This is a genomic window from Achromobacter sp. ACRQX (genome assembly GCF_022346505.1).
In the GTDB taxonomy this organism is placed as follows: Bacteria; Pseudomonadota; Gammaproteobacteria; order Burkholderiales; family Burkholderiaceae_B; genus Achromobacter; species Achromobacter animicus.
Map to the genome: position 1 here is coordinate 170,592 of NZ_JAKRML010000003.1, position 197,025 is coordinate 367,616.

The window sequence follows — 197,025 nt, forward strand, 5'->3', positions numbered from 1 at the left end:
GGGATATTGGGCGCGGCCGTGATGATGCTGGTGCTGGGCCGGCCTTACGGCGCGTTTCTGAATGCGATCAGGCGCGTGTTCGGTCTGCCGCCGGGAGGGTCGCGGCCGATGTCGCTTAACGAGTAAGCCGTGCGCTTGGGCCTGTCGTGATTGCCGCTCGACGAGTACCCGGACTTGAAGTGTACCGGGTACTAATCGAGCGTCGGTGGTATTGCATCTGCGACGCGGGTTTTACATCGTCGGTTGCGGAATCGGCGTTTCCGCCGGCATCGAGCCCGTCATGCGCGCCGGGCAACCCGACAGACCCCACTTCGTCACGATGCCCTTTTCGATCATGAACTTCTCGACGCACACGTGATAAGCCGAAATCGGGCCCCAGATTTCTTCGTACGAAATAATCCTTGCACCGCTTTCAAGCGTGTAGCTCTTCTTGGGCGGTCCCCACTTGGAAACCAGTTGCTCTTCGGTGCTGCCTACCCATGCTGCATTGACGTCGTTGTAGGTCTTGTTCCGCTTGCCGGTAATCATGCTCATCTGCGCGGAAGTGCAACCCGCGAGCAGCGCAGGCAAAACCACAAGCAGTGCAATTTTTCTCATTTTGATTGTTACCCCGAAGATCGACGATTGAGACCGAGGCGCTTGAACGCGGCACGTTGTTGCTTGACGTTGTGCGTGCATGTCTCACGCACGGCGGCTGCCGCGCGGTGAGGCTGGCCTCGCTTTTTCATGATTTTTGAGGCGCCAATGTATCAGAAAGGTACACGGGCGACCGGTAACAATTCTGACGGTATGTATGGCCTGCAAGCCCCGCCACGTTTGCGGCGCGCGGGGTGTTCAGCGCATGCCGCTCCGCCCATTGCCCTCAACAACGCCCACGCGACCCGAAATTCTTTCGGTATATGCTTGCCGCCAAAATGCACTGTGCCAGTGCATGAAACTCTGTCTCCACACCATGACCAAGGCCTTGTTAGTCGAAGACGATGCGAAGCTGGCGCGCCTGATTGCGCAGTTTCTGGAACAGCACGGATTCAATGTTGTTCAGGCGTATCGTGGTGATCATGCGGTGGATGCGTTTCGTCGTCATGAGCCGGCCATCACCATTCTGGATCTGATGCTGCCTGGCCGGGACGGCCTGCAGGTCTGCCGGGATCTGCGTGCGTTCTCGTCTGCGCCGATCCTGATGCTGACTGCCCGCGAAGACGACGTGGATCAAATCCTGGGTCTGGAATCCGGTGCAGACGATTACGTCATCAAGCCCGTGGAACCGCGTGTTCTGCTGGCGCGGATACGCGCCCTGATGCGTCGTCACAACCAGGCTGAAACGCAGCCTGAACTCCTGGTGTTCGGACCGTTGTCGATCGACCGTCAGACCCGCGCGGTCGTGCTGGCCGGCGCAGAGGTCGACCTGACGACGCTGGAATTTGAAATGTTGTGGGCGTTGGCTAGCCAGGCCGGCCAAGTGCTGACGCGCGACGATCTGCTCAACGCCGTGCGCGGCATCGAGTTCAACGGGCTCGATCGCACCGTGGACGTGTGCATCAGCAAGTTGCGCCGCAAGCTGGACGACGATCCGCGTGACCCGGCGCGCATCAAGACCATCTGGGGCAAGGGCTACCTGTTCTCGCCCAAGGTCCACGAGCTGGGCAATGCTTAGGTTCGTCCTGCGCATTTTCGTGGTGCTGGCCATCGGGTTCGTGCTGTCGAACGAAGTGGTGGACCGGGCGGCGAACTATCTCTTTGAGTCCGAGACAACCAACTACACGCGTGAAGCCGTGCGCGGTCAGCTGCATAGCCTGAAGCAGGAACTGGCCCATGTGCCGCCCGAGGCGCGCCCCGACTACGTGCGCAACACGTTGGCGCCCCATTACGGTTTGGCGTTGCAGGTCCTGAATCCGGCCGACTACAACGCGGCGGAATTTGCGCTGACCGATGTGGAACGCCGCACCATCGACGCCGGCGGATTCTTCCTGCGCGACGACCAGATGAGCTTCGTGGCCGCCATACCCGGTCCGGGCGCGCAGTGGCTGATGGTCAAGCTGCCGCCCGAGCCGCTGGTCGGCACGTGGGTGATCGTCGCCATCTACGCCGCCCTGGGCGTGATGTTGTGTGGATTCATGCTGGTGTGGGCGCTGCCGGTCTGGCGCGATCTGGAAGCGCTGAAGACCGCCGCGCAACGGATGGGACAGGGCGACCTGCGTGTGCGCGCCGAATTGTCGCGGTTTTCCAGCATCCGTGGGCTGGGCGACACGTTCAACCAGATGGCCGATCGCATCAGTGCGCTGATCAGCAATCAGCGCGAGCTGACCAACGCGGTGTCGCACGAACTGCGAACGCCCATCGCCCGGTTGTCGTTCGAACTGGACATGATCGAGCAAGAGGCCGACGCCGCTGCGCGCAAGCGTCTTGTCGAGGAAATGAAGAACGATGTCGCCGAGCTGGACAGCATGGCATCGGAGTTGCTGATGTACGCCCGCCTGGAGCACAAGCGCGACGACATCCCGCTCCAGCCCCAGGATGCCCGCGGCTGGCTCGATTCCGTTGTGCAGCACGCGTCGTTTGAGGCTGAGCGGGCGCGTGTGCATTGCGAGGTGACGCACTGTGATGCGGGCGAAGTCCGGCTGCATCCGCGTTACATGACGCGCGCGTTGCTGAACCTGCTGCAGAATGCCATCCGGCATGCCGGCGGAAACGTTCAGGTTGGACTGGCCAGTCCAGAGCCTCTGCATTACGTGCTGACGGTGGATGACGACGGACCCGGCGTGCCGCCTGCGGATCGTGAGCGGGTTTTCGATCCCTTCATCCGGCTCGACGAGAGCCGCGCGCGCGGCACCGGGGGAACGGGACTGGGATTGGCCATCGTGCGCCGTGTGGCCCGATGGCACAACGGCGAGGCGCTGGTGTCCGACAGTCCGCTGGGCGGCGCCCGCTTCGTTATCCGTTGGCACGCCGCCTGACCTGACCTGGCGCGCGCACAACGCACGCGCAAAGATCTTCACAAACTCCCTACAAAGCAGGAAGGATCGCGCGGTGGCGCATCGATAGCATCTCGGCATTTCTCTTTCACGGGGTTGCCGTCATCCATGTTCTCGCTTGCCCGCCTGATTGCCATCGGATCGCTCTTCGTCGCTGTGGGCGGTTGCCAGGGGTTGCCACCCGCCGCGCCCGCGACGATCCTGAAAGGGGACTATGCGGCGGTGGTCGACTACCTGACCGAGCGCATCCCTTACGAAATGGACGTGTCCAAGGTTCCCGGCCTCTCCATTGCGGTCGTGGACGATCAGCGCATCGTCTGGAGCACAGGTTTCGGGTACGCGGACACGGCCCGGCATCGAGGGGCGACCGGCGACACACTGTATCGCGTGGGCGCCATCAGCAAGGTCGTCACGGCGGCGGCCGTGCTTCGCGCCGCGGACGACGGCTTGCTGTCGCTGGACCGGCCGGCTGACGACGCCTTGACGTACGGGCGCCTCGAACCGCGCCGCGACGCCGCGCAGTGGATGGATGCTGCGCCGTTCACCGCCCGCACGCTGCTGGACGTGCATCCGGCCACGCTGGAAGACACGATGGGCCGAGCCCGTGCCGACATGGCGTATGCCTTGCTGGGCGACATGGTGGCGCATGCGGCACAAGAACCGCTTGACGCGTACGTGAGGCGCACCGTTCTTCGACCCCTGAACATGCCGCGCGCGGGATTTCATCCGCACGAGCGCATGAAGGGGCATCGGGCGGCCGGCTACCGGCGCGGCCAGCCCTGGGCGGAAGCGCCACAGCCTAACGCGGCGGCAGATGGCCTGTGGATGAGCGCGTCCGAGATGGCGCGCTTTTCCAGCATGCTGTTCGGGCAAGGCAGAGCCGGCGCCGGATCCGGGGCCGGGCAGGTGCTGTCCGAGCGATCCGCGCAGACGTTGCTGGGTTTGGAAACCGTGGCCGTTAGCAGCATGGATCTGGATTGCCGCCTTGCCTTGTCATGGCTGGCCGCGCCTTGCGGCGACGAATTGGTGAGCGCGACCTCGCTACGCGACCATAGCGGTGCGACGGAAGCGTTCCACTCGCGGTGGGTCGTTGCGCCGCAGGACAGACTTGCCGTGATGGTCATGAGCAATGCGGATTCGGGCGAGGCGCTGGTCGGCTCGGTTGCGACGCTGACGATGCGCCTGATGCGCCAGGCCAGGCATGGCATGTAGTCGCCGCCCGGGGCGGCTGTCGCAATGCGCCGCGGACAACATGTGAAGCTGTTTTAAGGGCCGCGCAAACTTCTTCACAATTGTTCAAAGGACGCCGGAATTATGCCGGCCACCTGCCGATACATTGCCCGCCAGCGGCCGACCGGCCGTGCAATCAGCAGGGAGGCCGCAGGTGTCGGAAATCGTTGTGTATGTCAGAAGCAAGCCGCAGCTTGGCGACCAGATCGTCGCCATGCCGACGCTGTATCAGCTCAAGACATGGTGGCCGTCGCGCCGCATCAAGGTGGTCGCGCGTGACGACGTGGGCAGCTTCTACCGCGCGTTGCCCTGGGTCGATGAGTTCGTGCGCGCGGCTACGTTCTTCGATTATTTGCGCAGTCTGAGAAAAGAAACGCGCCTGTCCGTCAGCCTGCATCACAGCAGCGAGCGCTTCGGCGTGGTCAACCTGCTGCGCCCGCCGTCGATCCGTTTGGGGTTCCGCAACGCCCGGATCAGCGACCTGGCCTGGACGCATTGCCACCGCAAGGACGTCACGGAATACATCGGCCAAGCCAATCTGCGCGTGCTGGCCGCATATCGGCCGTTCAACCTGCAAGGCGCAACGCGCGCGTGCTTCCAGATGCTCGCTCGTCCGCACGTGCACTCGGTGCTGGGCGCCGACGTGGTGATGATCCCCGGGGGTGGCGCGGGCGCTTTCAAGCGGTGGAGCCTTGCAAACTACGTGAGGCTGGCCGATAGGCTCAAGCCGCTGCTGAGTGCCGGCGCCCGCTTTCTGTTCGTGCTTGGGCAGCAGGAAAACGCCGAGCGGGAAGCCCTGCAGGCGATGCAACGGCCCGACTTTTCCATTGCCTATTGCCGGCCCATTTCGGAATTGAGCGCCGTCATGTTGCGCGCGCGCCTGGTGGTGGCCAATGACTGCGGTCCCTCGCATATCGCGCAGGGCGCTTGTGTGCCCTATGTCGGCATCTTCAACGAGGCGAATCCCGAGTGGTTCTGGCAACGGCCCGGGTCGGCGTTCGTCGTCCCACGGCACCCCCAGAGCGGCATCAACTCGATCACGCCCGGTGAGGTGCTTCCCGCCTGCCTGGATGTACTGGATCATCATGCGCATTCTGCATACGCTCGCTGAGCGCAGCCTCGGCGGCCTGGAGTTCCGCACGCTGGAGCAGGCTAGCTGGCTGCACGACCGTGGCTACGAAGTCGCGATCGCCTCGCCCTCGAACAGTGCCGTCAGCCACGCCGCGCGCGAGCGCAAGCTGACGACCATAGACATCGATTTCAATCCCGCGTACTCGATTCGGACCGTCTTGGCGCTTCGCCGGGCCGTCCGATTCCTTCGCATTGAGGTCATCGACAGTCACAGCCGTGCCGACGCGAAGACCGCCGCGCTCTGCCGTGACCTGTGCGCCGTCGTCCGGACGCGTCACTTCGCCAAACCCATGCGTTCCTCCCTGCGTCGCCGGCTGGAATGGGCGATCGGGTGCGATCACGTCATCGCAACCAGCGAAGTCGGCAAACAGGAGCTGCTGGCGGCCCGGTTGGCCGCTGAAGACAGGATCAGCGTTGTCGGGGAGTGGGCCGGGGACCCGTTCTTTTCGCCCAATGACGCGCTCGATGCGAGCCTGCACATCCGTCGCGCCCTCGGGGTGCCCACGCCCAGAGCCGCATACGTCGTCGCCACCATCGGGATGCTGCGGCCAGAAAAAGGGCAGGCTGATCTGCTTCACGTCGTGCAACGCCTGCGCATCCGAGGGGTGCCGGCGGTGGCGCTCGTCGTAGGCATGGCGACCGCTCGCACGCAACCCTATGCCTATGCGCTTTACCGTCTGGCGATCGATCTTGGCATTTCGGACTATGTGGTGTTTGCCGGTCACCGCACCGATGTGCCTGACATGATCCGCGCGGCGGATGTCGTGCTGGTTCCATCCGCAACGGAAGCCTGGTCGCGTATCGTGCCCGAGTCGTTTGCCGCAGCCCGGCCTGTCGTTGCCAGCGATGTGGGCGGATTGCCGGAGATCGTCGTGCCCGGCCAGACGGGCTGGCTGGCCGCGCCCGGCGATATAGCGGGCTATGCCGACTGCATCATGCAGATTCGAAACCGGCCCTGGCGTACCCACGCCATCGTTGCCAATGCGCGGGCGTTCGCGGATACGCACCTGCGCCTGGGCGAACAGATGCTACGCACGCTCGCGGCGTATCGACGCGCCATGGGCGCCAGCTTGCCCTCTGACGGCCACAAGTGCGAGGAGGCGTCTGCATGAATGTGGTCGACGCAATCTGCAAGGTGGCGGAAGGTGGGCCGGTGGGGTGCGCGCGGCCGGCCGATGGCCCGATCCCGGCGCGCGGTGCAACGCCGCAGCCTTTGGAACCCATGGCCGGCGGGCATCTGCTGGCGGGCCATGGCGAACACGGACGCACGGGCGTCCTTCTGATTCATCGGGTGGGCGGCCTGCCAAGCGAGCTGCACGAGCTGGCGCGCGGCCTGAATCGGTACGGCTACGCGGTGCTCGTGGTCAAGCTGGCGGGGCACTGCGGCTCTGTGCAGGATCTGGCGGGCGCAGGGTGGCTGGATTGGTTGGCCAGCGTGCGGCGTGGCGCGGATGTGCTGGCGAGCCGGGTTGATCGCGTGATCGTCGGCGGCGTGTCCACGGGGGCCGTGCTGGCGCTCGCCCTTGCGCAGGAACGTCCGTTCCACGTGGCCGGTGTGCTGGCGCTGTCGCCCGTATTTCATCATGACGGCCGGACGGTTCCGCAACGGGTGAGGGTGGCCTTACGGCTACTGGCCGCGAGGGCACTGGGCATAGGCCGGCATCGGGCGCTTCAGCGCCGGGAGCGCGCGGCGGGCTTGCCGCGCCTCCCCTGGGGGTCGCTTGCCGAGATGCGCAAACTGGCGGCCTCGGTATCGCGTCACTTGCACATGCTGCGCGCTCCGTGCCTTGTCATTCATGCGCGGCAGGATGACGTTGCGCCGGTATCGGACGCGTTCAAGATCGTGAAGAGGGCGTGCAACACGAATGTGCAGCTGCAGTTGCTGACAGATCGCCGTCACGTGGTCACGATGGGCCGCGGGTGCGGCGATGTGGTCTCGCGGGTGGCGGCGTTTGTCAGCAACACATGCCTTAACCCTTCGCCGCCGGCAGCGCCTTCAGCAACGCTTCGTTGAACCGCTTCGGGTCCTGTACCTGGGGGGAATGGCCAAGCTCCGGCCACGTGACGAGCTTTGCATTCGGGATGGCCTTGGCCGCCTTCGGGCCCAGCTCAGGATAGTTGCCGAGCTGTTTTGCCACCTCGGGCGCCGCGGCGTCCTTGCCGGGGGCGGTGTTGTCCTTTTCCCCGATGAGCAGCGTGGTAGGCACGGCGATCTGGCCAAATTCGTGCACGACGGGCTGCGTGTAGAGCATGTCGTAGGTCAGCGCCTGGTTCCACGCAACGCGTTCGCGGCCTTCGCCTTGCAGCATGCCGGCGGCCATGAGGACCCACTTGTCGTAGTCGTCGCGCCATTGGCCGGCGTAGTAGGTGCCCAGCTGGTACTTCTTCATGCCCTCGAAGTTGGCCTTGAGCTCGCGCTGATACCAGTCGTCGATGCTGCGGTAGGGCACGCCTTTCTGTTTCCAGTCTTCGAGGCCGATGGGATTGACGAGCACCAGGGCGTCGGTTTGCGGGCCGTACATCAACGCGTAGCGCGCGGCGAGCATGCCGCCCATGGAGTGGCCGACGATGCTGGCGCGGTCTATTTTCAAATGATCGAGCAGGGCGTGGGTGTTGGCGGCCAGTTGATGAAACGAAAACTGGTAGGCCTGCGGCTTGTCGGATTTGCAGAACCCGATCTGGTCGGGAACGACGACGCGGTATCCGGCTTGGCTCAGGGCGGCGATGCTGGCGTCCCAGGTGGCGCCGCAGAAATTCTTGCCGTGCATGAGCACGACGGTCTTGCCGTTGGGCTTGGCGGCGGCCACGTCCATGTAGGCCATCGACAGCTTCTGGCCTTGCGTGTCTAGCGCCAGCCGCTTGACCTCGTGCGGATACTCAAAGCGCTCCAGGTTGGGGCCGTAGTCCGGCACCTTGGGGGCGTCTGCCGCGATGGCGGTGCCGGCAAGCGCCACGCCCGCGCAGAGTGCGCTCAGCCGGAGATGTTGGGATCGTGTCATTCATGTGACTCCTGTTATGACGCCGGCCCGCTGCCGGCGCTGTACAACAGGGACAGCAAAAATGGGGCCTGGGTTCCGCAGGCGGTGAACTCGAAGGCCATCGTCATTCTCCCTGCGTCGCGGAGGTGGCGGACGGTGCCGGCAGCAGGCCGCCGGTGCCTGGCGGGTAATGCGACGCTGCATATTGTCTGGCCTTGGCCCGGAAATAGGCTTCGACCCACTTGAAACGCTCGCCGTCCTTGGCAAGCCCGACGGTGTTTGCAATGGCGGCGAGGCTGATGGTGTGTCCGCCCGCGCCCCAATTGCCTTCCGACACTTCCTCGATGATGACCAATGCGCCGCTGCCGTCTTGGCGCGTGGCGCCCAGGCTTTCCATCATGGCTGCGTGTACCGACGCGTGGACCTCGGACTTGTGCTGCTGGCTCATGTAGCCTTCAGGAATGCTGACGCGGGCGAGCAGGCGGCCGTGGGTGCGGATGGGCGTGTCGTCGATCTTACCGCCAACCCACCAGTCTTCGGCGGGCACTTCGGTGAACAGCACCGACGCGAAGGCCAAGCCGCCCGGGGTGCGGGCGCCGCCTTCCATCGTCAACAGCACTTCCGTCAGCCGCTTGCCCATTTCGTTCTTGCTGGCGGGGTCGAGCATCCCCTTTGCGTAATACAGCTGAATCACTGGCATGACATTCTCCTCGCATCCCCCAGACGGGGGGCAAGCGGCGTGTGAATACAAGCGCCGCTTGCAACGCAGGTTGATCTGGACGGCGTTACTGGATGGTTTCAATAATGAGGAGATCGGCGCCTTCACCGTCCGTCTGAATCGTGATGGGGCGATCGCCCCAAACGCCTCGGCTATCGCGGCGCGCCAGCGTGATGTCATCGACGCTGGCCTCTCCGTCCAGCACGAACACATACACGCCATGACGATTTGATTTGGGCGTGTATTGCAGGTGCATTGCCTGGTCGGCCACCAACCTTGAAACCGATACGTCCTGGCTGATTCGCAAGGCGCCGTCGGCGTTGCCCACCAGTTGCGTAAGCTGATTGCGGCGCGTGCTCGCATCGAAGTGGCTGCGCGTATAGGAAGGCGGCGTCAGCAGGCGGTCGGGCAAGAGCCACAGATACAGCACTTGCATATCGGTGCTGGCCAGATTCAATTCGGAATGCTTGCCGCCGGAGCCGGCAGAGAAGGCGTAGAAGTCGTTCGGTCCGAGTTGATCGATGTTGCCTACCGTGTTCACATGCGTCAGCGTGCCCGCCAGGACGAACGCGCAAATGATGAAGTCATGGTGGCGGTGCATGTTGTAGCCGCTACCGGTGCCACTGAATACTTCCTCGCCAAAAACGCGGATCCGGCCGAATCCGGGAATGCCGGTTTGGTAAGCGCCAAAGTTGAAGCTGGAATGGCGGGTCACCATGCCTTCGGGGTGGCCGGCGATATAGCTGGACGCTTCGCCCGTCGACAGAAATTTTTCAAAGCCGCGGTCGTGCGCGCGCAGCACAAAGTCTTTGTTCATGATGAGTTCTCGGCAGGCGTTCAGACGAGGGCGTGCGCGGCGGCTTCGGCGCTGGCGTACGGAAGTTCGACCATTTCGAACCGGCTCTTTGGGGTGCCGCAGTCGGGGCAGACCCAATCGTGGGGAATGTCGGCCCATCGGGTTCCTGGCGCAATGCCGTGTTCGGGCAGCCCCAGGGCTTCGTCGTACAGAAAGCCACAGCCAAGGCAGACGTGGCGCTTCAAAGGTTCATCCACAGATGTCTCCATTGGGCCAATTCGCCTCGGCCCGGGGCGAGCGCATCAGGTAGCGCGTGACGCATTTATATAGCGCGTCACGCGCTACTGCAAGGGATTTGATATAGTGACGGTTCGATTTTTTCCAGGGGATCTCGATGGAAAGCGTCACCAATTTGCGGGAAATGGTGCTGGCGCAACTGCGCTCCCGCATCGTGTCGGGCGAAGCGGCGCCGGGCACCATTTATTCCGTGCCGGCAGTGGCGACCGAGATGGGGATGTCCACGACCCCGGTACGCGAGGCATTGCTGGAGCTGAGCCGCACGGGCCTGGTCGCGCCGCTGCGCAATCGGGGGTTCCGTGTGGAAGCGGCTACGCCCAAGGACCTGGAGAACCATTTTGACGTGCGCATCATGCTCGAATCGGGGGCGCTCGTCGCAGTTGCGCGGGCGGGTCTCACCGACGCGGCGCCGCTGATTGAGCTGGCCGATGCGGTTGCCGCCGCCGTCAAGGCAGGCAATGTCGCCGATTACATCGAAACGGACCGCCGGTTCCATGAAGCGTTGGTGTCGCGCGCGAACAATCCGCTGCTGACACGAATGATCATGGACCTGAGAGCCGACATGCGCCTGTATGGAATCAATTCGCCGGAGGGTCTGGAGCGGCAGCGCGCGTCCGTGTCGGAGCACTACGAAATGATCGAGTTGGCGCAAACGCGGCAGACCGAGGCAATTGCCGCGTTGATCACCCGGCATATCGAATCCTGGAAGCCGCTGCTGACGGCCGCGCTGCAGGACGTGTCGGCGGGGAGTGCGAGGGCCCGAGCCTGATCAGCGCCCGGCGCCCCGTGCACGGCGGTTGGCGGAATGCCTTCCCGCCGCCCCCTCACGTCGCATAGAGATTCGTCAACGATGCCTTGACGAAACCCCCATCCACCACGAGATCCTGGCCATTCACATACGACGACGCATCGCTGGCAAGAAACGCGACCGCGCCGCCAATGTCCGCCGGCCGCCCGATCCGCCGAGCAGGAATGCTTGCAATGCGCTTGTGCAGCACACCTTCATTTCGATAGTGCGGTTCGGACAGTGGCGTGCGTATCATGCCGGGGCTGATGGAATTCGCGCGTATGCCCAGCGGTCCCCACTCAACGGCCATCTGGCGCGTCAGCGCCTGCAGCGCCGCCTTGGTCGTGCCGTAAGCGCCGAGCCGGGTTGGCGTCTGGGCGGAGATCGATGACACATTGATGATGCTGCCGCCCTGTTGATCCCGCATCAACGGAAACACGGACTGCGCGCACAGCAACGCGCCGCGCAGATTGATGCGGAAGATGCGGTCCCACAGCTCAAGCGGCAGCGCCTCCAGTCCCACCGGCGCCCCGCTGACGGCGGCGTTGTTGACCAGTATGTCGCACCGTCCAAATCGGGTTCGCACCTGGTTGGCCATTTCTTCAACCGAGGCGGAATCGGAGACATCACAACGCACGTTCAGGCGGCCATCGGCATCCGAGCCGGCAGGGCATGCGTTGACATCCACCTGGACGACGGCGGCGCCCATCGCATGCAGGTGCTCGCAAATGGCAAGACCGATTCCGCCGGTCGCGCCGGTTACCACCGCCACGCGGTCCTGCAAGGCATCGGAGGAAAAAGGAAGTTTGAAAGGCGTGTCCATGCGCGCTTCCTATTTGTTCTTCAGGTCGGCCACTTTCGCCAACCCTTGCCAGATGACGGCGTCGCGTTTGATGGATGCTGCGAATTCCTTTGCAGACATGTCCGCCGGCACGATCATGTTCTGGCCTTCGATTTTTTCCCGCACGTCCGGCGTGTGCTGCGCGCGATAGATCTCGGCGTTGAGCTTGTCGATGATCTCGGCCGGCGTGCCGGCGGGGGCGAAGACGCCGTACCAGCCGTCCGCCTCGAATCTGTAGCCTTGTTCCCCCAGCGTCGGGACGTCCATCGACGCGGGCCAGCGCCTTGATCCGGTCTGGCCCAGGGCGACCAGCTTGCCGCTGCGCATGTGGGGAATGGGCGAGGCGATGTCCATGAAGCCGACGCTGATGTTGTTGGCGATCAGGTCGGTGCTCTCGGTTACCAACTGCTTGTAGGGCACGTGCGGCATGTCCAGGCCGTAGTGCGCCTTGATGCCTTCCATGGCCAGGTTGCCGGACGAGCCGGTGCCCCACGAACCATAGGCGAGTTTGCCAGGATTGGCCTTGGCGTACGCGACCATGTCGGCCAGGTTCTTGAAGCCGGTGGTCGGATTGGCGACCAGCAGGATTCCGGCGGCCCCGACCTGGGCGATAGGGAGCAGGTCTTTTTCCGCATCGTACGGCAGCGAGGGAAGTACGACCGGATTGAGCAGGATGGCGGAGGAGGGGGCGAACAGCAGGGTGTAGCCGTCTGGCGCCGCCTTTGCCACCGTGTCGCACGCAAGCATGCCGTTGGCGCCGGGCTTGGCTTCCACGACCACCGGCTGGTTCAGCGCCTTGGCAAGCGGCGCGGCGATCAGGCGCGCGAAGATGTCGCCGCCCGCGCCGGACGAGCCGGCGACGACAAGGCGGACGGGGCGCTCCGGCCACCCGCCTTGGGCGGCAAAAGCGTTCACACCCAGGCCCATCAGCATGCCGCCGAGCAGGATGGCGCGTCGTGTGGGTAAAGGATGGGTCATTGCAGCGTCTCCATAATTTTTGATTTATTGGAGCTTTCAAATTCTAGGTAGCCGTACCGGATTGGCTATAGCCGAAACCGCAGTTCAGAACTGCGCGAAACGAAGAAGTCGCGGCCACCGTTGTCGGCAATGGCGATGACGCAGTGCTGCGTTTTCTGCAGGAGAGTTCTTCGGGATGGTGGCTAAATCAACGGATGGGTGCTCTATACACTTTTTGTGGGTCAACATATGAAGAGCCAGCCATGCCTTTCACGCTTCGCCGCCGGTCGCCGCTTCGCTTGCCGTTTCTTCAGACGATTCGTCTGTCGATCCGCCCGCCATTTCGATTGCTGTTGGGTAGCGCGGTGCTGACGGCACTATGTTCGTTTTCCGCCACGGCGCAAACAGACTATCCGACGAAACCGGTGCGGCTCGTGGTGCCGTATCCGCCGGGCGCGGCTACCGACGCGATCTCGCGCGCGTTTGCCCAGCAGTTGGGAACGATCATGGGGCAGCCCGTGGTCGTCGAAAACCGGCCTGGCGCGGGTTCGGCGATCGGCATCACGGCGGTGAAAGGCCGGCCGGCCGACGGGTACACGCTGTTGGTCCATGCCGAAGGGTTCTACAGCGCGAAATTGACGACACCGGGCGCGGGCTACGCGTTTTCGGATTTCGAGATTCTTGCGCCGTTAGGTCAGAGCAGTTACGCCTTCATCGTGCCAGCCGACAGGGGCTGGAATCGTCTCGAGGACCTGAAGGGGGCAAAGCGCGAATTGGATATCGGCATCGCCGACCTGGGCGTGGGCACTTATTCCACGCTGGCCGCGCGACTGGCATCAGGCCTTCAGACGCAGTACCGTCCCATTCCCTTCAAAGGCGGCGCGGAAGGCCTGACGGCGATCCTGGGCGGGCAGATCGACGGCTACTTCACCACGATTGGCACGACGCAGAACGTCAAGGACAATCCTCACGTCAAGGTGTTGGCGTATACCGGGCGGCCAGGAAGCACCTCGCATCTGCCCGGCGTGAAGACGTTCGCAGAACTCGGCGTGCCGGACATGGTATTTCACAGCAGCTACAGCGTGGCCGTGCGGACGGGCATCCCTGAACCGGTGAGAGACAGGCTGGCAGGATTCGTCAGGCAGGCGGTCGCGTCTGAAGAAATGAATAAGGCGCGCCGCGATCTGTACCTGGACGAATACAGCGGGAGTCTGGACGAGTACAAGCAAGAGCTTCTGGGCCTGGCTGCGGAATTCGAAGCCAGCGCGCGGGCCCGCAAGGCGGAATGATTTCAGGAGGCCACGGCTTCCGGTTGCTGGCGCAAGCGCAGTACCGGCGATGTGAACAGCACGGCAAACTGGATGAAAAACCCCAGGGTCGACACCCAAAGACACGCCTCCACCCCAAACCGCGCCGCCAGCGTCGCGCCGATCAACGCGCCGATGGGCCGCGCGCCGAAGTTGGCGGTCACGATGACGGATGACACGCGGCCCAGCAGGGCGTTGGGCGACACCGATTGACGCAGCGTGGTGGTGGTGATGGTCCACAGGATCGGCCCGGCGCCGAACAGAAAGAACCCCACCGCCGCCCATGCCCCTGACGGATAGACCAGCGTCGACAAGAGGATGAAGCTGGCCAGCAAGGCGGACAGCGGGCCCGCGCCAATCATCGCGCCGAACGGCAGGCGGCGGGCGAGCCACGGGGCGGCCAGTGCGCCGGCCAGCATGCCTGCGCCATAGACCCCCAGCGTAATCCCCACGCCCGCAGCGGACAGGCCGAGGCGGTCGACGGCGTAGGCGACGTAGATCGCCAGCAGGACAAACCAGGCGGTATTGAAAAAGAGGGCGGTCAGGAGGACCGGACGCAGCAGGGGATGGGTGGCGACGAAGGCCGCGCCTTCGCGCAATTCGGTGAGCGGATGACGGCGTTGGGCCGTCTTCGGCGCGTCTCGCGGCAGGCCTGCCAGGAAGACGGCGGCCAGCAGCGACAGTGTGGTCGCGAGCACATAGGCGGTGGAGGCGCCCATCCACCCCACGAGCGCGCCGCCCGCCGCGGGGCCGGCCGAAAACGCGGCGCTGCGCGCCAGTTCCAGCCAGCGGTTGGCATTGGAGAGTTCACCAGGCGGAACCAGCTTGGGCACCAATGCAGGCGCCGCCACGTTGTAGGCGACGGTGCCCACTGCCCCGGCGAAGCCCAGCGCGGCGAGCCATTGCAGGCTGAGGCCGCCGGACCACAACAGCGCCAGCAGTACGATCAGGCTTGCCGCGCGCACGGTCTCGGCGGCGGTCATCAGCGAGCGGCGCGACATCCGGTCGGCCAGCACGCCGGCGGGCAGGGACAGCAATAGGAACGGCAGCGTCTGCGCGGTTTGCAGGTAGCCGGTCTGCGCGGCGGTGGCGCCCAAGGCCAGCACGGCATACAGCGGCGCGGCGGCGAGCGCGATCTGCTCGGAGAACTGTGCGGCCAGGTTCGACGCCGCGAGGCGGCGGAAAGCGGAGGGCAGGGCGGGCATGGACGGGGCGGCGGGCGCCACAGAAACGGCAAGGGCACGATGATGATCGTACCCTTGCGGCCCTGCACTCCGGTCCTTGCTGGGACGCGTCCCGATCAGGGAATCGGGGGGTAGTCGCCGAAGCCGTCAGGCCAGGTGGTCAGCACGTCGTAGCCGGTCTCGGTGACGACGACCATATGCTCCCATTGCGCGGACAGTGAGCGGTCCTTGGTGACGACCGTCCAGCCGTCGGGGAGTTGCTTGGTCTGCGGCTTGCCGGCGTTGATCATGGGCTCGATCGTGAACATCATGCCGGGCTGCAGCACCAGGCCTTCGCCGGGGCGGCCGTAGTGCAGCACCTGCGGGTCGTCGTGATAGATCTGGCCGATGCCGTGGCCGCAGTATTCGCGCACGATGCTGAAGTGCTCGCGATGCGCGACGGTCTGGATGGCGTGGCCGATGTCGCCCAGCGTGGCGCCGGGCTTGACGGCCATGATGCCGGCGCGCATGGCTTCGTACGTGGTGTTGACCAGGCGGCGCGCAAGCGGACTGGGCTGGCCGACGTAGTACATGCGGCTGGTGTCGCCAAACCAGCCGTCCTTGATGACGGCCACGTCGATGTTCAGGATGTCGCCGTTCTTGAGCACCTTGGCCGACGGGATGCCGTGGCAGATGACGTGGTTGACCGACGCGCAGATGGTCTTGGGAAAGCCGTGGTAGCCGACGTTGGCGGGCGTGGCTTTCAGCACGTTGACGATGTAGTCGTGACAGACGCGGTCGAGCTCATCGGTGGTGACGCCGGGACGGACGTGTTCGCCGATCATGTGCAGCACTTCGGCCGCCATGGCGCCCGCCTTGCGGGCCATTTCGATGTCGGCGGCCGATTTGATGGAAACCTTCTTGGCCATTTATGCGGCCTCCTGCTGTAAGGGTTGCGGCAACCCTTGCGAGAGGGAGGCGATGGTGAAGCCTTCTGCCTGGTCGATGCGGATCAGCAATTGGCAGATGTCGGCGTGGCGCAGTTCGGGATAGAGCTCGGACAGCATGCCGATGCGCATCCAGTGTTCGGCCTGGGAATTGATCGAGCGGCTGAGGGCGCCGCTGGCGACGCGCAGGTTTTCATGCATCTGCTCGGAAATCTTGACGATACCCATAGTGGATGTTCCGTATATGTTTTGTATATGGAACGTATCGTACTGCGGCGGGAGGCCGTGTGCAAATCGGCCCTCAGGCTTCCTTGCTTTCCTTGCGCGGCTTGGCGCGCGTGGACTTTTTGGCTGCGCCCGCGCGCGGCGCATCCTTCGGTGCGGGAGCTGCCGCGGCGGTCATCTGTTCCATCCACATCAGCGCGTCGGTGTACGACAGGAACTGCTGGAGGTAACCGGGCGACATCTCGCGCATCAGGGTCAGCGCGCGGTGCACGAGCTGGTTCGAGTTGAGCGGGCCGGCGTTCTTGTGGACCCGTTCCTGCGATTGGCGGACCTGGCGGTCGGCGCTGAAGCGGGACCAGAGCGCGCGGAATTCATCGAGCAGCGGCAGCTCGGGGTAGGCGGCGCGCAGGCCTAGCGGGTCGCGGGAATCGTCGGAGCCAAGATAGGCGATCAACTCGGCCAGCGGTCCACCCCACACGGCGTCTTGCGAGGCCGCTGCATCAGCCTCAGCGCCTGCATCCGCAGCCGCATCCTCCGCGCCGATCAACTCCCCCTCATACGCCGCGATCAGACCCGCCAGCCGCTCGTCCAGCCGCTGACGCACCGCGCCGTCGTACGCGGCCGCCCGGCGGTCCAGCGCGTCGATCAGGTGAAAGCGCAGCGGGTTGACGCGATCCGCGCCGTTGGCGCGCCAGGCGTCCAGCACCGCACGTGCATTCAGGCTTTCAGCGCGGCTGCCGTCACTGCTCACCGGGCTTACCCGCTTCGTTGGACGGCTTGGGGATGGGCGTGATTTCCACGCGGCGGTTCTTGGCGCGGCCTTCCTCGTCGGCGTTCGACGCCACGGGTTGCTCGGCGCCAAACGCCGCGGCAAACACCGTTGACGACGGCACGCCTTCGTCGATCAGGGCGCGCGTCACCGTGAGTGCGCGCTGGGCGGAAAGGTCCCAGTTGTCCGCGAAGCGGCGGTTGCCTTCGCGTACCTGCTGGTCGTCGGTAAACCCGCTGACCATCAGGATTTCGTTGTGGGTCTTCAGGTAGGCGGACAGCGGCTCGATCAGGGTTTTCAGGATCTCGCGGCCCTCGGGCTGGAGCTGGTCGGAGTTCAGCGCGAACAGCACGCTGCCGCTGATGCCGATGCGGCCGTTGATGAGTGTCACGCGGCCGGCGGCCAGGGGGCCCGCCAGCGCCTGCTCCAGGGTTTCGCGGCGATGGGTTTCTTCCTGGCGCTGCTTGACCTCTTCTTCCAGCTGCGTCGACAGCTGCAACTGCACCGCGACGACGCTGACCAGGATGAGGACGAAGGCGCCCAGCAGCACGGACATCAGGTCGCCGAAGACGGCCCAGGCGGGCGCCGTTGCCTCCACGCCGCCGTCGATATCCTCGCTCATGCCGTTTCCGCTCCGGCGGTGGCGCGCTGGGCGGCCAGCTGCTGCAGGTTCTCGATGATCTGCTTCTGCGACATCAGGCTCAGGTCGACGACCTCACGGGCCTGCGCCACGTAGTAGGAAAGCTGCTCGTCGCCGCGCGCGATGGACTTGTCCAGCGCGGCTTCGATGCGTTGCAGATGCGCCGTAAGCTTGTCGTTCGATTCGCCGAAGGCCTGCACGGCCGCGCCAAAGGATTCGCCCAGGCTGGCGACTTCGACGGCGCTGCTGGTGACCAGCGACGCCACGTCGGACAGCTTGCCGGTTTCGGATTCGACCTGCGCGGTGAACTGCGCGCCCACGCGTTCCAGCATGTCGGCCGACGAGGCGACCAGCCCGTCCACGGCGGTGCGCTGCTCGGCGGCGGTATGGTTGACGGCGTCCAGCAGCGTGCTCAGCGTTTCAAGCAGGCGGTTGCGCTCCTGCAGCATGTCGTTGTCGCGCACCATGCTGTCAGACAGCTTCTGGCGCAGTTCGCCGATGACCTCGGCGGCGGCGCGGGGCGCTTCAGAAGCCGCTTGAACCAGACGGCCGATCTCGGCGATGGTTTCACTGGCGTGGGCCTGCGTCTGGGCAGTGATGTCCTGCGCGGTCAGGCTCAGCGTGTCGCAGATTTCCTGCTGCAAACCGGCAGCTTGCGCGCCGGCCTGCTGCCATTCGGTGCGCAGCGCGTCGGCCATGGCCGCCAGCTTGCCGGTCCAGGCGGCAAGGCGTTCCTCGTCGTTGGCCGCCAGCGCCGTTTGCAGGGCAGTGTGCGATTGTTCCAGCGTCTGAAGCAGCTCGGCGGCTTGGGTGCCGAAGGCGGCGGACGCGGTTTCCAGCGCCTGGCGATTGTCGCGGGCAAGTTGTTGGCCGGTTTCTTCCTGGCGCGCCTGCGCATCGGTCCAGGCCTGCGTGACGCCGCCGGCTGCCGTTTCCAGGCGCGTCGACACGCTTTCCAGCAGGGCGGCCTGCTGCTGCGTCTGGGCAGTGATGTCGCGGGCGGTCTGAGCGAGCGCGTCGCTGATTTCGAGCTGGCGCAGGGCGGCCTGGGTGCCGGCCTGTTCCCATTCCTCGCCCAGCTTGGCGGCCATTGCCGTCAGCGAACCGGTCCAGGCGGCCAGACGTTCCTCGTCGCGCGAGGCCAGCGCGGTTTGCAGGTCGGCGTGCGATTGATCCAGCGTGCGCAGCAACGCGTCGGCATGCTGGCCAAAGGTGGCCGCGGCGGTTTCCAGCGCGCGCTGGTTGTCGGCGGCCAGTTGTTTGCCCAGGTCTTCCTGCCGCGTTTGCGCGTCGCGCCAGGCTTGCGTGACGCTGCCTGCCGCGGTTTCCAGGCGAGAGGACACGTCCTGCAGCAAGCGGGCCTGCGCCTCGGTCTGGCCGGTGATGCCGCGCGCGGTCTCGGCCAGTGCGTCGTTGATTTCCTGCTGACGGGCCACGGTGTTCGCGCCGGCCTGTTCCCATTGCTGGCCCAGCTTGGCGGTCATGGCGCCCAGCGTATTGCTCCAGACGGCGAGGCGGTCTTCGTCGCGGGCGGCCAAGGCGGCCTGAAGTTCGGTGTGCGATTGGTCCAGCGTGCGCAGCAGCGAGGCGGCGTGCTGTTCGAAGGCCGCCGTGGCGGCTTCGAGCGCCGCCTGGTTGCCCGCGGCCAGCTTGCTGCTGGATTCTTCCTGGCGGGCGAGCGCGCGGGTCCATTGGTCCGATACGCCGATGGCGGCGGCTTCCATGCGGGCCGACACGCCTTCCATCAGCGCAGCTTGCGCCGCGGCCTGCTCGGCCACGTCGCGCACGGTCTGCGCCAAGGTGTCGTTGATTTCCTGCTGGCGGGCGGCGGCTTGCGCGCCAGACTGCTCCCATTCCTGGCGCAGCGTGGCGCCCATCGCGCCCAGCGTTTCGGTCCAGGCGGCCAGGCGCTGCTGATCGCGCGATGCCAGATCCGTTTGCAGCGCGGCGTGCGAGGCGTTCAGGGTGCGCAGCAGCGATGCGGAATGCTGCTCGAAGCTGGCGGCCGCGGCGGTGAGCGCCTGCAGGTTGTCGCCCGCCAGCTTCTCGCCGGCTTGCTGCTGGCGCGACAGCGCGTCGGTCCAGGCTTGCGACATGTTGCCGGACGACGCTTCCAGGCGCGCCGACACGCTGTCCAGCAGGTTGGCCGAGCGTTGCTCGAAGGTCTGGGCGAAGCGATCGAGCGAGGCGCGCAGGTCTTCGGCCATGGCCTCGCTGGCGCGCTGCTGGCCGGCCACAGCCTGGCTCCAGATGCCGGCAACGTCGGTCGTCGCGGCTTGCAGGCCGGCAGTCAGGCCTTCCAGTTGCTGGCGCACGGCCTGCGAGACCGTGTCCTGCAGCGTGGCGGTTTCTCGCGACAGGCTGTCCATGGTCGCTTGCACGACGGGCTGCAGCGCTTCGCCGGCGGAGCGCGCGCTTTGCGCCACGCTGTCCTTCATGGACTGTTCCATCACGGATGCGAGGCGGGCGTAGGCGGCTTCGGCCTTGCCCTGGAAGGCGGTCTGGCTGGCGATCTGACGTTCGTTCAGCGCCTGATTCTGCTGTTCCATGCTCTTCATCATGGATTCCAGCTGGCCGACGATCGCGGGCATCGCGTCGGCCTGACGTTGCATGACTTCAGCCTGGCGCTGGAGCAGCTTGAAGGATTCTTCGCGCTGGTAGCTTTGCGAATACACACGCAGCGTGGTCGCGGCCTGGGTGTCCAGGAGTTGCGCCGCGTGGACGCGGTCGCGGCGGCACAGTGCGGCCAGGAGGCCCAGCATGGCGGATGCGGCGACGCCAGCGATCGAGGTGCCGAACGCAAAGCCCAGGCCCTTGACGGGTGCGGCCAGCGACGCGCGGATCGCGGCCAGATCGGTGGAGCTTTCAAGCGCAAGGCCAGTGCCGCGCAGCGTGACGACCATGCCGAGGAAGGTGCCCAGCATGCCCAGCAGAACCAGCAGGCCGACGAGGTAGGGCGCCAGCGTCGGGCCGGGCAGGCCCACGCGCTCGCCTTCGATACGCAGGCGCGCCGCGTTGCGCAGGCCGGCCGGCACCTTGTCCAGCCAGGCGCCCAGGCTGCCGGGCGCTTCCTTGATGTCCGTCACGGCGCGTGACAGGGCGGTCGTTGCCTGCTGGTAGCGCAGCAGCTCGAGCGCGCCGGCCAGGTAACAGACGCCGATCAGCAGCGTCACGGCCAGCGCCAGCGGGTTCGTTCCCGCGTAACCAGCGCCGATCCAGCCCACAACGGCCAGTCCGGCCAGGAAAACCACGATATTGATCAGAGTCTTGGACATAGTGTCCTAATTAGCTGGTGCGAAGGGCGGCAAGCAACCCTTCGACCGGTTGTAAACGAACATCCAATTCGGCCAGCAGCACGGCGCGCATGTCGGCGCGGAACGTGTCCAGCCAGGCGCCCGCGGTAATTGCCGGGACGGGCGCCGCCGCGTTGGCTGGCGCGGCGTCAAGGGCTGCGACCGCTGCATCGCCGTCAGCCCTTGCATTGCCCTCCGTCTCCGCAGCGGTATCAGCCGGCGCGTCGGCGTCAGCCAAGTCCTGCGCCTCGGCAGCAGCCTGGGCTTCTGCGGCGGCCAGCGCCGCTTCCTCGGCCTTGCGCAGCCGGTCAAAGTGCGTCTGCAGCAGCTTCGGAATCGCGCCGAGCAGGGCCCGCTCCTTGGGCAGCAGCGCGCGGTCCATGATCGCGTCCACCACGGCCAGCCGCGTCCATTCGCCATTGCGCGCCGCGACCATCCCGCGCAGACGGCTGCGCAGATTGCCGATGCTGGTCTCCATCGTGTGCTGCAACGACAGATACCGCTGGCGAAAACTCGAGTAATCGAACTCATCCTCGGCCAGGACGGCAGCCAGTTTCTTGGCTGGCGCCGGTACCGGGGCAATCCGCTTGGCGGCCGTGGCCGCCGTGTCACTGGCGATGGCGTCCGCCAGGGTGGTGCGCACGCGCACGCATTCGCGTTCTTCGGCGCTGCTGAACAGGCGGGCGCCGGGCGCAATGACCGGCGGGCTTGTATTCAAGGCCGCCGACAGGGCGATCGCGTCCGTCCAGCCAAGCCATTGGCACAGATGGTCGGATAGCGACTGCCTGGACTGCTGGACTTCCGCGTCCGTCAGGCGAGTCAGCAAGCGAATGAGCGTCGGGCCGCTTAAACCTGTGCGCCGGGGGGCTTGCAACATACCACCAGAGTCAAAAAGGGGGGAGTTTACACGCTGCGACGGGCCGAGAGGGCCTGTACAGGCGGTCCGGGCGGCCGTCCGGGTCACAAAACGGGGCCGTATCACGGACGCTGCGTCCAAGGCGCTGCAATACTGTGTCGCCGCCCAGCGAGCAGGAACCCTGGGCCCGCATGGCCGTCGAACGTTCCATGGATGCCCGCACCCCCTGGCGATTTGCCCGACGACTTCTCATCCTCGCCGCGTTGGCCGCCCTGGCGGTCTGGGCCTGGCCGCGTCTGCCGGAGGCGGCGCGCGCGCCCTGGCACATGGCGCGGCTGTCCTGGCAGGACGCGCCCGTGTCGCTGCCCGTGCCGGTGCAGGGCGTGGCGCCCCGGCGGCTGGCCGATACCTGGGGCGCAGCGCGGGCGGGCGGGCGCACGCACCAGGGCATCGATATTTTTGCCAAGCGCGGCACGCCGGTGGTGTCGGCGACCGAAGGCGTGGTCACGCGCATCGGCGAAAACACGCTGGGCGGGCAGGTCGTCTGGGTGATGGGACCGGGCCGGCAGATGCACTATTACGCGCACCTGGACGGTTACGCGGATATCCGCCGGGGCCAACTCGTTGCCCCGGGCGACGTGCTGGGCTTTGTGGGCAATACCGGCAACGCCAAAGGCACGCCGCCGCATCTGCATTACGGCATCTATGCAGGGGGCGGCGCGCTCAACCCGTATCCGCTGTTGACCGCGCCCAGCGCACCGCAAGGTTCGTCTCTGCCCGTATCGTCCGCGCAATAGCCCTGCAAGCAGCCCGCTGCGCGGTGTAGATTGGTGCCCGGGCCAGAACAACGGGGCAGGCAGTGCCGCACTTTCCATGGACTTTCTGATTGAAACGGCGGCGCGCGCGTTGGCCGCAGGCGACCCGCTGGGCGCGTTGAACCAGGTGGCGCTGCGCAGCGACGCGCCCGCGCTGGCCTTGCGCGGCATTGCCTTCGCGCAACTGGGCGATCTGCCCCGCGCCAGGACGCTGCTACGTAGCGCCGCCCGTGGGTTTGGTCCGCGGCAAGCGGTGGCGCGGGCCCGCTGCGTGGTTGCCGAGGCCGAGATCGCGCTGGCTTCGCGAGATCTGGGCCACCCGGACAAGGCGCTGGATACGGCGCGCGCCACGCTGAAGGCGCACGGCGACGTGGTCAACGCGGCGCATGCCGGTCATCTGACGGCGCGCCGCCAGTTGCTGCTGGGGCGGCTGGAAGACGCGGAGCACACCCTCGCGCAGGTGGATGCCGGCTCACTGCCTTGGGCGTCGCGGGCCATCCAGGACCTGATCGTCGCGGGCATCGCACTACGCCGCCAGCAGGCGGCCGCCGCTCGCGCAGCGCTGGCGCGCGCGGAACAATGCGCGGAGCGGGCCGGAATTGCGGCGCTGATGGCGGAAGTGGCCCAAGCGGCGCGGACATTGGACGAGCCAGCCGCCCGGCGTATCGGACTCGACGGCGAGTGCACGTTGTCGCTGGACCAGGTCGAAGCCTTGCTGGCGTCCGGCACGCTGGTCGTGGATGCCTGCCGGTTCGCTGTGCGGGGTGGGCAAACGGCTGTCGCGCTGGCTGGCCGTCCCGTGCTGTTTGCGCTGGCGCGGGCGTTGGCGCAAGCCTGGCCCGAGGATGTGACGCGCGACGCGCTGATCGCCCAGGCGTTTCGCACGCGCTACTTTGACGAGACGCATCGTGCGCGCCTGCGCGTCGAGATGGGCCGCCTGCGCACCGCGATCCGCCCATTGGCCGGTGTCCACGCCACTCGGCACGGCTATGCGCTTGCGCCTGCGGGCGCTTGCGACGTTGCGGTGCTGGCGCCGGCCGGCGACGAAGCGGATCCGGAGCAGGGGGCGCTTCTGGCCTTTCTGGCTGATGGCGAAGGCTGGTCGAGTTCGGCGCTGGCGCTGGTGCTCGGATCGAGCCAGCGCACCGTGCAGCGCGCGCTTGACGCCCTGGCCGAGACCGGCAAGGTGCAGGCCTTCGGCCAGGGGCGCGCGCGGCGCTGGATGCTGCCGCCGGTGCCTGGATTCACGACAAGCTTGTTACTCCCGGCGATTCTGCCCGCCCAGTAGCATGGAAGCACCCCTACAAAAGGAAGCCACCATGAAACGATCACAAGCCGAAATCCTCCGTGAATATGGCCCGTTCCCGGGCGTCGAGGCCGTCCATGGGCTGACCTATGACGGCAAGCAGGTGTGGTTCGCCACGGGCGACAGCCTCGTTGCCCTGGACCCGGCCACCGGACAGACGTCGCGCTCGCTCGACATCACCGCGAATGCGGGCACGGCCTTTGACGGCACGCACCTCTATCAGATCGCCGATGGCCGGATCCAGAAGGTCGATCCGCAAAGCGGCAAGGTGCTGTCCACCATCCCGGCGCCCGGCGGCGAGGGTGTATCTGGCCTGGCCTGGGCGGAAGGCAGCCTGTGGGTCGGCGCCTACCGCGACCGCAAGATCCATCAGGTCGACCCCGAAACCGGCAACGTGCTGCGCACCATCGACTCCAACCGCTACGTGACAGGCGTCACATGGGTGGACGGCGAGCTTTGGCACGGCACGTGGGAAGCCGAAGAAAGCGAATTGCGGCGTCTTGAACCGCGCACCGGCGAAGTGCTGGAGGCCGTCGAGATGCCGGCGGGCATTGGCGTGTCGGGCCTGGAATCCGATGGCGGCGCCCGGTTTTATTGCGGCGGCGGCGAAAGCGGCAAGGTGCGCGCGGTGCAGCGGCCGGGCAAGCCGCAGGATTAAGAAAAAATGGGGAAAAACAACAGTAGATGGAAATGAGAAGGATTTGCATTTAAACTTCCTGCCGATTTGTCACCCTTTTGACCCACTCGGTAGGAAGCCCAATGCAAGCAGAAAGACGCGCCCGACGCGGCCACATCGTTCACCCACGTTTCATGCTGCGCCGCACGTCGGCGGCGGTTTTCCTGGCGTTGGCCTCGGGGGCCGTTGCCGCGCAGGACGCCAACGTGTCGACGCTGCCTTCGGTGCAAGTGGTGGGCGAGAACGCCAATCCGAACACCACCGAGGGGACGGGGTCCTACACGCCGCGCGCCACGGCGGCCAGCACCGGGTTGTCGCTGTCGCTGCGCGAGACGCCGCAGTCGGTCACCGTGATGACGCGCCAGCGCATGGATGACGAAGACATGCGGTCGCTGGCGGACGTCATGGGCAGCACGCCGGGCATTTCGGTGCAGAACTTCGATAGCGAACGCTACACGTTCAATTCGCGCGGCTTCAGCATCACCAATTACATGTACGACGGCGTGCCCACGGCGTTCGACGTGGGCTACGCGGCGGGCGAGTCGTCCGTCGACCCCATCATCTATGACCGGGTGGAGGTCGTGCGCGGCGCAACCGGCCTGATGACGGGCGCCGGCAATCCGTCGGCCTCCATCAACCTGGTGCGCAAGCACGCCGACAGCCGTGAGTTCAAGGCGGACCTGAGCGCGGGCGTGGGCAACTGGGACACCTATCGCGTGACGGCCGACCTGTCCACGCCGCTCAATGCCGAAGGCACTGTGCGCGGCCGCATTGTGTCCGCCTACCAGGACAACCATTCGTTCCTGGACTACTACCAGAACAAGAAGAAGGTCTTTTACGGCGTCGTGGACGCCGACCTGACCTCGCGCACGACGCTCAGCGTGGGCTACAACTACCAGGACAACGAGCCGCAGGGCAGCAGTTGGGGCGGCTTTCCGCTCTGGTACGCCGACGGCGGCCGCACCGACTGGCGCCGGTCGCTGAATACCGGCGCGCGGTGGACCTCGTGGGGCAGCACGACGCAGGGCGCGTTTGCCAGCCTGGAGCATCGCTTCGACAACGATTGGCGCGTTCAGGCCGTGGGCTCGTATTCCAAGAACGAAATGGACGGCAAGCTGCTGTATCTGTACGGCTGGCCGGACCGCGAAACCGGCCTGGGCATGGGCGCGTCGCCCGCCTGGTATCTGGGCGACCGCAAACAGAATGCGCTGGACCTGAAGGCCAACGGTCCATTCACGCTGTTTGGCCGCCGCCACGAAGCCGTGGTCGGCGCCAGCTTCAACCGGCAGAAGGGCGATTTCAACTACCGGTCCGCCATCGATGCGGCCGACGTCGGCAACTTCCTGAACTGGAACGGCTCGTATCCCGAACCGGACTGGAACGATTCCATCATCGCCAACCGCTACACCACCACCCAGACCGGCTGGTACGGCGCGTTGCGCCTGAACCTGGCCGATCCGCTCAAGCTCATCGTGGGCGGGCGCTACAGCACGTGGAAGACGAACTCGATCGGCTTTGGCGGAGAAGGCCGCACGGAGTTCGACAAGAACGCCTTCACGCCGTACGCCGGCCTGCTGTACGACATCAACGACACCTACACGGCATACGTCAGCTACACCGGCATCTTCAATCCGCAGACCTACCAGAACCGCAACGGCAACTGGTTGGATCCGCTGGAAGGCAAGTCGTACGAGGCCGGCATCAAGGGCGAATGGCTGGAGGGCCGTCTGAACGCCAGCGCCGCGATCTTCCAGATCGACCAGGACAACGTGGCGCAGGTCGACCCGGGCCAGATAGTGCCGGGCACGACCAATCAGGCCTACACGGCCGCGCAAGGCACACGCAGCCGCGGCTTCGACCTGGAAATGTCGGGTGAAGTGACGCCGGGCTGGAATGTGGCGGCGGGATGGTCGCATTGGACGGCCAGCGACGGCGAGGGCAACGCGATCCAGACCGACCAGCCGCGCAGCCTGGTGCGCGTCTTCACGACGTATCAGTTGCCGGGCGACTGGAACCGCCTCACGATCGGCGGCGGCGTGAACTGGCAAAGCCATGTCTACACCATCGCCAGCGGCCCGAACGGCGACGAACGCGTCAGCCAGGGCAGCTACGCCATCACCAACCTGATGGCGCGCTACCGCTTCAACCGCAGCCTGTCGGCGCAGTTGAACGTGAACAACGTGTTCGACCGCAAGTACTACAGCCAGATCGGCTTCTACAGCCAGGGCGCGTGGGCCGCGGGACGCAGCGCGATGCTGACGATGCGCTACCAGTATTGATCGCGGGCGATATGCGGGCCGCCTTGCACGGCCCGGCTTTACCCGGGCCCGGCATTACCCGGCCCGGTCTCAAGCCGGCCCGACCGGTCCGGAGGCTGCCCGTGCGGCCTCCGCGATGCTGGCGATGAACGCCTTGGCGGCCTCGGGCATGATGCGTCCGGCCAGCGTCTGCACCTCGAAGTGACGTTCGTTCATTTCGCGGTCGCGTAGCGGCACGGCGACGATCTTTCCCCATTGCAGGCGGTTGCGGATGGCCAGTTCACCACAGAAGGCCACGCCGCCGCCCGCGCTGGCAAACCCGACCAGCGCGTCGATGCTGCGGCTGGTGAACGCCGCCTCGCAATGCAGTTGCTGGCGGCTGCAACTGATGTCGATCAGCTGGCGCAAAGTGGAATCGGGGCTGGGCAGGGCCAGGGGATAGGCGATCAGCTGCGCCAGCGCCATCTCGCGCCGGTCGGCCAGCGGATGGTCTGCCGCCAGGATCGCGCGCACCGGCGCCGGCACGCGCGCTTCCACGCGGATGTCGCGCTGCGACGTGAGGCTGAGGGTGATGCCGATATCCGCCGAGCCGTCCCGGATGCGCTGGGGGATCTCCTGCTGCGAGCAGACGTCCAGCGAAAACCGGATGCCCGCGTAGTGCTGCCGGAAAGCCGCGATGGCCGCCGGCACGAACTCCGACGCATAGCCCTCGGTGCTGACGATGCGCACATGGCCCTGCCGCAGGCCGCGCAGCGCCAGGATGTCGCCCGCTACCCGTTCCACGTCCTGCTGCATGCGCTTGGCGTGCGCGGCCAGGAGTTCGCCGGCGGCGTTGGGGACCATGCCGCGCGCGCGGCGCTCGAACAGCAAGGTGCCAAGTTCCCGTTCGATGCGGGCGATCTGGCGGCTGACGGCCGAGGGGGCCACATCCAGGCGCCCCGCGGCTTCACTGACCGAGCCGGTGCGCACGACTTCCAGGAAATAGCGCAGGGAAATCTCCTGCAGGACGCGGGGGTTCATGGTCAACTCCAAGGTTTGCGGAAAACGCAAAGAAGAATTCTAACCATTGATATTGCTGCAAAGCGCTGGCCGCCTCTAGGATGTGGGCATTATTTGCGCTTCCCATTCGCTACCACAGCCATGTTTCAATCCGACGCTCCTTCCCAATCCCCCGTTCTGGATTCCCTGCGGCAGGCCAAGCCGGTGCTGTGGACAGGCCCGGACATGCCGGCGCCCGCAAGCGGACCGGGTGCGCATTTCCTGATGGATCAGGTGCTGTCGGCGCAGGAACGCTTTACGCGATTCGCGCCGCTGCTCGCCGAGCTGTTTCCGGAGTTGGCCGAGACGGGCGGCGTGATCGAGTCGCCGCTGCTCCCTGCCGCGGCCATGCAGGTAGCGATCGGCCTGCCGCCGGACGCCGGCCGGTTGTGGATCAAGGCGGACCACGCATTGCCGGTGGCCGGCTCCATCAAGGCGCGCGGCGGCATTCACGAAGTGCTGGAATTTGCCGAATCGCTGGCGCTGCGCGAAGGGTTGCTGCTGCCGGGCGATGATTACCGCAAGCTGGCCGGTCCGGAAGCTCGCGCCGTGTTCGGCCGGTATCAGGTCGCCGTGGGTTCCACGGGCAACCTGGGCCTGTCCATCGGCGTGATTGCATCGGCGCTGGGGTTCCGGTCGGCCGTGCACATGTCTGCCGATGCCAAGGAATGGAAGAAGGCGCGTCTGCGGGCGCGCGGCGTCGAGGTCGTGGAGCACGCGGGCGACTACGAAAAGGCCGTGGCCGCGGGCCGGGCGCAGGTCGAAGCCGATCCTTTTGGCTATTTCGTGGACGACGAGCGGTCGGCGTCCCTGTTCATGGGCTACGCCGCCGCCGCGCTGCACCTGCGCGTCCAATTGATCGAAGCGGGCGTGCAGGTCGACGCCGAGCATCCCCTGTTTGTCTACCTGCCTTGCGGCGTGGGCGGGGCGCCGGGCGGGATCGCCTTCGGCCTGACCCAGCTGTACGGCCCGCACGTGCATTGCTTCTTCGCCGAGCCGGTGCAGTCGCCGTGTTTCCTGGTGCGCATGATGGCCGGCCAAGGCGAGCTGCCGGGTGCGTCCGCGTCCGCGTCGGTGTACGACGTCGGCCTGACCAACGTGACCGAGGCCGACGGCCTGGCGGTTCCGACGGCGTCCGAGCTGGCGTACGCGGCGGTGGGCGCGCAACTGCGCGGCGTCTACACCGTTGAAGACGACACGCTGTACGCCGACCTGGCGCGCCTGAAGGACAGCGAAGGACTGCGCATCGAACCGTCCGCGGCCGCGGGTTTCAGCGGTCCGCGCCATCTGTGCGGCACCGACGCCGGCCGCGCATGGCTGCGCGCGCACGGCCTTGCCGCGCATCTGCCGCGCGCGACGCACCTGGCCTGGACCACCGGCGGGCTGTTCGTGCCGGACGAAGAATATGACCGATTCCTGAGCCGCGGGCGTTCGCTCGCGGCCGGCAACTAGGCGCCGACAGACGCGCCGCTTATCCACCACCTCCCCATCGAGCACCGCCATGAAAACCTCGTTTCTTGCAGTCAGCCTCGCTTTTGCCAGCACCGTCGGCGCCGTCGCGCCCGCAGTGGCCCAGGACGCCTATCCCAGCCGGCCGATTACGCTGGTCGTGCCTTTCCCGCCGGGTGGCGCCACCGATGTGCTGGGCCGCGTGGTGGCGCAGAAACTGGGGCAGGAATTGGGGCGCACGATCGTGGTGGAAAACCGCGCGGGCGCTGGCACGGTGATCGGCGCCAGCTTCGTCGCCAAGGCCGCGCCGGACGGCTACACGCTGCTGGTCAGTTCAGGCACGACCTTCACGGTCAACCCGGCCATTCAAGCCAACCTGCCGTACGACCCGGTCAAGAGCTTCGAGCCGATCGGCATTGTCGGCCGCACCGGTCTGGCGCTGCTTGCGAACCCCAAGGTGCCCGTCAAGGACTTGAAGGAGTTCGTGGCCTATGTGAAGGACCCGGCTCACGATCAGCCGCCCTACGGATCGTTCGGCACCGGCACCACCGCGCATTTCGTGGGCGAGGCCTTTACCTCGGCCGCCAAGCTGAAGATGACGCATGTGCCGTACAAGGGCAGCTCGCCCGCGATGACTGACCTGATCGGCGGACAGATTCCGTTCTCGGTCGACACCGTGGCCGCGGCCCTGCCGCAAAGCAAGCAGGGCAAGGTGCGCGTCCTGGCGGTGTCCGCGCCCAAGCGCTCCGCCTTCCTGCCCGACGTGCCCACGTTCGCGGAACAGGGTTATCCGTCGGTCGCGATGGATACGTGGCTGATGGTCGCCGCGCCGCGTGGCCTGCCGGCCGACGTGAAGACGCGGCTGGAGAAGGCGCTCAAGGCGACCGTCGAATCGCCCGAGGTGGTCAAGAGCCTTGAGGCGCAAGGCTTCGAAGCCGCCTTCGCCAGCGCCGCTGAAGGCGAGGCGCTGATCCAGCAGGAACTGCCCGTCATGCGTGAAGTGGCGCAGCGGGCCAACATCAAGATCGACTGAAGGAAGACGACGATGGCATTGGACGACACCCTGGTATCCCTGACGGCGGTCGAGCTGCGGCGCATGATCGGCGCCCGCCAGCTTTCGCCGGTGGAATTGCTGGAGGCCTGCATCGCGCGCATCCAGGCCGTGAACCCGTACATCAACGCGGTGACCGCCACCGCCTATGAGCGGGCGAGGGCGGAAGCGCGCGCCGCCGAGCGCGCCGTGATGGCGGGCGAGCCGCTGGGCCTGTTGCACGGCCTGCCGATGGGGGTGAAGGATCTGGAACCCACCGCCGGTGTGCTGACCACGTACGGCTCGCCCTTGTATCGCGGCCACGTGCCCGACGAGGACATCGAGCTGGTGGCGCGCCTGCGCCGCGCCGGCGCCATCGTCGCTGCCAAGACCAACGTGCCCGAAATGGGCGCGGGCGCCAACTCGCGCAACACGGTGTGGGGCGCGACCGGCAATCCGTTCAATCCGAATTTGAACGCAGGCGGTTCGTCGGGCGGCTCAGCCGCAGCGTTGGCCGCCGACATGCTGCCGGTCTGCACGGGCTCGGACACCGGCGGCTCGCTGCGCATTCCCGCGTCCAAGTGCGGCGTGGTCGGATTCCGGCCGTCGCCGGGCGTCGTGCCCAGCGTGCGCAAGCCGCTGGGCTGGACGCCGATTTCGGTGGTCGGGCCGATGGGCCGCACGGTGGCCGACGCCTGCCTGCAGATGGCGGCGTCCGCGGGCATGCATGCCGGCGATCCGCTCAGCTATCCGCTGGACCCGCTGCAATTCCTGAACCCCGGCGTCGCGGACCTGGGCTCGCTGCGTGTGGCCTACACCGAAGACTTCGGCGCGTGCGACGTGGATGACGGCATCCGCGCCACCTTCCGCGAAAAGATCGCCGCGATGCGGCATCTGTTTGCCGCCTGCGATCCGATCGACCTGGATGTGGGCGAGGCCCACCGGTGCTTCGACGTGCTGCGCGCCGAAGCCTTCGTGGCGGGTATGCGCGACGCCTACGAGAAGGATCCGTCCAGCCTGGGTCCCAATACCCGCGCCAATTTCGAAATGGGCGCGGCGATGAGCCTGAAGGACTGCGCGTGGGCGCAGGCCGAGCAGACGCGCCTGATCAAGCGCTTTCAGCGCGCCTACGACGATTACGACCTCATCCTTTCGCCCACCACGCCGGTGTCGCCGTTTCCGTGGACGCAGCTGTACGCGGACAAGATCAACGGCGTTGCGCAAGAGAACTACTACCGCTGGCTGGCACTGACGTATGTGGTCACGCTGACCACGCACCCGGCGCTGACGCTGCCGTGCGGGCGCGACGCCAAGGGCATGCCGTTCGGGCTGCAGATCGTGGGCCGCTTTCGCGCAGACCGTGAAGTGCTGGCCGCGGCGCAGGCGATGGAGCAGGCGTTTGCGGGCTCGGACGTGCTGCAGCGCCCAAGGCCGGATCTGGCGGCGTTGCGTCCTGCCGAGCCGGCGTTGACGTCGATCGTGACGTCGCCGCCACAGCTGCACGGCGGGGGAGATGCGGGTTCCGTGTCGGCGGTATAGCCCCGCCTTTCAGCGCATCGGGCCAGCACGCCGCGCCACGCGGCCTGCTGGCCTTTTGCTATTTCAGGCTAGTCCGTTTTCTAGGGTAATTCCTGACTAAAAGCTGATTGTCAGCCGTTTGTCAGGCAGGTTTAATCACTCCAAAGTTGCGCATCAGACGCATCAACCGGCATCGGATGGCTCGCAGCAGCCAATCTGTGCCACACCCTTGCAGCCGTAGTAACAACACGCTGGTCCATGTAGTCCACCCCAGGAGACAACAAGCCATGCAACACGTTACAAAGCCCCGCCGCCGCAAATTCATCTCCGGCGCAGCCGCCGCAGGGGTCGCGGCGCTAGGATTTCCCGCCATCGCCAAAGCGCAGAACGCGCCCATTTCCTTCCGCTTCCAGAGCACCTGGCCCGCGAACGACATCTTCCACGAATTCGCCCGCGACTACGCCAACAAGGTCAACGAGATGGCCGGCGGTCAGTTGAAGATCGAAGTGCTGCCCGCGGGCGCCGTGGTCAAGGCGTTCGACTTGCTGGATGCGGTGTCGGCCGGGACGCTGGATGGCGGCCACGGCGTGGTGGCCTACTGGTACGGCAAGAACACGGCAGTTGCGCTGTGGGGGTCCGGTCCGTCTTTCGGGATGGATGCCAACATGCTGTTGGCCTGGCATGAATACGGCGGCGGCAAGGAGCTGCTGGTCGAGATCCAGAAGGCCATGAACGTGAACGTGCAGTCCCTGATGTACGGACCGATGCCGACGCAGCCGTTCGGTTGGTTCAAGCGGCCGGTCACGAAGGTCGAGGACGTCAAGGGCGTGAAGTTCCGTACCGTGGGCCTGGCCATCGACATGTACACCGCGATGGGCGCGGCCGTGAATGCGCTGCCCGGCGGGGAAATCGTGCCGGCCCTGGACCGCGGGCTGCTGGACGGGGCGGAATTCAACAACGCGTCTTCCGACCTGGCGCTGGGATTCCAGGACGTCTCCAAGATCTGCATGCTGCAGAGCTTTCACCAGAGCGCTGAGCAATTCGAGGTGCTGTTCAACAAGGCCAAGTACGACGCCTTGCCCGAACACCTGAAGCACATCCTGAGCTATGCGGCGCAGGCGTCCAGCGCGGACATGTCCTGGAAGGCGGCGAACCGCTATTCGCAGGACTACATCAAGCTGCAGAAGGATCACAACGTCAAGTTCTACAAGACGCCGGACGCGATCCTGCAGCAGCAGCTCAAGATCTGGGACGAGATGATCGCCAAGCGGTCGGCCGAGAATCCGCTGTTCAAGAAGGTGCTGGAATCGCAGCGGGCGTTCGCGGAGCGGGTGGGGCGCTGGCACGGCGACACCACCGTCAACTACCGCATGGCCTACAACCACTACTTCTCGCGCAGCACCAAGCCGGCCTGACGCCGTCCTGCGCCGCACCCGCGCGCCGCCTGGCCGGCGCGCGGGGTTTCGCCATGCGTCCAGGTTCCGTGCGCGCCGGCGGCAGGTTTGCCGCGGCCTGAGCGGATCCGACTCCAGGACCTTCGATGATCCGAATCGTACGTTTCATAGATAGCATCTCCACCCTTGTGGGCAAGACCTTTGCCTGGCTGATCGTGGTGCTGACGCTGCATGTGTGCTGGGAAGTCGCGGCGCGCTACATCCTGAACCAGCCCAGCGCCTGGGCGTTCGACCTGCAGATGATGTATTACGGGATCCTGTTCATGATGGCCGGGGCGTATACGCTGGCCAAGAACGGGCACGTGCGCGGGGACATCCTGTACGGATTCCTGCCGCCGCGTGTGCAGGCGGGGCTGGACCTGCTGCTCTTCATCGTCTTTTTCTTTCCGGGCGTCATCGCCCTGGTGTGGGCGGGCTGGTACTACGCCGGCTATTCCATCGCCATCCGCGAGCATTCCTCGCTGATGGCCAACGGGCCGCCGATCTATCCATTCAAAGCCTTCATACCCGCTGCCGGCGCAGTGCTGCTGCTGCAGGGCGTGGCCGAGGTCATGCGCTGCATCCTGTGCCTGAAACAGGGCGCGTGGCCGTCGCGTGAAGAGGACGTCGAGGAAGTGGACGTCGACAAGCTCAAGGAGATGGTGCACGTGAAGGACGAAGACATCGCCAAGCTCGATCGTTACGTCAACTCCGGGGAGTCCCAGCGATGAAAATCCACAAGGCATTGTGGTTCGGCCTGTCGTGCATCGCGCTGGTGCTGCTGATGATCGCGTTCTTGACGCCGTGGGACAACCTCACCACCGGCCACATCGGGCTGCTGATGCTGGCCCTGATCGTGGTGGCGATCATGCTGGGCTTTCCCACGGCGTTCACGCTGATGGGCATGGGCGTGCTGTTCACGTTCCTGGCGTATTACATGCAGAGTTCGGATCCGGGGCGGTCGCTCGGACAGACACTGGACCTGATGGTGCAGCGCACGTACGCCACGATGACGAACGATTCGCTGATTTCGATTCCGCTGTTCGTGTTCATGGGCTATCTGGTCGAGCGCGCCAACCTGATCGAAAAGCTCTTCCGGTCGATGCATCTGGCGCTGGCGCGGCTGCCCGGCGCGCTGGCGGTGGCCACGCTGGCGACGTGCGCCATCTTCGCGACGGCGACGGGCATTGTGGGGGCGGTGGTCACGCTGATGGGGTTGCTGGCAATGCCGGCGATGCTGAAGGCGGGGTACAGCGTGCGCCTGACGGCAGGTTCGATCACGGCGGGCGGCTGTCTGGGCATCCTGCTGCCGCCGTCGGTGATGCTGATCGTGTACGGCGCCACCACGGGCGTGTCGGTCGTGCAGTTGTATGCCGGTGCGCTCTTTCCCGGGCTCATGCTGGCGATTCTGTACATGGTGTACGTCATCATCGTGGCCAAGCTGCGTCCCGACATGGCGCCGCCGCTGCCCGAGAGCGAACGCGGCGTGCCGCTGTCGCCCGACACGGCCGCGTTGGCGGCGGGCCCCTACACGCGCGCCGTATCGGGCATGCTGGCCGCCATGTTCAAGGGCCGGCGCAACAGCGCGGTGTCGTTTGGCTATCTGACGCGCAATATGGCGATGGCGTTGTCGCCGTTGTTGGTCACGGTGCTGATGCTGGCGGTGGTGCATCATGCGCTGACCAAGCCCGCTGTGGAGTACGAGATTCCCTCCGAACTGCAGTTGGGCTCGGGCGGCTTCGATTCCGGCTCTGGATTGAGCGAACCGCCCACGGACGGCTTGGCCGAGCCGCCGTCCAATGACCTGCCCGAACCGCCGTCCAATGAACTTGCCGAACCGCCGGGTAGCGCGCCCGCCGCGTCGGGCTTGAGCGAACCGCCGGGCACGCCCGCCGCCCAGCCGCCAGCAGGCGCGGCCGCACCTGCACAGCAGGCCGCACCCGAAACGGCCGACGCCCGCAAGCCCGCGCCCACCGGCTTCTGGATCTTTGCAGGCGTCTGCGCAGTGATGCTGGCAGTGTTCTACGCCGCGCTGACGTGGGCGCGGCTGGAAATCTTCAAGATGCTGATGGCGTCGTTCTTTCCGCTGGCGGTGATGATTGCGGCCGTGCTCGGTTCGATCGGCTTTGGCCTCGCCACGCCCAGCGAGGCCGCCGCCATGGGCGCGATGGGCGGGGCGTTGCTGGCGCTGGCGTATCGCAGGCTGAATCTGCCGGTGCTGCGCGAATCGGTGTTCCTGACGGCCAAGACCAGCGCCATGGTGTGCTGGCTGTTCGTGGGGTCATCGATCTTCTCGGCGGCGTTCGCGCTGCTGGGCGGCCAGCGGATCATCGAGGAATGGGTGCTGTCGCTGGGTCTGACGCAGATTCAGTTCCTGCTGCTGGCGCAGATCATCATCTTCCTGCTCGGCTGGCCGCTGGAATGGACCGAGATCATCGTGATCTTCATGCCGATCTTCGTGCCGCTGCTCAATACGTTCGGCATCGATCCGCTGTTCTTCGGCTTGCTGGTCGCGCTGAACCTGCAGACCGCGTTCCTGTCCCCGCCGGTGGCCATGTCGGCGTTCTACTTGAAGGGCGTGTCGCCGCCGCACGTGACGCTGAATCAGATCTTCCTGGGCATGATGCCGTTCATGGGGATCCAGGTCGTCGCGATCTTCCTGCTGTACATGTTCCCGGCGATCGGCATGTGGCTGCCGACGGTGCTGTATCGGTAAGGCGCGAAGGTGTCAGACACCTGCTTTCACTCGGGTGTCAGACACCATTGCTGAGATACACCACGGCCGCGACGAGCCAGGACGCCGCCAGCGCCACATAAGCCAGCAGAAGGATCTGCGTAACGGATGCCGGCCAATGCTTGCCCAAGCCGGCGCTTTTTCCCAGCGCGCCCAACAGGTAACCGCCGTTCGCGCCCGGCAAGGGCAGCAGGTTCAGCGCTGCCGTGGTGGCGGCGGTCAGGCCCAGCAACGTGGAAAATGGCAGACTTTGCGCGGCGCCATCCACGCGCGCCAGCAGCGCCTGCGCCGTGTGCAGCGGCGACAGCGCGCCGCTGATGATGTTCGCAAATCCACCCGTCAGCGCCTGCACGCCCGCCATGCCGCCGAGCAGCGCGCACGCCAACGCGATCAGCGCGAGGCAGCCGGAAGCGCCGATGAACAGTTGCGCCCAGAGCGGCTGCGCTTCCAGGTGTTGCGGGTGAATGTCCGCGTCATCCGCCGGCATCGTGTCGCCCGCCGTCTGGAAGCGGACCGCGCCGCCGATGGGCAGCAGCCGGATGCTGAGCTTACCCATCCGCAACAGGCGCGGCCCCAGCCCGAACGACAGTTCGTCCAGCGCCACGCCCAGCGCACGTCCCGCGAAGGCCATCACCATCACATGCAGCAGGGCACAAAGGACAACGGCCAGCAGCAGGCCGATGGCCCCTGACGCCACCGTCACTCGCTTTCCGCCTTCGACAGCGACACTTTCCCGAATGTCATCCACACATGCGCCGTCTCGGACGCCTGCGCGCGATACGAGCCGGAGGCTTCACCCAGCCGCATGGCGACGGCGGTGAACTCCCAGGCCTGGGCGTCGTCGCAATCGACTTTGCGTTCGGTATAAGCGGGCAGTCCATGCGCACGCCCGAACGCCAACGCCAGTTGCGCGTGCTCGGCCAGCTCGGCCGGCACCGACGGGTGGTCCCAGCCCCACAGGAAACTGCCGTCCTCGCTGTTGGACGTGCCGATGATCTGCACCGGCGCGGTGGCGACGATGCCGCCGGGAAGCTGGAACACGATCAGCCCGCTATCCATGTCCACCGACCATTGCTCGGCCTCGTCCAGGTGCCAGGTCGCGCAATGCGCCGTGGTGGCGGCCTGCATGCCTTCCATGCTTTGGGCGATGAAGTTCTGGACGTCGAAGGGCTTGGTGGTGTCGGACATGCTCGCTTGTTCCATCTAGATAAAGGGGCCGGTGATGATACGTGAAACGCGTTTGTGCGCGGCAATGAGGGAGGGCGCGCCGTCGCAACGGGCATCGGCGGCCGTTGGTCCAGCAGCTCAATACGTCAGCGGCGCGCCCGTGACGACCTCATACAAAAACCGGTCCAGCGTCTCGGTCTGGCCGTCGGGCCGGTCGAAGTAGGGCGCCTTTTCCAGTTCGGCCAAGGTCGATTCAAGATACGCGTGGATCAGCGGGAAGCGAGGACCGTGCTCGGCTTCGCCCGCCGCCATCTTGATGGCCAGCAAGTCATTGATCTCGGCGCGCAACGCGGTGTCGGTGATGATGACGTCGGCCAGATCGGCAAAGCGCATCGGCGGAACGCCCCGGCCGCTGTCGATCCATTGGGCGGCTAGCACCGGGCGCAGGACGTACAGATACTTCTTCAGGCGAACCGTGTCGCCCTGCAGCGATTCGCGGAAGTTGCGGCCGGCCATGGCAACGTAGTGCCAGCGCCCCTTGGTGCTGGAGAAGTACGCGCTGCGGAAATGCCGCAGCCACGCGCTGACGGCGTCGTCCTGGCGATAGATGATGGGCGAATCCAGCCACTCGAAAAGCGTGGGGTTGGAACCGCGCAAGAGTTGCAGAGACTTGCGCAGCTCCCAGCCCGAGACGTCCAGTTCGTCGTCAATCGGCAGTTCGATCACGTCGCGTTGCGGCGCCACGCGCAGATACCAGTCCAGCTTGTGTACGTACAGAAAGCGCACGTCGTAGTCGCTGTCGGGCGAGGCAAAGCCCCAGCCGCGGCTGCCGGATTCGCAGGCGAGCAGGACGCGCACGTCGTGGCGCTGCTCGATGTCTTGCAGGGTCGCCATCACGCGTTCGCGGACGGCGGGGTCGATGGGGTGGGCGTGCAGGATCGAAGTCATGCCCCGCATCCTAGCACCGCCCGGCCATCGGCCCGGCTCCGGCTCAAAGCTGGCTCATCCCGCCGTCCGCAATGATCTCCGTGCCAACGATGAAGGCCGATTCGCGCGCGGCCAGATGCAGGACGGTTGCGGCGATTTCCTGCGGCGTACCGAAGCGGCCCAGCGGAATCTGCGACTGGATGCTGGCGGCGGTCTTCTCCAGCGTGTCGGCGTCCAGGCCCAGCTTGCCGTAGATCGGCGTCGTGACCGGACCGGGGCTGACGACGTTGACCCGAACGCCGCGCGGCAGCCATTCGGCCGACAGCGTTTTCGCCAGCGAGATCAGCGCCGCCTTGCTGGCCGCGTAGATCGACGACGCCGGCATGCCGATATGGGCATTGATGGACCCGTTGAGCACGATGGAGGCGCCCGCGTTGAGCAAGGGGTCCAGCGCCTGCAACTGGAAAAACACGCCCTTGACGTTGGTGTCGAACGTCTGGTCCCACAGGTCTTCGGTGGCGTCGGCCAGCGTGGCGAATTTGGCGATGCCTGCATTGACGAAGACGGCGTCCAGGCGCACGCCTGCCGAGGCCAATGCGTCCGCCAGGGCCGCCGCCGCGCCGGGCGCGCCAGCGGTGTTCTGGATGACCAAGGCGTTGCCGCCCAGGGTGACGCGGGTCTTTTCCAGCGCCGCGGTGTCGCGTCCGGTGACGATGACGCGGGCGCCTTCGGCGGCAAAGGCTTGGGCGGCAGCGAGGCCGATGCCGCTGGTGCCACCGGTGACCAGGACGGTCTTTTGTTCAAAACGGTTCATGACGGGTTCCTTTGGTGTGGAGGTGAGGTGTAGCCATGTTGCGCCTGGCCCGGTGGTTTGTCGTACGATCTGACGCACAAACACGTTCGAAGAAATTGCACATGTTTGGCCCGGAACGTGTATCCCTAGAGGTACAGCCCACTATGTTGAGTCCGCGATGCTGACTGCCAATGAACTCTCACTGCTGGAAGCCATCCGCGATAGCGGCAGCCTGTCCCGGGCGGCCGCCCGGCTGGGCAAGGCGCCGTCTTCCGTGTCGCACGCCGCGCGGCAACTGGAGGAACGCTTCGATGCCCTTTTGTTCGACCGCCGCGGGTATCGGCTGCAACTGACGCCCGCCGGCCAATTGCTGGCGGACGAAGCCGCGCGGCTGGCGCAGGACGTCAGCCGGCTCACGCAGCGCGTGCGGCAGGTGGCCAGCGGCTGGGAAGATCGCCTGCACATCGTCAGCGACGAGATCCTGGAATTCGAACTGATGGCGCCGCTGGTCGGGGCCTTCGACAAGCTGGATTCAGGCGTCAGGCTGCGCTTCACGCACGAAGTGCTGGGCGGCACGTGGGAAGCGCTGCGCGAGGGACGGGCAGACCTGATTGTGGGCGCGACCAACGAGCCGCAGACCATGCCGAACCTGCAATGGGCGGCGTTGGGCGAGATGGAATGGCTGTTTGCCGTATCACCGCGCCATCCGCTGGCCAAGGCAAAGGGGCCGTTGCGCCAGGACCAGATCCAGCAACATCGCGCCGTCGTCGTCGCCGACACGGCGCGCGGCTCGTCGGCGCGCGGGTACGGCAGGGTAGGCGGGCAGGTGACATTGGCCGTGCCCAGCATGCGCGCCAAAATCCTGGCACAACGCGAAGGCCTGGGCGTGGGTTGGGTGCCGCGCCACCGCGTGGCCTCGCTGCTGGCGCGAGGCGAACTGGTCGAGATGGCCACCGAGACGCCGCGCGAGCCCAACCTGCTGTACCTCGCCTGGCGCGGCGATCACGACGGCCGGGCGCTGCGCTGGTGGCTGGACCAGTTGCGCCAGCCGCGCATGGCGGCGGCGCTGATGCGGGGCATCGACGGGTTCGCCTGACGCGTTGTAGTCTTGACCGCGTGCGGCAGCGCGGGCCTCCGGCGCGCCAGACCGCAAACAACAGTCCAAAGGACGAACATGGAAGAGACAAGGCAGGAAACCGCGCTCGATTGGGGGTCGCTGGTCGACGACCTGAACCGGCTGCTGCGGCTGAAGACCACTGTCATCGGCATGAAGCTTTACGAGCACGAAGCCGACATGGCGGGGGTGAAGGGCCTGCGCCGGCCCAAGGCCACGCACACCACGGACCAGATCGTGGGCATGGCGGCAAGGCTGGGCTGGACGGTTGGCATTACGGGCGACGATCTGGTCGGCGCGCAATGCCGCGCGGTCATCGGGCTGGGGCCACAGGACGAAGATTGGAAGCGCGGCAAGGAATATGTGGGGGTCTGGCACGCGACCGAAGCCGATGCACGGGCGCGCCAGGAGGCGCTGACCTGTGTGCCGGCGGACAAGTATCGCGCCATGGTCGTGTCGCCGCTGGCATCGGGGCGCCTCGACCCGCCGGACATCTGCCTCGTGTACGCCACGCCGGGCCAGATGATCATCCTGATCAACGGCTTGCAATGGAAGAACTACCGGCGCTTTGACTGGAGCGTCGTGGGGGAAACCGCCTGTGCGGATTCCTGGGGCAGGGCGCTTGCCACCGGCGAGCCCAGCCTGTCCTTGCCCTGTTTCGCCGAGCGCCGCTATGGCGGCGTGCCCGACGAAGAAATGCTCATGGCGCTGCCTCCCCGCTATCTGCCGATTGCCATCGAGGGCATGAAGGAGCTGGCAGCCAATGGCCTGCGCTATCCCATCGCGCCCTATGGCATCCAGAACGACGTGCGCGCCGGCATGGGGGTGAGCTACGCGCAGCCGCCCAAGGCTCAGGGGTGAATGCCGGCGTGCAGCGCCGCGGCCAGCGCGCGCGCGGCCGGTCCCAGCGGCCGGTCGATACGGTGCGCAAGATAGGTTTCGGTGGTGATCTGGCTGTCGCGGCCCAGGCTGGCGGTGGGCACGCGCAGCAGGCGGCCCTCGGCCAGGTCGCGCTCGACCTGCCACAGCGGCAGCCGGCCCCAACCGAGCCCGGACAGGATCAGCGCGTGCTTGGTGTCCTGGCCGCTGACGCGGCAGGTCTGCGGCGACAGCACGGCAAAGTCGCGGCCCTCCGACAGCGACGAGGGATCGGACTGCACGATCTGAAGGTGATCCGCCAGCTCCGCCGCGGTAAGCGCGCGGCCGGCGCGCGCAGTCTGCGCCAGGGGATGCGAAGCGCCGACCACGGCCACCATCTGGATGGCGCCAAGCGCCTGCACCGCAATGCGCGGATGCCGGAAATGCTCGCCTGCAAGAATGCCCAATGTGTGCGTGCCGGCCAACAGCGCGTCGACCGGTCCGCCCAAGGGCAGCACCGAGACACGCATCGCCACCGAGGGATACGCCGCGCGCATGTGGTTCAGCGCCGCACCAGCCCGTTCGATCGGAAAGAGCGTATCCACCACCAGCGAAAGCTCCAGCTCGACGCCTTCGCCCAGGCCTTGCGCGCGGGCGCGCATCGCATCGACCCGCAGCAGGATGTCGCGGGCATTGGCAAGCAGCGCCTGGCCCTGCGGCGTCATGACGGGACGATGGCCGGTGCGGTCGAACAGCGGCACGCCCAGTTGCGCCTCCATGTTGGCAATGGCGTGGCTCACGGCGGACTGCACACGGGACAAGCGGCGGGCGGCCGCGCGAAAGCTGCCGGTGTCTGCGACGGCGGAGAACACACGCAGTTGGTCCAGGGTCAGCGCGTCAATCATGGGAAGGTTGATCTATTTGTTCGATCAAGATCGTCGAAAGGTTATCACTTCGCGGAATCAATTTTGCGAGGCATGATGCCGGAATCTTGGTGAAAGCGAGGGTGGGATGGACAAGGTCGAAGGGGCGGAACGTGCCATCGGGCACCCGCATTGGGGCGCGGTGCTGGCCATCGTTGGCGCGGGCGTCGTGGCGGCGTTGCAGGTGGGCAAGGTCATCATCGCCGCGCCGCTGCTGCGCACGGATATGGGGCTGGACCTCACGTCCATTGGCACGCTGACGGCGGTATTTTCGATATTGGGCATGGTGGGCGGCATCGCGGCGGGCGGGGTCATCGCGCGCTTTGGCGCCCGGCGCATGCTGATCCTGGGCCTGGCGGCGACCGCGGCGGGCACGGCGGTGGGCGCGCTGGCGCCCGGCTATGGCGTGCTGCTTGGCTCCCGGGTGATCGAGGGACTGGGTTTCCTGATGATTACGGTGGCGGGGCCTGCCGCGCTGCAGCGCATCGTCACCGGCGGCAGCCGCGATTTCGCCTTTGCACTCTGGAGCTGCTACATGCCGGCCGGAATGGCAATCGCGATGCTCGCCTCGCAGGCGTTCGACGACTGGCACGCCTATTGGTGGTGCGCGGGCATCGCTGCAGGCGTGGCGCTTGCCAGCATCGCCGTGCTGGCGCCGCCCACGCCTCGCGGCGCGCCCCTGTCGTGGCAGGGGCTACGACAGGACACGGTCGACACCATGGGCGCGGCCGGCCCGATGCTGCTGGCGCTGTCATTCACGCTCTACAGCCTGATGTTCTTCGCGCTGTTCACCTTCCTGCCGGTGCTGCTCATGGAGCAACTGGGGCTGACGCTGGCGGCGGCCGGGCTGTACAGCGCCATTGCCAGCGCCGCCAACGTGGTGGGCAATCTGGGCGCGGGCGTGCTGCTTGCACGCGGCTGGCGGCGGTCCACCTTGATCGCCTGCGCCAGCGCAGTGATGGCGGGTGTGTCGCTGCTGATCTTTGGTTCCGCGCTGCCGGCCATGACCACCTTTCTGCTGTGCGTGCTGTTTTCGGCAGTGGGCGGGCTGATCCCTGCGACGCTACTTGGCACCGCGCCGCAGGTGGCGCCACGTCCGGCGTTGACCGCGGCGTCGGTGGGGCTGGTCATGCAGGGCAGCAATCTGGGGCAGGTCATCGGACCAGTGGCGGTGGGCGGCGCGATCGACCGCTTTGGCTGGTCGTCCGCGTCGTTCATCGTGGCGGCGGCAGGACTGGCGGGTGTGGCCGTCGCCTGGCGCCTGCGGCGCGTCGGGGGCACCAATCTTTGACAAGGCTTGGCGGCGCGCGCCGTCGGTCACTCGGTGCCGGTCATGAGGCGGGCGCTTCGCTGTAACCGGGCTGGCCTATCATGGAGCGGCCGAACACGTTGGAGGTTACATGCACACGCCCGCCCCGCGCCTGGTCATCTTTGATTGCGATGGCGTCCTGATCGACAGCGAAATCATCGCCGCGCGCGCCCAATCCAGCGCCCTGGCCGAACACGGCATCGCCATCACGCCCGAAGAGGCCGCGCTACGCTTTGCCGGCATTCCGGATGCGGACATGTGGCGCACGTTGCAGGCCGAGCACGCCTGCGCGTTGCCCGAAGGCTTCGCGCGCCAGTATGCCGATCGGCTGGATCGCACGTTCCGCACCGAACTGCGCCCCTTGCCGCACGTGCACGAGACGCTGAAGGTATTGAAGGAACGCGGGCTGGACCTGTGCGTCGCGTCCAGCAGCATGCCGGCCAAGCTGGAGGCCGCGCTCAAGATGGTGGGTCTGTGGGAGACGTTTGCACCGCATGTGTTCAGCACGGCGCAGGTGGCCAAGGGCAAGCCGGCGCCGGATGTTTTTCTGTACGCAGCGCGGCAGATGCGGGCCGCGGTGCTGGATTGCGTCGTGGTCGAGGACAGCGTGCCGGGTGTGCGCGCTGCCCGCGCGGCGCGCATGCGGGCGGTGGGGTTTGTGGGCGCCTCGCACAACGGACCGCAGCAGCGGCAGCGGTTGCTGGACGAGGGCGCCTTTGAAGTGATCGACGATCTGCGGCGGCTGCCGGAGATCATCTGAGAGGGGCTGCCGACCTATGCCGCGGCGGGCATCTCGCCGTGCAGCAGGTAATCCATCAGTTCGCGCACGGAACGCATGGCATTGCCGAACGGCAGTTTGGACGCGCCGCGGAAGAAAAGACCGCGGCTGACTTCGCCACGCATCGCGGCCGCGAGTTTCAGGTCGATGCAGAATTGGCCGAACTTGGCGATGCCGTCGCGCAGGCCGCATTGCGTCAGGCAGTCCATACGCTGGCTGCAGCGGCGCGGATCGGCACGGGTGTTGGCTTGCAGCGTGCCTTCCTGGCGAAGGTAGCGCGTCAGCCACGGCGTGGCGACCGCACGTGCCGGCAGGCCGGCCACGCTGGTGAATTCCGCCAGTTCGGCGGGGTCGGCGTCGATCAGGACGCGCTTGAAGTTTTCGTGGGCGTCGCCTTCGTGGGTGACGGCGAACGCGGTGCCGACCTGCACGCCATCGGCGCCGTTGCTGAGCCAGTGGCGGACCTGTTCGTGGCTGCCGACGCCGCCCGCGACGATCAGGCGGGGGGCGTCACGGCCCAGTTGCAGTTCAGTGAAAAGGGCGTGGCAATCGGCCAGCACCTTTTTGAAATCGAAGCGTTCGCTGTGCAGGTCGTCGATTCGTGCAGCGCCCAGGTGGCCGCCCGCATAACCCGGGTGTTCGATGACGACGGCGTCGGCCAGACGGCCCTTTTTCATCCACTTTTTCAGCACTGCTGCAACGCCGCGCGCTTCGGAGAGAATGGGCACCAGCGCCACTTTGGGGAAATCGGCCGTCATTTCAGGCAGGTCGAGCGGCAGGCCGGCGCCCATGACGATGGCCTCGGCGCCGCTTTCGCAGGCCTGGCGCACCAGCGCGGGATGGTCGCGCACCGCTTTCATGACGTTTACCGCCACCAGGCCGCGCCCTTGCGCCGTATCGAGCGCGGCGCGGACCTCCCGATGCAGGGCCTCGCGGTTGGCGGTGTCGATCGTGTCGCGGTCATTACATTTTTCGGTTTTTTCCACGAGATCGGCGTGGTGATGGCGCAAATCGACGCTGGCAATGGTGCCCACGGCGTTCTGGCTGGCAACCGCGCCGGCCAGGCGATGGGCGGATACGCCAACGCCCATGCCGCCCTGCACGATGGGCAGCAACTCGCGTCCGGCGAGGGTGAGTGATTTGAACCACGTCATGATATGAGTCTTTCCTCTGGTCAAGAGAGCAGAGGCTAGAGCAACGTGGGGAGCGCCGCCTTGCGAAGGATCAAGTGGTGCGGCAATGGGCGGGGGCCAGACAGCTCCCGCCCATCCGTCACGTTTTTATCCCAGCAGCTTGATGATCGCCGGCACGGACAGCACGGCGGTGTAGTAGCCCATGAACTGCACGCCGGTATTGAAGCCGAACAGGCGCGACAGCAGGCCGCCGATGAGGCCCATGGTCAGGATGACGAGCAGGCCCAGGAATTGGCCTTCCCAGACGCTGATCACGATGATCAGGCCGACAAACGTGGCGATGATGGCCTCGTGACTGACGCGGCGCGACACGAACAGCGCGGCGCGGCGCGCGAAGTTCATGGCGAAGGGGTAGGACACCACTGCCGCCAGCAGCACCGCCAGCATGCCGTAACCCAGGAATTCCCAATGGCTCAGCAGGTTGTGCAGGTTGTGCGTCTGGCCGGTTGCCGAATCCACCGTGAACCGCGGCGGCGCGTTAAAGAGCGGCGCGGCCGGTCCCGCCGCCACGGGGCTCAGGGGCAGGCCGAAGGCGATCAGCGGAATCAGGGCCTCGGCGATGTAGGTGGCCTCGGTCACGCCGTTGCGCGCGCTCAGCACCGTCGTCAGCCGGTGATAGGCGTGCTTGACGCGCGAACCCACCAGCTCGCCCAGCACGACGGTCATGGCGACCGGGCTGAACACGAAGGTGGCGCTGGACACGGCTGCGGTGGCAAGCGTCCAGCGCGTCTGCACCCGGTCCATGACTTTCAGCGGGTTCGGAAAGTAGCCCGACCAGCCCTTTACGTCAGGCGCCAGCGAGAACGTGCGCACCTTGTCGCGCATCATCTTGCCGCGGCCTTGCGGCGACAGCACGGTGAACAGGTCGGCGATCAGCGGTCCGATGGCGATGCCCAGGAAGTAGCTGATGCTGAGCTTGACGCCGTACTTGGCCGTCAGGCTTTGCAGCGCAATGATCACCATGACGAACGGCACCAGCAGCGCCACCGCCGCCCAGCGCCCCGCGGAAAAATACGCGATCAGCAATGCGGCGGCCAGGAAGATCCATGGGGCGGACTTGGTGATGGCGGCGCCGAACGGCGCCAGCAGCACGGCGAACAGCACCGCCAGCGGCACCGCGACAAAGGCGGCGACGATGGCGCCGGACACCATCTTGCGCAGCGCAATGTGCGGCACGCCCAGCTTGCGCAGCATGTTCGCGTCCTGCAGCAGCGGCGTGGCCAGGGTGTCGCCCGGGATGCCCAGCAGCGCGGTCGGCACGGCGTGCGTCATATGCTTGGCCACCGCGCCCGCCAGAAAGAACGTGAAGACGCCGGCGGGCGGCACGCCCAGCAGCACCACCAGCAGGGTCAGCGGCGCCAGCGTCGTGGTTTCGTCGGTGCCGGACACCAGGCCAATGGCCGCAAACACGACCGCGCCCAACAGGCCCATGCCCGCAGCCACCATGATTTGTTCAAGCAGTTCGGGGCTCATGCCAAGGCCTCCTTGGCGGCGCCGCGCCGGGGGTCGGCAACATCGGCGGCAGCGGCAGAGACGGCGGGCGCCGCCGGCTGCGCGAACAGGTCGTACAGGTCCAGTTCCTTCAGCTCGCGCACCACGGCCTCGGGCAGGTCCGCCAGCGTGCCCAGGCCGCCGGGCTGTTCGGCCAGTTCGGCCAGCACTTCGGCGCGCCAGGCAGGATCGTGCGTGGCGCTGTGCTCGACGACCTCGCGTTTGGGCGGGAACAGTCGGGCGCAGATCACGCCAGCCAGCACGCAGCCCGCCAGCCCGGCCAGCATCGCGTACGCGTGCGCAAGCTCGGGTGACGCCACCACGCCGCGCAGCCAGCGGCTGGCGGCAAAGAAGCCGGCCACGCTGACCGAGATCCCAATGCCGATGGCCCAGGCCAGATGCCTGAGATCCACGGTGTCGCTCCAGACTTCAGCCAGGCGCGTGGACGGCGCCTGTGGGCTTTGTTTCATGTCTCTCTCCTGTGTTTATCGGACGGCGCGCGGGGTGACCGGCGCCGCCTCGGGTACTCGCCGTGCGGGTTATCGGGACGCGCGCAGCTCCTCCAGCAAGGCCAGCGCGCGGTCGGTGCGGACGTCTTTTTCCGCGGCCATGCGCTTGGCGACCTCGTCGATCTCCGCGCCCGTGGCGCCGGCCACCAGCGCGATGTTGCGGGCGTGCAGCGCCATGTGGCCGCGCTGGATGCCTTCGGTGGCCAGCGCCCGCAGCGCGCCCAGATTCTGCGCCAGGCCGACGGCCACGGCGACTTCGCCCAACTCCTGCGCCGAGCGCACGTCCATGATCTTGAGCGCAAGCCGCGCCAGCGGATGGGTCTTGGTGGCGCCACCGACCAGGCCCACAGGCATGGGCATTTCGATGCTGCCGACCAGCGCGCCCGACGTGTCCTTTTCCCAGTGGGTCAGCGACGTGTAGCGGCCCGAGCGGGCGGCATAGGCGTGCGCGCCGGCCTCGACCGCGCGCCAATCGTTGCCGGTGGCGACGATGACCGGGTCGATGCCGTTCATGATCCCCTTGTTGTGCGTCGCGGCGCGGTACGGGTCGATGGCGGCGAACGTGTAAGCGTCCAGCACGCCTTCGATGATCTCGGCGCCGCTGCGCTCCTTGGTGTCCAGCGTCTGCGGCGTCAGGCGCACGCGGGCGCGGGCCAGCCGCAGGTCGGCCAGGTTGGACAGGATGCGCAGGCGGACCGAGCCGCCGACAATTTCCTCGACCAGCGGGGCCACGGCCTCGGCCATGGTGTTGACGGTGTTGGCGCCCATGGCGTCGCGCACGTCGACGATCAGGTGCATCACGATCATCGGGCCGCGCGGCGTGTCCGGGAACACGTGGACCTCGATGTCCTGGCAGCCGCCGCCCAGTTCGATCAGCACCTTGTCGCGGCTGTTGGCCAGCGTCAGGATGCGTTCGCGTTCGCGCAGCAGAGCAAGGCGCGCGCCATGCGGGTCGGTCAGGCCCAGGACCTGCACCTGTGCGCGCATGAGCGGGCGGGTGCTGGACGTCTCGAAGCCGCCGCCTTCGCGCGCCAGCTTGGCCATGAACGAGGCGGCCGCCACCACGGACGGCTCTTCCACGGCCATCGGCACCAGCACGTCGCGGCCATTGACCTGGAAGTTGCCCGCCACGCCCAGCGGCAGCTCGAACGTCCCCAGGACGTTTTCGATCATGCCGTCGGCGCGGGCCAGGTTCAGCGCGCCGGGCTCGCCCAGCATTTGGCGCTCTTCATCGGTGAGCGAGGCGGCGTCGGCAATGAAGGCCAGGCGTTGGGCGGGGGTGAGGGCCCGGAAGTTGGGCAGGCGTGAATCAGCCACGATGGCGTGTCTCCGTATAAGAATCGAGTGGCCTGATTCTAGGTAAACTGTACCGCTATTCAGAGGTACAGTTTGGGCAAACAGTACCATCGCACTGCACCAATTTTGGCAACGACAAGACGGGGATCGCAACGTGGATGACGCCAATTCGCCGGGCAGGCCGCAGCGCGCGGCGCCCATCGCCGAGAGCCTGGCCAACCTGATCGGCCAGCAGATCGCCGACGGCGTCTACCGCGCGGGCGACAAGCTGCCGTCCTTGCGCGAGCTGGCGCAACTGCACCGCTACGCCAAGAACACAGTCGTGGTGGCGTTTGAAATGCTGGTGGCGCGCGGGCTGGTCGAACCCCGGCGTGGCTCGGGCTTTTACGTGCTGGACGTCGATCACGCGCGCCCGGCCGCGGACGAAGAGCCGGGGCAATTGAGCCGGGCGATGGACATCGTGTGGCTGATGCGCGAACAGCTCAAGACCCAACCGGATGCGGTCGCCGTGGGCGACGGCTTTCCGCCGGTGGAGTGGCTGGCGGACATGCGCATGGATCGCTATCACCAGAAGGTGGTGCGCACGGGGCTGGGCGCGCTGTTCCGCTACGGCAGCCGATTTGGCTATGCGCCGCTGCGCGAAAGCCTGGTCCGCAAGCTGGGCGACGTGGGCATCAACACCGCGCCGTCGCAACTGGTGCTGACGCATGGCGCCAACGAGGCAATGGATCTGGTGATCCGCTACTTCCTGCCGCCGGGGTCGACGGTGCTGGTGGACAATCCCGGCTACTACCCGCTCTTTGGCAAGCTGAAGCTGGCCGGCGTGCGAATGCTGGGCGTGCCGCGCCTGCCTGACGGGCCGGACGTCGTTGCACTGGAATCGTTGCTGCAGCGCGAAAAGCCGCGCCTCTTCTTTACGCAGTCGATCGCGCACAATCCCACCGGCTCGGACATGTCGCCCGCCAAGGCCTACAAGATCCTGCAACTGTCAGAGCGCTACAATCTGATGGTGGTCGAAAACGACCCCCTGGCGGACTTCAAGCCCACGTCGTCGGTCAGGCTGTCGGCGCTGGATCAGCTTGAGCGCACCATCTACATTGGTAGCTTCTCGAAGTCTTTCTCGGCGGCGTTGCGCGTGGGTTTCATCGCGTGCAACGCCGCGCTGGCAAGCGACCTGGCCGATCTGAAGGCGCTGGTGCACGTCAGCAGTTCTGAATATTGCGAGCGCATGGTGGACGTGATGCTGCGCGAGGGCCATTACGAGCGGCATCTGGTGCGGCTGCGGCAGCGGCTGGAAGCTGCGACCGGCCAGGCGTTGCAGGTGCTGGATTCGCTGGGCGCGCAGGTGTTCACGCGGCCGACCAGTTCGTTGTATCTGTGGGCTGCGTTTCCCGGCGTGGCGGATTCGCTGACGCTGGCCGCGGCGCTGATGCCCGAGAAGGTCATCATGGCGCCGGGCCGCGTGTTCAGCGTGGATCCCACGGCGGTGTCGCCGTGGTCCCGCTGCAATGTGGGCGCCGTGGTGTCGCCGCGGTTCCACGCCACCCTGGCTGCCCATCTGGATCAGCGATAGGAGAATTCCTGAAAGGCCTGCCGCAGCTCACCCTGCGCCTGGTTGCTGAGCGCCCGCGCGATGGGTGCGCCGGGCGCGGCGCGTGCGGCCTGCACTGCAAAGCGGCGCACGCCGCGGCGGGCCAGTTCCCGCGCCAGCGCCATCAGCCGCGATTCGTCCAGCCAGTCGGGATGCCACGTGATGCGGCATTCGAAATCCAGTCCGGCGGACAGCAACTGCGTCAGGCACGCCAGCGCCGGTCGCTGGGAATCGCGCCGGCCCGTGATGTCGTCGTAACCCTTGGCGTCCGCCTTGATGTCCATGCCCACCCAGTCCAGATGACGCAGCACGTCGGCCAGCCGTAGCGGGTAGATACCCGCGGTGTGCAGGCCCACGCGGTAGCCCATGCGTTTGACGTCGCGGATCATGGCGGGAAGGCGCGGCTCGCTCAGCGGCTCGCCGCCGGAGAACACAACGGCGTCCAGGAGGCCCTTGCGGGTTTCGAGGAAGGCGCGGACCTCGCGCCAGTCGTAGCGGGCGGCGCGCGTCTGGAGTTCGACGTTGTGGCAATAGTGGCAGCGCCACGGGCAGCCCGAAATGAAGACCACCGCCGCCAACTGGCCGGGCCAGTCGACGGTGGAAAAAGGCACCAGCCCGCCCACGGCGGGCGAGTGCCGGGGCAGGGGCTGGATAACCGGCTGCGGCGGTGCGGCATAGGCCGGCCGATCCGCCAGCAGGCGAATGGCCTGGGCGGCGGGCCGGCCGGCGCCGCCGGCCTGCGAGTTGCCCTGGGGCGATCCGCCTTCAGGCACTGCGTTCGACGAAGAAGCGGCGCTCATTGAATTCGCCCTGTTTGCCGGTGTTGAAGGAAGAAACCGGGCGGTGGTAGCCCATCACCCGGGTCCAGACTTCGCAGCGCACGCGCTGGCTGTCGTCCAGTTGGACAGCGGGAGCGGACGCGGCGACGGGAGCGGTCAAGGTTTGCATAGGTTTTCCTCGGAAAGTGATGCCGGACGCTTGCCCGGCGGGTAAAGGACGGCGCGCGCCGGAAGGTTGCGCACCGCCCCGGATCCCGGCAACGCTAGGCCGGGGTGCAGCAAGACGATTGCTTGGCCAGCAGTTCTGTATCGCACTTGGGGCAGAACTCGTGGTGCCCGGCCAGGTAGCCGTGATTCGGGCAGATGGAGAACGTGGGCGTGACCGTGATGTACGGCAGGCGGAAGTTGGTGAGCGCGCGGCGCACGAGTTGCTTGCAGGCCTCGGCGGTGGAGACGGCTTCGTTCATGTACAGGTGCAGCACGGTGCCGCCCGTGTACTTGCTTTGCAGCGTTTCCTGCAGTTGCAGCGCGTGGAAGGGATCGTCCGTGTAGCCCACCGGCAACTGGCTGGAGTTCGTGTAGTAGGGCTGGGCGTCCGTCCCCGCTTGCAGGATGCCGGGATAGCGCTTGCGGTCTTCGCGGGCGAACCGGTACGTGGTGCCCTCGGCCGGCGTGGCTTCAAGGTTGTAGAGGTGGCCGGTTTCTTCCTGGAATTCGGTCATGCGCTGGCGCACGCGGTCCAGGAGGCGCACCGCAAAGGCGTGGCCGGCGGGCGTGGTCACGTCTTCGGCATCGTCCGTGAAGTTGCGGATCATCTCGTTGATGCCGTTCACGCCCAGCGTGCTGAAGTGGTTGCGCAGCGTGCCCAGGTAACGGCGGGTGTAGGGGTAGAGGCCCTGATCGATGTAGCGCTGCACGACCTTGCGCTTGGTTTCCAGGACATCGCGGCCCAGCGCCAGCAGGTAATCCAGCCGCTCCATCAGCCGCGCTTCGTCGCCGCGGCACGTATGGCCCAGCCGGGCGCAGTTCACGGTCACCACGCCGACCGACCCGGTCTGCTCGGCCGAACCGAAGAGGCCGTTGCCGCGCTTCAGGAGTTCGCGCAGGTCGAGTTGCAGGCGGCAGCACATGGAGCGCACCATGTGCGGCTCCAGGTCGGAGTTCAGGAAGTTCTGGAAGTACGGCAATCCGTAGCGCGCCGTCATTTCAAAGAGGCGCTCGGTATTGGGATGGTCCCAGTCGAAATCGGGCGTGATGTTGTAGGTGGGAATGGGGAACGTGAACACGCGGCCCTTCGCGTCGCCGGCCATCATGACCTCGATGTACGCGCGGTTGATCATGTCCATCTCGGCCTGCAGGTCGCCGTAGGAAAACGGCATTTCCTCGCCGCCCACGTAAGGGATCTGGTCCTTCAGGTCGGCCGGGCAGGTCCAGTCGAACGTGAGGTTGGTGAAGGGCGTTTGTGTGCCCCAGCGGCTGGGCACGTTCAAGTTGAAGATGAGTTCCTGGATGGATTGCTTGACGTCCGCATAGGTCATCGCGTCGCGGCGGATGAAGGGCGCCATGTAGGTGTCGAACGAGCTGAACGCCTGCGCGCCGGCCCATTCGTTCTGCAGCGTGCCCAGGAAGTTGACGATCTGGCCGATGGCGGCCGACATGTGCTTGGGCGGCGTGGATTCGACCTTGCCGGGAATGCCGTTGAAGCCTTCGGTCAGCAACTGGCGCAGCGACCAGCCGGCGCAGTAGCCGCTGAGCATGTCCAGGTCGTGGATGTGGATGTCGCCTTCGCGGTGGGCATGTCCGGCTTCAGGGGTGAAGACGTTGGACAGCCAGTAGTTGGCGGTGACCTTGCCGGCGACGTTCAGGATGAGGCCGCCCAGGCTGTAGCCCTGATTGGCGTTGGCGTTGACGCGCCAATCGCGCTGTTCCAGATACTCTTCCATGGCGCTTTCGACATCGACCAGCGTATGGCGCAGCGAACGCAGGCGGGCGTGCTGCTCGCGGTGGACGATGTAGGCGCGCGCCGTGCGCCAGTGGCCTGCCTGGACCAGCACGTCTTCGACGCGGTTCTGAATGGTTTCGACGCCGGGGCAGACGTTGCCGTCCAGCTTTGCGATGACGGTGCCGGTCAGCGCGCGTGCGCCTTGCAGGTCCAACTCCCCGGTGCTTTGGCCCGCCGCCGCCATGGCTTGCGCGATCTTCTCGCTATCGAATGCAACGACGCGGCCGTCGCGCTTGAGGATGTGTTGGATTTCCATTGTTGGCACCATATGTAGTGGAGTGCGAAGACTCTATCACCACATATGGTGCTGGAACCGCTGGATGTGGATGCCGGTTGACCCGCATCAAATGGCCGAAAACCGTCGTGAATTTGCGCAATGCGGCGATCGGTCGCACCCGGTGCCTGCCGCCGGCCTGGTACCTGGCGGCCGCGCCCGGTCCGCGACCGGATCAGAAGCCGATGCTCACGCCCAGCAGGGAAATCGCCACCGCGACCGCCGCCGTGCCGGCTGCCGGCCGCGGGGTCCAGGACAGCAGGCCGAACCACAGCAGCGCGCCTGCGGACAGCCAGCCCAGCCAGACCGCCATCCCCAGCACGTCGCCCCACAGGCCCACGCAGGGAAGGATGGCCAGCCCCATCAACAGGACCCCGGCGCCGCGCAGGACGCGCGTGTGGCCGGCGTGCGGATTGCGCGTCCAGACCTGGTGATAGTGACGGGGGGTGGCGAGCGCCAGGCAAGCCATGCCGGCGTAGGTCAGCAGCAAGGCCATCGCGATGGCGCAGAGGTCGTTCATGGTCATGCGGCTGCTTTGTTGCGCGGGTCGCTGTGCCTGCCGGGTGGCGCGACGCCCTTGCGCTGTTGTGGGTAATGCCCCCGATTCTACGGGAATCGGCGCGGCGTCCGGCTTTGGAGCGCTTTGTATTTTCTGCACAGCTTCCGGGCCGCCACTGCTCGGACGGCGGCAATCGCCTGCCCGGATCGGCGGACGCAGCCTCGGGAACGCGAATTGCTGTGTTCGCGCCTCCATCGGAAGCGATCGCCCGCCGTGCGCATCGTTGATGACCTACGACAAGGAGCCCAACCATGAAACGCAAAGCCGGAAACGCCCGCCAGATCAAGGAGCTGCTGTACCAGGCGCTGGAAACCGAGATCGGCGGCCTTGCCATTTACGAGACTGCGGTCAGCTGTGCCATCAATGAAGACCTGAAGAAAGAATGGCTGGGCTATCTGGAAGAAACCCGCACCCATCGCCGTGTGTTGCTGACGGTGTTCGAACAACTGAAGATGGACCCGCAGGCCAAGTCGCCGGGCCGCGACGTGGTGCGTCACCTGGGCGAATCGCTGGTGCGGGCGATGAAGATGGCCATCAACGCCGGCGACCCGGCCGCGGCTCAGCTGGTGGCGACCGAATGCGTGGTGCTGGCAGAGACCAAGGACCACGCCAACTGGTCGCTGATCGGGCTGATTGCCGAGCAGCAATCGGGCGAAGAAGCCAAGATCCTGAAGCAGGCCTATGACGCCGTGGCTACCGATGAGGACCATCACCTTTATCACACGCAAGGCTGGTCGCGCGAGTTGTGGATCGAGTCGCTGGGCTTCCCGGCCGTGCTGCCGCCGCCCGAAGAGGTAAAGAAGGTGGAAACCGCGATTGGTGCGTCCCGTGCCGAGCAGGCGCGCGAAACGATGCTGACCCATTAAGGAGAAAAAAATCATGGCAAGCAAGAAGCCAGCAAAGGGCGGCGCGCTCGACACCGCCTACATGAATACCGACAGCGGTCCGGCCACCGGTCCCGCCGGCAAGCCGACCCACCCCGCGCTCCAGCGCGCGGCTGCCGTGGGCGCCACCACAGGCGCCATCCCCCATAACGCCAACAAGGAAGCGGAGTACGGCGAGCAGGCCGCGCGCTGTCCCTACGCTGGCGCACACGTGGGCACGGTGGACCCCGCCGTGGGCGCAAGCTCGCTGTCCGAGAAGGAAGTGTCGGACAAGACAGGCGACGCCGCCACGCCGGGCGTGAACCAGAACGACGGTACGTTGCCCCGTGTGCGCGCGGACGGCGGCGGCCAAGCCCTGACCACCAATCAGGGCGTGCGCATGAGCGACAACCAGCACTCGCTGAAAGCAGGGCTGCGCGGGCCGGCGCTGCTGAAGGACTTCATCCTGCGCGAAAAGATCACGCATTTCGACCACGAGCGCATCCCCGAGCGCATCGTGCACGCGCGCGGCTCGGCGGCCCATGGCTACTTCGAGTGCTACAAGCCGCTGACGGACCTGACCGCTGCGTCGCTGTTCGCCGAGGCCGGCAAGCGGACCCCGGTCTTCGTGCGCTTTTCGACCGTGGCTGGCGAGCGCGGGTCCAAGGATACGGCGCGCGACGTGCGCGGCTTTGCCGTGAAGTTCTACACGGACGAGGGCAACTGGGATCTGGTCGGCAACAACATGCCGGTGTTCTTCATCCAGGACGCAATGAAGTTCCCGGACCTGGTTCACGCGGTCAAGCCCGAACCGCACCATGGCATGCCGCAGGCGGCTTCCGCGCACGACACCTTCTGGGACTTCGTGTCGCTCATGCCTGAATCGACGCACATGCTGATGTGGGCGATGTCGGACCGCGCGATTCCGCGCAGCTACCGGATGATGCAGGGCTTTGGCGTGCACACGTTCCGCTTCGTCAACGCGCAGGGCGAATCGCGGCTGGTGAAATTCCACTGGAACCCGATCTTGGGCACGCATTCGCAGGTGTGGAACGAGGCGGTCAAGGTGTCGGGCGCGGACCCGGACTATCACCGGCGCGATCTGTGGGAAGCGATCGACGCGGGCCATGGCCCCGAATGGGAACTGGGTGTGCAGGTCTTCACCGAGGATCAGGCCGAAGGTTTCAGCTTCGACGTGCTGGACGCCACCAAGATCGTGCCCGAGGAACTGGTGCCGGTCGTGCCGATTGGCCGCATGGTGCTTGACCGCAACCCCGACAACTTCTTTGCCGAGACCGAGCAGGTGGCGTTCTGCGCCGCGCACGTGGTGCCCGGCGTGGACTTCACGAATGACCCTCTGCTGGCTGGCCGCATCCATTCCTACGTCGACACGCAGATCTCGCGTTTGGGCGGCCCGAACTTCCACGAGATTCCCATCAACGCGCCGCTGGCGCCGGTGCACAACAACCAGCGCGACGGCATGCACCGCCAGGCCATCCATCGCGGCCGGGTGGCCTATGAGCCCAATTCGCTGGCCGGCGGCTGCCCGTTCCAGGCGGGCATGGACGGCTTCGTGTCGTTCCCGGAACCGGTGACGAGCGATGAATTGCGCGGGCATCCCGAAAAGTTTGCCGAGCACTACAACCAGGCCACGCTGTTCTACGACAGCCAGACCGCCTGGGAGCGCAAGCACATCGTCGATGCCTTCGCGTTCGAGCTCAGCAAGGTGACCGTGCCGCAGATCCGCCAGCGCATGGTGGCGTCCCTGCGCAACGTGTCCGACGAGTTGGCCCAAGGGGTGGCCGATCAGCTCGGCATGGCGCTGCCGGACCCGTTGCCGCGCGCCATAAAGAATCCGCCCAAGCCCGAGGTGCAGGTGTCGCCATCGCTGTCCCTGACCGCGCGGCCGGGCGACGGCAGCGTGGCCACGCGCAAGGTCGCCATCCTGGCGGCTGAAGGCGTGGATGGCCAATCCGTATCCGCGGTGGCCGACGCGCTGATTCAGGCGGGCGCCGTCGTGCGGCTGGTGGGTCAGCGCATTGGTCCCGTCCAGACCGCCGACGGCGGCGCGTTCGATGCGGATGCGTCGCTGGACAACCATCCGTCCGGCGTGTTCGACGGGGCGGTGGTGGCGGGCGGCGCGGATGCCGCGGCGCTCCTGGCTGCCGACGGGCGGGCGCTTGAGTTCCTGCGGGATGCCTACCGGCACGGCAAGACGCTGATGGGCATCGGCGACGGCGTGCAGGTCTACGCGGCCGCAGGCATCGATCCCGATCCGAACGATGGCGGTCTGCTGCTGGGCGGGGAAGATCCGCAGGCGTTCATCGCGGCGCTGGGCAAACACCGCCATCCGGAGCGGGAGACCACGCCACCGAAGGTATGAGGACGCGCCCGCACGGGTAAGAACGGATCATTGACACGTGCGGGGCGGCTGCGAATACTGAGCCGGCAGGTCGGACGCGCGCAATCGGCGCGCGTCCTTCTTAACCGGGGAGGCCGTATGAATCGCGCGTCCGTGTTGCCTGTGAAGTTCCTTGGCTGGCTCTGCGCCAGCCTTTTGACTTTTTCCGCCCTGGTCAGCGTCTCACCGTCCGCGCGGGCCGCGTCGGCGGCCGAGATCGGCGCCGACGCAATGGCGGCGCTGGAGCAGCTTTACTCCCAGGATCCACGCATGCGTGAACTGGGCAAGCAGGCTGTCGCGGTGCTGGTGTTTCCCGACATCATCAAGGGCGGCTTCCTGGTCGGCGGCGAGCGCGGCTCGGGCGCATTGATCCGCCGCGGGCAGGTCGAAGGGTTTTATTCGATATCTGCACTGTCTTTCGGGTTCCAGGCCGGCGCCCAGCAGTTTTCGTACGCGCTGTTCTTCATGAATGAGCCGGCGCTGGCGTACCTGGATCAGAGCGACGGGTGGAGTCTGGGGGCGGGGCCAAGCCTGGTCGTGGTGGATCAGGGCTACGCCGCCACCATCTCGACCACCACCTTGACGCAAGACGTGTACGCGGTGCCGTTTGGCGAGCAGGGCCTGATGGCGGGGATGGGTCTGCAAGGATCGAAGATCAGCCGCATGGATCCGAACTGAGTCATTTGCAGAAATGGGGGCGGGACCCCGGTTGGCGTCCCGCCGGCCGTCATTCCAGCGTTATGCCGGCACGCTGGGCGATGGCGCTGAAAGTGGCGATTTCTATCGCAATCTGCTCGCGGAAAGCCTGACCTGGCAGGAAGACCGGATTCAGTGACAGTTCCGATACGCGCTTGCGCACCTGAGTGTCCTGCATGATTTCCGCCATTACCCGGTTCAAGGTGTGCATGACCGGAGTCGGCGTGTTCGCCGGCGCGACCAATCCGTACCAGCCGACGAACGACACCTCCGGCATGCCGGCTTCGGCGAAGGTCGGCACGTCCGGCAATTGCGGCATGCGTTGCTCGCCGGTGACGGCCAGTGCGCGGATCTTGCCGGCGCGCACGTGGGCGGCGGACGCCGACACCGTATCGACGGCTAGCGCGATCTCGCCGCCGATCAGCGCGGTCATGAGTTGCGCGCTTCCCTTGTACGGCACTGGCGTCATCTTGGCGCCGGCAGCCTGCGCGAACATCTCGCCGGTGAGGTGGGGGGCGGACCCGGAGCCGAACGTGCCGTACATCAGTCCGCCCTTGGCGCTTTCCTGTCGCGCGAGCTCGGCCGCCTGTTGTGGCGTCGCCGCGGGCAGCGCGTTTTGCGCCAGCAGCACGACGGGCGCCATGGCGACGATGCCGATGTGCTCGAAGCTGCGCACGGGATCGTAGGGCAGCGAGGGTTTGAGTGCGGGCAGGACGCTGTACGTGGTGCTGCCCGACAGCATGAGCGTGTAGCCGTCGGGCGCTGCGCGGGCGACGGCCTCGGCGCCGATAAGCGTGGAGGCGCCGGGGCGGTTCTCGACGATGACGGGCTGACCCAGCTTGCCCGTCAACTTGGTGGCGAGCAGGCGCGCCACCGCGTCGGTGGCGCCGCCCGGCGTGAACGGGACGACGATCTTGATGGCCTGGTCCGGATACGCGGCGTGGGCATTCGCGGCGGCAAGTGTCAACGCCAACAGGGCGGTGCGAAGTCTGGCGGTCATGATGGGGCTCGGTCGGATCAGGCGTAGGTGGACGATTGGGAGCAGGCTTGTTCGAGCAAGTCGGCGCCCTGGGTGCCGAGGTCCCAGAAAAGGCCGGCCATGATGGCCAGGCCTTCCCGGGCGACGCTGCCCAGCAGGTGTTCATTGGGCGCGTGCTGCGCGCAAGCGGGGTAGGAGTGCGGCACCCACAGGGTGGGAAGGCCAAGCTGGTCGGCAAAAATGTCGTTGGGCAGGGAGCCGCCCAGGTTGGGCAAGAGGGCCGGCCGTTTGCCGGTGGTGCGCTCCAGCGAGGCGGCGGCCCAGCGCACCCACGGGGTGTCGGGCGACAGGCGCGTCGCGCCCGCTTGCATGCCGACACGAACCTCGACGTCGTCGAAGCCGCCCCGATGCAGGTGTTCGACCACGTGTTCTTGCAGGGCACGCCAGTCGGTGCCGACCACGAAGCGCAATTGGCACCAGGCCGACGCTTCCGGAGGAATGGCGTTCACGGGCTTGGCGGGGTCGCCGGCGCCGAATGTCAGGACGTCGAGACTGTTCCAGCCAAATACCTTTTCCGGCGAGGTCAAGCCGGGTTCGCCCCACCAGTCGTTGATGTCCGGATCGTCGTCGCCACCACCGACTTCCAGGTCTGCCAGCGCCAAGGCGACCGCAGCGGGGATGGGCGGGGGGCGCAACCCGGGCACGGCGATGCGGCCGTTCGCGTCCACCAGCGAACTGATCGCATGCGTCAGCCGGATGGCCGGGTTGGAAAGCAGTCCGCCCCAGTTGCCGGAATGGTAGCCGCGTTCCCGAGCCCGTACCTTGAGTTCGAAATTGACCGCGCCGCGCGAGCCCATGAACAGCGTGGGCCGCGCGGCGTTCAGGCGCGGCCCGTCGCTGGCGATGAAGACGTCGGCGGCCAGAAGATTGCGGTGCGTCTTGCAGAACGCAGCCAGGCCGGGCGAGCCCGCTTCTTCGCCGGTTTCGATGAGCCAGATCGTATTGAACCCCAGCACGCCGCCGCGGACGGCGATGACGCGCGACAGCGCTTCAAGGTTGATGGAGTGCTGGCCCTTGTTGTCGGCCGTGCCGCGCCCGTACCAGCGGTCGCCCTCGACCTGCAGGCGCCAGGGGTCCCGGCCGGCGTCCCATTTGGCGGCGTTGCCTCGCACCACGTCGCCGTGACCGTACATGAGGACGGTCGGCAACTCGGCCGCTTCGATGCGGCGTGCGACCAGGATCGGCAGGTCCACCCCGGCAGGGTTGCGATGCACTTCACAGGAAAAGCCCAGTGCCGACAGGCGCGGGACCAGTTCGATCGACAGGTAGGCATGCTGCGCCGGGCCCTGGGTGGAGACTTCGCTTTCGGTGGTGTACGCGATGCGGCGCGCGAGGGTGTCCTGAAGGACGCCGCTGTCATACGCTTCTGTCGCGTGGAGAATGGCTTGTTCGCGGGTCATGGCGGTTCTCGGGGCAGTACGGAAAAACAAAAGTATTACGGTTCTACGCGTGCCACAATTAGATATTTCGCACCTTTGCGTTGCCATAAAGGCATCTCATCCAGGAGCCATCCATGATCTCCCTCGGCCTCAGATATTTCCTGGAAGTCGCGCGCTGCGGTTCGATCGCAGGCGCGGCGGCCAGCCTGCACGTGGCGGCATCCGCCGTCAGCCGGCAGATCGCCAAGCTGGAAGACAGCCTGGGCATCGTGCTGTTCGAACGCCAGGCGCGCGGCATGGCGCTCAGCGAGGCCGGGCTTCAACTCGCGGCATACGCCCGGGCGGCCGCGCTGGAGGCCGAACGCGTCACCAAGGAGATCCGGCGGCGCAGCGCGCTAGGCGACGTCACGATCCGGCTGGCCTGTAGCGAGGGATTCGCACACCGATTCCTGCCGCTATGCATGGCCGACTTCAAGCAGGTCCGGCCCGAGACGCGTTTTCATCTTCAGGTGGACCGGCCGGAGGAGGTGATTCGCCGGATTCTCGAGGGAATGTCCCAGATCGCGCTGCACTACACGGTGGCGCAGGACGATCGCCTGAAGACCGAACTGCTGACGCGCGCGCCGGTTTACGCGGTGATGTGCCGGCAGCATCCGCTTGCCGCGCGCCGTGCGATCAGCTTGCGTGACCTGGCCGACGTGCCGGTATCGGTTGGCGACAAGGGCACGACCGTGCGGCAACTTTTCGATACCGCGTGCGCCAATGCCGGCTTGCATATCGAGCCGGCCTACGTGTCCAACAATTCGGCGGCCTTCCTGCCCATGCTGCCGGGCAGCCGGATCGTGGCGCTGACGGGCTACCTGACGTTGATGGGGGATCCGCAGGGCACCGCGCTGGCCGCAGTGCCGTTCAGCAACCCGGAAATGCGCCAGCGCAGCATCCAGGCCGTGACGCTGCAAGGGCGCACCTTGCCGCCGCTGGCAAAGGAGTTTCTGGAATTCATGGCGGCGCGGCTCACTGCGGCGCCGCGCGCGCCGGATCTGGACAAGGGCGGCGCGTGACGGCTGATGACTAGACCGACCGCACGAACAGGGCGCGCAGCTTGTTCCAGAAATCGCCGCCCAACACGAAGAAGCTGGCCACCAGCATGACGTCGCCCAGCAGTTGCGCCTGCCACAGCCGCGGCCGGAAACCGGGCCAGATCTGGTCGACATAGGGTTCCAGCATCGACGTCAGTAGGGGCAGGATGAACATCACCATGCCGATGGCGTGGCGCACGGGGCCGACCTTCTGCACGGGCGCCAGTTTCTTCGCGTGGCCGCCGATGATGGCCTTGAGTTGCTGGAATCCCTCTTTGCCCATAACGGCGATGCAGGTAATGAGCAGCACCTTGTTGGCGATGAAGATGGCGCCGGTCAGTGCCGCGATGCGCGATCCGGGGATGTCCATCGCGGCGCCGATGGGAATCAGGAACCAGAGCGCGAAGGCCAGGATGAAAATTCCGATTCCGCACTTGAAGCGCCAGCCCATTGCCGGCGCGGGTTGGGTTGGCAGGTCTTGGACACTCATGGCGGTCTCCTTGCAAGGGGTGGAATATGAGGCGGGGGAATTCAAGGCATGTGAATCAAGTTCCGGAAATACGGCGGCGTGAGGAAAATACGCCCGGCTTGCGGGGCGCACGCGGCCGGGGTTCAAGCAACTGCAGCATCAGGCAGGCATACAGGGTGACGGCGATGAACAGCCCCATGCGCACGGCGAAGGCGGTGTAGACGTCCTTGCCCGCCACGCTGTCCTGCACCGACTGGCCCAGCAGGATGATGAGCGTGATCAGGGTGTTCAGCCAGAAAGTGGGCGCATGCGGCGTGGGACTCAGCCGATACAGCTTTCTGGCCATCATCAGCCCGAACAGCAGCATCCACAGGAAGTACATCCACAGGCTGGGAAAGGGCCGCAGGGCGATCCAGAAGCCCACCGCAAGCACGCCGGCCAGCAGCGTCGATCCCAGGATCTCGCGCGCCGCGCCATGCGCCGCTGTGACGCAGCTCTGGCGGCCCAGGCTGACCGCCTTCAGGATGATGGGCATGTAGCCCAGCGGATCGGTCATCGCCAGCAGAAAGGCCGGCAGCACGACCAGCGCCGCGCGCAGGGCCATGCGGCTTGCCTCGGCGGCCGGCAAAACAGGCGGGGGCGGTGGCGCGGGCAGGCCAGGCGGTTCGGGAAACAGCGCGTGGCAGACGCCCAGCACCAGGGCGGCCAGCAGCAGCGCTTTGACCAGGGCCTCGATCACCGTTACCGCCAGGCCGAAGTCCAGTGTGCCTGCCGCAGAAATCATGGTCAGGCCGATGATCAGGAACGTCGACACCAGATTATTGCCGCCGCGCAGCCCGTGGCGAAACGCCAGAAACAGGCACAGGCCGACGATCAGCACCCCGCCGGCCGGGTAGTAGCGAAGCAGCGGAATCAGCAACAGCCCGCTGCCCGTGGTGAACATCGCCACCAGGGCCAGGCCCAGGCCGGCTTTCAACGAAAGCGGCCGGTTCATCTGCGCCAGCAGGAACACCCCGAGCACCGGCGCGATCATCGGGATCGGCATGTCCAGCCCGAAGCTGATGGCCAGGCACAGCGCCGTCCCCACGCCCAGGCGCAGGGCGCGCTGGCCGCGGGGGTCGCGAGGGGCGGGGGCCGTGTCAGTAAGCATAGGACAGCCAGCTCATCAGCCGCAGGTACAGGCGGCCCAGGGGGTTGAGCGGATTGCCGGGGTTGGGAAACGCCATGACTTCGGCCTGGCCGCCCACCCGGATGCCGCGGAGGGACGGAAGCTGTCCGGGATCGAGGTCGATGGCGACCGGAAAGCGTTGGGCGGGCCGCAGCCAGTCGCGGCTGTTCTGCACTGTGGGAAGGCTGCCGGGCTGCGTGGGCGTGCCGACGTTCACGCCATAGCCCACGCTGCGCACGCGGCCCTCGAACACCTGCCCGGGCAGCGCGTCCAGGATGATGGCGACCGGCGTGCCGGGGTCGACGTGCCCCAGGTTGTTCTCGGTCATTTCCGCGTTGATCCACACGTCGTGAATGGCGATCAGCGTCATCACGGGCTTTCCCGCCGCGGCGAATTGGCCGGCGTCGGTCCGCAGGTCGGTGACGAGGCCCGCAGCGGGGGCGCGCACCTGCGTGTTGGCCAGGTCCAGTTCAGCCTTTTCCACGGCGGCGGCGGCGCTGCGCAGCTTGGCGTTGTCTTCCTCGCTGCCGCCTTCCTGTTCGCGCGCCCGCTGCACCTCGGCACGCGCGGCCGCCACCTGGCTGACCGCCTGCGCCAGATTGGCCCGCGCAATCTCCAGCCGGCGCAGCGATATCGTGCCCTGGTCGTCGCGGTACAGGCGCTCGAGCCGGGTGCTGTCCTGGCGCGCGCGGACTTCATTGGCTTGCGCCGCGCGCAGGGACGCCTGCGCCGCATCGATGCCGGCGGTGCTGGCGCCAATCTGCCGGCGCGTGGCGTCCAGATCGGCCCGGGCGCGGTCGAGCGCAATCCGGTAATGCTCCGGGTCGATGTCGAACAGCACGGCGCCCGACTTCACGTCCTGGTTGTTGCGCACATGTACCTGCGTCACCCGGCCCGCCACTTCGGACGCCACGGGCACCACAAAGGCCTCCACCCGCGCCTGCTGCGTGTACGGCGTGTAGCGGTCCGCCAGCAGATACCAGACCAGGCTGATGACGATGACGACGAGGACCCAGCGGACCCCCTTTTTGGCGGGATCCGCGGGGGGCGGTGGGGCGGCCGGCGGGGCGGGCGGCGGCTCGGACGGCGCGGGGCGTGCCGGCGTATCGCGGGCAGGCGAGCCAGGGCTCGCCGCGGGCGCAGCGCTGGCCGTCGGGGGCGCGGGCCTGGGACTAGTCATCGGATCGCCTCGTGGTCTTGGGAAGCGCCGGCGCGGGCCGCCCGGCCTCGGACAGCAGGTCGCCCCAATTGGTGCGCCGCTGCATCTGTTCTTGCGTGGCCGGATCGATGACCGGCTGGTCGCTGTACCAGCCGCCGCCAACTGCCTTGTACAGGGCGATCAGGTCGCGCACGGCATTGCCCCGGTTCACCAGATAGGTGTCCTGTTGCGTTGCCAGCGCGCGCTGCGCATCCAGCACCCGCTGAAAGTCGGAATAGCCCTCGCGGTAGAGCGCAGTGGCCAGCGTCAACGAGCGCTTGGCCGCCAGCGCCGAGTCGTAAAGGATCCCGTCGCGTTCCAGCGCCTTGATCAGTCCCGTGGCGGCGTCGTCGGCCTCGCGCGCGGCCTGGCGCACGGCGTCCTGGTAGATGACGATGAGCTGCTGCAGCCGCGCGTCCTGCAGGCGCACCGTGTTGGTGATCCGGCCGTGGTCGAACACGTTCCAGGTCAGGCTGGGGCCGGCAAGCAGCGCTGCGCCGCCGGACGTGCCGGCCAGCGACGTGGCGGTCCAGGCGATGCTGCCCAGCAGCGTCAACGAAGGGTAAAGATCCGCCTTGGCCATGCCCACCTGCGCGGACTGCGCCGCGATCCGCAGCTCGGCGGCACGGATGTCCGGTCGCCGCAGCAGCAGGTTGGCCGGCACGTCCTGCAGCACCGCCCGGTCGATCAGCGGAATCACGGCCTCGCGTGTCGCCAGGTCGGGCAGCTCCGGCATCGGGCCCGGCGGCTTGCCGACCAGCACCGCCAGCGCGTTGCGGGTGCGCGCGATCTGGCTTTCGAACTCCGGAATGGTGCTGAGCGTGCCAAGGTATTGCGTGCGCGCCTGCTGCAGGTCCAGTTCGTCGGTCTCGCCGCTCTTGAAAAGGCGCTCGGTGATCTCGTAGCTGCGCTTCTGGATGGCCGCATTGTCGCGGGCGATGCGCAGCCGGGCTTCGGCCGTGCGCAGCGCGTAATAGCTTTCGGCGACCTGCGCGTGCAGCAGCACCAGCACGTCTTCGCGGTTGGCCTCGGCCGCGAAGTAGGCGGCATCCGCGGATTCGATGGCGCGGCTGAAACGGCCCCAGAAGTCCAGTTCCCAGCCGATGCTGAACCCCGCGCTGTATTGCCAGAAGCTGCTGGGCCGCGGATTGCCTTCCGAGGAGCGCGATGACCGATGCTGATAAAGCGCGTCCGCGCCGACGACCTGCGATTGCGGATACAGCCCGCTGCGGGCAATGCCAAGCTGGGCGCGCGCCTCCATGATCTGCAGGCCGGCCACCTGCACGCCGGGATTGTGCGCGTCGGCCTGGGCGATCAGGGATTCAAGAACGGGGTCGTCAAAGATACGCCACCACTGCCGGGCGTCCGGCTGCGAGGCTTCCACGGTGGCCTGTTGCAGCGCCGGCGTGTCCCACTGGCTGGACCAGTCGACAGGCTGGGGCGCGAAGTCGGGTCCCACTTGCACGCAACCGGCCAGGCACAGCACGCCGGTCAGCAGCAGTCGATTCAAACAAGTCATCGGCCACATTGGGCACCAGGTCTGTCAGAGGCCAAACTGCAAGTCCCCGGTGACGGCCCGATGGTGCCCGCACCGCGAACGCCGGAAAGCTCGGCAGCGACAACGTGTTGTGTGGTCGCGCCGGCATCGCGGGCAGCAGTCGCGTTCCCGGCGGCGCGAAAAAGCGCCGGACCGGATCGGGCGGTTTGCGTCAGCGTGCCAACCGATTCTATTGAGCTTTTTATTTTCCGGCTAGCGGGAAGATACGGGGGGCGGCCCGGCAGGCCGCGCCGGTCAGGCGGTGCGGCGGCGCCAGCCCAGGCGGCGCAACCGCTCCAGCGCCAGATACACGATCGGCGTCGTATACAGCGTCAGGAACTGGCTGATCATCAACCCGCCGACAATGGCGACACCCAGCGGGCGGCGCAATTCCGACCCTTCGCCCATTCCAAGCACCAAGGGCAGGGCGCCCAGAAGACCCGCCAGGTTGGTCATGACAATGGGCCGCAGGCGCAGCATGGCGGCGCGGTGAATGGCCTGCTCGGGCGTCAGGTTCTCGCGCCGCTCCAGACTCAGGGCGAAGTCGATCATGAGGATGGCGTTCTTCATGACGATGCCCACCAGCAGGAACAGCCCCAGCAGCGCGATCAGCGTGAACTCGATGCCGGCCAGCCGCAGCGCCAGCAGCGCCCCGACGCCGGCCGACGGCAGCGTGGACAGGATGGTCAGCGGATGCAGCGCGCTTTCGTACAGGATGCCCAGCACCAGGTAGATGGCGACCAGGACCCCCAGGATCAGCCAGGGCTGGTCCTGCAGGCTCTGCTGGAAGTTGCGCGCATCGCCGCCCAGGCGGGTCTGGATGTAAGACGGCACCATCAGCTTGGCCGTCGCCGCGTCAATGGCGGCCAGCCCCTGTTCCAGCGACACGCCCGGCGCCAGCGAGAAGCCGACCCACACCGCGGCGAACAGGCCATCGTGAAACACCCGGTCGTTGACCAGCCCGTTGTCGTAGGTGGCAAATGCGGTCAGCGGAACGCGGTTGCCATCGGCAGCCACGACGTGCACCTGTTCCAGGACTTCCGGGTCTTCGGTGTAGCGCGGGTCCAGTTCCAGCACGACGCGGTACTGGTTCATCGCGTCGTACAGCGTTGCGACCTGGCGCTGGCTGAACGAATTGCTCAGCACGCTGCTGATGGTGTCCATATCGACGCCCAGCCGCTGCGCCGCGCTGCGGTCGATGTCGATCACGACCTGCTGTGTCGCGCCGTCGCCTTGCGCGTCGACGTCGCGCAGCTCGGGGATCTCCTGCATCGCCTTGGAGATCTTGCGCGACCATTCCCGCAGCGCCGGCACGTCGCTGGCCATGATGGCCAGTTCATGGTCGCCGGAATTGCCGAAGCCGCCGGGCATGCGCAGGTCCTGGTCCACGTTCAGGAAGAACATGCCGCCCGGCACCGCCGGCGCGTTCGTGCGCATCCAGTTGATGACCTCGGTGGACGACGCCTCGCGTTCGGCGGCGGGTTTCAAGCGGATGAGGAACAGCGAATTGCTGATGCCCAGGCCGCCGCCGTTGTAGCCGATGACGTCGTCGACGGCCGGGTGCTTGAGGACAAGTTGCCGGTACTGGTCGATCTTGGGCTGCATGACCTGAAACGAGAACCCGTCGTCGCCGCGCACGAAGCCCATGAGCTGGCCGGTGTCCTGCACCGGCAAAAATCCCTTGGGCGCCTGGACATACAGGTAGACGTTCAGCCCGACGACGCCGGCCAGCAGCAGCAACGTCAGGCGCGCGTGGCCAAGCACGCGCGCCAGCGACACGCCATACCAGTCGTGGATGCGGGCAAACACCGCCTGCATCCGCGAGGGCTTGGCCGCAACATGGCTGACGGGCCGCAGCCAGCGCGCGCACAGTGCCGGAATGATGGCCACCGACACGACCAGCGAGATGACGGTGGCCGCCACCAGCGTGATCGAAAATTCGCGGAACAGCCGCTCCACCAGACCGCCCATGAACAGGATCGACACGAACACGACGCTCAGTGCCACGGTCATGGCCACCAGCGTAAAGCCCACCTCGCGCACGCCGCGCAGCGCGGCCTTGACCGGCGTGAGGCCGCGCTCCAGATGGCGCGAGATGTTCTCCAGTACGACGATGGCGTCGTCCACCACCAGCCCGGCGGCCACGATCAGCGCCATGAGCGACAGGTTGTTCAGCGAAAAGCCCCACGCGTACATGACGGCAAAGGTGGCGATCAGGCAGACCGGAATCGCCACGCTGGGGATCGCGGCGGCACGCGCATTGCCCAGAAACAGCCACACCACCAGGATGACCAGCCCGGCGGCCAGCGCCAGGGTGATGTGCGCTTCGCGCAGCGTCGCCTTGATGCCCGGCGAGCGGTCCAGTGCGACGGTCAGGTCTACGTCGGCGGGCATCAACTGGCGCAGGCCCGGGAGGGCCTGGTTGATGGCGTCGATGGTTTCGATGATGTTAGAGCCCGGCTGCCGGCTGATGGTCAGCACCACCGCCAGATTGCGGTTGTGAAAGCCGCTGCTGTAGCGGTTTTCGACCGAATCGCTGACGCGCGCCACCTGCGACAGCCGGATCACGGCGCCATCCTGGTAGCGCACGATGAGACTGTCGTAGTCCTGCGCGCGGCGCGGCTGCTCGGGGGTGCCGACCTCCCAGCGCTGGCCGGCCGAATCGAGCTGCCCTTGCGGGCCCATCGGAGCGGCGTTCGAAATTGCCTCGCGCACGTCGTCCAGCGCCACGCCGTAGTGCGCCAGCGCGTTGGGATTGACCTGGACGCGCACGGCCGGCAGTGAACTGCCGCCCATCGTCACCTCGCCCACGCCGCTGATCTGCGAAAGCTTCTGCGCCAGCACGGTTGAACCCAGGTCGTAGAGCTGACCAGCGGGCCGCGTGGCGGAACTGAGCGCCAACGCCATGATGGGCGCCTGCGACGGATTGATCTTGCGATAGCTGGGATTGCCCGGCATGCCGGCGGGCAGTTCGGCGCGCGCGGCGTTGATGGCGGCCTGCACGTCGCGGGCGGCCTCGTCGATGTTGCGATCCAGTTCAAACTGGAGTTGCACGCGGGTCGAACCCTGGTTGCTGGACGAGCTCATCGAGCTGACGCCCGCGATGCTGCCCAGCGCCCGTTCCAGCGGCGCGGCGACCGTGCTGGCCATGCTTTCGGGGCTGGCGCCGGGCAGATCGGCGCGCACTTCGATGGTCGGAAAATCCACCTGCGGCAACGGCGCCACCGGCAGCAGGCGCCACGCCACCGCGCCCAGCAGCGTCAGCGCCAGCGCCATAAAAATGCAGGCGACCGGCCGGTGCAGCAACGCCCGGATCATTTCACCGGGCCTTCGGCGTTGGGCGCCGGTGCGGCATCAGCGCGGCGGTGGCCCAGCCGGTGAAAGAACAGGTACACGGCCGGCGTGGTGAACAGGGTCAGCACCTGGCTGACCAGCAGCCCGCCAACCATGACCCAGCCCAGCGGCTGGCGCAGCTCGGCGCCGGAGCCGGTCGCCAGCATCAACGGCAGCGCGCCAAACAGTGCGGCCAGCGTCGTCATCAGGATGGGGCGCAGGCGCAGCAGCGCGGCCTCGCGGATGGCGGCTTGCGGGTCAAGGCCGCGCGTGCGCTCAGCCTCCAGCGCAAAGTCGACCATCATGATGCCGTTCTTCTTGACCAGCCCGATCAGCAGAATGATGCCGATCACGGCAATCAGGTCCAGCGGCCGGCCGGTGATCAGCAGCGCCAGCAGCGCGCCGACCGTGGCCGAGGGCAGGGTGGACAGGATGGTGACCGGGTGGATGGCGCTTTCGTACAGCATGCCCAGCACCAGGTACATGGTCACCACCGCGGCCAGCATCAGCCACAACGTGTTGGACAGCGACGCCTCGAACGCCGACGCCGCGCCTTGCAGCCGCAGCTCGACGCTTTCGGGCATGCCGATTTCCTGCTTGGCCGCTTCGATGGCAGCGATGGCTTCGCCCAGCGAACCGCCCGGCGGCAGGTTGAAAGACAGATTCACCGCGGGGAACTGCGACAGGTGGTTCACCGCCAGCGGTGCGGCGCGTTCACTGACCGTGGCCAGCGCGGACAGCGGAATGGCCTGCCCGCTTTCCGTCTGCAGATGAACGCGCTCCAGCGCCTCGGGGCTGGTCGCCATTGTCCGGTCCACTTCCAGCACTACACGGTACTGGTTGGATTGCGTGAACAGCGTGGCGACCTGACGCTGGCCGAATGCGTTGTACAGGGCCTGTGCCACGTCGTCCATCGTGACGCCAAGGCGCGCGGCGGCGTCGCGCGAGACTTCCAGATAGGCCTGGCGCCCGCCGCCCTGCAAGTCGGAAGACACGTCGGCAAGCTGGGGCGCCTGCGCAAGCCGCTGCATCAGCGCCGTAGTCCAGCGCGTCAGCAGGGCGCTGTCGGGCGAAGTCAGGCTGAACTGATATTGCCCGCGGCTGACGCGGTCTTCGATGTTCAGTTCCTGCACAGGTTGCAGGTAAAGCGAGATGCCGTTCACCTCGCGCGCCCGAGCGTCCAGCCGCGCCATGATGTCCGCCAGCGGCGCGCTGCGTTCGTTCCAGGGCTTCAGATTGATCAACAGACGCCCCGTGTTCAGCGTGGCGTTCATGCCGTCGATGCCGATGAAGGACGACAGGGTGGCGACGTCGGGATCTGCCAGCAGGCTTTCCGCTACCGCCTGCTGACGACGCGACATGGCGTCAAATGACGTGCTCTGCGCGGATTGGGTCACGCCTTGCAGGACGCCGCCGTCCTGCGCCGGAAAGAATCCCTTGGGCACCGCCAGATACAGCAGGCCGGTCAGCACCACGGTGGCCACCATCGCCAGCAGCGTCAGCTGCTGGTGGCGCAGGGTCACGTCCAGCCAGCCGGCGTAGCGCACCTGCAGGCGGTCCAGCAACCCGGGGCGCGACGGCTCGTGCGCCGGCAGCAGGCGCGCGCACATCATGGGCGTCAGCGTCAGCGAAACGGCCAGCGATATGAGGATGGCGACGGCCAACGTAATGGCGAACTCGCGGAACAACCGGCCGACCACGTCTTCCATGAAAAGCAGCGGGATCAGCACCGCGATCAGCGACAGCGTTAGCGACACCAGCGTGAAGCCGATCTGCCCCGCGCCCTTGAGCGCGGCCGCCATCGGGCTGTGGCCTTGTTCGCGGTAGCGCGCAATGTTCTCCAGCATGACGATGGCGTCATCCACCACGAAACCTGCGCCTATGGTCAGTGCCATCAGCGTCAGGTTGTTGGTGGAGAAACCGGCCAGGTACATGAAGCCGAACGTGCCGATCAGGGACAACGGCACGGCCAGGCTGGGGATCAGCGTAGCGGGCAGGTTGCGGAGGAACAGAAAGGTCACCAGGACGACCAGCCCCACGGCGAAGGCCAGCTCCCATTGCACGCCGCGCACCGAGGCGCGGATGCTCTCCGTCCGATCGGTCAGGATGCGCACCTGCACGGCGGCGGGCAGGCTGGCCGTCAGTTGCGGCAGCAGCGCCTTGACCTGGTCGGCCACCGCGATGACGTTGGCGCCCGGCTGGCGCTGGATATTCACCAGCACGGCGGGCTGCTTGTCCACCCACGCGGCCAGATAGCGGTCTTCGGCGCCGTCCTCCACCGTCGCGATCTGACCCAGCCGCACCGGCGCGCCATTCTTCCAGGCGACGATCAGGTCGCGGTATTCCTCGGCGCTCTGCAATTGATCATTGGCGTCCATGATGACGGACCGCACGGGGCCATCAAAGCTGCCTTTAGGCTGATTGGAGTTGGCCTTGGTAATCGCCTCCTGCACGTCCGACAACTGCAGGCCACGCGCGGCCAGCGCCATCGGGTTGACCTGCACGCGCACGGCGGGGCGCTGCCCGCCCGCCAGGCTGACCATGCCCACGCCCGAGAGCTGCGACAGCCGCTGCGTCATCCGCGTATCCACCAGATCGTAGACCTTGGGCAGCGGCAGGGAATCCGACGTGACGGCCAGCGTCAGGATCGGCACGTCCGCGGGGTTGACCTTGCGGTAGACGGGCGGGGTGGGCAGATCGTTCGGCAGGAGCGAATCGCTGGCGCTGATGGCTGCCTGCACCTCCTGTTCGGCCACGCCCAGCGGCACGTCCAGCGCAAACTGCAGCGTGATGACCGAGATGCCGCTGCCGCTGGTGGACGACATCTGCTTTAAGCCCGGTATCTGCCCGAAGCGCCGCTCCAGCGGTGCGGTGACCGCGCGCGCCGTCACGTTGGGACTGGCGCCCGGATACTGCGTGGTGACCTGGATGATGGGATAGTCGACCTGAGGCAATGCGGCCACGGGCAGCAGGCGCCACGCCAGGATGCCCGACAACAGCAGGGCGATCATCAGGAATGATGTGGCGACCGGGCGCAAGATGAAGGGGCGTGACAGGCTCATGCGGGCTCCTTGTCCTGATCGTGCTGCTCCACGATCTGCACATCGCGTCCGTCATGCAGCCGGTCCACGCCCTCGACCACGACGCGCTCGTCCTCGGCCAGGCCCGCCAGCACGACGATGCGACCCGCGTTGGCCGGACCCAGTTCCAGCACGCGGCGGGTGGCGCGATTGTCGTCGCCGATGACGAAGACGAACGATCCTTCAGAACCGAACTGCACGGCGGCGGTGGGTATGGTCACGACATCATCCTGCTGCACGACGGCCAGCCGGATGTTCACGAACTGGTTGGGAAACAACGACTCGTCGGCATTGTCGAAGCGCGCGCGCAGCCGCACCGTGCCGCTGGCCGCCTGGATGCGGTTGTCCAGCGCTTCGAGCGTGCCTTCGGCCAGAATGCGGCGCTCGTCGGCGTCCCAGGCCTGCACGCGCAACACGGGCGTCTTCGCCTGCGCCTGACGCAGGATGTCCAGGCGGGTCTCCGAGATGCTGAACAGGGCCGACGTGGGCGCCATCTGCACCAGCGTGGTCAGCCCGTCTGCGTCTGTCGTGCGCACGTGGTTGCCGGCATCCACGCGCCGCAAGCCCACGCGGCCGGCGTGGGGCGCCACGATACGCGTAAGACTGAGCAGGCGGCGGGCGTCGGCGACCTGCGCCTGGTTCTTCTGGCGCTGCGCGGTGTACATCCGCACCTGCGCCTCGGCGGTATCGAGCTGCTGCCCGGCCACGGCCTCCTGCCGCGCCAGCTTCCGATAGCGGCGCAGGTCCGCTTCGGCGTTGTCCAGCAGCGCCTGCGTTTGCGCCAGCTCGCCTTCGGCGGACGCCAGCGCAGCCTGGAAGGGGCGCGGGTCTATTTCGGCAAGCAACTGACCCTGCGAGACCGCCTGGCCTTCGGTGTAGTGCAGCCTCACCAACTGGCCATCGACCTGGCTGCGCACGGTCACCTGAGCCAGCGGCGTGATGGTGCCCAACGCATGCAGGTCCCGCTGCAGCGGGCCAGTGCGCGCGGCGGCGACGCTCACTGCGACGGGAAGCTTCCCATAGTTGGGGGGAGGAGGGGCGGCCGGGCCTTTATTGCCCGCCAGCCAGACCGCCGCACCGATCAGCAGGGCCAGCGCCAGGGCGGCCGCGATCAGGATCAGGCGTTTGCGTGAGGGGGTAGGGCCCGCAAGGAAGCGCAGGGACATCAGGGCTGCCGGGCAAGGGATAGCGGACAGCCGAGATTCTATATTAATAATAATGATTAGCGTTATTGACGCTGATTTTCAAGAAGGGTTTGCGCGTATCGTTTAGAGTGGCGGCTGTTTTCAATACCCCGGTTTGCAAGAGGAGTGGGTCATGAGCAAAGAATCCTTCGAAAGTCAGCGGGAATTATTCGAGCGCCTGCAGGAACGGCTGGCGTCCGAACGCGACCGCTTGGCGCAGTGGCAGTCGATCGAAGCCGATTACCAGCGCAAATACACCGAGACGCTGCGGCCCCTCGAAGAAAAGCTCAACCAGCTTCGTTACAAGCTGGTGCTGTGCTTTGATCATGCGTACAAGGAAATGGGCCTGTCCAAGGCCGAGCGCGAATTCGTTTCCGAACTGGTCACGGAGTTTTCGGAAGAACTGCTGGTCCTGGCAACCAAGAGCGAGCTGCCTGCCGGTTGCGACACCGCGCGCCTCAAGACGCTTTACAAGAAGCACCGCGGGTCGGATTACGACGCCAACCTGGCCGAACTGACGGAAAGCGCGGGCCAGGAACTGGCCGATGCGCTGGATCTGGACGTTGCCGATCTGGGCTCGATGTCGCCCATGCAGTTGCTGCAGATCATCCAGGACCAGTATGACGACGAGGACGCGGAAGAACTGCTGGAGTATGCGCGCGTCGTCAAGATTCCGGCCGTGACGAATGACATCGCGTGGCAGGCCTTGCAAGAGGCCGAGCGCGCGCGCCAGGCCCAGTCCGCCCAGAATCCCGCCCTGCGTACCGAGGTCCAGGCCGTCGCCGACATCCCGGACGATCGGCTGCAAGAGACCAACACGGTGCTCGCCGCCCAACTCGACGAAGTGCTGAGCCAGCTTCAGTTCGCCGAAGAAGGCTTCAAGCTGCGCTACGAACTGGACGTGTTCGCCACGTTCGATCCCGATACGGTAATGGGCGAACTGGACGACGACATCAAGGACATCCAGGAGTACATCCAGGAACTGGAGCACGAGATCATGCAGTTCTCGGATGAATCCCTGCTCAAGGCGTGGATCAAGGCGATGCGCCGGGAAGTGGCCGCGATGGAGCGGCGCGAAGATCGGTCCTGACGCGTCTCAGCCTTTCGGCCGCGACACCGGCATCACCCGCATGACCGGCGCGGCCTGCTTGGCCGCCGCATCCGCGCGCGGCCGGATCATCATCGGGAAGAACCGCCACAGGTACAGTCCCAGCGCCAGCGCCCACGCGGTGGCGGACGCATGCAGCCAGCCCAGCGTCGCGGCGGTCGGCAACAGCGCCGCCAGCCGCAGCAGTGCCGCCAGGATCATCAGCGCGTAGCTCACGACCATGCTGCGGTCCGTGTGCAGCGGCCGGCCCAGGTGGCCCAGCGCGGTGCGCGTCACCATGCCCAGGATCAGCACGGAAAACCCTGCCACGCCAATCACGTGCGCCGGCCACGCCTGCCGGACGACGAAGCCCGCCAATTGCGCCGCGCCGACCAGCAGCCCGATGCCCAGGCCCAGATACCCGGCATAGAGAATCCACAGAAGCGGTACGCGCCGCACGGCCCACGGCTTCCAGGACACCCACTGCACCAGCGCGATCACGCCGCTGGCCGCCAACGCCGCCGCGGCCACTTGCTGCACCCCGGCCAGCAGGCAGGCGATGGCAATGACGCCGAACCCAAGCTGCCAATGGCCGCTCTTGGTATGGGGAGGGATGTCCAGGCCCGCGACGGCGCGCTTGGCGAAGAAGGGCATGACCCGCCGGGCGATCAGCAACGTCAGCACGGCCATCGACAAGAGGCCGGCATTGAAAAAGCGCATCAGCGTGACGTAGTCGCCCTGTACCGTCGCCCACAGATACAGCCCGTTGGTCGCGCCGAGCGCCAGCAGCAGCAAGGGAACGCCATAGTTGCGCTGATTGCGTGTCACGGCGACGGCGCGTCCCAGCGCCCCGGCCGCCCACAGAAAGAAGAGCAGATCGGCAGCCGCCGCAATGGCGAATGCCGGGCGGCCCGGCGCCAGATAGCCCACCCGCGCCACGATCCATAACCCGCACAGGGCCGCCAGCGGGTTGCCGCGCAGCGGATTCTTGCCCGTCCAGTTGGCGCCCGCCGTCAGCAGAAACCCCACGGCAATGGTGGCGACAAAGCCCCACAGCATTTCATGCGCGTGCCAGAACATGCCGTTCAGCACGCCGGTCAGGCGCGCCGGCGCATGCACCCACAGCAGCACGGAGAACAGGGCCCAAAAACAGCCCGCGAGGTACAGCGGGCGAAATCCCATCTCGGTGAAAGCGCGCCATTCGGGCGGTGCGGGGCGCGGCTTCTTTGCGGGTTCTTCAATGGAAAGCAGGGTGCTCATGATGTAGCCAGTGCGCGCAGGGTGCGCCGCGTTGTGGGTTTGAACGTGTATTTGAAATACATATTACTGCTGGCGGCATCCGGGCGCGACTTGCTTGCTTGATCCAGCGCAAGGCTATCCGGAACACCCGCATGACTAGGCACTTCGGAAATGGCCCTTTGGTCGGCTGGGGAATGGTGAGTGAAGGGCGGCCTCCTTAGGCTACCCACATACGTATTTGTCAGCAAAAAGCGAGACCAACCATGGCAGCACATCAATCCTCGGCCGGCGCGCCGATGCGGGTCCTGATATCCAGTACGTTTGCCTTCACCATCTGTTTCGCGGTGTGGATGATCTTCGCCGTGCTGGGCATTCCCATAAAAACCCAGCTCGGCCTGTCTGAAACGCAATTCGGCCTGCTGGCCGCCATGCCGGTCCTGACCGGTTCCCTCGTGCGCGTGCCGCTGGGCATCTGGACCGACCGCTACGGCGGCCGCCCCGTGTTCTTCGTGCTGATGTTGCTGGCAGTGGTGCCGATCTGGCTGCTGTCGTACGCCACGGAATACTGGCAGTTCCTGGTGCTGGCGCTGTTCGTCGGCCTGACCGGCGGCTCGTTCTCGGTGGGTACGCCCTACGTGGCGCGCTGGTTCCCGCGCAACAAGCAGGGTCTGGCCATGGGCGTCTTTGGCGCCGGCAACTCGGGTTCGGCCATCACCAAGTTCGTGGCGCCCGCACTGATCGCCGCGGCCGCCGGATCCTGGGTCATCGTGCCGCAGGTGTACGCCGTGGCGCTGCTGGTCACCGCGATCCTGTTCTGGATGTTCTCGTCGTCCGATCCCTCGCACCGCGTTGCAGGCGGCGCATCCTTGTCGGCCCAGTTCGCCATGCTGAAGGACCCGCGCGTCTGGCGCTACTGCCAGTACTACTCGGTCGTGTTCGGCGGCTACGTTGCCCTGGCGCTGTGGATGACCAAGTACTACATCGGCGAATACGGCTTCGACATGAAGCTGGCCGCGCTGTTGGCCGCATGTTTCTCGCTGCCCGGCGGCGTGCTGCGCGCGGTGGGCGGCTGGATCTCCGACCGCTACGGCGCCTACAAGACCACGTGGTGGGTGATGTGGGTGTGCTGGGTCGCGTTCTTCCTCCTGAGCTACCCGCAAACCGAATTCACCGTCATGACCGCCGGCGGCCCGCGTTCCTTCGGCATCGCGCTCGGTCCGGTCACCTTCACCATCCTGCTGTTCATCGTCGGCATCGCCATGGCGATCGGCAAGGCCTCCGTCTTCAAGTTCATTTCTGACGAGTTCAGCGACAACATCGGCGCCGTGTCCGGCATCGTCGGGCTGGCTGGCGGCCTGGGCGGCTTCATTCTTCCCATCATGTTCGGCGTCCTGCTCGACCTGACCGGCATCCGCTCCAGCGCCTTCATGCTGCTGTACGGCACGGTCTGCGTCTCGCTCATCTTCATGCACTTCAGTTTCCGGCCCGAAAGCGCGGCCATCGCGCGGCAGCAAGCCGCCTGACCCACCCACCATCCTGAGAGAACCTCATGTCCACTCAAGTCCTTGCGCGCTGGGAGCCGGATAACCCCGGCTTCTGGAAACAGACCGGCGCGCGCGTCGCCAACCGCAATCTGTGGATCTCGATCCCGGCGCTGATGCTGGCGTTCAGCATCTGGATGCTGTGGAGCGTGGTCGTGGTCAACCTGGACCGCGCCGGCTTCATGCTGTCCAAGAACCAGCTGTTCTGGCTGACGGCGCTGCCCGCGCTGTCCGGCGCCACGCTGCGCATCTTCTACTCGTTCCTCGTGCCCGTCTTCGGCGGGCGCAAGTGGACGGCCATCTCCACCGCCTCGCTGCTGATTCCGGCGCTGGGCATGGGCTTCGCGCTGCGCGACCCGACCACCTCGTTCCCCACGCTCCTGATCCTGGCGCTGCTGTGCGGCCTGGGCGGCGGCAACTTCAGCTCCAGCATGGCCAACATCAGCTTCTTCTTCCCCAAGGAAAAGAAGGGCCTGGCCACGGGCCTGAATGCCGGCATCGGCAACCTGGGCGTGTCGCTGGTGCAGTTCGTGGTGCCGGTTGTCATCACGATGGGCGTGTTTGGCGTCGCCGGCGGCGAACCCCAGGTCATCAACGCCAATGGCACGCAGCAGAACCTGTGGCTGCAGAACGCGGGCTTCATCTGGGTGATCCCCATCGCGCTGGCGTCCATCGCCGCGTGGTTCGGCATGAACGACATCGCCGACGCGCGCGCCTCGTTCGCCGATCAGGCCGTCATCTTCAAGCGCAAGCACAACTGGCTGATGTGCTGGCTGTACGTGGGCACGTTCGGGTCGTTCATCGGCTTCTCGGCGGGCTTCGCCATGCTGACCAAGACGTTGTTTCCCACGGTCAATCCCATGGCATACGCCTTCCTGGGACCGCTGGTCGGATCGCTGACGCGTCCCGTAGGCGGCTGGATCTCCGACAAGCTGGGCGGCGCCCGGGTCACGCTCTTCACCTTCGCGGCCATGATCGCCGCGGTGGCGGGCGTCATGGTGTTCCTGCCTGGCGAAGGCCGCCTGGGCGACTTCAACGGGTTCCTCGCCATGTTCATCGTGCTGTTCGCGCTGACGGGTCTGGGCAACGGCTCGACGTTTCGCATGATCCCCGTGATCTTCCTGCGTGAGCGCACGCAGGCCGCGCAGGGCAAGGGCCCGGCCGCGCAAAAGCAGGCGATGACGGAAGCGGCCAAGGAATCGGCTGCCGTGCTGGGCTTTTCCGGCGCCATCGGGGCCTACGGCGGCTTTTTCATCCCGCGCAGCTTCGGCACGTCGCTCGACATGACCGGCAGCGTCCAGACCGCGTTGGTTTGCTTCATCGGCTTTTACGCCACCTGCATGCTGATCACCTGGTGGTTCTACGCGCGCCGCAATGCGCCCGTGCCGTGCTGATCTGCCCGATACGCCGGCCGGTCCGTGCTTTGCGCGCGGTGCGGCCGGCGGCGCGCGACTAGTTCGGTCTACGCGGATAACTAGTCACTCTGCCGAACCCGGGTTGTGCCACCGGCGAATGGTCCGCCAGACAGCCCAGTCCTAAAGTTGCTTCAACAGCATTGATCGCAGTACGCGCCGGCCAGGCCGGCGTTCTTGGAGAAACACAATGAGTCATTTTCTGGACCGGTTGAAGTTCATGTCGCGGGTGAAGTCCACCTTCGCGAACGGTCATGGCGAAACCGTCAACGAGGACCGCAAGTGGGAAAACGCGTACCGCGCCCGCTGGCAGCACGACAAGGTGGTGCGTTCCACCCACGGCGTGAACTGCACCGGCTCCTGCTCCTGGAAGGTCTATGTCAAGAACGGCCTGATCACCTGGGAAACCCAGCAGACCGACTACCCCCGCACCCGTCCCGATCTGCCCAATCATGAGCCGCGTGGCTGTCCGCGCGGCGCCTCGTACAGCTGGTATGTGTACTCGGCGCAACGCGTGAAGTACCCCATGATCCGCGGCCGCCTGATCGAAATGTGGCGCGAAGCCCGCAAGACCATGGATCCCATCGCCGCCTGGGAATGGATCAGCCAGGATCCCAAGCGCGCCAAGCGCTACAAGTCGGTGCGCGGCCTGGGCGGCTTTGTCCGCGCCGATTGGGACACCGCCACCGAAATCATTGCTGCCGCCAACGCGCTCACCATCAAGAAGTACGGTCCCGACCGCGTGATCGGCTTCTCGCCGATTCCCGCCATGTCGATGGTCAGCTACGCCGCCGGCGCCCGCTACCTGAGCCTGCTGGGCGGCGCCTGCCTCAGCTTCTACGACTGGTACTGCGACCTTCCCCCCGCCAGCCCCCAGATCTGGGGCGAACAGACCGACGTGCCGGAATCGGCCGACTGGTACAACTCCACCTACCTGATGGTCTGGGGCTCGAACGTCCCGCAGACCCGCACCCCCGACGCGCACTTCTACACCGAAGTCCGCTACAAGGGCACCAAGACCGTGGCCGTGTCCAGCGACTTCGGCGAAATGGTCAAGTTCGGCGACATCTGGCTGGCGCCCAAGCAGGGCACCGACGCCGCGCTTGCCATGGCCATGGGCCACGTCATCCTCAAGGAATTTCACCTCTCGGGCAAGTCGGCCTACTTCACGGACTACGTGCGCCGCTACACCGACATGCCGATGCTGGTGCAGCTCAAGGAACGCGACGGCTTCTACGCCCCTGACCACTTCCTGCGCGCCTCGCAGCTCGACAACGCGCTCGGCGAACAGAACAACCCCGACTGGAAGACGCTGGTCCTGGACGAGTCCACCGGCGATCTGGTCGCGCCCAACGGCAGCATCGGTTTCCGCTGGGGCGAGGGCGCCGTCAACGACGGTGAAAAGGTTGGCCGCTGGAACCTCGAATCCAAGGACGGCGGTTCGGGCCGCGAAATCGTCCCGACACTGACCCTCCTGGGCCAGTCGGACGACGTGGTCGGCGTGGGTTTCCCGTACTTCGGCAGCGAACACGACGAACTCCTCGTGCGCAACGTGCCCGCCCGCCGCATCCGCCTGGCCGACGGCACCGAGGCGCTGGTCGCCACGGTGTATGACCTGCAAATGGCCAACTACGGCCTCGATCGCGGCCTGGGCGGCGGCAACGTCGCAACTTCGTACGACGACGACGTTCCCTACACGCCCGCCTGGCAGGAAAAGCACACCAGCGTGCCGCGCGCGCAGGTCATCCAGGTGGCACGTGAATTTGCCCAGAACGCGCACGACACCGAAGGCAAGTCCATGATCATCGTCGGCGCCGGCCTGAACCACTGGTACCACATGGACATGATCTACCGCGGCATCATCAACATGCTGATGATGTGCGGTTGCGTCGGCAAGAGCGGCGGCGGCTGGGCGCACTATGTGGGCCAGGAAAAGCTGCGTCCGCAGTTCGGCTGGGCGCCTCTGGCGTTCGCCGCGGACTGGGTCCGCCCGCCGCGCCAGATGAACGGCACCTCGTTCTTCTACGCCCACACCAGCCAATGGCGCCACGAAAAGCTGAACGTGCAGGAAGTGCTCGGCCCCACCGCCGACCGCGCCAAGTACGGCGAACTCAGCATGATCGACCTGAACGCCCGCGCCGAGCGCATGGGCTGGCTGCCGTCGGCCCCGCAGCTGCGCACTAATCCGCTGGACGTGGTGGCGCAGGCCGACAGCCTGGGCAAGGATCCCATCGCCCACGCGGTCGAACAGATGAAGTCGGGCGACCTTCGCATGTCCTGCGAAAACCCGGACGATCCCGCCAACTTCCCGCGCAACATGTTCGTGTGGCGCTCCAACATCCTCGGCTCCAGCGGCAAGGGCCACGAGTATTTCCTGAAGTACCTGCTGGGCACGCAGAACGCGGTGTTCGGCGATGAAGGCGATGCCATCAAGCCCACCGAAGTCACCTACGAGGAAGACGCGGCCGAAGGCAAGCTGGACCTGCTGACGGTGCTGGACTTCCGCATGAGCACCACGTGCCTGTACGGCGACATCGTGCTGCCCACGGCCACCTGGTACGAAAAGGACGACCTCAACACGTCCGACATGCACCCGTTCATCCACCCGCTCAGCGAAGCCGTGCAGCCGCTCTGGGAAAGCAAGACCGACTGGGAAATCTACAAGCTGCTCGCCAAGAAGTTCACCGACATCGGCGGTCCGTACCTCGGCAAGCGCCGCGATCTGGTGCTGACCCCGCTGATGCACGACACCCCGGGAGAACTCGGCCAGGCCTTCGAACCCAAGGACTGGAAGCTGGGCGAATGCGACCTGATCCCCGGCAAGACCGCGCCGTCCATGACGGTGGTTGAACGCGATTACAACGACATCTACCGCAAGTTCACGTCGGTGGGTCCGTTGCTGGACAAGCTGGGCAACGGCGGCAAGGGCATCAACTGGAACACGCAGCACGAGGTCCACGAGCTGGCCGGCATCAACGACAGCGTCACCGAAGCCGGCGTCAGCCAAGGCCGTCCGCGTCTGGACACGGCCATCGACGCCGCTGAGATGATCCTGACCTTCGCACCGGAAACCAACGGCCACGTCTCGGTCAAGGCGTGGGAAGCGCTGGGCAAGATCACCGGACGCGACCACACGCACCTTGCCGTCGGCCGCGAGCACGACAAGATCCGCTTCCGCGACATCCAGGCGCAGCCGCGCAAGATCATTTCGGCGCCCACCTGGTCTGGCCTGGAAAGCGAAGAGGTCAGCTACAACGCCGGCTATACCAACGTCCATGAACTGATCCCATGGCGCACCCTGACGGGCCGCCAGCAGTTCTACCAGGATCACCGCTGGATGCTGGACTTTGGCGAAGGCTCGTGCGTGTACAAGCCCGCCATCGACACCAAGACGGTTGCGCCCATGCTGGGCAAGTACCCCAACGGCGAAAAGGAACTGGTCCTGAACTGGATCACGCCGCACCAGAAGTGGGGCATCCACAGCACGTATTCGGACAACCTGCGCATGCTGACCCTGAGCCGCGGCGGCCCCCACGTGTGGGTGTCCGAAGCCGAGGCCAAGCAGGCCGGTCTGGTCGACAACGACTGGGTCGAAGTGTTCAACGTCAACGGCACGCTGACCGCCCGGGTGGTCGTGAGCCAGCGCGTGCCGGTCGGCATGTGCCTGATGTACCACGCCCAGGAAAAGATCGTGAACGTGCCGGGCGCTGAAACCAGCGGCAAGCGCGGCGGCATCCACAACTCGGTCACGCGCACGGTGCTCAAGCCCACGCACATGATCGGCGGCTACGCCCAGCAGGCCTACGGTTTCAACTATTACGGCACCGTAGGCGCCAACCGCGACGAATTCGTGGTCGTGCGCAAGATGAAGAAGGTGGACTGGCTGGAAGGCCCGCTCGTCGAAGAACTGCAACAAGAAGAGAAGCAATCATGAGGATACGCGCCCAAATCGGCATGGTGCTGAACCTGGACAAGTGCATTGGCTGCCACACTTGCTCGGTCACCTGCAAGAACGTCTGGACCAGCCGCGACGGTGTCGAGTATGCCTGGTTCAACAACGTGGAAACCAAGCCCGGCATCGGCTATCCGAAAGAATGGGAAAACCAGGAAAAGTGGAAGGGCGGCTGGAGCCGCACGGCCGCCGGCAAGCTGGAACCGCGTCAAGGCGGCAAGCTGCGCATCCTGGCCAACCTGTTCGCCAACCCGAACCTGCCCGCCATCGACGACTACTACGAGCCGTTCACCTACGACTACGAGCACCTGAAGAACGCGCCGCTGTCGCAAACGCCGCCCACCGCGCGTCCGGTGTCGGTGCTGACGGGCAAGAAGATGGACAAGATCCATTGGGGCCCCAACTGGGAAGACGACCTGGGCGGCGAATTCAGCTCTCGCAGCCGCGACGCCCTGTTTGAAGGCGTGCAGAAGGAGATGTACTCGACCTTCGAGAACACCTTCATGATGTACCTGCCGCGCCTGTGCGAACACTGCCTGAACCCGGCCTGTGTCGCCAGCTGCCCGTCCGGCTCCATCTACAAGCGTGAAGACGACGGCATCGTCCTGGTCGACCAGGACAAGTGCCGCGGCTGGCGCATGTGCATCTCGGGCTGCCCGTACAAGAAGATCTACTACAACTGGAACAGCGGCAAGGCCGAGAAGTGCACGTTCTGCTACCCGCGCATCGAGGCCGGCCAGCCGACCGTGTGCTCGGAAACCTGCGTGGGCCGCATCCGCTACCTGGGCGTGCTGCTGTACGACGCCGACCAGATCGAGAACGCCGCATCCACCGCGAACGAGCAAGACCTCTACCAGTCGCAGCTCGACCTGTTCCTGGACCCGCACTCGCCCGAGGTGATCGCCGCGGCCCGCGAGCAGGGCATCCCGGAATCCTGGCTGGAAGCCGCGCGCAATTCGCCCGTTTACAAGATGGCCGTCGAATGGAAGGTCGCTTTCCCGCTGCACCCGGAATACCGCACGCTGCCCATGGTCTGGTACATCCCGCCGCTGTCGCCCATCCAGACGGCCGCTGAATCGGGCAAGATGCCCCAGCGCACCGTGGGCAAGAGCGGCATGATCCCCGACGTGTCCACCCTGCGCATCCCCGTGCGCTACCTGGCCAATCTGCTGACGGCCGGCAAGGAAGCGCCGGTGCTGCAAGCGCTGGAACGCATGCTTGCCATGCGCGCCTTCAAGCGGTCCGAGACCGTTCACGGCGAACGCGACACGGCCCTGCTGGACCAGGTGGGCCTGACCGAGGAAACGGTGCAGGACATGTACCGCATCATGGCCATCGCGAACTACGAAGACCGCTTCGTCGTGCCCAGCAGCCACAAGGAAGTGGTCGAGGACAGCTTCAACGAGAAGGGAAGCTGCGGCTTCACGTTTGGCAACGGCTGCTCGGGCGGCGTGTCGGAAGGCACTCTGTTCGGTCGCAAGCCGCAGGGCAGCGAAATCTTCATCGAGATGCCCAAGTCGCGCAAGAAGGCCGTTTCGGCTTAAGGAAAGGAAAACATCATGAGCCTGTACCGACTGCTTTCCGCCATGCTGTGCTACCCCGAGCCGGAGCTGCTGGACTACCTGGGCGAACTGGAAGAGGCCCTCGCGGCCTATCCGGACGCCGAAGAGACCCTGCAGCCCCTGGTGAGCTACCTGGCCTCGAACGACCTGATTCCCCTGCAAGAGAGCTACGTCGCCACCTTTGACCGCAACCGCTCGCATTCCCTGCACCTGTTCGAACACGTACACGGCGAAAGCCGCGACCGCGGCCAGGCCATGGTGGACTTGCTGGAGACCTACCGCCAGCACGGTTTCGAACCCGTCGTGTCCGAACTGCCGGATCACGTGCCGCTGTTCCTGGAATTCCTGGGCGTCATCGGCCCCGGCACGGCCCAGGAACTGCTGGACGAAGCCATCCACGTGCTGGCAGCCATTGGCGCGCGCCTGGCCACGAGCGAAAGCCCCTATGCCTGCATCTTTGCCGTGCTGCGCGCCCAGTCCCGCGTGATTCCGCGCGTGCAGACCGAGGCGCCCGTGCGCGACATGGACGAGGCGATGGAGGCTTTCGGGGCCGGCCCGGACGGCGTGGAACCGCTGCTACGGCCGTTCTCGGGAGGCGGCGCACAGCCCGTGCACTTCCATCCCCGTTCCGCCGCGACTCATTAATGCTCAGGACGACGCATCATGAACTCCCTGAATCAGTTTCTTTTCGGCATCTATCCGTACATCGCGCTGACCATCTTCCTGCTCGGCAGCCTGGCGCGCTTTGAACGCGAGCAATACACCTGGAAGTCCGACAGCTCGCAACTGCTGCACCGCGGCCAGCTGCGGCTGGGCAACATCCTCTTTCACATCGGCATCATCGGCCTGTTCTTCGGGCATCTGGCCGGCCTGCTGACTCCGGTCGTCGTGTGGGACACGCTGGGCGTCTCGCACTCGCTCAAGCAGATGGTCGCCATGGTGGCCGGCGGGGTGATGGGCGGGCTGTGCCTGATCGGCCTCCTGATCCTGATCCACCGCCGCCTGACCGATCCGCGCATTGCACACGCCACGCGGCCGGGCGACAAGATCCTGCTGCTCTGGATCCTCGTGACCCTGCTGCTGGGCCTGTCCACGATCGTGCTGTCGGCCGGCCACATGGACGGCGAAATGATGGTGCACCTGATGACCTGGGCGCAGCACATCGTCACGTTCCAGGGCGACGCCGCCAGCTACATCGCCGGCGTGCCGCTCCTCTTCAAGGCGCACCTGTTCATGGGTCTCACGCTGTTCGTGATCTTCCCGTTCACCCGCCTGGTGCACGTCTGGAGCGGCTTTGCGTCGATCGGCTACCTGGGCCGCGCCTGGCAACTCGTCCGTCCGCGCTGATCCACTGTCTTAGGAGCCGAACATGCCTGTCATCGTCAATGGCGTCGAACTGAACGACGCGGATCTGGAACGTGAACTTCCCTTGCACGCCGAGGCCGGCAATCCCATGCGCGAGGCCGTCACGGCCCTGGTGCTGCGGCGCGTGCTGCTGGACGAGGCCGGCCGGCAAGGTCTGGACGTGTCCGACGAGGAAAGCGCGATCGGCGCGCTGCTCGCCAGCCAGGCGCCGGCGCCCGAAGCCGACGACCAGGCGTGCCGGCGCTTTTATCAGATGCACCCCGAGCGCTTCATGGTGGGTGAACTGGTCGAGGCGGACCACATCCTGTTCCAGGTCACGCCCGACGTGAACCTGGACATGTTGAAGGCGCATGCCAACGTGGTGCTGACCGAGCTGCTGGCCGATCCCTCCCGGTTCGCGGAGGTTGCCCGCGAGCAGTCCAATTGCCCGTCCGCTGCGGTGGGCGGCAACCTGGGTCAACTCGGCCGCGGCGACACCGTGCCCGAGTTCGAGCGCGCGGTGTTTGCGTTGCCCTCGGGCGGGCTGCTGCCGCAGTTGCTGCAAACGCGGCATGGCCTGCACATCGTGCGCGTCACGCGCCGCGTTGAAGGCCGCCTCTTGCCTTACGAGCTTGTCGCAAAGCAGATTGCGACGGGGCTCACCACCATGAGCCGCGACACCGCCTGGCGGCAATACACCAAGCTGCTGGTCGGGCGCGCCAAGATCTCCGGCATTGACCTGGACGACGGCGAACCCGAACGGGTCTTCGCCGGGAGCGCCGCATGATGGACGAGCCAGCCCCTGCCGTATTGGCGGACGGCTTCGGCCGCCGCATCGACTACCTGCGCGTCTCCGTCACCGATCGCTGCGATCTGCGTTGCAGCTATTGCCTGCCCAAGGACTTCAAGGGCTTCGAGACGCCGGCCAACTGGATGTCCCACGACGAAATGGCGCGGCTGGTCGGGTTGTTCGTGAGCCTGGGCGTGGCCAAGGTCAGGCTCACCGGCGGCGAACCGCTGCTGCGCAAGGGCGTGGCCGGGCTGGCCGCCACCATCGCCGCCATGCCCGGACTGCGCGACCTGTCCGTGTCCACCAACGCCACCCAGCTTGTGCGCCATGCCCAGTCGCTGCGCGCGGCCGGCGTGAGCCGCCTGAACATCAGCCTGGATACATTGGACGCCGCGGCGTTCTCGCAGATCACCGGGCGCGACTGTCTGGATTCCGTGCTGGCCGGGCTGGCGGCCGCGCGGCAAGCCGGCTTTTCGCCGATCAAGCTCAACAGCGTGGTGCATGCGGCCACGCCGGAATCCGAAGTCCGCCGCCTGCTGTCGTATGCCGTGGAGCAGGGCTTCGTGCTGCGGCTGATCGAACCCATGCCCATGGGCGAATGCGGTCGCGGCTATACGCATACCGACCTGAACGCGATGGGCGCCCGTCTTGCGGCCGATGCTGGCCTGGTGCCGGCGTTGTCCGAATCCCGCAACGGCCCGGCGCGCTACTGGACAGGCGGGCAGGGCGCGCCGGTGCTGGGCGTCATCACACCCATGTCGCGCCATTTCTGCGCCACCTGCAACCGTGTGCGGCTGGGCGTGGATGGCACCTTGTATCTGTGCCTGGGCCAGGAAGACCAGGTGCCGCTTGGACACCTGCTGCGCGCGGGCGCCAGCGACTCCGAGCTCATCCAGGCCATCCGGGTAGGCATCGCGGCCAAGCCGGAGCGCCATGACTTCAACGCCCGGCCCGAACGCATCGTGCGCTTCATGGCGCAAACGGGAGGCTGATATGCAAGATCTTGAACGACTCGTCGGCGGCTTCCAGCGCTTTCAGCAGCAATACTACGAAGACGCACCAATGCTGTACCGCAACCTGCGCGACGGCCAGCATCCCAGCACGCTATTGATCGGCTGTTGCGATTCCCGGGTGGATCCGGCCATGCTGCTGGGGTGTGATCCCGGCGATATCTTCACCGTGCGCAATGTGGCGAATCTGGTGCCGCCGTGCAGCAAGGACCGCGGCCTGCAGGGCGTCCTGGCGGCCATCCAGTTTGCGGTCGAGCAATTGCAGGTCAGCCGCATCATCGTGCTGGGCCACGCGCAATGTGGCGGCATCCGCGCCTTGATGGAGCGGCGCATCCGGCGCGACGGTGAAACCGACTATCTGGGACGCTGGATGGACATCGCAGAACCGGCGCGCGAGCAGGTGTTGCGGCAGATGCCGGATGCCTCGAAAGAAGAGCGCCGGCGCGCCTGCGAACAGGCTTCCATCCTGATTTCCCTTCGCAATCTTGAAGACCTGCCTTTCGTGCGGCGGGCGGTGGACGCGGGCAGCCTGTCGCTGCATGGCTGGTACTTCGACCTGGTGGCGGGCGCTTTGCTGGCATACTCCCCGCGGGCAGACACGTTTTTGCCCATCGTGTGCCCCTTGTTGACGGAACCTGCCCTCGTATGACTCCTGTATTCGGTATCGCCGGCCGCTCCGGCAGCGGCAAAACCACACTGATCGAAGCGATGCTGCCGCTGCTTGGCGCCCGCGGCCTGCGCGTGAGCGTCATCAAGCACAGCCATCACGACTTCCAGATGGAGCCGCCGGGCAAGGACAGCGCGCGATTCCGCACCGCCGGCGCGCAGGAGGTCATGATCGCCTCGCCGTACCGGTATGCCATCGTGCACGAGCTGCGCGACGCGCCGGAACCCACCCTGGAGGCGCAACTGGCGCGCCTGTCGCCCGCCGATCTGGTGTTGGTCGAAGGCTTCAAGCAGGCCGCGATCCCGCGCATCGAGGTCTACCGCCCGGCGTTGGGCAAACCGCCCCTGCACACGGAAGACCCTGCATTTCTGGCGGTCGTGACCGACGCGCCGCTGGACATCGACTTGCCATGCCTGCCGCTGAACGATCCCGCCCAGGTGGCGGATTTTCTGTGCCGCACGCTTGGACTGCGTTGATCGCGTGAGTGACGCAATGGGCACGCGTGCGCCGGATTGCTGGCGGGAAGCGACTACACTGACACCCGAACTGCGCTTCCAGCCCTGACATTCATGAAGTCCACCGATACCGCCGCCCAGCCCGACGCGCTGCCTTCGCCCCGGCACCGCCTGTCCACGCGCATCGTGGCAAGTTCACTGCTGGCGCTGATCGTCGTGCTGTCCATGGTCAGCTGGACGCTGTGGCTGTCCTGGCAACTGGAAGGCGCGGGCGCGGCCATCAACGATACCGGCAGCCTGCGCATGCGGGCCAACCGCGTCGCCGTCGAGCTGATGCGGCCGCAAGCCGGGCGCGAAGTGCGCACCACCGAACAGATCGCGATCCTGGACGAGACCATCGCGCGGCTGGCGCGGGGCAATCCCGCGCGGCCGCTTTTCATTCCCAACGACAACGCCATCCGCGCCCAGTGGCACGACGTGGCTGCATACTGGCGCGACATCATGAAGCCGGCGGCCCTGCGTTCCATCGGTCAGCCGGATGCGTCAAGCTACCTGGAAACGCTGCCCGAGTTCGTGGCCCGCGCCGATACGCTGGTGCGCATGATCGAACAGGACAACGCCGGCAAGACCACGTCGCTGCGCCTGTCGCAGGGCGTGCTGGCGGCAATTGCCAGCGCGGGCACGCTTGCCATGATCTACCTGCTGTATCTGTGGATCATTTCACCCGTGTTGCGCCTGCGCGACGGCCTGCAGCGCATGGCCGACCGCGAATTCAGCACCCGCCTGCCGGTGGAAAGCCAGGACGAGTTCGGCGTATTGGCGCGCGGCTACAACCGCATGGCTGACGAGCTTCAAGACCTGTACACCAGCCTGGAACAGCGGGTGGAACAGAAGACGGCGCAGCTTGCCGCGCAGAACCGCGACATCGGTGCGCTCTACGACATGGCCGCGTTCCTGAACCAGCCCAATGAAATCGAGGCCATGTGCGATGGCTTTCTGCGCCGCGTCATGCTGCAGTTCGATGCGGAAGCGGGCAGCATCCGCGCGCTTGACCCCAACAACGAAAAGCTCAACCTCGTGGTGTCGGTGGGCCTGTCCGACGATCTGGTCGAATCCGAACACTGCATGAAGGTCGACGACTGCTATTGCGGCGTCGCCACCCGCCAGGCTGGCGTCATCGTCATCCAGGACTTCCGCCAGTCGCCGCCCGACATGGATCTGAACTGCCAGCGCGACGGCTTTGCCAGCGTGGCGGTGTTCCGTATCGTGACGCGCGATGAGGTCCTGGGGTCGTATTCGCTGCATTTCCGCACGCAGCGCCGCCTGCTGGCGTCGGAGTCGCAGCTGCTGGAAACGCTGGGACAGCACCTGGGAGTGGCGCTGGACAACCGCCGCCTCAGCGCGCAGGCGCGCCAATTGGCCGTGGTGCAAGAGCGCGGGCTGGTGGCGCAGGGCCTGCACGACAGCCTGGCACAAGGGCTGAACTTCCTGAACCTGCAATTGCAGATGCTCGATGCCGCCATCAAGCGCGGCGACGAAGAAGAAGTCAGCGAAATCCTGCCGCTGCTGCGCACCGGCGTAGACGAAAGCTATCAGGACGTGCGCGAACTCCTGACCAACTTCCGCAGCAAGCTGTCGCAGGGCGACCTGCAGGCGGCCATTGAAGACACAGTGGCGCGTTTCCGCCGGCAGACGGCCATCGACACGGATCTGACATTCAGCCAAGGCGAAGGCGCGCCGCTGCAGCCCGAGCAGCAACTGCAGGTGCTGTTCATCCTGCAGGAAGCGCTATCCAACGTGCGCAAGCATTCCGAGGCCAGCCGTGTGCGCATCGCCGTGGAAAACGGCCGGGATTTCACTCTGCTGATTGCCGACGACGGGCAGGGGTATGATCCCGCCGACGTCGCCGAGCGCGGCGAATCCCACGTTGGCCTGCACATCATGCGCGAGCGCGCCGCTCGTATGCGCGCCGTGATAAAACTCGAATCGCAGCCCGGCGCCGGCACGCGCGTGGCGCTCACCTTGCCTGGCGCCGAGCGCCAGGCCGCCTGACATCCTTGCCCATCATGACCATCCGCATCCTGCTCGTCGACGACCACACCCTGTTCCGCTCCGGTGTCCGCCTGCTGCTGCAGCGCCAGCCCGACTTCGAGGTCGTTGCCGAGGCCGGGGACGGCGTCGAGGGCCTGAAGCGCGCCAAGGAGCTCAAACCCGACGTCGTGCTGCTGGACCTGAATCTGCCCGGCTTGTCGGGGCTGGAAACACTGCAGCTCCTGACGCAGGATCTGCCCACCTGCGCGGTGATCATCCTGACCGTGTCCGAAGAAGCCGACGAGCTTGGACAGGCGCTGCGCGACGGCGCCCGCGGCTACCTCGTCAAGAACATCGACGCGGACGCCCTGGTGTCCGCCATCCGGCGCGCCGCCAACGGCGAAGCCGTCATTGCGGACAGCATGACGGCCAAGCTGGTCGAGCAGTTCCGGGGACAGGCCAGCCAGACGCCGCCGCCACCCGGCACCGCGGAACGTCACCGCCTTACCGCACGCGAAACGCAGATCGTGCAATGGCTGGCGCGCGGGGCCAGCAACAAGGTCATTGCGCGCGAACTGGATGTCAGCGAAAGCACCGTCAAGATCCATGTGCAGAACGTGCTGAAAAAGCTCAATCTGACCAGCCGCGTGCAGGTTGCGGTGTATGCGGTCGAGCGCGGCCTGTACACCGAGGAATAGTCCTATAAAAGGCGCCGCGCGCGCCGCGCGGTTTGATTTTCGACAAGGCCCGGGGGACGGGCGGCCCATAGACTGGCCGTCATGCAAACTCGAACCTCTCCCATAGAGCTCGTGGCCCCGGCAGGCAGTCTGGCCGCCCTGAAAGCGGCTATTGAAGCGGGCGCCGACACCGTCTATCTCGGGCTCAAGAACGCCACCAACGCCCGCAACTTTGCCGGGCTCAATTTCACCGAAGCCGACATCCGCGCAGGCGTTGAACTGGCGCATCGCCACAACCGGCACGTGCTGTTCGCCATCAATACGTTTGTGCAGGCCGGCCGCATGGCCGAATGGCAAGCCGCCGTCGATGCCGCCCACGATCTCGGCGCCGACGCCGTCATCATGGCCGATCCGGGCCTTCTGGCCTACGCCAGCGACCGCTATCCGGACCTGCGCCTGCATCTGTCGGTGCAGGGCTCCGCTACCCACACCGACGCCATCGAACTCATGAAGGAACAGTTCGGCATCCGCCGCGTGGTGTTGCCGCGTGTGCTGACACTGACGGAAATCGCGCGCATCTGCGCCAACGTCAGTGTCGAGGTCGAGGTGTTTGGCTTTGGCAGCCTGTGCGTCATGGCCGAAGGCCGCTGCCTGCTGTCGTCATACGCCACCGGCGACTCTCCCAACAACAAGGGCGTCTGTTCGCCCGCGCACGCGGTGCGCTGGGTCGAAGAAGACGGCCGCATGGATGCGCGCCTGTCCGGCATTCTCATCGACCGCTACGAACCCGGCGAACCGGCCGCGTACCCCACGCTGTGCAAGGGCCGGTTCGAAGTGGACGGCCAAGCCGACCACGCACTGGAAGAACCCACCAGCCTGAACGCCATCGGCCTGTTGCCCAAGCTGGCCGAAATGGGCGTATCCGCCATCAAGATTGAAGGACGCCAGCGCAGCCCGGCGTATGTCACGCAGGTGGTGTCCACGCTGCGCGCCGCGCTGGACAGCGTGCATGCGGACGCGTCGCGCTTTTCTCCGCGCCCCGAATGGAACGCCATGCTGGCGCGCCATGCCGAGGGTTCACAAGTCACACAAGGCGCTTTCGAACGCCCATGGAAATGACCCAAATCCCCTTTCAGATTTCCGTCGGCCCCTTGCTGTACTACTGGCCGCGCCAGCGCACCATGGATTTCTACGCCGCCGTCGCCGAAAGTCCGGCGGACATCGTCTACATCGGCGAAACGGTCTGTAGCCGGCGGCATGAGCTGCGCCCCGACGACTGGCTTGAATTGGCGCGTGATCTGCGCGCGGTGGGCAAGACCGTGGTGCTGTCGGGCCGCACGCTGATCGAGACCGGCGCCGAGGCCAGCGCCTTGAAGAAGCTATGCGAACAGCAGGACTTCATGGTCGAGGCCGGCGAACTGGGCGCAGTGCGCCATCTGAGCGGCCGCGGCTTTGTTGCCGGCCCGCACGTCAATGCCTATCACGGCGGCACGCTGACCTGGCTGGCGAACCGCGGCGCCGTGCGCTTTGTCGCTCCACTTGAAATGGACGGTCCTACGTTGGAACGGCTGCTGTGCGAGCGTCCCGCCGGCATGCAGGCCGAAGTCATGGTGTGGGGCAGGATGGCGCTGGCATTTTCGGCGCGCTGCTTCACGGCCCGGCACTTCCGCCTGAAAAAGGACGACTGCGGCTTTCGCTGTATCGAGCATCCTGATGGCCTGGACATGCGCACCCGCGAATCGCGCGAATTTCTTGGCATCAATGGCATCCAGGTGCAATCGGCCGCATGCCTGGACCTGTTGGCCGAAGCGCCGGAATTAGCGGGCATGGGCGTCGACGTCCTGCGTGTCAGCCCGCAATCGGCCGGCACACTCGAAGCGATCGCCGCGCTTGACGCCACGCGCCGCGGCGTCAAGCCCGATGCGGTTTCGCCGCCCGCGGGCATCGGCCGCTGCAATGGTTACTACTACGGGCACGCCGGTATTGGCCTGCAGGAGGCCGCCGCATGAGCGCACCCCTGACTCTACCGCCCATGCTGGCCAAGCTGGGCAAGCGCGTACCGGGACCTTTCGTGTCCCTGCATTTTGTCGCGGGGCTTGAACTGGCCCGCCGTCTCAAGTGGCTCGAGCCGCCCGCCGAACTGAACGGACGCACCTTCGCCATCACCGTCGAAGACCTGGGGCTGCGCAGCAGCTTTGTGGTGCGCGACGGCGCCTTCCGGCCGCTGTGGAACAAGGGGCCGCAAGCCGCCGCGGCTGAACTGGAACTTGGCGCGAAGCTGGCCGATTTTCTGGCGCTCATGCGCGCTGAAACCGATGCCGATACCTTGTTCTTTCAGCGCCGCCTGCGTATCGCTGGCGATACGGAACTGGGATTGATCGTCAAGAACTGGCTTGATGCCGCGCCGCGGCCGGCATGGCTTCAGCGCATTAGCGCGGTGCATGGTGGGATCGGGAGCGGGGCGGGCGGCTGACCTTTCTGCCGAGCCGGTTTCTCCGCCCGGCTCGGCATCCCGTCAGTTTCCAGCGCGCCCCTCCATGCGGCGCGCGACGCGCGACAGCGCCAGGCTGGCGGCCAGATACAACAGCGCCACCGCCAGATACACCTCGACGTGATAAGGCCGCCAATCGGTGCCCGCGACCACCGCCTTGGCCGCGCCCAGCACGTCGAACACGCCGATGATGCTGACCAGCGACGTGTCCTTGACCGCGCCGACAAAGACGCCCAGCGCGGCTGGCGCGGCGATGCGACGGGCCTGCGGCCAGATCACGCAGGCATAGGCCTGCGCGGGCCGCATGCCCAAGGCGCGTGCGGCCATCATCTGGCCGGGCGGAATAGCCTGCAACGCGCCGCGCAGCACTTCGGCCAGCACACACGCGGTATGCAGGGTCAGCGCCGCCAGCGCCATGCTGAACTTCGAGACACCGCCGCCAAGCAACATGGGCAGCACAAAGGATGCGAACAGCAGCTGGGTCACCAGCGGCACGCCGCGCACCGCTTCGATCAGACCGGCTGCGGCCAATGAACCGGCGGGGCTGCCGGACCGGCGAAGCAGGGCCAGCGCGAAAGCCAGGGGCACGGCCGCCACCAGCGCGGCGATCGCCAGGATCAACGTGACGAGCAGTCCTCCCCAGCGTTGCGGCCCGATGAAATCGCCGCCCCACGGCCAGCCGGTCAGCGCGGCCACGGCAATGGCAGACAGCGCGGTCAACAAGACGATACGCATGCGCGCCGGTACGCGACGCGCGCCCAGAGCGACAGCGATGGCGGCCAGAAGGGCCAGGGACGCGATCAGCGCGGGCCCCCGGTGCACGTCGGACATGGTGCCGTAGAACAACAACGGCAGGTTCTCGCGCACGGCGGCCCAGCAGGCGCCCGCCGCATTTGCGCAGGTCTTCGGGTCGCCTGACCACACGGCTCGAAGTACCGCCCAATCGAGCAGTGACCAGGCCACGGCGGCCAGCAGCAACGTCAGAACGGCCGACATCGCTTTGCGCCGAAGGGTCCTGGCCTTACGAACAGCGCCATCCCGGAATGCACGGTCACCCAGGCGCGCGCCGTGCGTGTCGCCGGGGCCGTGCCGCGTATTGCGCGCGTTCCACGCGGAGAGCCCGCCGCCCAGGCAGAGCGCCAGCGTCAGGTAAATGCTCACGGCAAGCGCAATGCCTTCCAGCGCCAGCCCGGTTTGCGTGATGGCCGTGTTGATGACGGCCATCAGCTCCTGGTAGCCGATTGCGATGGCGAGCGTGCTGTTCTTGATGAGCGCCAGGCATTGGTTGGCGTAGGGTGGCAATGCGACGCGCGTGGCGTAGGGCGCGATCACCAGCCGCAGCACCTTGACGGGCGTGAGGCCCAAGGCTTGGCCGGCTTCGACCAGGCCCACGGGAACAGCACGGACCGCGCCGCGCACGATGTCGGCGATGTAGGCGGCGTGAAAGACGACGAGACCGAGGGTCAACGCGGCAAATTCGATGCTGGGTTGCCAGCCGCCTTGCAAACCGAGCCCGCGCTTGATGGGCAGGTCGATCTGCATGGGGGGCAATAGCGCCCACGTGATCGTGGCGGCGGCCAGTATTGCAGCCAATATTGCGGCCAGTGCGGCGGCAGACGAAGCGGGCAACGCGGTATTGCGCCAACGGCGGCGTGCGTACCAGGCCACCGCCAGCGCAGCCACTGCCACGCCCGCATAAGGCAGCCAGCCATGCAAGGCGGGCAAGGCCAACCCGCGATTGGACAGCAGCACGGAAGGCAGCGGCGACCAGGCTTGACGCAGATCCGGCAGCCGCAGCAGCAAGCCATACCAGACGAAAAGCTGCAACAGCACCGGCGTGTTGCGCAGCGGTGCGATGACCAGGGCGGCAACGCGGGCCGCCAGCGAGTTGGACGACAACCCCAGAAATCCCACGCCCACGCCCAGGACAGTGGCCAGCGGTATTGCCACGAAGGCGACGGTCAGCGTATTGACCAGTCCCGCGGCCAGGGACATCCAGTAAGGATCCTCCGGCGTGACGTTGAGCAGGCTCTCAGAGATACGGAACCCCGCCGGCTGAAAGAGAAAGCCGAACCCGCCCTGGATACCTCGGGCGGCCTGCACCGATTCGATGTGCAGCACCAGAAGGGCCGCCATGCCGCCCACTCCCAGGATCCACGCCAGCGCAGGCAGCCAGCGGCGCCATGGGGCAGTCAACGGGAAAGGAAGCGAGGTGGCAGTCATGGCGGGCCGGGCGGCATCAATCAAAAAAGAAGAAGGGCGGAACCGGTGGCCCGTCCGCGAATCATCGACAAATGCGCATCAGACGATGCGCATCAAACGATCTGCATCGAGCGATCTGCACTAAGCGATTCGCGTCAAACGGTTCGCGTCAAACGATTCGCACCAAGCGATTCGCACCAAGCGAAACGCATCACTGAAACGGCGGCGAATACAGCAAACCGCCTTTGTTCCATTGCGCATTCAAGCCGCGTTCCAGCTTGAGCGGCGTGGCGGCGCCCAGGTTGCGGTCCCACACCTCGCCGTAGTTGCCCACAGCCTTGATGGCCTGCCTGGCCCACGTTTCGTCCAGGCCGAAGCTCTTGCCGATGCCGGGGTCCACGCCAAGCAGGCGGCGCACCTGGGCGTCGGTGCTTTGCGTCTGGCTGTCGGCATTCTGGGCGGTGATGCCCAACTCTTCCGCGGCGACCAGCGCGTTGACCGTCCAGCGCACGATGGCGGCCCAGTTCGGGTCGTCCTGGCGTACGAAGGGGCCGAGCGGCGACTTGTTGATGCGCTCGGGCAGGATGACGAAGTCGTCGGGCTTGCTGGCGCGCGCGGCGCGGCTGGCGGCGAGGGTGGACGCATCCGACAGATACACGTCGCAGCGGCCGGCGTAAAAGGCCTGCTCCAGTTCGACCAGGTTTTCGATGACGACCGGGCGATAGCTGAGCTTGTTCTTCTTGAAATAGTCGACCAGGTTCTGTTCATTCACCGTGCCGGGCTGCACGCAGACCTGCGCGCCTTCCAGTTCGGTGGCGCTCTTGACGCCCAGCTTGCGCGGCACCAGGAAGCCTTGGCCGTCGTAGAACACGATGCCGGCCGACGCGATGCCCAGCCCGGCGTCGCGGCCCGACGTGATGGTGGTGTTGCGGTTCAGCACATCGATCTCGCCGGACTGCAACGCTGGGAATCGCTGCTGCGAGCTCAGCGGCACGAAGCGGGTCTTTTCCGGATCGCCCAGCACGGCGGCGGCCAGCGCGCGGCACAGGTCGGCGTCAAGGCCGGTCCAGCGGCCTTGCTTGTCGGCAATCGACAACCCTGCCGACCCCTGGCTGACACCGCACACCAGTTCACCGCGCTTCTTGATGGTGTCCACCGTGCCGGCCTGCGATGCGCCGGCAAGCGCCATCGCGGCGGCAATACCCGCGGCCTTGAATAGATGATTCAAACGCATGCTGTTCCCATGATTGTTGTGTGCAAGAGAGGCACGAATTCTATGGGCGCGTCGTGGTTTGCCGAGCGACTTAATACTCATATCAATATGAAAACTAAGCCTTATCCAGATGCGCGTCATATACCTAGAATGCCCGCATGCCGGATGGTCTGGCGGAGTAGGTTGCGCATGGCTTGGCAGGACGAATTCAGACAGCTGTTTCCCATCACGTGCGATAAGGCTTACGCCAACATCGCGTACACCAGCCCCTTGTCGCCGCATGTGTCATCCGCGGTGTCGGGCTTTTTCGACAGCATCACGTATGCGCGCAGCGACAAGCCGCAATGGCTGCGCGATGCCGACGCCCTGCGCGTGCGGCTGGCCCGTTTGATCGGCGGCGACGCGCGCCGGCTGGCGTTCACCAAGAACACCACCGAAGGGTTGAACACGGTCGCGCAGGGGCTGGCCTGGAAGGAGGGCGACAACCTCATCGTCGACGATCAGGAACATCCCTCGAACGCCTTGCCGTGGCTCAATCTGCGCCGGCGTGGCGTACAGGTGCGCGTGGCGCAGGCGCGCGCGCATCGCTTCACGGTCGATGACCTCTGGCAGCACGTGGATGCGCGCACGCGATTGATTGCGGTGTCGTGGGTGCAGTACGGCACGGGGCTGCGTACCGACATCCAGGAGCTGGGGCGCCGCTGCGCGGAGCGCGGCATCTGGCTTGTCGTGGACGGCATCCAGGGTGCGGGCTTGCTGCGCGCGCAGGTGGATGACTGGCACGTCGACGCCTTTGCGTGCGGCGCGCACAAGGGCATGCTGGGTCCGCTGGGCGTGGGCTTGCTGCACGTGTCGCCGCGGTTGCTCAATGCGCTTGACCCGTTCTACATCGGTCCGTCTGGCGTGACCACGCTGGACAAGTCCGGCCTGCAATGGCAGACCGCGGTGTCGGACGCCAGCGACGCGCGGCGGCTGGAGACCGGCAACCTGAACTATCCCGGCATCGCCGGCTGGGCGGGCGCGCTGGATCTGATCGAACAGGCGCGGCCCGAGCGCATCGAGCCCTGGGTGCTGGAACTGTCGCGGGCGCTGAGCGACGGATTGCGCAGCGTGGGCGCGCAAGTCGTGTCGCCGCCGGGCGATGACGTGCGCAGCACCACCACGGCGCTGCGCGTGGCGGATCCTGCGGCCGCGCTGGCGCATTTGACGCAGGCCGGTGTCGTGGCAAGCGTCGTGGAGTATGGTTACGTGCGCCTGTCCGTAGGCGCCTATAACAACCATGAAGACATCGAACGCATTCTGCGCGCCGCGCGCGCATTTGCGGCCTGATCTGAATTTTCAATCACGTATTGACCGGAGAGACTGATGACTGAAGCGAAGAAGCCCAACTGGCGCCTGGAAACCGTGGCCGTTCATGGCGGCTACCGCCCCGATCCGACCACACGCGCGGTGGCGGTGCCCATCTACCAGACCGTGGCCTATGCGTTCGATGACACGCAGCACGGCGCGGACCTCTTCGATCTGAAGGTCGCGGGCAACATCTACACCCGCATCATGAATCCGACCACCGACGTGCTGGAGCAGCGCGTGGCGGCCCTGGAAGGCGGCATCGCCGCGTTGGCGCTGGCGTCGGGCCAGGCCGCCGTCACGTACGCGATCCTCACCATCGCCGAAGCGGGCGACAACATCATTTCGTCCAGCACGCTGTACGGCGGCACCTACAACCTGTTCGCGCACACGCTGCCGCAATACGGCATCACCACGCGTTTCGCCGACCCGTCCGATCTGGCCGCCTTCGAGGCGCAGATCGACGACCGCACCAAGGCCATCTTCGCGGAATCGGTCGGCAATCCGCTGGGCAATATCACCGACATCGGCGCGTTGGCCGAGATCGCGCATCGCCACGGCCTGCCGCTGATCGTCGACAACACCGTGCCGTCGCCGTACCTGCTGCGTCCCATCGAGCACGGCGCCGACATCGTGGTGCAGTCGCTGACCAAGTATCTGGGCGGACACGGCACCAGCCTGGGCGGCGCCATCATCGACTCGGGCAAGTTCCCGTGGGCCGAGCACAAGGCCCGCTTCAAGCGCCTGAACGAGCCGGACGTCAGCTACCACGGCGTGGTCTATACCGAAGCCTTCGGTCCCGCCGCGTACATCGGCCGTGCCCGCGTGGTGCCGTTGCGCAACACTGGCGCGGCGATCTCGCCGTTCAATTCATTCCAGATCCTGCAAGGCATCGAGACGCTGGCGCTGCGCGTGGACCGCATCGTGGAAAACGCAGTCAAGATCGCCAGCTACCTGCGCGAGCACCCGAAGGTGGAATGGGTGAATTACGCGGGCCTGCCGAATCATCCGGACCATGCGCTGGCCAAGAAGTACCTGGGCGGCAAGGTGCCGGGACTCTTTACGTTCGGCGTGAAGGGCGGCCGCGACGCGGGCGCGCGCTTTCAGGACGCGCTGCAGCTCTTCACGCGTCTCGTCAACATCGGCGACTCCAAGTCGTTGGCAACGCACCCGGCATCCACCACGCACCGCCAGTTGAACGCCGAGGAACTGAAGAAGGCCGGCGTGCGCGAGGAAACCGTGCGCCTGTCCATCGGCATCGAGCACATCGACGACCTGATCGCCGATCTGGAACAGGCGCTGGCACAGGTGTAAGCGCGCGGGCCGACGGCCGCACCGGGCTGGAATCCGATCAGACCGATGCGGGCCGGCGCCGTCGCAAGGCGGACGGCGCCATGCCTTCCGTGCGCTGGAACACCCGGCTGAAGGCGGCCTGGGACTGGTAACCCACGCGTTCGGCGGCCTCCTGGATGCCCATGCCCTGATCCAGCAGCCGCCGCGCCACACGCATGCGCAGCAACTGCAATAGCTGCGCGGGCGTGGTGCCGCTTTGCAGCGTGAAGCGGCGGTGGAAGGTGGCCTTGGACATGTGGACGCGGTCCGCCATGTCCTGCATGCTCCAGGGCGCGGCGGGCTCGGCCAATATCGCCTGCAGCAGTCCGGCCATTGCCGGATCGCGCGCCAGCACGAAAAGGCCGTGCGCCTGGCGGTCCTGAATCGCCAGGTGGCGCAGCATGAAGAAGATCAGCAGGTCCGTCAGCCGCTCCAGCACGACGGGCGAGGCGGATGGCTCCCTTGTGGTTTCGTCCAGGATCAGGTCGAACACACCGCGTGCGGCGCGAAAGCGGTCGTCGTCCGCGCGCAGCAGCAGATAGTCGGGCAGGGTGTCGGCCAGCAAATCGGCGAGCCCCGGGCGAAACTGGAAGAACCCGCAGGCAAGGCCCGTGCCGTCAGGCTGACGCGGCGATAGCGGTTGCATCGGGCCGCACACGGCGCCGATGCTGGCGGACGGCTGCAGGGGCGTCAACACATGGGCGATGTCTCGCAGGAAGAAGATGCCGTCGCCCGCCGCCAATGTGTGCGATTCCTGGCGCGATGCAATGTCCGCGCGGCAACGGCCGTGCAGGATCAGGTGAAAACTGGCGCGGGCGCGCCCGCTGGTGCTGGCGGTCCAGTTGCCGCAGTATTGGCCCAGATGATAAAGACTGGATTGCACCTCCAGGCTGGAGAGCAGCACGGCGTCCACGGCGGCTTGATCGGTGAGGGCGGAATCGAGGGTCAAGGTGGCGTTCGGTTATAAGCGCATAGCTGAAAGTCGATAAGATCTAGCATCAAGTTGCGATCCTCGTGCATTGTCGCTTGCGGGGCGCTGCACGCAAAATGGTGTTTTCAATCGATAGCCCAATGGAGATCTTCATGGCCCGTCTGACCGTGCACACCGCGCAAAGCGCGCCCGAACCCACTCAGGCGGCGTTGGCCGCAGCCGAGAAGGGCGCAGGGTATCTGTCCAACCTGCTGGGCGTGCTGGCCAGCGCGCCCGCCGCGCTCGAGGCCTACCAGACGCTGTCGCAGATCAATGCGCGCGCCGGCCTGACGCTGCAGGAGCGCGAGGTCGTGCAACTGGTTGCCGGCACGCTGCACGGCTGCACTTTCTGCGTGGCGGGCCACACCGCGCTGGCGCGCAACAAGGCCAAGCTGTCTCCCGAAGTCGTGGACGCGCTGCGCGCGCAGGGCACGCTGCCCGACGCGCGCTTGCAGGCGCTGGCGGCATTTACGCAAGCGGTGATCCGCACGCGCGGCCGCGTCGACGATGCGGAACTCAAGGCCTTGCGCGATGCGGGCTTCACCGAGGGCAATGCGCTCGAGGTGATTCTGGGCGTGGGCCTGGCCACGATCTGCAACTTTGCCAACAACCTGGCGCAGACCCCCTTGAACGAACAACTTAGCGAATACGCCTGGAGCGGCGCGCAATGACGGCGCGGACCGCGACCCGGCATTCTGACGCGACCGACCTGGCCGGCGGCGCGATCCTGTCGCAGGACCTGCAAGATTGGCTTACGCAACATGCCGAGGCGCTGGACGACGGCAGCCTTGACGCCGCCACGGTGCTGCCGCGGCTGGCGTCGGCGGGGCTGTTCCGCATCGGCGTGCCCGAGGCGCAGGGCGGCCTGGCCGGCACCGATATCGGCGATGCGATCGAGGCGGTGTCGCAGGTGGCTGAACGCTCGGTCGCCAGCGCGTTCGTCGCGTGGGGCCAGCGCGTCTTCATCGAGTATCTGCTGACCAGCCCCAATGCGGCGCTGGCCGAGCGCTGGCTCGCACCGTTGCTTGCCGGCGAACTGGCGGGCGCCACCGCGCTGTCCAACGCCATGAAGTTCCTGAGCGGCATCGAGTCGCTGCAGATCGCGGCACGCGATGTCGACGGACAGTGGACGCTGGACGGCCGCATGCCCTGGGTGACGAATCTGCGGCCGCAGGGCTTTCTCGTCGCGGCGGCCGTCACTGCGCCCGACGGCGCGCCCGCGGTCGTCGCGCTGCCGCACGATATTGCCGGACTGGAACGCAGCGCGGACCTGTCGCTGCTGGCGCTGCAGTCCAGCAACACCGCTGCGCTGGATGTGCGCGGCGTGCGCATCGGTCCTGAATGGCTGATCCACGCCGACGCGCGGCAGTATCTGCCGGGCGCGCGTCCGGCGTTCGCCGGCCTGCAATGCGGCCTGTCAATTGGCCTGGCCCGCCGGGCCTTGCAGGCGGCCGGGCAAGCGGGGCAGGGCCAGGCGTCGCGCGGCATCCTGGGCCAACCGTTGCAGGCCCTGTCCGCGCAACTCGAGGACCTGACGGCCAGCCTCATCGCAGGCGTGCGCAGTCAGCGTTTTGTAGCCGAACCGTGGGCTTTGTTCGAAATCCGCATTGCGCTTGCAGAAGTGGCGAACGCGGCGGTGCAGCTTGAACTGCAAGCCAGTGGCGGCGCGGCCTACCTGAAGCCTGGTGGCGCCGGCTTTGCGCGGCGCTGGCGCGAGGCGGCGTTCCTGCCCATCGTCACGCCGAGCCTGGTGCAGTTGAAGACCGAACTGGCCAAGCGCCAGGCCCGGCTCGCCGCGCAGGCCGCCTCATGACGGTGGCACCCCTGCCGGTGTTGCAGGCCCGGGGCCTGGCGCTGCGCTACCCCGGCGCGGACGGCGCCGTCTTTGACGGCGTCGACCTGGATCTGGCGCGCGGCGAAGTGGTCGCGGTGCTGGGCGCCAGCGGTGCGGGCAAATCCAGCCTGCTGCGCGTCCTGGCCGGCCTGCAGCCCGCCACCGCCGGGACGCTGCTGATGGAAGGCGCGCCGCTCACCGGCGTGCACCCGCGCGTGGCGGTGGCGTTTCAGGATCCGAGCCTGTTGCCCTGGCTGTCGCTGGAACGCAATGTTTCCTTCGGACTGGACTTCAAGCATCAGCCGGCGCTGACGGATGCGCAGCGCCGCGCGCGCGTGACGCAGGCCATCGACGAAGTGGGACTGGCGCATGCGCGGCATCTGCGTCCGGCGCAATTGTCGGGCGGCATGGCGCAGCGCACGGCGCTGGCGCGATGCCTGGCGCGCCAGCCGTCGGTGCTGCTGCTGGACGAACCCTTTGGCGCGCTGGACGAGGTCACGCGTGGCGACATGCAGGAACTGCTGCGCAAAGTGGTCGCCGACTTCCAGACGGCGGCCGTCCTGATCACGCATGACATCGATGAAGCGCTGCTGCTGGCCGACCGCATCGTGCTGCTGGGCGGCACGCCAGGGCGCATCCTGGGCGTGTGGCAGGTGGATCTGCCCCAGCCGCGCGCCGATCTGCTGCCGGAAATGGGCGCGCTGCGCCTGGAGATCCTTACCCGCCTGCGCGCCGCGCTGCGGACCTCGCGCGGCGCTGCCGTGCCTGCCTGACCCACCTCGCTAGGAGCTTTCTGATGTGCCTTGAACACATGTCGCGTCGCGACTGGTTGAAACTCTCGGCCCTGCTGACCGCTGGCGGCGCCGCATCTTTGCTGTCGGCCTTCAATGCCCGTGCCCAGTCCGAGCCGGACGCGCCCGTGCGCATCGGCTACCTGCCCATCACCGACGCTGCGCCGCTGCTTGTGGCGCACAACAATGGCTTGTTCGACAAGGCGGGCGTCAAGGCCGAAAAGCCCGTGCTGCTGCGCAGTTGGGCGCAGGTGATCGAAGCCTTCATCTCGGGCCAGGTGAACGTGGTGCATCTGCTGTCGCCGATGACGGTGTGGGCGCGCTTTGGCAGCAAGGTGCCTGCCAAGGTGGTGGCCTGGAATCACGTTGGCGGCTCCGGCCTGACCGTCGCGCCCGCCGTCAACAGCGTGAAGGAACTGGGCGGCAAGACGGTGGCAATCCCGTTCTGGTATTCCATCCACAACGTCATGCTGCAGTACCTGCTGCGCGAAAACGGCCTGACGCCGGTGGCGCGCAAGGACGGCGCGCCGGCCGCCAACGAAGTGAACCTGGTCGTCATGGCGCCCGCGGACATGCCGCCCGCTTTGGCGCAGCAGCGCATTGCGGGCTACATCGTGGCCGAGCCGTTCAACGCGGCGGCTGAAACCCTGGGCGTGGGCAAGGTGCTGCGCTTCACCGGCGACATCTGGCGCAACCATGCTTGCTGCGTCGTCTTCATGCACGAGCGGGACCTGACGCAGCGGCCGGAATGGTCGCAGAAGGTGGTGGATGCCATCGTGCAGGCGCAGCTCTGGATCCGCGACAACCGGGCCGAGACGGCGCGGCTGCTCTCCAAAGAGGGCATCAACCGCTACACCCCGCACACGCTGCCGGCGTTGTCCAAGGTGCTGGCGCCGCCGCCCGAGGACCGCGAGCAGTACCTGGCCAGCGGCGCGATCCGGCATGCCGATTGGGACGAACGCCGCATCGACTTCCAGCCGTATCCGTTTCCCAGCTACACCGAGGAACTGGTGCGGCGGCTGCGCGACACGCTGATCGAGGCGGACCGCGGATTCCTGGCTGACCTGGATCCGGCACGCGCGGCGGCCGAGCTGGTGGACGATCGCTATGTCCGGCGGGCAATCGAATCGGCCGGTGGCCTGACGCGTTTCGGCTTTCCCGACGCGTACAGCCGGACCGAGCTGGTGCAGGCGTGACGGGGCGCGAGACCGTGGCGCCGGCGCCGCCCGACGTGCAGCGGCAGGCGGCGGTGCCTGCCCGTCGCACAAGGGCGGCTGGCCTGGGTCTGGGCGCGCGCTACGCGCTCGGCCTGGGCGGGTTGGGCCTCCTGCTGGCGCTGTGGTGGCTGGGCACGGAAGTCCTGGCGCCGGCGGGCGGCATGGCCCGGCGCTTTGCGCCCGGACCCACCTTCGTCAGCCTGGGCGAATTGCTGTCCGGCTCGGACCTGCCGCACCACATCCTGGTCAGCCTGCGGCGCATCGCGGTGGGCTTGGGGCTGGCCTTGGCGATCGGCGTGCCGCTGGGCCTGGCGATCGGCAGCTGGCGCCGGCTGGAGGCGGCCGCATCGCCCGCCATGCAATTCCTGCGCATGATTTCGCCGCTGTCGTGGATGCCGATCGCGGTCATGGTGTTTGGCGTCGGGGACGATCCCGTCTACTTCCTGCTGGCGTTCGCGGCGGTCTGGCCGATCGTGCTGAACACGGCTGCCGGCGTGCAGCAGCTTGATCCGCGTTGGCTGCAATTGGCGCAGAGCGTGGCAGCGACCCGCTGGGAGACGTTGCGCAGCGTCATCCTGCCCGGCGTGATGGGTCACATCCTGACCGGCGTGCGGTTGGCGATCGGCATCCTGTGGATCGTGCTGGTCCCGTGCGAAATGCTGGGCGTGTCGGCCGGCATGGGGTATTTCATCCTGGACACGCGCGACCGGCTGGCGTATTCGGAACTGATGGCGATGGTGCTGATGATCGGCGTGCTGGGGTTCCTGCTGGACGCCGGCGCCCGGGCGTTGTACCGCTACTGGCGCGGCCAGTAGCGACCCGGGGTGGCTACCTCTTTGCCGCCCGCTACTTGCGCGCGCTTTTGCCGTTTGCCGCGCACACCAGGTCCCGCAGCCGCCGCTGCACCGGGTCGCGGGTGACGGGCGCGTTGCGGATGCCCGCCACCGGGATGGACTCCACGATCGCCCCGGTGGCGTCGTTGCCCGCGTGGTGCAGAACCTGGGTGACGGTATAGGTGTCGGCGGCGCAGTTCAGCGTCACCGGCTGGGTCACCGAGCCGTAGGGTTGGCCATTGGCCTCGGAGATGCGCGGCTGCGCGTAGAACCAGGCCACCGTCACCGCGCGTACCGTCGGGCTTTCGGACACGGTGCGGATGGAATTGCTGTCGTAGAACACGCCCGGCATCGTCTGCGGGTCGACCGGCACCCAGGCCGGATCGTTGGCGGCGGCGCCATGCGCCATCGGGCCGCCGCTCGCCCCGACAAACAGGGCCAGGGCGAGGAGGGCAGAAGGGGGCCTTGCGGTCATGGGCGATTCCGTGGTGTCGGGGCAGGGGCGCGCGTCCGGTAAGACGTGAGCATGCGTTACGCCAGTATAGAGAACCGGGCGCAACGCGCTATAGTTCCGTCCGTTCGATAAATGTGGCTGGCGGCGTGGGGGGCTGGCATTATGCCCGGCATGCCTGGACCCAAGACCATCAGACTCGTGGCCGCTGGCCTGGCGGTCATCACCGCCGCCGTGCTGGCGCGCGGCATCTACCAGATCATCCCGATGGGCGATCCGCTGCCGCGCAGCGAGGTCGTGGGTGAACTCAATGGCCCGGCGCTGGCGTCTTACTCGCGCGTTGCCATCCAGCGTTACGGCGAACGCCAATTGCTGACCGGCCAGCTTCTGGTCACCGCCAAGGACATTGACGGCCTGGCGCAGGCGCCCGTGCTGGACACGCAGATCCCGGCGCTGAAAGACAGGCTGCAAAAGCAGCGGATCCAGCTCGCGCAGACCGGCGCCATCACCGCCATGGCGCATGGCCACGGCGATCTGGCCCTGACCATGCTGCAGACCGGCCGGTCCACCACCGATACGCGCAACCTGATCTACGGAGGACGGGGCACCGGCGTATTCGAGCTGCTGGGCTCCATCAGCGGCGATACCGGCGTAACGTTGATCGGTGCGCCCGGCGGCGAGCCGCTGTATCTGATCACCAGCACCTTGCGCAGTCCGGGCGAAGGCGACCAGCCCGCGGCCTGGGACGCGCTGCGTTCCGACGACCTGGGCGTCACGTGGACGTACGATCCCGACGTGACGCTGGGCGTGCCGCAGCTGCACACGGCCTTTCTCACCGACCGGCTGGCGATTGCCCTGGAAAACCACGAGACCGGCGTGCGCCTGCTGCATAGCTGCGACGGCGCCAAGCACTGGTCGGCGACGCGGCTGAAAGAACAGGTGTGGCCGGATTCGGCCGCGTTCGAGCGCAAGTTCGCCGAGATAGCGGAGCGGGATCGCAAGGCGTACGGCACGGAGCAATTGGGCTATGGCTGGTCGCTCTACCCGCTGGACGACACGCGCGCGGTGGGCTGGAGCTGGCGCACCCGCGTGCGGCCTGAAGGGCAGGACGCGCCCGAATTGATCGAGACGCGCCGCTTCGAAGTGCAATTCCAGGAAGGCGCGTCGCCCGCGTTCCGCATTACGCCGGACGTTGCCCGGGTGCCCGCCCAGGACGCCCATGCGCTGCTGACGCGCGATCAGCCCGTCTTCGAAACCGAAGGCGACACCATCTACCAACTGGACAAGACCGGCATGGCCTGGGTGAAGCGATCACGCTCGCCGAACGTGCGCGGCGCGGCGTCGTGGATCGGGCAGGCGTGGTTCGGGCGCAATGCGTGGGTCATCAAGACCTACGCCGAACAGCTGTTCTCGGGCAACGAATACACGAAGACCTACTTCTACAGCCGCGACAAGGGCAGGTCCTGGCGGCCATTCCAGTTGTCCCACGAGCAGGAGCGCGGGCTGCTGGGCCTGGACCAGACCGGCGACGCCTTGCTGTCGCTTGCGGAACGCAACGGCAAGACCGTCATTCAGCGGTATCCGCTGGACTGAGCTCGCGATAGCGGCACGCCGCCCCATTCGCCAACCGGCGTCCGCCAATCGGCCGTCGATTCATCCTTCAACCGCAGCGCGTCCCCGGCTAATCGGTCACCACATATTCCGGATAACGCTTGCAGATTTCAGCCACCTGGCTGAGCGTGCCCGACAGGTGCTCGCGCAGCACCTGTTGCGCCCTGGCAGGATCCTGCGCGGCGATGGCGTCCACCAGCCGCTGATGATCGTCCAGGATGCGCTCCGCCTTGCCGGCTTCCGGCAGATGCAACCGCCGCAGCCGATCGAGGTGGCCGCTGTAGCGCTGCGCCATTTCCCACAGGCTGGCCACGCCGGCGGCTTCGTGCATGTCGCGGTGAAACGCCTGGTCGGCGTTGATGAATTGCTGGTATTCGCCGGTGGCGTGGGCGGCGCGCTGCAGGTCGATGGAGGCCTGCAGGCGCTGGAGCAGCATCGGGTCGGGCCGCTGCGCGAGCAGATGGACGATTTCCAGTTCCAGCGAGCGGCGCAGGAAATGCGCCTGCCGGGCGGCCGCGATGTCGACACGGCTGACCACCGTGGTGTGCTGCGGATAGATTTCGACCAGGGCTTCCTCGGCCAGCCGCATGAGCGCATCGCGGATGGGCGTCTGGCTCAGTCCGTAGCATTCGGCCAGGGTGACGCGCGATAGCGGTGCGCCAGGTACGAGTTCGAGCGAAATGATCTGGCGCCGCAGGTGTTCGAAAACCTGTGGGGCCGCGTGGCGGGAGCGATCCAGTCTGAGCTTCTGGCTTTGCATCGAGTAAACATGTCGAGGTTCCGCGCAGGAATGGGCGGATGGCGAATGCCGCAGTGTAGCGGGTTTTCACCTAGCTGACGCACTAATGTATTAGTGTTTAAATGCTTTGACTCTTACTCCGCATCCCTCGTATCCCCATGAAACGCACCTACGAAAGCTTGCGCAGCGCTGCCTGGATGGCCAAGGACGATCTGCGCTCCTTCGGCCACCGTTCCCGCATGATGCAGATGGGCTACGGCCCCGACGATTGGGCCGGCCGCCCCGTCATTGCCATCATCAACACCTGGTCCGACCTGAACCCCTGTCACAGCCATTTCAAGCAGCGCGTCGAAGACGTAAAGCGCGGTGTGTTCCAGGCGGGCGGATTTCCGGTGGAGCTGCCGGCGATTTCCGTGTCGGAGTCCTTCGTCAAACCGACCACCATGCTGTACCGCAACTTCCTGGCCATGGAGACCGAGGAGCTGTTGCGCAGCCACCCGGTGGACGGGGCCGTCTTGATGGGCGGCTGCGACAAGACCACGCCCGGGCTCATCATGGGCGCCATCAGCGCCGGCCTGCCGTGCGTCTACGTGCCCGCCGGCCCCATGCTGCGCGGCAACTGGAAGGGCAAGATCCTGGGTTCCGGGTCGGACGCCTGGAAGCTCTGGGACGAACGCCGCGCCGGCAAGATCACGCAGGAACAGTGGACGGAAGTGGAGGGCGGCATCGCCCGCAGCTACGGCACCTGCATGACGATGGGCACCGCCAGCACCATGACCGCCATCGCCGAGGCCATTGGCATGACGCTGCCCGGCGCCTCGTCCATCCCTGCTGCGGATGTGAACCACATGCGCATGTCGGCCGAGTGCGGCCGGCGTGTGGTCGAGATGGTCTGGGACGACCTGACACCGCAGCGCATCCTGAGCGTGGCGTCGTTCAAGAACGCCATCAACGTCGCCATGGCGATGGGCTGTTCCACCAACGCCATCATCCACCTGGTCGCCATGTCGCGCCGGGCGGGCTGCGCGGTGGGCCTGGACGACTTCGACGCGGCCAGCCGCAAGGTGCCCGTCATCGCCAACATCCGGCCCAGCGGCGACACCTACCTGATGGAAGACTTCTACTACGCGGGCGGCCTGCCGGCGCTGATGTCGCGGTTGCAGGATGCCCACCTGGACCTGTCTGCCATGACGGTTACCGGCAAGACGCTCGGCGAGAACATCGCGGGGGCCGAGGTCTACAACGACGACGTGATCCGCAAGCTTGACGAGGCGATCTACGACGAAGGTGCGTTGGCCGTACTGCGCGGCAACATCGCGCCCGACGGCTGCGTGATCAAGCCCAGCGCGTGCGCTCCGCAATACCTGCGGCACACCGGCCCCGCGCTGGTCTTTGACGACTATCCCAGCATGAAGGCCGCCGTCGAGGACGAGAACCTGGACGTCACCGCCGACCACATCATGATCTTGCGCAATGCCGGTCCGCAGGGCGGTCCCGGCATGCCGGAGTGGGGCATGCTGCCGATCCCGACCAAACTGGTCAAACAGGGCGTGCGCGACATGCTCCGCCTGTCGGATGCGCGCATGAGCGGCACGAGCTACGGCGCCTGCATCCTGCACGTCGCGCCCGAAAGCTACATCGGCGGCCCGTTGGCGCTGGTCAAGACCGGCGATACGATCACCGTGGACGTGCCCGCCCGCACCATCAACCTGAACATCAGCGACGAGGAAATGGCCGCGCGCCGCGCCGCCTGGACGCCGCCGCCCAAGCGCTACGAGCGTGGTTACGGCTGGATGTATTCCAAGCACATCCTGCAGGCCAACGACGGCTGCGACCTGGACTTCCTGGAAACGGAATTCGGCGCGCCCGTGCCCGAGCCCGCCATCTTCTGAATCCGCCATTTTTAGATCCCCGATCCAATACCCGGAGCCATCGTGTCCCAAATGAATCCCGAAACCCGCGCCCGGCTGGCCGGCGTCAGCACCGCCACCCTGTGCACGGCCCTGTTCAAACGCGGCCTGCGCAACCAGTTCATCCAGGACGTGCGCCCGTTGAACGCCAACCTGCCCAACATGGTCGGCCCGGCCTTCACGCTGCGGTACATCCCCGCGCGCGAAGACCTGAACACGATCAAGGTGTTTGAAGACCGCGCGCATCCGCAGCGCGCCGCGGTCGAGACCTGCCCGGAAGGGGCGGTCTTCGTCATCGACAGCCGCAAGGATGCGCGCGCCGCGTCCGCAGGCTCCATTCTGGTCACCCGCCTGATGAAGCGTGGCGTGGCGGGCGTGGTCACCGACGGGGGCTTTCGCGATTCACCCGAAATTGCCGAGATGGGCTTTCCCGCCTATCACCAGCGTCCGTCCGCACCCACCAACCTCACGTTGCATCAAGCGCTGGACATCAATGCGCCCATCGGCTGCGGCGACGTGGCCGTGTGGCCGGGCGACATCGTCGTGGGCGACCGAGAAGGTGTGGTGGTGATTCCGGCGCACCTGGCTGACGAGATCGCCCTGGAAGCCGTCGAGATGACCGCCTTCGAGGATTTCGTGACCAGCCAGGTGCAAGGGGGTGCGTCCATCCTGGGCCTGTACCCGCCGACCGATCCGGGCACGAAGGACAAATTCGCCGCCTGGCGCAAAGAACAGGGCCGCTGAGCCTTGCCGCCGGCACGACCGGCACCCGACACATACCTATAAAACAAGGCAGGAGACAACTCATGAACACGCAACGACGTGGCGCGCTTGCCGCGCTTCTGGCCGGCGCGGTCTTCGGGACGCTGGCGTTGCCCGCCAGCGCCGCCGACTGGCCCACGCAAAAGCCGATTTCCTATGTGGTGCCGTTTACCGTGGGCGGTTCGACCGACGTGGTGGGCCGGGTGCTGGCCCAGAAGTTGGGCGACCGCCTGAAACAGAACGTCGTCGTGGAAAACAAGCCGGGCGCCGCCGGCGGCATCGGCGCCACGTACGTCGCCAAGGCGCCGCCCGATGGCTACACCTTGTTCGGCGGCACGATCAGCACCCATGCCATCAACGCCAGCCTGTACAAGAACCTGAAGTACGACCCGGTTAAAGACTTCGAGCCGGTGTCGTTGATTGCCTTCCTGCCCAACGTGCTGCTGGTGGATCCGAATCTGGGCGTGAACTCGGTGGCCGACCTGATCGCGCTGCTCAAGCGCGACCCCACCAAGCGCACGTTCGCGTCCTCGGGTGCCGGAACCTCGACGCACCTGGCCGGTGAGCTGTTCGCCGGCATGATTGGCGTGCCGCTCACCCACGTGCCGTACAAGGGCACGCCGCCCGCCATGGTGGATGTCTCGTCCGGCGCGGTGACGTTCATGTTCGACCAGATGACGGCGGCGCTGCCGCTGCTGCAGACCGGCAAGCTCAAGCTGCTGGCCGTCACCACCAAGGACCGCATCGCCCTCGCGCCCGAGGTCCCGACCATGCAGGAAGCAGGCGTGCCGGGCTTCCAGATGGCGTCCTGGCAGGCGGTGTACGCGCCCAAGGGCACGCCCAAGCCCATTCTGGACAAGCTGGCCGCCGAGATCGCCCTGATCCTGAAAGAACCCGACGTGCAGGAAAAGCTGGGCAAGACCATGGGCATGGAACTGGTCGGCAGCACACCGGATGAGCTTCGGGAGCTGATGGCGACCGAGATTCCGCGCTGGGCGGAAGTGGTGAAGAAGTCGGGCGCGTCGGTGGAATAGCAGGACGTCTTGCCAACGCGCGCCGCGTTCAGGCGGCGCGCGTTGGCGACTGGATCATCTTCCACCCATTGCCCGACGGGTCCCGAAAGCCCGCGTCGACGCTTCCGTACCTGTCCACGGGCTCCTGGGTGAACTCCACGCCAAGCGCCTTCAGGCGGGCATGGCTGGCGCGGCAATCGGCCACCGACAACACCAAGGGCGGCATCGCGCCCTTGGCAACCATGGCGCGCAAGGTCTGAGCGGTGGCTTCGTCGTGGATGGGCGGACCCGGCCGGAACAGGCCAAGCTGGAACGACGGCTGCTCGGGATGCTGGACCGTGAGCCAGCGGTAGGGTCCGTTGCGCACGTCCGTATGTACGCGAAACCCCAGTTTGTCTACGTAAAAGGCCAGCGCTTCGTCCTGGTCTTCCACGTATATGCCTGCGACATTGACGCCTTCGGTCATGATTTCTCCTTGGTGGGTGGCCGCACTGTAGCGTTGCCGGCGAGGCGCCGCTTCTCCAAAACTGCGGTGGCCAGATCGGGACGCTGGACGGCTTGCAGCACACAGACGGGAATGGCGGTACACGGTGCGGCACGCTGCTGGTCGCCACGCATGGCGCCGGGGCTGCATCCGGTGATGTCGTGGAAGGTGCGGCCGAACGTGCCCAGGCTTTCCCAGCCGGTCGCAAAGGCGATGTCCGTGATGCTCATGCCGGTATCACGCAGCAACGTGACGGCGCGTTCGATGCGACGGGTCATCAGATAACGATGAGGCGGCATCCCGAACGCCCGTTTGAATGAGCGGGCGAAATAGGCAGGCGAAACGCCGCCGACTTCGGCCAGCCGGCTGACGGGCCAGGCCTCGTGCGACGCGGCGTCCATCAGATCCTTTGCGCGCAACAGGCGGCGCAGGAGCGCAGGGTCCAGCAGGGCGTCGTCCCCGGGACGGGGTCTATGAGGATCGCGAGCGGGCATGATCGGCGGATGAGGGCGGATACGCGGCTAGTGTATCGAGCTCGCGCCTGAGGTTCCGACCATGATTGCCCATGCGGGCATCTGGCGGCGTGGGCGAGGGATACGCCGGTAGTGTGGGCGGGGCCGCTCAGCGCTAAGCTATGTATTTGGGTCAGGTCGACCGCCAGACCCGAAGCGGAGCTGCCGTTCATGACCGATCTCATCGCCCTGGAAGGGGCCACCATCGCTTTCGACCTTGACGGCGTGTAGGCATCGACGCGGTGTCTGCGGCCAAGCCCAATCCCGCACACCTGATCGAAGCCGTGCAGGCCGTGGGTGGCAATCTGGCTCGCACCGTCATGGTGGGTGATGCCGACACCGATGCGGGCGCCGCGCGCGGGGCCGGCACGCCGCTGGTGCTGGTCGACTTTGGGTATACGGAAATCCCTGCCGTGGAACTTGCGCCGGACGTGCTCCTGCATGGCTTCGGCGACCTGGCGGAAGCCTGCGCGGCGTTGCTCGACTCTCCATAGGCCGGCGCGCTGACGGCGCGCGGCGTGTTAAAGGAGTAGCACCATGACCGACTTCGACAAGGCATTCATCGGTTCGATTCCGAAGCTTTACGACTCCCTGATGGTCCCCATGATCTTCGCGCCCTATGCGGCGGGCATGGCGGAGCGGGTAGCAGGGTTTTCGCCGCGCGCGGTGCTGGAAACGGCAGCGGGCAGCGGTGCGGTTACACGGGCGCTGGCGCCGCGGCTGGGCGCCGGGACGCGCTATGTGGCCACTGACCTCAATCAGCCCATGCTCGATTACGCAGCCGCCCGCCAGGCAGACGGCGACCGTATCGAATGGCGGCAGGCGGATGCCATGCACCTGCCGTTCGAGGACGAAACCCTTGACGTCGTGTGCTGCCAGTTTGGAGCGATGTTTTTTCCTGACCGAATAGGCGCCTATGCCGAGGCGCGCCGGGTCCTGCAGCCGGGCGGGCGCTTTGTCTTCAGTGTGTGGGACAGCGTTCAAGAGAATGAATTTGCTGCCGTTGTCGCACAGGCGGTCGCCGAGATGTTTCCGGAGAACCCACCGGTCTTTATCGCGCGCACGCCTCATGGTTACTACGACAAGGCGCGAATCCAGGATGACCTGCGCCGGGCGGGCTTTGAAGACGTGCAAATCGAGACGCACGAGGAAGTCAGCCGTGCGCAATCCGCCCAGGAAGCTGCGACCGCCTTCTGCCAGGGCACGCCCCTGCGCAACGAAATCGAAGCGCGCGACGCGAGTCTGCTGATGCCCACCACGGAGCGAGCGGCGCAGGTTCTGGCCGCCCGCTACGGTGCCGGTCCGATCACAGGAAAGATCCAGGCGCATGTGGTCACCGCAACAAAATAGGGCAGTTCAAACCCTATTTTTCAGGGGGGCGCGCGTGTTTCACCATGTTTACGATGATCCGGAACAACTCGTCCCGCGCGGCTTGCTGCGTGATCTCGCCTGCGACCGCCGCCTGCGAGAGCGCGTCGGCCGCGCCCAGCATGCCCCACAGACTGGCCAAGGAAACGCCTTGGGAGCCGGCGAACGGCGCCAGGATGTCCTGGCATTTCCTGATGAACGCGTGCTGATATTGCGTCTTTACCGCGGCCAGTTCCGGTGAGCCATTCAACGCAGCCAGCACGCCCGGGATTTCACGCCCCTGCGCCGACACGCATTCCACGTACCGGGTGGCGATGACGTCTGCCTTGTCTTGCAGCGTGGGTTTGCTGGCGGCGATGGCGTCGTCGATGATCGCCGTCTGGCGTTGGTCGAAATCCTGATACAGCGCCGCCAGCAGCCCGTTGCGGGTGCCGAAGTGGTCATAGACGACCGGCTTGGATACGCCGGCCTGTTCAGCAAGCCGGCCCAGCGTCAGCGCGTCCGTGCCTTCATCGCGGATCAGCGCCCAGGACACGTCGATGAGCTGGCGTTGCCGTGCGTCCTTGGACAACCGGCGGCGGGGAGAGGGGGCGGATAGGGACGTCATCAAGGGTCTCTTCGAGGTCAAACTCACAACTGCGGGGCAAAGATCCGCTGGCCGATGGCCTGCGCGGCGGTCAGGTGCGCTTCGGGGTATCCGGCGTCGGACGCGACCAGCAGATCGGATGTTGCCACGCGCGCGCCGCAGTAGCCGAAGATGCCGTGATCAATTTGCGTCTTCATTGCGCCGAAATAGCCGTGCCGGGCATAGGTGCGCATATCGGCGCCGCCGCTGGCGACCAGATGCACCTGCAGCCGCTGCAGGCGTTTGACGACCTTGCCGTCGGGCGGGGCGTCGTAGGCCCAGCCATTGGTGAAGACGCGGTCGATCCAGCCCTTCATCAAGGCGGGAAACGACCACCAATGAACGGGGTACACGAGCACCAGCGCATCGGCGCGGTCCAGGCGCGCGTGCTCGGCGGTCACGTCCGCGGGCGGGTTGGAACGGGTCAGGTGCAGGTCCACGTCGGCCTGGGTGAAGCGCGGGTCGAAGCCTTCGGCGGCCAGATCCGCCATCTCGAAAGAATGCGGCGGCTCCGACTGCGGGCCTGCCTGCGCAACCCCTTGCGCGACCTGCTTGGCGATGGCGTGCGTCAGGGACGCCGGGTCGGGATGAGCAACAACGATGAGCGCATGCATGGCGAATTCCTTTGATCGGAAGATTTAACCTACCAAACGTAGTGTACGAATCGTAGCCTACGTTTAGTAGGTAATGCCAGAAAAATCTTCCGCTCCCATAGGTGTCGTCGAACCCAGCCATGCACCGCCCGCGGATCTATACGGTTATCGTGTCGCCAGATCAGTCCCCCACGGAGGAAGCATGACCTCACGAACGGCATTGTTCGACCTGCGCTCGGAGCAGGGCGTGTTGCGGATATCCATCGCGGTCACACTGTGCATCGCCGCCATCGGTATCGGCTTTGGCGTGGCCTCGGGATCGTTTTCCATCGTCTTCGATGGTGTCTATTCGCTGGTCGACGCCAGCATGAGCGCGCTGTCGCTGGTTGTCGTGCGGCTGATTACCTCTTACGCCACGTCCTGCCGACTGCCGCGCAAGCTGCGAGAGCGCTTCACGATGGGGTTCTGGCATCTGGAACCCATGGTGCTGGCCCTGAACGGCATTTTGCTCAGCGGCGTGGCGATCTACGCCCTCATCAACGCGATCAGCAGTCTGCTCAAAGGTGGGCGCGATCTGGAGTTTGGCTTGGCGCTCATCTATGCCGTGCTTACGCTGACCGCCTGCGTGGCAATCGCGCTGGCCGAGGCGCGCGCGAACCGGCGGATCCGGTCGGCATTCCTGCACATGGACCTGAAGGGTTGGATCATGTCGGCCAGCATCACGGCCGCGCTGCTGGTGGCGTTCTGCATCGGGTTTGGCGTGCAGGGCACCCGCTGGGAATGGATTTCGCCCTACATCGACCCGGCCGTGCTGGCCGTGGTGTGCGCGGTGATCATCCCCTTGCCGCTGTCGGTCATCCGCCAAGCGTTGTCCGAGATGCTGCTCGTCACGCCGGCCGACCTGAAACGGCACGTGGACTCGGTGGCGCAGGCCTTCGTGCAACGCCATGGCTTCGCGTCGTACCGCGCGTACGTGGCAAAGGTCGGCCGGTCGCAGGAAATCGAGCTGTATTTCATCGTGCCGGCCGACACGCCGGCGCGCGGCATTAAAGCGTGGGACAGCCTGCGTGATGAGATCGGGGAGGCGCTTGGCGCGGACAGCCCGGATCGCTGGCTGACGGTGGTCTTTACGGGTGACCCGGAGTGGGCGGAATAGCGTCAGCGGCGGTGTGTGGTTTCAAAGACACGCCGCCATCAGGAATACCGGCAGCGTTTCCCAGACGACGGCCACGGCCGACAGCCCGCACAGCGCGGCACAAAGCCAGGCGTGAAATGGCGGCGCATGCTGCGCCCGCGCCCGCGCATGCTGGCGCCACGCGGCCAGCGCCATTCCGGCCAGTGCGGCCACGCTACCGGCCACAATGATCCACGACGACACCGGCAGTCCAAGCCACAGGCCGGTCAGCGCCGAACGCGCGCAGGCCAGCGCGTTGACGATGTAGATGAACAGAAAGTGCACCAGCCAGATCAGCGGGCCGGCGATAAGGTACAGCAGTTCTACCGAGAAGCGCGTCTGCATGCCTTACCCCGTCAGCCGCGGAAAGGCGTGCAGCAGCGCCAGCGCGATCAGCCCCTGCGCCACGGTGTAGAACAACATCGCCCGGGTGGTGTCGAACGCCGCGCGGCGCGTGGGGCTGAGCCGTCCGGCAAGCGACCGCGCCACCGTAAAGATGGCCATCACGGCCGAAATTCCGCCAAAGAGCGCCTGCAAGGCCGCGACGGCGTAGGTCGCTGCCGTGTAGGCGGAGGTTTGGGGGCGGAGCCCCGCCTGCCATTGCGCGGTCAGGTCAAGCGCAGGCGCTGCCGTCAGCAACAGCGCCGCGCCTGCGACGCACCAACGCAGCGCGGCTTGCCGGTCCTGCGTCATCAACCGTCCGGCGGCCGCTGCAATGGCGCCGGCCGTCAACAGCATGACGGTCGACAGTATCGGCCACCCGGCCGAGGGTAGCGCGCGGGCAGAGGGCCAGGCCTGCGGATTCGTGGTCCACAGGAACAGATAGCTGAACAGCAACGAGCCAAAAATGCTGGCGCAGACGATCAGCAGCAGCACCATCGCCCACGACGCATGCGACGCGCTGCCCGAACACATCATGGGCAGCCGCAGGCCGCCGCCGATCTCAACCGGGGGGTAATCCGACCCGGTATCCGCGTCCCACAGCCAGCGCCACAGCGAGACGACGGCCAGCACACCAAAGGCCGCCGCCAGCGGCATCAGCTTGAAGGTCAGCAGCAGGAAGAATCCCGCAGTGCCCACGGCCGCCAGCAGCGGCGACCACGCGGGGCCGGGCAGCGGCAGCACGTAGTCGGGCCGGGCGTCCAGCGCGCTGGTCACCAGCGTGGTGCGCAGGCCAGCCGGCGAATTGGGCAGGTAATGCTGGCCATCGGTGACCTGCCGCGCGAGGCCGGGCTGGTCCCACAACGGCTCGCGGCTGGTGACCGTAGGCACGCTGCGCAGCCCGTAGCTGCCGCTGGGCAGCCACTCCAGCGTGCCGGCGTCCCAGACGTTGCCCGCATTGTTGTCGATGGTCGGCCGGAAGTTGCGCGCCAGATCGATCAGGAAGACGAGCACCCCGGCGGCGATCAGGTAGGCGCCCACGGTCGACAGCAGATTCAGCGGACCCAGGCCCTGGCTCTCGGCGTAGGTGTAGACGCGGCGCGGCATGCCGGCCAGCCCGGTGAAGTGCATCGGAAAGAACGCGACGTTAAAGCCCACGAACATCAGCCAGAAGGCCCAGCGGCCCAGCCGTTCAGACAGCCGCCGCGCGCTGATGAAGGGCGTCCAGTAGTAGAACGCCGCGAATAGCGGGAACACCATCCCGCCGAACAGCACGTAATGCAGGTGCGCAACGACGAAGTAGGTATCGTGCGCCTGCAGGTCGAACGGAATCACGGCCACCATCACGCCCGTCAGCCCGCCGATCACGAACACGAAGAAGAATCCCAGGATGAACAGCGTCGGCGTCTTGAGCGGGCGCAGCCGGACGGCGGCGGCAATGGTAGCGATCCACGCGAAGATCTGGATGGCGGTCGGGACCGACACCGCCATGCTGGCGGCCGACGCGAAGCTGAGCGACAGCTGCGGAATGCCGGTCGCAAACATGTGGTGGACCCACAGGCCGAAGCTGAGGAACCCCGTGGACACGACGGCCAGCACCACCAGGCGATAGCCGACCAGCGGTGTGCCGGTCATCGCGGGAATCATCATCGACACCATGCCGGCGGCGGGCAGGAAGATGATGTAGACCTCCGGGTGGCCAAAGAACCAGAACAAATGCTGCCAAAGCAGCGGATCGCCGCCGCGCGCCGCAATGAAGAACGGCATGTCGAAGGCGCGCTCGAGCTCAAGCAGGGCCGTGGCCACGATGACCGCAGGAAACGCAATGATCACCATGCCGCAGAACACCAGCATCACCCAGGCGAACACCGGGATCTTGTCGAGCGTCATGCCGGGCGCGCGCGTACGCAGGATGCCGACGGCCAGCTCGATGGCGCCCGCAATTGCCGAAATCTCGATGAAGCCGATGCCCAGCAGCCACAGATCGGCGTTCACCGCGGGCGAGTATTGGGTGCTGGTCAGCGGCGGATACATGAACCAGCCGCCATCGGGCGCCAACCCCACGAAGATGCTGCAGAAGAACACCAGCCCGCCGATCGCATAGGCCCAGTAAGCGTAGGCCGACAACCGTGGAAACGGCAGGTCGCGCGCGCCCAGCATGTTGGGCAGCAGCAGCACGGCTACGGCTTCGACAGCCGGCACCGCGAACAGAAACATCATCACCGTGCCGTGCATGGTGAAGAGCTGGTTATAGAGTTCGTGGCCGATCAGGTTGCTGTCTGGCGCAGCCAACTGCGTGCGCATCATCAGCCCCAGCACGCCGGCCAGGATGAAAAAAAGCAGCGCGGTGGCGATGTACAGCAGGCCGATGGACGTGTTGTTCACGACCGTGAGTGCGCGCCATCCGGTGGGACGCTTCCAGGCGCGTTCAAGCTGCTCGAGTTCGCCTTCGGGCCGCGGCAACGCGTTGGGAAGCTCGGTCGGGGATGTCGGGCGCGTCACTTCAGGCCTTCCAGGTAGCGGGCCACGGCGCGCAAGTCCTCGCCCGGCCATTGGTCAAAGGACGGCATGCCATTGCCGGGCTTGATCTGCTGGCTGCCGGCGATCCACCCGCCCATCGCGCCCACGTTGTTCGGCAATATGCCCGCCGCGAGGGACGGGCGGCTGCCCACATGGGTGAGGTCCGGTCCCAGCGTGCCGCGTGCCTCTGTTCCGCGCACCGTGTGGCATTGCGCACAGGCCTGATTGAATAGCTCGGCCGCCGGTCTCAGCGCGGCGTCGGGCGCGGCTGCCGGCTGGCGTTGCGCCTGCACCCAGGCGTCGAAGGCCTCGGCGTCCACCGCCTGCACGTCGAACAGCATCTGCGCGTGTTGCGCGCCGCAATATTCGGCGCAGTGGCCGCGAAACGTGCCCGGGGTCCGAGCCAGCGCGCGCATCCGGTTCACGCGGCCGGGGATCATGTCGAGCTTGCCGCCCAGTTCGGGAATCCAGAAGCTGTGGATCACGTTGTCGGACTTGAGCAGGAATTGCACGGGCTTGCCCGTGGGGATGCGGATCTCGTTGGCAGTCTCGAAGATCACGCCGCCGGACGCATCCAGATAGCGCACGCGCCACCACCACAATTCGCCGGTGACTTCGATGCGCGCGGCAAATGATGCAGCGTCCCGGGCCGCCGATGGGGAAGGCGTCAGCACGTAGACGAGCAGGGCGGTCAACGCCACGACGGGAAACGCGATGCCCGCACCGATGATGAGCCCGGGCCGGGAAAGCCGGCGTCGCAGCGTCACCGGACCGAACATCGCGAGCGCCAGCAGCGCGGCCACTACAACGAAGATCGCCGCCGCACCCACGTAAAGGACCCAGCCGATCTCGGCGATGCGCGCGGCGTCCTCGCCGCTGGGCTGAGCCGATGCGGCAAAGGGCAACGCGGCGGCGAGCACGATAAGAAGGATTTTCGCCATGTTCTTGTAGTGGATGATCCGGCGCGCGTTGGCCGACAAGGCCAACGGGCCGCCGGCCCGCGAGAGGCATCGTCAGCATCTTTCGTGCCCGCGTCCGCAGCGGAAGTCGCAGGCACAGGAGTTGCTGGCAAGTCCAGGTTCTGCGCCAAATTGCGCGATTCAGGAGACGGCATTGCGCCGGCTAGCCCGACCCAACCGCCTGCTACCGGCCCTGGCTGCGATGTTGCTGCTGGGCGCGTGTCAGGAAGACAAGCCGCCGCTCTTTCCTGCGGACGCGGCGGGCGGATTGCGTGAACGGGCTGACCCCGACCGAGGCCGCCGGTTGATTGCCGAGCACGGCTGCACCGCGTGTCATACCGTGCCCGGCGTCAGCGGTCCGGCGTCCCGCGTCGGGCCGCCGCTGGGCAACATGGCGCGGCAGGCGTACGTTGCCGGTCTGCTGCCCAACACCCCTGAAAATCTGGTGCGCTGGCTGATGGATCCGCCTGCCGTGAATCCCCGTACGGCCATGCCCGACACCGGCCTGCAACAGGCCGACGCCGAGGACATTGCCGCCTATCTGATGCAGCGCGCGGACCGCAAGGCGAGGTCGCCATGAAGCGCTGGAAGCGCACTGCCGCCCTCACGCTCGTTGCCGCTGCCGCCACCGCAGGCGCGGTTGGCGGCGGTGTGGTGTATTTCGGCATGTACGACGTGACGGCCACATCGCCGCACACCACGCCGGTGCACCACCTGCTGGATGTCGCGTTGACGCGGGCCGTGAAGATGCGGTCTGCGGATATCGTGCCGCCTGAACTGGACACCGCCGAGCGCATCCAGAACGGTTCACGTCTGTACCGCGCCCACTGCGCCCAGTGCCACGGCGGGCCGGGGGTGGCGCCTCAGCCGTACGCGCTGGGGCTGAATCCGGCGCCCGCCGCGCTCGTCGCCACCGCACGCACGCGCACGGCGGCCGAAATCTTCTGGGTCACGCGGCAGGGCATCAAGATGACCGGCATGCCGGCGTGGCAGTATCGGCTGTCCGACGACGAGATCTGGGACGTGGTGGCGTTTCTGCGCGTGTTGCCGGGCCTGTCCGCCGACGACTATCGGCGTGGCGATGATGGACAACCGGCGGAAAAGCCGCAGGCAAACGCCCAGCCGGCGGCCCGTGTGGGAGACGCGCGGGCTGGGCGCGATGCGCTGCAACAGTATCTTTGCGTGACGTGCCACGCAATCCCGGGCGTGCCCGGCGCATGGAACTACGTGGGCCCGGCGCTGGATCAGATGGGCGAGCGGCCGTACATCGCGGGCGTCTTGCCCAATACGCCCGCCAACATGGAGCGATGGCTGCGCAACCCGCCGGCCGTCAAACCGGGCACGGCCATGCCCGACCTGGGCGTCAGCGAACAGGATGCAAGGGATATCGCCGCGTTCCTGCGCACATTGAACGAGGGGCCGTGAAGCGTTTGCCCCCGTCATGGGGTGCCGCATGCAGGAACGGCACTTGCTCGCCTACCATCACCTTGATGCACCGGAGCTTTCCCATGACGCAACCGAAATCCGACAACGCCCGACAATCCATTCCCGGCCAGCCCGACGTCAACAAAGGCGCGTTGCGCCCGTCCGGCCATGCCACCACGCCGGAGCGCGTGCCCGACGTTGACCACCCGCCGCGCGCGCGCAACCACGACCAGCCGGGCTTCGATCAGGCCGTGGCGCAGGAAGAAGCCGAGGCGCGAAGCGGCACGCTGCCTGGCAGCAACGACACGCGTCCCGCGCCGGACCGCGACGAGGAAGAGAAATGATCGTTGAAGTCTTTCAACGCGCGGATGGCCACTGGGGCTTTCGCGGCATCGCCTTGCTGGGCGTCCAGGAGGATGCCGGCTCCTATCCGACGCGCGACGACGCCGCGGCTGCGGCCCGCGTCGCTTACCCGGGCGAGACGATCTCCGAGGTCGATGCCTCGATGGACACCCCGCCGCAGCCACACTCGGATTGACGCCGCGCCAATAACGTGGGGCCCGCGTCCGTACCGCGCGCCCCGCGTCAATATCGCCCGGCGGCCAGCACGTCGTGCAGATATCCGTCCGCGTCTGGCCGTTCGGTAAGCATGTGCCGCACCCACGCGTCGCGTTCATGCGCGATCACGGCCAGTTCCCACACACAAGCCAGCGCGGGCGCGTTGACCGGCGCAAACGCGTCCGGCTGGGCCAACGGTGCGGAGAGCATGCGCTGGCACACGATGCCGCCGGAGATCCACCAGTCCACGAGCAGCCACACGGCCTCCTCGCCTACGTGCGCAATGCAGTAGCCAAGACCATGGGTGCGCGGACCGCCAGCGTGTTCGTCCAGGACGTCGCGCACGGCGGCGCGGACTGACGCGTTGACGGGATCGGACAGGATCGGACCCGCAGCGTTCGGGTCTCGATGGATGCCGTACGCCTTGATCGAATGACCTGCCTCGCGCCACACGCCCAGCGTGGCAATGCGGCGGGGGGAATAGGGTTCTGGAGGAAGCGTCATCTCGTGCGTTGCTGTCGGAAGATTGCGCAATTCTACTGGCGCCCGCGCGACCAGCCCAACCGCCGCGCGCCCAGCACGATGCCGGTGGCGGACACGGCCAGGCCGCCGAGGCTCAAGAGGATAAGCGCCACGTCCCGGCCCACCCCGGCATTCAGCAGGGCGGGGGTGTCCCAGCTATGCAGGAAGTAAAAGAGCCAGCGCCCGACCCGTTGCGCGCGGGACAGGCTCAGCGCCACCTCGCCCGTGCGCAGGTCCGCGTAGACGCGGTCACCGGCCGGGGTGTCGAAATCCATTCGCAGGACTGGCAGGCCCCGTGGTGCGCCGCCGTTCATTGCTTCGGCGTGGCGCGCGTAGTAATAGGCGTCGTAGTGATCGAGCAACGTCGCCTGAACGGCCGCGCCGGGAAACAGCGCGCGCGCGGCGTCAAGGACCGCATCAGGCTGCCACATCGACTGCACCAGCAATGCACCATCCTCCCGGCGAACGATGCGGCTGCCGGCCGTCGCGTCGCGGGCCAGCACGTACGGCTGGCCTGCCATCCGCCGCCATTCGAGCTGAACCGGTTCAAAGCCCGCGGCGTGCAACGCCTGTAATACCGGCTGCGGGTCCGCAATCGGCGCGGCGATTGGCGCGCCCGCCATGGCTTGCCGGTCGGGGCCGGGATCGGAGCCGGCGAATAGCCCGCCCGGGTTCATCGACATCAGCCCGCTGAAGATCCACGTGCAGACAAACGCGCTGAAGGCGAGACCGATGATGTGGTGCCAGCGCATCCAGGCCTCACGGTAGGGCGTGCGCGCGCCCGTCTTGTAGCGGCCGCGAAAACGCCAGCGCCAGACGCCGACGACCGTGCCGCTGACAGCCAGCACGGTGCAGACGGCCGACAGTGCGATCACCATCCAGCTCCACACCGGATCGACGGAGCGGTCGCGCGCCATGTACAGCCAGTGCAGCCACGCGCCGACGTAGTTCCAGCGCTGTTGGGCGATCGGCGCGTCCAGCACGACGTCGCCCGTCGCCGAAGACACATACAGCGTGCCCGGCGCGTCGCCTTCCATGTTCACCTTGTGCAGGGGGCGATGGCGGTCCAGCCCGCGCGAATGCGTCCAGCGGTCCTCGTCGATCAGGCCCGCATACCGGGCCGTGCCCGCAGGCCAGAACGCGTGCGCCGCGGCCACGGCCATGCCCGCTGTCACGACGCCGTCAGGCCGGCCGGTGCGCGCGGACCAGGCGCGCGGGCCGTCCGGGGTTGGGACGATGTAGGTCGGCTCGCCGCGCACCGACGTCAGAACGGCAAGCGCGCCGCCGGGCCGCGCTGCGTCCATCGGCAGATACGCGTCTGCGGCCAGCACAGGCAGGCTGGCAAACCGCTCTTCGGGCGTCAGCTTCGGGTAGCCGACATACAGCATGACGATGCCGCTGAGAAACCACACCAGCATCAGCAGGCAGCCGCCAACCCCCAGCCAGCGATGGGCCAGGTAGGTCAGCCTGCGCAGGCGCGCCTTGGCGTCCATGGTCGCGCCCGCCTCAGAAGCGGTGGTTCAACGTCAGTTCGAACCGGCGGCTCGGCCCATACATCCATTGCGTGTTGGTGTAGTAGGCCGTGGTGAAGTACGCGCGATCAAAAACGTTGAAACCCCGGGCCGTGATGGCGGTGTCTTTGTTCACGTCCCAGCGCAGCGCCAGGTCGGTCGTGGTGTAGGACGGCAGTTCGATGGTGTTGGCGCTGTCCGCATAGCGCTTGCCCACGTAGCGCATCCCACCCATCGCGGTCCAGCCCGGGTGGAAGTTCCAGCTTAGCCACAGATTCGCCAGGCGTTGCGGCACGTTGGGCGGCACATTGCCCGCGCGCGACACGACCGCCCCGCCCACCGATTCGGAGAAATCGTCGTACTTGGCCCGCAGCACGGTGGCATTGGCGTCGATCGTCCAGCCGGGCGCAACCGCCAGCGACAGCGACGTTTCCAGGCCGCGGGACGATTGTTCGCCGACCTGCACCCGCAGGCTCGGGTCGTCGGCGTCGCGCGACAGCAGATTGGTCTTGCGGATTTCGTACGCCGCCAGCGTCCACTCGCCGCGTCCGTCCATGAAGTTCTGCTTCAGGCCGACCTCGATCTGCTTGCCGCGCGACAGGTCGAACGACGCGTTGGACGGGCTGATCATCAGCAGCCCGCTGACCGGATCGGCGGCCTGCGCGTACTGCGCGTAGACGGCCAGATCCGGCGTCACGTCGTACACGGTGCCGATGCGCCAGCCCACGTCGGAAAACGTCTTGGACAAGGCGCGCTGATCGGTGACCAGGTCGTCGCGCGTGACCTTCGCGTGGTCGTAGCGCAGGCCGCCGATGATCGACCACTTGCTGGTCAGCGCCAGGCGGTCTTCCATGAACAGGGCAAACTGATCGGCTTTGTTGCGGTAACGCGGAATGAACGGCACGTCGCTCTGGTATTGGCCGTGATCCGGGTCATACGGATCCACCGACCCCGAACTGCCTGTGTAGGTGTTGTTGATGTGCTTGAACGTGGCGTGGTTGACGTCAAAGCCCACCGATACCGTGTTCTCCAGGCCGGCCAGCGCGCCCTTGAAGGCGGCGCTGGTGGTCAGGCCGGTCTGGGTCTGGTCATGCGTGATCTGCGTGTTGTCGGATCGGTCGATCAGGCTGGTTGCGGGGTTGTACAGGTAGCGCTCGGCGTTGCGCCAGTCGCGGTCGCTCTGCACGTGATAGAGGCGCGCACGCACGGTGGTGGCGTCGTTCGGCGTCCAGACGGTGTCCAGCTGGGTCCATTGGTCGCGAAAGCGCATGAAACTGTCGGCGACGTTGTAGTTCTGCTTGCGCACGGCGTCATCCTGCTCGCCGTTGATCATCGGGGTGCCGAAGTACCGCATCGGGCGCTGGTAGCCGTAGGCGTAACTCAACGTCATGTTCAGGTCCGGCGTGGCGTCCCAGCGCAACGCGCCCGAAAACGTCGCATCGCCCGACTGGCCGCGGTCGACATAACCATCCGTGTAGTTGCCGCTGACATCCAGGCGATACGACAAGGTGTCGCTCAGCGCGCCGCCGCTGCCCAGTCCCAGCCGCGCCGTATCCTGCGTGCCGATCGTGGCCTGCACTTCGTTCTGGATCGGCCCGCGGGTGGGGCGCTTGGGGATCACGTTGACGACGCCGCCGATCGCGCCGTCGCCATAGATGACGGACGCGGGTCCGCGCAGCACCTCGATGCGCTCGACCGACCACGTGTCGAACGGAAACGTCAGGCCGACGCCGCCATATTGGCGCAGTCCGTCGTACAGCCGCATGACCGACGTGCTGTCGGTGAAGCCGCGCACCGACAGGGCGCTATTGCCGTTGCCAGGGTGGGGCGCGGCCGAAAAACCGGGCGCGCGGGTAATCGCTTCGATCACGCTGGCGTCGCCGCGGGACTCGATCTGTTCCCGCGAAATGATGTCGACGCTGGCGGGCGTCTGCATGGGCGTGAGGCCCAGGTTGGAGCCGGTGGACGCCTCGGTAGTCAGCGCCGTCTCGGATCCGCCGACCACGGTGATGGGGGCGAGGGTGGCGGGAGCGGTTTGGGCGGCGGCGTTGAAAGCGGCCAGGATCAGCGCCGTGCCGAGGCACGCGTGCGTACGAACGATGGTCAAGATGACCCCTCTTCTTTTGTCTTCGACTGAATCTGCCGCCGGCCTGAAGGCCGGTCGGCAAAGTGCGGGCGAAGAGGGGATGGCCGTGCAGGCAGCGCCGATGCGATGGCGCCATGAAGCTGGTCTACGGGGTTCCCGCTCTTCGCTGCCGTGCGCGGCGTCAGGCGCGCGCGCGGCGGATCAGGAAGACAGGGAAGGCGGGGCGCGTGACCCTAGCGGCGGCCCAAGGGCCGGCAGTGGCGGCGTGGCGCGGTAGACGGGAATCTCGGGCGCGGCGTAGGCGGCGCGCGCCGACAACACAGGTGCGAGTCCGGTGTCCGGCAGAATCGCGTGCGCGGCGAGGGCGCCGAAGGCGCAGGCCTCCGCGGCACCGTGCTTGGCGTCCGGCTCGGCCGGCAGGTCGAACGTCACGTTCATTGTGCCGCCGGCTTCGCACAGCGTCAGCATCAGCGAGGTCGTGGACGGCCCCGCCATGTAGCCGGTCGGGATGAAAGCGCGCAGCACAAAGGCGGCCATTGCCAGGCAGACGAGCAAGCGCCAAGGCAGGCCGCGGGGCTGAAACGCAGAGTCCCGATGAGTCGACATGGGCGGGATTCTATTACAGAACCTCACGCATTCTGTCCGAATGGAAACGCATGCGGCGTTCGGTCGCAGGGCGCTTACTATCGATCGGGTGTGTGCATTGGAAACCCGACAGGAGTTCGCCAGGATGATGCTCCCATCGAACGACAGCCCGACCGGCACGCCGGATGGCAGGACGCAGTCAGGCTACCCGTCTCCTTATCCGCAGGCCCCCTGGAAACTGCACGGCCATGCGCTCCTGAGTGCATGGCGGGTGCCGCTGGCCGATCTGCCGCAGCAGGCGCCCGGTGATGCCCGCGTGGTCACGTTGGGACGCCATGCCATCTGCACCACCGTCTGGACCGCTTACGAGCCGGGCGGCACGCTCGCCTACAACGAGCTGCTCTTTGCGACGGCGGTGCGTCACGCGGGATTGCTGGCGCCCGCGTGCACGGTGGGGCCGATCTGGGTGGACGACGAGGCGGCCGCAGACGGTGGCCGCAAGCTGTGGGGGATCCCGAAGCGCATCGGCGATTTCGAGCCGCTGCCCGCCTTGGGCGGGCCAGGTGAGCTGGCCGCGTTGGCGCAAGCGTCGCTCGTTGCGGAAGGCCGGCCCGCCGCCAGCGTGCAATTCCGACCCGGCCTGCGCGTGGCCTTGCCGCTACGTTTCGCGGTCTGGACGGTTCAGGACGGGCCGGCAGGGCTGATCCGCACGCGCTGCACGCTGCGAGGAACGCTGCGTTTCGGGACCGCGCACTGGCGCATGGCCGAAGCGGGTCCGCTGGGATTTCTGGCACGGCGTCAACCGGTGGCCAGCGCATGGTTGGAACGGATGTCGGTGTCGTTCGGGGTGTAGCCGTGCGCTATGCACGCCGGTCGAACACCACGCACGTGGTGGTGGCGTGCGCATACAGCTTGCCGTTCTCGTCCTCCACCCGCGCCTGCGCGGTGGCGATCTGCTTGCCGCTATGTATCAGCGTGGCGGCGGCGCGAAGCGGGCCACTGGATGGCGCCGCCGCACGCACGATGTTGACACTGAGTTCGACCGTCGTGTAGCGCCTGCCTTCCGGAAGCGCACTCTGGATCGCGCAACCCAATGCCGAATCCAGCAGCGTCGAGAACCAGCCGCCGTGGACGGTGCCGAACGGATTGCAATGGCGCAGTTCGGGGATGCCAAGGAACACGGCCCAGCCCGAGTCCGCTTCCACCAACGTCATGTTCGCGGTGTCGTTCATGGGCGGGTAGGGCAGCTCGCCGGCCATCATCGCGTGCAGGATCTGCAAGCCTGTCATGCCGGCGATCTGATCCGGACTGGCGATATCGGGCTTGCCCCCGCCCGTGCGCAGCCGCTCCAGTGCAGCCTGGTGCTGGACCGTCCAGCACGTCTGTTGATTTCTGTACATACGACCCCCTCGTTGTGAAGCCCCGGCGGGCGAGTGCCACGCCGCAGGCGGCGTGATCAACCCGTCGTTACCCGGGCCGCAACAGGTTGGGAAGCGTCCTGCGCGACGGCAGGCCGAATCTTGAACCAGATGGCGTACATGGCGGGCAGGAAGACCAGCGTGATGATCGTGCCGGCGAACGTGCCGCCGATCAGGGTGTAGGCCAGCGTTCCCCAGAACACCGAGTGCGTCAACGGGATGAAAGCCAGTATCGCGGCCAGCGCAGTCAGAATCACCGGTCGCGCCCGCTGCACCGTCGCCTCGACCACCGCGTCATAGGGCGCCAGGCCTTCCTGTTCGTTGTGGTGGATCTGGCCGATCAGAATCAGCGTATTGCGCATCAGGATGCCGGACAGGGCAATCAGCCCGACCAGCGCGTTGATGCCGAACGGCTGCTGGAACAGGAGCAGTGTCGGCACAACACCGATCAGGCCGAGCGGGCTGGTCGCAAAAACCATCACCATGGCGGCGATGGATCGCACCTGCAGGATGATGATCAGCAGGGTGATGGCAATCATGATCGGAAACAGCGGCAGCATGGCAGTGCTTGCCTTCTCAGATTCCTCGATGGAGCCGGCCTGTTCGATGCGGTATCCCGCTGGCAGGTCGTTGATGACAGGTTGCAGTTGCTTGAAGATCGCGGCGGAAACGTCAGGCGGCTGAAGGCCTTCCGCGATGTCGCCGCGAACCGTAATGGTCGGCGTGCGGTCACGGCGCCGCAGGATCGGATCCTCCATTTGCACATCCACCGTGCCAACCTGCGACAGCGGCACGCGTTGGCCGTCGGCCCCCACCAGCGTCAGGCCGGCGATCTTGGCTGGATCCAGGCGGACATCACCGGCCGCTCGGCCGACCACTTCAACCGAGCGGATGTCCTCGCGAACGTTGGTGAGGGGTACGCCACTCAACAGGAACTGCAACTGTAGGGCGACCGAGCTGGAGGTCAGTCCCACCGCCTGAAGCCGGTCCTGGTCCAGCGTAAAGTGCAGAGCGGGAACCCGCGCGCCCCAATCGGTGTTTACGGTGCGCATCATGGGATCGGCGTGCATGATCGACTGGACGCGCGCGGCAATCGCGCGCAACTGGCCGGCATCAGGCCCCATGACGCGATAGGCCACCGGGAACGGCGAGGGCGGTCCGAACACGATCTGAGTGACGCGGACCTGCGCCTGCGGCGCCAGGCCGTCGGCGATGGCCTGGCGAAGCCGGAACTTGAGCGCTTCACGTTCCTTGTCGTTGCCCGTCAGCACGACGATCTTGGCGAATGACGGGTCCGGCAGCTCGGGCGCCATGGCCAGAAAGAAGCGCGGCGCGCCTTGTCCGATGTACGCGGTGACGATCCTGGCTTCCGCCTGCTTGGCCAGCCACGCTTCGACTGTCGCAGCGGCCCCGCTGGTTTGTTCAATGGACGTGCCGTACGGCATCTGCACTTCAACGAGCACCTCGGGCCGATCCGAAGTGGGAAAGAACTGTTTGTTCACCAGGCCCATGCCAACCACGGCCAGCGCAAAGACCGCGACCACCGTGCCCGCCACCAGCCATTTGCGGCCGATGACGTGCCCCAGCAGACGCCGGAACCGGTTGTAGTGACGGGTGTCGTAGATGGCGTGGTGTCCGCCTTCGACCTTCTTGATGTCCGGCAGCATCTTTACGCCCAGATACGGCGTGAAGAACACCGCCACCACCCAGGACGCGATCAGCGCAATGCCGACGATCCAGAACATGTTGCTGGTGTACTCGCCCGCGGTGGAACGCGCGAAACCGTTCGGCATGAAACCCACCGCGGTGACGAGCGTGCCGGACAGCATGGGGGCGGCCGTGTGACTCCACGCATACGCCGACGCTGCGATCCGGCTATAGCCTTCTTCCATCTTGACCACCATCATTTCGATGGCAATGATGGCGTCGTCCACCAGCAGGCCGAGCGCCAGGATCAGCGAGCCAAGCGTGATGCGGTCGAAATTCTTGCCCGAGGCCGCCATGATCACGAACACCGCCGCAAGGGTCAGGGGCACGGCGGCGGCCACTACGATCCCGACGCGCCACCCCATGCTGACAAAGCACACCAGCATCACGACAAGCAGTGCGACGAAGAACTTGACCATGAACTCGTCCACCGCCGCGCTGATGTTCACGGCCTGGTCGGTGACCTTGGTCAGGCTCATCCCGAGCGGCAATGCGGTGTTGATCTTGCCAACCTCCTGCTCGAGCGCGCTGCCCAGATCCAGCCCATTCCATTCGTCGCGCATGACCACGCCCAAAAGCAGCGCGGGCTCGCCGTTATTTCGCACCAGAAACGTGGCCGGGTCTTCATAGCCGCGCTCCACGGTCGCCACGTCGGCAAGCTTCAGCGTGCGTCCCCGGGCGGTGATGGGCGTCTGGCGGATCTTGTCCAGGCTGTCGAACGCGCCGTCTACGCGCAGGAACACCTGGGGACCCTTGGTCTCGATCGACCCGGCGGGCGTCAGGACGTTCTGCGCGTTGAGTGCGGCAAAAATGGCCTGTGGATCGACGCCGAGCGTAGCCAGGCGGTCATGGGAGAACGACACGAAGATGCGCTCGGGCTGCTCGCCGATGATGTTCACTTTCTTGACGCCCGGCACGTGCAGCAGTTGCTGGCGCAGCGCTTCGGCGTCGCGGGCAAGCAGACGCTGGGGCTCGCCTTTTGCCTTGAGCGCGTACAAGGCAAACGTGACGTCCGCGTACTCGTCATTGACCATGGGCCCGACTACGCCGGGAGGCAGACGTCCGGCTTCGTCGGCAAGCTTCTTGCGCGCCTGATAGAACTCTTCCTGCACCGCCTGGGGCGGTGTGCTGTCCAGCAGCGACACCATGGTGAACGCCAGGCCGGGCCGCGTGAAGGTTTCGGTCCGGTCGTACCAGCGCAACTCCTGCAGCCGCTTTTCCAGCGGTTCGGCGACCTGGTCCTGCATCTCCTGTGCGGTCGCCCCGGGCCATGCGGTGACGACGGTCATCTGCTTGATGGTGAACGGCGGATCTTCAGCACGGCCCAATTGGAAGAACGCGAGGATTCCGGCGACAGAGACGAGAAGAATCAGGAACAGCGTGATCGAGCGCTCGCGCACGGCGAGCGCAGACAGATTGAAGCGGCCTTCGCTCATCAACGCGCTCCCACGAGGTCGGCAGCCTTCTGCTCCCCGAGCCTGACCGGCTCGCCTTCATGCAGCAGATGCGCACCCAGGGACACGACACGTTCGCCGGGCTTGAGGTCGCCAGCGACACGCGCCACATCGTCGCTCAGGCCGTGCACCTGGACGGGCCGCCGCGCCACCTGGGCCGGGGCGCCATCCACCACCACCCAGACGCCCGGGCCGGCGCCGGTGTCGAAGACCGCGCCTATCGGCACCTGCAGCAGGGGCGTGCCGTCCGGCGACTGCGGAATGTCGATCGTGACGGTGGCCCCCAACGGGGCGCGGGCCAGCGCGCCTTCCAGCACATACCTGGCCTCGAACGTCCGCGTGACCCGATCCGCCGCATCCGACAGTTGCCGCAGCGTGGCCGGGGCGGGGGACTGGCGGTCCCCGTACAGCATTGCCCGGGCGGCGGAGCCCACGGATGGCCGTAGTGTTTCGGGAAGGTGCACGATGGCTTCGCGCTGGCCGGCGCGCGCCAGCCGCACGACGGATTGCCCGGCGGCAACGACCTGTCCGGGTTCGGCCAGCGTGTCCACGACGACGCCGTCCGCGTCCGCCACCAGCACTGCATAGCTCGACGCGTTTTTCGCGACGTCGGCCCGCGCTTCGGCCGCCTTCAGATCGGCACGCGCCGTGTCCGCGTCGGCCTTGATCTGCGCATAGGCCGACGCGGACACGGCGCCTTCTGCCACCAGGCCGCGATAGCGGGCATCGTCGTCGACAGCCTGTTTTGCGCGCGCACGCGCCGAGGCCACGGCTTCAATCTGCGCACGGGCCTGCAGGCCCAGATCTTCCGGATCCAGCCGCATGAGCGGCTGGCCGCGGGTCACCGATTGACCGGTGTCGACCAGTCGCTCCAGCACTTTCCCGGACACGCGGAATCCCAGGTCGCTTTGAACGCGCGCCGCCACGACGCCCGAAAAGGAGCGTGCGGGCGCGGATGCGGTTTGCGCCACGCCGACTCTGACAAGCGGCGGGTCGACGCGGGGATCTGACGGGGGGCTATCGCCGCATGCCGCAAGGGCGACAGGCAACAGGCAGAGGGCAAAGGGGGCAAGCGGACGCCGAAGCATGGGAGACCATCCTCACAAAGAAGGTCCCCATTCTATACAAGTGACCAATAAGGTCAATGGTCACAAAAGAAAATTTACGGCGCCAGACTACGCAGGATCAGGTTCGACAACTGCACCGTGGCTTCCGCGCCATTGGCCAGGTTGTGCTGCAGGAGCAAAGGATTGATATACGGCCGCATGACGAGATAGATGGCGTCGGCCGTTTCATCGAGGGGCGTCTTGCGTTCGAAGTCGCCGGCTTCCCGACCTTCGCGGATTACCTGCAGGATGAGGCCCTTGATGTGCGCCTCATAGGCTTGCGCGGAGGGCCACGACTCGCTGGCCGAGGTTCGCGCAATGTCGTACAGCTTGCTGTCGTGGAAGAAGAGCTGGCTGCCGGCTTCCACCAGGGCCTTGAACATGCGCCGCAGCCGGTCCGGCGCGGATCGCGCGTCGGCGACGGCCGCGTCGACGGCCACCATGATCGTGTTCAGGCGGTTGGCGCAGATGACCTCGCCGATCGCCTGCTTGGAGTCGAAGAACTTGTAGATATAGGCCTTGGAGAATCCGATGGCCTTGGCCAGGTCCGAGACGGTGGTCTTGTCGAAACCATACAGGCCGAAGTATTCGGTGGCGGCTTCGACGATCTGATCGCGGACGTCGTGATCGGAGGGGCCTCGCGGCTGAAGGGCGGGGGATGTTGCTTTCGTCATGGGTGCAGCTTAACCCGGCGCACTTTTGTTGACAACGAGTGACTAAAACGTATTATAGTCACCCAAAATTAATAGCCTGAAGGATTCCCATGCTCGCCCGTCATTCCTTTGTCTTGCTCTGCGCCGGCGTGCTGGCCGGGTGCGCGGCAGGCCCTGATTACCACCGGCCCGAGGCGCCGCTTCCCCTCCACTACTCGCAGGCCCCGGGCCGGCAAGCCGGATCGGGGGCCGTGCAAGGCCTCGATACGTGGTGGCGCCAATTTGACGATCCGATGCTGGCGCGATATGTGTCATTGGCCATCGCGCAGAACCTGGACCTGGCGCAGGCGGCGGCGCGCGTGACGCAGGCGCGTGCGGGGCTGGGCGCGGCCAACGCGGCCTTGCTGCCGTCGGCCTCGGTGCGCGGCCTGGCTGCGCGGTCGCATCAGTCGCGTGAGACGCCACTGGGACAGGTGGCCAGCACGATGCCCGGTTACGACCGCTGGGGCAGCCAGTACGAAGCCAATCTTGAGGCCAGCTGGGAAATCGATCTGTTCGGCGGCCTGCGGCGTGGCCGTGAGGCGGCCATCGCCGATTTTCAGGCCTCGGAAGCGGCAGCGATGGCCACGCAGCTCGCGGTGGCCGCGCAAACCGCGGACACATACATTGTGATCCGCAGCCTCCAGGCGCGTTTGGACATCGCACAGCGGCAGGTCAGGACGCAGCAGGATCTTGTCGCCAAGGTCGCGCTGCTGCACGAACGCGGGCTGGCTGCGCAATACCAGGTGCGTCAGGCGGATGGCGCGCTGTCGCAAGTACAGGCAACCGTTCCGGTGTTGCAGAGTGGGCTTGATGCGGCCATGAACGCCTTGGACGTCATGCTGGGGGCCGCGCCCGGCACGCATCACGCCGAACTGGCGGCGCACGCGCCGATACCTGCCGCGCCTCGGATCGAGGAAATGGGCGCTCCCGCGGATCTGCTCCAGCGCCGGCCCGATCTGATCGCGGCCGAACGCCGGCTGGCGGCCGCCAACGCCCGTATCGGCGAGGCCATCTCCGAGTTCTACCCGAAGTTCTCGTTGAGCGGCTTGCTGGGCAGCGCCACGGCCGTGTCCAGCGGGAATCTGTTCTCCGCCGGCGCAAGCCAGTCCGCGGGCGTGTTGGGACTGCGTTGGCGGCTGTTCGACTTTGGCCGCATCAACGCGCAGATCGACGGGGCAAAGGGCCAAGAGGCCGAGGCGCTGGCGGCATATCGCCTGGCGGTCCTGCATGCCACTGAAGATGTCGAGAACGCGTTTTCCGCACTGATCCACCGTGCCGAACAGTCGGCGGTGCTGACCCGCGGCGAAGACGCGCTGACGCAGGCGCGAGCGTCGTCGTTCGCGGCCTACAAGCGCGGCGCCGCCAGTCTGGTCGACGTGCTGTATGCGGACGCCTCGCTCTTGCAGGCTTCTGACGACCGGGCGCAGGCCCAAGCGGAAACCGCTCGGGCAGCGGTGGCGGCATACAAGGCGCTGGGTGGAGGTTGGCGTCCGGACACACCAGCGCAGATCGCCACGCGCTGAACCGAGGCGCGCGGGCCTCGGCACGGACACAGGAACACGACTTGCTGCGTTGCGCTTCTCGGGCATCTGCTCGGGCCCGCAACTCACGAGGCGATACAGTGACCCAACTCATCGAAAATCGGTACGCCCTTACCGTGCGCCCCATGCCGGCGGTATTCCTGGCCGGGATGTTTCCCCTGTTTCTCGGCGCGGCACTCGCGGATGCTGCCTATGCGCAGACTTTTCACATCCAATGGAACAATTTCGCGTCCTGGCTGCTGGTCGGCGGACTGCTGTTTGGCGCGATCGCGCTGCTGATTGCCATCGTGGACCTGTTCAGGGCTACGCAGCGCGCGCGCGGAATCGTTCCTTATGCCGTCGTGCTGCTGGCAGCCTGGCTGGTAGGCCTGTTCAATGCGTTTATGCACGCCCGCGACGCTTGGGCAAGCATGCCCACCGCACTGATTCTGTCTGCAGTCGGCACCGTGCTGGCGCTTGTGGCGCTCTGGCTGGGCTTCCGCACCCCGCACATCAGGGGGCCGCTATGAATCACCTACGACTGATTGCCGGAATTCCGTTGCTGGTGATGGCAGGGGTGTGCAGCGCGCAGGCCGGCGGCCAATATGGACCTTCGCCTGATCTGCCCAAACCCGAACGCGGCCTGCTGCCCGATATGGTCATCGCCAAGCCTGCCCCGTGGGGCGACAAGGTGCCGACCGTGCCCGAGGGCTACAAGATTTCGGCCATCGCCACGGATCTGAAAATTCCGCGGCAGACGCTCGTGCTGCCCAATGGCGACATCCTGGTGGCCGAGGGACGCGGCGGCAGCGCGCCCGACCTCAAGCCCAAAGACGTGATCGCGGCCGTCATCAAGGCCCGCGGCACCAGCCCGGTCAAGGGCGGCAACCGCCTGACGCTGCTGCGCGACCCGGAAGGCGATGGCACCTACGAGGCCTCCGTCTTTGCGGAGAATCTCAACGCGCCGTATGGGCTGGCGCTGGTCGGGAACCAACTGTATGTCGCCAATCAGGACGCATTGGTGCGGTTCGACTATCAGCCTGGGCAGACCAAGGCAAGCGGGCCGCCCGAAGTCGTCACGCCGCTGCCGTCGGAGATCAACCATCACTGGACGAAGGCGCTGACCGCCAGCGCCGATGGGCAGTATCTGTACGTAGGCATCGGCTCGAACAGCAATATCACCGAACGCGGCATGACGGCTGAGGCCGATCGCGCGCGGATCTGGCGCGTGAATGCCAGCACGGGTGAATACAAGACGTATGCGACCGGCCTGCGCAACCCGACCGCGCTTACGATCCAGCCCGATACCGGCCAATTGTGGGCCGTGGTCAACGAGCGCGACGAAATCGGTCCCGACCTGGTGCCCGACTATCTGACCACGGTCAAGGAAGGCGCCTTCTACGGCTGGCCCTATAGCTATTGGGGCAAGAACGTGGACGATCGCGTCCGGCCGCAGGATCCCGCAAAGGTCGCGTCGGCTATCGCGCCGGACTACGCTTTGGGCTCGCACGTCGCGGCGCTTGGCGTCGATTTCTCAGACGCTTCGATGGGGGATCGTTTTGCCAACGGCGTCTTCGTCGGCGAGCACGGAAGCTGGAACCGCAAGGACCCCGTTGGGTACAAGGTGGTCTTCGTGCCGTTCACGGACGGCCGGCCCTCTGGCCCACCTGTGGACTTCGTCGCAGGCTTTCGCGACAGCGACGGCACGACGCGCGGCCGTCCGGTTGGCGTGACGGTAGATCCGAAGGGCGCGCTTATCGTGGCCGACGATCTGTCGAACACGATATGGCGAGTTACCCCGGCGCAGCCGGCGCAGCCGCCCAAGCCGGTCGCTGCGGCGCGGCCCTGACAAATCATCCCCCAGGCCTCCCGCGCGACGCATCGCATCGTCGGGAGGCCACGCAACAGGAGCACACATGGCAACACTTCAAGACGTCAACATCGCCATTCTGGCCGTCGATGGATTCGAGCAGGTCGAACTCACTGGCCCGCGTCACCGTCTGCACGAGGAGGGCGCGCGTACGGTGCTCGTGTCCGCCCGCACCGATCCGATCCAGGGCTTTCATCACGACAAGCCGGGCGACCGGTTTCCGGTGGATCTGACCTTTCTGCAGGCCGCCTCCGAGCCGGAGGTCTTTGACGCCTTGCTGTTGCCCGGCGGCGTGGTCAATGCCGATGAAATCCGCATGCAGCCCAAGGCGCAGGAGCTGGTGCGCGCTTGCTTTGACGCGGGCAAGCCGGTCGCCGTCATTTGCCACGGCGCCTGGCTGCTGATTTCCGCCGGCGTGGTCAAGGGTCGCAAGATGACCAGTTGGCCATCGCTGCAGGACGACCTGCGCAATGCGGGGGTTGAGTGGGTGGATGAAGAGGCCGTCGTCGACGGCGTATTGGTGTCCAGCCGCAAACCTGACGATATTCCCGCGTTCAACGAAGCCTTCATCGGTGTGCTGCGCAAAGCTGTCGAAGGGCGTGATCGCAAATAGGCTGGCCTGGCGAGCGCGCGGGGTTAACAGAAGGCGCATCGGGAGGCGCCTCGAAAGGGGCCCTCGAAGCCGCCCCATAAGCTGCCCCGGCGGATGACGCTACGTACGCTTCAAAGCAACAGTCACCAGTACCGACGCGTTCTCCAGCGCAAAAAGCGAATGCGGCGCTCGGCCGGGCAGGTACATCAGGCGGCCGGCGTCCAGGACATGCGTGGCGCCGCCGGTCGAGACCTCCACGCTGCCCTCCAGGCATTGAAGAGTGATTTCGCCCTCGACGTCATGCGAGGGCATTGTCTTGCCCGCCAGCAGCACCAGCCGCATGACCTCCAGATCCTCGGACTTGAAAAGCGCGACCGACTGCTTCTGCGCAAGCGCCGCGCCATAGGGCTTCAGATCGATGACCTGTCCGGGATCCGCGTGTTTCAGGGCCATGATGACTTCCTTCGCTGGGAGATGGATGGACCAACGATACCCCAGGCGAGCGCAGCGCGGCCGATCAGTTGATCTTGATGCCGCGTTCCTTGACCAGGACCTTCCATTGCGCCGTTTCCTTGGCCAGGTGGTCGCGCAGTGCGTCGGGCGTGCTGCCGATGGACTCGGCCCCGATCGAATCGAGCGTCGCCTTCACCTTGGGATCCGCCAACGCGGCGCGCATGGCATCGTTCAGCTTGGCCACCACATCCGGTGGCGTGCCCGCAGGCGCGAAGGCGGCGAACCAGGGCATCAGCTCATAGCCTGGCACGCCCGCTTCCTGCAGGGTCGGCACGTCGGGCAGGGCGGCCGAGCGCTTGGTGGTGGTGACGCCCAACGCACGCAGCTTGCCGGTCGCGATGTGCGGCTTGGCGGACGTGATGCTGTCGAACATGTAGTCCACCTGCCCGCCCAACAGGTCCGCGACGGCCGGGCCGCTGCCCTTGTACGGCACGTGCAGCATGTCCACGCCCGTCATCGATACGAACATTTCACCGGCCAGATGGATCGACGTGCCGACCCCGGCGGAGGCGTACGTGTAGTGCTTGGGCTGCGTCTTTGCCTTGGCGATCACGTCCTGCACGCTCGTCGCGCCGGTGCGTTCAGGATTGGTGACCAACACGTTCGGCACCACGGCCAGCAGCGAGATCGGCGCGAAGTCCTTGATGGGGTCGTAATTCAGGTCCTGGTACAGCGCGGGATTCACGGCCATGCCGTTCGCCACGATCAGGATGGTGTAGCCGTCCGGCTTGGCGCGCGCGACGGCAGCCGCGCCGATATTGCCGCCCGCGCCCGCGCGGTTTTCCACGATGAACGACGTATTCAGCTGCTTGCCCATGGATTCGCCCAGCGTGCGCGCGATGCTGTCCATGGCGCCGCCCGGCGGGAAGGGCACGATCCACTTCACCGGGTGGTCGGGATAGGCATCGGCGTGCGCCGCGGCCGCGCCAGCCAGTAGCGACGCGGCCAGCAAGGCGCGGGCGAAGGGTTTGAAGGCGGGGCGCAGGCGCATGAAAGTCTCCGTGTTCTTGATTTATGGGCGGCGATGCGGAACCGATTCATACTCTGGCCGACCGCGCTTGAACGATGGAGGCAGTATCGCTTGCCTTTTTCCAAGGCGTCCAAGACTATATGGGTTTCAATTGATACCTTCAGGGTCTTAATCGTCATGGAACTCAGGCACTTGCGCTATTTCCAGGCCGTGGCCGAGGCCGGCAGCTTCACGCAGGCGGCCGCGCGGCTGCACATCGCGCAGCCACCGCTCAGCCGCCAGATCAAGCAACTGGAGGAAGAATTGGGCGTGCTCCTGTTCGAACGCACCACGCGCGCCCTACGCCTGACCGAGGCGGGCCGCTTTCTGCTCGAGCAATCGCGCCTGTTGACCGCGCGGCTGGACGAGGTGCTGGAAGGCACGCGACGGTTGGGTCAAACGGAGCGCCGCTGGTTCGGCATCGGCTTCGTGCCGTCCACGCTGTACGGCTTCGTACCGGAACTGATCCGGTTGCTGCGCAGCGCGGACGAGCGGGTCGAAGTGGGCCTGATGGAAATGAACACGCTGCCGCAGCTCGAAGCGCTGAAGGCAGGCCGCATCGACCTGGGCATCGGCCGCATCCTGCTGGACGACCCCGCGATCGAGCGGCGCGTGCTGATGACCGAACCCTTGATGGCCGCCGTGCCGCTGCACCACCCGCTGGCGGGCCAGGGCAGCGTCTCGGTCGACCGGCTGGCGCGCGAGCCCTTCGTCCTGTATCCGGCGCGGCCGCGGCCCAACTACGCGGATCACGTGCTGGGACTCTTTCGCGCCGCCGGCCATTCGCTGCAGGTCGCGCAAGAGGCCAACGAGCTGCAGACCGCCATCGGGCTGGTTGCGGCGGGGCTGGGCGTCACGGTCGTGCCCGCGTCCGTGCAGCGCCTGCAACGCCAGGACGTGGCGCATGTGCGGATCGAAGCCGACGCGTTTGTGTCGCCCGTGATCGTCAGTTATCGCAAGGATGATGCGTCGGTGTTCCTGGCGCGGGCGCTGGAACTGGCGGGGGAGCTTGCAAAGGGGTAGGGGCCCGAATCCTGTACGCCACTGTATATTGCCCCCATGAAAAAGCTAGACATCCCAGCGTTGGAAATCTTCGTCGCGGCCGTCGAGGAGAAGAGCCTGTCCAAAGCGGCCGAACGGGAAAACCTGGTGACGTCCGCCGCCAGCAAGCGCGTGGCCGAACTGGAGCGCCACCTGGGTCGCACGCTCCTGCACCGCCATGGACGCGGCGTCGAGCCCACGTCGGCGGGCGCCTTGTTGTATCAGCGGGCGAAGGCCATTCTTCGCAGCGTGCAACTGACCGAGCAGGCCATCAACGGCTATTCGCTCAATGGCCAGGCCAAGATCCGGCTGGCGTCAAATCCCTCGACCATCCTGCAGTTCCTGCCCGGCGTGATGGGCCGGTTCCTGGCGGGGCGCAGCGATGTCAGCGTAGATTTGCTGGAAGGCCACAGCTACGACATTCCGCGCATGGTGTCTGAGGCTTCGGTGGACATTGGCATTTATCACGCCGATCATCCGGTGCCCGGCGTGGCCTCGTTTCCGTTCCGGCGCGATCGCGTGGGGCTGGTGGTGCCAGTGGGGCACGCGCTCGCGGACCGCGCCGAACTGTATCTGGAAGAGGCGCTCGACTACGACTTGCTCGGTTACTTCCCGCGCCATTCGCTCGACCAGTTCCTGGCGTATGCCGGGCAGACGCTATCGCGGCCGCCCAACGTGAAGCTGCAGGTGTCGAACTTTGAGACGCGCTGCCGCATGATCCGCGAGGGACTGGGCATCGGTGTGGTGCCGGAAGGTATCGCGCGGCACTATCTGGCCTCCATGGGCCTCGTCCTGCTGCGGTTGCGCGATGACTGGGCGGAGCGCCAGTTCTACGTGTGCGTTCGCGACACAAGTCAGCTGGCGAGACCCGTGGACGAACTGCTGAAGGCGTTGACACAGGCGGAATAAACGGTCGCCTGGCGTCTTGCCGACGCAATGCAGTGCACTGCCTGTCGCCACAGGCAACGCAAAATGACGGCCACGCGCGCATTCCGGCGCGGGACCGTCAAGTGTCAACGGCTTACCTGCCGCGCCGCGCCTGCGCCGCTTGCGCCAGCACCGGCCGCAAGTAACTGAGGAAGCGGTCCGGATCCTCGCTCATGGGAAAGTGCCCCATGCCCTCCATGATCTGCCATTGCGATCCCGCAATGCGGCCTGCCAGGAATTCGGTGTCCTGCGGCGTGCAGGAATAGTCGTATTCGCCCGTCAGCAGCCACAAGGGGCAGCGCTGCGTGTCGATGCCGGCGACGCGATCGCGGATGTCGCCGTCCGCAGTGTAGAAATGCAGGTCTCCCTTGAACACGCCGGGCCCTCCCTGCATGTAATGCCACAGGGTTTCCCACCGATGCCTGTCGGGACTGGCCGGACCGACCAGTCCGGACACGATGCCCGCGCAGACTTCGCCGCCGTGCACGTCGGGCCGGTTCAGCCATTCAAGGTCATAGTAGGGGTCGACATGCGCGCCGGATTGCAGCCCGATGGCGCCACCAAAGCGGTCTGCATGCTCCAGTGCAAGATGCAATACGATGCGCCCGCCGATCGAGCAGCCCATCACCAGCGGCCGGTCGAGGTCAAGCGCGTCCGCCACGGCGATGATGGCGCGCGCGTAATCCTGAGATGTCAAGCGGTAGGTCTCCTCCTGCCAGCCTTCCGGTGGCGACGACTTGCCGTGCCACGGCAGGTCAAAGGCGATGACCCGAAATGATTCCAGAATGGCCTGGTCGTTCATCACCGCGCGGTATTGGCGCGAGTCCGCGCCTGCCGTATGCAGGCATAGCAGGGGTGTGCCGCTGCCGGCCTCCTCGACATAGACGCGGTGCTGGCGCCCGCCCAACGGCAGTTGAAGATAGCGGCCGACGATCGGCTCGAAGACGGCGTGGCTGGTGGTCACAGGGAGGCTCCTTCGGCGCGCGGGCAGGCCAGCACGTCCTTGAAGTACAGCAGGTGGGACATCAAGGGATAAAGATCCCCCTCGACGCGCAGGCGGCGGAATTTCACGAGCGCCATCAGGTCGTGAAAGCCGGGCGGCGGCTTGGGGCTCCAGAACTGCGCCCAATCGGCGGCAGCGGCGCGCAGGGCGAACTGCCAGCGCGGCATGGCAAAGGGGCCGCGGCACACGCCGGTGATGCGGCCCGCCTGCACGGTGATGAGATAGGCAGCCTCGCCGCATTCCAGCAGGAACACCGTGTCCAGATGGCGGCCGCGCCACACCAGCCGTTCCTGCCGGTTTACGGCGTCGGCCAGTTTGTGGAGGATGAAGTCGTCTTCTTGCATTGCAAGGTCCTTGTCACAAAGGCGGAACGTCCAGGCGGAAAATGCCGTCTCCGTCGTCGGCGCGCGGGTAGCGCTCGGCGACGGCCGGGTCGTGGCCGGGCACGATGTGCGCCTCGGAATCCGCCAGAGTCCGGATGCGTGCGTAGCCCTCGAGCATATCGCCAAGATGGAAGATCGCGGGAAATGGGTTGTTGTCCCGAAAATTGCGGTAATAGTGCAGGGCGTCCGAGGCCAGCACCACCCAGCCACGTGCCGTGTGCACGCGCACGACCTGCAGGCCTTGTGTGTGGCCGCCGACGCGATAGACCTCCAGCCCGGGCGCCAGCCGCGCATCGCCATCGTGAAACTGCACACGGCCCGCATACACCTGCCGCACGACGGCCTGCACGTCGTCCACCGAGAAGAAATGCCGCATCGATTCAAAGCACATGTATCGGCCGGTGGCGTATTGCATTTCGGCGTCTTGCAGATGCACCCGGGCGTTTGGGTAGCCCTCGACGTCGCCCGCGTGGTCGTAATGCAGGTGGGTGAGGACGAGGTCGTTGATGTCCGCGGGCGTCAGCCCCAGACGCGCCAGCGCCGCCTCGGGATGCAGCGTGAAAGCGCGCTTGCGGGCCCGCGCCGAGCAGTTGCTGAAGCCCGTATCGACAAGCACGTTGCTCGCCGGGCCACGCAGCAACCAGCAATAGAAGTCCAGCGGCATCGGTCCGTCATGCACGTCCGCGCGCGAAAGGAAATTGTCGACCGCGCGCCGCGTCACGCTGGCGTAACGGATTGCGTAGACCTCGTAGACCGGTAGGCCTGCCATTTCAAGCCGCGTCTCGGTCATTGCTTGACCAGCTTGCATAGGCTTTCGGACAAGGGCATGAACGCTTGGTCGCCCGGCACCGTGCGCACGATCTTGTAGTAATCCCATGGCGCTTTGGAGTCCTTGGGGGACTTGACCTCCACCACGTACGTGTCGTGGATCAGCTTGCCGTCTTCGCGCAGGTGTGCGTTGCGTGCGAAGGCGTCATGGATGGGCATCGCGCGCAGCGTCTTCATAAGGATGTCGACATTGTCCGAGCCGGACTTCTCGACAGCGCGCAGGTAATTGAGCACCGCGGAGTATTGGCCCGCCTGCAGCGCCGTGGGCATCTTGCCGGACGCTTTGTGGAACCGCTGGGCGAATGCACGGGTCTCGTCGTCCATGTCCCAGTAGAAGGTTTCTGCGAAGGTCATGCCCTGGCCGGCGTCCAGACCCACGCCATGTACGTCGGTAATGCTCATCAACATGGCTACCAGCTTCTGCTTGCCGGCCAGGCCGAACTCGCGCGCCTGCTTGATCTCGTTCTGCAGGTCGGCACCGGCGCTGGCGAATGCCACGGCGTCGGCCTTGCTGGATTGCGCCGAAAGCAGGAACGACGCGAAGTCGTTGCCGGGGAACGGGTAGCGCGCCGATCCCGCAACCGTGCCGCCGCCTTCCTTCACGAACCGCATGCCATCGCTTTCCAACGAGTGGCCGAAGGCATAGTCGGCGGTCACGAAGAACCACTTCTTCGCGCCGGCCTCGACCAGTGGCAGCGTGCCGACCTTGGCGAGCGCATAGGTGTCGTAGACCCATTGGACGTTGTTGGGTGAGCAGTCCTCGCCCGTGATGCGGGTGGCGCCGGCGCCAGTCACCATCGTCATGCGGCCTTTCTCGCGCGCAATATTCATCACCGCCAGCGCGACGGCGCTATTGCCCAGCTCCGTCACGACATCGACCTTCTCGCGGTCCATCCATTCCCGCGCTCGGCTGGCGGCGACGTCGGTCTTGTTCAGATGATCGGCCGACAGCATTTCAACGGGCTTGCCCAGCACCTTGCCGCCGAACTCCTCGATGGCCAGACGCGTAGCGAGCACCGAGCCCGGTCCGACGTTGCCGGAATAAGCGCCCGACATGTCGGTCAGCACGCCGATGCGCACAATGCCGTCCGAGATGCCATCGGACGGCTGGGCGTGCGCCGCGCCGGCCAGAGCTGCAACGGCGATTGCTGCGGTGATGTTCTTGTGCATGGTTTTCTCCTTTGGTTGGGATGGCGGCGCGGTCTATCGCCACGCCGCTCGCGTAAGCGCAGGCGGACTACACCTGACTCACGTACTTGACCTGCATGAACTCCTGCAGGCCTTCCACGCCGCCTTCCTTGCCCAGGCCGCTGTCCTTGAAGCCCCCGAAAGGCGTTTCGGGCAACGAGGCTTGGCAGTGGTTGATGCAGACGACGCCACTTTCGATGCGTTCGGAGGCGATGCGCGCGGTGGCGGCATCGCGGGTGAAGACGTAGGACGCCAATCCGAAGGGCAGGCGGTTGGCCTGTTCCAGCGCCTCGTCCATGCCGGTAAACGGCTGCACCAGCGCCATGGGGCCGAATGGCTCCGTGTTCGCGGCCAAGCATTCGGTGGTGACATCGCTCAGCACGGTCGGTTCCCAGAACCAGCCGGGTAGGTCCAGCCGTTGGCCGCCGGCCGCCAGCCGCGCGCCATGATCGAGGGCATCGGCCACCATCGTCTCCATCGCGGCGAGCCGCCGGGGATTGGCGAGCGGTCCCATCTGCACGCCGGCTTCCAGCCCGTTGCCCACGCGCCAGCCGCGTGCACGTTCGGCCAGCCGCTCGACGAAGCGTTCGTACACGCTCTCATGCACCATCATGCGGGTGGGCGACGTGCAGATCTGGCCAGAGTTGCGCAGCTTGGCGGCCAGGATGGTGTCGGCTGCGTGCAGGGGATCGGCATCGCCGAACACCAGCACGGGGGCGTGGCCGCCCAGCTCCAGCGTTGCGCGCTTCAGGCTGGCGGCAGCCATCGTCGCCAGTTGCCGACCGATGGCGGTCGAGCCGGTGAAGGTCACCATGCGCGTGATCGGCGATTCGATCAGTTGCCGGGAGATTTCGCCCGGGTCACCGAACACCATGTTGAGTACGCCCGCAGGCAAGCCGGCATCGCTGAGCGCTCGGCCGATCTCCAGGGCGATCGCCGGCGTCTCTTCGGACGGTTTGATGACGATGGAGCATCCCGCCGCCAGCGCGCCGGCGATCTTGCGCGATGGGGTGATGGCCGGCGCGTTCCAACCCGAGAACGCCGCAACGGGGCCGATGGGTTCAGGGATAGCCATCTGCCGGATGCCCCCCGTGCGGCCCGGAATCAGCCGGCCGTAGGTGCGTCGAGCTTCCTCCGCTCCCCATTCGAACATCTCGGCGGCGGTCGCCACTTCCTTTTCGGATTCCGCCAGGGGCTTGCCCAGTTCGCGAGTGATCAGCCACGCCAGCCGGGGCGTACGCTCGCGCATGAAGGTGGCGGCGCGGCGCAGTATCGCGGCGCGCTCCATCGGCGCCGTGTCGCGCCAGCTGGGAAAGCTGCGGCGTGCGGCTTCCAAGGCCTCGTCGACATCTTCCGCCGAGGCCATCGGCAACTGGCCAAGCACTGCCTGCGTGGCGGGGTCGATCACTTCCAGGCCCGAGCGTTGGCCGGCGGCGACGGCGCGTCCGCCGATGAGCAGAGTCAGTTCGGGGTATTCCATCTAGTCCGCCTTTGCAATGTGGCTGGTCTGCATGACCTGCGCCCAGCGTTCGGTTTGCGAGCCGATGTGCCGGGCGAAATCTTCCGAGGTGCCGGTCATCGGGAACTGGCCCAGCTTGAGCAGCGCGTCGCGCGCGTCGCTGGCGCTCATCACCTTGTTGATTGCGGCGTTCAGGCGTTGTGTGACTGCGGGTGGGACGCCAGCCGGCGCCAGGACGCCGTTCCAGGGTTCGGCCGTGAAGCCGGGGATACTCGCGGCCTGAGCCACCGTGGGCACGCCTGGCGCCACCGCTGACGGCTGCGACGCGGCGATTCCCAACGCGCGCAGTTTGCCGGCCTGAACCTGCGGCATGGCGGCGATGGCGCTCAGGAAGGCCATGTCCACGCGCCCCGCGACGAGATCGGCAATGGCGGCCGAATCGCCCTTGTAAGGAACGTGCGTTATGTCGACATGGGTGGCGCTCTTGAACCATTCGCCCGCAAGGTGGTTCACCGCGCCGCTGCCGGCAGACGCAAAGGTCAGCGCCCCGGGCTTGGCGCGCGCCCCGGCGATCAATGCCTGCACGCTGTCAAACGGCGAGTTTGCCGGCACCACCAGCAGGTACGGATAGCTGGCGACCAACGCGACAGGCTGAAAGTCCTTTAGGACCTGGTAGTCCACCTTCTGCTTGTAGACGGGTTCGATAGACAGTGTGCCGCTGCTGCCCAGCATCAGGGTGTAGCCGTCGGCCGGCGCGCGCTTGACCGCCTGGACGGCCACGACGCCGTTGGCGCCTGCGCGGTTCTCCACGACGACGGGTTGGCCCAGTTCGGCCTCCAGGTGGCGGGCCAGGTAGCGGCCAACGGCATCGGTTGGGCCGCCGGCGGTAAAGCCAATCACAAGCGTGATGGGCTTGGTCGGATAGTCCGCGGCGGTGGCATTGAAGCCGATCGCGGCGGCGAGCAGGGGCAGGGCCCATCTGCGTAGCAGGGGTGTCATGAAAACCTCGAGTATCAGGAGGCGGCGCGGAGCGCCGCGGGCGGGTTACGCGTAGCCGCGCTCAATCAGCTTGACCATCACCGGGTAATACTCCTTGACGAAGCCGGCGGCGCGTGTGCGCTCCAGAAGGTCGTGCGTCAGTTTGGCGGCGCGGGCGTCCACGTCGCCTTGATTCGCCAACTCGAGCGCCAGCAGAATGTCCTTGATGGCGTATTCAGTGGGAAACGTCTTTTCCGGAAAGGCTTGCGGCGCCAATGCCTTCTGGCCTGGGTTACGCAGCACGAAGCTATCGGCCGAGCCCTTGCTGAGCGCGTCAAGCAGCAGAGTGCCGTCCACGCCCGCGCTGCGGCCGATGGTGATGGCCTCGGCTAGCGCATGCACCGTCATGAAGACCACCATGTTGTTCATGATCTTGACGACCTGGCCATTGCCGATGCCGCCGCACAGGAGCACGTCGCTGCCCATGCAGGACAGGTAAGGCAGGACAGCGTCGTAGTCTTCCCGCGTGGCGCCAACGGTGATCATCAGCGTGCCAAGCCGGGCGGCCTCGCGCATGCGCGCCACCGGCGCGTCGATCAGCAGGATGCCATGGCCGCGCAGCACTTCGGCCAAGCGGCGGGTCCGCGTGACGTCGCTGGTGCTCATGTCCACCACGATGCGCACGCGGCCTGCCGCCTCGACAAGGCCACCCGGTCCGGTGCACACCTGTTCCACCTGCACGATGCTGGGCAACGACAGGAAGACGATTTCGGCGCTTTGCGCCACTTCCACCACCGACGCGCAGGCATGTGCTCCCAGTGCGCCGATGCGCGCCACCGGATCGGCGCTGATATCGGTCACGTAAACCGGATGCCCGGATTTACGGACCAGATTGACGCACATGGGCTCTCCCATCACGCCCAGGCCGATGAAGCCCAGCGGGGTCTTGGTCTCGCTCATTACTTCCTCCTTGGTCATGCGTTGTTTTTCTCGTCTTGCCCTGCAGCTTACGGACGGCGCCGGCGCGGCGGTATGAAAAATTGGCAAAGCAACTTTCACGAATTCCGGCCCCTCCCAATCAAGAAAGCTCGTGTTCCTTTTTATCAACACTCGAGCGCGGGGCCCGCCTAGAGTGATCGGCAGAAGCGAACGGCGCGGCTGTTGCGCCGCAATAACCGCGGAGACCCCATGCTGCTACACAACATTGCCGCTTATGGCGCGACAGACGCCGTAGCCCGGCTGCCCGATGAAGTCATCCATTTCGCCAAGCGGGCATTCCTGGACTGGCTGTCGGCGCTGTATCCCGGCACGCGTACCGCGCCATGCCAGCAACTCCTTGGCGCGCACGGTGCGGAACTGGGGTCGGGCGCGTCCAGCCTGCCAGGTTGCGCGACCACCGCATTTGCCGCCACGGCGGCCTGGATCAATGGCAGCGTGTCGCATGCGGTCGAGTTCGATGACATCTTTCGTGATGCGGTCTATCACCCGGGCTGCCCGACCATTGCCGCGGCCTTGGCATTGGCCGAAGAGCACGACGCCAGCGGCCTGGCACTACTGCAGGCGATCGTCGTAGGCTACGAGATATCGACCCGGATCGGCGCGGCGGTGCAGCCGACGCATTACCGCTATTTCCATACGACAGGCACGGTCGGCTGTTTCGGCGGTGCGGCCGCCGCCGCAGCCCTGTGCGCGCCCGGGGATGCACACGTCATGCTGCACGCGCTTGCCACTGCCGGCACGCTGGCCAGCGGCCTGCAGCAGGCCTTCCGCTCCGACGCCATGAGCAAGGCGTTGCACGCGGGCCATGCAGCCGAAGTCGGCGTGCGTGCCGGCCAGGGCGCCGCGCATGGCATCACGGGCGTGTCTGACATCCTCGAGGGCGCGGTTGGCTTTGGCGCCGCATTGGCAAGCGATCCGGACTGGTCCGTGGCAGTCTCCGGACTGGGCGAACGCTACAACATCCTGTCGATCACGCAGAAGAACCACGGCTGCTGCGGGCACACCTTTGCCGCAATCGACGCGGCGCTGGTGCTGCGCGAACGCGGACTGCGGCCGGACGACATCGCCACCGTGTGCGTTGAGGCATACCAGACCGCGCTGGACGTGACCGGCAACTTCCAGCCCGCGACCGCGTTCGAGGCGAAGTTCAGCCTGCCGTATGTCGTGGCCCACGCGCTGGTGCACGGGTCGGTGCGCCTGGACGCATTTGGCGAGGAACGCCTGCGCGATGCGCGCGTGCGCGCGCTGATGCAGCGCGTGGACCTGCGCTCCGCGCCCGACCTGACGGCGGGCTTTCCAAAGATGCGCGCCGCGCGCCTGACCGCCACGACGCATGGCGGCGAGGTGCTGGAACACCACGCCCCGTATCGCAAGGGAGATCCCGAAGCGCCACTGTCGGACGCAGAACTGAACGACAAGTTCGCGGAACTGGCCGGCCCGGTGCTGGGCAACGCGCGCATGCAGACGCTTCGCGACGCCGTCTGGCGCCTGGACGCCATGCCGGTGCGTGCGCTGCGCCTGGCGGCGGACATGCCTCAGCCCTGAACGCTCACCTTTCCCATATGACAACAGCCAACTCCATGCCTTCTTCTTCCTTTGCGGACGCATTGCTGTCTCCCCGTTCGGTCGCCCTGGTGGGCGCCTCGGGCGACACACGCAAGAACACGGCGCGCCCGCTGCGGTTCATGCGCAAGCACGGCTACACCGGCGCCGTCTATCCCATCAACGCGGGCCGCGCCGAAATCCTGGGTGAACCTGCTTATCCGTCGCTCAGCGCGCTGCCCGGTCCAGTGGATCATGTCTTCATCATGATCCCCGGCGACGGCGTGGCCGCCTTGCTGCCCGAGTGCGCGCGGGCGGGCGCGCGGGTGGTCACGATCTACTCCGACGGTTTTGGTGAGGCCGGGCCCGAAGGCAGGGCGCGTCAGACCGAACTGGTGCGGCAGGCCCGAGAATTGGGGCTTCGACTGCTCGGTCCCAACAGTATTGGCCTGGCGGACCTGCACAGCGGCGGCATCCTTTCCGTGAACGCGGCCTTCGAGGCCGACACATTGCTGCCCGGCGGGATCAGCCTGGTGTCCCAAAGCGGCTCGATGATGGGATCGCTGCTGTCGCGTGCCGCCGCTCGCGGCTTCGGCTTCGCCAAGTCGGTATCGGTGGGAAATGAAAGCGACGTTAGCGTGGGTGAGGTGGTGGACGCGCTGGTGGACGATCCGCAGACCGAAGTTATCCTGCTCTTCCTGGAAACACTGCGCGCCGCGCCGACGCTGGCCCGCGCGCTGCTCCGGGCGCAGGCCGCGCGCAAACCGGTCGTGGCCTACAAGCTGGGACGGTCAGAACAGGGCGATGCCCTGGCGCAATCCCACACCGGCGCCATGGCGGGCAACGACGTGGCGGTAGACGCGTTCCTTAAGGCGCACGGCGCGCTGCGCGTTCAACACCTGGAAACCCTGTTTGAGATCGCGCCGCTGGCGGCGCGCTATGCACGGGGCGGGGGGAGCGGGCGGCCAGGAGAGCCGATGGCGCGGGTGGCGGTCATCACGACAACCGGAGGCGGCGCGGCTACGGTGGTTGATAACCTGGGTCTGCGGGGGCTGGCTGCCGTGGCGCCACCGGCGGATTTCGTGCGCAAGATCGCGCAAGGCGGTTTGAAGATCCGCGAGACACCGGTCATCGACTTGACTTTGGCGGCGAGCAGCGACCAGTACAAGATGTTGCTCGAGGAGCTGCTGCACGCGGACTGGTGCGACGCAGTGCTGAGCGTCGTCGGGTCGTCGGCGCAGTTCCATGCAGGGCTGGCGGTACAGCCCTTGCTTCAGGCCGTCAAGCCCGCCGGCAAGCCGCTCGCGGTATTTCTGGCGCCCGAGGCGCCGGCGTCGCTGGCGCTGCTGCAAGCGGCCGGAATCGCGGCGTTTCGCACGCCGGAATCCTGCGCTGACGCGCTGGCCGAGTTCTTCGGCCCGGAAGGCCGTCCGCCTTGTGGGCGCGAACCGCTGCCGTGGCCGGACGAACTGCCGCGCAGCGGCATGCTTAGCGAATTTGAAGCAGGATCGCTGTTCCGCGGGCTGGGGGTACCAGTTGCGCAAGGACAGTTGCTGGCGCCGGGACGGCTGGATCATGGCATCCCATACCCGCTTGCCGCCAAGGTTTGCTCCCGAGACCTCGCACACAAGACCGAGCTGGGCGCGGTCCGCATCAACATCCGTGACGCGCCGGGCCTGGAAGCCGCCGTGCACGAGATGTTGGACGCGGTCCGGCGGCACGCGCCGCACGCCGAGGTAGACGGCATCCTCGTGCAGCCCATGGAGGAGCGCCTGATCGAGCTGATCCTGGGCTATCGAAACGATCCGCTGGTGGGGCCGACCGTGCTGCTGGGCGCTGGCGGCATTGCAGCCGAACTGGCGCCAGATTTTGCGCTGCGGCTGGCGCCCGTGGACGTCGACGAGGCCCGCCGCATGATCTTGGAGGTGCGTCAGACGCGCCTCATCCGCGGCTTTCGCGGCCTGCCCGAAGGCGATTGCGAGGCGCTGGCCTGTGCAGTTGCCGCATTTTCGCGACTGGCGCAGTGCGCCGACGTGCGCGTTGAGGAAGCCGAGATCAATCCGTTGTTCGTCCGCGCCGATGGCGTGGTCGCCGTGGATGGCCTGGTCCGCCTTGGCTGACCGGACGTTCGCTTTCCAACATTTGTCTTAGGAACCATAAGATGGACTTCAAACTTACTCCCGAACAACAGGACTTCCAGTCGGCCGTGCGCCGCTTTGCTGAGCGCGAATTGCGGGCCGGCGCCGTGGAGCGCGCGCATTCCGACGACTACCCGTGGGAAATCGCCCGGTTGATGGCTGGGCAAGGCCTCCTGGGAATCACGGTCGCGCAGGAAGACGGCGGTATCGGCGGGTCGCTGATGGATGCGGTCATTGCCATCGAGACCGTGGCCTCGGTGTGTCCGCGCAGCGCGGACGTGGTGCAGGCGGGCAACTTTGGCGCGATCCGCGTCCTCGCCGAATACGGCAGTCCCTTGCAAAAGCAGAAGTACCTGACGGGTCTGCTGGCGGGAGAAGGGCTTATCTCCGTCGGCATGACCGAACCGGACGCAGGCTCCGCCGTGACGGAATTGAAGACCGGCGCGACGCGCGCTGACGGCGGATGGCGCATCAATGGCACGAAGATCTTCACGACGCACGGCCCGCATGCCAGCGTCATCCTGGCTTACGTGCGCTTCGGCCCGGGCACGGGCGGAATCGGCTCTGTCCTGGTCGGCACGCGCGACGAGGGGGTGAAGCTGGGCAAGCGGTCCGCGTTCATGTCTGGGGAGGAGTGGGTCGAGATCTTCTTTGACAACGTCTTTGTGCCGGACGACATGGTGGTCCTTGGGGAAGGTGGGTTCAAAAAGCAAATTGCCGGCTTCAATGTCGAGCGTATCGGCAACACCGCGCGGTCGCTTGCGCTGGGCCGTTATGCGTACGAAGAGGCGCGCAACTGGGCCATGCAGCGCAAGCAGTTCGGCCGGCTTCTCTGCGAATTCCAGGGTTTGCAGTGGAAGTTCGCGGACATGCGGATCAAGCTGGATGCGGCCCAGCTCCTGCTGTATCGCGCCGCAACCGGCGCGGACACCGGCTTTCCGTCCGCCACTGAGACGGCCATCGCCAAGGCCTACTGCAACCAGGTGGGGTTCGACGTGGCGAACGATGCCTTGCAGGTGTTGGGCGGGCTGGGCTACAGCCGCGAGTCGCTGGTGGAATACTGCGTACGCCGATGCCGGGGCTGGATGATAGCGGGGGGATCCATCGAAATCTTGAAGAACCGCATTGCCGAGGGAATCTTCGAGCGCAGCTTTCCGCAACGCCCGCCGCGCTGAACCGGAGGAATGTCCGAGGATAGAACCGCCGGAACTTTACTGGCTATTTCCCCGCCGCAGGCGAATACGCGCCCACCAGTTCGATGATCCAGTCAATAAAGGCGCGCAGTTTGGCGCTGACGTGGCGGTTGGGCGGGAACGCCACGTACATTGGCATCGGGTCCATCCGCCAGTCCTCGAACACCGGCACCAATTCGCCTTGTGCAAGATGCGGCGCGGACATGTAATCCGGCAGCCACATCACGCCCATGCCGGCCAGGCCGGCCGCCAGGTACGCATTGCCGTCGTCCACGGCCAGCACGTAACGGCCGTGCACGTTGACGACTTCGTTGCCGCGGCGCATGGCGTAGGGCAGCGCGCGGCCCGTGCGTTGCCACAGAAAGCCGACGATGCGATGGTGCGTGTCCTCAAGCTCGCGCGGGTGTGCAGGCTTGCCGGCCAGTTTCAGATAAGAGGGCGCGGCATAGACGCCCAATCGTAGGTCACCGACACGGCGGGCCATCAAGGATTGATCGGTCAGCTCCCCGCCGCGCACCACGCAGTCGACGTTTTCGCCGATCAGGTCGACGATGCGGTCGCTGACGCCCATGTCGAGCTGGATGTCGGGATAGCGCGCGTGAAAGGCCGGCAATGCCGGCACCAGCACCATGCGCGCCAGCGGGCTGGGCACGTCCACGCGCAGGCGGCCACGCGGCGCTTCGGCGGCGCTGGACAGGCTGGTTTCGGCGTCGTCCATGTCGGCCAGCAGCTTGATCACACGCTCGTAGTACGCCGCGCCGTCGGCCGTGACGTTGACCTTGCGCGTGGTGCGGTTCAACAGGCGCACGCGCAGCCGCGCTTCCAGCTGCTGCACAAGCTGCGTGACGCTGGTCTTGCTCATGTGCAGGGTTTCGGCCGCCTTGGTGAAGCTGCCGGTCTCCACCACGCGCGCAAACGCGGTCATTGCGTCAAATCGGTCCATGGCTGCTCCGGTTGGGATCGGGATTGTTTGGATTCTACAAATAGTGATGGATGAAGTTGGCCGTTTATCCGCGCGGAGGGCGCTTTTACAGTTTGCCTATGTCAACGCGGGCGGTCCGAAGCCCCTTCACTTGGAGAATCCCATGAACAACCGTGACGTCGTGTTTCCTCCTCATCGCCACGCGCTTTACGAGCGCAACCGTTATTCGCCGGCCGTGCGTTCCAACGGCTTTCTGTTCGTGTCCGGCCAGGTCGGCAGCCGCGACGACGGCTCGCCCGAGCCCGATCTGCGTCAGCAGGTGCGGCTGGCGTTCCAGAACCTGAACGCCATTCTGCACGCGGCGGGCGCGTCGTTCGACGACGTGGTCGACGTGACGGTCTTTATGGTGGATCCGCAGTCGCAGTTCGAGACCATGTGGGAAGTGGTGCCGGAGTTCTGGGGCGAGGCGCCGTTTCCGAACATCACGGCGGTGGGGGTGACCTGGCTTTATGGATTCCAGTTCGAGATCAAGGTCATCGCCAAACTGCCGGAGGGCGCGACGGCTTGAGCGTGCGGCCGGCAGGCGGCCGGACCGCTGGCCGGATAATGACCGGCCCATGATGGGATCATGACCGCCGGAAGACGACGACCTTGCTGGTCAGCTTCTGCAGCGGTTCATCCCGCTGGTTCGACGTGACGGATTCCACGACCACGATGGCGCGATCGGGTTTGGAACGGGACGGCGTGATGCTCAGCACCGTGCTCGTCACCTTCACTACGTCGTCGGGGCGGGTGGGCTGCGGCCAGACGACTTCGGCCCCAGCGCCAATCACGCCGCGCGCCACGGGAAAACTTTCGACCAGCAGCTTCATGGTCAGCGCCGCCGTATGCCAGCCGCTGGCCGCCAGACCCTGGAATAGCGTGTCGCGCGCGGCGTCCGGATCCAGATGAAAGGGCTGCGGGTCGAATTGCGTGGCAAAGGCAATGATTTGCGCCGCGTCCAGGGCGTGGCTCTTGCTGACGAAGACGTCTCCGACGGACAAGTCTTCAAGATAGATCAGCGGCGGCTTGCGGGTATCGGTCATGAACAGCTCCGGCGGTCGACAGGTGGGTGGGGCATTATGGGCGCGCGCCCGCCACTCCCGCAATGCCGCGGGCGATGACCGTTGCCAAAATCGGGTCCATAATCGGCATGTCCCGTTTTATGGATGTCGCACCATGGCAGAAACCCCCACGTCGTCGCAAGAAATCCGTCCGCTGGAGATCGGCGACATCACCGTCATCGACAACACCAAGCTAAAGAAGGCCGTGACCGCCGCGGCGCTTGGCAATGCGATGGAATGGTTTGACTTCGGCGTCTACGGCTTTGTTGCCTTCGCACTGGGCAAGGTGTTCTTTCCCGACGCCTCGCCCGCCGTGCAGACCATTGCCGCCCTGGGCACGTTTTCCGTGCCGTTCCTGTTCCGGCCGCTGGGCGGCGTCTTCTTCGGCATCATGGGTGATCGCTTCGGGCGCCAGAAGGTGCTGTCGCTCACCATCATCATCATGGCCATCAGCACGTTCTGCATCGGCCTGATTCCCGCCTATGCCACGATCGGCATCTGGGCGCCGATTCTTCTCTTGGCGTGCAAGCTGGCGCAGGGCTTTTCCGTGGGGGGCGAATACACCGGCGCGGCCGTGTTCGTGGCCGAATATGCGCCAGACAGGCAGCGCGGCTTCCTGGGAAGCTGGCTGGACTTCGGCTCGATCGCCGGGTTCGTTGTGGGGGCGGGCATGGTCGTGCTGCTGCAGACCATGCTGGGCGAGCAGACCTTCCTTGACTGGGGATGGCGCATCCCGTTCTTCGTGGCCGGACCGCTTGGCCTGCTGGGCTTGTATCTGCGCCACGCGGCCGAGGAAACGCCGGCCTTCACGCAACAGCTTGAACGGATGGAAAAGGAAGACCGCGACGCCGTGCAGGAAAAGCCGACGGTGTCATTCCGCGAGATCTTCAGCAAGTACCGCCGTGCATTGCTGGTCAGCATCGGCATGGTGCTCGTGACCAATGTCACCTATTACATGCTGCTCACCTACATGCCCACGTATCTGTCCGGCAGCCTGGGCTATACCGAAGGGCATGGCGTGCTAATCATCGTCGTCGTGATGGTGGGCATGCTGTTCGTGCAGCCGGTGGTGGGGTTCATCAGCGACAAGATCGGCCGCAAGCCATTCCTGCTGGCCGGCAGCCTGGGCCTGCTGGTCACGGCGATCCCCTCGTTCTTTCTCATCGGCAGCGATAACACCGCGCTGATCTTTTTAGGACTGTTGCTGATCGCCGTGTTCCTGAACTGCCTGATCGGCATCATGGCGTCCACGCTGCCCGCGCTGTTTCCCACGCGCATCCGCTACAGCGCGCTGGCCAGTTCGTTTAACGTTGCCATCATCTTTGCCGGCCTGACCCCCACGGTTGCTGCATGGCTGGTGGAAGAGACCGAGAACCTGATGATGCCCGCGTACTACCTGATGGCGGCGTCGGTCATCGGGCTTATCACGTCGTTCTTCCTGCCCGAAACGGCCAACCGGCCGCTGCGCGGAGAAACGCCGACGGCGTCCAGCCGCAAGGAGGCCAAGGTGCTCCTGCAGCAGGCGTACGAACACATCGAGCAAAGCGTGCAGGACGTCGATGCCGAGATCGCGGCGCTCGAGGAAAAGCTCGACGCGCTGCGCGTGCGGCGCCAACGGTTGGCCGACAGGCATCCGGATATTGAATAGAGGAGCGGGACATGAGCGTGCCATTCAAGCAGGTGGATGTGTTCACCAACGAACCCTATCGCGGCAATCCCGTCGCGGTGGTGCTGCAAGGGCAGGGGCTGTCGGACGAGCAGATGCGGCGCATCGCCAACTGGACGAACCTGTCGGAGACCACCTTCGTGCTGCCGCCCACGCAGCCCGGCGCCGATTACCTGGTGCGCATCTTCACGCCCCAGGCCGAGCTGCCCTTTGCGGGGCATCCCACGCTGGGCACCGCCCATGCGCTGCTCGAGGCGGGCATCGTCGCGGCGCGTGACGGCCGGCTCGTGCAGGAATGTGCCGCCGGCCTGATCGAACTGTCGGTCACGGACGCGGCGGGTGGCAGCCCGCTTATCGCCTTCACGCTGCCGGAACCCAGCCTGGCCGATCTTGGAGCCGATCTCGTCGACGAAATGGAAGCCATCCTGGGCTCGGCGGTGCTGCACGATCCTGCGCCCAAGTTCGTCAACGTGGGGCCGGTATGGACGATTGCCCAATTGCCCAGCGCGCAGGCGGTGCTGACGTTGGGACCGGACTTCGCACGCATGGCCGACTTCGACCGCCGCAACAATGCCGCGGGCATCGTCGTGTACGGCGCCTACGGCGAAGGCGCGGAAGCGGCCATCGAGGTCCGGGCCTTTGCGCCCAGCCTGGGCGCCAACGAAGACCCGGTCTGCGGCAGCGGCAACGGCTCGGTGGCGGCGTTCATCCGCGACGCCGGACAGGTGCCGCAGTTCGGCACGGAATACCTCAGCACGCAGGGCGCTGTGGTCGGGCGGTCGGGCAGGTTGCGCATCTCGTTCGATGCGGGCGGCGCCATTCGCGTGGGCGGGCAGTCCGTGACCTGCATCGACGGGCGCATCGCCGTTTGAGACGGGGTCCACATGACCGCGATGCGTGCCCGGTTTTCGGCAGGCGCGGCGTGGACTATGCTTGAACGTCGCGCATTGCAGCAAGGTTGAAGCGCATCACTTTCCTGCCAAGGAGGAGCACGATGGCCAGCAAAAACACCGTTTGCCTGTGGTACGACGGCGACGCCCTGGAAGCGGCGACCTTTTATGCAAAGACGTTCCCCGATAGCAAGGTGGGCACGGTCCACCGCGCACCCGGCGACTATCCCTCCGGCCAACAGGGCGACATCCTGATGGTGGACTTCACGGTGATGGGCATCCCCTGCGTCGGCCTGAATGGCGGCGACGCCTTCCAGCACAACGAATCTTTTTCCTTTCAGGTCGCGACCGACGATCAGGCAGAAACCGACCGCCTGTGGGACGCCATCGTCTCTAACGGCGGCCAGGAGAGCGACTGCGGCTGGTGCAAGGATAAATGGGGACTGTCCTGGCAGATCACGCCACGGGCGCTGCTGGCGGCGGTCACGGACTTGGATCAAGCGGCGGCCAAGCGCGCGTTCGAGGCCATGATGACGATGAAGAAGATCGACATCGCGACGATTGAAGCGGCACGGCGGGGGTGATTTCGCGGCCGGCCAACGTAGGCTGAGGCCCGTGCAAGTTCCAACGGTTGGAAGTCAGCCGGTGTGGGGGCCAGATCAAGAAATGATCTGTCCAGGGGACAAATTTTTGGGGTCGGATTACACGCGCTCGGTCGCTGCCGAGCGTGATGCAAAAGCGCACCCGGAAAAGGTGAAATGACACGTTTTCACCGTAAAATCCCGCAGCCGCCGCGCGTTTTCGGCGAAATCTCCTGACTTTCGAGATGTACGTCGATCTTCTCACTCTGTACCTGCTGGCAGTTGGAACACTGCTTGTCAGCGCCGGCCTCATGTTCTGGGAACAGCGGGCCAACCCCACTCGCAGCAAGGAATTACGCATCCTGGCTTCAGGTTTCGCCACGCTGGCGCTTGGCTGCGCGGCGGCGTTATATCGTCGCGACCTTCCCGGCGTCAGCGGTGCGGCGCTGAGCAACCTCGTTATCCTCGGCGGCTATCTGCTTGTGCTCAATGGCGTTGCCGCGCTGAGCGGACGGCGCTATGTGCGCACGTCGCTCTGCGTGCTGATCGGCATGGGGCTGACCTGGGTGATCGGGGGCGTGCGCTGGCTCGACGTGATGTGGACGTACGTAAGCTCGGTCCCGATTGCGCTCGTCAGCGGATTGACTGCCTGGGAGGTGTACCGCTGCCAGGCGCTCAAGCCGCGCCGGTCGCGGCACATTGTGATGGCCGTTGCGGGCGTGCATACGGCGCTTTACGCCGGCCGCGCGTTCATCCTGCCCTGGTTCGACTCGCAACCCGTCCTGGCGCTGGCCGGCAAGCTCACCATCTACGAGGGTGTGCTGTATTCCGTGGTGCTGCCGATGACGCTGCTCAAGCTCATCCGCGACGAAACGCACCGCCAACTGCTGCTGGAGTCGCAGACCGACTACCTGACCCGGCTGGGCAACCGGCGATGGTTCGTCGAGCAGGGTGCGCGCATGCTGAATGGCAAGGAAGGGCGCGGCGCGGTGTCGGTGCTGGCGTTCGACCTGGATCACTTCAAGTCCGTCAATGACCGCTATGGGCACGCGGCGGGCGACCAGGTGCTCAAGTCCTTTGCCGAAACCGTGCGAGAAGTGCTGGGTCACGACACCATTCTTGCGCGCATCGGCGGCGAGGAATTCGCTGCGCTGCTTTGGGGCGACGACGCAAAGGGCGCACATACGCTGGGCAAGGCGATGGCCGAGCGCTTTGCCGTGACCGTCTCCAACCGGATCGACAACATCGGCATTGCTGCGACGGTCAGCATCGGGCTTGCGCGTTTCAACGGCGACGCGCCCACCATCATGGATGCGCTGGCCATCGCAGACCAGGCGCTTTACCGCGCCAAATCGCTGGGCGGCAACCGGCTGGAAGTGGCCGGGACCAGGGAGCAAGCCGCGGCCTGAACGGCCGCGTTGCTTCGGGAAGGTGATGGTATCGGCTACTGCGCGACGTACTGCTTGCGCGTGGCGTCGTAGGCGTAGATGACGGCGTCGCCGGGGCCCAGCTTGCGGGTCTTGCCGGGACCCGAGATCGTGTTGCCCGAGAACTGCACCGTCACGCGCGGCAGGTCGGCGGTCGCGGTGGCGCTGAAGACCAGCTCACCTTCGCTGCGCGTACACGGCATGACGTCGCCGTCCGCACAGGCCGGCCCGTTGTCCTCGCCTGCGATCACGTTGCCCACGTAGGCCCACACATTGCCCGTTTCGTCCTGACGCTTTTCCGGGGGCGTGAAGACAAGCAGGACGTAGCCGCTGATCGTGATGCCGTTCTCGAAGGTTTCGGTGGGCACCGCCAGCAACAGCTTGCCCGATGCCGTGCGGTACTCCAGCGGCTTGCGCTGGGTGTCGACTTCCGGCGGCCTTTCGTAGGCGCCGAATTCGCCGATGGTCGGCTCCATGCCGCGGAATTTCCAGGGGCTTTCCGGGGATGCCGGGTCGCGGATGAAGGTGGCTTCGGCCAGATTCACGGTCGTCATCGGACCGACGTCGTCCTCGCCCGGCTTGCCGTAGCGCTCGGCGGTTTCCCAGATGAAGCCGGTGTAGTAAGGCGTGCCTTCCAGTTCGAACGCATGGCCGAACCAGTAGGTGGCGATGCTGCCGTTGGCGACGTCGGCGGAAGGGGCGCCCTTGCTGTCCACCTGATGGATGGCGTACAGGACCGCGGCGGCGTCGGGCGGCGCAATCCGCGCAGCGGCGTTGGCGGCGGGGGCGGTCGCGTTGGCTGCTGGCGTGGCGGGGGCAGGGGATGCAGCGACCGGTGCTGCGGCAACTGCAGCACTGGCTGCCGATGCTGCGGCCGGCGCCGCCGCCTTTTCCTGCGCGGCATTGCCCGGCGTGGGGCTCATCGCCGCAAACGCGGCCGTGATCGCCGCCACCAGCAGCGCGGCGGCGGCCGCGTTGCCCGTCCGCAAACCTTTTCCTTCTGACTTGCGCGTAGACGCCATGTCCTTCTTCTCTCTCTGTCGCGATGTGCAGCCATCGGCGGAAGCGGCCGGCGCGCGCCAGTGCCTGGGGCGCTTACCTGCGCCGCAATGCGGGCTGCACGGGAATTTCGGGTGCCAGATCGTTGGCGGCCTCGACCATAGAAGGGGGACACAAAGGGTGTCAAGGCAAGTGTGGGCGGGAGCGGCGGCCGTGTAACGAAGCCATCGCCGGCCGATTCACGGCGGCGTTTACGGCGGGGCGCAAAAATACCCGTATTTGCCTGGCATCCACGCCGCAGGACTGGGCAAAACGGCGCTTAACGCCCTGTTACCTTGGCAATATTTCGGGGTTGCGACCGAGATGGAGTTGCGGCGGCCGGCGTAGTGCCGGCCAGGCGCTTGTGCGCCAATAGCGAAAAGGACGCGATCCGGGCTCCATCGGACCGCGTCCCTGCGCACGCAAAGGGCAACGGCCTAGCCGCGCCCGTTTGCATGCGTGGCGAACATCACTCCGCCTCGATCTTCGCCTCCTTCACCACCTTGCCCCACTTGTCCAGGTCCGACTGGATCACCGCCGCGTACTCCTGCGGCGTGCCGCCCTGGACCTCGATGCCCGCGGCTTCCAGCTTGGCGCGCACGGCGGGTTGCTTGAGGACCGCGTTGATCTCGGTGTTGAGCTTGGCGATGATCTCCTTCGGCGTGCCCGCCGGCGCCAGGAAGCCGCCGTTGGTGTTGGCGTCGTAGCCCTTCAGGCCTTGCTCCTGCGCGGTCGGCACGTCGGGCAGGGCCTTGGTGCGATTGGCGGTCGACACCGCGACGGCGCGCACGTTGCCGGCCTTGACCTGTTCCTGCATGGCGCTCAGGGTGTCGATGTAGAGCACCGTGCGGCCCGCGAGCAGGTCAGGGTGCGCGGCGGACGAACCCTTGTACGGGATCAACAGCATGGGCGCGCCGCTGACCATGCGGAACATCTCGGCGGCCATTTCCTGCGCGCTGCCTCGGCCCGACGTGGCGACTTTGGCGTCGTCGGGATGCGCCTTCATCCAGTCCACCAATTCCGGCAGCGTCTTGGGCGGGATCTTCGGATAGACCGAGAACACCAGCGGAATTTCATGCGTGTAGATGATGGGCTCGAAACTCTTCTGCGGGTCCCAGCCCAGGTTCTTGAACAGGTATTTGTTGATGTTGTGGCTGCCGCCCACGATGCCGATGGTGTAGCCGTCGGGCTTGGCGTTGGCGAGCAGTGCGGTGCCCAGGTTGTTGGAGGCGCCCGGCCGATTGTCGACGATGACGGGCTGGCCCAGCGATTGCGAAAGCTTTTCGCCGACGACGCGCGCAATCATGTCGATGCCGCCGCCCGGCGGGGCCGGCACGATGATGCTGATGGGGCGGGTGGGGTAGTTCTGCGCCGCGGCCAGGCCGGGCACGGCGGCAAGGACTGCCGAAAAGGCCAGGGTCTTGGCCAGCGTGTTGAAGGTCATGCTTGTCTCCTCGGGGTGGTCAACTTCAGTCAACTCTGTGGGGCGCCCCGGGTGTGCTGCACCCCGGGGCGCGGATAAGGCCTTAGCCGCGCCCCGCAAAGGGCATGGCGCTGGCCATGACGGTCATGGTCAGGACGTTGGCGTCCAGGGGCAGCGACGCCATGTGGCGCACCGCTTTCGCGACGTGGACGGCATCCATCATGGGCTCCGGTGCAACCGTGCCATTGGCCTGCAGCACGCCGCGTGTCATGCGTTCGGACAACTCCGTCATCGCGTTGCCGATGTCGATCTGTCCCGCCACGATGTTGTAGGCGCGGCCGTCCAGCGCCAGCGACTTGGTCAGGCCGGTGACCGCGTGCTTGCTGGCGGTGTACGGCGCGGTAAAGGGGCGCGGCGTGTGCGCGGAGATGGAACCGTTATTGATGATGCGGCCGCCCTGCGGCGTCTGGCGGCGCATCAGCCCGAAGGCGGCGCGCGCGCACAGATAGACGCCCGTCACATTGGTGTTGATGGCGTTGAACCACTTTTCCAGCGGCAGTTCGTCCATCGGCACAGCGGGCGCGTTGACCCCGGCGTTGTTGAACAGCAGGTCCAGCCGGCCGAATCGGCTTTCGATGGTGTTGAACAGCGCTTCGACGCTTTCCGGGCTGGTGACGTCGGTGGGCACGGCCAGTGCGGTCTGACCGCGCGCGGCAGCCTCGGCTTGCAGCGACTGCAAGGGATCGGCGCGGCGGCCGGCCAGCACGACGGTCCAGCCGTCGTTCAGCAGGGCGATGGCGGTGACGCGGCCGACGCCGCTGCCGGCGCCGGTGACCAGGGCAATTTTCTGGGTGGTGCTGTCGTTCAAGGGAAGGCTCCTCGGGCGGATTGGATGGTTATTGATGTTGAAAGAATCGGCGCGGCGTCAGCCGGCGCGGGGCGCGGCAACGGTCATGGTCAGGTCCCCGATGCCGGCCACGCCCGCGCTGACGACATCGCCAGGGCCCAAGGGACCGACGCCGGCGGGCGTGCCGGTAAAGACGAGGTCGCCGGGCGCCAGGGCCACGGATCGCGACAGCATCGCCACCAGCTCGGGTACGGACCACAGCAGGCCGGATACGTCGGCGCGCTGGCGGTCTACTCCGTTCACGGACAGCCACAACGCGCCTTCGCGCGGATGGCCGCAGGCGTCAGCAGGCACGATGGCGGTGCACGGCGCGGAATGATCGAAGGCCTTCGCGGGCTCCCAAGGACCGCCCGCGCGCTTGGCCTGCTGCTGCAGATCGCGCCGGGTCATGTCCAGCCCGGCGGCGTAACCCCAGATATGGCGGGCTTCGACGTCGTCTGCAGCGATGTCCTTGCCGCCGCGGCCAATCGCCACGACCAGCTCGATCTCATGGCAGTAGTCCGCCGTGTCCGCGGGATAGGGCAGCGCGCCGGTGGCCGGGAACACGGCGCTGGCGGGCTTCATGAACCACGCCGGCATCTCGGCCGGACGCGCTTCGTCGGGCAGCCAGCGATAGTTGCGGCCGATGCAGAAGACGCGCGCGACGGGAAAACGGGCCGCGCTGCCGGCGATCGGCAACGTGGTTGGTGCAAGGGCGGGAAAGACGAGGTCGGTCATGGCAGTCGTCGAAGATGTGCCTTGCGGCTCAGGTCGTCAGGCTCAACGCCGGACGCTCGCCGGCCAGCGCCTGCGCGATGCTGTCCAGCACCATCTGGCCCATCGCCGCCCGCGTCTCCCACGTGGCGCTGGCGCGGTGCGCCTGCAGGGTGGTGCGATCCGACTGGCGCAGCGCCTGCGGCACGCGGGGCTCATCCACAAAGACGTCCAGTCCCGCGCCCGCGATGCGGCCGGCGACCAGCGCCTCGGTCAGGTCGGCCTCGTTGACCAGCCGGCCGCGCGCCACGTTGACCAGGAAGCCCTGCGGGCCCAGCGCGTCCAGCACGGCGGCATTGACGATGCCCTCGGCCTTGTCGGCGGCGGCGCAGAGCACCAGCGCGTCGGACGCCCGGGCCAGCGCGATCAGGTCCGGCACGAATTCATGCGGCACGTCGTCCATGGCGCGCAGGTCGGTGTAGCGGATCTGGCAGCCAAAGGCCGCCGCACGCGTGGCGACGGCGCGGCCCACGCGGCCCATGCCCACGATGCCCACGCGCATGCCGCTGAAGCGGCGCGCCAGCGGAATGGCGATGGGCGAGGGGAACTGCTCCCACAGGCCTTCCCGCACAAAGCGGTCGCCCGCGCAGAGGTTGCGGCAGGCTGCGATCAGCAGGCCGATCGCCAGGTCGGCGACATCTTCGGTCAACGCGCCCAGCGTGGCGGTGACCGGCAGGCCGCGGCCGCGGCAGTACGCCAGGTCCACCGCGTCGGTGCCCACGCCATTGACCGCCACCACCTTCACGCCGGGCAGCTGTTCCAGCATCTCGCGCGAGATGCCGGTGTGGCCGCCGGTGATGACGGCTTCGATGCGAGCGCCGTGCTCGCGCAGCCAGGCCGCCTGATCGGAGATCTCGAAGAACTTGTGCACCTGGTACAGCGAGCCAAGCTCGTCGTTGACCGCCGGGATCAGGATGGGATTGAGTTGCAGGACCTGAGGCTTCATGTCGGTTCGGCTCTGTTGGGGGGACCGGCTGCGGGTCCGCGTTGAACATGGATTCCATGGTATTTAATGATTGATTTGTAAAGCAATATTGATCTATAAAATCAACATATAAACTTTGGTACAGAAGATCATGGGTACCTGGATTTCAATGGCCGAAGCGTGCAGCCAGCTTGGCGTGCGGCCGCAGACCATCTACGCCTACGTCAGCCGCGGCAAGCTGGAGGTCATGCCCGACCCGGCCGACACGCGCCGCAGTCTTTACCGCGCCGAAGACGTCGCGGGGCTGGCCAAGCGCAAGCAGGCGGGTCGCAAGCACGAAACCCTGGCCACCAACACGCTGTTCGGCGCCGAGCCCAGCATCCCCACGGCCATCTCCACCTTTCATCGCCAACGCCTGTACTACCGAGGCCAGGACGCGGTCACGCTGGCCGGATCGGCCAGCCTGGAAGAGGCCGCGCAATTGCTGTGGAATTCGGACCAGCAGGCGGACTTCTCTTGCACTGCGCGCGTGGCATCGCCGGGCCGGGTCGCCGCGTTCACGTCATTGGCCGCGCTGGCCGCCACCGGGCACTCCACGCATGGCCGCATGACGCGCGTCCTCCACACCGAATGCCAGAGCCTGGTCGGCCAACTGGCCAACGCGTTTGGCGCGCAGCCCGGCAAGCGGCCGCTGCATCTGCGGTTTGCGCAAGCCTGGAAGCTATCGCCGCAAGCCGCCGAGTTGCTGCGCACCGCGATGGTCCTGCTCGTCGACCACGAACTGACCAGCTCCGCATTTGCCGCGCGCATTGCGGCCTCGACCGGCGCGTCGCTGCCGGCGTGCCTGCTTTCGGGACTGACCACCTTGTCCGGGCCTTTGCATGGCGACGCCTCCGGCCGCGTCCGCGCGTTGTTCGACGATGTGGCGCGTCAAGGCGAAGATCAGGTGATCGCGCACTACCTGTCCACGGGCCTGCCGCTGGCGGGCTTCGGCCATCATCTGTATCCCGATGGCGATCCGCGCGCGGCGGCGCTGCTGGCGCAGTTTGAGCCGGCCGAGGTCATCACGCGCTTCATCGACAAGGCCACGCAACTGACCGGCCTGCATCCCAACATCGACGTGGCGCTGGCCGCGCTGTCGGCGCACTGCAAGCTGCCGGACGATGCGGCCTTCGGACTGTTTGCCACGGCGCGCAGTATCGGCCTGCTCGCACATTGCCTGGAGCAGCTCAGCGTCGCGCAAGTCATCCGGCCGCGCGGACGCTATGTGGGCGTCGTGCCGCAAGCGGCCTAGTCCGGCAATCTTCGGTATGCTGGCTGATCCGGACAGGAGATCAGCCATGACACGTACGCAGAAGCAGAGAATGCTGGCAGGAGAGCTCTACACGGCCGCTGACGACGAGATCCAGGCGGACCAGCTTGCCGCCAGCGCCTGGATGAAACGGTACAACGCCTTGCTGGGCGAGCCGCCCGAACAATGGCACGCGCTCCTGCGCGAGCGCCTTGCCAGCGTGGGCGAGGGCGCACTGATCCGCCCGCCGTTTCATTGCGACTACGGCTACAACATCTCGCTGGGCGCGAACGTGTTCATAAATTTCAACTGCGTGATCCTTGACGTCGTGCAAGTCACGATCGGCGACGGCACGCAGGTCGGCCCGGCCGTGCAGATCTACACGGCGGACCATCCGCACGATCCCGAGCAGCGCCGCGCGATGCTGGAATTCGGCCGTCCCGTGCACATCGGCAAGCAGGTGTGGATCGGCGGTGGCGCGATCATCCTGCCGGGTGTCACGGTGGGGGATGACGCCATCATCGGCGCGGGTAGCGTGGTAACGCGCGACGTGCCGGCAGGGGCGAAGGTGGTGGGAAATCCGGCGCGGGTGAGGGGATAGAAGGACGCCTTAGAGGTCGTCAGAGGTGGGCTTGCGCGGTCTGCGGGCAGGGTAGCCGGCGCCATCGGTGTGCTCCGCTGCGCCCCGTGCCTTGGCGGCCGCAGCAACCGGTGCAACTGTCAGCGGCGGCGCGCCCGTCACGGCCGGCAGCGCGGGCGCCAGCACGACGGGAATCCCGGCGGCATTCCGATATGACTGGAGCAGCAGCAGCGCGTCGATCGAGCCCAGATCGTGCTCCGCCTCAGCGCGCGCTTCAAGGCGGGTCTGTTCGTCTTTCACGGCTTGATTCGCCGCAGCCGTCCGTGCGTCCAACCGTGCAAGCTGCGCGTGAAACGCCTGGACGGCTAGCTTCAGGCAGTGCGCCGTGTAATCGTCGTGCAGCAGGTCCGCGGGCGGCGTCAGGTTGTGATCCGCGGGCACCCGGGGGCGCTGCGCCGCATCGGCCGCCAGGGGCAATGCTCGCGCGGCGTAAAGGCGTTGGAACGGCGTCGGCGGCGTGCGCGCGACGCGATCTGCGCGCAACTGAGCGGCCACGCGTTCAGTGCGGTACGCATCCCTGGCATCGTCGGTTCTGACCGCGCCGGGCGAGGCGATTGGGGAAGGGAGCATGGGCGTCTGGGTGGGCTGAGCGATGGGCCAATCTACTAGTTGGTCGGTAGTGTGTCAAGGTGGATCAGACCGGGGCGGACGGGAAATGCTGAATGGGTTGCGCAGCGCCTGCGGCCGCACGGCGACGGGACAGGCAGGCATTCGCGCAGTGTTAAAACCTTCGGGACGGGCGCCGCGCGCCAGCCACGTCAAAGGAGAAGACCATGCCCATGTTCATCACGATCGGTTATGGCGATCAGCACGGCTATGACCGCACAAACAAAGCCATACGCGATTCTGCTCATGCGCATGATGCCGCGTTGCAGCACGCGGGCGTGCTGATGGGCGTCGCGGGAACGCCGGTGCAGGTGCGCAATCCGGACGCGGCAGGTGTCGAGACGTTGCAGGGACCCTACATGAACGCGCCGCTGCCGCTCGCGGGTTTTGCGGTTATCGAAGCGATTGATTTGGCCGACGCGATCGAAAAGGTGTCTCGCACGCCGTGTGCCGTGGCGCACGGCGTCGTGGAAGTGTGGCCGCTGGAACAGCCGTAGCGCGCGCTATTGGTCGACCGACCACATGTCGCAAGTCGTCTCGGACGACGCGCACACGCCGCGAAACCAGGCGCGTCCGCGCGTGCGGTCCTTCTCGGCCAGCAGCTCAAATGTTGCGCTGTGGCGCATCTCGTAATCCAAAAGCAGCCATTCGCCGTCGCACGCGACGATGCCGCGTAAGGTGGCGCGCTCGGTCAACCAGTCGCTGCCCAGGTCCAGCAACCGTTCGCTACCGGCGTCCGGGCGGGCATATCCCCGCGCCGACTGGATGCCGACTTGCGCATCCCCGGCGGCGATCCAGCCTTCACCCTGATAGACGGGCCGCGGCGGGCTGCGGTCGCTGCCGCTCATGGCGTCGCTGGCGTTCCTGATCTTCAGCCAACCGTCACGCGCCTCCTTCACGTCGAAGGTCACGCTGTAGAGGTCGACTTCGGGATCCGGGCTGTCGCCGCGCGTGGTCGGCAGCGCGCCGAGCTGCTTGGCGCTGGCAGATGCCGACGCGCGCACGGGGATGGCGGGCTTGGCATTGGTCGTCCAGCCCGAAAAGCGGCAGGCCGTGGGGCCGGCGGGCGTCCAGGCAACTGCGTGAGACTCGGTCTGAGCGTGGAGACCAGGCGACAGGGCAAGCGCGGCAAACAGCAATGCAAGCGGTCGGAGCGTCATGGAGGATTCGTCAGCGGAGTGATTGAGGCCGGAAGATCGGCCGGCGAAAAGCCTAACATGACCGCCATCGGGGTCCCGATGCGCGCAGAGACACCGGGCAGCGCAAGGCTGCCCGGCGGTCCTCCTGTGATGGTTTGCGGGCCGGCTACTGCGCGCCGGTGGCGCCCGACACATACTGCGCCAATGCCTGCACCTCCGCGTCACTTAACGCCTCGAATGCCGGCATGACGCCGATCCCATTGCGCACGGCCTGCGTGACGCGGTTGGCGTCGGGTTTCAGCTCATCGAGGTTCGGCCCGATGGTCCCGGCCGCGCCGGCATCCGCCAGCGTGTGACAGACGGCACAGGCCGGGGTCGTCGACTTCAGGAACAAGGCGCGGCCCGCCTCGGCATTGGGCGGTTCCGCCGCCCACGCCGTGGCGCCCGCAATCAACGACAGGCCCGCCGCGCAGAGGTTGCGCGTCCGCCGCCCGATCAGGCGGCGGGATGCGGGGTTCGGCTTGAAGAAACGGCTTTGCATCGATTCCGCCATCCTCAAGACACGTTGATGGCCAGACCGTGGTCGCGCCAACTGCTGTTGATGTAGCCCGGCGCGTTCTCGAACCGGTTCTCCACCTGCACATTGCCCTGCGTGTCTTCGACGCGGCTGACCAGCATGTGCTGGCCCGCTGTCAGTTCCACTGGCAGCGCGAACTGGCGCCATGCGTACTTGCCGAGGTCCGGTCCGATCAGCGCGGCCTGCTTCCAGGTCTTGCCGCCATCGATGGAGACGTCCACGCGCTTGACCGCATGCATGCCCCCAAAGGCAACTCCCCGCACCACCACGCGTCCGGCCTTCACGGCCTGACCATTTGCGCCCGGTGCGTTGATCCACGACTTGGGTTCCATCGCCCAGACCGAGGGTTGGTCGGGACTGGGCTTGGCGTCCATCGGCGTCAGGCGATAGCCGGTCTGCTGGATCTTTGCGGTGCTTTGTTCGGCGGTGAACGCCAGCCGCTTGATGTACTTGACGTTGTTCACGCCGGTATAGCCCGGCACGATCAGCCGCAACGGGCCGCCGTGGGCGAGTGACAGCGGCTCGCCGTTCATTTCCCAGGCCAGCATGGCGTCCTGCATGGCTTCGCGCGGCACCGAGCGTTCCACCAGCAGCGATTTCGGATCCAGGCCTTCCGGCAGCACTTCGCCGCCGGTGCCGGTCATGAAGGCGGGTGTGCCATCCAGGCCGCCCAGGTATTCCACGAGCGTGCGCACCGGCACGCCCGTCCACATCACGCAGCCTGCCGCACCCACTTCCCACGGCGTGCCGCTGGGCTTGTGGGGAAAGAAGCCGCGCCCGTTGCCCGAGCACTGCAGCACCGTCGCGATCGATTCCACGCCCAGCGTCTTCAGGTCGCCCACGGTCAGCGTGCGCGGCTGCTTGACGCCCTGGATCTCGACCTTCCAGCCGTCCCGATCGTCCAGGATGGCCGCGTCCGGCGGCGGCAGGTTGTTGCGGACGTAGAGCTGGCGCGACGGCGTGATGATGCCGTCGCCAAACGCGCTGCGGCGCGTTTCGATGGTGTTGGCGCTGTGCACGATGACGCTGTCGGCGTCTTTCCAGGCCGCGTAAGGCGGCAGGGGTTTGGCTGTGGATGCGGCGGCCGGTTTCGCTGCGGGCGCAGTTGCAGTTGCAGGGGCGGCGGCGGGTTTGGCGGGCGCATCGCTGGCGCGCGCGATGCCGCTGGCGCCCAGACCGGCCGCGGCCAGGGCGCTGGCGCTGCCGGCCAACAGGCGGCGCCGTGCGGGGTTGCGTGGGGTTGTCTCCATGGCTTGCCTCTCTGGTTGCCGCGTCCCGCAGCGCGAGCGCGGTGTTGTGCTTATGGCGGCCCAGCGCTTGCGGCCTTCCGCATCATCGGCAATGCCCCTCTTTATGTCAACGGGTTCTAAAGAACTATAGGTTCGCGGTCATTTCAGATATAAGAGTTTCGGATATTGGGTTCAGGGCCGCAAAGAACGGAATCTGTCCTGGTGCAAACGAAGCCATTGTTCGGCAGTGCAAACGGCAATGCCGCGCTGGGCATTGAAGGTCTGTGCTTTGTCCCACGCCACGCCATGGCCCTGCGCGAACACTGCGCGATACTTGCGCATCGCATCGTCAGGTTCGGCCGCCAGTGCGCGCAGCAGCTCCGGCACCGGCCATTCGCGCCGCGTGACCTTGCGCTCGAGCAGGCGGTCCAAGGCATCCGCGACCGCCCGGTACGTGACGGTGTCGCCCGCGACATGCACGACCTGGTTGGCGATGCGGGGCTGTGTGAACAGGATCTCGGCGGTCAGCGCGCCAATGTCTTCGGCCGTGGTCAGCGTGACCGCATTGTCCAGGCTTCCCAGCGCGTTCACCGTGTTGGCGGCCAGATCCACCACACCGAACGCGGGTTCGAACAAAAAGCTCGTGAACATGCCCGTCGATACGATGATCCATTCAGTGTTGCGCTGGGCGCGCAGCATGTCGCGCACATCAAGCTGCTCATCGAACAGGTCCTGCGGGCTGCCCCGGCCGATGGCGTCGTAGTCCACGCCAAACTGCCAAGGCACAAAGCGCTTGACGCGCGCGTCCAGCGCAGCGCGGGCGATCTTGCGTTGAACGCCGGGTCCGCCGACAAAGCCCGTGCATGAGACGACCGTATCGTAGCGGCGGAAGGTGGCTGCGAGCGCCTCCGTGGATTGCTGGGCAAGGTCGCCCTCGATGATGCCGACGCCCAGCCCACGCAACTCGGCAAGATCGCGCCGCTTGGCGGGATCGTTGGAAGCGACGGTCGACGCGCGCAACAGGACCGACAACTGGCCTTTGACGACGCGCGGCGCCAGGTTGCGCAGCACGGCCATGCCGAGCTGGCCCGCGCCCAGAACGAGGATGGCGTTGTGTTGAATCATGGGATGCCTCAAGCAGAAAAAGTGGCTTGCAGTGTAGGAGCGGGCAGGGCATCCATTGTTCGCCGTGACGGAATTCACAACGCGCCGCAGCGCGCATTCGCGGCCGATATGCGTTGGTAATATCGGGACCTTCCCGCCACATGCGGCGCACGTTCTATCGTCGGGATCGGCTCATGGACAAACTTCAAGCGATGGCGGCATTCGTCAGGGTCGTCGAGGCGCGCAGCTTCACCAAGGCCGCGCAATCGCTGGCGCTGCCTCGGTCGTCGGTCACGACGATGATCAAGAACCTGGAAACCCACCTGGGCACGCCGCTCCTGCATCGCAGCACGCGCAGCCTGAGCCTGACCGATGCCGGTGCGCGCTATCTACAGGCGTGCCAGGCCATCCTGGCCAATATTGCCGACGCCGAGAATGACGTTACCGCCGCGATCCAGGCGCCCCGCGGCCGCGTGCGCGTCGACATGCCCGGCGTGGTTGGCCGCGCGATTGTGGTGCCGAGGCTGGTCGAGTTCGAGGCGCGTTTTCCCGACGTCGAGGTCGTGCTGGGCCTGAGCGATCGCCCGGCCGACCTGATCTATGAAGGTATCGACTGCGCCATCCGTAGCGGCGAGCTTGCCGATTCCACGCTCGTGGCGCGCAGCCTTGGTCACTTGGTATGGGTAACCTGCGCGTCGCCCCAATACCTGGGCCGCTTCGGCGAACCGAAATCGGTGGAAGCGCTGTCCGCGCATCGGGTGGTCAACTATCTGTCCAACGCCACCGGCCGGCCGCTGGACTGGCGGTTCCGAGTCGACGGTGAAAACGTGTCGATGGCGTTGCCAAGCCGCTATTCGGTCAACGAGACCGAGGCGTATCTGCACTGCGGCCTGGAGGGTCTGGGCCTGATTCAACTATCGGCGCTGGCGGCGTCTCCGTATCTGCGCAGCGGCCGCCTGCGCGAGGTCTTGGCCGATGCGCGCTGCGAGCCGGTGCAGCTTTCCATCGTCTATCCCCAGGCGCGTGCGACCGCGGCGGTGAAGGCGTTCGTGCAGTGGGTGCTGGAGATCAGCCGGCCCGTGTTGGCGGAGTGATGATCGTCACGGGGCGACACTGCTCGCCATCGCGTCCTGCCGGTATTCGTGCGGCGCGACGCCGCTCGCTTTCCTGAACGCCCGGGAAAAATTAGCCGGTGTGGAATAACCAGAGTCCATGGCGATCTGCGTGATGGACACGGTGCTTTCGCGTAGCAGGTCTTGAGCACGACGCAGGCGCGCGGTATTGGAGAGCTGACGAAAACTGACGCCGCCGTCGCGGCGCAGTACGCGTTGCAGGGTGCGCACGCTGGTGCCCATCGCCTTGCCCGTGGTGTCGATAGAGACGGCGCCGGCTTGCATCTGGATGCGGATGTGCCAGATGACGGCGGCCAGATAATCGCAGTCCGCGCTTGCGGCTGATTCCGCCGCAGGCCCCTGCACACCGGCAACCGTGCCCGGCGGGACCGGGGTTGGCGTCATATGAGTAGTGGCGTCATTCACTTGTGCTTATTCTTCGCGTGTAGTTGCGAGAATCTGCTAGCGCGCTTCCTGCCTGGCAGAAATCGGAGTGATGTGCCTTCGGATATTACCTAAGCCAACAAAGGGCGAGGCCTCTTTTTATTTGGCTTACAAACCTGACGGAGAATCGCAATGAGACTACACAAAACCATCCTGGCGCTGTGCGTCGTGCTGGCGGTTTCGGGTTGCGTGACCAAGCAGACCTACGACAAAGAGGCGCAACTGGCAGCCGAGTATTCCGCTCTCAATAAGCAGCTCTCGGCCGAACTACGCGGCGACCAAGTGCAGATTACGCAATTGCAGGACGAGTTGAAGGTCACCATGGTGAACGAGATTCTCTTTCCCGAAGGCGGGTGGAGCCTCAGTTCCAACGGCGAGAGGACGCTGGCCAAGATCGCGCCCACGCTTTCCAATCTGCAGGGCAAGCAGATTGTCGTCGAAGGGTTCACCGACAACGAGCCCATCGGGCCGGCATTGAAGCGGCAGTTTCCCTCCAATCTCGAGCTGTCATCGGCGCGCGCGGACAACGTGGCGCGTTATCTGATCGCCAAGGGCGTATCGCCAAACTCGGTGTCCGCGGAGGGGTTCGGCGAGGCGCGGCCGGTAGCCAGCAACTCGACGCCTGAGGGCAGGGCCAAGAACCGGCGAGTGGAGATCGTGATCACCGCCGCGGGTCGTCCTTAATCCGGATCGTTTGCGGGCGGGTTCGAGGCGGCCAGGAGCGCTCCTCCTGGCCCCGCTGCATGACACTCGCCGAGTCACGCGCCGCCGACGCCGCGCACCACTTTGCCCGTTCCGCCGCACGTCGCGCAGCGCGTTTCCTCGATCTTGCCGCTGCCGTGACAAGCGGGGCAGGGCACCTGGCCCGTTCCAGGTGTACCAGGCGCGGCGTCGTCGCCGGGGTTGATGTCGCCCGGCACGGCCCCATTCACAACTTTTCGCCCGGCAAGTTGCTGGCTTGCCGGACCCAGTCCGAAAACTGCGCTTCGTCGAATTCACCTTCGTGGATGTCCAGGTAGCGCACCTGCGGATACTTCGATTTTCCAGCGGGGATGGGCCGCAGCGCAGCCCCCTGAAAAAACGTCACCTTGATGTACTTCGAGAAGCAGTGCAGGCTCAGGAACCAGCCTTCGCCCGGCCGTCCGTAGAAAGGCGAATTCCATTTGACCGCCTTGGCGACGCCGGGGACAGCTGCTTCCACCAAGGCGTCGATGCGTTTGCCGATGGGCGATTTCCAGCCGGGCATCGCGGCGATGTAGGCCTGCACGGGTTCGTCGCCATCTCCCTTTGGTATCTGAGGGTTGCCGCCGGAGAGCAGGACGACTTCGCCGGGCGCCGCCTTCGTTGCGGGGTTGCGCCCTCTACCGGTCTTTCCAGCCGGCGCGGAATTTGCATTTTGCGTCATGGATGGTGCTCTCTGTGGTCCGGGAACGGGTCTTCCCGCCCCAGATAATCGTCCACCGCGCTGCCGACCGTCGGGTGAAAATGGTCGTCGCTGAACAGACGGGACAGCTCAAAGCGTTTGAGCTTGTCCCGGACGGGGTCCTTCATCTCCGCGAAGTGCAACGCGATGCCTTCGCGCGCCAGCGTTTCGCACAGCTCGCGCAGCATGTCCGCGGACGTGACGTCGACGCTCGTGACGGGTTCGGCAGCCACGACCACGCGCCGCACGGGCGAGGGCGATGCCTCCACGGCTTCCAGGAGCCGCTGCTGGAAGAGTTCGGCGTTGGCAAAGAACAGGGGCGCATCCCAACGGAACAGCACCAGTCCGTCGATCAGTGCGGCATTCGGGTAGCGCTTCAGGTCGTGATAGCCGCGAAGGTTCGGCACGCGGCCCAGCACCGCGAAGTGCGGGCGCCAGCCGTCCCACAGGAATTCAATGACGGCGATGACGACCGCAAGGCAGATGCCGGGTATCGCCCCCAAAACGGCGACCGCGGCAAAGCACAGCATCGACAGCCAGAACTCCCATTGCTGAATGCGGTAGATGCGCCGCAGATCCTTGAACTCGAAAAGGCCGATGGCGGCGGCGATCACGACCGCGGCCAGCGCGCTGTTGGGCAGGTGGCGCAGCAGGTTTGGCGCGGCGATCAGCAGCGCGGCCACGGCCAGCGCGCCGACGACGCCCGTCAGTTGCGTACGCGAGCCGGCTGCTTCGGCCACCGGCGTGCGCGACGCGCTGCTGCTGATCGGAAAGCCCTGGAAAAATCCCGCCGCCAGGTTCGCCACGCCCAGTCCCACCATTTCCTGGTTCGGATCCACCCGCGTGTGGGTGCGTGCGGCATAGGTGCGTGACAGCACGCTGGTGTCGGCAAACGCAATCAGCGCCACCGCGCAGCCGCCCAGCACGATCTTGACCAGATCGGCGTTGCTGAGCCACGGCCAGGCAAGGCTGGGCAGTCCCTGCGGAATCTCGCCGAGCACCTTGACGCCTTGCGCGTCCAGACCGAAAAGCTTGACCGCCAGCGTGGCAAGGATCACCGCAATCAGAATGCCCGGCACGCGATCAAAGCGTTTGAGCAGCAGAATCACCGCCAGGCTTGCCGCGCCGACTGCGAAGCTTGGCCCATGGGTCTGCCCGTCGGCAACGGCCAGCGCCAGTTGCTGCATTTCCTGCAGAGGGCCGGCGTCGTCGATGGAGATGTCGAACAGCTTGGGCAACTGGCTGACCAGCACGGTCAGCGCGATGCCGTTCATGTACCCGTAGCGGATCGGCTTGGACAGCAGCTCGGTGATGAAGCCCAGCCGCATCAGGCCCAGCACGATGCAGAACAGCCCGGAGACGACGGCCATCATGCTGGCCGCGGCGATGGCCCGCATCGGATCCCCGTTGGAGACGCTGAGCACCACCGCCAGGATGGGCGCGGCCAATGCGGAGTCGGGCCCCAGCACCAGAATGCGGCTTGGGCCGAACAGCGCGTACGCCAGCATGGGAATGATGGTGGCGTACAGACCGTACACACCCGGAACGCCAGAGGCTTCGGCATAGGCGATGCCGACTGGCACGAGCATGGTTGTCAGGACCAGACCGGCCGCGACGTCCTTGGGCAGCCAACCTGCCTGATAGGACTTGAGCATTGCCAGGCCGGGCAGCCAGCGCAACCAGTTCGGCGCGGGCTTGGCAGGGGAGCGGGGCGTCAAGGTGGACATGGAATCCCGGTGCAAACGCGTGCGCTACGGGTTATGGAGTTCTGCGCGCATCATGGCGGAGAAGGGTTGCCGGTATCTTCCAACATCTGTCGCAGGCGAGCGCGGCGGCGCTCGAGGTCGGCGATCTGACGCTCCACGGATGCCAACCGCTGGCGCTGCACCTCGGACGTCTCCGGGCACGCCGCCGCGCCTTCGATCAGCCGCATGCAATCGGGAAATCCGCGGATCTCCGCCAACGTGAACCCCGAGGCGATCAGCCGCTGGATTTGCCGGACCTGAGTCACAGCGGCGGCGGGAAATGTGCGATACCCATTGTCCGCCCGTGCCGACGCAAGAAGACCGTGGTCGTCGTAGTGGCGCAGCGAACGCAGGCTTGCGCCGGTTTTGCGGGCGAGCTCGCCGATCGACATGGGTGTTTGAGGCGGGGGCGTTTTCATGCGGGAAAGCGTAGCAGATTGGTGCTTGACCTTGACATAGGTGTGAGGGTTGAAACTGGCGCTCCCTCCAATCTTCGGGATGCATCATCCATGCAACGCAGAACCTTTTTTCGCCATGTGGCGGTAGCAGCCTTGTTCATGGCAGTCTCCGTGGCCGCCAACGCCCAATCCCGGCACTACACCGTCACGGCGCCTGATGGCGTGGCCCTCGCCGTCCAGGAGGCCGGCAATGCCGCGGGTCCGCCGGTCGTTTTCGTACACGGGTTGCTGGGTAGCCACCTGAACTGGGAGGCCCAGCTTGCCAGCCCGGCGCTGCAGCGGTATCGGCTGATAACTTACGACTTGCGGGGCCACGGTCTGTCGGGCAAACCGGTGGACGCGGCGGCGTATACCGATGGCCGGCGCTGGGCGGACGATCTGGCGGCAGTGATCGCGGCGACCGGCGCGCAAAATCCCGTCGTCGTCGGCTGGTCGCTGGGCGCCGCGGTGACGACCAACTACCTTGCCGCTTACGGTGACGCGCAGATTGCGGGCGCCGTCTATGTAGGGGGTGTGATCGAGCTGGATCCCAAGCAGATCGCACCGCATCCTGCCCTATACCGGGACATGGTGTCGCCGGATCTGAAGACCCACCTGGACGCGGAGCGTGAGTTCATCGGCCTGTGCTTTGCGCAAGCGCCCGATGGCGTCACGTTCCAACGGCTCCTGGCCAATGCCGCCATGGCGTCTTTCGACATGCAGGCCGCCGTGCAATCGATGACGGTCGAGGCGGGGCGTGGCCTCGGCTCGGCGCGCAAGCCTTTGCTGCTGATCTACGGCGCGAAGGACGCACTGGTGCAGCCGGCGCCGTCAATCGACCGGGCGAGGGCGCTGAACCCGCACCTGCGCAGCAAGATCTATGCGGCATCCGGGCACGCGCCATTCATGGAGGAGGCGGACAGGTTCAACCGGGAGCTGGCTGCGTTTGTTGACAGCGTCGTGACACGCTGACGGGATGGATGAAGCGGGGGGCTCGCGGCAGCTGCTTTTGCCAAATGTTGCTTGTTGCGAAGCAGCATCGCCTGCTATCTTCGACCCCGAAATGCGTTTGCCCCGATTTGGACCGCGTCAATGCCCGCCTCCCAGCTTCTGATTCCCGAACCCACGCCCGCGCGGTCCACCGACGCGCTGGGCTGCTCGGCCAGCAAGCTGGCTGTGAATCAGGAATTCCACGGAGGCGGACTGACGTTCTACCGCAAGCGCACCGAAACCGCGCAATTCGGCAGCGTCGAAACGCCCGCGTCGGATCGCGGGTTTCTGGTGGGCGTGGCGCTGCGGGGCGGCCACCGTCGCCGCATCCTGCAGGGCAATCACGCGTCGACCCATGATTTCGACGCGGGTTCAATCTACATCCGCGACTTCACCGACGATTACCGGGCCGACCTGCAAGGCGGGTTCGATTTCATGTTGGTCGAAATGCCCCGCGCGTTCATCGAACGCATCAACGACGAGAAGGGCGGCCCGCGTGTCAGCAGCCTGCTGCCGCGCAATGGGCAGCCCGATCCGGTGCTGGGCCATCTGTCGCAGGTGCTGGCGGGCGTGGTGGCGAATCCCGCGCAGACGAGTGGACTCTTCGTGGATCATTTGAGTCTGGCCCTGGGCACCCATCTGCTGTCGCAATACGGGGCCGGGGCGACGAGCGGCTGGGCGGACTCGGGCGGGGGCCGCGTGCTGTCCCGCAAGCTGGAGGCGCGCGCCAAGGACATGCTGCTGGCGTCCCTGCGCGAGGACGCGTCCGTGGCAGATATCGCCGAGGCCTGCAATCTGTCCCGCAGCTATTTCATCAAGGCGTTCCGCCAGACTGTTGGCACTACGCCGCATCGGTGGCTGCTGGAGCAGCGGGTGCAAAAGGCGCAGGAACTGCTGCGCGCACCGGGCCGGTCCATCACCGACATCGCGCTCTTGTGCGGTTTTGCCGACCAGGCGCATATGACGCGCGTGTTCACCAGTGTGGTGGGGGTGGCGCCCGGGGCGTGGCGCAGGGAACACGGGGCTTGAGATAACGCTAAGCGGCCGGCAGCCCGGCTGGAACAGCTTCTTTGCGGAGGACGCGCGCGTTGCTCTTTCGTGCAAAGCAGGACGCAAGTGGGCAAGACGTGCCCGCGCCATGGCGTTACCGTGATGGAATGCCTTCCCTCTGTCCCCGATGTTCCGAAAGCGTTCCATGAGTGTTCTTGCCGCCGGCCCCGCGCCGGCCAACCTGCCGCCCGATTTGGCCGCCTTGCATGCGCAGGCGTTTCCGATGCTGCCGCGCGCGCTGATCGAGCGCGCGGCCGCCTATGGCGAGGAGATGTCGGCCGAGCCGGGCCGCGTGCTGCTCAACAGCGGTGATCGCGAAGCCGCGTTCTACATCCTGCTCCAGGGCTATGCCGAAGTGCTGGAAGCCGACGCTGGCGGCGCCATGCGCAGTCTGCTTGTCCATCGTGACGGCGAATTCACGGGCAGCCTGGACCTCTTCACCGACCGGCCGAATGCGGTCACGGTGCGCGCCAATACCCCCAGCCGCCTGTTGCGGCTGAGCCGCGCAGCGCTTGAAACGATGATTCTGGCGGAGCGGCCGCTGGCAGAAATCATCCTGCGCGCGTTCATGCTGCGCCGCATCGGGTATCTGCGGCGCCGGCCGTATGGGGGCGCCATTCTGCGCTCAGTGGCGGAAAGCGCGCAGGAAGATCCCGTCATGGACCTGGCCGTGATCGGCGGCGGGCCGGCTGGAATGGCCGCCGCCGCCTATGCCGCCTCCGAGGGGCTGCAGACGTTGCTGGTGGGCGGCTCGCTCTCCTGTGGCGACGCGCCCGGACTGGACGTGCTGAAGGGCTTCCCCGGCACGATCACCGGATTATGCGAGGGCCCGCTGCTGCGCCGCGCCCAGGACCAGAGCAAGCGCTTCGGCGCGCACGTGCTGCCGCTGCGCACGGTCAGCCGCTTCGACGGCGGCTGTTATCCCTATCGGGTGTGGCTGGACGACGGCCGGCTCGTCGAGGCGCGCAGCCTCATCGTTGCGACCGGCATGCAGGGCGATGCGGAAACGGTGACCGATCAGGCCAACACCGCCTGGCTGGACGGGTGGCTGGACACGGACGACCAGGGCTGCATCCATACGGGTCGTGCCGCCGCGGGGTCGATGCAGGCCAGGGATTATGAAAGCTCGCAACCCGGTGTGTTTGCGGTGGGGGCAGCGCGTGCCGGGTCGGTGAAGCATGTGCTGGCGAGCATCGCCGAGGGCGCGGCTGCGGTGCGGGTGGTGCATCGGTTTTTGGATGCGTCGGCGCATTGAGGGCCTTGGGCCGCTCGAAGCGAGCTTCCCCCTGAAGTCCGAGGAAACGATTGCCCACCGCGATCTGCTCTTGGTCCGCCGAGATTTCCTCATCCAAATGCCCTAAGACCCGCAAGGATTTTGTGGACAGACCATAAAGTTTTTTCTCTTTGCGCAGGCGAGAGTTTGCGAACATGCGTCTAAAGCTTTCCAGCCATAGGAACGCATCGGGAGACAACCATGATCTGTACGCATGCCGCGCGCAAGCGCGTCAACATCGTCGCTGCAGCCTTCATCGCAGTTGCCGCATTCGCCGTCCCCAGCCTTGCCTCTGCGCAGGCCGCCGACAGCTATCCCAGCAAACCCATCCGCCTGATCATTCCTTACCCGCCGGGAGGCGCAACCGACGTTATCGGACGCATCGTGGGCCAGCGCCTGAGCGATGAGATCGGCGGCCAGGTTGTAATCGAGAACCGGGGCGGCGCTGGCGGAAACATCGGCGCTGCCGAGGTGGCCCGGGCTCAGCCCGACGGCTATACGCTCCTGATGGGCGCGCTGACCTCGCACTCGGTCATGGCGACCCTGGAGAAGGACACGATCCCATACGACCTGCGCAAGGACTTCGCGCCTGCCGGCGTGGTGGGCTTCGTGCCGCTGGTGGCCGTGGTCAATCCCAAGCTGCCGATCAAATCGCTGTCCGAACTGGTGACCTACGCCAAGGCGAATCCGGGAAAGCTCAACTTCGCCTCGTCGGGCGCCGGCGCGCCGCAGCGCATGGCAATGGAGCTGTTCAAGCAGATCGCGGGTGTCAACATCGTGCACGTGGCCTATCGCGGCAGCGGTCCGGCCATGACCGATCTGGTCGGAGGACAGGTCGAGACGATGACCGAGACGGTTCCCGCCGCAATTTCCTTCATCAAATCAGGCCAGTTGCGTCCATTGGCCGTCCTTACGCCGCAGCGCGTTTCGATGCTGCCGGATATTCCCACTGCCGAGGAGCAAGGGTTCAGCGGCTTCAACGTCAGTTCGCTCTTTGGCGTGATGGCGCCGGCGGGCACGCCGGCTCCTATCGTGGCCAAGATCAATAAGGCGCTGACCACGGCGCTGGCCAAGGACGATGCCAAGGCTCAACTGCTGCAGCAAGGCGTTTACGCTGACGCGCTGGATGTGGAAGCGTCGAAGGCCCGGCTGAACGCCGAGATCGAGCAGTGGGCAAAGGTCATTCGCGAGGGGGGCATCACCGTCAACTGACGGGAAGCCCCGGCCCGTAATGCATCCTCAGACGGCCCAGCAGGCGCAGCCCAACGCGCCCCAGAAACCCTTCAGGTCGGAAACGGGCAGCTTGCTGGCCCAGGCCCCGGCGTGCTGGTGGCCGTGGACATTGCAGTCGTTGGCGCACGCGCAGGCAGCGGCCGCCTCGCGCAGGGAGGCCTGCAAAGGCTTGCCCTCGCTGTCGCCCCAGGCGCCGTAGCCGCCGAACAGGCGGGTGGGCGACCAGTCGGGCATGGCGGGCGGCGGGGCGGCCTCGTCGTATTCGGCGAAGTCGCCTGCGCCCCAGACCACCTTGCCGCCCACGACGGTCAGCAGGCTGCTCGTGTCGGCGATGTCGGATTCGGGGCACGAGAAGAAGTCGCGATCAGGCACGATCAGGTCGGCAAGCTGGCCGACGGCGATACGACCCTTTTTGCCCTGTTCGTTGGAGAACCAGGTGACGTTCTCGGTCCACATGCGCAGGGCGGCGTCGCGGTCCAGGCAATTGCGCTGCGGGGTCAGCCGCAGGCCGCCCACCGTCTTGCCCGTGATGAGCCACGACAGCGACACCCACGGGTTGTATGAGGCGACGCGGGTGGCATCGGTGCCCGCCGACACGTTGACGCCTTTTTCAAGCATGCGCTTGACGGGCGGCGTGGCCTCGGCGGCACCGGCGCCGTAGCGCTCGACAAAGTATTCGCCCTGGTAGGCCATGCGATGCTGCACGGCCACACCGCCGCCGAGCGCGGCGATGCGGTCGATGGAACGCTCGGAAATCGTCTCGGCGTGGTCGAAGAACCAGTTCAGCCCGGCCAGCGGAACGTCCTTGTTCACGCGTTCGAACACGTCGAGCGAGCGCGAGATGGTCTCGTCATAGGTGGCGTGCATGCGCCAGGGCCAGCGGTTCTGCGCCAGGATGCGCACGACTTCCTCGAGATCGACTTCCATTTCGGGACCCATCTCGGGGCGCGGTTGGCGGAAATCTTCGAAGTCTGCCGCCGAAAACACCAGCATCTCGCCCGCGCCGTTGTGGCGGAAGTAATCGGTGCCTTGCTTGTACTGGGAGGTGGCCGTCCAGTTCAGGAAGTCTTCCTTTTCCTGCTTGGGTTTCTGGGTGAAAAGGTTGTAGGCCAGGCGGATCGTCAGTTGACCGGCGTCGGCCAGTTGCTGAATGACCTGATAGTCCTCGGGGTAGTTCTGGTTGCCACCGCCCGCATCGATGGCGCCCGTGACGCCCAGGCGGTTCAGGTCGCGCATGAAGTGGCGCGTGGAATTGACCTGGTATTCGAAGGGCAGCTTGGGCCCCTTGGCCAGCGTGGCGTACAGGATCGATGCGTTGGGCTTGGCAAGCAGCAGCCCGGTTGGGTTGCCGGCCGAATCCCGGACGATTTCGCCGCCGGGAGGCGCGGGCGTGTTCTTGTCGTAGCCAACCGCGCGCAGGGCGGCGGCGTTAAGCAGGGCGCGGTCGTACAGGTGCAGGATGAACACGGGCGTATCGGGCGCCACCGCGTTCAGTTCCTCGATGGTGGGCAGGCGTTTTTCCGCGAACTGGTGTTCGGTGAAGCCGCCGACCACGCGCACCCATTGCGGAGCGGGCGTGATGGCGACCTGGCGGCGCAGCATGGCCATGGCGTCGGCCAGGCTGGTCACGCCGTCCCAGCGCAGTTCCATGTTGTAGTTCAGGCCGCCGCGGATGATGTGCAGGTGATTGTCGATCAGGCCGGGCAGCACGCCGCGTCCGTTCAGCGCGATGACGCGGGTGGCCGGGCCGGCCAGGGGCAGAATGTCGCTGGCGGCGCCCACACGCGTGAAACGGCCATCCTTGATGGCGACCGCGTCGGCGACGGGGTTGGCGGGGTCCAGGGTCGTGAAACGGCCCTGATGCAGGATGAGGTCGGGGGCGCCTTGGCGCGCGGGATCCAGGGTGTCAGCCATTGCGCTTGTCTCCACATGCATCGGCGGGTTGTTGGGCGGTGTCGGCGGACGCCTTGGGGCAGCTGGGCAATTCGCCGAACATATGCGGTTTTACCTGTTCATGGATGAAGGACGTGCGGGTGGGCTCGTCCGCCAGCAGGCGCTTGACCAGCGGGGGAATCTGTTCCCCAGCCAGGATGCCCAGCAGGCCAACCAGCGCGATCACCGGTGGCGCCGGCGATCGCACATTGAAAAGGGCGTAGATGATACCGACCAACAGGCCGAGACCCAAGGAAACGAGGTAGACCTTCATTGGCGCGCTCCTGTCAGCCTTCGTGGGCGTTGAACATGGACTTGGCGTAGATGATGCCCAGGCCATAGGCGCCGCCGAACTTCCGGGCAATGCCGGTCGTCATGTCGTAGGTGTCGATGCGGGCCCAGTCGCGCTGCAATTCCAGCAGGTACTGCAACGCGGTGACCGGCTGGCCGCCTGCCTGAACGATACGCTCAATGGCACGGTTATGGGCTTCGGCGGACACGTCGCCGCAGGCGTCGGTGATCACATAGACTTCAAAGCCCTGATCCAGCGCCGACAGGGCCGGACCGACGATGCACACGCTGGTCCACAGCCCGGCCAGCACGATGCGCTTCTTGCCGATTTCATTGACCTGCTTGATGACGGCGGCGTCTTCCCAGGTGTTCATGGACGTGCGGTCCACCAGCGGCCGGCCGGGGAACGGGGCGGTGACTTCCTCGAACATGGGGCCGGAGAAGCTTTTTTCGGCAACCGTCGTCAGGATCGTGGACACGCCGAACCCGGCAGCCGCATGGGCCACCAACGCGGCGTTGCTGCGCAGCGTGACGGCGTCGATGGAATGGGTGGCGAACGCCATCTGCGACTGGAAGTCGATCATGATCAGCGTGTGATCGTGCGGGGACAGCAGCTTGGCGCCGGGGGCGGGGGTCGCAATGACAGGCACGGGTGATTCCTTCGGTGGCCGGGGTGTGGGACTCCGGCAATGTGCCAGCCGCCCGGCGGGCCGTATTGAACGATAGTCCGCCGGTTTGAAGATTGTGATCGCGGCGGGCGATCATTTCGGCAAACACGGTCTGCATAGGCCGGGCGCATCGGCGAAACGCATTGCCGAAACGGTGTATCGCCACGGGCGCGTCGCTCGGTTACGCTGCTTCGGTCCCGGCGCGTCGCAACATTTCCTTTTCGGAGAATCCCATGGGCATGGCTTTCCAGAACGACCTGCACGACGACTTCGGCATGCGGCCGGCCGCCTACATACCCTATGGCGGTGCCGATCTGGGGGAAATGCTGGCGGTGGGCCGGGCGGTGGGCGACGGGGACGACACCGCATTCTTTGAGGCCTGGATGGCGGCGGGTGATCGGTTGACCGCCGAGGCGCAAGACGCCGAACGCCGCAACCTTGTCGCCAGCGCGCGTGAACTGCACTTGCGAGCCAGCGCCTTCTATTGCACGGCTTACCGGCCGCTATATGGCGCGCCGACAGATGCACGGTTGCTGGCGGCCTTTCGCAAGCAGATCGCGGCTTTCGACCGAGGCCTCGCGCTGTCTGCGCATCCCGTCATGCCCGCGTGCATCCCGCTGGTCGGCGCGAATATGCCGGCATATCTGATTCCGGCTGTCGGCCACCACACTGACGTCAGGCCGCTCGTCATCTTCACCAACGGTTATGACGCCACGGTGACGGATATGTATTTTGCAAGCGCCGTGGCCGCGTCGCGCCGGGGTTATCACGCCCTGGTGTTTGACGGGCCAGGGCAGGGCGGCATGCTGTACGAACAGGGCGTGACAATGCGGCCCGATTGGGAGACGGTGGTGGGCGCCGTGGTGGACTACGCGATCACGCTGCCTATCGTGGACCCCAAACGCATCGCACTCAGCGGCTGGAGCCTGGGCGGCCACCTGGCGCCACGCGCGGCGTCCGGCGAACCCCGGCTGGCGGCCTGCATTGCGGACCCGGGCCAACGTAGCCTCGCGGGCTCGTTCCGGCCGTTGGCCGTCAAGCTGGGCACCAGCCCGGAAAGCGCGCAGAACCTGGGTGAGGTGGACCAACCCGTGATGGACCGACTCTGGCAGTTCGTCACGGCCAGCCCCGTGCTGACGTGGAAGGTGGTGCAGCGCGGCTTCTGGGTGCACGGCGTGGACAATCTGCGTGACTACCTGCGAGCAATCGAGCCGTTCACCCTGGAGGGCCGGGTCGACCAGATTACGTGCCCGACGCTCATGACGCTGGCCGAAAACGACCCGTTGGCGGCTGGCACGCTGCAGTTCTTCGACGAGTTGCGCTGCCCCAAGACGCTGCTGCGCTTCACCGAGCAAGAGGGCGCGGGGGATCACTGCGAATCCGCGAACCGATCGCTGTTGAACCGCCGCGTGCTGGACTGGCTGGACGGCGTGCTGTAGGGCGGACCGGGCCGCGCCCGCCGCGCTGCCTATAATTGCACCGATCCCCGCTTTTTAGACGGCAGTCCTGCCGTGCCTCATGTCGACCTTGCCTTTGCGCGTGCTGTCGGTGATTCCACCGATGACGCAGCTGAATACCCCGTACCCGTCCACCGCCTACCTGACCGGCTTTCTGCGTTCGCGCGAGGTCACCGCATTTCAGGAGGATCTGGCGCTTGCCCTGGTGCTGCGATTGTTGTCGGCCGACGGCCTGCGCGCCGTGGCGCAGCGTATCGACGCGCTGCCTCTTGAAAAACATACGCAACCGATCCAGGCCTTCGTCGCCATGCAGGCGCGCTATCTGGCGACCATTGGGCCGGTGATCGGCTTTCTGCAAGGCCGCGATCCCACGCTGGCGCACCGCATTGCCGGGCGCAACTATCTGCCGGAAGGCCCGCGCTTCAGCTCGCTGGACGTCTATCTGGACGAGGATGGCGGCGATCCGCTGGCGTGGGCGTTCGGCGCGCTGGGCCTGCAGGACCGGGCCAAGCATTTGGCCACGCTGTATCTGAACGACCTGGCCGATGTGCTGCGTGACGCCATCGACCCGCGCTTTGAATTCGTGCGCTATGCCGAATCGCTTGCGGGCAGCCAGCCGACGTTCGACCCGCTGGCAGAGGCGCTGGCTGCACCGATGAACCTGGTGGACGAGACGCTGCGCGAACTGACGGATGCGGCGCTGGCGCGTCACAAGCCGACGATGGTTCTGCTGTCGGTGCCGTTTCCGGGCGCGGTGTATGCAGCCTTTCGCATCGCGCAGGCCATCAAGGCGCAGGACCCCACCATCGTCACCGTGCTGGGCGGTGGCTTCGTCAACACCGAGCTGCGCGAACTGAAAGACCCGCGCGTGTTCGATTACTTCGACTTCGTCACGCTGGACGCCGGCGAGCGCCCCTTGCTGGCGCTCCTGGAGCACGTGCAGGGCAAGCGGTCGCGCCAGCGGCTGGTGCGCACGTTTGTGCGCGATGCGGACAGCGGCGCGGTGCGGTACGTCAACCTGGTTGAACCGGACGTCGCGTTCGCCGAGGTGGGCACGCCCACGTGGGACGGCCTGCCGCTGGATCGCTACCTGTCGCTGCTGGACATGCTGAACCCGATGAACCGCCTCTGGAGCGACGGCCGCTGGAACAAGCTGACCGTCGCCCACGGCTGTTACTGGAAGAAGTGCAGCTTCTGCGACGTGGGGCTGGACTATATCGGCCGTTACGAGGGCGCATCCGCATCCGTGCTGGCCGATCGCATTCAGACCATCGTGGCCGAGACCGGGCAGACCGGCTTTCATTTCGTGGACGAAGCGGCGCCGCCCAAGGCGTTGAAGGCGCTGGCGGCCGAGCTGATCGAGCGCAACGCCGGCATTTCGTGGTGGGGCAACATCCGCTTCGAAAAGACCTTCAGCCCGGAACTGTGCGAACTGCTGGCCGACAGCGGCTGCATTGCGGTGTCCGGTGGCCTGGAGGTTGCGTCGGACCGGCTCTTGAACCTGATGAAGAAGGGCGTGTCGATCGACCAGGTGGCGCGCGTGACGCGCGCGTTCAGCGATGCCGGTGTGCTGGTGCACGCCTATCTGATGTACGGCTTTCCGACGCAGACCGTGCAGGACACCGTGGATGCGCTGGAATATGTTCGCCAGCTGTTCGAAAACGACTGCATCCAGAGCGGGTTCTTTCATCGTTTCGCCTGTACGGTGCATTCCCCGGTGGGCCTGAATCCGGACGAATACGGCATCACGCTCAAGCCCTTGCCTGACGTCACGTTCGCCAAGAACGACGTGGGCTTTCACGACCCCACGGGCGTGGATCACGACGCGCTGGGCAAGGGCTTGAAGAAGGCCATCTACAACTTCATGCACGGCATCGGCCTGGAAGAGGACGTGCGCAGCTGGTTCCCGTTCAAGGTGCCGCGCACGACGGTGGCGCGCAATCGCATTGCGCGCGCGCTGAGCCAGCGGGGGTAGTGGTCCAGGCCTGGCTTGCGTCGTTACAGCACGAAGCCGCCATCCGCAGTCAGGCTGGCGCCCGTGATGTAGCCGGCGTCGGCCCCCGCCAGAAATGCCGCAAGACCCGCGATTTCAGTCGATTTGCCCATGCGCCCCAGCGGAATGCGGGGAATAAGCTGCGCCGTCCATTCCGCCGTCAGGTCCGTCTGGATGGGACCCGGCTGGATGTTGTTGACCGTGATGCGGCGTGGTGCAAGGTCCAGCGCCGCGCCGCTGACCATCGCGGCGACGGCGGCCTTGGTCATGGCGTAGACGCTGCTGCCGGGCGAGCCGGTCCGGATGGCGGTGTTGCTGCCGATGGTGATGATCCGTCCGCCGTCGCGCATGTTGGCGGCCGACGCCTGGATGGCCAAAAACACGCCGCGCACGTTCACTGCCAGCATCTGGTCCAGCTCGTCGAGCGGGACTGCGCTGATCGGGTTGGCACGGTAGATGCCGGCGTTGACGACAGCGACACTCAGCGGCCCGAACTGTTGCACGGCGGTATCCACTGCGCATGCGATGGCTTGCGGGTCGGCGCTGTCGGCTTCAATGGCCAGCGCGCGACCGCCGCTGGCCTCGATGGACGCGACGACCGCGTTGGCGCTGTCCGCGCGGCTGGCGTACGTTAGCGCCACTGCATAGCCGGCTTCCGCCAGCCTCGCGGCAATGGCGGCGCCGATGCCGCGGGAGCCGCCGAACACGAGCGCGGCGGGGGATTCAAGGGGTGGGATTTGTTCCATGATGTGCACCGTTTTCAGTAGGTGCTTGCATCATCCCGCTGAACCCGCGCCCGCGCACCACCGATTTCAAGTCGCAGTGTGTGTGGCAGGAATCGCGGATACATGCCGGTACGATTCCCCCTGCTTGCGCGCGTTCCGGCCCGCCGTTTTGGCGCAAAGGCGACCGAAATCTGCCGCTTGATGCCGCCCGTCAGGCCGTCGGCGGCGCGTCCGGTACGGTGTTCAGCACCGGCTCGGCGGCCTCGGCGCCGTGTACCGCGTTGGTCAGATCCTCGGTCATTTCGTGGTCGAGCGCACCCTGGATCAGGTCATCGGTCACGCGCAGCTCCACACCCACCGGCGACATCTGCGCGGCAGCCGCAAAGGGCGCCACGGGGGCGGGCGCGGGGCGTTCGTTGCGGCGCCAGACGAAGAAGGTGACCAACCCCAGGTTCAACAGCGCAAAGCACCAGAACAGGCCCGCTTCGCCAAACTTCGCCATCACCGGCGAAATCGCCAGCGGACTGAGCGCCGATCCCAGCGAGTTGATCAAGAGCAGCCCCTGGATCATACGCACCAGCGCGTCGGCCGGCGCGCGGTCGGCCGCGTGGCTGACGGCGACCGGATAGATCGCAAAGACGCCGCCGCCCAGCAGGAACAGCAGCGGCATCAAGAAGGACGAGCCCGGCGGCAGCATCAGGATCAGCAGGCTGAGCACGGCGCAGAATACGGCCAGCGCGATCAGCACCACCTGCCGGTCTCGCAGATCCGACCAGCGTCCCACCGGGTACTGCAGCACCATGGCGCCCAGAATCACCGCGCCCATCATCTTGCCGACCTCGGCAACGTCCAGGCCGATGCGCTGCAGATAGAGCGGCAGCAGTGTGTAGACCGCGGCAATGGCCACGCCCGAGCCAAAGCAACCCATCACGCCGGTGGGCGTCATGCGCGCCAGATGCTGCGGCAACAGCGGCTCGACACGTTCCACCAGCGGCGACACGCGCGGAATAATCACCATCGGCAGCACGGACAGTGACGCCAGCAGGCCGGCCACCATGAACGGCGCCATGTCGCCCAGCCGCGTGATCGCGCCCAGCTCCAACTGGCCCAGCATGCCCGAGCCATACAGCGCGATCATGTACAGCGCCAGCAGACGGCCGCGCATCTTGGCATCGCCCGCCAGCAGCAGCCAGCTCTCGACCACCAGGAAGACGCCGACGCTTGCCCAGCCGTTGATCAGGCGTAGCACGAACCACGCCTCGCGATTGAAGATCAGGCCCTGCAGCAGCACCGTCACGGCGATCAGGGACGCGAAGCTGCTGTAGGCGCGGATATGGCCGATGCGCAGGATCAGGCGGTCATTGAAGATCGCGCCCAGCGTCAAACCGATGAAGTACGACGACGAAATGACGCCGACCACCGTGGCCGATTCGCCGGCGGCGTCCAACTGCAGGGTCGTGAGGGAAGAGATGAAAGCGTTGCCGATGCAGACAACGAACAAGCCAAGTAGGGGCCCGAGCACCAGGCCCAACAACTGCCGAGACATGAAATCCTCGATTTCCAGAACAGCAAAAGCATCCGGTGCGACCGGACAAACGATCAATGGGGTTTGGGGGAATGCGTCATGGTTCGCCTGGCTTGGGAGGGCAATGCCATGCGCTTGGGCGCGGGCCGGGCGGCGCGGGGCACGCTCGGCGGGAATCCGGCGCGGATTGTAGCGCTGATTGGGGGGTGGTCCGGCGGGCCCCCTGGGCGCTTGCGGCTGGCTTGCCAGATCGGGCTGAACCGGTCAGCATCGCACCCCATGCGACCTTTGAACGAACTCATCAACGAAACCGAGCCGGCCTTGCCGCTCGTCCATGATTGGATTGCCGGTGCGGCTGTTCAGTGTGAAATCCTGCCGCCTTCGCCACGCAACGACGATGTCCTGCTTGCGTTGCAAGTGACGACCCGGTCCCCGATGGGAGCCATCGCGCACGGCACGGGCGGCCTGCTGCTTGATGGCGGCTGGCTTCGCGTGCTGGGCAGCGGGCATCCGCGCCTACCGCGCGACCTGGCCGGCTGGAACGCGGGGCGGGCGGATGGCTTCCTGCTTGTCGCGGACGACGCAGCGGGCGGCTTCTTTGCGCTGAACGGCGGTGCGCTGGGCGATGATCCGGGCATGCTCTATTACCGCGCGCCCGACAACCTGCAATGGGAGGCGCTGGAGCTGGGCTACTCCGATTTCCTGCAAGCCATGCTGGCCGGACGAATCGAGGACTTCTATGCCGCGTTGCGCTGGCCCGAATGGCAAGCCGAAGTGAAGGCGTTGGGACCCGATCAGTGCTTTTCGTTTTATCCGTTCCTGTGGACCCAGGAAGGCTCGCCGGCGGCCAGTTCGCGCAAGGCGGTCGATATCGCCGAACACTGCGCCCTGACATTGGGCGTTGACGTCGGGCATTGACCCGGCCGGCTACAGCCCGCCCGGCGCGCCGGCGCCCTACGTCAGCGCCATCCCGCCGTCCAGCCGCAGGTTGACGCCCGTGACAAAGCTGCTCTCGTCACTGGCCAGATACAGCGCGGCACGCGCCAGTTCGTCGGGGCGGCCCATCCGGCCCAGCGGAATGGCGGCGGCCATGGCGTCGTCCAGCCCCGCGCGCTGATCAGCGGGCAGTCCCAGCTTTTCCAGGATGGGCGTATCCACGGGGCCGGGGCTGATGACGTTGACGCGGATGCGCCGCGCCTTCAGTTCCAGCGCCCAGCTGCGGGCCATGGCTTCGATGGCGGCCTTGCTTGCTGCATAGACGGCATGGCCTTCCAGCACCTTGGCGCTGGCAATCGAGCTGACCAGGATGATGGACGCGCCGTCGTTCAGTACGGGCAGGGCTTTGGTCACGCCAAAAAACACCCCGCGCGTGTTGATGGCGAACTGACGGTCGTAGTGTTCGACGGACACCTGCGCCGACGGCTCCAGAATGGCGACGCCGGCGTTGGCCAGGTAAATGTCCAGGCCGCCGAAGCGTTGCCGGACGTCGGCGACCACGCGCTCGTGCGTGTCCAGATCGGCCACGTCCCCCGTGATACCCAGCGCGTCATGGCCAATGGCGCGCACGGCTGCGTCCACCGCGTCCTGCCGGCGGCCCAGGATGACGACCTGCGCGCCGGCGTGGGCGAAGGCGAGGGCGGAAGCGAGCCCGATGCCGCTATTGCCCCCGGTGATGAGGGCGACTTTTCCCTGAAGTTGGGTCATGGCTTTTCCAGAAAGATGAAGGAAAGGCCACTCTATCTATTCCAAAAGGCGTTAAATAGGGGGTCTTTGTACAAGCACCTATTCCGCAAGGTCATCAATGGACATGCCGCCTGACGTTTCCGCGCTGGTTGCCTTTGCCACTGCCGTCGAGGCCGGCTCCTTCAGCAGCGCCGGCCGGATCCTGGGCACGTCGCCTTCTGCCGTGTCCAAGGCCATCGCGCGGCTGGAGCGGCGTTTCGGCATCCGGCTGTTCCAGCGGTCTACGCGAGTGCTGTCGCTCACACCCGAGGGGGCGGCCTACTACGAGCGCGTGTCGCCGCTGCTGCGAGCGCTGGATGATGCCAGCGAGGTCATGCAGCCGGCAGCGACCGCGCAAGGGCGCCTGCGGATCACGGCGCCCGGCGACCTGGGGCGCCTGCTGATGACGCCCATCGTCAACCGCTTCCTGCCCGCGCACCCGGACTTAAAGCTGGAAATGAGCCTTGCCGACCGCCATGTGGATCTGATCCGCGAAGGATTCGACCTTGCGATCCGCGCGGGCCGTGTCGCGGATTCGGAACTGAACGCGCGACAACTGGCGCAACTGCCACTGACGCTGGTGGCGTCGCCTGCGTATCTGAAGCGGTGTGGCACGCCGCGCAGCATCGGTGATCTGCCGCGCCACGCGCACGTGCGATATCTGCTGGCCGGAAGCCCTTTTCCTATCACGTTCGCATCGGGGGAGGTGGTGCGCCCGGAGGGCGTGTTCGACACCGACGACGGCACGGCGCTGCGCGCGGCTGCGTTGGGCGGCCTGGGCATTATCCAGATCCTGCGGCTGGCAGTCGCGGACGACCTTGCGGCCGGGCGGCTCACCGAGGTGCTGCCCGAGGCGCAATTGCCCCGCGTGCCGGTGTCCGTGCTGCACGCTTTCGGGCGCCACGCGCCCATGCGGGCGCGGCTGTTCATCGAGTTCATGGCGGATCAACTGCAGTCGCTTGCATAGCGTCATCCGAGCGAGCGCAGGACGTGTGGCGGAATTAAAACAGGTCCACATCGAATCGTTTGCGCGAGCGCAAATTCTTCGCGCGCGCCGGGTTGACCACTGCCGTGTTAACGATATTTTTCGTAAGATAAGCGCCTATCATTCTCATTTGCATTGAACTTGAGGGCGTGGAAAGTGTCTGAGGAAAAATTGTTTTTGATGGATTCGCGGGTAGCGCGAATCGCCCCTAGCGTGGCGCTCACCCTGATGTTGCCGCTGCACGCGGCGTACGCGCAGGACGCGCAGCAGGCGACGACGTTGCAGCCGGTCACCGTGACGGCGGGCGCCTTGGGCGACGGGGACCTGCCGCCGGTCTATGCCGGGGGGCAGGTCGCAGAAGGCGCGCGGCTCGGTCTGATGGGAAACCAGTCCGTCATGGACACGCCGTTCAACGTCACCAGCTATACGTCCGAACTCATCAAGAACCAGCAGGCGCGCACGCTGGCCGACGTCATGGCGAACGATCCGTCCGTGCGCTTCACGACCTCCAGCGGCCACGCCTACGAGAACTTCCGCATCCGGGGCTTCGACGTCAACCAGAACGATGTAGCCATCAACGGCATGTACGGCCTGGCGCCCATGGGCCGCACGCCCGTGGAATTCGTCGAGCGGGTTGAAGTGCTGAAGGGGCCCAATGCGCTGTTCAGCGGCATGGCGCCCAGCGGCGCGGTGGGCGGAACGGTCAATCTGGTCACCAAGCGTGCGACCGACACGCCCACGGCCACGTTCGGCGTGGACTGGCTGTCCGATGGGCAACTGGGCACCACGATTGACGCGGGCCGTCGCTTTGGGAACCGCAACGAATGGGGCGCGCGCGTCAACGGTTCGTTCAGCGACGGCGCCACCACGCTGGACGGCCAGTCCAGAAAGCGCGAATTCCTGTCGGCTGGCCTGGATTACCGCGGCAGCGCGCTGACGGCGTCCATCGACGCCTATCACAGCCAGGAATCATTCACGGGCGGCACGCCGGCCATGTTCTGGTTTGCGAGCCCGGTGGTGCCGGTGGCGCCCGATCCTCGCATCAACCAGTTCAGCACCGCCTACGGCAGCATCCAGAGCAACGCCGTCATGGGTCAGGCCGAGTACCGCTTCAATGAGCACGTGTCGGCGTTCGCGGGCGTGGGCCGGCGTGACAGCGACCAGTCCGGCCTCATCAACGGCACGCATGCCCGGCAGATCCAACCCAACGGCGATTTCACCGGACAGATCGTAGGCCAGCGCGCCTACACCGACGCCACTACCGCAGAGGGCGGCTTGCGCACGCGCTTCAAGACGGGAAGCGTGGGCCATGAACTCGTGCTGCAGGCGTCCTATCTCAAGCTCGAGGACGGATCGGCCACCGGACCGGCATCGGTGTTCCGTTCCAACATCTACAACCCCATCACGCCGGTCATGCCGGCACTGCCGGGCAGCCCGCCCAAAACCAGCGAGAACACGCTGACCAGCCTGGCGCTGGTCGACACCATGTCGTTCCTGGACGACAAGCTGCGCGTGACCGGTGGCGTGCGCAACCAGCGCGTGAAGACCAGCAACTTCGACAAGACCGGCAAGACCACGGCGCGCTACGACGAAGACGCCGTGACGCCAGCCGTGGCCGTGGTTGTCAAGCCGTGGGGGCCCGATCTGTCGTTCTACGCGAATTACGTGGAAGGCCTGAGCAAGGGCGACAGCGTCACTGACACCACCGCATCCAACTTTGGCGAAGTCTTTGCCCCCTACAAGACCAAGCAGAAGGAGCTGGGTGTGAAGTGGAACGCCGGCACCTTCACCAATACGCTGGCGCTCTTCGAGATCGAAAAGCCGATGCTCGTGACCGAAGGCTCCACCGCCCAGCCCACCTATGCGGACGGTGGCGAAAAGCGCGTGCGCGGCGTCGAGTGGAATACGTTTGGCGAGATCGCGCAGGGCGTGCGCGTGCTGGGTGGCGTCACGTACACGCAGGGCACGCAGGTCAAGACTTCATATGGCCGCTACAACGGCAATACTGCCGTCGGCGCGCCGCGCTGGCAGGTCAACACCGGGGTGGAGTGGGATACGCCGTGGGTGCCTGGCCTGACGCTGACCGGACGCGTCCAGGCGACGTCGCGCCAGTACGCGGATTCGGCCAACAACATCGAGATCCCCGGCTGGGGCCAGGTCGACCTGGGCGCGCGCTATGCGACGAAGGTCAATGGCCGCGACGTGGTGCTGCGCCTGAACGTCAACAACGTGTTCAACAAGTATTACTACGCGGGCATCTTCAGCGACACCACGCCCATTGCGACGTTGGGGCCCGCCCGCAGCGTCATGGCGTCCGCCGCCATCACCTTCTGACAGGCGGCCTGCATGGCGTCCGCCGCGCCCTCCGTTCCGGCGATCGGGGCGTGCGGCGGACCCAGACATCATTCATTCCGGGGTGACCATGCCAGTCCTCATCCTTGCCAGCCTGATTGCCGTGTGCATCGGCTGCTTCTGCATCTATCGCGCATCGCCCAACCAGCAGTGGGCAAGCGCTCCGTGGCCCGCCGCGCCCGCCCGCACGGCAGGCATCGCGCTGCTGGCGTTGGGCGGCTGGGGATGCTTGTACGGATTCACCGTGGTCACCGCGGTGTTCGTATTCTGTACGGCGCTGATGCTGTTCTTCTGCCTGATTCCGCATCTGGGCGTATTGCGTCGGATGTACGGCAGAGGCATGCCCGGGGGAGTACGCGATGACGCCCGCTAAGCCCGCGCCCATCCGCCGTGACTGGGTCTCAAAGACCCTGGCCGGCACGTTGTTGGGATTCGCGATCGCCCTGGGCGCCAGCGCGCTGCTGGCCGCCTTGACTTCCGCCGTACCGCTTGCGACGCGCTCGCAGCTTGCCATGTGGCTGGTGCCGCCCGTGTGGCTGGGCATCGCGTCCACCGTCTACTTCTTCGGCAGCGGTCTGCGCGCCTGGTGCTGGCTGGGCGGGATCTGCCTGGCGCTGTATGGCGGGCTGTACGCGGCCGGCGCGTTATAAGCAGGAGGATCGCCATCATGCGAGCCGACTACATCCGCATCTACAAATCCGTTCATACCTGGACGGGCATTCTGACCGGCATGGCGCTGTTCATTGCGTTCTACGCGGGCGCGCTGACCCTCTTCAAGGAACCTATCGCGCGCTGGGCGTCGCCGCGGCCGGACGTGGCGATGGCGCCGCTTGAAACCGCGCCCGACCTGATCGCCAAGACGCTGGCGGCGCGGCCCGACGTGGCCAAGGGCTTCACCATTCATCTGCAGCCCACCGAGAACGTGCCTGCGCGCATGGCATGGGAAGTGCGCGACCCGCAGGCCGACGACCATGACGAATCAACCGTGCGGCATTATGTCGCCCGCCTGGACGCGGCCGGGGCCGTGCAGATCGGCGAGGCCGAGCCCAGCAGGCTGGGCAATTTCATCGACGTGCTGCATCGCGTGGTCGGTTTGCCGACGGACAGCGACCCCAACCGCTGGTTCATGGGCGTCGTCGCGTCGCTGTATGCGATTGCGCTGGTGTCCGGCGTCATCGTCCTGCTTCCTTCGCTGGTCAAGGACTTCTTCGCGCTGCGGGTGGGCAAGAACCGCAAACGCATGTGGCTGGACGCGCACAACGTGGTGGGCATCATCTCGCTGCCTTTCCATATCGTGATGGCGCTCAGCTCGGTCGTGTTCGCGTTTCACGATGGCATCTACGACATTCAGGACCGGCTGATGTACGGCGGCAAGCTGGAATCGGTGTTCCAGCGCGGTGGTGGCGCTACGCCCGACGCCGCGCCGCGCGATCCGTCCGCCATGCTGCCGCCGCAAGAGTTGCTGCAGCATGCGCGCAGGCTGTCGCCATCGTTCGAGCCCATTGCGCTGCAGTACACGCAGGTGACCGCGCCACGCGCCATCGTCCGCATCTGGGGCAAGGACCCGGCCGCGGTGTCGCCCCGCGCCCGCGGCGGCTTCGTGGCGATGGACCCGTACAGCGGCAAGGTGCTCAACACCGACTACCTGCCGGGTCGCCAGGATGCGGCCAACCTGTGGGTCAGCAGCTTCTTTGCATTGCACATGGCGTCCTTCGGCGGCGCGGCGGTGCAGTGGTTGTATTTCCTGCTGGGGCTGGCGGGCGCGTGGCTGTTCTACAGCGGCAACCTGCTCTGGATCGAGTCGCGACGCAAGCGCGCGGACCGGCGAACCGGCGCGGTGCCGGTGCAGCGGCTCGACACGCGGTTGATGGCGTCCGCGACAGTGGGCGTGTGCCTGGGCAGCGTGTGCGGCATTTCGCTCATGATGGTCGCCGCCAAGGGTTTGCATGGGCATGTCGCCGACTTGGACATGTGGATCAAAGGGCTGTACTACGCGGCGTTCTTCGCGGCCATTGTCTGGTCGTTCGTGCGAGGCGGTGCAGCGGCGGCGGTGCATCTGCTATGGCTGGCGGCCGCGTTCACATTGGCAATTCCGTTGACCTCACTGTTGGGCGTGGTGGCGCCGTCAACCGGCTTGTGGGCGCACTCGTCGGCAGCAACGTTGGGCGTGGATGCGACCGCGCTGGCCATGGCGCTCGGGTTCACATGGATGGCGCGAGTCACGCAGCGACGGCTGGCGCACGGCGAAGCAGACAGCGCGTGGGCGCTCCGGCGCTCGCGCCCCGGGGCGGACACCACAGCTGAAACGCACGCTTGAGCGCCGGGCCGCCCGCCCAGCGCCTCATACAAGCAAAAAAACCGCGCGCTCTTGCAGATTCTTAGTCTCTGTGCCCGGCGATCCTATCCTCGTCAAAACATGAATACCAGACAGATCTGATTCAGTCAGAGTATTTGTGCTCAATGTTTATTCGGAAGGGTTTTCTAGCATTGACCCCTAATGCAAACGTTGTGCGTCGAGCGCGACCAATTGAAATTGGCTGCGCCGCTCCCAGTCCACTCGCTGGGCGTGACGACGACGCGGATTTATCAGCCAATCCAAGCAGGGGGGAACATGCGTTGCGGGTGCGATTCTGTGGAAAGCGGCGTGCATGCGGTTTCAAAGGCAACCGGTCACGCAAAAATAAAAACTCCGATATTCGTTGATCGCGGGAACGCCGGCCCAGGTGCTTTCAGACACCGCCGTGCAACGTGTTTCATCGCGAGCGTGGCGTTGCTGGCGCCGGTTTCGGCGCTGGCGGACATTATCGGTGAAAGCGGTGTCGCCGGCGTGGGTGGCACATCCGGCATGCGCGGCGGCGATGGCGGCGCCGGGCACACCGCTGTCGTTATCACGGACACCACGCCGTTCGAGAACGCGGAACGTCTGATCGGCGGCGCGGGTGGCG

184 protein-coding genes (1 of these 184 cut by a window edge) are annotated in these 197,025 nt (G+C 66.2%); 94 read left to right on the forward strand and 90 right to left on the reverse strand.

From position 1 onward, the window contains the following. On the forward strand, positions 1-126 hold the end of the coding sequence (alaE, locus tag MHZ91_RS04390) for an L-alanine exporter AlaE (protein WP_239212620.1). It extends 336 nt beyond the left edge of the window; the window shows 126 of its 462 coding nt (coding positions 337-462); its start codon lies beyond the left edge, outside the window; it ends in the stop codon at positions 124-126. A gap of 105 nt (positions 127-231) precedes the next feature. On the opposite strand, the gene MHZ91_RS04395 is transcribed toward alaE, so the two are convergent. Further along, the gene (locus MHZ91_RS04395) at positions 232-528 is read right to left on the reverse strand and encodes a hypothetical protein (RefSeq protein ID WP_239212621.1); all 297 of its coding nucleotides are present in this window, start codon (positions 526-528) and stop codon (positions 232-234) included. 424 nt (positions 529-952) lie between these two features. On the opposite strand from MHZ91_RS04395, the gene MHZ91_RS04400 reads away from it, so the two are divergent. The 6 genes from MHZ91_RS04400 (at position 953) to MHZ91_RS04425 (ending at position 7,347) form a co-directional block, all read left to right on the forward strand. Then, a complete protein-coding gene (locus tag MHZ91_RS04400; protein WP_239212809.1) occupies positions 953-1,654 on the forward strand; it encodes a winged helix-turn-helix domain-containing protein in 702 nt (233 codons plus the stop codon). Next, positions 1,647-2,954, forward strand: a complete 1,308-nt coding sequence (locus tag MHZ91_RS04405) for an ATP-binding protein (protein WP_218344140.1) — start codon at positions 1,647-1,649, stop codon at positions 2,952-2,954. Before MHZ91_RS04400 ends, MHZ91_RS04405 begins: the two co-directional genes overlap by 8 nt. Positions 2,955-3,080: 126 nt before the next feature. Next, positions 3,081-4,184, forward strand: a complete 1,104-nt coding sequence (locus MHZ91_RS04410) for a serine hydrolase (RefSeq protein ID WP_239212623.1) — start codon at positions 3,081-3,083, stop codon at positions 4,182-4,184. A 172-nt stretch (positions 4,185-4,356) separates the two neighbouring features. After that, positions 4,357-5,313 (forward strand): glycosyltransferase family 9 protein, encoded by a 957-nt coding sequence (locus MHZ91_RS04415; protein ID WP_239212625.1) that lies wholly within the window; start codon positions 4,357-4,359, stop codon positions 5,311-5,313. Further along, positions 5,273-6,445, forward strand: a complete 1,173-nt coding sequence (locus tag MHZ91_RS04420; protein ID WP_239212626.1) for a glycosyltransferase family 4 protein — start codon at positions 5,273-5,275, stop codon at positions 6,443-6,445. The genes MHZ91_RS04415 and MHZ91_RS04420 overlap by 41 nt, the downstream gene beginning before the upstream one ends. Then, positions 6,442-7,347 carry a carboxylesterase gene (locus tag MHZ91_RS04425; protein ID WP_239212627.1) on the forward strand — a complete coding sequence of 302 codons (906 nt, stop codon included), beginning with the start codon at positions 6,442-6,444 and terminating at the stop codon, positions 7,345-7,347. The genes MHZ91_RS04420 and MHZ91_RS04425 overlap by 4 nt, the downstream gene beginning before the upstream one ends. Here the strand turns inward: MHZ91_RS04425 and MHZ91_RS04430 are convergent. The 4 genes from MHZ91_RS04430 to MHZ91_RS04445 form a co-directional block, all read right to left on the reverse strand. Beyond that, positions 7,304-8,332 (reverse strand): alpha/beta fold hydrolase, encoded by a 1,029-nt coding sequence (locus MHZ91_RS04430; RefSeq protein WP_175121240.1) that lies wholly within the window; start codon positions 8,330-8,332, stop codon positions 7,304-7,306. The two genes, MHZ91_RS04425 and MHZ91_RS04430, sit on opposite strands and share 44 nt — an antisense overlap. Before the next feature lie 103 nt (positions 8,333-8,435). Next, positions 8,436-9,011 carry a tautomerase family protein gene (locus MHZ91_RS04435; protein ID WP_239212628.1) on the reverse strand — a complete coding sequence of 192 codons (576 nt, stop codon included), beginning with the start codon at positions 9,009-9,011 and terminating at the stop codon, positions 8,436-8,438. Between the two features lie 85 nt (positions 9,012-9,096). Beyond that, positions 9,097-9,846, reverse strand: coding sequence for a pirin family protein (locus tag MHZ91_RS04440; protein WP_239212629.1), 750 nt, complete (start codon positions 9,844-9,846; stop codon positions 9,097-9,099). 20 nt (positions 9,847-9,866) lie between these two features. Next, positions 9,867-10,082, reverse strand: a complete 216-nt coding sequence (locus tag MHZ91_RS04445) for a rubredoxin (RefSeq protein WP_175121243.1) — start codon at positions 10,080-10,082, stop codon at positions 9,867-9,869. Positions 10,083-10,219: 137 nt separating this feature from the next. On the opposite strand from MHZ91_RS04445, the gene MHZ91_RS04450 reads away from it, so the two are divergent. Next, positions 10,220-10,891, forward strand: a complete 672-nt coding sequence (locus tag MHZ91_RS04450) for a GntR family transcriptional regulator (RefSeq protein ID WP_218344135.1) — start codon at positions 10,220-10,222, stop codon at positions 10,889-10,891. A 55-nt stretch (positions 10,892-10,946) separates the two neighbouring features. Here MHZ91_RS04450 and MHZ91_RS04455 read toward each other — a convergent pair whose 3' ends face one another. Both MHZ91_RS04455 and MHZ91_RS04460 read right to left on the reverse strand, forming a co-directional pair. After that, entirely contained in the window at positions 10,947-11,693 is a 747-nt protein-coding gene (locus tag MHZ91_RS04455; RefSeq protein ID WP_370647779.1) for an SDR family NAD(P)-dependent oxidoreductase, read from the reverse strand. Between the two features lie 48 nt (positions 11,694-11,741). After that, positions 11,742-12,728, reverse strand: coding sequence for a tripartite tricarboxylate transporter substrate binding protein (locus MHZ91_RS04460; RefSeq protein ID WP_239212632.1), 987 nt, complete (start codon positions 12,726-12,728; stop codon positions 11,742-11,744). A 143-nt stretch (positions 12,729-12,871) separates the two neighbouring features. Here MHZ91_RS04460 and MHZ91_RS04465 point away from each other — a divergent pair, with 143 nt between their 5' ends. Continuing rightward, the gene (locus tag MHZ91_RS04465) at positions 12,872-13,996 is read left to right on the forward strand and encodes a tripartite tricarboxylate transporter substrate binding protein (protein ID WP_239212633.1); all 1,125 of its coding nucleotides are present in this window, start codon (positions 12,872-12,874) and stop codon (positions 13,994-13,996) included. Positions 13,997-13,998: 2 nt separating this feature from the next. Here the strand turns inward: MHZ91_RS04465 and MHZ91_RS04470 are convergent, their stop codons facing one another. The 7 genes from MHZ91_RS04470 to MHZ91_RS04500 all read right to left on the reverse strand — a co-directional run bounded on the left by MHZ91_RS04470 (position 13,999) and on the right by MHZ91_RS04500 (position 21,928). Next, positions 13,999-15,219 (reverse strand): MFS transporter, encoded by a 1,221-nt coding sequence (locus tag MHZ91_RS04470; protein ID WP_239212635.1) that lies wholly within the window; start codon positions 15,217-15,219, stop codon positions 13,999-14,001. Between the two features lie 95 nt (positions 15,220-15,314). Then, positions 15,315-16,106: a type I methionyl aminopeptidase gene (map, locus tag MHZ91_RS04475; RefSeq protein ID WP_056318211.1), complete on the reverse strand. Its 792-nt coding sequence runs from the start codon at positions 16,104-16,106 to the stop codon at positions 15,315-15,317. Next, positions 16,107-16,352 carry a ParD-like family protein gene (locus MHZ91_RS04480; protein WP_175121249.1) on the reverse strand — a complete coding sequence of 82 codons (246 nt, stop codon included), beginning with the start codon at positions 16,350-16,352 and terminating at the stop codon, positions 16,107-16,109. A 73-nt stretch (positions 16,353-16,425) separates the two neighbouring features. Beyond that, positions 16,426-17,100, reverse strand: coding sequence for a DUF2894 domain-containing protein (locus MHZ91_RS04485; protein WP_239212637.1), 675 nt, complete (start codon positions 17,098-17,100; stop codon positions 16,426-16,428). Next, positions 17,090-17,740 (reverse strand): OmpA family protein, encoded by a 651-nt coding sequence (locus tag MHZ91_RS04490; protein ID WP_175183673.1) that lies wholly within the window; start codon positions 17,738-17,740, stop codon positions 17,090-17,092. The genes MHZ91_RS04485 and MHZ91_RS04490 overlap by 11 nt, the downstream gene beginning before the upstream one ends. Continuing rightward, positions 17,737-21,033 carry a DUF802 domain-containing protein gene (locus MHZ91_RS04495; RefSeq protein ID WP_239212639.1) on the reverse strand — a complete coding sequence of 1,099 codons (3,297 nt, stop codon included), beginning with the start codon at positions 21,031-21,033 and terminating at the stop codon, positions 17,737-17,739. The genes MHZ91_RS04490 and MHZ91_RS04495 overlap by 4 nt, the downstream gene beginning before the upstream one ends. Positions 21,034-21,043: 10 nt before the next feature. Then, positions 21,044-21,928, reverse strand: a complete 885-nt coding sequence (locus MHZ91_RS04500; RefSeq protein ID WP_239212641.1) for a DUF3348 domain-containing protein — start codon at positions 21,926-21,928, stop codon at positions 21,044-21,046. A gap of 188 nt (positions 21,929-22,116) precedes the next feature. Here MHZ91_RS04500 and MHZ91_RS04505 point away from each other — a divergent pair, with 188 nt between their 5' ends. The 4 genes from MHZ91_RS04505 to fhuE all read left to right on the forward strand — a co-directional run bounded on the left by MHZ91_RS04505 (position 22,117) and on the right by fhuE (position 26,983). Further along, positions 22,117-22,704: a M23 family metallopeptidase gene (locus MHZ91_RS04505; RefSeq protein ID WP_239212643.1), complete on the forward strand. Its 588-nt coding sequence runs from the start codon at positions 22,117-22,119 to the stop codon at positions 22,702-22,704. A gap of 76 nt (positions 22,705-22,780) precedes the next feature. After that, the gene (locus MHZ91_RS04510) at positions 22,781-24,010 is read left to right on the forward strand and encodes a helix-turn-helix domain-containing protein (protein ID WP_239212645.1); all 1,230 of its coding nucleotides are present in this window, start codon (positions 22,781-22,783) and stop codon (positions 24,008-24,010) included. A gap of 31 nt (positions 24,011-24,041) precedes the next feature. Further along, positions 24,042-24,686: a PQQ-binding-like beta-propeller repeat protein gene (locus MHZ91_RS04515; RefSeq protein WP_175136282.1), complete on the forward strand. Its 645-nt coding sequence runs from the start codon at positions 24,042-24,044 to the stop codon at positions 24,684-24,686. A gap of 101 nt (positions 24,687-24,787) precedes the next feature. Beyond that, on the forward strand, positions 24,788-26,983 hold the full coding sequence (gene fhuE, locus MHZ91_RS04520; protein WP_239212647.1) for a ferric-rhodotorulic acid/ferric-coprogen receptor FhuE: 2,196 nt from the start codon (positions 24,788-24,790) through the stop codon (positions 26,981-26,983). A gap of 69 nt (positions 26,984-27,052) precedes the next feature. Here the strand turns inward: fhuE and MHZ91_RS04525 are convergent, their stop codons facing one another. After that, positions 27,053-27,982: a LysR family transcriptional regulator gene (locus tag MHZ91_RS04525; protein WP_175121256.1), complete on the reverse strand. Its 930-nt coding sequence runs from the start codon at positions 27,980-27,982 to the stop codon at positions 27,053-27,055. 120 nt (positions 27,983-28,102) lie between these two features. Between MHZ91_RS04525 and MHZ91_RS04530 the strand changes: the two genes are divergently transcribed. The 6 genes from MHZ91_RS04530 to MHZ91_RS04555 all read left to right on the forward strand — a co-directional run bounded on the left by MHZ91_RS04530 (position 28,103) and on the right by MHZ91_RS04555 (position 36,146). Further along, complete coding sequence (locus tag MHZ91_RS04530; RefSeq protein WP_239212649.1) at positions 28,103-29,452, forward strand: D-serine ammonia-lyase; 1,350 nt, start codon at positions 28,103-28,105, stop codon at positions 29,450-29,452. A 49-nt stretch (positions 29,453-29,501) separates the two neighbouring features. Next, a complete protein-coding gene (locus MHZ91_RS04535; RefSeq protein WP_175121258.1) occupies positions 29,502-30,482 on the forward strand; it encodes a tripartite tricarboxylate transporter substrate binding protein in 981 nt (326 codons plus the stop codon). 12 nt (positions 30,483-30,494) lie between these two features. Beyond that, positions 30,495-32,018, forward strand: coding sequence for an amidase (locus MHZ91_RS04540; protein ID WP_239212651.1), 1,524 nt, complete (start codon positions 30,495-30,497; stop codon positions 32,016-32,018). A gap of 266 nt (positions 32,019-32,284) precedes the next feature. Then, the gene (locus MHZ91_RS04545; RefSeq protein WP_239212653.1) at positions 32,285-33,412 is read left to right on the forward strand and encodes a TRAP transporter substrate-binding protein; all 1,128 of its coding nucleotides are present in this window, start codon (positions 32,285-32,287) and stop codon (positions 33,410-33,412) included. A 125-nt stretch (positions 33,413-33,537) separates the two neighbouring features. Beyond that, positions 33,538-34,161: a TRAP transporter small permease subunit gene (locus MHZ91_RS04550; protein WP_175136290.1), complete on the forward strand. Its 624-nt coding sequence runs from the start codon at positions 33,538-33,540 to the stop codon at positions 34,159-34,161. Further along, complete coding sequence (locus tag MHZ91_RS04555; protein WP_239212655.1) at positions 34,158-36,146, forward strand: TRAP transporter large permease subunit; 1,989 nt, start codon at positions 34,158-34,160, stop codon at positions 36,144-36,146. The genes MHZ91_RS04550 and MHZ91_RS04555 overlap by 4 nt, the downstream gene beginning before the upstream one ends. Before the next feature lie 37 nt (positions 36,147-36,183). Here the strand turns inward: MHZ91_RS04555 and MHZ91_RS04560 are convergent, their stop codons facing one another. From MHZ91_RS04560 to MHZ91_RS04575, 4 genes are all read right to left on the reverse strand, one after another. Next, positions 36,184-36,867 (reverse strand): site-2 protease family protein, encoded by a 684-nt coding sequence (locus MHZ91_RS04560; RefSeq protein ID WP_239212656.1) that lies wholly within the window; start codon positions 36,865-36,867, stop codon positions 36,184-36,186. Next, the gene (locus MHZ91_RS04565) at positions 36,864-37,352 is read right to left on the reverse strand and encodes a DUF6882 domain-containing protein (protein ID WP_239212657.1); all 489 of its coding nucleotides are present in this window, start codon (positions 37,350-37,352) and stop codon (positions 36,864-36,866) included. The genes MHZ91_RS04560 and MHZ91_RS04565 overlap by 4 nt, the downstream gene beginning before the upstream one ends. A gap of 117 nt (positions 37,353-37,469) precedes the next feature. Next, positions 37,470-38,279 carry a nucleotidyltransferase domain-containing protein gene (locus tag MHZ91_RS04570; protein WP_175136294.1) on the reverse strand — a complete coding sequence of 270 codons (810 nt, stop codon included), beginning with the start codon at positions 38,277-38,279 and terminating at the stop codon, positions 37,470-37,472. A gap of 43 nt (positions 38,280-38,322) precedes the next feature. Continuing rightward, entirely contained in the window at positions 38,323-39,072 is a 750-nt protein-coding gene (locus tag MHZ91_RS04575) for an SDR family oxidoreductase (protein ID WP_239212658.1), read from the reverse strand. Between the two features lie 157 nt (positions 39,073-39,229). On the opposite strand from MHZ91_RS04575, the gene MHZ91_RS04580 reads away from it, so the two are divergent. Both MHZ91_RS04580 and MHZ91_RS04585 read left to right on the forward strand, forming a co-directional pair. Next, entirely contained in the window at positions 39,230-40,147 is a 918-nt protein-coding gene (locus MHZ91_RS04580; protein WP_239212659.1) for a LysR substrate-binding domain-containing protein, read from the forward strand. A gap of 78 nt (positions 40,148-40,225) precedes the next feature. Then, positions 40,226-41,026, forward strand: coding sequence for a DUF169 domain-containing protein (locus MHZ91_RS04585; protein ID WP_239212660.1), 801 nt, complete (start codon positions 40,226-40,228; stop codon positions 41,024-41,026). On the opposite strand, the gene MHZ91_RS04590 is transcribed toward MHZ91_RS04585, so the two are convergent. Then, positions 41,017-41,928 carry a LysR family transcriptional regulator gene (locus MHZ91_RS04590; RefSeq protein WP_239212661.1) on the reverse strand — a complete coding sequence of 304 codons (912 nt, stop codon included), beginning with the start codon at positions 41,926-41,928 and terminating at the stop codon, positions 41,017-41,019. The two genes, MHZ91_RS04585 and MHZ91_RS04590, sit on opposite strands and share 10 nt — an antisense overlap. Before the next feature lie 106 nt (positions 41,929-42,034). Between MHZ91_RS04590 and MHZ91_RS04595 the strand changes: the two genes are divergently transcribed. Both MHZ91_RS04595 and MHZ91_RS04600 read left to right on the forward strand, forming a co-directional pair. Beyond that, complete coding sequence (locus MHZ91_RS04595) at positions 42,035-43,237, forward strand: CynX/NimT family MFS transporter (RefSeq protein WP_239212662.1); 1,203 nt, start codon at positions 42,035-42,037, stop codon at positions 43,235-43,237. A 109-nt stretch (positions 43,238-43,346) separates the two neighbouring features. Next, complete coding sequence (locus MHZ91_RS04600) at positions 43,347-44,015, forward strand: HAD family phosphatase (protein ID WP_175121271.1); 669 nt, start codon at positions 43,347-43,349, stop codon at positions 44,013-44,015. Positions 44,016-44,029: 14 nt separating this feature from the next. Here the strand turns inward: MHZ91_RS04600 and MHZ91_RS04605 are convergent, their stop codons facing one another. From MHZ91_RS04605 to MHZ91_RS04620, 4 genes are all read right to left on the reverse strand, one after another. Next, on the reverse strand, positions 44,030-45,187 hold the full coding sequence (locus MHZ91_RS04605) for a nitronate monooxygenase family protein (protein ID WP_218344115.1): 1,158 nt from the start codon (positions 45,185-45,187) through the stop codon (positions 44,030-44,032). A 126-nt stretch (positions 45,188-45,313) separates the two neighbouring features. After that, positions 45,314-46,699: a tripartite tricarboxylate transporter permease gene (locus MHZ91_RS04610; protein ID WP_239212664.1), complete on the reverse strand. Its 1,386-nt coding sequence runs from the start codon at positions 46,697-46,699 to the stop codon at positions 45,314-45,316. Continuing rightward, the gene (locus MHZ91_RS04615) at positions 46,696-47,187 is read right to left on the reverse strand and encodes a hypothetical protein (protein ID WP_239212665.1); all 492 of its coding nucleotides are present in this window, start codon (positions 47,185-47,187) and stop codon (positions 46,696-46,698) included. Before MHZ91_RS04615 ends, MHZ91_RS04610 begins: the two co-directional genes overlap by 4 nt. Positions 47,188-47,256: 69 nt before the next feature. Then, complete coding sequence (locus tag MHZ91_RS04620) at positions 47,257-48,546, reverse strand: hydroxymethylglutaryl-CoA reductase, degradative (protein ID WP_175121966.1); 1,290 nt, start codon at positions 48,544-48,546, stop codon at positions 47,257-47,259. A gap of 130 nt (positions 48,547-48,676) precedes the next feature. Between MHZ91_RS04620 and MHZ91_RS04625 the strand changes: the two genes are divergently transcribed. Continuing rightward, the gene (locus tag MHZ91_RS04625) at positions 48,677-50,095 is read left to right on the forward strand and encodes a PLP-dependent aminotransferase family protein (RefSeq protein ID WP_239212666.1); all 1,419 of its coding nucleotides are present in this window, start codon (positions 48,677-48,679) and stop codon (positions 50,093-50,095) included. Here the strand turns inward: MHZ91_RS04625 and MHZ91_RS04630 are convergent. The 4 genes from MHZ91_RS04630 to MHZ91_RS04645 form a co-directional block, all read right to left on the reverse strand. Next, on the reverse strand, positions 50,086-50,913 hold the full coding sequence (locus tag MHZ91_RS04630) for an anaerobic ribonucleoside-triphosphate reductase activating protein (RefSeq protein WP_239212668.1): 828 nt from the start codon (positions 50,911-50,913) through the stop codon (positions 50,086-50,088). The two genes, MHZ91_RS04625 and MHZ91_RS04630, sit on opposite strands and share 10 nt — an antisense overlap. Next, positions 50,879-51,061 (reverse strand): anaerobic ribonucleoside-triphosphate reductase, encoded by a 183-nt coding sequence (gene nrdD, locus MHZ91_RS04635; protein ID WP_175121277.1) that lies wholly within the window; start codon positions 51,059-51,061, stop codon positions 50,879-50,881. Before nrdD ends, MHZ91_RS04630 begins: the two co-directional genes overlap by 35 nt. Before the next feature lie 94 nt (positions 51,062-51,155). After that, positions 51,156-53,150: a ribonucleoside triphosphate reductase gene (locus MHZ91_RS04640; protein ID WP_239212670.1), complete on the reverse strand. Its 1,995-nt coding sequence runs from the start codon at positions 53,148-53,150 to the stop codon at positions 51,156-51,158. 193 nt (positions 53,151-53,343) lie between these two features. Next, positions 53,344-53,688, reverse strand: a complete 345-nt coding sequence (locus MHZ91_RS04645; protein WP_239212671.1) for a DUF3325 domain-containing protein — start codon at positions 53,686-53,688, stop codon at positions 53,344-53,346. A gap of 290 nt (positions 53,689-53,978) precedes the next feature. On the opposite strand from MHZ91_RS04645, the gene MHZ91_RS04650 reads away from it, so the two are divergent. The 3 genes from MHZ91_RS04650 (at position 53,979) to MHZ91_RS04660 (ending at position 57,669) form a co-directional block, all read left to right on the forward strand. Then, positions 53,979-54,593: a hypothetical protein gene (locus tag MHZ91_RS04650; RefSeq protein ID WP_239212672.1), complete on the forward strand. Its 615-nt coding sequence runs from the start codon at positions 53,979-53,981 to the stop codon at positions 54,591-54,593. 13 nt (positions 54,594-54,606) lie between these two features. Continuing rightward, the gene (locus MHZ91_RS04655) at positions 54,607-56,973 is read left to right on the forward strand and encodes a catalase (protein ID WP_239212673.1); all 2,367 of its coding nucleotides are present in this window, start codon (positions 54,607-54,609) and stop codon (positions 56,971-56,973) included. Positions 56,974-57,090: 117 nt separating this feature from the next. Continuing rightward, a complete protein-coding gene (locus tag MHZ91_RS04660) occupies positions 57,091-57,669 on the forward strand; it encodes a YSC84-related protein (protein ID WP_239212674.1) in 579 nt (192 codons plus the stop codon). 49 nt (positions 57,670-57,718) lie between these two features. On the opposite strand, the gene MHZ91_RS04665 is transcribed toward MHZ91_RS04660, so the two are convergent. Then, positions 57,719-58,687, reverse strand: coding sequence for a tripartite tricarboxylate transporter substrate binding protein (locus MHZ91_RS04665; protein WP_175121283.1), 969 nt, complete (start codon positions 58,685-58,687; stop codon positions 57,719-57,721). 17 nt (positions 58,688-58,704) lie between these two features. Further along, positions 58,705-60,126 carry a M20 family metallopeptidase gene (locus MHZ91_RS04670; RefSeq protein WP_239212675.1) on the reverse strand — a complete coding sequence of 474 codons (1,422 nt, stop codon included), beginning with the start codon at positions 60,124-60,126 and terminating at the stop codon, positions 58,705-58,707. Positions 60,127-60,239: 113 nt separating this feature from the next. Between MHZ91_RS04670 and MHZ91_RS04675 the strand changes: the two genes are divergently transcribed. Continuing rightward, complete coding sequence (locus MHZ91_RS04675) at positions 60,240-61,166, forward strand: LysR family transcriptional regulator (protein WP_175136309.1); 927 nt, start codon at positions 60,240-60,242, stop codon at positions 61,164-61,166. Between the two features lie 10 nt (positions 61,167-61,176). Here the strand turns inward: MHZ91_RS04675 and MHZ91_RS04680 are convergent, their stop codons facing one another. The 7 genes from MHZ91_RS04680 to MHZ91_RS04710 form a co-directional block, all read right to left on the reverse strand. Continuing rightward, positions 61,177-61,674 carry a transporter suffix domain-containing protein gene (locus MHZ91_RS04680; protein ID WP_175136310.1) on the reverse strand — a complete coding sequence of 166 codons (498 nt, stop codon included), beginning with the start codon at positions 61,672-61,674 and terminating at the stop codon, positions 61,177-61,179. A 55-nt stretch (positions 61,675-61,729) separates the two neighbouring features. Next, positions 61,730-62,803, reverse strand: coding sequence for a DUF2955 domain-containing protein (locus MHZ91_RS04685; RefSeq protein ID WP_239212676.1), 1,074 nt, complete (start codon positions 62,801-62,803; stop codon positions 61,730-61,732). Beyond that, a complete protein-coding gene (locus MHZ91_RS04690) occupies positions 62,793-64,001 on the reverse strand; it encodes an HlyD family secretion protein (RefSeq protein ID WP_255808822.1) in 1,209 nt (402 codons plus the stop codon). Before MHZ91_RS04690 ends, MHZ91_RS04685 begins: the two co-directional genes overlap by 11 nt. Further along, a complete protein-coding gene (locus tag MHZ91_RS04695; RefSeq protein WP_239212677.1) occupies positions 63,994-65,547 on the reverse strand; it encodes an efflux transporter outer membrane subunit in 1,554 nt (517 codons plus the stop codon). Before MHZ91_RS04695 ends, MHZ91_RS04690 begins: the two co-directional genes overlap by 8 nt. A gap of 264 nt (positions 65,548-65,811) precedes the next feature. Continuing rightward, positions 65,812-68,874 carry an efflux RND transporter permease subunit gene (locus MHZ91_RS04700; protein ID WP_239212678.1) on the reverse strand — a complete coding sequence of 1,021 codons (3,063 nt, stop codon included), beginning with the start codon at positions 68,872-68,874 and terminating at the stop codon, positions 65,812-65,814. Beyond that, positions 68,871-71,951 (reverse strand): multidrug efflux RND transporter permease subunit, encoded by a 3,081-nt coding sequence (locus tag MHZ91_RS04705; protein WP_239212680.1) that lies wholly within the window; start codon positions 71,949-71,951, stop codon positions 68,871-68,873. Before MHZ91_RS04705 ends, MHZ91_RS04700 begins: the two co-directional genes overlap by 4 nt. Beyond that, on the reverse strand, positions 71,948-73,135 hold the full coding sequence (locus tag MHZ91_RS04710) for an efflux RND transporter periplasmic adaptor subunit (RefSeq protein WP_218344101.1): 1,188 nt from the start codon (positions 73,133-73,135) through the stop codon (positions 71,948-71,950). Before MHZ91_RS04710 ends, MHZ91_RS04705 begins: the two co-directional genes overlap by 4 nt. Positions 73,136-73,286: 151 nt before the next feature. Between MHZ91_RS04710 and MHZ91_RS04715 the strand changes: the two genes are divergently transcribed. Beyond that, a complete protein-coding gene (locus MHZ91_RS04715; RefSeq protein WP_175136317.1) occupies positions 73,287-74,243 on the forward strand; it encodes a molecular chaperone DnaJ in 957 nt (318 codons plus the stop codon). 6 nt (positions 74,244-74,249) lie between these two features. Here MHZ91_RS04715 and MHZ91_RS04720 read toward each other — a convergent pair whose 3' ends face one another. Continuing rightward, positions 74,250-75,500, reverse strand: coding sequence for an NnrS family protein (locus MHZ91_RS04720; protein WP_239212682.1), 1,251 nt, complete (start codon positions 75,498-75,500; stop codon positions 74,250-74,252). A gap of 242 nt (positions 75,501-75,742) precedes the next feature. On the opposite strand from MHZ91_RS04720, the gene MHZ91_RS04725 reads away from it, so the two are divergent. The 15 genes from MHZ91_RS04725 (at position 75,743) to MHZ91_RS04795 (ending at position 93,393) form a co-directional block, all read left to right on the forward strand. Continuing rightward, positions 75,743-77,002, forward strand: coding sequence for a nitrate/nitrite transporter (locus MHZ91_RS04725; protein WP_239212686.1), 1,260 nt, complete (start codon positions 75,743-75,745; stop codon positions 77,000-77,002). A gap of 26 nt (positions 77,003-77,028) precedes the next feature. Continuing rightward, complete coding sequence (locus tag MHZ91_RS04730; RefSeq protein WP_175136319.1) at positions 77,029-78,414, forward strand: NarK family nitrate/nitrite MFS transporter; 1,386 nt, start codon at positions 77,029-77,031, stop codon at positions 78,412-78,414. Positions 78,415-78,622: 208 nt separating this feature from the next. After that, positions 78,623-82,366, forward strand: a complete 3,744-nt coding sequence (locus tag MHZ91_RS04735) for a nitrate reductase subunit alpha (RefSeq protein ID WP_239212688.1) — start codon at positions 78,623-78,625, stop codon at positions 82,364-82,366. Beyond that, a complete protein-coding gene (gene narH, locus MHZ91_RS04740; protein ID WP_175121297.1) occupies positions 82,363-83,928 on the forward strand; it encodes a nitrate reductase subunit beta in 1,566 nt (521 codons plus the stop codon). The genes MHZ91_RS04735 and narH overlap by 4 nt, the downstream gene beginning before the upstream one ends. Positions 83,929-83,943: 15 nt before the next feature. Then, positions 83,944-84,591: a nitrate reductase molybdenum cofactor assembly chaperone gene (gene narJ, locus MHZ91_RS04745; RefSeq protein ID WP_239212690.1), complete on the forward strand. Its 648-nt coding sequence runs from the start codon at positions 83,944-83,946 to the stop codon at positions 84,589-84,591. A gap of 18 nt (positions 84,592-84,609) precedes the next feature. Next, the gene (narI, locus tag MHZ91_RS04750; protein WP_175121299.1) at positions 84,610-85,293 is read left to right on the forward strand and encodes a respiratory nitrate reductase subunit gamma; all 684 of its coding nucleotides are present in this window, start codon (positions 84,610-84,612) and stop codon (positions 85,291-85,293) included. 22 nt (positions 85,294-85,315) lie between these two features. Then, positions 85,316-86,077, forward strand: coding sequence for a peptidylprolyl isomerase (locus MHZ91_RS04755; RefSeq protein WP_239212692.1), 762 nt, complete (start codon positions 85,316-85,318; stop codon positions 86,075-86,077). Further along, on the forward strand, positions 86,074-87,072 hold the full coding sequence (moaA, locus tag MHZ91_RS04760; protein ID WP_239212694.1) for a GTP 3',8-cyclase MoaA: 999 nt from the start codon (positions 86,074-86,076) through the stop codon (positions 87,070-87,072). Before MHZ91_RS04755 ends, moaA begins: the two co-directional genes overlap by 4 nt. 1 nt (position 87,073) lies before the next feature. Beyond that, positions 87,074-87,739: a carbonic anhydrase gene (locus MHZ91_RS04765; protein ID WP_175121302.1), complete on the forward strand. Its 666-nt coding sequence runs from the start codon at positions 87,074-87,076 to the stop codon at positions 87,737-87,739. Then, positions 87,736-88,233, forward strand: coding sequence for a molybdopterin-guanine dinucleotide biosynthesis protein B (gene mobB, locus MHZ91_RS04770; RefSeq protein WP_239212696.1), 498 nt, complete (start codon positions 87,736-87,738; stop codon positions 88,231-88,233). Before MHZ91_RS04765 ends, mobB begins: the two co-directional genes overlap by 4 nt. Before the next feature lie 93 nt (positions 88,234-88,326). Continuing rightward, entirely contained in the window at positions 88,327-90,264 is a 1,938-nt protein-coding gene (locus MHZ91_RS04775) for a type IV pili methyl-accepting chemotaxis transducer N-terminal domain-containing protein (protein WP_175136325.1), read from the forward strand. Between the two features lie 14 nt (positions 90,265-90,278). Beyond that, positions 90,279-90,941, forward strand: a complete 663-nt coding sequence (locus tag MHZ91_RS04780) for a response regulator transcription factor (RefSeq protein ID WP_239212698.1) — start codon at positions 90,279-90,281, stop codon at positions 90,939-90,941. An 81-nt stretch (positions 90,942-91,022) separates the two neighbouring features. Next, positions 91,023-92,039 carry a peptidase U32 family protein gene (locus tag MHZ91_RS04785; RefSeq protein WP_105239174.1) on the forward strand — a complete coding sequence of 339 codons (1,017 nt, stop codon included), beginning with the start codon at positions 91,023-91,025 and terminating at the stop codon, positions 92,037-92,039. After that, complete coding sequence (locus tag MHZ91_RS04790; RefSeq protein WP_239212700.1) at positions 92,030-92,929, forward strand: U32 family peptidase; 900 nt, start codon at positions 92,030-92,032, stop codon at positions 92,927-92,929. The genes MHZ91_RS04785 and MHZ91_RS04790 overlap by 10 nt, the downstream gene beginning before the upstream one ends. Beyond that, positions 92,926-93,393 carry an SCP2 domain-containing protein gene (locus tag MHZ91_RS04795; RefSeq protein ID WP_239212702.1) on the forward strand — a complete coding sequence of 156 codons (468 nt, stop codon included), beginning with the start codon at positions 92,926-92,928 and terminating at the stop codon, positions 93,391-93,393. The genes MHZ91_RS04790 and MHZ91_RS04795 overlap by 4 nt, the downstream gene beginning before the upstream one ends. Before the next feature lie 42 nt (positions 93,394-93,435). On the opposite strand, the gene MHZ91_RS04800 is transcribed toward MHZ91_RS04795, so the two are convergent. Both MHZ91_RS04800 and MHZ91_RS04805 read right to left on the reverse strand, forming a co-directional pair. Further along, positions 93,436-95,547, reverse strand: coding sequence for an ABC transporter permease subunit (locus MHZ91_RS04800; protein WP_239212704.1), 2,112 nt, complete (start codon positions 95,545-95,547; stop codon positions 93,436-93,438). Between the two features lie 277 nt (positions 95,548-95,824). After that, positions 95,825-96,847, reverse strand: a complete 1,023-nt coding sequence (locus MHZ91_RS04805; protein WP_175136329.1) for an amino acid ABC transporter substrate-binding protein — start codon at positions 96,845-96,847, stop codon at positions 95,825-95,827. Positions 96,848-97,015: 168 nt separating this feature from the next. On the opposite strand from MHZ91_RS04805, the gene MHZ91_RS04810 reads away from it, so the two are divergent. Next, positions 97,016-98,155: an aminotransferase class V-fold PLP-dependent enzyme gene (locus MHZ91_RS04810; protein WP_239212706.1), complete on the forward strand. Its 1,140-nt coding sequence runs from the start codon at positions 97,016-97,018 to the stop codon at positions 98,153-98,155. Positions 98,156-98,191: 36 nt separating this feature from the next. Further along, entirely contained in the window at positions 98,192-99,487 is a 1,296-nt protein-coding gene (locus MHZ91_RS04815) for an O-acetylhomoserine aminocarboxypropyltransferase/cysteine synthase family protein (protein ID WP_175121311.1), read from the forward strand. A gap of 37 nt (positions 99,488-99,524) precedes the next feature. On the opposite strand, the gene MHZ91_RS04820 is transcribed toward MHZ91_RS04815, so the two are convergent. Then, on the reverse strand, positions 99,525-100,454 hold the full coding sequence (locus MHZ91_RS04820; RefSeq protein ID WP_218344089.1) for an AraC family transcriptional regulator: 930 nt from the start codon (positions 100,452-100,454) through the stop codon (positions 99,525-99,527). Positions 100,455-100,588: 134 nt separating this feature from the next. On the opposite strand from MHZ91_RS04820, the gene MHZ91_RS04825 reads away from it, so the two are divergent. Genes MHZ91_RS04825 through MHZ91_RS04845 form a run of 5 tightly spaced genes read left to right on the forward strand, consistent with a single transcriptional unit; the run spans position 100,589 to position 105,132 of the window. After that, positions 100,589-101,146, forward strand: coding sequence for a carboxymuconolactone decarboxylase family protein (locus tag MHZ91_RS04825; protein ID WP_175121313.1), 558 nt, complete (start codon positions 100,589-100,591; stop codon positions 101,144-101,146). Then, positions 101,143-102,288 carry an acyl-CoA dehydrogenase family protein gene (locus MHZ91_RS04830; protein ID WP_239212708.1) on the forward strand — a complete coding sequence of 382 codons (1,146 nt, stop codon included), beginning with the start codon at positions 101,143-101,145 and terminating at the stop codon, positions 102,286-102,288. Before MHZ91_RS04825 ends, MHZ91_RS04830 begins: the two co-directional genes overlap by 4 nt. Next, positions 102,285-103,082: an ABC transporter ATP-binding protein gene (locus MHZ91_RS04835; protein WP_239212710.1), complete on the forward strand. Its 798-nt coding sequence runs from the start codon at positions 102,285-102,287 to the stop codon at positions 103,080-103,082. Before MHZ91_RS04830 ends, MHZ91_RS04835 begins: the two co-directional genes overlap by 4 nt. Before the next feature lie 23 nt (positions 103,083-103,105). Then, complete coding sequence (locus tag MHZ91_RS04840) at positions 103,106-104,296, forward strand: ABC transporter substrate-binding protein (protein WP_175183628.1); 1,191 nt, start codon at positions 103,106-103,108, stop codon at positions 104,294-104,296. Next, positions 104,293-105,132: an ABC transporter permease gene (locus MHZ91_RS04845; RefSeq protein ID WP_370647780.1), complete on the forward strand. Its 840-nt coding sequence runs from the start codon at positions 104,293-104,295 to the stop codon at positions 105,130-105,132. Before MHZ91_RS04840 ends, MHZ91_RS04845 begins: the two co-directional genes overlap by 4 nt. A 31-nt stretch (positions 105,133-105,163) precedes the next feature. On the opposite strand, the gene MHZ91_RS04850 is transcribed toward MHZ91_RS04845, so the two are convergent. Continuing rightward, a complete protein-coding gene (locus MHZ91_RS04850; RefSeq protein ID WP_175183627.1) occupies positions 105,164-105,625 on the reverse strand; it encodes a surface-adhesin E family protein in 462 nt (153 codons plus the stop codon). A gap of 150 nt (positions 105,626-105,775) precedes the next feature. On the opposite strand from MHZ91_RS04850, the gene MHZ91_RS04855 reads away from it, so the two are divergent. Further along, positions 105,776-107,194, forward strand: a complete 1,419-nt coding sequence (locus MHZ91_RS04855; RefSeq protein ID WP_239212711.1) for a hypothetical protein — start codon at positions 105,776-105,778, stop codon at positions 107,192-107,194. An 88-nt stretch (positions 107,195-107,282) separates the two neighbouring features. Here MHZ91_RS04855 and MHZ91_RS04860 read toward each other — a convergent pair whose 3' ends face one another. After that, complete coding sequence (locus MHZ91_RS04860; RefSeq protein WP_175121319.1) at positions 107,283-107,972, reverse strand: GntR family transcriptional regulator; 690 nt, start codon at positions 107,970-107,972, stop codon at positions 107,283-107,285. A 137-nt stretch (positions 107,973-108,109) separates the two neighbouring features. On the opposite strand from MHZ91_RS04860, the gene araD reads away from it, so the two are divergent. The 3 genes from araD (at position 108,110) to MHZ91_RS04875 (ending at position 111,657) form a co-directional block, all read left to right on the forward strand. Beyond that, positions 108,110-109,843: an L-arabinonate dehydratase gene (gene araD / locus MHZ91_RS04865; protein WP_175183625.1), complete on the forward strand. Its 1,734-nt coding sequence runs from the start codon at positions 108,110-108,112 to the stop codon at positions 109,841-109,843. 51 nt (positions 109,844-109,894) lie between these two features. Then, entirely contained in the window at positions 109,895-110,605 is a 711-nt protein-coding gene (locus MHZ91_RS04870) for a ribonuclease activity regulator RraA (protein WP_056561707.1), read from the forward strand. A gap of 62 nt (positions 110,606-110,667) precedes the next feature. Beyond that, on the forward strand, positions 110,668-111,657 hold the full coding sequence (locus MHZ91_RS04875; protein WP_105239161.1) for a tripartite tricarboxylate transporter substrate binding protein: 990 nt from the start codon (positions 110,668-110,670) through the stop codon (positions 111,655-111,657). A gap of 28 nt (positions 111,658-111,685) precedes the next feature. Here MHZ91_RS04875 and MHZ91_RS04880 read toward each other — a convergent pair whose 3' ends face one another. Both MHZ91_RS04880 and MHZ91_RS04885 read right to left on the reverse strand, forming a co-directional pair. Next, complete coding sequence (locus MHZ91_RS04880; RefSeq protein ID WP_175136337.1) at positions 111,686-112,102, reverse strand: VOC family protein; 417 nt, start codon at positions 112,100-112,102, stop codon at positions 111,686-111,688. After that, a complete protein-coding gene (locus MHZ91_RS04885) occupies positions 112,099-112,614 on the reverse strand; it encodes a helix-turn-helix transcriptional regulator (RefSeq protein ID WP_175136338.1) in 516 nt (171 codons plus the stop codon). Before MHZ91_RS04885 ends, MHZ91_RS04880 begins: the two co-directional genes overlap by 4 nt. Positions 112,615-112,865: 251 nt before the next feature. Between MHZ91_RS04885 and MHZ91_RS04890 the strand changes: the two genes are divergently transcribed. Further along, positions 112,866-113,126 carry an HAD hydrolase-like protein gene (locus MHZ91_RS04890; RefSeq protein ID WP_367353542.1) on the forward strand — a complete coding sequence of 87 codons (261 nt, stop codon included), beginning with the start codon at positions 112,866-112,868 and terminating at the stop codon, positions 113,124-113,126. 43 nt (positions 113,127-113,169) lie between these two features. Further along, the gene (locus tag MHZ91_RS04895; protein WP_239212713.1) at positions 113,170-113,982 is read left to right on the forward strand and encodes a class I SAM-dependent methyltransferase; all 813 of its coding nucleotides are present in this window, start codon (positions 113,170-113,172) and stop codon (positions 113,980-113,982) included. 13 nt (positions 113,983-113,995) lie between these two features. Here MHZ91_RS04895 and MHZ91_RS04900 read toward each other — a convergent pair whose 3' ends face one another. Then, positions 113,996-114,607 (reverse strand): TetR/AcrR family transcriptional regulator, encoded by a 612-nt coding sequence (locus MHZ91_RS04900; protein ID WP_239212714.1) that lies wholly within the window; start codon positions 114,605-114,607, stop codon positions 113,996-113,998. A gap of 23 nt (positions 114,608-114,630) precedes the next feature. Next, positions 114,631-115,239: an NAD(P)H-dependent oxidoreductase gene (locus tag MHZ91_RS04905; RefSeq protein WP_239212715.1), complete on the reverse strand. Its 609-nt coding sequence runs from the start codon at positions 115,237-115,239 to the stop codon at positions 114,631-114,633. Positions 115,240-115,420: 181 nt separating this feature from the next. On the opposite strand from MHZ91_RS04905, the gene MHZ91_RS04910 reads away from it, so the two are divergent. Then, entirely contained in the window at positions 115,421-116,374 is a 954-nt protein-coding gene (locus tag MHZ91_RS04910; protein ID WP_239212716.1) for a cation diffusion facilitator family transporter, read from the forward strand. Positions 116,375-116,395: 21 nt separating this feature from the next. On the opposite strand, the gene MHZ91_RS04915 is transcribed toward MHZ91_RS04910, so the two are convergent. Genes MHZ91_RS04915 through MHZ91_RS04925 form a run of 3 tightly spaced genes read right to left on the reverse strand, consistent with a single transcriptional unit; the run spans position 116,396 to position 120,234 of the window. Further along, a complete protein-coding gene (locus tag MHZ91_RS04915) occupies positions 116,396-116,737 on the reverse strand; it encodes a hypothetical protein (RefSeq protein WP_239212717.1) in 342 nt (113 codons plus the stop codon). A 3-nt stretch (positions 116,738-116,740) separates the two neighbouring features. Beyond that, on the reverse strand, positions 116,741-119,275 hold the full coding sequence (locus MHZ91_RS04920; RefSeq protein ID WP_239212718.1) for a cbb3-type cytochrome c oxidase subunit I: 2,535 nt from the start codon (positions 119,273-119,275) through the stop codon (positions 116,741-116,743). Continuing rightward, positions 119,272-120,234 (reverse strand): c-type cytochrome, encoded by a 963-nt coding sequence (locus MHZ91_RS04925; protein ID WP_239212719.1) that lies wholly within the window; start codon positions 120,232-120,234, stop codon positions 119,272-119,274. Before MHZ91_RS04925 ends, MHZ91_RS04920 begins: the two co-directional genes overlap by 4 nt. A gap of 172 nt (positions 120,235-120,406) precedes the next feature. On the opposite strand from MHZ91_RS04925, the gene MHZ91_RS04930 reads away from it, so the two are divergent. From MHZ91_RS04930 to MHZ91_RS04945, 4 genes are all read left to right on the forward strand, one after another. Continuing rightward, positions 120,407-120,832 carry a cytochrome c family protein gene (locus MHZ91_RS04930; RefSeq protein WP_239212721.1) on the forward strand — a complete coding sequence of 142 codons (426 nt, stop codon included), beginning with the start codon at positions 120,407-120,409 and terminating at the stop codon, positions 120,830-120,832. Beyond that, positions 120,829-121,677 (forward strand): c-type cytochrome, encoded by an 849-nt coding sequence (locus MHZ91_RS04935; protein ID WP_239212723.1) that lies wholly within the window; start codon positions 120,829-120,831, stop codon positions 121,675-121,677. The genes MHZ91_RS04930 and MHZ91_RS04935 overlap by 4 nt, the downstream gene beginning before the upstream one ends. Positions 121,678-121,760: 83 nt before the next feature. Continuing rightward, positions 121,761-122,021 (forward strand): hypothetical protein, encoded by a 261-nt coding sequence (locus MHZ91_RS04940; protein ID WP_239212725.1) that lies wholly within the window; start codon positions 121,761-121,763, stop codon positions 122,019-122,021. Continuing rightward, entirely contained in the window at positions 122,018-122,215 is a 198-nt protein-coding gene (locus tag MHZ91_RS04945) for a hypothetical protein (RefSeq protein WP_175121331.1), read from the forward strand. Before MHZ91_RS04940 ends, MHZ91_RS04945 begins: the two co-directional genes overlap by 4 nt. Before the next feature lie 47 nt (positions 122,216-122,262). Here MHZ91_RS04945 and MHZ91_RS04950 read toward each other — a convergent pair whose 3' ends face one another. The 4 genes from MHZ91_RS04950 to MHZ91_RS04965 form a co-directional block, all read right to left on the reverse strand. Next, positions 122,263-122,739: a hypothetical protein gene (locus MHZ91_RS04950; protein ID WP_239212726.1), complete on the reverse strand. Its 477-nt coding sequence runs from the start codon at positions 122,737-122,739 to the stop codon at positions 122,263-122,265. A gap of 32 nt (positions 122,740-122,771) precedes the next feature. Then, complete coding sequence (locus MHZ91_RS04955) at positions 122,772-124,250, reverse strand: PepSY domain-containing protein (RefSeq protein ID WP_239212727.1); 1,479 nt, start codon at positions 124,248-124,250, stop codon at positions 122,772-122,774. A 13-nt stretch (positions 124,251-124,263) separates the two neighbouring features. Continuing rightward, on the reverse strand, positions 124,264-126,375 hold the full coding sequence (locus MHZ91_RS04960) for a TonB-dependent siderophore receptor (protein ID WP_239212728.1): 2,112 nt from the start codon (positions 126,373-126,375) through the stop codon (positions 124,264-124,266). Between the two features lie 180 nt (positions 126,376-126,555). Continuing rightward, entirely contained in the window at positions 126,556-126,960 is a 405-nt protein-coding gene (locus MHZ91_RS04965) for a DUF2946 family protein (RefSeq protein WP_239212729.1), read from the reverse strand. Between the two features lie 124 nt (positions 126,961-127,084). On the opposite strand from MHZ91_RS04965, the gene MHZ91_RS04970 reads away from it, so the two are divergent. Next, the gene (locus MHZ91_RS04970; protein WP_239212730.1) at positions 127,085-127,792 is read left to right on the forward strand and encodes an acetoacetate decarboxylase family protein; all 708 of its coding nucleotides are present in this window, start codon (positions 127,085-127,087) and stop codon (positions 127,790-127,792) included. A gap of 7 nt (positions 127,793-127,799) precedes the next feature. Here MHZ91_RS04970 and MHZ91_RS04975 read toward each other — a convergent pair whose 3' ends face one another. The 4 genes from MHZ91_RS04975 to MHZ91_RS04990 form a co-directional block, all read right to left on the reverse strand. Further along, entirely contained in the window at positions 127,800-128,339 is a 540-nt protein-coding gene (locus MHZ91_RS04975) for a PaaI family thioesterase (protein ID WP_239212731.1), read from the reverse strand. Positions 128,340-128,395: 56 nt separating this feature from the next. After that, positions 128,396-131,500, reverse strand: coding sequence for an efflux RND transporter permease subunit (locus tag MHZ91_RS04980; RefSeq protein ID WP_239212732.1), 3,105 nt, complete (start codon positions 131,498-131,500; stop codon positions 128,396-128,398). Further along, the gene (locus MHZ91_RS04985) at positions 131,500-132,606 is read right to left on the reverse strand and encodes an efflux RND transporter periplasmic adaptor subunit (protein ID WP_239212733.1); all 1,107 of its coding nucleotides are present in this window, start codon (positions 132,604-132,606) and stop codon (positions 131,500-131,502) included. Before MHZ91_RS04985 ends, MHZ91_RS04980 begins: the two co-directional genes overlap by 1 nt. Before the next feature lie 74 nt (positions 132,607-132,680). Continuing rightward, positions 132,681-133,298 (reverse strand): TetR/AcrR family transcriptional regulator, encoded by a 618-nt coding sequence (locus tag MHZ91_RS04990; protein WP_175121340.1) that lies wholly within the window; start codon positions 133,296-133,298, stop codon positions 132,681-132,683. Between the two features lie 89 nt (positions 133,299-133,387). On the opposite strand from MHZ91_RS04990, the gene MHZ91_RS04995 reads away from it, so the two are divergent. The 4 genes from MHZ91_RS04995 (at position 133,388) to MHZ91_RS05010 (ending at position 137,322) form a co-directional block, all read left to right on the forward strand. Further along, complete coding sequence (locus MHZ91_RS04995; protein WP_239212734.1) at positions 133,388-134,842, forward strand: efflux transporter outer membrane subunit; 1,455 nt, start codon at positions 133,388-133,390, stop codon at positions 134,840-134,842. A gap of 98 nt (positions 134,843-134,940) precedes the next feature. Next, positions 134,941-135,369 carry a DUF2231 domain-containing protein gene (locus MHZ91_RS05000; protein ID WP_218344065.1) on the forward strand — a complete coding sequence of 143 codons (429 nt, stop codon included), beginning with the start codon at positions 134,941-134,943 and terminating at the stop codon, positions 135,367-135,369. Next, on the forward strand, positions 135,366-136,688 hold the full coding sequence (locus MHZ91_RS05005) for a sorbosone dehydrogenase family protein (RefSeq protein WP_239212736.1): 1,323 nt from the start codon (positions 135,366-135,368) through the stop codon (positions 136,686-136,688). The genes MHZ91_RS05000 and MHZ91_RS05005 overlap by 4 nt, the downstream gene beginning before the upstream one ends. A 67-nt stretch (positions 136,689-136,755) precedes the next feature. Next, the gene (locus MHZ91_RS05010) at positions 136,756-137,322 is read left to right on the forward strand and encodes a type 1 glutamine amidotransferase domain-containing protein (protein WP_175121343.1); all 567 of its coding nucleotides are present in this window, start codon (positions 136,756-136,758) and stop codon (positions 137,320-137,322) included. Between the two features lie 99 nt (positions 137,323-137,421). Here the strand turns inward: MHZ91_RS05010 and MHZ91_RS05015 are convergent, their stop codons facing one another. Both MHZ91_RS05015 and MHZ91_RS05020 read right to left on the reverse strand, forming a co-directional pair. Further along, positions 137,422-137,754 (reverse strand): cupin domain-containing protein, encoded by a 333-nt coding sequence (locus tag MHZ91_RS05015; protein ID WP_239212738.1) that lies wholly within the window; start codon positions 137,752-137,754, stop codon positions 137,422-137,424. A gap of 64 nt (positions 137,755-137,818) precedes the next feature. Further along, positions 137,819-138,805: a tripartite tricarboxylate transporter substrate binding protein gene (locus MHZ91_RS05020; protein ID WP_239212740.1), complete on the reverse strand. Its 987-nt coding sequence runs from the start codon at positions 138,803-138,805 to the stop codon at positions 137,819-137,821. A gap of 156 nt (positions 138,806-138,961) precedes the next feature. On the opposite strand from MHZ91_RS05020, the gene MHZ91_RS05025 reads away from it, so the two are divergent. Both MHZ91_RS05025 and MHZ91_RS05030 read left to right on the forward strand, forming a co-directional pair. Next, positions 138,962-139,846, forward strand: coding sequence for a LysR family transcriptional regulator (locus MHZ91_RS05025; protein WP_175121346.1), 885 nt, complete (start codon positions 138,962-138,964; stop codon positions 139,844-139,846). A gap of 36 nt (positions 139,847-139,882) precedes the next feature. After that, on the forward strand, positions 139,883-140,773 hold the full coding sequence (locus MHZ91_RS05030) for a LysR family transcriptional regulator (RefSeq protein ID WP_191577425.1): 891 nt from the start codon (positions 139,883-139,885) through the stop codon (positions 140,771-140,773). Positions 140,774-140,885: 112 nt separating this feature from the next. Here the strand turns inward: MHZ91_RS05030 and MHZ91_RS05035 are convergent, their stop codons facing one another. The 7 genes from MHZ91_RS05035 to MHZ91_RS05065 all read right to left on the reverse strand — a co-directional run bounded on the left by MHZ91_RS05035 (position 140,886) and on the right by MHZ91_RS05065 (position 147,590). Then, positions 140,886-141,755, reverse strand: a complete 870-nt coding sequence (locus tag MHZ91_RS05035) for an alpha/beta fold hydrolase (protein WP_218344060.1) — start codon at positions 141,753-141,755, stop codon at positions 140,886-140,888. Next, positions 141,752-142,138: a hypothetical protein gene (locus MHZ91_RS05040; RefSeq protein ID WP_239212742.1), complete on the reverse strand. Its 387-nt coding sequence runs from the start codon at positions 142,136-142,138 to the stop codon at positions 141,752-141,754. The genes MHZ91_RS05035 and MHZ91_RS05040 overlap by 4 nt, the downstream gene beginning before the upstream one ends. A 13-nt stretch (positions 142,139-142,151) precedes the next feature. Beyond that, a complete protein-coding gene (locus MHZ91_RS05045) occupies positions 142,152-142,985 on the reverse strand; it encodes an N-acyl homoserine lactonase family protein (RefSeq protein WP_239212744.1) in 834 nt (277 codons plus the stop codon). Continuing rightward, entirely contained in the window at positions 142,964-144,175 is a 1,212-nt protein-coding gene (locus MHZ91_RS05050; protein ID WP_239212746.1) for an ABC transporter substrate-binding protein, read from the reverse strand. The genes MHZ91_RS05045 and MHZ91_RS05050 overlap by 22 nt, the downstream gene beginning before the upstream one ends. Before the next feature lie 67 nt (positions 144,176-144,242). After that, positions 144,243-145,673 carry an NAD-dependent succinate-semialdehyde dehydrogenase gene (locus tag MHZ91_RS05055; protein ID WP_218344057.1) on the reverse strand — a complete coding sequence of 477 codons (1,431 nt, stop codon included), beginning with the start codon at positions 145,671-145,673 and terminating at the stop codon, positions 144,243-144,245. Next, the gene (locus tag MHZ91_RS05060) at positions 145,674-146,651 is read right to left on the reverse strand and encodes a tripartite tricarboxylate transporter substrate binding protein (protein WP_218344056.1); all 978 of its coding nucleotides are present in this window, start codon (positions 146,649-146,651) and stop codon (positions 145,674-145,676) included. It abuts the gene before it with no gap. Between the two features lie 45 nt (positions 146,652-146,696). Continuing rightward, on the reverse strand, positions 146,697-147,590 hold the full coding sequence (locus MHZ91_RS05065; protein WP_218344055.1) for an NAD(P)-dependent oxidoreductase: 894 nt from the start codon (positions 147,588-147,590) through the stop codon (positions 146,697-146,699). Between the two features lie 228 nt (positions 147,591-147,818). Between MHZ91_RS05065 and MHZ91_RS05070 the strand changes: the two genes are divergently transcribed. From MHZ91_RS05070 to MHZ91_RS05080, 3 genes are read left to right on the forward strand one after another with little or no spacing between them, the layout of a single operon-like run. Further along, on the forward strand, positions 147,819-149,174 hold the full coding sequence (locus MHZ91_RS05070; RefSeq protein ID WP_218344054.1) for an MmgE/PrpD family protein: 1,356 nt from the start codon (positions 147,819-147,821) through the stop codon (positions 149,172-149,174). Positions 149,175-149,209: 35 nt separating this feature from the next. Next, the gene (locus MHZ91_RS05075; RefSeq protein WP_239212748.1) at positions 149,210-151,291 is read left to right on the forward strand and encodes an acetate--CoA ligase family protein; all 2,082 of its coding nucleotides are present in this window, start codon (positions 149,210-149,212) and stop codon (positions 151,289-151,291) included. Between the two features lie 41 nt (positions 151,292-151,332). Then, positions 151,333-152,484, forward strand: coding sequence for an acyl-CoA dehydrogenase family protein (locus MHZ91_RS05080; protein WP_239212750.1), 1,152 nt, complete (start codon positions 151,333-151,335; stop codon positions 152,482-152,484). Between the two features lie 43 nt (positions 152,485-152,527). Here MHZ91_RS05080 and MHZ91_RS05085 read toward each other — a convergent pair whose 3' ends face one another. After that, complete coding sequence (locus tag MHZ91_RS05085; RefSeq protein ID WP_191577415.1) at positions 152,528-153,445, reverse strand: LysR family transcriptional regulator; 918 nt, start codon at positions 153,443-153,445, stop codon at positions 152,528-152,530. Positions 153,446-153,587: 142 nt separating this feature from the next. On the opposite strand from MHZ91_RS05085, the gene MHZ91_RS05090 reads away from it, so the two are divergent. Further along, the gene (locus MHZ91_RS05090; protein ID WP_175121348.1) at positions 153,588-153,992 is read left to right on the forward strand and encodes a RidA family protein; all 405 of its coding nucleotides are present in this window, start codon (positions 153,588-153,590) and stop codon (positions 153,990-153,992) included. Between the two features lie 58 nt (positions 153,993-154,050). Here MHZ91_RS05090 and MHZ91_RS05095 read toward each other — a convergent pair whose 3' ends face one another. Next, positions 154,051-154,509 (reverse strand): MaoC family dehydratase, encoded by a 459-nt coding sequence (locus MHZ91_RS05095; protein ID WP_239212752.1) that lies wholly within the window; start codon positions 154,507-154,509, stop codon positions 154,051-154,053. Positions 154,510-154,642: 133 nt separating this feature from the next. Here MHZ91_RS05095 and proP point away from each other — a divergent pair, with 133 nt between their 5' ends. The 4 genes from proP to MHZ91_RS05115 all read left to right on the forward strand — a co-directional run bounded on the left by proP (position 154,643) and on the right by MHZ91_RS05115 (position 159,073). Continuing rightward, positions 154,643-156,175, forward strand: coding sequence for a glycine betaine/L-proline transporter ProP (gene proP, locus MHZ91_RS05100; RefSeq protein ID WP_239212753.1), 1,533 nt, complete (start codon positions 154,643-154,645; stop codon positions 156,173-156,175). An 11-nt stretch (positions 156,176-156,186) separates the two neighbouring features. Further along, on the forward strand, positions 156,187-157,065 hold the full coding sequence (locus MHZ91_RS05105) for a PhzF family phenazine biosynthesis protein (protein ID WP_239212755.1): 879 nt from the start codon (positions 156,187-156,189) through the stop codon (positions 157,063-157,065). A gap of 122 nt (positions 157,066-157,187) precedes the next feature. Next, positions 157,188-157,667 (forward strand): VOC family protein, encoded by a 480-nt coding sequence (locus tag MHZ91_RS05110; protein WP_056561644.1) that lies wholly within the window; start codon positions 157,188-157,190, stop codon positions 157,665-157,667. 242 nt (positions 157,668-157,909) lie between these two features. After that, complete coding sequence (locus MHZ91_RS05115) at positions 157,910-159,073, forward strand: diguanylate cyclase (protein WP_239212757.1); 1,164 nt, start codon at positions 157,910-157,912, stop codon at positions 159,071-159,073. Between the two features lie 35 nt (positions 159,074-159,108). Here MHZ91_RS05115 and MHZ91_RS05120 read toward each other — a convergent pair whose 3' ends face one another. The 5 genes from MHZ91_RS05120 to MHZ91_RS05140 form a co-directional block, all read right to left on the reverse strand. Next, a complete protein-coding gene (locus tag MHZ91_RS05120; protein WP_370647782.1) occupies positions 159,109-160,014 on the reverse strand; it encodes a hypothetical protein in 906 nt (301 codons plus the stop codon). A gap of 584 nt (positions 160,015-160,598) precedes the next feature. After that, positions 160,599-161,573 (reverse strand): tripartite tricarboxylate transporter substrate binding protein, encoded by a 975-nt coding sequence (locus MHZ91_RS05125; protein ID WP_175121359.1) that lies wholly within the window; start codon positions 161,571-161,573, stop codon positions 160,599-160,601. Between the two features lie 82 nt (positions 161,574-161,655). Beyond that, positions 161,656-162,420, reverse strand: coding sequence for an SDR family oxidoreductase (locus MHZ91_RS05130; protein WP_175121360.1), 765 nt, complete (start codon positions 162,418-162,420; stop codon positions 161,656-161,658). A gap of 57 nt (positions 162,421-162,477) precedes the next feature. Further along, positions 162,478-163,176, reverse strand: coding sequence for a fumarylacetoacetate hydrolase family protein (locus MHZ91_RS05135; RefSeq protein ID WP_239212761.1), 699 nt, complete (start codon positions 163,174-163,176; stop codon positions 162,478-162,480). Positions 163,177-163,204: 28 nt separating this feature from the next. Then, positions 163,205-164,158, reverse strand: coding sequence for a 2-hydroxyacid dehydrogenase (locus MHZ91_RS05140; RefSeq protein WP_239212763.1), 954 nt, complete (start codon positions 164,156-164,158; stop codon positions 163,205-163,207). Positions 164,159-164,288: 130 nt separating this feature from the next. Here MHZ91_RS05140 and MHZ91_RS05145 point away from each other — a divergent pair, with 130 nt between their 5' ends. Both MHZ91_RS05145 and MHZ91_RS05150 read left to right on the forward strand, forming a co-directional pair. Continuing rightward, the gene (locus MHZ91_RS05145; protein WP_175121363.1) at positions 164,289-165,431 is read left to right on the forward strand and encodes a citrate/2-methylcitrate synthase; all 1,143 of its coding nucleotides are present in this window, start codon (positions 164,289-164,291) and stop codon (positions 165,429-165,431) included. Positions 165,432-165,477: 46 nt separating this feature from the next. Next, positions 165,478-166,029, forward strand: coding sequence for a sugar O-acetyltransferase (locus MHZ91_RS05150; protein WP_239212764.1), 552 nt, complete (start codon positions 165,478-165,480; stop codon positions 166,027-166,029). Positions 166,030-166,038: 9 nt separating this feature from the next. On the opposite strand, the gene MHZ91_RS05155 is transcribed toward MHZ91_RS05150, so the two are convergent. After that, complete coding sequence (locus MHZ91_RS05155) at positions 166,039-166,638, reverse strand: hypothetical protein (RefSeq protein WP_239212765.1); 600 nt, start codon at positions 166,636-166,638, stop codon at positions 166,039-166,041. Positions 166,639-166,841: 203 nt separating this feature from the next. Here MHZ91_RS05155 and MHZ91_RS05160 point away from each other — a divergent pair, with 203 nt between their 5' ends. Then, positions 166,842-167,171 carry a transcription initiation protein gene (locus MHZ91_RS05160; protein ID WP_239212766.1) on the forward strand — a complete coding sequence of 110 codons (330 nt, stop codon included), beginning with the start codon at positions 166,842-166,844 and terminating at the stop codon, positions 167,169-167,171. A gap of 6 nt (positions 167,172-167,177) precedes the next feature. On the opposite strand, the gene MHZ91_RS05165 is transcribed toward MHZ91_RS05160, so the two are convergent. From MHZ91_RS05165 to MHZ91_RS05180, 4 genes are all read right to left on the reverse strand, one after another. Beyond that, positions 167,178-167,834: a hypothetical protein gene (locus MHZ91_RS05165; RefSeq protein ID WP_239212767.1), complete on the reverse strand. Its 657-nt coding sequence runs from the start codon at positions 167,832-167,834 to the stop codon at positions 167,178-167,180. Positions 167,835-167,979: 145 nt separating this feature from the next. Further along, positions 167,980-168,354 carry a cytochrome c gene (locus tag MHZ91_RS05170; RefSeq protein ID WP_239212768.1) on the reverse strand — a complete coding sequence of 125 codons (375 nt, stop codon included), beginning with the start codon at positions 168,352-168,354 and terminating at the stop codon, positions 167,980-167,982. A 14-nt stretch (positions 168,355-168,368) separates the two neighbouring features. Beyond that, positions 168,369-169,640, reverse strand: coding sequence for a sulfite oxidase (locus MHZ91_RS05175; RefSeq protein WP_239212769.1), 1,272 nt, complete (start codon positions 169,638-169,640; stop codon positions 168,369-168,371). A gap of 171 nt (positions 169,641-169,811) precedes the next feature. Beyond that, positions 169,812-170,744, reverse strand: coding sequence for an aromatic alcohol reductase (locus MHZ91_RS05180; protein WP_239212770.1), 933 nt, complete (start codon positions 170,742-170,744; stop codon positions 169,812-169,814). A gap of 173 nt (positions 170,745-170,917) precedes the next feature. Between MHZ91_RS05180 and MHZ91_RS05185 the strand changes: the two genes are divergently transcribed. Further along, positions 170,918-171,817, forward strand: coding sequence for a LysR family transcriptional regulator (locus MHZ91_RS05185; protein ID WP_239212771.1), 900 nt, complete (start codon positions 170,918-170,920; stop codon positions 171,815-171,817). A 6-nt stretch (positions 171,818-171,823) separates the two neighbouring features. On the opposite strand, the gene MHZ91_RS28340 is transcribed toward MHZ91_RS05185, so the two are convergent. Continuing rightward, entirely contained in the window at positions 171,824-172,261 is a 438-nt protein-coding gene (locus MHZ91_RS28340) for a helix-turn-helix transcriptional regulator (protein ID WP_239212773.1), read from the reverse strand. Positions 172,262-172,411: 150 nt separating this feature from the next. On the opposite strand from MHZ91_RS28340, the gene MHZ91_RS05195 reads away from it, so the two are divergent. Further along, positions 172,412-172,963, forward strand: a complete 552-nt coding sequence (locus MHZ91_RS05195; RefSeq protein ID WP_175121378.1) for an OmpA family protein — start codon at positions 172,412-172,414, stop codon at positions 172,961-172,963. 244 nt (positions 172,964-173,207) lie between these two features. Here the strand turns inward: MHZ91_RS05195 and MHZ91_RS05200 are convergent, their stop codons facing one another. From MHZ91_RS05200 to MHZ91_RS05210, 3 genes are read right to left on the reverse strand one after another with little or no spacing between them, the layout of a single operon-like run. Further along, a complete protein-coding gene (locus MHZ91_RS05200; RefSeq protein ID WP_239212775.1) occupies positions 173,208-173,684 on the reverse strand; it encodes a DUF1801 domain-containing protein in 477 nt (158 codons plus the stop codon). After that, the gene (locus tag MHZ91_RS05205; protein ID WP_239212777.1) at positions 173,681-175,429 is read right to left on the reverse strand and encodes a SulP family inorganic anion transporter; all 1,749 of its coding nucleotides are present in this window, start codon (positions 175,427-175,429) and stop codon (positions 173,681-173,683) included. Before MHZ91_RS05205 ends, MHZ91_RS05200 begins: the two co-directional genes overlap by 4 nt. A gap of 50 nt (positions 175,430-175,479) precedes the next feature. Beyond that, entirely contained in the window at positions 175,480-175,866 is a 387-nt protein-coding gene (locus MHZ91_RS05210; RefSeq protein ID WP_175121381.1) for a MerR family transcriptional regulator, read from the reverse strand. Positions 175,867-176,004: 138 nt separating this feature from the next. Here MHZ91_RS05210 and MHZ91_RS05215 point away from each other — a divergent pair, with 138 nt between their 5' ends. The 4 genes from MHZ91_RS05215 to MHZ91_RS05230 all read left to right on the forward strand — a co-directional run bounded on the left by MHZ91_RS05215 (position 176,005) and on the right by MHZ91_RS05230 (position 180,409). Next, the gene (locus MHZ91_RS05215) at positions 176,005-176,856 is read left to right on the forward strand and encodes an alpha/beta fold hydrolase (protein WP_239212779.1); all 852 of its coding nucleotides are present in this window, start codon (positions 176,005-176,007) and stop codon (positions 176,854-176,856) included. Positions 176,857-176,976: 120 nt separating this feature from the next. Further along, entirely contained in the window at positions 176,977-177,903 is a 927-nt protein-coding gene (locus MHZ91_RS05220; protein ID WP_239212781.1) for an AraC family transcriptional regulator, read from the forward strand. Between the two features lie 166 nt (positions 177,904-178,069). After that, positions 178,070-179,179: a cyclic nucleotide-binding domain-containing protein gene (locus MHZ91_RS05225; RefSeq protein WP_239212783.1), complete on the forward strand. Its 1,110-nt coding sequence runs from the start codon at positions 178,070-178,072 to the stop codon at positions 179,177-179,179. A gap of 219 nt (positions 179,180-179,398) precedes the next feature. After that, positions 179,399-180,409, forward strand: coding sequence for a tripartite tricarboxylate transporter substrate binding protein (locus MHZ91_RS05230; protein ID WP_239212785.1), 1,011 nt, complete (start codon positions 179,399-179,401; stop codon positions 180,407-180,409). A 27-nt stretch (positions 180,410-180,436) separates the two neighbouring features. Here MHZ91_RS05230 and MHZ91_RS05235 read toward each other — a convergent pair whose 3' ends face one another. From MHZ91_RS05235 to MHZ91_RS05245, 3 genes are read right to left on the reverse strand one after another with little or no spacing between them, the layout of a single operon-like run. Beyond that, positions 180,437-182,344: an amidohydrolase gene (locus tag MHZ91_RS05235; protein WP_239212786.1), complete on the reverse strand. Its 1,908-nt coding sequence runs from the start codon at positions 182,342-182,344 to the stop codon at positions 180,437-180,439. Further along, positions 182,337-182,636, reverse strand: a complete 300-nt coding sequence (locus tag MHZ91_RS05240) for a XapX domain-containing protein (protein WP_056561574.1) — start codon at positions 182,634-182,636, stop codon at positions 182,337-182,339. Before MHZ91_RS05240 ends, MHZ91_RS05235 begins: the two co-directional genes overlap by 8 nt. Positions 182,637-182,649: 13 nt before the next feature. Next, complete coding sequence (locus tag MHZ91_RS05245) at positions 182,650-183,303, reverse strand: hydrolase (protein WP_239212787.1); 654 nt, start codon at positions 183,301-183,303, stop codon at positions 182,650-182,652. 251 nt (positions 183,304-183,554) lie between these two features. Between MHZ91_RS05245 and MHZ91_RS05250 the strand changes: the two genes are divergently transcribed. Together MHZ91_RS05250 and MHZ91_RS05255 are read left to right on the forward strand one after the other, a co-directional pair. After that, positions 183,555-184,760 (forward strand): S9 family peptidase, encoded by a 1,206-nt coding sequence (locus MHZ91_RS05250; RefSeq protein ID WP_239212788.1) that lies wholly within the window; start codon positions 183,555-183,557, stop codon positions 184,758-184,760. A 79-nt stretch (positions 184,761-184,839) separates the two neighbouring features. After that, positions 184,840-186,753 (forward strand): radical SAM protein, encoded by a 1,914-nt coding sequence (locus MHZ91_RS05255; RefSeq protein ID WP_175183565.1) that lies wholly within the window; start codon positions 184,840-184,842, stop codon positions 186,751-186,753. 23 nt (positions 186,754-186,776) lie between these two features. On the opposite strand, the gene MHZ91_RS05260 is transcribed toward MHZ91_RS05255, so the two are convergent. Beyond that, positions 186,777-187,517, reverse strand: coding sequence for an SDR family oxidoreductase (locus MHZ91_RS05260; protein ID WP_239212789.1), 741 nt, complete (start codon positions 187,515-187,517; stop codon positions 186,777-186,779). Positions 187,518-187,707: 190 nt separating this feature from the next. Then, entirely contained in the window at positions 187,708-189,042 is a 1,335-nt protein-coding gene (locus MHZ91_RS05265) for an MFS transporter (protein WP_239212790.1), read from the reverse strand. A 258-nt stretch (positions 189,043-189,300) separates the two neighbouring features. Between MHZ91_RS05265 and MHZ91_RS05270 the strand changes: the two genes are divergently transcribed. Next, positions 189,301-189,939, forward strand: a complete 639-nt coding sequence (locus MHZ91_RS05270) for a DUF2625 family protein (protein WP_239212791.1) — start codon at positions 189,301-189,303, stop codon at positions 189,937-189,939. A gap of 36 nt (positions 189,940-189,975) precedes the next feature. Here the strand turns inward: MHZ91_RS05270 and MHZ91_RS05275 are convergent, their stop codons facing one another. Next, on the reverse strand, positions 189,976-190,725 hold the full coding sequence (locus MHZ91_RS05275; RefSeq protein ID WP_239212792.1) for an SDR family NAD(P)-dependent oxidoreductase: 750 nt from the start codon (positions 190,723-190,725) through the stop codon (positions 189,976-189,978). Positions 190,726-190,828: 103 nt separating this feature from the next. Here MHZ91_RS05275 and MHZ91_RS05280 point away from each other — a divergent pair, with 103 nt between their 5' ends. The 5 genes from MHZ91_RS05280 (at position 190,829) to MHZ91_RS05300 (ending at position 196,397) form a co-directional block, all read left to right on the forward strand. Next, positions 190,829-191,710: a LysR family transcriptional regulator gene (locus MHZ91_RS05280; protein ID WP_239212793.1), complete on the forward strand. Its 882-nt coding sequence runs from the start codon at positions 190,829-190,831 to the stop codon at positions 191,708-191,710. Between the two features lie 231 nt (positions 191,711-191,941). Continuing rightward, the gene (locus MHZ91_RS05285) at positions 191,942-194,062 is read left to right on the forward strand and encodes a TonB-dependent receptor (RefSeq protein WP_239212795.1); all 2,121 of its coding nucleotides are present in this window, start codon (positions 191,942-191,944) and stop codon (positions 194,060-194,062) included. A gap of 88 nt (positions 194,063-194,150) precedes the next feature. Next, entirely contained in the window at positions 194,151-194,453 is a 303-nt protein-coding gene (locus tag MHZ91_RS05290) for a hypothetical protein (RefSeq protein ID WP_175183559.1), read from the forward strand. After that, entirely contained in the window at positions 194,440-194,730 is a 291-nt protein-coding gene (locus tag MHZ91_RS05295; protein ID WP_239212797.1) for a hypothetical protein, read from the forward strand. Before MHZ91_RS05290 ends, MHZ91_RS05295 begins: the two co-directional genes overlap by 14 nt. A gap of 17 nt (positions 194,731-194,747) precedes the next feature. Continuing rightward, a complete protein-coding gene (locus tag MHZ91_RS05300; RefSeq protein ID WP_239212799.1) occupies positions 194,748-196,397 on the forward strand; it encodes a PepSY domain-containing protein in 1,650 nt (549 codons plus the stop codon). Between the two features lie 339 nt (positions 196,398-196,736). On the opposite strand, the gene MHZ91_RS05305 is transcribed toward MHZ91_RS05300, so the two are convergent. Next, the coding region (locus tag MHZ91_RS05305) for a hypothetical protein (protein WP_239212801.1) at positions 196,737-197,025 on the reverse strand (289 nt) is incomplete at its 5' end.

What these genes read in the sequence shown, in the direction of transcription:
- MHZ91_RS04650 (WP_239212672.1), top strand. Translation starts at nt 53,979, where the DNA reads ATGAAACGCAAAGCCGGAAACGCCCGCCAGATCAAGGAGCTGCTGTAC.
- MHZ91_RS05240 (WP_056561574.1), bottom strand. Translation starts at nt 182,636, where the DNA reads ATGAAGGTCTACCTCGTTTCCTTGGGTCTCGGCCTGTTGGTCGGTATC.
- narJ (WP_239212690.1), top strand. Translation starts at nt 83,944, where the DNA reads ATGAGCCTGTACCGACTGCTTTCCGCCATGCTGTGCTACCCCGAGCCG.
- MHZ91_RS04885 (WP_175136338.1), bottom strand. Translation starts at nt 112,614, where the DNA reads ATGCCCGCTCGCGATCCTCATAGACCCCGTCCCGGGGACGACGCCCTG.
- MHZ91_RS04590 (WP_239212661.1), bottom strand. Translation starts at nt 41,928, where the DNA reads ATGATTGACGCGCTGACCCTGGACCAACTGCGTGTGTTCTCCGCCGTC.
- MHZ91_RS04460 (WP_239212632.1), bottom strand. Translation starts at nt 12,728, where the DNA reads ATGACCCATCCTTTACCCACACGACGCGCCATCCTGCTCGGCGGCATG.
- MHZ91_RS04690 (WP_255808822.1), bottom strand. Translation starts at nt 64,001, where the DNA reads ATGACTAGTCCCAGGCCCGCGCCCCCGACGGCCAGCGCTGCGCCCGCG.
- MHZ91_RS05185 (WP_239212771.1), top strand. Translation starts at nt 170,918, where the DNA reads ATGGACAAACTTCAAGCGATGGCGGCATTCGTCAGGGTCGTCGAGGCG.
- MHZ91_RS04700 (WP_239212678.1), bottom strand. Translation starts at nt 68,874, where the DNA reads ATGATCCGGGCGTTGCTGCACCGGCCGGTCGCCTGCATTTTTATGGCG.
- MHZ91_RS05280 (WP_239212793.1), top strand. Translation starts at nt 190,829, where the DNA reads ATGCCGCCTGACGTTTCCGCGCTGGTTGCCTTTGCCACTGCCGTCGAG.
- MHZ91_RS04730 (WP_175136319.1), top strand. Translation starts at nt 77,029, where the DNA reads ATGTCCACTCAAGTCCTTGCGCGCTGGGAGCCGGATAACCCCGGCTTC.
- MHZ91_RS05275 (WP_239212792.1), bottom strand. Translation starts at nt 190,725, where the DNA reads ATGACCCAACTTCAGGGAAAAGTCGCCCTCATCACCGGGGGCAATAGC.
- MHZ91_RS04830 (WP_239212708.1), top strand. Translation starts at nt 101,143, where the DNA reads ATGACGGCGCGGACCGCGACCCGGCATTCTGACGCGACCGACCTGGCC.
- MHZ91_RS04425 (WP_239212627.1), top strand. Translation starts at nt 6,442, where the DNA reads ATGAATGTGGTCGACGCAATCTGCAAGGTGGCGGAAGGTGGGCCGGTG.
- MHZ91_RS04765 (WP_175121302.1), top strand. Translation starts at nt 87,074, where the DNA reads ATGCAAGATCTTGAACGACTCGTCGGCGGCTTCCAGCGCTTTCAGCAG.
- MHZ91_RS04420 (WP_239212626.1), top strand. Translation starts at nt 5,273, where the DNA reads ATGTACTGGATCATCATGCGCATTCTGCATACGCTCGCTGAGCGCAGC.
- MHZ91_RS05065 (WP_218344055.1), bottom strand. Translation starts at nt 147,590, where the DNA reads ATGAGCGAGACCAAGACCCCGCTGGGCTTCATCGGCCTGGGCGTGATG.
- MHZ91_RS05030 (WP_191577425.1), top strand. Translation starts at nt 139,883, where the DNA reads ATGAAAAAGCTAGACATCCCAGCGTTGGAAATCTTCGTCGCGGCCGTC.
- MHZ91_RS04925 (WP_239212719.1), bottom strand. Translation starts at nt 120,234, where the DNA reads ATGGCGAAAATCCTTCTTATCGTGCTCGCCGCCGCGTTGCCCTTTGCC.
- MHZ91_RS04640 (WP_239212670.1), bottom strand. Translation starts at nt 53,150, where the DNA reads ATGGAAATCCAACACATCCTCAAGCGCGACGGCCGCGTCGTTGCATTC.
- MHZ91_RS04790 (WP_239212700.1), top strand. Translation starts at nt 92,030, where the DNA reads ATGGAAATGACCCAAATCCCCTTTCAGATTTCCGTCGGCCCCTTGCTG.
- MHZ91_RS04950 (WP_239212726.1), bottom strand. Translation starts at nt 122,739, where the DNA reads ATGACGCTTCCTCCAGAACCCTATTCCCCCCGCCGCATTGCCACGCTG.
- MHZ91_RS04595 (WP_239212662.1), top strand. Translation starts at nt 42,035, where the DNA reads ATGGACAAGGTCGAAGGGGCGGAACGTGCCATCGGGCACCCGCATTGG.
- MHZ91_RS05010 (WP_175121343.1), top strand. Translation starts at nt 136,756, where the DNA reads ATGGCAACACTTCAAGACGTCAACATCGCCATTCTGGCCGTCGATGGA.
- MHZ91_RS05070 (WP_218344054.1), top strand. Translation starts at nt 147,819, where the DNA reads ATGCTGCTACACAACATTGCCGCTTATGGCGCGACAGACGCCGTAGCC.
- MHZ91_RS04965 (WP_239212729.1), bottom strand. Translation starts at nt 126,960, where the DNA reads ATGTCGACTCATCGGGACTCTGCGTTTCAGCCCCGCGGCCTGCCTTGG.
- MHZ91_RS05080 (WP_239212750.1), top strand. Translation starts at nt 151,333, where the DNA reads ATGGACTTCAAACTTACTCCCGAACAACAGGACTTCCAGTCGGCCGTG.
- MHZ91_RS04825 (WP_175121313.1), top strand. Translation starts at nt 100,589, where the DNA reads ATGGCCCGTCTGACCGTGCACACCGCGCAAAGCGCGCCCGAACCCACT.
- MHZ91_RS04970 (WP_239212730.1), top strand. Translation starts at nt 127,085, where the DNA reads ATGATGCTCCCATCGAACGACAGCCCGACCGGCACGCCGGATGGCAGG.
- MHZ91_RS05050 (WP_239212746.1), bottom strand. Translation starts at nt 144,175, where the DNA reads ATGCACAAGAACATCACCGCAGCAATCGCCGTTGCAGCTCTGGCCGGC.
- MHZ91_RS05025 (WP_175121346.1), top strand. Translation starts at nt 138,962, where the DNA reads ATGGAACTCAGGCACTTGCGCTATTTCCAGGCCGTGGCCGAGGCCGGC.
- MHZ91_RS04715 (WP_175136317.1), top strand. Translation starts at nt 73,287, where the DNA reads ATGAGCAAAGAATCCTTCGAAAGTCAGCGGGAATTATTCGAGCGCCTG.
- map (WP_056318211.1), bottom strand. Translation starts at nt 16,106, where the DNA reads ATGGCCAAGAAGGTTTCCATCAAATCGGCCGCCGACATCGAAATGGCC.
- MHZ91_RS04880 (WP_175136337.1), bottom strand. Translation starts at nt 112,102, where the DNA reads ATGACCGAAGGCGTCAATGTCGCAGGCATATACGTGGAAGACCAGGAC.
- MHZ91_RS04685 (WP_239212676.1), bottom strand. Translation starts at nt 62,803, where the DNA reads ATGCTTACTGACACGGCCCCCGCCCCTCGCGACCCCCGCGGCCAGCGC.
- moaA (WP_239212694.1), top strand. Translation starts at nt 86,074, where the DNA reads ATGATGGACGAGCCAGCCCCTGCCGTATTGGCGGACGGCTTCGGCCGC.
- MHZ91_RS05075 (WP_239212748.1), top strand. Translation starts at nt 149,210, where the DNA reads ATGCCTTCTTCTTCCTTTGCGGACGCATTGCTGTCTCCCCGTTCGGTC.
- MHZ91_RS04975 (WP_239212731.1), bottom strand. Translation starts at nt 128,339, where the DNA reads ATGTACAGAAATCAACAGACGTGCTGGACGGTCCAGCACCAGGCTGCA.
- MHZ91_RS05165 (WP_239212767.1), bottom strand. Translation starts at nt 167,834, where the DNA reads ATGACGCTCCGACCGCTTGCATTGCTGTTTGCCGCGCTTGCCCTGTCG.
- MHZ91_RS04710 (WP_218344101.1), bottom strand. Translation starts at nt 73,135, where the DNA reads ATGTCCCTGCGCTTCCTTGCGGGCCCTACCCCCTCACGCAAACGCCTG.
- MHZ91_RS05170 (WP_239212768.1), bottom strand. Translation starts at nt 168,354, where the DNA reads ATGCAAAGCCGTTTCTTCAAGCCGAACCCCGCATCCCGCCGCCTGATC.
- MHZ91_RS05040 (WP_239212742.1), bottom strand. Translation starts at nt 142,138, where the DNA reads ATGCAAGAAGACGACTTCATCCTCCACAAACTGGCCGACGCCGTAAAC.
- MHZ91_RS05200 (WP_239212775.1), bottom strand. Translation starts at nt 173,684, where the DNA reads ATGACGCAAAATGCAAATTCCGCGCCGGCTGGAAAGACCGGTAGAGGG.
- MHZ91_RS04900 (WP_239212714.1), bottom strand. Translation starts at nt 114,607, where the DNA reads ATGACGTCCCTATCCGCCCCCTCTCCCCGCCGCCGGTTGTCCAAGGAC.
- MHZ91_RS04630 (WP_239212668.1), bottom strand. Translation starts at nt 50,913, where the DNA reads ATGAGCGCCGCTTCTTCGTCGAACGCAGTGCCTGAAGGCGGATCGCCC.
- MHZ91_RS05160 (WP_239212766.1), top strand. Translation starts at nt 166,842, where the DNA reads ATGCCCATGTTCATCACGATCGGTTATGGCGATCAGCACGGCTATGAC.
- MHZ91_RS04935 (WP_239212723.1), top strand. Translation starts at nt 120,829, where the DNA reads ATGAAGCGCTGGAAGCGCACTGCCGCCCTCACGCTCGTTGCCGCTGCC.
- MHZ91_RS04775 (WP_175136325.1), top strand. Translation starts at nt 88,327, where the DNA reads ATGAAGTCCACCGATACCGCCGCCCAGCCCGACGCGCTGCCTTCGCCC.
- MHZ91_RS04670 (WP_239212675.1), bottom strand. Translation starts at nt 60,126, where the DNA reads ATGACCCGCGAACAAGCCATTCTCCACGCGACAGAAGCGTATGACAGC.
- MHZ91_RS04580 (WP_239212659.1), top strand. Translation starts at nt 39,230, where the DNA reads ATGCTGACTGCCAATGAACTCTCACTGCTGGAAGCCATCCGCGATAGC.
- MHZ91_RS05205 (WP_239212777.1), bottom strand. Translation starts at nt 175,429, where the DNA reads ATGTCCACCTTGACGCCCCGCTCCCCTGCCAAGCCCGCGCCGAACTGG.
- MHZ91_RS04525 (WP_175121256.1), bottom strand. Translation starts at nt 27,982, where the DNA reads ATGAACCCCCGCGTCCTGCAGGAGATTTCCCTGCGCTATTTCCTGGAA.
- MHZ91_RS04815 (WP_175121311.1), top strand. Translation starts at nt 98,192, where the DNA reads ATGACTGAAGCGAAGAAGCCCAACTGGCGCCTGGAAACCGTGGCCGTT.
- nrdD (WP_175121277.1), bottom strand. Translation starts at nt 51,061, where the DNA reads ATGCAAACCTTGACCGCTCCCGTCGCCGCGTCCGCTCCCGCTGTCCAA.
- MHZ91_RS04500 (WP_239212641.1), bottom strand. Translation starts at nt 21,928, where the DNA reads ATGTTGCAAGCCCCCCGGCGCACAGGTTTAAGCGGCCCGACGCTCATT.
- MHZ91_RS04435 (WP_239212628.1), bottom strand. Translation starts at nt 9,011, where the DNA reads ATGCCAGTGATTCAGCTGTATTACGCAAAGGGGATGCTCGACCCCGCC.
- MHZ91_RS05220 (WP_239212781.1), top strand. Translation starts at nt 176,977, where the DNA reads ATGCCCGCCTCCCAGCTTCTGATTCCCGAACCCACGCCCGCGCGGTCC.
- MHZ91_RS04600 (WP_175121271.1), top strand. Translation starts at nt 43,347, where the DNA reads ATGCACACGCCCGCCCCGCGCCTGGTCATCTTTGATTGCGATGGCGTC.
- MHZ91_RS05150 (WP_239212764.1), top strand. Translation starts at nt 165,478, where the DNA reads ATGACACGTACGCAGAAGCAGAGAATGCTGGCAGGAGAGCTCTACACG.
- MHZ91_RS05110 (WP_056561644.1), top strand. Translation starts at nt 157,188, where the DNA reads ATGGCCAGCAAAAACACCGTTTGCCTGTGGTACGACGGCGACGCCCTG.
- MHZ91_RS04605 (WP_218344115.1), bottom strand. Translation starts at nt 45,187, where the DNA reads ATGACGTGGTTCAAATCACTCACCCTCGCCGGACGCGAGTTGCTGCCC.
- MHZ91_RS04805 (WP_175136329.1), bottom strand. Translation starts at nt 96,847, where the DNA reads ATGCGTTTGAATCATCTATTCAAGGCCGCGGGTATTGCCGCCGCGATG.
- MHZ91_RS04735 (WP_239212688.1), top strand. Translation starts at nt 78,623, where the DNA reads ATGAGTCATTTTCTGGACCGGTTGAAGTTCATGTCGCGGGTGAAGTCC.
- MHZ91_RS05195 (WP_175121378.1), top strand. Translation starts at nt 172,412, where the DNA reads ATGAGACTACACAAAACCATCCTGGCGCTGTGCGTCGTGCTGGCGGTT.
- MHZ91_RS04585 (WP_239212660.1), top strand. Translation starts at nt 40,226, where the DNA reads ATGGAAGAGACAAGGCAGGAAACCGCGCTCGATTGGGGGTCGCTGGTC.
- MHZ91_RS04430 (WP_175121240.1), bottom strand. Translation starts at nt 8,332, where the DNA reads ATGACACGATCCCAACATCTCCGGCTGAGCGCACTCTGCGCGGGCGTG.
- MHZ91_RS04915 (WP_239212717.1), bottom strand. Translation starts at nt 116,737, where the DNA reads ATGCAGACGCGCTTCTCGGTAGAACTGCTGTACCTTATCGCCGGCCCG.
- MHZ91_RS05120 (WP_370647782.1), bottom strand. Translation starts at nt 160,014, where the DNA reads ATGAGCCCCACGCCGGGCAATGCCGCGCAGGAAAAGGCGGCGGCGCCG.
- MHZ91_RS05230 (WP_239212785.1), top strand. Translation starts at nt 179,399, where the DNA reads ATGATCTGTACGCATGCCGCGCGCAAGCGCGTCAACATCGTCGCTGCA.
- MHZ91_RS04940 (WP_239212725.1), top strand. Translation starts at nt 121,761, where the DNA reads ATGACGCAACCGAAATCCGACAACGCCCGACAATCCATTCCCGGCCAG.
- MHZ91_RS04610 (WP_239212664.1), bottom strand. Translation starts at nt 46,699, where the DNA reads ATGAGCCCCGAACTGCTTGAACAAATCATGGTGGCTGCGGGCATGGGC.
- MHZ91_RS05235 (WP_239212786.1), bottom strand. Translation starts at nt 182,344, where the DNA reads ATGGCTGACACCCTGGATCCCGCGCGCCAAGGCGCCCCCGACCTCATC.
- MHZ91_RS05210 (WP_175121381.1), bottom strand. Translation starts at nt 175,866, where the DNA reads ATGAAAACGCCCCCGCCTCAAACACCCATGTCGATCGGCGAGCTCGCC.
- MHZ91_RS04575 (WP_239212658.1), bottom strand. Translation starts at nt 39,072, where the DNA reads ATGAACCGTTTTGAACAAAAGACCGTCCTGGTCACCGGTGGCACCAGC.
- MHZ91_RS05125 (WP_175121359.1), bottom strand. Translation starts at nt 161,573, where the DNA reads ATGACCTTCAACACGCTGGCCAAGACCCTGGCCTTTTCGGCAGTCCTT.
- MHZ91_RS04800 (WP_239212704.1), bottom strand. Translation starts at nt 95,547, where the DNA reads ATGGCGGCCCTTCTGGTGCTGCACATCGAATCGGTGCAGGCCGCCCGA.
- MHZ91_RS04440 (WP_239212629.1), bottom strand. Translation starts at nt 9,846, where the DNA reads ATGAACAAAGACTTTGTGCTGCGCGCGCACGACCGCGGCTTTGAAAAA.
- MHZ91_RS04895 (WP_239212713.1), top strand. Translation starts at nt 113,170, where the DNA reads ATGACCGACTTCGACAAGGCATTCATCGGTTCGATTCCGAAGCTTTAC.
- MHZ91_RS04655 (WP_239212673.1), top strand. Translation starts at nt 54,607, where the DNA reads ATGGCAAGCAAGAAGCCAGCAAAGGGCGGCGCGCTCGACACCGCCTAC.
- MHZ91_RS04405 (WP_218344140.1), top strand. Translation starts at nt 1,647, where the DNA reads ATGCTTAGGTTCGTCCTGCGCATTTTCGTGGTGCTGGCCATCGGGTTC.
- MHZ91_RS05290 (WP_175183559.1), top strand. Translation starts at nt 194,151, where the DNA reads ATGCCAGTCCTCATCCTTGCCAGCCTGATTGCCGTGTGCATCGGCTGC.
- MHZ91_RS04645 (WP_239212671.1), bottom strand. Translation starts at nt 53,688, where the DNA reads ATGAACGACCTCTGCGCCATCGCGATGGCCTTGCTGCTGACCTACGCC.
- MHZ91_RS04995 (WP_239212734.1), top strand. Translation starts at nt 133,388, where the DNA reads ATGCTCGCCCGTCATTCCTTTGTCTTGCTCTGCGCCGGCGTGCTGGCC.
- MHZ91_RS04855 (WP_239212711.1), top strand. Translation starts at nt 105,776, where the DNA reads ATGCCTGGACCCAAGACCATCAGACTCGTGGCCGCTGGCCTGGCGGTC.
- MHZ91_RS04490 (WP_175183673.1), bottom strand. Translation starts at nt 17,740, where the DNA reads ATGAGCGAGGATATCGACGGCGGCGTGGAGGCAACGGCGCCCGCCTGG.
- MHZ91_RS05250 (WP_239212788.1), top strand. Translation starts at nt 183,555, where the DNA reads ATGGGCATGGCTTTCCAGAACGACCTGCACGACGACTTCGGCATGCGG.
- MHZ91_RS04540 (WP_239212651.1), top strand. Translation starts at nt 30,495, where the DNA reads ATGGCATTGGACGACACCCTGGTATCCCTGACGGCGGTCGAGCTGCGG.
- MHZ91_RS04530 (WP_239212649.1), top strand. Translation starts at nt 28,103, where the DNA reads ATGTTTCAATCCGACGCTCCTTCCCAATCCCCCGTTCTGGATTCCCTG.
- MHZ91_RS05015 (WP_239212738.1), bottom strand. Translation starts at nt 137,754, where the DNA reads ATGGCCCTGAAACACGCGGATCCCGGACAGGTCATCGATCTGAAGCCC.
- MHZ91_RS05225 (WP_239212783.1), top strand. Translation starts at nt 178,070, where the DNA reads ATGAGTGTTCTTGCCGCCGGCCCCGCGCCGGCCAACCTGCCGCCCGAT.
- MHZ91_RS04705 (WP_239212680.1), bottom strand. Translation starts at nt 71,951, where the DNA reads ATGAGCCTGTCACGCCCCTTCATCTTGCGCCCGGTCGCCACATCATTC.
- MHZ91_RS05140 (WP_239212763.1), bottom strand. Translation starts at nt 164,158, where the DNA reads ATGAAGCCTCAGGTCCTGCAACTCAATCCCATCCTGATCCCGGCGGTC.
- MHZ91_RS04795 (WP_239212702.1), top strand. Translation starts at nt 92,926, where the DNA reads ATGAGCGCACCCCTGACTCTACCGCCCATGCTGGCCAAGCTGGGCAAG.
- MHZ91_RS04905 (WP_239212715.1), bottom strand. Translation starts at nt 115,239, where the DNA reads ATGCATGCGCTCATCGTTGTTGCTCATCCCGACCCGGCGTCCCTGACG.
- MHZ91_RS04945 (WP_175121331.1), top strand. Translation starts at nt 122,018, where the DNA reads ATGATCGTTGAAGTCTTTCAACGCGCGGATGGCCACTGGGGCTTTCGC.
- MHZ91_RS04860 (WP_175121319.1), bottom strand. Translation starts at nt 107,972, where the DNA reads ATGCAAAGCCAGAAGCTCAGACTGGATCGCTCCCGCCACGCGGCCCCA.
- MHZ91_RS05270 (WP_239212791.1), top strand. Translation starts at nt 189,301, where the DNA reads ATGCGACCTTTGAACGAACTCATCAACGAAACCGAGCCGGCCTTGCCG.
- MHZ91_RS04565 (WP_239212657.1), bottom strand. Translation starts at nt 37,352, where the DNA reads ATGTCCGACACCACCAAGCCCTTCGACGTCCAGAACTTCATCGCCCAA.
- MHZ91_RS05175 (WP_239212769.1), bottom strand. Translation starts at nt 169,640, where the DNA reads ATGGAGACAACCCCACGCAACCCCGCACGGCGCCGCCTGTTGGCCGGC.
- MHZ91_RS04850 (WP_175183627.1), bottom strand. Translation starts at nt 105,625, where the DNA reads ATGACCGCAAGGCCCCCTTCTGCCCTCCTCGCCCTGGCCCTGTTTGTC.
- mobB (WP_239212696.1), top strand. Translation starts at nt 87,736, where the DNA reads ATGACTCCTGTATTCGGTATCGCCGGCCGCTCCGGCAGCGGCAAAACC.
- MHZ91_RS05055 (WP_218344057.1), bottom strand. Translation starts at nt 145,673, where the DNA reads ATGGAATACCCCGAACTGACTCTGCTCATCGGCGGACGCGCCGTCGCC.
- MHZ91_RS04875 (WP_105239161.1), top strand. Translation starts at nt 110,668, where the DNA reads ATGAACACGCAACGACGTGGCGCGCTTGCCGCGCTTCTGGCCGGCGCG.
- MHZ91_RS04515 (WP_175136282.1), top strand. Translation starts at nt 24,042, where the DNA reads ATGAAACGATCACAAGCCGAAATCCTCCGTGAATATGGCCCGTTCCCG.
- narH (WP_175121297.1), top strand. Translation starts at nt 82,363, where the DNA reads ATGAGGATACGCGCCCAAATCGGCATGGTGCTGAACCTGGACAAGTGC.
- MHZ91_RS05180 (WP_239212770.1), bottom strand. Translation starts at nt 170,744, where the DNA reads ATGATTCAACACAACGCCATCCTCGTTCTGGGCGCGGGCCAGCTCGGC.
- MHZ91_RS04495 (WP_239212639.1), bottom strand. Translation starts at nt 21,033, where the DNA reads ATGTCCAAGACTCTGATCAATATCGTGGTTTTCCTGGCCGGACTGGCC.
- narI (WP_175121299.1), top strand. Translation starts at nt 84,610, where the DNA reads ATGAACTCCCTGAATCAGTTTCTTTTCGGCATCTATCCGTACATCGCG.
- MHZ91_RS05085 (WP_191577415.1), bottom strand. Translation starts at nt 153,445, where the DNA reads ATGGACCGATTTGACGCAATGACCGCGTTTGCGCGCGTGGTGGAGACC.
- MHZ91_RS04840 (WP_175183628.1), top strand. Translation starts at nt 103,106, where the DNA reads ATGTGCCTTGAACACATGTCGCGTCGCGACTGGTTGAAACTCTCGGCC.
- MHZ91_RS04570 (WP_175136294.1), bottom strand. Translation starts at nt 38,279, where the DNA reads ATGACTTCGATCCTGCACGCCCACCCCATCGACCCCGCCGTCCGCGAA.
- MHZ91_RS04505 (WP_239212643.1), top strand. Translation starts at nt 22,117, where the DNA reads ATGGATGCCCGCACCCCCTGGCGATTTGCCCGACGACTTCTCATCCTC.
- MHZ91_RS05135 (WP_239212761.1), bottom strand. Translation starts at nt 163,176, where the DNA reads ATGACCGACCTCGTCTTTCCCGCCCTTGCACCAACCACGTTGCCGATC.
- MHZ91_RS04720 (WP_239212682.1), bottom strand. Translation starts at nt 75,500, where the DNA reads ATGAGCACCCTGCTTTCCATTGAAGAACCCGCAAAGAAGCCGCGCCCC.
- fhuE (WP_239212647.1), top strand. Translation starts at nt 24,788, where the DNA reads ATGCAAGCAGAAAGACGCGCCCGACGCGGCCACATCGTTCACCCACGT.
- MHZ91_RS05265 (WP_239212790.1), bottom strand. Translation starts at nt 189,042, where the DNA reads ATGTCTCGGCAGTTGTTGGGCCTGGTGCTCGGGCCCCTACTTGGCTTG.
- MHZ91_RS04395 (WP_239212621.1), bottom strand. Translation starts at nt 528, where the DNA reads ATGATTACCGGCAAGCGGAACAAGACCTACAACGACGTCAATGCAGCA.
- MHZ91_RS04410 (WP_239212623.1), top strand. Translation starts at nt 3,081, where the DNA reads ATGTTCTCGCTTGCCCGCCTGATTGCCATCGGATCGCTCTTCGTCGCT.
- MHZ91_RS05005 (WP_239212736.1), top strand. Translation starts at nt 135,366, where the DNA reads ATGAATCACCTACGACTGATTGCCGGAATTCCGTTGCTGGTGATGGCA.
- MHZ91_RS05060 (WP_218344056.1), bottom strand. Translation starts at nt 146,651, where the DNA reads ATGACACCCCTGCTACGCAGATGGGCCCTGCCCCTGCTCGCCGCCGCG.
- MHZ91_RS04480 (WP_175121249.1), bottom strand. Translation starts at nt 16,352, where the DNA reads ATGGGTATCGTCAAGATTTCCGAGCAGATGCATGAAAACCTGCGCGTC.
- MHZ91_RS04870 (WP_056561707.1), top strand. Translation starts at nt 109,895, where the DNA reads ATGAATCCCGAAACCCGCGCCCGGCTGGCCGGCGTCAGCACCGCCACC.
- MHZ91_RS05045 (WP_239212744.1), bottom strand. Translation starts at nt 142,985, where the DNA reads ATGCAAGCTGGTCAAGCAATGACCGAGACGCGGCTTGAAATGGCAGGC.
- MHZ91_RS05260 (WP_239212789.1), bottom strand. Translation starts at nt 187,517, where the DNA reads ATGGAACAAATCCCACCCCTTGAATCCCCCGCCGCGCTCGTGTTCGGC.
- MHZ91_RS04780 (WP_239212698.1), top strand. Translation starts at nt 90,279, where the DNA reads ATGACCATCCGCATCCTGCTCGTCGACGACCACACCCTGTTCCGCTCC.
- MHZ91_RS04695 (WP_239212677.1), bottom strand. Translation starts at nt 65,547, where the DNA reads ATGTGGCCGATGACTTGTTTGAATCGACTGCTGCTGACCGGCGTGCTG.
- MHZ91_RS04990 (WP_175121340.1), bottom strand. Translation starts at nt 133,298, where the DNA reads ATGACGAAAGCAACATCCCCCGCCCTTCAGCCGCGAGGCCCCTCCGAT.
- MHZ91_RS04675 (WP_175136309.1), top strand. Translation starts at nt 60,240, where the DNA reads ATGATCTCCCTCGGCCTCAGATATTTCCTGGAAGTCGCGCGCTGCGGT.
- MHZ91_RS04985 (WP_239212733.1), bottom strand. Translation starts at nt 132,606, where the DNA reads ATGCTTCGGCGTCCGCTTGCCCCCTTTGCCCTCTGCCTGTTGCCTGTC.
- MHZ91_RS05295 (WP_239212797.1), top strand. Translation starts at nt 194,440, where the DNA reads ATGACGCCCGCTAAGCCCGCGCCCATCCGCCGTGACTGGGTCTCAAAG.
- MHZ91_RS05105 (WP_239212755.1), top strand. Translation starts at nt 156,187, where the DNA reads ATGAGCGTGCCATTCAAGCAGGTGGATGTGTTCACCAACGAACCCTAT.
- MHZ91_RS05115 (WP_239212757.1), top strand. Translation starts at nt 157,910, where the DNA reads ATGTACGTCGATCTTCTCACTCTGTACCTGCTGGCAGTTGGAACACTG.
- MHZ91_RS04835 (WP_239212710.1), top strand. Translation starts at nt 102,285, where the DNA reads ATGACGGTGGCACCCCTGCCGGTGTTGCAGGCCCGGGGCCTGGCGCTG.
- MHZ91_RS04785 (WP_105239174.1), top strand. Translation starts at nt 91,023, where the DNA reads ATGCAAACTCGAACCTCTCCCATAGAGCTCGTGGCCCCGGCAGGCAGT.
- MHZ91_RS04665 (WP_175121283.1), bottom strand. Translation starts at nt 58,687, where the DNA reads ATGACCGCCAGACTTCGCACCGCCCTGTTGGCGTTGACACTTGCCGCC.
- MHZ91_RS04535 (WP_175121258.1), top strand. Translation starts at nt 29,502, where the DNA reads ATGAAAACCTCGTTTCTTGCAGTCAGCCTCGCTTTTGCCAGCACCGTC.
- MHZ91_RS04660 (WP_239212674.1), top strand. Translation starts at nt 57,091, where the DNA reads ATGAATCGCGCGTCCGTGTTGCCTGTGAAGTTCCTTGGCTGGCTCTGC.
- MHZ91_RS04555 (WP_239212655.1), top strand. Translation starts at nt 34,158, where the DNA reads ATGAAAATCCACAAGGCATTGTGGTTCGGCCTGTCGTGCATCGCGCTG.
- MHZ91_RS04400 (WP_239212809.1), top strand. Translation starts at nt 953, where the DNA reads ATGACCAAGGCCTTGTTAGTCGAAGACGATGCGAAGCTGGCGCGCCTG.
- proP (WP_239212753.1), top strand. Translation starts at nt 154,643, where the DNA reads ATGGCAGAAACCCCCACGTCGTCGCAAGAAATCCGTCCGCTGGAGATC.
- MHZ91_RS05255 (WP_175183565.1), top strand. Translation starts at nt 184,840, where the DNA reads ATGTCGACCTTGCCTTTGCGCGTGCTGTCGGTGATTCCACCGATGACG.
- MHZ91_RS04545 (WP_239212653.1), top strand. Translation starts at nt 32,285, where the DNA reads ATGCAACACGTTACAAAGCCCCGCCGCCGCAAATTCATCTCCGGCGCA.
- MHZ91_RS04470 (WP_239212635.1), bottom strand. Translation starts at nt 15,219, where the DNA reads ATGCCCGCCCTGCCCTCCGCTTTCCGCCGCCTCGCGGCGTCGAACCTG.
- MHZ91_RS04810 (WP_239212706.1), top strand. Translation starts at nt 97,016, where the DNA reads ATGGCTTGGCAGGACGAATTCAGACAGCTGTTTCCCATCACGTGCGAT.
- MHZ91_RS04910 (WP_239212716.1), top strand. Translation starts at nt 115,421, where the DNA reads ATGACCTCACGAACGGCATTGTTCGACCTGCGCTCGGAGCAGGGCGTG.
- MHZ91_RS04550 (WP_175136290.1), top strand. Translation starts at nt 33,538, where the DNA reads ATGATCCGAATCGTACGTTTCATAGATAGCATCTCCACCCTTGTGGGC.
- MHZ91_RS04725 (WP_239212686.1), top strand. Translation starts at nt 75,743, where the DNA reads ATGGCAGCACATCAATCCTCGGCCGGCGCGCCGATGCGGGTCCTGATA.
- MHZ91_RS05020 (WP_239212740.1), bottom strand. Translation starts at nt 138,805, where the DNA reads ATGCGCCTGCGCCCCGCCTTCAAACCCTTCGCCCGCGCCTTGCTGGCC.
- MHZ91_RS05145 (WP_175121363.1), top strand. Translation starts at nt 164,289, where the DNA reads ATGGGTACCTGGATTTCAATGGCCGAAGCGTGCAGCCAGCTTGGCGTG.
- MHZ91_RS05215 (WP_239212779.1), top strand. Translation starts at nt 176,005, where the DNA reads ATGGCAGTCTCCGTGGCCGCCAACGCCCAATCCCGGCACTACACCGTC.
- MHZ91_RS04980 (WP_239212732.1), bottom strand. Translation starts at nt 131,500, where the DNA reads ATGAGCGAAGGCCGCTTCAATCTGTCTGCGCTCGCCGTGCGCGAGCGC.
- MHZ91_RS04955 (WP_239212727.1), bottom strand. Translation starts at nt 124,250, where the DNA reads ATGGACGCCAAGGCGCGCCTGCGCAGGCTGACCTACCTGGCCCATCGC.
- MHZ91_RS04450 (WP_218344135.1), top strand. Translation starts at nt 10,220, where the DNA reads ATGGAAAGCGTCACCAATTTGCGGGAAATGGTGCTGGCGCAACTGCGC.
- MHZ91_RS04615 (WP_239212665.1), bottom strand. Translation starts at nt 47,187, where the DNA reads ATGAAACAAAGCCCACAGGCGCCGTCCACGCGCCTGGCTGAAGTCTGG.
- MHZ91_RS05155 (WP_239212765.1), bottom strand. Translation starts at nt 166,638, where the DNA reads ATGCTCCCTTCCCCAATCGCCTCGCCCGGCGCGGTCAGAACCGACGAT.
- MHZ91_RS04510 (WP_239212645.1), top strand. Translation starts at nt 22,781, where the DNA reads ATGGACTTTCTGATTGAAACGGCGGCGCGCGCGTTGGCCGCAGGCGAC.
- MHZ91_RS05095 (WP_239212752.1), bottom strand. Translation starts at nt 154,509, where the DNA reads ATGACCGATACCCGCAAGCCGCCGCTGATCTATCTTGAAGACTTGTCC.
- MHZ91_RS05300 (WP_239212799.1), top strand. Translation starts at nt 194,748, where the DNA reads ATGCGAGCCGACTACATCCGCATCTACAAATCCGTTCATACCTGGACG.
- araD (WP_175183625.1), top strand. Translation starts at nt 108,110, where the DNA reads ATGAAACGCACCTACGAAAGCTTGCGCAGCGCTGCCTGGATGGCCAAG.
- MHZ91_RS04755 (WP_239212692.1), top strand. Translation starts at nt 85,316, where the DNA reads ATGCCTGTCATCGTCAATGGCGTCGAACTGAACGACGCGGATCTGGAA.
- MHZ91_RS04680 (WP_175136310.1), bottom strand. Translation starts at nt 61,674, where the DNA reads ATGAGTGTCCAAGACCTGCCAACCCAACCCGCGCCGGCAATGGGCTGG.
- MHZ91_RS05090 (WP_175121348.1), top strand. Translation starts at nt 153,588, where the DNA reads ATGAACAACCGTGACGTCGTGTTTCCTCCTCATCGCCACGCGCTTTAC.